Origin of the sequence: Parahaliea aestuarii, assembly GCF_008064635.1 — a bacterium.
In the GTDB taxonomy this organism is placed as follows: domain Bacteria; phylum Pseudomonadota; class Gammaproteobacteria; order Pseudomonadales; family Halieaceae; genus Parahaliea; species Parahaliea aestuarii.
Genome location: NZ_VRYZ01000004.1, coordinates 1 through 230,686 on the forward strand (window position 1 = coordinate 1; position 230,686 = coordinate 230,686).

Here is a 230,686-nt window from a genome sequence, read left to right on the forward strand (position 1 = left end):
CACGCGGTTCGATGTGCCATAAAAAAACCTCCGAACCTTTCGGATCGGAGGTTTTGATTGGTGGAGCTAACGGCCGGGGTCGCGTCCGACATCGAACCGCACGCGGTTCGATGTACCATAAAAAAAACCCCGAACCTTTCGGATCGGAGGTTTTGATTGGTGGAGCTAACGGCCGGGGTCGCGTCCGACATCGAGCCGCACGCGGTTCGATGTGCCATAAAAAAACCTCCGAACCTTTCGGATCGGAGGTTTTGATTGGTGGAGCTAACGGCCGGGGTCGCGTCCGACATCGAAACGCACGCGGTTCGATGTGCCATAAAAAAACCTCCGAACCTTTCGGATCGGAGGTTTTGATTGGTGGAGCTAAGCGGGATCGAACCGCTGACCTCAACACTGCCAGTGTTGCGCTCTCCCAGCTGAGCTATAGCCCCAGTAAACTGGTAACTTGTTGAATTTGCTGGCAATTAATTGCGTGCAGCTCAACGAAGTGGTGCGCATTGTAGTGAGGCGTCAGGAGGCTGTCAACACTTTACAGCGCATTTTCCGGGCCGGGCGTTTCAGCACTCGATAATGCTGACCGGCACCTCCAGCACATTCACTGCCAGCCCCCCGCGAGCAGTCTCCTTGTACTTGTCCTGCATGTCGCGGCCGGTGTCGCGCATGGTCTTGATCACCTGGTCGAGGGAGACGTAGTGCTCGCCGGAGCCGCGCAGGGCCATCCGCGCAGCGCTGATGGCCTTGATCGCGGCCATGGCATTGCGCTCGATACAGGGCACCTGCACCAGGCCGCCGATAGGATCGCAGGTCAGGCCCAGGTTGTGTTCCATGGCGATCTCGGCCGCGTTTTCCACCTGCGCAGGGGTGCCACCCAGTGCATCCGCCAGGGCGCCGGCAGCCATTGAACAGGCGGAGCCGACCTCTCCCTGGCAACCCACCTCGGCGCCGGAGATTGACGCGTTGATCTTGTACAGAATGCCGATGGCGGCGGCAGTCAGCAGAAAACGCGCCACGTCGTCTTCGCTGGCCCCCTTGCAGTGGGTCAGGTAGTACTTGAGCACAGCCGGAATAATCCCTGCCGCGCCATTGGTGGGCGCGGTAACAATGCGGCCCCCGGCGGCATTCTCTTCATTGACTGCCAGGGCATAGAGCGTCACCCAGTCCATGGTGGTCAGGCTGTCATCGCCCAGCGAGCCGGATGCGCTTTTCAGTTGCCGGTGTAACTGCGCCGCCCGGCGCTTGACCTTGAGCCCACCGGGCATGATGCCCTCGGTCATGGCGCCGCGCCGGATGCAGTCGTCCATCACCCGCCAGAGTGCCAACAGGCCCTCGCGGATCTCCGCTTCGCTGCGCCAGGATTTCTCGTTGGCCAGCATCAGCGCGCTGATCGACAGGCCGTGCTCGCGACACTGCTGCAGCAGCTCCGCGGCCGAGGTAAAGGGATAGGCGACAAGCGTCGGGTCCTCCACCAGCACATCGCCTTCGGCGGCAGCCTCGTCTATCACAAAGCCGCCACCGACCGAGTAATAGACGCGCGAATACAGCAACTCGCCGTCATCGGCAAAGGCGCTGAAGCGCATGCCATTGGCATGGTAAGGCAGGGATTCGGTGCGATGCATGACCAGGTCATCGCGGTAACTGAACGGGATCTCTCGCTCGCCCATCAGTGACAATCGCCCGCCCTCGCGGACCGCCGCCACGCGCTCGGCGATGCTCTCTACCTCTACCTTCTCCGGTGTCTCGCCGGCGAGGCCGAGAATCACTGCCTTGGGCGAGCCGTGGCCGGCCCCAGTGGCGCCGAGGGAACCGTAGAGTTCTGCCATCACCCGGTTACAGGTGTCCAGCTTGCCGCTGTCCTTAAGGCCCGCGGCAAACTGCCGCGCCGCGTTCATCGGCCCCACTGTGTGCGAGCTGGAGGGGCCGATACCGATTTTGAACAGGTCGAATACTGAAATGGCCACGTTGCCATCCACTGGTTGCTGCAATAGGGGTATTGTAGGCCCGGTCGCGGGTCGAGAGCCACCGCTGCGACGCGTGGCTTGAGCGCGACAGTGGCCGCAACAGGATTGATAGGCTATACCTGAAACTGGTGTTCGCGCCTACCCGCCGCCAGCGGTCGGGAGCATGCCGTCATGCCAACTGGAATCCAAAAAGGAGGCGACGTGGCCAACTTTGCCCATCCCACTCTGTACCTGCAACAGCTGTTGTATCGATTGATCCCGCTGCTTGCGCTGCTCTTCGTCCCTGCCGCGCAGGCCATCGAATGGCCGCAGGAAATCAGCGCCCCGGAGGGCACCATCGTGGTCTACCAGCCGCAACCGGAATCGCTGCAGGGCGACACCCTGAAAGCCAGGGCGGCCATCTCGCTGGAGATGAAAGACGGCGGCGAGCCGATTTTCGGCGCCATGTGGTTCGAGGCCCGGCTGGACACCGACCGCGCCAGCGGCATCGCCACCGTGCGCGACATAAAGGTCAGTAAAGTGGGCTGGCCGGACTCCAAAGACGCCGGTGAACAGCGCTTCACAGCCATTATCGAATCTGCGGTACCGGAAAACGGCTTTGCCATTTCGCTCGAGCGCCTGACGGCGTCGCTGGCAACTGCCGAGGTCGAGGAGAAGAGCCTCGAGGAACTGAAGACGGAACCACCGGCTATCGAGTTTTCGGAGCAGTTGGCAGTGCTGCTGATCTACGATGGCAAACCGCATTTTTCGAAAGTGGAGAACAGCCCCTATGAGCGGGCACTGAACACGCCCTTCCTGGTGGCACACAACACCCAAAGCGGTAATTACTACCTCGGCAGCGGCAAGTGGTGGTACCAGGCGAAGGATGCCCTCGGGCCCTGGGTACCCGCCACTTCACCACCGCAGGACCTGGTCAGCCTTATCGATGCGCCCACAGACGCAGAAGAGTCCACGGCGAAAACACCGCCACAGGTGGTCGTGGCCACCCGTCCCACCGAGTTGATTGCCACCGACGGCAAACCGGACTGGCAGTCACTGCCCGGCGCTGAGCTGCTCTATGTCAAGAACACGGAAACACCGTGGATACGCCAGCTCTCAACCGGGAATATGTACGTCCTGCTATCGGGCCGCTGGTACCGCGCCAAGTCCCAGGACGGCCCGTGGACGTTTGTCCGCGCAGATGAATTACCCGAGGGCTTCAAGGATATCCCGCCCGCCTCCGATCTCGGCGGCACCCGTGTGTCGGTGGCGGGTACCGAGGAGGCCGAAGAGGCCATGCTCGACGCCAGTATCCCGCAAACCGCCGCCATCAAGCGCGAGGGCACCAACCTGCAGATCGAATATGACGGCGAGCCGAAGTTCGAGCACATCAAGGGCACCGATGTCGCCTACGCGGTCAACACCGGTGCCCAGGTGCTGAAAATCGAGAACCGCTATTACGCCGTAGACAACGGCGTGTGGTTCGAATCCGACCAGGCCACCGGCCCCTGGATCGTGGCGGACACGGTACCGGAAGAGCAGATCGCCAAGATACCCCCGAGTTCTCCGGTCTATAACGTCACCCATGTTCACATTTACGAGGCTACGCCGGAGGTTGTCTACGTCGGCTATACCCCGGGCTATATGTGGTCGTTTCCCTACTACGGCGTGCCTGTCTACGGTACCGGCTGGTACTACCCGCCCTACTTTGGCAGCTTCTACTACCCGCGCCCGCCCACCTGGGGCTTTCACGTTGGCTACAACCCCTGGACCGGCTGGAATTTCGGTGTCAGCTGGAGCAACGGCTTTTTCAACTTCGGCATGAGTTGGGGCGGTGGCTGGGGTGGCGCCTACCGTCCCTGGGGTTGCTGCGGCGGCTGGTACGGCGGTGGCTATCGCGGCCCGGTAGTGATCAACACCGGCGATATCAATATCGGCAACAACATCAACATCGGCAACCAGACCAATATCCGCAATCGTATTGACCAGCACAACCACAACCTCAAAGGCCAGACACTGCAGGGGCGCAACCTCTACCAACAGGGAGGCAACAGCCAGCGCCTGGCCAGCAGCGACGCCGTCGGTCGCCTGAAGGAAGCGCGCCCGGTCGACAATCGGGAAAACAATGTATTCGCCGATCGCAACGGCACCATTGCACGGCGCTCTGGAGACACTTGGCAAACCCGGGAGAACGGCACGTGGCGCAACTCGGATAGCTTTGAAACCGCACAGGACAAGGTTGCCGGCATGAGCGAGAGCGAACGCCAGCAGGCCCGGGATAATATCCAGGGCAGCGTTTCACAGGCCCAGGACCGGGTCAGCGGGATGAGCGAGCAACAGCGCCAGCAAGCCATGCAGAATGCGCGCGATCGCGGCCAACAGTACTCCCAGCAGCACCAGGTACAGCAGCGCCCACAGATCGACCGCAGCGGCCTGAACAGGGACTACCGGGCGCGCAACCTGGGCGCCACACGCGAAATGCGGCGGCCGCAGATGGGCGGCTTGCGCCGCCGCTAGCCAGCCGCGGCTGGCGGCAGTTCCTGGTAGGCCTTTTCCAGGCGCTTGGCGGCTTTCTTGGAGACACCGCCAAGCACTTCGATGGCGTGACGCAATCGGGCCCGGCTCATGTCAGGCCCCAGCAGTTCCATGGAGTCCACCACCGAGAAGGAGGCACTGGTGCCGGCGATGGCGATAAATACCGGTGCCAGGAAGTCTTTCACTTTTACGCCCTCGGCGTCCGCCAGGGCCTTCAGTTCATTCCAGATCGCGTCGCGGTTCCAGCTGGCCATGGCTTCCATGCGCCACAGAGCGAACTGCAGGCCGCGCACCACGTCCTCGCGCTCACCCTTGATCGCCGCAAAGCTGTCTTCTGTAATCGGCAGCGTGCCTGACACCAAAAAAGCCGCCAGCGGCGCAAAGTCGCTGAGAGTCTCCATGCGCTTCTGGGCATGGGGCAGTACCTTGCGCAGGTTGTCACTGTTGAAAGCCCAGTCCACCAGGCGCTGGGCCAGCTGGTCAGTGTCGAGGTCTTCACGCATCCACAGGCCGTTCAGCCAGCGCAGCTTTTCCACATCAAAGATGGGGCCACCGAGGGATACGCGCTGGATGTCGAACTGCTCCAGCATTTCCGGCAGGGAGAACTTCTCGCGCTCGTCGGGCATGGACCAGCCCATGCGGCCGAGGTAGTTCAGCAGCGCCTCGGGCAGAAAGCCCATGCGCTGGTAGTACAGAATGCTGGTGGGATTCTTGCGCTTGCTGAGCTTGGATTTGTCAGGGTTGCGCAGCAGGGGCAGGTGACAGAGCTTCGGCATGTCCCAGCCGAAGTACTCGTACAGCAATTTGTGTTTGGGCGCCGAGTTAATCCACTCCTCGCCGCGCAGCACATGGGTAATGCCCATCAGGTGGTCGTCCACCACGTTGGCCAGGTGGTAGGTGGGCATGCCATCGGATTTCAGCAGCACCTGGGCGTCCACCAGGTTCCAGTCCAGTTCGATGGTGCCGCGCAGCATGTCGTCGATTTCACAGCGGCCGTCGTCTTCCGGCACCATCATGCGGATGACGTAGGGCGCGCCGGCCGCTTCACGCTGCGCCACTTCCTCAGCCGGCAGCAGCAGGTCGGAAGGCTTCAGGGCCATGCTGTTACCCGCCGCACGGCGCGCCTCGCGCAGGGCGTCCAGCTCCTCGCTGGTGCGGTAGCAAATGAAGGCCTTGCCCTCTTCCACCAGCTTGCGGGCGTACTCGCCGTAGATCTCCATGCGCTCGCTCTGGCGGTAGGGGCCGTGCTCGCCACCGACATCGGGGCCCTCGTCCCAATCCAGCCCCAGCCAGCGCAGGGAATCGAGAATGGCCTGCTCGGACTCCGGCGTGCTGCGCACCTGGTCCGTATCCTCGATACGCAACAGGAACTGGCCGCCGTGGGCGCGGGCAAAGCACAGGTTGAACAGGGCGATATAGGCGGTGCCGACGTGGGGGTCACCGGTGGGGGAAGGCGCAACGCGGGTGCGAACAGTCATGGCATCTGGGGGCTTGATTCAGGGACGGGCGATTATACGGACTCGCCCGGGCAAATCCTACACGCACCTGGAGTTCAGGCAGGTGATGGGGATAAATCGAAAGGAATGTGCTGCCGGGGAAGTGAACGCCCCGGACGCAGAAACCCCGGCGAAGGCCGGGGTCTCATCGGGGGCTGCTGAACAGGCGGCGATCAGTTGCCCAGTGCGGCGACCACCTGGGCGCGGATATCATCGACACTGCCGACACCGACAATGCGGTGATAGCTAGGGGCACCTTCGCCCTTCATGCCCTGGTAAAAATCGATCAGCGGGGCGGTCTGCTCCTGGTATACCTGCAGGCGGCGACGCACCGTTTCTTCCTGATCATCATCGCGCTGCACCAGTGGCTCGCCACTGATGTCATCGACGCCCTCTTCCTTCGGCGGATTGTATTGCACGTGGTAGACGCGGCCAGAGGCCGGGTGCACGCGGCGACCGCTGAGGCGGGAGATAATTTCCTCGTCATCCACGGCGATCTCCACCACGTGATCAAGATTCACGCCGGCATCCACCATGGCCTCGGCCTGGGGAATGGTGCGGGGAAAGCCATCAAACAGAAAACCGCCAGCGCAATCCGCTTCGGTGATGCGCTCTTTGACCAGGCCGATGATGATGTCGTCGGAAACCAGCCCGCCAGCGTCCATGATCTCCTTGGCCTGCAGACCCAGCTCGGTCTGGGCCTTCACGGCAGCGCGCAGCATGTCACCTGTGGAAATCTGGGGGATGCCGTATTTCTCGCAGATAAACTGGGCCTGGGTGCCTTTACCAGCGCCTGGCGCGCCCAAAAGGATCAATCGCATTGGGGTGTTTCCTCGGTAACAAAACCGGCGCCGGAGCAGCCCCGGTGGGGTGAATCGATATTATGAATAACGCGGAGGGCAGTAACCATACACAGCGGACCCGGGAAGCACAAGCCCCGTCAGTTCAGGCCCTTGGCCTGTTGCCAGAGCGCTTCCAGCTGCTCCGCTGTGCGCGTAGACAGCGGCGTCGCCGCCTTGTCGGCGGCCGCTTCCATGTGGCGAAAACGCCGTTCGAACTTGGCGGAAGAGCGCCGCAGGGCCGTCTCCGCATCCACGCCCAGCTGGCGCGACAGGTTGACGCAGGTGAACAACAGGTCGCCCACTTCCTCTTCCACCCCCGGCGCATCCCCCGCCGCCAGGGCGGCGCGCAACTCTGCGACTTCCTCTGCGAGTTTATCGAACACCGGATCGGCGGCGGGCCAGTCAAAACCGACACGGGCGGCGCGCTTTTGCAGTTTCTGCGCCCGCGGCAGGGCCGGCAGGGCCACCGGCACATCGTCCAGCAGGCCGTGCTGCCGGCGGTCGTTGCGCTCGCCCTGCTTGATCTGTTCCCAGCTGTCCTTGACCGCTTCCACGCCGATGCGGGCGTCAACAACGCCCTCAATTGCGCCGCCGGCGAACACATGGGGATGGCGGCGCAGCAGCTTGTCGACCAGCGTATGCACCACGTCGGGGAAGCTGAACAGCTCGCGCTCGCGCCCCAGCTGGCTGTAGAAAATCACCTGGAACAGGACATCCCCCAGCTCCTCCGCCACATGGGGAAAGTCATCGTGTTCGATGGCCTCGGCCAGTTCGTAGCACTCCTCCAGCGTGGAGGGCACGATACTGCGAAAATCCTGTTTCAGGTCCCAGGGACAACCGTGCTTCGGGTCCCGCAGCCGTTCCATGACCCGCAACAAATCGTCGATGCTGTAGCGCCGCTGTTCCATCTCGCCTCCGGTTCCTATTCAGAAAGTCGCGACGCAGTGATCACGTTGCTGAGGCGGTTGATCCGCTCCAGCAGGCGCGACAGCGCGCCGAGATCCGGCACTTCCACCCGCAGGCGCATGGTGGCTGTGTGGCTCTTCTTGTTGGTCTGGGTATTGATGGACAGCACGTTGATGCGGGCATTGGCGAACAGGCCGGTGATGTCCCGCAACAGGCCCTGGCGGTCATAGCACTCAATGGCGACATCGACCTCGTAGTTCTCCTGCGGCGACTCGCCCCAGTCCACCTCGATGATGCGTTCGGGTGAGGACTCCTCCAGCCTGACCAGGCGCCCGCAGTCACTGCGGTGAATGCTGACGCCGCGCCCCTGGGTGATAAAGCCGGTAATGCTGTCCCCCGGCAGCGGCCTGCAGCAGCCTGCCATGTGGGTGAGCAGGTTGCCCACGCCGCGCACATGCACCCGGCTGCCGGACACCTTGCGACTGCCGCTGCGGGTAATTTCCAGTTTCGGTTCGGTGACTTTTTCCACCAGGCCCTGGGCGGCGTTGAGTACCTGGGCCGAGGACAGGTCCCCCGCGCCCACCGCGGCATACATGTCCTCCACGGTGCTCATCTGCACCTTGGCGGCGATGCGTTTGTAGTCCACGCTGGTCAGGGCCATACGCTTGAAATCGCGCTCCAGCAGATGGCGGCCGGCGTCGATATTCTCCTCGCGGGCCTGGGCCTTGAACCAGTGGTGGACCTTGGCCCTGGCGCGGGAAGTGCGCAAATAACCCAGCCCCGGTTGCAGCCAGTCGCGCTTGGGGCGCCCCTCCCTGCTGGTGAGAATTTCCACCCGCTCACCGGTTTGCAGGCGGTAAGTGAGCGGCACTATGGAGCCGTTCACCTTGGCCCCGCGGCAGCGGTGCCCCACCTCGGTATGCACGTGATAGGCAAAATCCAGCGGCGTGGCGCCCTGCGCCAGATTGACCACGTCTCCCTCGGGCGTGAACACATAGACCCGGTCCTGGGCGACATCGAAACTGAACTGTTCGGCTACCCCGTGGGCGTCGCCGGTCTCTTCGTGCCAGTCCAGCACCTGTCGCAGCCAGGCGATCTTTTCCTCGTAGGTGCTGGCCATGCCGGACTCGCGGTCGGAGCCCTTGTAGCGCCAGTGGGCGCAGACCCCGAGTTCGGCTTCTTCGTGCATCTGGCGGGTGCGAATCTGTACTTCCAGAATCTTGCCTTCGGGGCCGATCACGGCGGTGTGCAGGGAGCGGTAGCCGTTTTCCTTGGGGTTGGCGATGTAGTCGTCAAACTCATTGGGAATATTGCGCCACAGGCCGTGCACCATGCCCAGGGTGGCGTAACAGTCCTTGATTTCAGACACCAGGATGCGCACCGCGCGTATGTCGTAGACCTGGGAAAAGCCAATGCCCTTGCGCTGCATTTTGCGCCAGATGCTGTAGATATGCTTGGCGCGGCCGGTGATTTCAAATTCCAGCCCGGCGCCGGCCAATACCCGGCTCAGTTCCTCGCGCACCCGCTGGATAAAACGGTCCCGCTCCAGCCGCTTGCCGTCCAGCAGGCTGGCAATCTTGCGATAGGCGTCGGTGTGGATGTAGCGAAAGGACAGGTCTTCCAGTTCCCACTTCAGATGGCCGATACCGAGGCGGTGCGCCAGCGGCGCGTAGACATCGAACACTTCCTGGGCGATCGGGCGGCGCCGGGCGCCGTCATTCTTCACCGCGCGGATAGCGCAAGTGCGCTCCGCCAGCTTGATCAGCGCCACCCGCACATCGTCCACCAGCGAGATCAGCATCTTGCGGATGTTGTCCTTCTGGCCGTGAGCCTGGCCCAGTACCGGACTCTCGGTGGGGTTTTTCAGGTCGGAAATCGCCGCCATGCGCAGCACACCGAGCAGCATGTTGGCGACCTCGCTGCCAAACTGCTCCGACACGGCCTCCAGGGACAGTCGATCCTCGCGCACGGCCCGGTACAGCAGGCCGGCCAGCAGGCAGTCCACGCCGACGTGCAACTCCGCCAGGATCTGGCAGATATCGAGCCCCGCAGTGAAGGGGTTGGATTCGCTGGCCCAGTCCGGCACATCGTTACCGGGGCGCGCGGCAGCTGCCTGGGCCGTGGCCAGGCCGGCCTGCAGGCGCGCCTGCTCGGCGGCATCGAAAGCCACCGGCAATTGCGCCAGCCAGCGGTCGAGATCGACTTCGCCGGCCTCGCTAAGGTGTGATTCTTCCCTTACCCGAACCATGCTGGATGTCAGGCTCCGGCGAACACGCCGGTGGACAGGTAGCGATCACCGCGATCGCAGATGATGGCCACGATCACCGCATTCTCCACTGTTCCGGACAGGCGCAGGGCACCGGCCACGGCGCCGCCGGAAGAAACACCGCAGAAGATGCCCTCCTGTGCCGCCAGTGCGCGCATGGTGCGCTCTGACTCGGCCTGTGAAATGTCCATCACCCGATCCACCCGGGAGGCATCGAAAATTTTCGGCAGGTAAGCTTCGGGCCAGCGTCGGATACCGGGAATACTGGAGCCGTCCATCGGCTGCAGGCCAATGATTTCCACCGCGGGGTTCATTTCCTTGAGGTAGGCGGAACAGCCCATGATGGTACCGGTGGTGCCCATGGAACTGACGAAGTGGGTGACACTGCCCGCCGTCTGCTGCCAGATCTCCGGCCCCGTACCCTTGTAATGCGCCAGGGGGTTGTCCGGGTTGGCAAACTGATCCAGTACCCGCCCCTCGCCCCGGGCCTGCATGGCGAGGGCCAGGTCGCGGGCGCCCTCCATGCCCTCCTCCTGACTCACCTCGATCAGGGTGGCGCCATAGGCAGACATGGCCTGTTTGCGCTCATCACTCATATGCGACGGCATGATCAGGGTGAGGGGGTAGCCGCGGATGGCCGCAGCCATAGCCAGCGCAATGCCGGTATTGCCGCTGGTGGCCTCGATCAGGCGGTCACCGGGCTGAATCTCGCCGCGGGATTCGGCCTCGACAATCATGCTCAGGGCCGGGCGATCCTTCACCGAGCCGGCCGGATTGCTGCCTTCCAGTTTGACGAGAATGGTATTGCTGGTAGCACCCGGGAGGCGCTGCAGTCGCACCAGCGGGGTGTTGCCGATGCAGGCTTCAATGGTTGGATACTGGGACATAACTCACTACCGCCACGGTCAGCGCAGAGTATATCGGCTTTGCGCGCGCCTGGCAGTCCCCGTCGGCGCTGACGCTCAACTCAATACGGCGAAAGCAACCACATAGCGCTGCTCATCCGCGATGCTGAGCAGCACCTGACTGCCGCCCCGCGCCGCCGCGGCCAGTTGGGCACCACCGGAAAGCGTGACCAACGGGGCGCCGTTGGCGTCGTGGTGGATCAGCATGTCCTGCCAGCTTACGCCGCGGCCAATGCCGGTGCCGAGGGCCTTGGCAACAGCTTCCTTGGCGGCAAAGCGTTTGGCCAGCAGGCGCAGCGGCAGTTTGCTGTCCCGGTACTGGGCCAGTTCCTCCGGGCGCAGGATACGCCGCGCAAAACGCTCGCCGAGGCGCTCGACAACCCCCTCCAGGCGCTCAATTTCCAGGATATCGGTGCCGACACTAATCATGACTCTCCCTCACCCCCGGCAGTGCCGCCCTGGCGGTACTGCCGGAACAGGTCGCGGGTATGCAGGGGCCGACCACCCAGGTGCCCGGCGATCACCATGCGCAGCAGGCGCTTGGCGGAACCCGCCGCTGCACCGCTGAATTCACCGCGGGCGATGGCCAGCAAATCGGATCCCGGGAAGCGCTGCCCGGGGGCGCCCGCATCGGGGGCGCAGGCAACCAGCCCCAGGCCGTCGCTGTATCGATACCAGCCATCCTCGCGCACCGACTGATGGCTGTGGGCGTCCTCGGCAGGGTCGAAGCCGTAACCCAGCTCATCGAGAAGCTGCAGTTCAAATGCGCGCAACACCGGCTCGCTGTGCGCCGCCGCGGCCAGCTGATCAAGGGCACTGGCATAGCCGGCAAACAGGGTGGGATGGGGGTCGTGGCGGTGCAGCAGACGCAGCAGCAATTCGTTGAGATAGAGGCCGCTGAACAGGCGCTCCCCGGCAAGTTGCACCCCTGCACCGGCACTCTCAACGGCATTCAGGGACTGCAATTCACTGCGGCCGCTGAACGAGACAAGCAAAGGGCGAAAGGGCTGCAGGTTGGCGCGCAAACTGCCGCCCCGGGCGCGCCGGTGCACACCGCGCCCCACCAGGCTGACGCAGCCGTGTTCGGCGGTAAACACTTCCAGCAATTGGCTGCTGTCGCGGTAGGGCCTTGAATGCAGCAGGTAGGCCGGTTGCAAGCTGACACGCATGGCCGCGTTCAGCGGTCGTCGTAACCCAGGCTGCGCAGGGCGCGCTCGTCGTCCGACCAGCCGGATTTCACCTTCACCCACAGGCGCAGCATCACCTTGTTGTCGAACAGCTGCTCCATATCCTTGCGAGCTTCGCTGCCGATGGTACGCAGGCGCGAGCCACCCTCCCCGATCAGGATTTTCTTCTGGCCTTTGCGTTCCACCAGGATCAGGGCCGAAATATGCAGCGTCTCGCCTTCCAGGCCGAACTCCTCGATCTCCACGGTGACTGCGTAGGGCAGTTCATCACCCAGCTGGCGCATGATCTTCTCGCGCACGATCTCCGCCGCCAGAAATCGCTGGCTGCGGTCAGTGATCTGCTCTTCGGGGAAAAAGTGGATGGACTCCGGCAGCAGTTTCAATACTTCCTGCTCCAGCGCATCCAGGTTGGTGCGACGCAGGGCCGACAGCGGAATCACCGCGGCAAAGGCGCCCTTGTCTGACAGCTCCTGCAAACGCGGCAGCAATACACGCTTGTCCTCCAGCAGGTCCACTTTGTTCACCGCCAGGATGGCGGGCCGGCCGGCGCGCTGCACCTGCTGCAACACCATTTCGTCTTCATCGGTCCAGGCGGTGCGGTCGACTACGAACACCACCGCATCCACATCCGCTATCGCGGAACTGGCGGCGCGGTTCATGAAGCGATTGATGGCCTTCGGCGCCTCCCGGTGCAGGCCTGGGGTATCGACAAAAATGATCTGGTTGCCACCCTCGGTCTTGATGCCCAACACCTGGTGCCGCGTGGTCTGCGGCTTGCGCGAGGTGATGCTGATCTTCTGCCCCAGCAGGTAATTGAGCAGGGTGGACTTGCCGACATTGGGTCGACCGACGATGGCCACGTATCCGCAGCGTCCGGTGAGTTCAACCATGGGCCTGTAACCTCTCCAGCGCGGTGGCGGCAGCGGCCTGCTCGGCCTTGCGCCGGCTGCTGCCGGCGCCCTGCACTGCCAGTTTGGGTTGCTCGAGCTGGCAACTCACCTCAAAGTGCTGCTGGTGATCCTCACCCTCAACATTCACCAGTTCGTAAACCGGCAGCGGGTTGCCGCGCCCCTGCAGGAATTCCTGCAGGAGGGTTTTCGCATCCTTGCCGACATCACTTTTCTCGAGATCGTCCAGGCGGGATGCAAAATGCCGCAGCAGAAAGTCGCGGCAGGTATCCACATCACTGTCGAGCAGAATGGCACCGGACACCGCTTCGAAAGCGTCGGCAAGAATGGAGGCGCGACGGTAGCCGCCGCTCTTGCGCTCTCCGGTGCCGAGTTTCAGGCACTCGCCAAACTCCAGTTCCCGCGCCACCCTGGCCAGGGTATCGCCCTTCACCAACGCCGCTCGCATGCGGCTCATCTCTCCCTCCCGCACATCCGGGAAGCGGTGGTAAAGGGCTTCGGCGATCACATGGTTAACTATGGAATCCCCCAGAAACTCCAGTCGCTCGTTGTTCCTGCTGCCAGCGCTGCGGTGTGTCAGAGCCAACTCCAGCAGGCTCCGATCGCGAAAGGTGTAGGCCAGGCGTTTTTGCAGGCGGGCGAGTTTGTCCACAGTACCTCAGGGCGTCGGGGGGAGCGGTTCGGGGCGACCCGCTTCGAACTTGAGATCGTCAAATTTGAACATGGCATCGATACGCCACATGACGGGAATGCGCACCTCGTAGCTGGCGTCGATATAGGTCTTGCCCTCCTTGCGGAAGACCTCGACATCCTGTGGCTTGAGGCCATAGATCTGGTTGGTGTTGAGGAGGTTGGCAATGCGGCGGCGAATGTCGGCGATGCTGGTCTGGTCCGATTTGTACTCGGCGGACACTTTGCTCATGATTTCCTTCACCGACAGGTACTCGAAGTAACTCGGCCCCATCTTCAACAGGCACATCACAAAAAAGCCAATCATGATGGCGACGCAGAGCATCCCCAACAGCGACATTCCACTCTGTTGCTGGCGTAGCTTCATTCCAGTTCCCCCGAATTGGCCAATGGGCCTTATCTTATAGCAGCTATTCTATGGCGCCTACACGGCTGAAGCTGGGAATACTGAGCAGCGAATCCCAGTGCATCCAGATGGCGAAGGCCTTGCCTACTATATCCTTCTCGGGAACCTGACCCCAAACCCGGCTGTCGCTGGAATTGTCGCGATTGTCACCCATCATGAAGTAGTGCCCCGGCTTGACCAGCACCGAAAAGTCCCGTGCCGGGCGCACCGGGTCCACCTGCACCAGGTGGTTGGCCGATCCCAGACGCTCCAGGGCCACCGCGTGGCGGCCACTGCCTTCAGGCAGCTCCGCCAGGGTGTCCCAGGGCAATTCCTCGCCGTTAACGAAGAGTCGCTTGTTGCGGTAGGTGACCGTATCCCCGGGCAGGCCGATCACCCGCTTGATGTAGTAGGTGTCGTTCATGTGGGGGGGGAAGAACACCATGACATCACCGCGCTCGGGTTCATTCAGCTCCAGTACTTTGGTGCGCAATACCGGCAGGCGAATACCATAGGTGAACTTGTTGACCAGGATGTAATCCCCTACCTGCAGGGTCGGCACCATCGACGACGAGGGAATCTGGAAAGGCTCCACCAGGAAGGAGCGCAGCACAAACACCACGAACAGGACGGGAAAGAAAGAGCGGGCGTATTCAACCACCGCCGGTTCGTTGGCGCGGCTCTTCACCTCGGCGGCAAACTGGGCGGACTGGGGGTTGTCGCCGTCGGCGCGCTGGGGATACCGGGCTTCCAGCGCCGCCATTTCACGGCGGCGGCCCGGTGCCCACAACAGGGCGTCGACCAGCCAGATCAGGCCGCTGCCAAATACCAGAATTACGAGAATCAGGGGAAAATCGATCGACATGCTACGTCCCTGTCAGCTGTCTACTTTGAGTACTGCGAGGAAGGCAGACTGGGGAATTTCCACCCGCCCCACTTGCTTCATGCGTTTTTTACCGGCTTTCTGCTTGTCCAGCAGCTTGCGTTTACGGCTCACATCGCCACCGTAGCACTTGGCCGTCACGTTCTTGCGCAGGGCTTTCACGGTCTGCCGCGCCACGACCTTGCCGCCCACTGCGGCCTGGATGGCCACGTCAAACATCTGCCGCGGAATCAGTTCCTTCATTTTCTCTGTGAGGGCGCGGCCGCGGTACTGCACCTGGTCGCGGTGCACAATGATAGCCAGTGCATCCACACGCTCGCCGTTAATCAGTACATCCAGTTTCGACAGGGGTGCCGCCTCGAAGCGCTGGAAGCTGTAATCCAGGGAGGCATAACCGCGACTGACCGACTTCAGCTTGTCGAAGAAATCGAGCACCACCTCTGCCATGGGGATGTCATAGGTCAGGGATACCTGGCTGCCGAGGAACTGCATGTCCACCTGCTCGCCGCGCTTTTCCACACACAGGGTGATGACATTGCCGAGATAGTCCTGGGGTACCAGGATATTGCAGCGGGCGATGGGCTCGCGCATCTCTTCGATATCGCCCACTTCGGGCAGGGCCGAGGGGTTGTCGACCTGGACCACTTCGCCGCCTTTCTTGACCACTTCGTAGATAACGGTGGGCGCGGTGGTGATCAGATCGAGATCGTACTCCCGTTCCAACCGCTCCTGGATAATCTCCATGTGCAGCATGCCGAGAAAGCCGCAGCGGAAGCCGAAGCCGAGGGCATCGGAGGTTTCCGGCTCGTAGAACAGGGAGGCGTCGTTCAGGGTCAACTTGGCGAGGGCGTCGCGGAAGTCCTCGTAGTCGTCTGACGAGATGGTAAAGATACCCGCGTAGACCTGGGGCTTCACCTTCTGGAAACCGGGCAGTGCCGGCACCGTGGTCTGGTTGGCGGGCACCAGAGTATCGCCCACCGGGGCGCCCTGGATGTCCTTGATGCCGGCGACCACAAAGCCCACTTCCCCGGCTCGCAGCTCACCGGTCTCCAGCCGCTTGGGCGTGAAGATACCGATGCTGTCGACCTGGTGGGTCTTGCCGGTGGCTTTGGTAATGAACTTGTCGCGCTTCTTCAGCACGCCCTGCTTGACCCGCACCAGCGATACAACGCCGAGGTAGTTGTCGAACCAGGAATCGATGATCAGGGCTTGCAGGGGGGCATTGCGATCCCCTTCCGGTGGCGGGATCTTTGCCACCAGGTACTCCAGGACATCCTCGATACCCATACCGGTTTTGGCGCTGACCGGACAGGCATCGGTGGCGTCGATACCGATAATTTCCTCGATCTCCACCTTGACCTTGTCCGGGTCCGCCTGGGGCAGGTCCATCTTGTTGAGGATGGGCAGCACTTCCAGACCCTGCTCGATCGCGGTGTAGCAGTTGGCCACCGACTGGGCCTCTACGCCCTGCCCCGCGTCCACCACCAGCAGGGCGCCCTCACAGGCGGCCAGCGAGCGGGACACCTCGTAGGAAAAATCCACGTGCCCGGGGGTGTCGATGAAGTTCAGCTGGTAGACCTGGCCGTCGCGGGCCCGATAGTCGAGGGTGACGCTCTGGGCCTTGATGGTAATGCCACGCTCGCGCTCGATGTCCATGGAATCGAGCACCTGCTCGGCCATTTCGCGCTGCGACAGGCCACCACAGTGCTGGATGAAACGGTCGGCGAGCGTGGACTTTCCATGATCGATGTGGGCGATGATGGAAAAATTGCGGATATGCTGGAGATCACTCACTCGACAAAGCTCGGTTGTGGCAGCGCCCGGCAGAAGGACCGGGCGGCGAAAAAGACGCGGGATTGTACCCTAACGCGGCGACCTCGGCTATCGGCCGCCGCGGTGGAAAAATACCCTCAATCGTCCTTCAGCTTGAGGCCAATAAAGATTGGCGCGCCGCGCCGGATCAGGCGCAGAGGTACCGAGGAGCCGGGCTTGAGCTTGGCGACCGCACGTTCGAAGGCCTCGACATTGGTCACCGGAGTGGAGCCGACCAGGGTGATGACATCGCCGGGCACCACACCGGCATCAGAGGCCGGCGAACCCGGGGCCACTTGGCGCACCACGACACCGCCGGACAGGCCGAGGCGCTCCAGGCTGTCGGGGCTGGCGGCTTCCACCGCCACGCCGAGGCGACCGCCCTGGGCCTCGTCTGTGCGCCCAGGGGTCAATGCATAGCTGTCTTCGGCATCCAGCCCGCCGACCTTGACCTTCAGGCTGCGGCGCTTCTGCTCGCGCACAATTTCCACCGGTACGGTGGTGCCAGGGGCGATCAGGCCCACCACATGGGGCAGATCGGCCGAGGTACCTATGTCCTTGTCGTCGAAGCGCAGGATCACATCGCCCGCCTCCAGGCCGCCCTTGTCCGCGGGGCCATCTTCAGCGACCTGGGAAATCAGTGCGCCCTGGGGGCGGTCGAGGCCAAAGGACTCCGCCAGGGTCCGATCGACGTCCTGGATGGTGACGCCCAGCCAGCCCCGGGTCACCCGGCCATTTTCCTTCAACTGCTCCACCACGTTGTGCACCACACTGACCGGGATGGCGAAGGACAGGCCGATGGAGCCGCCGCTGCGGGTGAAAATCTGGGAGTTCACGCCCACCACTTCGCCGTCGAGGTTAAACAGCGGGCCGCCGGAATTGCCGGGGTTGATGGCGACATCGGTCTGGATGAAGGGCACATAGTTCTCGCCCTGTTCAGTCGGTAGACTGCGCCCCATGGCGCTGACGATACCGGCAGTCACCGAGTAGTCGAGGCCGAAGGGAGAACCGATCGCCAGCACCCATTCGCCGACGTCCAGATTCTCGTCCCTGGCCAGCGGCAGCACCGGCAGGTCCTCGGCGTCGATGCGCAGCAGGGCCAGATCCGAACGCGGGTCGGTGCCCACTACCTCGGCATCGTATTCGCGGCGGTCCAGCAGCCGCACCAGCACACTGTCGGCGCCATCCACCACATGGTTATTGGTCACAATGTAGCCGTCGCCGGAAATAATAAAGCCGGAACCCATGGCCATGGAGGGACGGCCGCCACCGCGGGGCGCACCGTGAAACTCGAAAAAGCGGCGCAGCGGCTCGGGAATTTCCTCCTGCTGCCACTGGGTGCTGCCAGCGGCGCTGTGCTCGACGATGATTTTCACCACCGCAGGGGAGTTGTTGGCCACGATTTCGCGAAACTCGGGCAGCGCCGCGGCGCGCGCCGGCAGCGTTGCCAGCAGGCTGAAGAAAACGAGCAGCAGCGCAGCCGACAGTCGGTAGGTCTGTACTTTCATGCTTACGGACATCCTTGCTGTTGTGGAGATTCGTGCAGAAAAAACTGGGGGCGGCTCAGCCGAGTTCAAGTGCCTCGACGCGGACAGGCGCGGCTGAGCAGCGGGATATCAGAGTCGGCTGCAGAGCCGGATCATCGGCGTGACGCGCCGCGTGCAGGCGCACACCGGCAAGGCCGAGCGCAAAACCCGCCGCCGCGCCGCCGAGGGCGGCGAGATCACTCGCCGGCCACTGCCCGGCGGCCATCGCCGCACCCGCCAGCATGGCCAGCAGGGGTATCAGGTACACCACCAGGGAGCCCTGCAGAATCACCGATTCCGGCAGTGCGATCTCGACGCTGTCGCCCACCCGGCAATCGCCGGGCTGAACACTGCCGGGGAGCACCCGGATGTAGTGTCGCCGGCCGCTGCCGAGGCGGTTGAGCAGGCCGTGACCGCAGCCCTTCTGGGCAGCACAGCTGCCACAGGTGCTCTGGCGCAGGGTTTCCACCCACACTGCATCGGGCTCTACCGCTAAGACTTCGCCGCGCTCGGTCAACATGTCAGCGCGCCCAGCGCACCGAGTCGGCCACCATGCGGGCGGTGTTTACCGGCACTTCGCCGATCACCGTCACCAGCACCGGCTGGCCGCCGAGACTGAGGCCCCGGGTATAAGACAGGGTACTGCCCTCGCGGGCGATCCCCTCGCCGGAGCGAATTTCACGGGACAGGGGTTCAAGGAATACAGAGAATGCAGCCAGGCCATCGGTAAAAGTGCGCCGGCCGCTGGCGGTGGCCGACTCGGCCTCGGTGAGGACAAAGCCCCGCGGCAACCAGTCCACCGACCAGCCGCCCTGCAGATCTTCGGCACTCATGGCGCTGTCCGGCAGGGGGTGGCCCAGCACTTCGTGGGTCACTTCCACATCGGCGCTGGAGGGCATGGGGCTGCCGTAGGACAGATTGGCAAACTGGAAGCGTTCCAGCACCAGGTCACCGCGCCCCAGGGTGCTCGACTTGAGCAGCAGGCCGGTTTCCCTGTCCAGTTCCATCAGGTAGCCGTAGCGGTACATATCGAGGGGCTCCACCCGGATACGCACTGCCTGGCGGCCGGCGATGCGCTCGCCCTCGCTGACATCGAAGCGGTAGTACTCGGCGACCCCGCATTCACCGGCGCCGAGGGCGGCCCCCAGTTGCAACAGGCGATGGCCGGTGTGAACGCAGTCCAGCGGGTGATCCTCGCGCACAATGCGGGCACCCTGGCCGGTCAGTTTGGTGAGTTGTTCGGACGTGGAGCCACCGCTGACAGAGTGGGAAATCTGCATCACCTGCATGTCCTCGCCACGCTGCAGGGTGACCACGCCATGGTAGGCCGCCTGGTGACTGCTGCGGGACATGCGGTCAAGCCACTTGAGCGCTTCTGGGTCGGCGCCGGGGCAGGAAGTCGCGAGAGCGGCCGCGGGCAGGGAGGTGGCGACGGCTAACAGCCAGCGGCTAAGGCGCCGCGCCTGTGCTGTCAGGGGAAATCGGGGAAGCAAGCGCTGCAAAACCGCGGTTACTCCGTGATGCGCTGGACGCGGGCGAAGGGCAGCATACCCTGGGGCGTATTCAGCGCGGCCTGTTCGGCGTGTTCCTGGGCGAAGCGCTGCATGCGCTGCCGCGCCAGCTCGCTGTAGGCCGTCCCGGTAGCGGGTTGCAGCACCGGTACCGACTGGGTGCCGTAGCTGGCGCGCACCGAGGTCGCTCCCAGGCTGTTCACCATCCCCACCGGGGATACGCCCATGGCGACATCGGTTTCGACCGAGGCTGGCGAGCCGTTAAGACTGGCGAGTTGCTGCCCGCCCAGCACCACGGTAGTTGCCACCGATGCGGCGACCGCAAAGCCCGCAACCGGGCGCAACAGCCCCTGCCAGCGCCGGGCGCCGGAAGTTGCCTGAGACTGGATGGCATCGCGCACCCCGGCGGAGATATCGATGGAGAGGTCGGGCACAGCCTGCTTGCTGTATACCGCCTGCACCGCGTGGTAGCGCACCCAGGTCGCCCGCAGTTCGCCGTCGTCGCCGATTTGCTTGAGTACCCGTTCCAGCTCGAGCTCATCGGCCTCTCCGTCCATCAGGGCAGAGAGGGACTCCCGCATTCTCTCAGTCATTACTCATATCCTCCGCGCCGCCGCACGAATGTGTGTCACTGTAGCGGTGTACCGGGCTTCAGCCAAGTCCGTCCACCTGTTGTTTGACCTGTCGGTCGATGGCCTCCCTGGCCCTGAAAATGCGGGAGCGCACGGTGCCTACCGGGCAACTCATCACTTCCGCGATATCCTCGTAACTCAGACCGTCAAATTCACGCAAAGTTACCGCCGTGCGCAAATCATCGGGCAATTCGCTGATGGCTCGCTCTACCACTGCCTGCAATTCGGCGCCGTAGAGCGCGGCCTCGGGCGACTCGATGTCGCGCAAAGCGCCGCCACCTTCGTAATATTCCGCGTCTTCCACTTCCACGTCGCTGCCCGGAGGGCGTCGCGAGCGCGAGACCAGATAATTCTTGGCCGTATTGATGGCAATGCGGTACAGCCAGGTATAGAAGGCACTGTCGCCCCGAAAGTTGGGGAGAGCGCGATACGCTTTGATGAAAGCCTCCTGGGCCACATCCTGCACCTCATCGGCATCGTGGACATAGCGACTCACCAGGCCAAGGATCTTGTGCTGGTATTTCAACACCAGCATATCGAAGGCGCGCGAATCACCCTTCTTTACCTTGGCGACGAGCTGCTTGTCCGTCACTTCGGCAGTCAAGTCCTGTCCCCCTTACTAGCCCTGGACATGCCTGCCCTGGTTCTTTTCAATCTACTGTCCCGATAGACCGCGGAGGGCGCTGATAGTTCGCTGCACCGCCGCACGGGACGACAGTAAGAGACAGACGAACGAAAAAAGTTCCGCAACGGTGAAATTCCCTGTAGTGATCCGGCGACCAGATCGGAAGCTGCGAGGTGGTTGGAGCACTATCGCCTCCTGCTTTATACTCGCCGGCGCAACGCAACGCGCGTCAATGATTGCGGCACATCATATAAGTCACCCACAAACGCGGCAAGCCAACCACCTATGCCCCACTCCCTCAAGTACGATGTACTGATCATCGGCGCCGGAGCAGCCGGACTCAGTCTTGCCCTGCAGCTGCCCCCCCATCTGCGGGTGGCCCTGCTGTCCAAGGCCGACGTCAACCAGGGCTCCACCTACTGGGCCCAGGGGGGCATGGCAGCGGTGCTCGACACCAAGGACAGCGTCGACTCCCACGTCGAGGACACCCTCGCTGCCGGGGCCGGGCTGTGCCAGCGCGAAGCGGTGGAATTCACGGTGAGCAACAGCCGCTCCTGCGTGGAGTGGCTGGTTGCCCAGGGGGTGGACTTCGACCTGCGCCCCGACCACGCCGACGAGTTCCACCTGACCATGGAGGGCGGTCACAGCCATCGCCGCATCATCCACGCCGCCGACCGCACCGGTCGCGCCATTTCCGAGGTGCTGACCGAAAAAGCCCAGGCGGCCGACAACATCGACATCCTCACCCACCGGGTAGCGGTGGATCTGGTGGTACAGGACGGGCGCTGCCAGGGAGCCTATATCCTCAATCGCAAGAGCGACCATGTGGAGCTGTTCCTGGCCAGCGCGGTGGTGCTGGGCACCGGCGGCGCCAGCAAGGCCTACCTTTATACCAGCAACCCCGATGGTGCCAGCGGTGACGGCATCGCCATGGCCTGGCGCGCCGGCTGCCGGGTGGCCAACCTGGAATTCAACCAGTTTCACCCCACCTGCCTCTACCACCCCAAGGCCAAGTCCTTCCTGGTGACCGAGGCCATCCGCGGCGAGGGCGGCCGCCTGCTGCTGCCGGACGGCAAACCCTTCATGCAGCGCTTCGACAAGCGCGCTGAACTGGCGCCGCGCGACATCGTGGCCCGCGCCATCGACCACGAAATGAAGCGCCTCGGGGTGGACTGCGTGTTCCTCGATATCTCCCACAAGAGCGCGGACTTCCTGCACGAACACTTTCCCACAGTAACCCAGCGCTGCGCCGAGCTCGGCATCGACATCACCAGAGAGCCCATACCGGTGGTACCCGCCGCCCACTACACCTGTGGCGGCATTGTGGTCGACACCCGCGGGCGCACCGATCTCGCCGGGCTCTACGCCGTCGGCGAGGCCTCCTGCACCGGCCTGCACGGGGCCAACCGCATGGCCAGCAACTCCCTGCTGGAGTGTATCGTCTACGCCCGTTCGGCCGCCGGCCATATCGCCGCGACCATCGACGCCGCCCCCGCCCCCAGACCGGTTCCGGCCTGGGATGAGAGCCAGGTGACCGACTCCGACGAGGACGTGGTGATCTCCCACAACTGGGACGAGTTGCGGCGCTTCATGTGGGACTACGTTGGTATTGTGCGCACCAACAAGCGCCTGCAGCGCGCCGAACACCGCATCGAACTGCTGCAAAAGGAAATTGCCGAGTACTACAGCAACTACAAGGTCAGCAACGACCTGCTGGAGCTGCGCAACCTGGCCATGGTGGCCCAGTTGATGATTCGCTGCGCCCTGGCGCGCAAGGAGAGCCGCGGCCTGCACTACACACTGGACTACCCGGAGCCACTAGCGGACGCCCGTGACACCATCCTGGTGCCGCCTAACGCCGCCCTGCAAAACTAGGGCCCGGCGCAGAACCCGCCACTGCCCGGCAGCCAGGCTGTCGGGCCAGAGATACAGCCAGCGCGGGCTGCCCTCTTCCCCCCCGACCCGGCGCCAGCGCAATACCAGTATCCACGGCGGGCTGATTGCCGGGCCGACGATTTGCACTTCGCACCAGCGCCCTGCCAGGTGGAACAGCCACTGGCCGTCCTCGCCACGAATCCCGCCGGGACGTTGCCCAGCCGGCCAGCACAGCCAGAGCGCGACCAGCAGGCCGATGGCCGCCAGCACAGAGTAGCCGTCCGCCAGTAGCAGCAGCGTGGCGCTCAACAGGGCGATACGGTAGGCGGCGGCGCAGAGCCGCCCGGGCAACGAGGGTTTAATCGCGGTCGCGACGGTGGGCGTATTCGAGTATCTGCGCCACGATGGCGGCGTGGTCTTCATTCCGGGGACGCTCCCGGCGCAGGAACCAGGCGAACAGCTCCTGATCCTCGCACTCCATCAGCTGCTGATAGCGCCGGCGGTCGCCTTCGTCCAACTGGCTGTAACGATGATTGACGAAAGGTTCAAGCACCAGATCCAGTTCCAGCATGCCGCGGCGACTGGCCCAGCGCATGCGTTTAAGTTCTTCGTCCTGAATCATAAGGTCCTGCACGTTTCGGGGAACATCAAAACGCGGCATTATACACAGATGCCGGCAAGCCGCGGACCGTCCGGTCAATACCGGAACAGGTCTGCCCTCAACGCCCACGACTACAGGAGTTTCCACGCGTGCCTCCCTTCTACAGCCCACTGCATCACGAGAGCCTGCTGCGGGTCAGCGGCCCCGACGCCGCTACCTTCCTGCAGGGGCAGACCACCTGCGATGTGCGTCAGGTGGACAGCCACAACGCCCGCCCCGGCGCCTGGTGCAATGTCCAGGGCCGCATACTGGCGGACTTCCTGCTGACCCTGGACGCCGCCGGGCACTATCTGCTGCGCCTGCGGGCAGACATCATCGAAGGTACCGCCGAGCGCCTGAAAAAATATGTGGTGTTCTCCAAGGCCAGCATCGATGCCGCGCCGGACTGGCAGGTGATCGGGTGCTGGGGCGAGGGTGTGAAAGCCGCGTTGCAGGCCCTGCTACCCGAGGTACCCGGCGCCCGCCATGGCAGTTGTGCCGGCGAAGGTTATCAACTGCTGCAGGTGGACGATGCCGGCCAGCGTTACGAACTGTTTCTTTCCAGTGAGCGCAAGGATTTGCTGGAGGCCCTGCCGGCGCACCTGCAGGCGGCGGAGCCGGGGCAGTGGCGGGCGCTGGAAATCGCAGCGGGCATCGGCCGCGTCGAAGCGGCAACGGTGGAAGCGTTCCTGCCGCAGATGCTCAATTACGACCTCACCGGCTTCGTCAATTTCCAGAAGGGCTGCTACACCGGGCAGGAAGTGATTGCCCGCCTGCACTACCGGGGCACGGCCAAGCGCCGGCTGTTCCTGGCCAGGGTGGACGCCGCCGAAATACCGACGGCTGGCACCGGACTCTACACAGAGGGCGCCAATCAGGCGGCGGGCAACGTCGTCAACGCTGTCGCCACGGGGGAGCAAAGCTGTGCACTGCTGGTCTGCGCATCCCTCAGCGCTGCGCAGGCCCCTCTGTGCCTCGGCAACGCGGACGGACCGCGCCTGCAGTTGCAGGCGCCGGACTATCTTGAGGAAGCTCTTTCTGAGGCTGGACAGGACGGTCAGCAAGGCAATACCGCGAAGCCCTGACCAGTTGCCGAGTCACCCCGGCGAAGGCAGGGGTCCATCTCAGTCGGGAATGCACCAGTCGATCGGCGTCTCGCCGCGGGATTCCAGGTACTGATTGGCCTGCACAAAGTGGCCGCAGCCGAAGAAGCCGCGATGGGCGCTGAGTGGCGAGGGGTGTGGCGCCTTGAGAACACAGTGGCGCTGCGTGTCGATGACCGCCCCCTTGCGCTGGGCGTAGCTGCCCCAGAGCAGAAACACTACGCCGCTGCGCTCGCGGTTGATCACCTCCACCACCCGGTCAGTGAACTGCTCCCAGCCCTGGCGCTGATGGGAGGCCGCCTTGGCACATTCGACCGACAGCACACTGTTGAGCAACAGTACGCCCTGGTCGGCCCAGTGGGTGAGGTGGCCGTGTGAGGGAATCGGGTGGCCCAGCTCGGCGTGAATTTCCTTGTAGATGTTCTGCAGCGAGGGCGGCACCGCTACCCCGGGTCGTACCGAGAAACACAGGCCGTGAGCCTGCCCTTCGCCGTGGTAGGGATCCTGGCCGATGATCACCACCTTGGTCGCGGGCAGCGGCGTGTGGGTGAAGGCGTTGAAAATCTCGTCGCCGGCGGGAAAGATGCGCTTGCCGGCGCGCTTCTCTGCGCGCAGGAAACGCGATAGCTGCTGCATGTAGGGCTGCTCGAACTCGCCCTGCAAATGGGCCAGCCAGCTCGACTCCAGGGCAATGCTGCGACCTTCCACTCGCGCCACCCCCTAGTTGCAGGCCGCCAGCATCACCACCTGCTCAGGCTCCGGCAGGCATTTGCTGCGCTGTAGCTTGCCGGCCGCCTGGTTCTCCACGGCCAGCAGATCCCCGGCGCGAGCGGCGGCGCGGCGGCGCTCCTCCGGCACATCGCCGTAGAGTGTGGTGCGCTGGCGCGGGCTGCGGCCAGCGGCGCGGATATGCTCTTCCATCACCGCCGGCGCCCACTCCTGGCCGTGGCTGGAGCCGGCGGCGCGGGTAATGCTTTCGTTCATCAGGGTGCCACCGAGATCGTTGACCCCGGCCGCCAGGCAGGCGGCCACACCGGCGGCCCCCATCTTCACCCACGAAGTCTGGATATTGTCGATCAGGCCGTGGAATACCAGCCGCGCCACCGCGTGCATCAGCACCGCCTCGCGGAAGCTGGGGCCGCGCCGCGAGCGGCCGCGCAGGAACATCGGCGCCTCCATGTGCACGAAGGGCAGCGGCACAAACTCGGTGAAGCCACCGTGGCGCTGCTGCAACTCGCGGATCGCCAGCAGGTGCCTGGCCCAGTGGCGCGGGCGGTCGATGTGCCCGTACATGATGGTGGCGGTGGTTTTGAAGCCCGCCTGATGGGCAGCGCCCATCACCTCCAGCCACTCGCTGCTGCTGAGCTTGTCCGGGCACAGGACGTCCCGCACCTCGTCGTGAAGCACCTCCGCGGCGGTGCCCGGCAGGGTGTTGAGGCCCGCGGCCTTCAACTGTTGCAGGAACAGTGCCGGACTCAGCCCCAGTGTCGCCGCACCCTGGGATACCTCCAGCGGGGAAAATGCGTGAATATGCATCCCGGGCGTGGCGCTGCGCACCGTGCGCAGAATATCGAGGTAGGTCTGCCCCGTGTAATCCGGGTGAATACCGCCCTGCATACAGACCTCGGTCGCACCCCGCTCCCAGGCTTCGCGACAGCGACGGGCGATCTCCTCACCGGAAATATCGTAGGGTCTCCCGCGCAGTTCTTCGTGTTGTTTGCCCTTGGAAAAAGCGCAGAATGAACACTTGAAGTAGCACACATTGGTGTAGTTGATATTGCGATTGACGACGTACGACACGCTGTCGCCGCAGGTTTGCCGGCGCAGCGCATCGGCAGCGCGCACCACATGGGCAAACTCGTCCCCGCGCACTTCGAAAAGGCGGGCTACCTGGGCTTCACTGGGCGACTCCCCCGCCCGGCACTGCTCCAGCAGCGCCGCCAGTTCAGCACTGGCGGCCGTGGGCCGATAGCCGGCGGACAGCAGTGTGGCATCTTCCGACGGCACCGCTGCATCCTCGCCGGGCGCCCAGCGATCGCGCCGCGCAAATCCACTGCTGTCGGACTGGCGCAACACCGCCCCCTGCACTCCCTCGTCCAGCCAGCGCCCGGCATCGTTGGCATAGGCGGGATATATAGTCAGACGTTGATCGAGGTACTTGCCGGCGGCGCGCGTCTCCTGCGCCAGGCGATCGAGATGGGGCCAGGGGGCCTCGGGGTTGACGTAGTCAGGGGTCAGCGGTGACACGCCGCCCCAGTCGTTAATGCCGGCGGCCACCAGTTGAGGCAGTACACCCGGACTGAGATTCGGTGGAGCCTGGATATTCATGGCGGGGCCAAACACCAGGCGCGTCACCGCGATGGTCCACAGCAGCTCGTTGAGATCGGGCTCCGGCGCCTGGGCCATCAGGGTGCCCGGCTTGGCGCGGAAGTTCTGCACAATCACTTCCTGCAGGTGGTCGTGCTGCTGGTGCAGGTCACGCAGAGCCAGCAGTGACTCGATGCGCTCGCGGCGGGTCTCGCCGATGCCGATGAGAATACCGGAGGTAAAGGGCACCTGCGCCGCGCCGGCCAGCGCAATGGTTTCCAGGCGCCGGGCCGGTTCCTTGTCCGGCGACCCGTAGTGGGGCATGCCTTTTTCACCCAGGCGCTCGGCGGCGGACTCCAGCATGATGCCCATCGAGGCGCTGACCTTGCGCAAACGGGCAATCTCCTGCGCGGTCATGCAGCCGGCGTTGATATGGGGCAGCAGAGTGGTTTCCCGCAGAATGGCCGCCGCCACCGCCTCGACATACTCCAGCGTAGTGGCATAACCCATCTCTGCCAGCGCCTTGCGCGCGGCACTGTAGCGCAGCTCCGGCTTTTCCCCCAGGGTCAGCAGGGCCTCCTGGCAGCCGAGCTGTTCCGCTGCACGGCACTGCTCTAGCACCTGCTCGATGCTCATGTAGGCTTGTTCGACCCGCTTCGGCGTCTGCGCAAAAGTGCAGTAGTGGCACACGTCGCGGCACAGGTGAGTGAGAGGCAAAAAGAGTTTGCGCGAATAGGTAATGACGTTGCGGTGGCCGCGATCGCGCAACTCGCCGGCCAGCGTGGCCAGTGCCGCAGTGTCCTCGACCTGCGCCAGGGCCAGGCACTGCTCCCGGTCCGGCGCCCGGTCGCGCTGCCAGAGCAGCCCGATAGCATCGAGCAGCGCAGTCGCTTCTGCGCCCGTCGCACCGATATTCGCAGTCAACCCGTCATCCACACTGCTGCTCATGCGTCACCTTCCCCCGAGCGCGTACTGTCCCGCGTATTTGCTGTAATTGCCAGCCCCAGGGCATTCACTGCCACAGTCAGGCGCTGGCGCAGGCCGGGCTGGTCCAGCCAGGCACTGGTGGCGGCGCCGATAGCGGATGCCGCCAGTAGATCCGCGATGTCCCGCGGCTCGTCGATATCCGCCGCAATGCCGCCGCGCTGCAACAGGCTGAAGCTGCCGGTGCCTTCCCGGTGCCGGCGACAGCTGTCGCGACCAAAGCGAAACTGCGGGGTAGCGGCGGCCTCGAACAGTAACAGGTTGGTGCCCTGCGCGCTGCGATCAGGGGCTATCAGCAGCCCCCCCTGCCGGGTTTGCTGGGCCAGCGCCCTGTCGATGTCTGTCGCCTGCAACCAGGGCAGGTCCGCATGCAGCACCATGATCCGCTCTGCCCCGGCCGCGGCCACCCTGGCACAGGCCGCCTGCAGGACGGTGTTGAGCCCGCTGCAGGCCAGCGTCGACTCCGGCAGGTGACAAACACCGAAGTGGCCCGCCAGCAGGCCTGCCCCCGGGTCATCAGACACCAGCCACACCTGTGCCAGCGCAGGGTGGGAGCTCAACACCGACAATACATCCTCGGCCATGGCCTGCATCAGGGCGCGGCGTTCAGAGGGACCAAGCAGGCCCGAAAGGCGCGTCTTGGCGGCCACCAGGTCTTTCAACGGCAATACAGCGTGCAGCATTACCAGCGCGCCTCCTGCAATACGCTCTGCGCCAGGCGGCGCTTGTCATCCAGGGACTGCATCAGGGTGTCGTGCACGACGATGTGGTCGTCGGCACCGCTGCGCAGGGTCTCCGCCAGATCCGCATCTTCCCGATCCAGCACAAAGTGGGTAACCAGACCGGGATACCGCTGGCGATAGTGGCGCACCACCGCGGCCGCATCCACCGGCAACCCCAGTTCCGCCATCATCTTGGCGGCGGGCCCCTTCACCGCGCGGCCGCCGACAATGGGGGACACCGCCAGCACCGGCACCTGCAGGGCGGCGATTTGCTGCCACAGGCCGGGCACACCGAGTATCGGGTCGATACTGACAAAGGGATTGGACGGGCAGATCACCACCGTCGCCACCGCGCCACTGGCGAGCAGTTGCTGCAGCGGCGCTGGCGGGCGAGCCCGCTCCAAACCGCGAAAACTGAAACCACTCACCGCCGGCTCACAGCGCCGGCGCACGAAATAGTGCTGGAAAGGCAGATCCCCTTCGTCGGTATGCACCACGGTGCTGACGGCCTCCTCGGCCATCGGCAATATAGTGGTGGCTATGCCCATGGCGCTGGCCAGACGGTGGGTCACGGCACTCAGGAGCTGCCCTTCATCCAAAAGCCCGGTGCGCAACAGATGGGTGGCCATGTCGCGGTCGCCGAGCTGGAACCAGGTGTCGACCCCCAGTGCCGACAGTGCTTCGCGCACCTGCCAGCTCTCCCCCTCCAGACCCCAGCCCTGCTCGCGATTGCTGCGCCCGGAAAGGGTATAAAGGAGAGTATCGATATCGGGGCTGATGTGCAGCCCGTGATGGCGAAAGTCATCGCCGGTATTGACCAGCACCGCCAGCGCCTGTGGCGCCAGCTCCTGGGCCAGCCCCAGCGCCAGCTTGGCGCCGCCCACCCCGCCGGACAGGGCCAGGACCTTGCGTTCGCTCCTGCCCGCCACTAGCGAAACAAGTCCATTTCGCGCTTGCGCAGCAGGGCCTGTGAGCCACCGGAACCCGGGCGCAGGCGCGCGCCGCGCACCACCACCACCGGACAGGCTTCGTCGGACTGCCCCTGTACCAGCGAGGCGGCCGCGGCCAGTTCATCGGCCACCGCCGACTCGGTCACTTCCAGCACATTGCCGAACAGATCGCGTTCACCCACCTGGTTGTAGAGCGGGTCCAGTCCGGCACAGCCAATGGCCATGCCCACTGTGCCCATGCGCCAGGCGCGACCGACACTGTCGTTAATCACCACCATTGGCTCCCGACCGGGGCCGGCACCGAGCGCCTTGCGCAGCAACCGGGCGGAGCGATCCGGATCCTCGGGCAGCAGCAGTACCCGCGGGTCACCCTCGGGCTGCTCCATATTGGAGCGATCGATACCGGCGTTGGCCATCACATAGCCGAGCCGGTGTTCGACGATAATCACCCCCGGACGCACCCTCAGCACTTCGCGGGATTCGCGCAGGATGCACTCTACCTGGCGCGGATCCTTGTCGGCCTGCTCGGCAATCTCCCGCGCCCGCTGGCCAGGTTCAACGTCAGCCAGACGCAGGTATCGGCCTTCGGCCTTGGATACCACTTTCTGGGCCACCACCAGCACGTCGTCAGCCTCCAGTACCAGCTGGTTGTGGTGCAGGGCAGCGGCAACCAGCGCGGCCAGATCATCGCCCGGAGCGACCAGCGGAAAATCCAGCAGGGGAATGATCTGCAGGGCAGGATTCATTCAGCATGGTCCAGACCGGTAATACGGATACCCGCATGGCAGCTGTACTGCTTGTTGATGGTAATCAGTACCGAGGTGAGAGCCTCGGCGGCGGCGGCGTTATTGATCATGCCGGCGTGGAAGCCGCGCATACCGGCGGCCTCCACCAGCTTGATCACCTCGGCGCGCGCCTCTTTCTTGTTGCCGCAGACCAGCACATCGCAGTCCAGGCCAGCCCCTTCCTGCAGGTGGTGGGCCGCCACATTCTGGAAGGCGGACACCACGGCGACCTCCTCCCCCAGGATTTCCTGGGCAATCTGGCCAGCACTGCCCTGCTCCGGCAATTGCACCCGCGCGACGCGCGGCGGCACCAGTGGCACGGTGACATCGATCAGGATTTTTCCCTGCAGGGCCGGCTTCAGCTGTTCCAGCGTGCTCGCCTGGTGACTGAATGGAACAGTGAGGGTAATGATGTCGGCGGCCTCGGCGGCAGCCTGGTTTTCCATCGCCTCCACGGCAACGGCAGCGACGCCACGCTCGGCCATGACTTCGCGCAGGTCGGCCACCGCCGCCTCCGCCTTGTCTGCAGTGCGTGAACCGATAATGACCCGGTATCCGGCCTGGGCCCAGCGCCGGGCCAGGCCGGTACCGAGATCACCGGTACCACCGAGAATGGCCAGAACCGGAAGAGTGTCTGTTGTCATGATTGTTGCGTCCTGTGGGCAGGTTCCATCGGGAAGGAGTTCAGATTATGCGACCAGAGGGGCTTCGCTGGCGACGCCCGGGCAGCCCTGTGGCGCCGCGCTTGCCAGCACCCCGAATTCGTTTAGCATGCGCATGGCCAAGGCATCTTAGGGAAATCAAAAGGTGACCACAAGACAGCCCGGACCTGTGTAATAAGGAGTTAAACCACGATGGACAGCCCTCTCGATTTCAGCGGCAAAGTGGTCCTGGTCACCGGCGGTGGCAAGGGCGTGGGCCGCGGTATCAGCGAACGTTTCCTGGCAGCTGGCGCCGAAGTCATGATCTGCGGGCGCAGCGAGCCGGACAGCCTGCCCGAAGCCGGAGGCCGCCAGGCGGCATTCACCCCCTGCGATGTACGCGACTTCGAGCAGGTTGAGGCCTGTGTGAACGCCACAGTTGAGCGTTTTGGCCGCCTGGACGTGCTGGTCAACAATGCCGGCGGCGCGCCCTACGCCGACGCCGCCACCGCCTCGCCGCGCTTTTCCGAGGCGATCATCCGCCTCAACCTCATCGCCCCGCTCAATTTCGCCCAGGTGGCCAACCGCCAGATGCAGCAGCAGGACAGCGGCGGCAGCATTATCAATATCGCCAGCGTCAGCACCATCCGCCCATCACCCGGCACGGCGGCCTACGGCGCGGCGAAAGCCGGGCTGGTCAATCTCGGCACCTCTCTCGCGGTAGAGTGGGCGCCCAAGGTGCGGGTCAATGCGATTATCGCCGGCCTGGTGCGCACCGAGCAGAGCCACCTTCACTACGGCGACGAAGCGGGTATCGCCGCGGTCGGCGCCACCATTCCCCTGGGGCGCATGGCGCTACCCGGGGACATCGGCGACGCCTGCCTGTTCCTCGGCTCCCCCCTGTCCTCCTATATCAGCGGCGCCAGCCTGACCGTGCACGGTGGTGGCGAGGCGCCGGCCTTCCTCGGCGCCGCCAACACCAACTGCGACAAGTAAACCGCGCCGGGGAGCCGCTTCCGCCAGGGCGCAGACGGCGAACCGGCCGGTTGTCCACCGACCCTATCGCGGTATACTGCTGGCACTGACGCGTCCCGCACACGCGCCCTGCCAGCGACCAAGTACTAAGAGACTGCATGCCCCAGACTGCCACCCCACCCGATTCCCACGTCGCCGTGCTGGAACTGCCTGATGCGGTGAGGCTGTCGGGCAGGATCTATGCAGTCGATGACACGGGCATCGAATTGCGTGATGTGCGCCTGGTCGGCGGCCGCGGGCCCCAGCGCCTGAGCCTGAAACAGGGTTCCCGGGCCACCCTTCTGCCCGAGGCACTGGAGGACGATCAGGGGCCGCTCGACCGTATCCCGGTGACAGTCAGTGATATCAAGGGCGGGGTTGTGCTGCTGCGCCCCGACAGTGCCCATGGCACCCGCTGCCATCGGGCGCTGAGCAAACAGCCACCAGACCCGGTAGCGGTAGCAGTAGCGGCACCGCCGGTATCGGCACAGGGCAGTGCCTCTCTACAGGCATTTGAACAGGCAGCCTGCGATCAGCTCAGGCCTCTGTGGGCCGCCTTTATCGACAAGCTCCCCCAGCACCTGAAAGAGCGCGCCAGCGCCGTCCAGGGCGGCGATCCCGCATTGACCGAAGCGGCGCGTACCCTGTCAGAACAGGGCCACGATTTCACTGAAGGGCTGATCGAAGCAGTCCGCGGCAATTTCCGCGACCTCGTTCCGGCAGAGCCCGTCAATCACCAGCAGTGGCAGCAATCCTCGCCGGACGGTCATACACTGGATCTGGTGGACATCGAGGATTTCGAGGACTTTCTCGCGGTTGATCGCATGATCAATATGGGGCGGGAGTGGTACGGGGATGTGCTGGAGTGCCTGACAGTGCGACTGGCCACTGCCATCCCGGCGCCGCCGCTGGATGTGCGACTGCCGGTGCATATCGCCGAACTCTGTACCGCACTGCAGGCCCTGCTGTCCCGTGCCGACATCAATCACCGGGCCACCTCGGTCGTTTTCGACGCCTTCCTGCGCCTCTTCATGCCCCGGCTTGAAGCCTACTACCGCAGCCTCAACCAGGGACTGATCAAGGCCGGTATTTACCCCGACCTGGAAGAGGAAATCAGTGCCAAGGGCTCGGTCCTGGACCGGGCACGCGCCGAGCAGCAGGGCGCCAGCAAGCCCGAACGGCAGGCACCGGAATCCTCGCCAATCGATAGCGAGGAAGCACCCGTCGAGGAAGCCTCCGGCAACCGGGAACCTGCGACACCGGCAATATCTGCTGAAATGTACCAGTCGGTGCTGGATGCCCTGAACTTCCAGCGCGAGGCCCTACCCGGCGCGGCGCCACAGCGCGATGCGCCGGCCGCCAGCGCCGACTCAGTCCTGCAGGCGCTGGACAACCTGCAGCGCGACAGCGCGCTGCGCCAGGAGCTGCGCGACCTCGGTTCGTTGCGCCAGTTCCTGTCCGCCAACAGTGAGCGCTTCGATACCCTGCGCGGCACAGCCGGCTCCGGACCCGACAGCATCAACCAGCTGGACCTGGTAGACACCCTGTTCAGCACCATCCACAGCCAGATGGATGTCTCGGAGCAGCTGCAACCGACCCTGTCCGACCTGCAGGTGCCACTGGCCAAGCTGGCGCTGCAGGAACCGCGGTTTTTCATCGACAATCAGCACGCCGCCCGCGGTGTGATCGACAAACTCGCCCAGCTCGCCGCTGCCGGCAACTTCCCGAATCGCATGCTGGAAGGCAAGGTCACCGGCATTATCGAGGGCATCGTCGCGGGCTACGACCGCGATACCGGCGTCTTCGACACCGCCCTGGAAGAAGTCGACCGCCTGGTACAGCAGCAGGTGTCGGCCCAGACCCGCAATGTCGAGCGCGTTATTCGCACCCAGGAAGGCCAGTACCGTCTGCGCCAGGCTCGCGCGGAGGTCGACACCACCATCCGCGCACGCCTCGGCGACGCGGAAGTACCACAACTGTTGCTGGAGTTTATCCAGCGCGGCTGGCGCGACCTGCTGGTCCTGACCTGGATCAAGCAGGGCACGGGCAGCGCCAGCTGGCAGGACCACCTGCGCACTATCGACCTGCTGGGCGAGTGGCTGGAAGAGCAGCGGGAACAGCCCGGCGCCAGCAAATCCATGCAACACGGCCTCGAAGCCGACCCCTTCATCGACATGCTGGAGCAGCAGGTCGCCTCTGAGCTGCCGGCCAATATCGAACTGGCGCCGGTGCTCGACGAGCTGCGCCTGGCGCTCTCCGGCGAGCGCCCGGTAACCAGCTGCCTGCTCGGTGATGACGACTTCAACCCCGGCCCCAGCGCCGCCGAGCTGCAGCAGCGCCTGAACCGGACGCGGCGTCTGCGCCGCTGGGTAAAGCGGGTGCAGCAACTCGAAACCGGCAGCTGGCTGAGTTATCGCGACCCCAAGGGCGTGCGCAAACGCATGCAGCTGGCCTGGATCAGCCCCGATCTCGACCACTTCATTTTCGTCAACGAGCGCGGGCAGAAAGTCGCCGAAATGAATGCGGTACAACTGGCCCGACACCTGAGCCGGGGCGCCAAGCCCCCCTCTGCGGCAGATCAGATGTCGCTGGTGGACCAGAGCCTGTACGGCACGCTGGAGTCAGTACAGGAAACCCTGAATTTCAGCCGCAACCACGACCAGCTGACCCGCCTTATCAACCGCCGGACCTTTGAGGACCAGGTGGCGCGAGCCCTGCGTCACGCCGACCGCAAGGCGTCGCGACACGCCGTCCTGCACCTGAATATCGACCAGTTCAAACTGGTCAATGAGGTCTACGACGAGGTAACCGGCGACCAGGTTCTGATGGAGTTTGCCAAGCTGTTGTCACAACTGCACGGCAGCAAGATGTCCACCGCCCGACTGCAGGAGGACAGTTTCGGCATCCTGCTGGTGGACCACGATATCCCCCGGGCCACCGCGGCAGCGGAGAAAATCCGCGCAGATATTGAGAGCGGCTGCCTGGAGATCGAGGGTGACCTGATTCGCTTCACCGTCTCTGTCGGCATTGCCCCGATCGGCGAGGACAGCGCCGACGTGGAAACCATACTGGCGGCTGCCGAATCGGCCATGTACCAGGCCAAGGACGAGGGGCGCAACCGGGTCGCTGTCGCCCAGGGCACGGAGGACGGACAGCAACAGCCCCGCCGCCAGCGCCAGGCCGCCGCCCGCCACGACCTCGAGCAGGCGCTGGCCACAGATCGTTTTGTCCTGCGCGCCCAGCCCATAGTGAAAACAGCCCTGCGCGGTGGTGGTGAAACCAGCCACCACTACGAATTGCTGCTGGGCATTCGCAATGCCGAAGGCGAAATCGAGTCGCCGGAGAATTTCATTCTCGCCGCAGAGCGACACGGTTTCATGACTGAGGTCGACCGCTGGGTGGTGCGCGAAGCCTTTCAGTGGATCAGCCGCGTGATGGATGCCCAGAAAGTGGTGCCCAATCTCGCCATCAACCTGTCGGGGATCAGTATCACCAATGACGATTTCATGGAGTATCTATTCGAGCAGATATCCGAGTTTGGCGTAGGCACCAATCGCCTGTGTTTCGAAATCACCGAGACCGGGACGATCACCAACCTGATCAAAGCTGCCGATTTTGTCCGCGCCTTCCGCAACATCGGCTGCAAGTTCTCCCTCGACGATTTTGGCACTGGCCTCGCGAGCCACAGCTATCTGCGTGAACTGCCGGTGGACTACGTCAAGATCGACGGCATGTTCATCACCGGCATCCACGAGAATCGCAACGACTTCACCATGACCCGGTCGATCAATGATCTCGCCCACTTCCTCGGCCAGGAAACCATTGCCGAGTCAGTAGAGAGCGAACCGATCATCGTCAAGCTGGAAGAACTCGGGGTGGACTACCTGCAGGGTTGGGGTATCGGTCGCCCGCGCCTGCTGGAAGATATAGCCGCAGAGCTCTCGAGCATAGAGAAGTAACCATGCCGCGCGGCACGGACAGTGGCAGCCCCGACTTCGACCAGTTACTGGGGCTGGTCTACGACGGGCCGCTGGAGGATCGGCCCTGGCAGAGCGCCCTGCCCCAGCTGCGGGAGCTGTTCGACGCCCAGGTCGCCTCACTGGTATTGCGGCCACCGGCCCAGGACGATCACGGGCTGATTCTCAACAGTGTACGCGACAGCGTCGACGAAAGCCTGGCGGACCCCAACGACTGGGAAGTCATCGCCTACCGCGAGCAGTTCTTCGCCCTTGACCCCTTCATCAACCTGCCCCTGAACCGGGTGGTGGCGCTCGAGGACATGCTCGACGAACGTGAGCTGGAGCACTCGGACTACTACCGCCACTACCTGCAACCGGTGAACCTGTTTCATATTCTCGGTATCGATACCGCCGAACCGGGTGGCATGGTCGCGCGCCTGCGTTTTTCCCGGCGCCGCCAGGATGGCGCTTTTCGCCGCGATGACCGCGCGCTACTGGAGCGCATTGCTCCCCACCTGCAGCGCGCCCTGCACATTCACGCCCGCCTCAGCCGCACCACCAGCGAGCGCGACCTGTACGCCGGTGCCGTCAACCAGCTGGCGGTGGCCACCATCATTCTCGACGAAACCGGTCGGGTCCTGAACACCAATGCCCTGGCCAAAGCCCTGCTGGAAGAGCGCGACGGACTATTGGAGAAAGACCAGCACTTACAGGTGGGCAGTCGCGAACTGAACCGGCGTCTGCAGGAGGCGCTGACCACCGTAATCCGCGCCCAGCAGCGCGGCGAGGCCTCGGTGGTGCGCGCCCTGCGGGTACCCCGGAGCCGGGGTCATGCCGATCTCGGCCTGGTGATACGCCCGATTGCCAGCTCCGAATGGGGCGAGGGTCAGGCCAGCCCCTGTGCCGCCGTTTTCATCAGCGACCCCGATTTGCGCGAGTCCGCCTCCCAGAACACCCTCGGTGAGCTGTTCGGCCTGACCCCGGCGGAAGCCAACCTGGCCATTCTCCTGTCCCGCGGCCTGAGCCTGGCCGAGGTCTCCGAATCGCAGAACGTGTCCCAGCACACGGCCCGCGCCCAGCTCAAGTCGATCTTTGCCAAGACCGGGGTGTCGCGCCAGGCAGAACTGGTGCGCCTGGTCCTGAAGAGCGTCGCCTCCCTGGGTTGAACCGGCGCCCCCCCCCCCCGGACAATTTGTCCACCCAATATTTAGACCGGCGAGTTGTATGCGCTTTGCTTTGGTCTACAATTCCACAAGGCATGTAGGGCTTTATTGGGGAAGCCACAGCCCTGTTCGCGGCGGCGTGGTGAAAGCGAAAGGCGTAACAGGCCGCTGGTACTGTCAAATGCCCGGGGTGCCAGTGCAACCGGCGTGATGCATGCCTGACCTTTAGACCGTTGGGGAGAGAGCAATAAAATGATCCAACACACCTTTGGTTTGCTGGTAAAGCCCAGCGAGCAATGGCGCACCGTGGCAAACCTGCCCGGCCCCTCATTCAATACCCTGGTGCTCTACCCCTGCATCATGGCCATACTGCCGGCGGTAGCCTGGTACTATGGCACCAGCCAGGTAGGCTGGACGGTAGGCAGCAGCGGGCAACCCGTCAAACTGACCCCGGAGAGCGCGCGCCAGCTCAGCATCCTGTTTTACCTCGGCATGCTCGCCTGTGTGGCGGGCATCGGCTACTTCATACACTGGATGGCCCACACCTACGGCGCCGAGTCCAGTACCGCAAAAGGCATTGTGGTGGCCGGCCTTACCGCCACCCCCATGTTCATTGCCGGCCTGGTGGGATTTTATCCCCTCCTGTGGCTGGACCTGCTGGTCGGCGTCGCCGCCGTCAGCTGGTCCGTCTACCTGCTCTACCTCGGTATTCCCATCATCATGAATATCCCCGAGGAGCGCGGTTTCCTGTTTTCCAGCGCGGTTATCGCCATTTCACTGGTGATCCTGATCTGCCTCATGGTCGGGTCGGTATTCCTGTGGGATCTGGGCGCCGCGCCGGCCTTCACTGACTGACGGGTTCCGGTCCCAACCTCCGCATGACGATGGAAGCGAATCATGACTGAACTGAATTCTGCACTGGAGCACCCTACCTACAACTACAAGGTAGTGCGCCAGTTCGCGGTGATGACCGTGGTCTGGGGCATTGTCGGCATGCTGGTCGGGGTGTGGATTGCCGCCCAGCTGGCCTGGCCGGCGTTGAACTTCGACCTTCCCTGGACCAGTTTCGGTCGCCTGCGCCCCCTGCACACCAACGCAGTCATCTTCGCCTTTGGCGGCAGCGCCCTGTTCGCCACATCCTACTACGTGGTTCAACGCACCTGCCAGGTGCGGCTGATTTCCGACAAGCTGGCGGCCTTTACCTTCTGGGGCTGGCAGGCTGTGATCGTACTGGCCGCCATCACATTGCCGCTGGGCTATACCTCCTCCAAGGAGTACGCGGAACTGGAATGGCCCATCGACATCCTGATCGCGGTGGTCTGGGTCAGCTACGCCATCGTGTTTTTCGGCACCATTGCCAGGCGCAATACCAGCCACATCTACGTCGCCAACTGGTTCTATGGCGGCTTTATCCTCACGGTCGCCGTGCTGCACATTCTCAACAGTCTCGCGGTACCGGTGGATATGACCAAGTCCTACTCCATCTATGCCGGCACGGTGGACGCCATGATGCAGTGGTGGTACGGCCACAATGCGGTAGGCTTTTTCCTTACCGCCGGTTTCCTCGGCATGATGTACTACTTCGTGCCCAAGCAGGCAGAACGGCCGGTCTATTCCTACCGTCTGTCCATCGTGCACTTCTGGGCGCTGATCGCCGTGTATATCTGGGCCGGCCCCCACCACCTGCACTACACCGCCCTGCCGGACTGGGCCCAGAGCCTGGGCATGGTAATGTCCATCATCCTGCTGGCACCGTCCTGGGGCGGGATGATCAACGGCATGATGACCCTCTCCGGCGCGTGGCACAAATTGCGCACCGACCCCATCCTGCGCTTCCTGGTGGTCAGCCTGTCCTTCTACGGCATGTCTACCTTCGAGGGGCCGATGATGTCGATCAAGACGGTCAACGCCCTCTCCCACTACACCGACTGGACCATTGGCCACGTGCACTCCGGCGCCCTGGGCTGGGTGGCGATGATCTCCATCGGCAGTACCTACCACCTGATCCCCATCCTGTTCGGCAAGGAGAAAATGTACAGCATCGACCTGATCAATGTGCATTTCTGGATGTCGACCATTGGCACGGTGCTCTACATCGCCTCCATGTGGGTCAACGGCATCATGCAGGGCCTGATGTGGCGCGCCTACAACCAGGACGGCACCCTCACCTACACCTTCGTGGAATCGGTGGTGGCCAGCCACCCTGGTTATATCGTGCGGGTAGCCGGCGGCGCTATTTTCTTTGCCGGCATGCTGGTGATGGCCTACAACCTGTACATGACCGCCCGCCGTGACGCGAGCGAAGACCAGCCTGCCTCCGCGGCAGCCACTGCGGCCTAGGGAGCGGACATCATGGCACTGAGCAAACACGACAAGATCGAAAAAAACGTCAGCCTGATGATCGTGCTGACGATTGTGGCCATCAGCTTCGGCACCCTGGTGGAACTGGCCCCGCTGGTGTTCGGCGATCAGGTCAAAGAACCGGTTGAAGGTTTGAAACCGCTGCCGGCACTGGCCCTGGAAGGGCGCGATATCTATATCCGCGAAGGCTGTAACACCTGCCACTCACAGATGATCCGCCCGCTGCGCGCCGAGACCGAGCGCTACGGCCACTATTCGGTGGCGGGCGAATTCGTCTACAACCACCCCTTTCTGTGGGGCTCCAAGCGCACCGGACCGGACCTGGCGCGGGTCGGCGGTCGCTACAGTGACGACTGGCACCGGGCCCACCTCTACAACCCCAGAGACGTGGTTCCCGAATCGATTATGCCCTCCTATCCCTGGCTGTTTGACAACACCCTCGACGGCGACATAACCGGGCGCAAAATGGCCGCCCTGCGCAGCGTCGGCGTGCCCTATACCGACGAGGACATTGCCGGCGCGGCCGAGGCTGTGGCCGGCAAGAGCGAGGTGGACGCGGTGGTCGCCTACCTCCAGCAGCTGGGCACCCTGCTGCAGATGCGGAGGTAGTCATGGACATCAACGACCTCAGGGGGCTGAGCACACTGTTCCTGATGATTTCCTTTATCGGGCTGTGCATCTGGGCCTACAGCGGCAAGCGCCGCAAGACCTTTGACGAAGCGGCGCAACTCCCCTTCGCCGACGAAGAAATGAATCAACGTACGATGCGGGAGGACGTCAGGAATGACTAGTTTCTGGAGCGCGTGGATCATCATCCTCACCAGCATCACCCTGATCGCCATGACCTGGCTGCTGCTGGGCAACCGCAAGACCGGCGCGAAAAAGGAAGATACCCCCACCGGCCATGCCTACGACGGTATTGAGGAGTATGACAACCCGCTGCCCGCCTGGTGGTTCTTCATGTTCCTGATCACCATTATCTGGGGGGTCGGCTACCTGGTGGTCTATCCCGGCATGGGTAATTTCCCGGGGGTCATCGGCTGGACCTCCACCGGCCAGCACGCCGAGCGGGTAGCCGCGGCGGAAGAACGCCACCGCGCCATGTACGACCGCTACCTGGCCCTGCCCATCGAGGAAATTGCCAGTGACCCGGTAGTGCGCCGCATGGGAATGCGCATGTTTGGCAACAACTGCTCCCAGTGCCACGGCGCCGATGCCCGCGGCGGCTACGGCTTCCCCAATCTCACCGACGACGACTGGCTCTACGGTGGCGATGCCGCGACTATCGAGGCCAGCATCACCAACGGCCGCCAGGCCGCCATGCCCGCCTGGGAAAACGTCATCGGTGACCGCGGGGTGGAGGAGGTCGCGGCCTATGTGCTGAGCCTGAACAATCACGAGCCCGACGCCGGTATGGTGGCCGCCGGCGAAGCCCACTTCAAAACCTACTGTGTCGCCTGTCACGGCCCCGAAGGCAAGGGCAACCCGGCCCTGGGAGCGCCCAACCTGACCGACGGTATCTGGCTGTATGGCGGCACTCCCTCGGAAATCGCCCACTCGGTACGCGCTGGCCGCAGTGGCGTCATGCCGGCCTTCAACCACCAGCTGGGGCCGGAGAAAATCCACATCCTCGCAGCCTACGTCTACGGCCTGCGCGAGGCCAACTAGTCTCCGCGCGCCCCCGCCGGGGTGCGCGCCCCCTCACTCTTTCGATGGTACCGCGCGATGTCTGACCCGGATCTGATCGATGTGCAGGACGTCGCTCCCGCTGAAGTGGGAGAGATGGATCTGTACCAGCACCGCGAAAAAATCTACACCCGCAGGATCGAGGGCTTTTTCCAGCGTATCCGGCTCTACACCGGCTGGCCATTGCTGCTGGGTTACTTCCTGCTGCCCTGGCTCGACTGGGAGGGGCGCCAGGCAGTCCTGTTCGACCTGCCGGCCCGCAAGTTCCATATTTTCGGCCTGACCTTCTGGCCCCAGGACTTCTTCCTGCTGGCCTTTCTGCTGATCATTGCCGCCTTCGCCCTGTTCGCGGTGACCACCTTTGCCGGACGTATCTGGTGCGGTTACACCTGCCCGCAAACGGTGTGGACCAGCATCTTCATGTGGATCGAACAGAAAACCGAGGGCAGTCGCAACCAGCGCATCAAGCTGGACAAGGCCCCGTGGAATAGCGGGAAATTGCTGCGCAAATGCGCCAAACACGGCGGCTGGCTGCTGGTGTCGTTCTTTACCGGTTTCACCTTTGTCGCCTATTTCTATCCCGCCCGGCAACTGCTACCGGAACTGCTCACCTTTTCCAGCACCCTGATGGTGGTGGCCTGGGTGGTGTTTTTTACCTGCGCCACCTATATCAACGCCGGCTGGATGCGGGAGCAGGTGTGCACCCACATCTGCCCCTACGCGCGCTTCCAGTCGGTGATGTTCGACCAGGACACGCTGATCGTGTCCTATGACCCGGCCCGGGGTGAGCCGCGCGGCTCGCGCAAGCGGGGCAGCGACTACCGGGCCCAGGGTCTGGGGGATTGCATCGACTGCTCGCTCTGCGTGCAGGTCTGCCCCACCGGCATCGATATCCGCGACGGCCTGCAGTACCAGTGCATCGGCTGCGCCCTGTGCATCGACGCCTGCAATTCGGTGATGGACAAAATGAGCTACCCCCGCGGCCTGATCCGCTACACCAGCGAGCACCAGCTGGAGGGCGGCGTTACTCACTGGGTGCGCCCGCGCATCGTTGGTTACGCGGCGGTACTCAGCCTGATGGTCGGCGTATTTGCCTACACGGTGCTCAACCGGGTACCGATGGAAGTCAGCGTGTTTCGCGACCGAAACCAGCTCTACACCGCCACCGCCGAAGGCGATATCGATAATATCTATACCCTGCACCTCGCCAACATGGACAGCGAGATGCACGAATACCGGGTGGAAGTCGGCGGTCTCGACAATGTCCTGCTGATCGGTGAGACACACCACACCCTGAGCGCGGGCGAAGTGCGTGAGCTGTCCCTGCGCCTGCGTATGCCCGCCGGCGTCCTCGACAAACCGAGTACCGAGATTGAATTCACCGTCACGGCTACCGATAATCCGGACATCGCCGTCACTGCCGAGTCACGATTTATGGTGCCCTTCCAATGAGCAGCCTGCGCGAAGCCCCCACCCTGCCCTGGTACCGGCAATTCTGGCCCTGGTTCCTGATCGCCCTGCCCGCCTGCGCGGTGGTGGCCAGCCTGTGGACTATGGTCATCGCCCATACCGGGGCAGATGATCTGGTGGTGGACGAATACTACAAAGACGGGCTCGCCATCAATCGCGAACTGGCCAAACGCCAGCGTGCCGAGGCCGCCGGTATTGAAGCGGCCCTGCAATTACAGGGCGACGCGCTGCTGGTGACCACCCGCGGTCCGGTTCAGGAGCGCCAGTTGCGGCTGTCGATTTCCCACCCCATGGAAGCAGACCGGGATTTCGCTCTGCCCCTTATGCAGGCCAGTCCCGGACACTATCGCGCCCGCCTGCCCCGCCTGCCAGAGCCCGGCTGGCACTGGGTACTGGAGAGTGAGGGTGAGCCGGTCTGGCGCCTGGACGGACAGTTCAAAGCTGCTGATTTCGGCGATGCCGGGCGCGGCTGAAGCGGTCGTCGGCGACGCCACGGCACTGCCTGCGCACTGCTTTCACTGCGGTGAAGACGTCCCGGCGGGGAGCCGATACGCCGTGGTCATCGATGGCAGCGAGCGACCCATGTGCTGCCCCGGCTGCGCGGCCATCGCCACCCTGGTGCGGGAAGGCGGGCTGGAAGCCTATTACCGGCGCCGCAGCAGCTATGGCGAACGCCCCGGCACCGCCACTGCAGCGCCGGCAGAGCAGTTCGCCATCTACGACGACCCCGAGGTCGCCGCCGGTTTTAGCCAGCCAGATGGCGACGGAACCCGCCAGGCACGCCTGCTCCTGGGGGGCATTCACTGTGCCGCCTGCACCTGGCTGATAGAACAGGGCCTGGACCAGATGCCCGGGGTCCTGTCGGCCAATGTCAACCTGCAGCACCAGCGTCTGGACATTCGCTTTGACAGTTCCGCCCTGCAGCTGTCACAGATCTTCGCCCGGGTGGAACAACTCGGCTACCGCGCCCAACCCTTCCTGGCCCGAACCCGGCGCGAACAGATGGACGCCGAACACCGTAGCAACCTGCGCCGCCTGGCGGTGGCCGGTCTCGGCATGATGCAGGCGGGGATGTTCGCCATTGCCCTGCACGCTGGCGATTTGCAGGGCATCGACGACGCTCACCGGGATCTGATGCGCTGGGTGAGCCTGATCATCACCACTTTCGTGGTGGCCTATTCATCGCGCAGCTTTTTCGAAAACGCCTGGCGCCACCTGCGCGCCGGCGCGCTGGTGATGGACCTGCCGGTCGCCCTCGCCATCGGGCTGGCCTGGCTGGCCAGCGCCTGGGCCACCGTGAGCGGTGGCGGCCAGGTCTATTTTGACTCGGTCCTTATGTTCACCTTTTTCCTGCTGCTCGGCCGCTTTCTCGAGCAGCGTGTACGGCGTCGTTTCCAGCTCAACTGGTACGAGGTAGAGAGCGCCCTGCCCAGCCTGGTGCAGCGCTGGCAGGCGGGCACTTGGCAACCCGAGGCACGTATCAAAGTCACCCGGGGTGACCGCCTGCTGGCAACGGCCGGCAGTGTCATTGCCGTGGACGGGCGGGTGTGTGCCGGGCACAGCTCAGTGCGCGAGGACAGCTTTAACGGTGAATACCAGCCGCGCCCTGTGGCTCCCGGCGACACCGTATTTGCCGGTACGCTGAACCTTGAGGGCGCGCTGGAAATCGAGGCCAGCGGCCCCTACAGCGAAACCCGCCTGGCAGCCCTGCAGCAATCGGTGGGACGTGCCGGCGGCGCCCGGCCGCGCCTGGCGAAACTGGCTGACCGTATCGCCGGCTGGTTTGTACTGGCTGTACTGCTGGTGACCTCGGCCACCGCCTTCGTCTGGTACCAGATCGATCCGGGGCGCGCACTCTGGGTCAGTCTGTCGGTGCTGGTCATCAGCTGCCCCTGTGCCCTGGCACTGGCCACACCCGCCGCGCTCACCAGCGCCGCCGCCGCCCTGCGCCGCCGCGGCATTCTGGTGCACGGAGAGAATGCCCTGGATGCCCTGTCGCGCAGTGACACCCTGCTGGTGGACAAAACCGGCACACTCACCCACGGCGCGCTGAACCTGCGGCAGGTACTGCCGCTGTCCACCCTGGACAGCGCGCAGTTGACGGCAATGGCAGCGGCCCTGCAAAGCGCATCGCGCCACCCGGTGGCGAAAGCCTTCGAAGGTGCTGTGAAAGCGCCAGGCTTCGAGCATCTGCAGTACTGCATCGGCGCCGGCGTCAGCGGCTTTCGCGATAACTGCGAGTGGCGCATCGGCAGCCGGGATTTTTGCCGGGAAATTGCCCCTGCCCTGGCAGAACCTCCGGATACACAGCACTACTGGGTGGCACTGGTGCGACGCAACAAAGCCCTGGCCTGGCTCGGCTTCGACGATCAGTTGCGCCCGGATGCAGAGCCCCTGCTGGCGCAACTGGGCGCAGCGGGAATCCACATCGAACTGCTATCCGGCGACCGTCCGGAACGGGTCGCCGTGGTGGCACAGGCACTGCCGTTGAACAGTGCCCGCGGCGGTCTCGACCCCGACCAGAAACTGCTGCGACTGGAAGAATTGCAGGCCAGCGGGCACGTGGTAGCCGCCATTGGCGACGGTCTGAACGATGGCCCCCTGCTGGCCCGGGCGGATGTATCCTTCGCCGTTGCCCAGGCCACCGATCTGGCCCGCGCCCAGGCGGATTTCGTCATGGAGAGTCGCGACCTCGACGGCATTGCCCTCAGCTGGCGCACCGCCCTGCGCTGTCGCAGGGTGATACTGCAGAATATGGCCTGGGCCCTGGGCTACAATCTCTGTGCCATTCCCCTCGCCGCCGCCGGCCTGGTGCCTCCCTGGGCCGCTGCGCTGGGTATGTCCGCCAGCTCCCTGCTGGTGGTGCTAAACTCGCTGCGACTGACCCGCAAAGGCACCTGAAACACCATGGCAAGCCTCTATCTGCTGATTCCCGTCGCTCTCATCTTCTGCATTGTTGCCCTGCGCCTGCTGCTGTGGGCCATTAACAACGGCCAGTATGACGACCTCGACAAGGAGGCCTGGCGCGTTGTGATGGATGATGACGTGCCCGGGCGCAAGGATGAAAAACCGGCGCCCGGAGATACACCTGGTAGCGGGGCCGGCAGCGAAACCGGCGGGCGGGACTGACGCTTTTGCCGGACAGCCTGCTCAGCGATGCAAGCCTGCTGGCGGCCTTTGCTGTCGGCCTGGCTGGCGCCGGCCACTGCCTGGGGATGTGCGGAGGTATCAGCGCTGCACTCGGTCTCGGCGGAGCGGCAACGCCTGCCACCACCGCCGCCTACCACTGCGGGCGACTGCTGAGCTATACCCTGCTCGGCGCCGCCGCTGGCACTCTCGCCGCAACCCCCGATGTTGCCGGATGGACCCTGGCCCTGCGCTACCTGGCCGCACTGCTGCTGATTGCCATGGGACTTTATATCGGAAACTGGTGGTTCGGCCTGCAGTGGCTGGAGCGGGGGGGTGCCTTCCTCTGGCGCCCGCTGCAGAGACTCGCGGCCCCGCTGCTTCCCCTGCGCAGGCCGCGAGAGGCACTGGCCCTCGGCCTGTGCTGGGGTGTCATGCCCTGCGGCCTGATCTACAGCGCCCTGGCGCTGGCGGCAACGCGCCAAAGCACTCTGGATGGCGCGGCCACAATGCTCAGCTTTGGCGCTGGCACACTGCCCGCCATGTTGCTGGTGAGTGTCGGAGCGACCCGCCTGCAAGCGCTGCTGCGCTCCCGCGGCATGCGCCGCGCCATTGCCCTGCTACTGATTGCCGGCGGCCTGTGGAGCCTGGCCACTACCGCCTCCCACAGCGAACACCTGCTGCACGCAAAAGCGAGCCAGCATCACCACTGACAGGGTGTTGAAACAACCTCGCCGTAGCGTAGCCCTCACCGGCCCACTGCGCTACTGCAGCGGGCCGGTGAGGGGAGCGGATCAGGAGGCGAGGCAGATGGCGCGGCCGTGGTCGTGGGGTTCCACCAGGCCTGCGTGCAGGCTGCGAATGGCCTGCTCGTAATCTTCCTCGTTGACCACGAACTGCATATCCACCTGGCGCATGGACTGGTGTATCGCCAGTACGCTGATATCGTGCTCGGACAGGGCGTTGACCGTCTTCGCCAGAATGCCCGGTACCTGCATGTCGCTGCCAATGGCGGAGACAATAGCCACCTTCTGCTGGCGGATTTCCGCTTCCGGAAAACGCTCCTCCAGTGCCGTCTTGATCCGCTTTACCGTCTTCAGGTTGGTGGCGAGGTAGTTGGTCACCGTGTTGGCGTTGATGTCCTTGGCCACGTTGTGGGCGCGGAAACGCTGGATCGTCTTCAGGATTTCCATGTCGTAGTCCGCGACTTTGCCGGCCATGTCCTGGTCGAACAGTTCCAGCGCGTATACCCCGCGGCAGCCGGCAATAATCTCCACGCAGGCGGTATCGGAAACATAATCGCCGGTAATCAGCGTGCCGCCGTGCTCCGGTTCGAAGGTGTTCTTCACCCGCAGGGCGATACCGTTCTGGCGCAGGCCCTTGGCCGCCTTGGGGTGGATGGCCTCCATACCGAGGTTGGCCAGCTGATCCGCCACGTCGTAGTTGGTGCGGCCGATCGGCACCGCGTTGTCCTCGCCCACCAGGCCAGGATCCGCCGTACTGAGGTGAAATTCCTTGTGGATGATGGCTTCGCGCGCATGGGTGAGCACCGCCAGGCGGCTGAAGGTCATCTCGCTATAGCCGCGATCGAAGGAACTGATGAGGCCGTCCTCACTGTGTGCGTAGCCGGTCACAATCGGCATTTGCTTGCTCAGGTCGAGATTGGCAAAGGCCTGCAGGATGCGCTCGTCGAGGGAAATATGCTCGGCGGACTGCCAGCCGGTCAGGTCGACAAACACTGCATTGATACCGTCTCCCTGCAACAGGCGCGCGGTGTTCCAGGCGCTGTGGGCCTCCCCCACACTGGCCAGCATCTCGCGCACCGTGGCCAGGTGGTCTTCCACCGAGAAGTGACCGTGGCGGCACAGGCTCTGCAGGTCCTCCAGGCACTGGCGTGCACTGTCCAGGCGTTCGCCAATGAATTCATTGGCGGCGCGCAGCTGCAGCGGGTCTTCAAACAGGCTGGCGTTTTTCTCGTACATGGCGGCGCGCACGCCCTCCAGCGCCGCGACCCAATTGTCGTCGCGAAAGCCCTCGGCAAACAGGCCATACACGCCCGGGGTGCCATCCTTCTTGTCTTCCAGCAACTTGTTGGTCATACCGCCATAGGCCGATACCACGAACACCCGCTGGTACTGGGTGCCCTCGGCGGCCTGGGCAAATACGATGTGGTCGCGTACAGCGATGTAGTCGCTCATGGACGTACCGCCGATTTTCTCCACACTGTGTAAATTCATGTTGTCTCCCGTTCCGTTTGAAGTGAGTGATCCAGGTGGCGACCGCTGTCAGTCACGACAGGCCGGACGCCACCGGCGACGTCCACTTCAGTCAGTGACGGTATCCGCCTCCAGTTCGTAGGCACCTTCCTTGTTGTGCACTTCAGTACCGTGCAGGGGCGGATTGAACACACAGGCCATCTTCATTTCCCGGGTGGCGCGCAGGATGTGCTTGTCGTTTTTATCGAGGATGTAAAGGGTGCCGGCCTTGATGGGGTATTTTTTGCCATCGGCCACGGTTTCCACCTCGCCCTCACCGGACATGCAGTACACCGACTCCAGGTGGTTCTGGTAGTGCATGCCAAAATCCGCACCTTCATAGATGGTGGTGATATGAAAAGAGAAGCCCATGTTGTCGTCTTTCAGTAACATGCGCACGCTGTCCCAGTTGCCATCCGGTGAAACAATTTTGCGGCCGGTGGCGGACGCGGTTTCAAGATCTCTCACTATCATCGTTTACTTCACTCCGTATTGGTGGGGCCCCAGGCCCCGTTCAACCCATATTTGTTCGCTGCGGTATGCGCCTCAGCTGGCGCGCTGCATCACTTCGCGCTCACTCTCGTCGCCGGCTTCGATCTGGTAGTCCTCGTCGAAGTAGTCCACCGTCTCCGGAATGCTGTCTTCGCCGGCGCACACTTCGGCAATGGCCTGCTCCACGATATCGATACCGCGCTTGAGGCTCGCTTCGCTGATCACCAGCGGACACAGGAATTTCACTACCTGGTCGTCTGCGCCACTGGTCTCGATGATCAGCCCCTTCTTGAAGGCGGCGCTGGTGATCTTGCCGGCGATATCGCCGTTGACGCAGTTGATGCCGCGGAACATGCCGCGACCGCAGGAGGTGAAATTGCCCTCGCCGTACTTCTCCACGATCTGGTTCAGGCGCTTGGCCACATAGTCACCCTTGGCGCGCACACTGCGGGCGAAGTTGTCATCGCTCCAGTATTCATCGATGGCGGCAGTTGCAGTGACAAAGGCAAAGTTATTGCCACGGAAGGTGCCGTTGTGCTCGCCCGGTTTCCACTGGTCCAGCTCGGGGCGGATCAGCACCACCGCAAAGGGCAGGCCGTAGCCGCCGAGGGACTTGGACAGGGTAATGATGTCCGGGGTAATGCCGGCCTCTTCAAAGCTGAAGAAGGTGCCGGTACGGCCGCAGCCCGCCTGGATGTCATCGACAATCAGCAGCAGGTTGTGCTTGCGACACACGCTTTCCAGGTTGCGCAGCCACTCCACGCTGGCGGCGTTGATACCACCCTCGCCCTGTACGGTTTCGACGATAACCGCCGCCGGCAGGTCGACACCGCTGCTGGAGTCGGACAGCACCTTGTCCAGGTAGGCGGTGGTATCGATATCCTCGCCGAGATAGCCGTCATAGGGCATGCGGCTGCTGCCACTCAGGGTGACGCCGGCGGCGCCGCGGTGATGGGAGTTACCGGTGGTGGCCAGGGAACCCAGGCTCACGCCGTGAAAGCCGTTGGTAAAGGAAATCACATTCTCGCGCCCGGTCACGCTGCGGGCCAGTTTCAGGGCCGCCTCCACCGCGTTGGTGCCGGTGGGTCCGGTGAACTGCATCACGTACTCCATGCTCCGGGGCTTGAGAATCTTCTCGTTAAACGCCTCGAGGAAAGTGCCCTTGGCGCGCGTGTGCAGGTCCAGGCCGTGGGTGATGCCGTCGGCATGAATATACTCCAGCAGCTTTTCCTTGAACGCCGGGTTGTTGTGGCCGTAGTTCAGGGTGCCGGCGCCGGCCAGGAAGTCGATGTACTCGGTGCCGTCCTCGTCGTACAGGAATTCCCCCTGGGCGCGATTGAAGACGCGGGGAAAGGAGCGGGCATAGCTCTGAACTTCGGATTCGATTTCTTCAAAAATTTTCATGGCAGTTCCTCTTGCTTGAGTATCTGGGCGTGAATGTTGTGTCTTGCGGACAGTGACTGGTAATGACGCTGCGGCTTCAACCGGCAGCGCGGACAGCGGCCTGGCCGCCGAAGGGGCCGATGCGCACCAGCAACTCGGAGGCGTGCTCGCCACCGAAATGGCGCTCCCTGTCGAACATGACGCTGCGCGACATTTCGGCTTCGCGGCGCTCGGCAAAGCGACTGAACAGGGCCCAAGAGGCCGCGTTGTCTTCGGTAATGGTGGTTTCCATAAAGCGCACGTCAGCGCAGTGCTGGCGCTCGACGATATGGGCCAGCATTTTCCCGGCCAGCCCCTGGCCGCGGGCTTTTTCGCCCACCGCCACCTGCCAGATGAACAGGGTGTCGTCGCGGCCGGGGATGATATAGCCGGAGATGAAGCCCACCAGCTCGCCGTCCATCAGGGCGGCCACCGAGGTGTCGGCGAAGTGGGCGCACTGCAGGAGATTGCAGTACATGGAATTGGTGTCCAGCGGCGGGCAACACCCTATCAGCTGGTGTACCGCATTGCCGTCTTCCCGGACAGGAACGCGCAATGTGATTTCGGCAGTCATCTATCTACTCCTAAATATTTCTGCTCAAATATTTCGTGTTCGATATTATAGTGGCGTGATTTTGATTTTATAACCCCCAATTTCGAGTTATTTGTTCACATTTTGGCCACTATCAGAGAGAATCGCCTTCAAATTGAACGAATTATTTGTTTAGCTCTCTATACATTTCAATACAATGACCGAAAAACGAGAAGCGAATGACCGCACAGACAGCCAGAAAGAAGCCGCCGGAATCCAGTGAGGCGAAAGATTTTGAGGATGGAACTTTCCGGGAATGGGAAGTGGGTGGTTATAATCCGGCCCTTCTCTTCTCTGGACAGGAAACACTCTTGGGCCGCATCGATGAAGTCCTGGTCGCCCTGCGACGGGTTATCCGCGCCACCGACCTGCACTCCAAGCACCTCGCCAAAACCACCGGGCTGACCGCGCCGCAAATCCTGCTGCTGCAGTCGATCCGCGACAAGGGCGAGGTGACCATCGGCGAACTGGCCACCGATGTCAGTCTCAGCCAGGCAACGGTGACCTCCATTCTCGACCGCCTGGAAAAGCGCGAACTGATCTTCCGCGAGCGTTCCAAGACCGACAAGCGCAAGGTGCACGCCTACCTCACCGACCAGGGCATGGAGATGCTCAAGAGCGCTCCCCTGCCCCTGCAGGCCCAGTTCACCCGCCAGTTCGGCGACCTGCAGGAGTGGGAGCAGACCATGATCATCTCCTCACTCCAGCGCATAGCACAGATGATGGACGCCCAGCACATCGACGCCTCTCCGGTGCTCGATATCGGCATGCTGGACCGGCAGAACGCCATCCACGAACGGCACGACATGCTGCACGACGAGCGTGGAACAGAGGGGCTGCAGCCCGATAATTGACCTCCCGCATATACTGTACAAAAATACAGTATATGCAAACACCTTCCTCTCTCAATCAGCTGCTCCGTCGCGGGGATGTCTGGCGCGGGCGCCGCGCTCTGCGCTTGGGCGATGTGCGTCCCAGCGGCTTTGCCGAACTGGATCGCCACCTGGTGGGCGGCGGCTGGCCGCTGGGAGCACTGGTAGAAATCGGCGCGCCCCGGCTGGGGAGCGGGGAGTGGCTGCTGCTATCGCGCAGCCTGCGCGATAGCGCCGCCGAGGGCGGCTACCTGCTGCTGGTCAATCCCCCCGCCCTGCCCTGCGGCGCCGCCCTCGCCCAGCTCGGCATTCCGCTGGAGCGCCTGCTGGTGGTGCGCGCCAGCCAGCGCAACGAGTTGCTGGCGGCGGTGCTGGAGGGGCTTAACGCCGGCTGCATCCGGCTGTTGCTGTTCTGGGAGAGCCGCCGCGCCCTGTCCTACGCCGAGCTGCGCAAGGTGCAACTGGCGGCCTCTCACGGCCACAGTCTCTGTATTGCATTGAGCACCGGCAGCATGCGCAGCCACAGCCCGGCGGCGCTGCGCCTGGCGCTGCAGCCCCGGCGCGCGGGAGCACAGGTATATATCCGTCGCCAGCGCGGCGGTGATGCAGGCCTGCAGGTCACCCTGCCCTGGCCAGCCAACTGGGCCCTGCGCACCTTCGATGAGTCCGCCGGCCTGCCACTGTCCTCAGCACAGCAACAGGCGCGCCCCCCTGTCGCGGCCGCCGTACTGCCGCTGGAGGCGCCGGGCTGATGCTGTGGCTGGCACTGCGCTTTACCCGATTGCCGCCGGAACCGGAGCGCGCCGCGGCGCTGGACGAACTGACGGCCTGGGCCTACGACTACACACCCCATATCAGCACCTGCCACGGCGACAGCCTGCTGCTGGAAATCTCCCGCTGCCTGCGCCTGTTCGGCGGCGTGGAGCTTCTCTGCCAGCGCATCTGCGCGGACCTCGACAGCCTCGCCCCCCACTACCACCTGGGCCTGGCCCACACGGCTCCCGGGGCCTGGATACTGTCCTTCCAGCAGCACCCGCCGGCGGCGGACGACAGCAGGGCAGAGTTCATGCAGCGCCTGCAGGCGGCCCCCCTGCACCTGCTGGCGGAGCACCCCCGGGCGGTGAGCGGCCTGCAGCAGATGGGGCTGGGCCGGCTGGGTGAGGTCCTGGACCTGCCGCGGGCGGAACTGGGGCGGCGTTTCGGCAATGACTTTGTGGCCTGGCTGGCCGGCATTGAGGGCAGCGCCGCCGCACCGGCGCCGCTCTTCCAGGCCGGGGAAAGCTTCCACCGCCAGCTCGAGTTCAACTTCCCCCTGCGCGACAGCGGGCAACTGGAAGCGCCGGCCCGCGAGCTGCTGCAGCAGCTGGTGACCTGGCTGGTCAGCCGGCAGCTGCAGTGCCAGCAGATCTGCTGGCAGCTGTGCTCGCCGCAGCACCGGCGGCTGGCGGTGCCGGTCAGCTGCAGTCGGGTACACGGGCGCTGGGACATGCTGCTGGGGTTGACCCGCCTTCACTTCGAGAGAGTCCAGCTGGACTTTGACGTGGAGCGCCTGGAACTGACCTGCCAGCAGACCGTGGCGGTAGACCTGCGCAGCCAGCCCCTGTTCGAGCTGAGCGGCTGCGAGCGGACAGACGAACAGGCCCGGGCCCTGGTGGCGCGGCTGCAGGCCCGCCTGGGGGGCGGTGCCCTCTACCAGATACAGCTTTGCCCGGAACACCTGCCCGAATACAGCCAGCAGGCGGCGCCGCCCTTTGCGCCGCGACCGACAGTGCAGGCTCCCCCCGGCCCCCGCCCCTGCTGGCTGCTGGGCGCGCCGCAACCCCTGCACTACCGCGGCGGGCATCTGTACTGGCACGGGGCCCTGCAGCTGCTGCGCGGGCCGGAGCGCATTCGCGGCTACTGGTGGCAGCCGGCAGGCGCCACCGCGCGGGACTATTTCGTCGCCCGCTGCGACGACGCCCGGCACTACTGGGTCTACCGCGACGGCGACAGCGGTGAGTGGTACCTGCATGGCCTCTTTGCCTGAGCCTCCTCCGCCTGAAGCGCCTCCCTACGCAGAACTGGCCGCACTCAGCAACTTTACCTTCCTGCGCGGCGCCTCCCATCCCCACGAGCTGGTAGAGCAGGCCCACAGGCTGGGCTACCGCGCCCTGGCGCTGGCGGACGAGTGCTCCCTGGCCGGCGTGGTGCGCGCCCATGTGCGGGCCCGGGAGCTGGGACTGCACCTGATCATCGGCAGCCAGTTCCAGGTCGATGACAACTGTCGCCTGCTGGCCCTGGTCACCGACCGCGCCGCCTATGCCGAACTGTCGGGGCTGATTACCCTGGCCCGGCGACGCAGCCCCAAAGGGCTGTACCGTCTGCACATGGAAGACCTGCGCTTTCGCCTGAAGCGCTGCCTGATCCTGTGGCTGCCGGAGCCGGCAGCCGCCAGTGCCGCCGTCGGCGCTGAACTCAGGCGCAGTTTTGGCGAGCGATTGTGGCTCGGCGCCAGCCGCCATTTCAGCGGCGCCGAGCCGGAGCACTGGCAAGGCCTGCTGCAACTGGGGCGGGAGCTGCGGATACCGCTGGTCGCCTGTGGCCGGGCCGAGATGCACTGCCGCTCGCGCCAGCCCCTGCACGATGTGCTGGCCGCCATCCGCCTGGGCCAGCCCGTGCAGGCGCTGGGCACGCGCCTGGCTGCCAATGCCGAAGCCTGCCTGCGCCCGCGCCAGGTGCTGGCCCGGCTCTACCCGCCGGCGCTGCTGGCGCAAACCCTCAGCATCGCCCGCCGCTGCACCTTCAACCTGGACGAACTGCGCTACCAGTACCCCGCCGAGCTGGTGCCTGAAGGACTGCGCCCGATCGGGCATCTGCGCGCACTGGTGGCGGAGGGCGCCCGCCGGCGCTGGCCGGAAGGCCCACCAGCCGCCGCGGTAAAAGCGCTGGAGAAGGAGTTCGCGCTGATCGAGGAACTGGGCTACGAGTACTTTTTCCTCACCGTCCACGACCTGGTGCGCTTCGCCCGCGAGCGCGGCATCCTGTGCCAGGGGCGCGGCTCCGCTGCCAACTCGGTGGTCTGTTACTGCCTGCACATTACCGAGGTTTCCCCCGAGGTGGTCGACGTACTGTTCGAGCGCTTTATCTCCAAAGAGCGCAACGAACCACCGGATATCGACGTGGACTTCGAAAGCCAGCGCCGCGAGGAGGTCATCCAGTACATCTACCGCAAGTACGGCCGCAAGCACGCCGCCCTGGCCGCCACTGTCATCACCTACCGCACCCGCAGCGCGGTGCGCGATGTGGGCAAGGCCCTGGGCTTTGCGCCTGAGCAGGTAGACCAGCTCGCCAAATCCCTGGCCTGGTGGGACCGCGGCGGCGACCTGGCCCAGCGCGCGAGGGAGTTGCTGGGCGCCGATGCCGGGAGCGAAGGCGGCGACCTGGTACCGCACTACCTGGCGCTGGTGCAGGCCATCTGCGGCTTCCCCCGCCATTTGTCGCAGCATGTGGGGGGTTTTGTGATCGCCCAGGACCAGGTCAGCGACCTGGTGCCGCTGGAAAACGCCGCCATGCCCGAGCGCACCATCATCCAGTGGGACAAGGACGACCTCGAATCCCTCGGCCTGCTCAAGGTGGATGTGCTGTCGCTGGGCATGCTGTCGGCCCTGCGCCGGGGGCTGCAACTGGTGAGTCGCTACCAGCCGGGTATCGCCAGCCTGGCGGACATCCCCCGGGAAGACCCGGCCACCTACGACATGCTGTGCCGGGCCGATGCCATCGGTGTATTCCAGGTGGAATCCCGGGCCCAGCTGTCGATGCTGCCGCGGCTCAAGCCGCGCTGCTTTTACGACCTGGTGATCGAAATCGCCATCGTGCGCCCGGGGCCGATCCAGGGTGACATGGTGACGCCCTACCTCAAGCGCCGCGCCGAACTGCGCGACGGCCTGACGCCCGAGAGCATTCCCGACTCGCCCCTGAGCCAGGTGCTGCGGCGTACCCTGGGCGTGCCCATTTTCCAGGAACAGGCCATTCGCATCGCCATGGTGGCGGCGGGCTTTTCCGGCGGCGAGGCCGACAACCTGCGCCGGGCCATGGCCAGCTGGGGCAAGAACGGCAACCTGCTGCAATTCCAGCAGCGCTTTATCGACGGCATGCTGGCCAACGGCTACGAGCGCGAATTCGCCGAGCGCATCTTCGAGCAGATCAAGGGCTTTGGCGGCTACGGCTTTCCCGAGTCCCACTCCGCCAGCTTCGCCCTGCTGTGCTACTTCTCCTCCTGGCTGAAATGCCACCACCCGGCGGCCTTCTACTGCGCCCTGCTGAACAGCCAGCCCATGGGTTTCTACTCCCCCTCACAGCTGGTGCAGGACGCCCGCCGCCGGGGGCTGGAAGTGCGGCCGGCCGATGTGCGCTACAGCGAGTGGGAAAACACGCTGGAGGGAGAGGCGCCGGACCTCGCCCTGCGCCTGGGCCTGTGCAGCGTGTCGGGGATGGAGGAAAGCGCGGGCCAGCGTATCGTGGCAGCGAGGCAGGCGCAGGGTTTCAGGGATAGCAGGGATCTGGCGCGCCGCGCCGGGCTGGCCAGGCGGCCGCTGCAGCTACTGGCGGCGGCAGATGCCCTGCGCGGTATCAGCGGCCACCGCTTCCAGTCCCACTGGGAGGTGGCGGGCATCGAGGAGAGTCGCCCGCTGCTCGGCGAGCGCGGGGAATCACCCCAGCAGGCCGTGCAACTGCCGCCCCCCAGCCTGGCCCAGAATATTGCCGCCGACTACCACAGCAGCGGCCTCAGCCTGCGCCCCCACCCCATGGCCCTGCTGCGCTCGCAGCTGCCCTTCCGGCGCTGCAAAACACAGGCCGAGCTGGCCGCGATCGGCCACGGGCGTTTCGTCCGGGTGGCCGGGCTGGTCACCAACCGGCAGCGACCGGGCACCGCCAAGGGCACCCTCTTCCTCACCCTGGAAGACGAGACCGGCAACATCAATGTGATTGTGTGGAAGGCCACCCAGGCCCATTTTCGCGAGCCGTTATTGCGGGCCCAGCTGCTGCTGGTGAAAGGCACCGTGGAAAGCAACGGCGAGGTAGTGCACGTGATTGCCGGCGCGCTGGAGGACTGTTCGCAGCATCTGTTCGGCTTCCGGGTGGATTCGCGGGATTTTCGTTAGTACCGCAGGAACGAAAAAAGGGGTGGCGGCGGCCACCCCAGGCGACAGGGCTTGGTAAGGGAGTCCCTGCTCAGATGTCCTCGTCGTCCGATTCCTCGCCGGGGCGGCCCTCCCCGCGTTTGCCGAAGCGGTGGCCGGCGTGCTGCTTGCGGCGCTCCATCATCTGGTCCAGTTTGGCGCGCTGCTCGTCGCTGAGCACTTCCCGCACCTGGTGCTGGGATTCAGCCATCTGGTAGGTCATGCGGCTGGTGATCTGGCCGATCTCGTCGGCGGCACTCTGCACGGCACCGGCGTCAAAGTTGTCACCGCTGTCGCTGTTGCTGCGCAGTGTCTCGCGCAGTTCGCCCAGCCGCTCGCGATCGGCTTCGCCCTGGCTGCGCTGGCTCTCCATAATCTGGCGGATCCGCGTCTCCTGGTCATCGCTCAGCGACAACCTCTCGCTCATTCGTTCAATCACGACATCGGTGCCCGGCCCGCGTTCAGGTCCGGGGCCTGCCAGGCTGGTGCCAGCACCGAGCAGGGCGATACTGAGGCCGGTGGCAGTGAGGGTCTGCTTTAACAGTTGTTTCATGGCAATCTCCTGTGGGGTGTGTCTCGCTCTACAGCAGCAGAACTTGGAGCCAGTGTAGGCAGCGCCCCGGTTAAACTCCGCAGCATCCGTGTAAAGAAGCGTTAAGAACAGCCTCGCCAGGTTAAGTGGCGTGACAGGGCCAGTGCAAACGCTGACAATCCAGCCTGACACTCAGGGGACGGAGCCCATGGACGCCGACATTCTGATCATCGACGACGATACCGAACTGTGCGAACTGCTGGCCGAATTCCTCAGCCTGGAGGGCTTTCGCGTGCATGCGCAACACAATGGTGAGCAGGCCCTCGCCCATTGTCGCGAACAGTCCTACGACGCCATCGTGCTGGACATCATGTTGCCCGGCCTGCAGGGGCTGGATGTGCTGCGCCGGCTGCGCACCTTCAGCCACACCCCGGTGCTGATGCTCACCGCACGCGGCGAAGACACCGACCGCATTGTCGGCCTGGAACTGGGCGCCGACGACTACCTGCCCAAGCCCTGTAACCCGCGGGAATTGGCGGCCCGCCTGCGGGCCATACTGCGCCGCACCCAGGCGCCGGATGAGACCAGCCCCAGTCGTGAACTGCAGGTCGGACGCCTGCACCTGAACAGCGCCCAGCGCCAGGCCAGCTACAACGGGGAATCCCTGAGCCTGACCAGCGCCGAATTCAACGTATTGCACAGCCTGCTGGCCCGCGCAGGGGACGTGGTGGACAAAGACACCCTGTGCCAGGAGGCCCTGGGCCGGCCGCTGTCCGCCTACGACCGCAGCGTGGATGTGCACGTCAGCAAGATCCGGCGCAAGCTGGCGGACTGCGGCGGCGACAACCTCATTCTCAGCGTGCGCGGCGCCGGCTACCAGTACGCGCCGGACAATGGCGGATCACTAGCGTGAGGCTACGCAACAATCTCTACATCAAGCTGTTCGTCGGTTTCTGGCTGATCAGCACCGGCATCCTCGCTAGCTGGATGCTGGCGGCGAGTTATTTCGAGTCCCTGCCCGGTGAAATTGTCGATGTGGAACGCCCCGGCCCACCACCGCGCTTCGTGCTGCGCCTGATCTACCAGTTGCAGAATGCCGGCGACGATGAGCTGGTGGAGATACTGCGCAGCAGCGACCAGCGCCATCACACCCGCATTTACCTCCTCAACGGCAGCGGCCAGGACCTGCTGGGCCGCAAGGTTCCAGAGAGCGCGCGGCTGGCCGCCGACCAGCTCGGCCCCGGCCAGCGCCGCATCCTGCTGCGACGAGAAAACGCCCCGCCCATCGCCGCCCACCTGATCTATCGCGAGCAGCAGGGCCTGCTGCGGGCGGTGATGATGGGGCGTGACGACAAACATCGCAGTCTGCTGCGCACTCTCAGTGACAAACTCTGGCTGCGCACTCTGCTGGCGGTGTTGATCAGCGGCCTGCTCTGCTATTTTCTGTCGCGCATGATGACAGGCCGACTGGAACGTCTGCGCCAGGCGGCGCGTTCGCTGGCCGCGGGAAAGCTCGACACCCGCATTGACGTGCGCGCCCAGGGCGGCGACGAAGCCGACGAACTGGCGCGCAGCTTCAACAGCATGGCCGAACAGCTGCAGCGCCGGGTGGAAGCCCAGAAGCGCCTGCTCAGCGATGTTTCCCACGAACTGCGCTCACCGCTGGCGCGGATGAAAATCGCCCTCGCCCTGGCCGAGCAGTCATCCGGCCCGCCCACCACCCAGCTGAATCGACTGGAGCGGGAAGTGGAACGCCTCGACGAACTGGTGGGCCAGCTGCTCAGCACCCAGAGCAGCAACAGCGCCCTGGACGAACATATCGACCTCGGCATCCTGCTGCGCGAGCTGTGCGCCGATGCCGACTTCGAAGCCCGCGCCGGTAATCGCCAGGTCAACCTGCACTGCGAACTGGAGCAGGCCCTGGTGGCCACGCGGGGCGACCTGCTGCGCAAAACCTTCGAGAATATCCTGCGCAACGCCGTCCACCACAGCCCCGCCGACAGCCGGGTGGAGATGAGCCTGGAACAGTACGGCGGCCACTATCGGGTCAGCGTACGCGATACCGGCCCGGGCATTCCGGAAGCGGAGCTGGAGCGCGTGTTCGACGCCTTTTACCGGGTGGACACGGCCCGCAGCCGCGACACCGGCGGTCACGGACTGGGGCTCTCCATCGCCAAGAGGGCAGTGGAACAGCACGGCGGCAACATCCGTGCCCGCAATACCCGGCCCGGCCTGGAGGTGACTGTTGAACTACCGGCCAGTGCCGAACTGCCCTGAACAGAGGGCCGCGCCTGGCAGCGTGGCAAGGCCCGCCAGCAGTGCTAGAATCGGCGCTCTTTTTTGCCTGTTAGCTCAAACACCATGCTCGAGATAAAACCCCTGGCCGGCGCGCTGGGCGCTGAAATCCACGGTATCGACCTGTCCCGCGACCTGAGCGGCAGCGACGTCGATACGCTGCGCCAGCTGCTCAACGAACACGAAGTCATTTTCTTTCGCGACCAGGACATCAGTCCGGCGCGGCAGCACGCCCTGGCCAGTGCCTTTGGCCCCCTGCAGACCCACCCGGCCTACGCCACGGTGGCGGGCTTTCCTGAGATCACCATTCTCGAGAGCACTGCGGAAAAGCCGACCAAGATCGAGGCCTGGCACACCGACATGACCTTCCGCGCCCACCCGCCTATGGCGACCTTTCTGAAGTCAGTCATTGTGCCGGCGCGTGGCGGGGACACCCTGTGGTCGAGCATGACCGCCGCCTACGAGGGGCTTTCCACACCGATGAAGGCCTTCCTGGACGGCCTCACCGCCGAGCACGACTTCAGTTACGGCTTCAAGGAAAGCCTGGCGGAACCGGGCGGCCGCGAGCGCCTGGCCGGTGCCGTGGCGGCCAACCCGCCGGTGGTACACCCGGTGATCCGCACCCACCCCGAAACCGGCCGCAAGGTGCTGTTCGTCAACAGTTTGTTCACCACCCGCATCCTGGAACTACCGGTGGCCGAGAGTCGCGCCGTACTGGACTTCCTGTTCCGGCACGCCCGCACCGACGAGTACACCTGTCGCTTCCAGTGGCGCCCCCACAGCATCGCCATCTGGGACAACCGCAGCACCCAGCACAAGCCTGTCAACGACTATTTTCCCCAGCACCGGCGCATGGAGCGCATCGTGGTGGACGGCGACCGGCCCTACTGAAAGGCCCTCAGTTTCTCGACGGAATGGCGTAGGTGCCCACCGCGTGGGCCACGGGCGCCTCGTTGCCCTCGGAATAGAGCGTGACTTCGCCGGTGGCCAGCCGCTTGCCGAGCTTGAGCAGGCGGCAGTCGGCAATCACTGCGCAATCGGCGGCGGGCTTGCGCAGGAAGTTCACATTGAGGTTGGTGGTTACCGCCAGCGCCACCTGGCCGATTTCACCGAGAATCGCGGCGTAGAGTGCCGCATCCGCCAGCGCCATCAGGGTCGGACCCGATACCGTGCCCCCCGGCCGCAGGTGCCCGACATCTACCGGCTGGCGCAGGCGCGCGCTGTGCCCGCCAGCAGACTCCACTGTCATTGTGGAGTGTGGAAACTCCTTGCAGAAAAAGGCTTCCAGCGCTGCCGCGCTCATGCCCTGCGGGGATTCACTCACGTTTGTGCTTCCTTCTCTGTGCCGATCCGGTCTGACTGATACTAAACCAATCAGCCCAGATAGGCCTGGCCGCCGTCGAGGCCAATGCTCTGGCCGTTGACGTAAGCGGAGTAGTCGCTGCACAGGGATGCCACATAGCGACCGATATCCGCCTCGCAGTCACCGATGCGGCGCTGGGGAATACTGGCGATAAAGGCCTCGGCCTCTTCGGGGTTGTTCTCCGTCCACCAGGCCAGCCCGGGGGACATGGCGTGGGGCAGAATGACATTGGTGCGAATGCCGTCTTTGCCCCATTCACTGGCCGCGGCCCGGGTCAGGGAGCGGATGGCCTCCTTGGTGGCGGCGTAGGCGCCATAGCCGGTCATATCCCAGCGCTTGCCGGCGGAACTGGCCAGGTTGACGATCACCCCGTCGCCCTTGAGGTGGGGGTAGCACAGCTTCATCAGGCGGAAGGTGGCCAGGGGGCCGGATTCCCAGCCGCGACTGAAAGCGTCTTCGTCCACCTGGTGCAACGTGCCCAGCGGCACTTCCTGGGCATTGTTGACCAGGATATTGAGGCCGCCAAAGTACGACACCACGGTATCCACAGTGTTTTGCAGCGATTCGGCGGACTTTACGTCGCAGACCAGCGGCAGGGCTTCGCCGCCGCGCTGGCGAATCTGTTCGCAGGTGTTTTCCAGTTTTTCCAGGGTGCGCCCGGTGACGGCGACCTTCGCACCCTCGGCGGCCAGCGCCAGCGCAATGCCTTGCCCCACACCCTGGCCAGCCCCAGTAACCAGTGCAATCTTGTTTTCCAGCAGCATGCTGCTCTCCCTCCTCGGTGGATGCGTCAACAGTGGCGGCAAGACTAAGCCCGCCGCGTACATCGCCGCAAAAAACGGCCACCGCTTTCAGGAGATTGGTTCAGCCAGCGCTACCATCCCAGACTTCACCGAGGCTGCGCACGCCGTCGCGGTAGCTGCGCGGGGTTTGTCCGGTCCAGGCCTTGAAGGAACGCACGAAGGAACTCGGCTCGGTAAAACCGAGATACTCGGCTACCTCGGCTACCTTCGCGTCTTCATTGATCAGCTTGTCGATTGCCACCTGGCAGCGCACTTCGTCCTTCAGCGCCTGGTAACTGGTCCCCTCGCGCTGCAGGCGCCGGCGCACACTGGACTCCGACATCAGCAACTGACTGGCCACGGTTTCCAGCGAAGGCAGCGGCCCGGGCAGGTCGATGGTAATCAGGGATTTTATCGCGGCGCTGGTGCTGGCCTGCTGGCGGTCGATGGCGATCAGCTGGTACACCGCGTTGGCGAGAAACTCCTTGAGGGATTCTGCCGTCTGCACCACCCGCCGGCCGAGATCCTCGCGCTGGAATTCAATGGCGCTGTCGCCGGCACCGAACTGCACCGGACAGTGGAACACATCCTCCAGTCGCCGGGTGTAGGTCTCACTGCGCATCGGTGCGGCAATACCAACAGACACCAGCTCCAGCGGGTGGCCGGTGAGCCAGCCACACAGGGCGTGCCACACCAGCAGCCCGGAGGCGCGACTTACCGGTTGCAAGAAGCCCTCTCGGTCCCATTGCTCCAGCATCAGTGCCTCGGCGTCGGTGTCGTTGTCAAAGTCGTAGCACAGGCGCGCACAGGCACTGCCGTCGTCCTGCAGGCGAATGCGATAGCCAAGCAGGGGATAGAGCAATTCATCGAAGCGTTCGGCCATCCGCAGCGCCTCCCCCAGAGTGCGCGCGCCGATCAGGCAATGGCACTTGAGTTCAAAGCTTTCGCTGCCGATGCCCGCGCCCCAGGGCAAGGTGCGCTTGACGGTTTGCATCTGTTCCGCCGCCGCCTTGTACAAGCGCGAATACTGCAGGGCCGACAGCGGATAGTCCGGCGGCAGCGATGCCAGGCGACCGGCGACCAGGCCCGCGCGCGCCAGCGGCGTTTCGGTATCCAGGCCCAGGCGTTCAAGATATGCAACCAGGCGGCTGAATTGGTAGGCATTGACGGTAATGTCTTTCATGGCGTCGGGCACTGGCGGTTTTTGTCTAGTAATCTGGTGTTTGTCGCGCTTGGTCGCATCGGGCGAGAGCGTAGCATAGTGCGCCTTCTCACGCTTTCACCCCAACAGGAGACAGACATGGGCCTACTGCAGGGCAAAACAGGTATTGTGACCGGCGCTGGCCAGGGTATCGGGCGGGCCATTGCCCAGTCCTATGCACGGGAAGGTGCCCGGGTGGTAGTGGCAGACTTCAACGCCGAAGCCGGCGAGGAAACCGTCAGGCTGATCACCAACGCCGGCGGCAGCGCCGTGTTTGTGCACGGCGACGTTAGTGTCGAGGACTCGGTGCGCACTATGGTGGAAACCGCCGTCAACACCTATGGCCGCCTGGACATTGCCTGCAACAGCGCCGCCCTCAGCCGCGGCCACGGCCCCATCCACGAATTCGAGCGGGAGGAATTCGACCGCACGGTGGAGATGTGTTTCACCAACACCTGGCTGTGCATGAAGTACGAAATTCCGGCGATGCTGAAAAACGGCGGCGGCGCCATCGTCAACATTTCCTCCAACTCCTCCCTCAAGGGCCAGGCCTATAACACGGCCTACGCCGCCGCCAAGGGAGGCGTGAATATTCTCACCAAGAGCGCCGCCGCCGAGTACGGCGCCCTCGGTGTGCGCATCAACGCGGTATCGCCCGGGGTGATCCGCACCCCCGGGGTGGAAAAGTACTTTCAGGAGCAACCCAAAATCGCCGAGGGCCTGAAAAAGGCCGCGGTAATGAATCGACTGGGGGAACCGGAAGAAATCGCCGAGGCGGTCACCTTCTTGAGCTCCGATCGCGCGTCCTTTATCACCGGCCAGATTCTGTCAGTGGACGGCGGCGGTGCGGTCAAGTAAGGCGCGCCTGCTGGCGCTGCTGCTGGGGGCCGCCCCGGCAGTGGTCCCGGCAGGTGACTTTGAGCGCTGGCAGCACTACGGCGGCGACCCGGGCAACACCCACTATTCCAGCCTGAGCCAGATCAACCGCGACAACGTGGCGCAATTGCAGCCGGCGTGGACCTACCACAGCGCCGGCGGCAAAGCCCTGCCCGCCAGTTCCGAGTTGCAGGTCAATCCGATCGTGGTGGACGGCGTGCTGTTTGGCCGCAATCCCCTGTACAACGTGTTTGCCGTGGACGCTGCCAGTGGCGCGGTGCGCTGGACCTACGACCCGCCGCTGGAACATGTGGGCCTGTCCAACATGCGCGGGCTGACCTACTGGCCCGGCACCGACGACCAGCCCCCGCGTATCCTTTTCACTACCGGCCATTTTCTTATGGCCCTGGATGCCACCACCGGAAAAATGATCGACAGCTTTGGTAACCGGGGCCGGGTCGACCTGCGCGAAGGGCTGGGACGCGACCCGGCCCTGGTCAGTATCAACGCCCCCTCCCCCGGAGTGCTGTTCGAGGACCTGATTATCATGGGCTCGGCGGTAACTGAAACCGCCGGCGCCGCCCCCGGCGACATCCGCGCCTACGATGTCCGCAGCGGCGCACTGGCGTGGACGTTTCACACCATTCCCCACCCCGGCGAAACCGGCCACGACACCTGGCCCGAAGATGCCTGGAAAACCTTCGGCGGAGCCAATGCCTGGGCCGGTATGAGCGTGGATGAACAGCGCGGCGTAGTGTATGTGCCCACCGGTTCGCCGGCACCGGATTTCGACGGTTCGGGCCGCAGCGGCGCCAACCTGTTCGGCAACAGCATCATCGCCCTCGACGCGCGCAGCGGCGAGCGCCTGTGGCACTATCAGGCGGTGCACCACGACCTGTGGGACCGCGACCTCAGTTCCGCCCCGACCCTGGTGGAAGTCACCCGCAACGGCGAAAAACACCAGTGGCTGGCCCAGGCCAGTAAACAGGGTGTGCTCTACCTGCTGGATCGCGACAGCGGCAAGCCGGTGTTCCCCATCAGGGAGGTTGCCGTACCCGCCTCAACGGTGCCCGGAGAGCAGGCCTATACCACCCAGCCGCAAGTCACCCTGCCCGAGCCCTTCAGCCGCCAGCGTATGGGCGTGGAAGACCTCAGTGACATCAACCCCGAAGTCCACTCCCATGTGAAAGCCCTGTGGGAGAAGGCCGAGTCATTCGCCTACCTGCGCCCACCCGGTCTCAAACCTAGCGTACTGTTTCCCGGCTTCTACGGCGGCGCCAACTGGGGTGGGGGTGCCTTCGATCCGGCCACCAATACCTATTACATCAACGCCATGGAAGCGCCCCACCTGGTACAGATGGAAGCGGTGGAAGTGAACAAGGGCAGCGAGCTGGGCATGGGGCAGTTCCTGTTTCGCCAGCACTGCAGCGGCTGTCACGGTGTCAACCTGGAAGGCTTTTACCCCTACGCGCCGGCACTGAAAGACGTGGCTGATCGCCTCGACAAGCGCAGCGCCCATCGCACGGTGGTCGAAGGCAAGGGCCGCATGATGCCCTTTAGCCACCTCAACCGCCACGAGCGCGATGCCATCGTCGACTACCTGTTTGCCTTCAGCCGTGGCGAAACAGTGCCGGAGAGCGACGCAGGAACAGAGACCCGCTATGTATTCGCCGGCTACCGCGACTTTGTCGACCAGCGCTTCTACCCTGCAGTCAAGCCGCCCTGGGGCACACTCACGGCGATCGACCTGGCCAGCGGCCAGCGCCGCTGGCAAATTACGCTGGGTGAGTACGAGCAGCTGACGAAAGAAGGCATCCCGCCCACCGGTACCCGCAACTACGGCGGACCGGTGGTCACCGCCGGGGGACTATTGATTATCGCCGCCAGTTCGGATGCGAAACTGCGCATCTTCGACAAGCTCAGCGGTGAACTGCTGTGGAGTTACCCGCTGCCGGCGGCGGGCTACGCCACCCCGGCCACCTATGAAATCGATGGCCGCCAGTACATCGTCATCACCTGCAGTGGCGGCAAGCTCGGCACACCCACCGGTGACGCCTATATGGCGTTCGCCCTGCCCGGGCATAATCCCTGAAAAAGCGCTTCGCGGCTGGCAGGCTCACCTGTGTACCGCCATAATGTCTGCCAAACACTTGCGGAGCGCCCATCATGCAACCTACAGATGCCAGTCGTACCCCCACCCACCTGATCGACGCGGCTGTACGACTGGGCTTGCTGTTCATGCTGGCCTGGTTCTCGGCCAAAGTCTTCTCTCCGTTTCTGGGCCTGATGGTCTGGGCCATGGTCCTCGCCATCGCCCTCTATCCCCTCAACGAGAGGATTGCCCGCTCGCTGGGCTGCTCCGGCGGTCGCGCCGCCACCCTGATGGTGTTGTTCATGGTGTTGCTGCTGGGCACCCCAACCGTGCTGCTGGGTATTTCCTTCGTCGAACACCTGATGAACATCCACCAGGGCATGACCGCAGGTACGCTGGCCGTGCCGCCGCCTCGGGAGGGCGTGGAGGGCTGGCCGGTGATCGGGCCAAAGGTCTACGCCGCCTGGAGCGCTGCCTCTGACAACCTGCAGGCCTTCGTCGCCCAGAACCAGGAGCATCTGCGCGAGCTGACCCGCAACGCCGTCGGCGCCGTGGGCGGGGCCATGACCACAGTACTTTCCTTCATCGCGGCCTTTATTGTCGCCGGCATCATGATGGCCTACGCCCAGCCGGGCGCCAGCAGCACCAACCGCATCTTCACCCGCATCTGCGGCCCCAAGGTGGGAGCGGAACTGCACGAGCTGTCTGTGCTCACCGTGCGCTCGGTCGCCATTGGCGTCGTCGGGGTGGCCTTTATCCAGGCCATACTGCTGGGCATCGGTTTCCTGGTGGCCGGTATTCCCGCCGCCGGCATACTGGCGGTGGCGGTGCTGTTTCTCGGTATCGCCCAGGTGCCGGCGGCACTGGTGGTGGTCCCGGTAGTGGCCTGGATCTGGGTTGCCGGCGACGGCTCCACGGTACTGAACATTGTTGTCAGCATCTACCTGATCATCGCCGGCCTCGCCGACAATGTCCTCAAACCCCTGTTGCTGGGCCGCGGCCTGACGGTTCCCATGCCAATCATCCTGATCGGCGCGCTCGGCGGCATGGTCGGTGCGGGGCTTGTCGGCCTGTTTGTGGGCGCGGTTATTCTCGCCGTGTCCTACCAGCTGTTTATGGCCTGGGTGAACGAGGGCCAACCCGATAGCGGGGGCGGGGAATCCGCCGCGCCGTGATGCCCCGGTATCTGCGTCTGGCCGGCCTCGGCGGTATATTGCTGGCGGCCTGCACGCCGCTGGGGCCCGAGTTTCGCGAACCGGCGCCCGACTGGCTGGCGCGCTGGCAACCGGCCCTTTACGGCCAGGCACTGCAAACTGATACCCCCGCCGCGCTCAGCCAGTGGTGGCTGCGCTTTGACGATCCCACCCTGAATACCCTGGTGGAAACCACCCTGCGGGAAAATCCAGGGCTGCGCATTGCCGGCCTGCGCATTCTCGAGAGTCGCGCCCTGCAGGGTATCGCCAGCGGCGCACAGTACCCCCAGGTACAGCAGATCAATGCATCCGCCGCCTGGGCCCGGCAGGATCACCGCGATGGTCTGTTCGATCGCAGTGGCGAAGTGCGCAGCGCCGAGGCCTCGTTCGACATCGGCTGGGAAATGGACTTCTGGGGCCGCTATCGACGCGCGGTGGAATCCGCCGATGCCGCCTACTTCGCCTCGATCACCGCCCAGCGCGATGTCCAGGTGTTGCTGGCGGCCCAGGTCGCCAGCCTCTACTACGGCTACAAAACCACCCTGCAACGCATCGAGATCGCCCGCCACAATGAGGCCCTGCAAAAGCGCAGTTTCGAGATTACCGAACGGCTGTACAACAGCGGCCAGGATTCCGAGCTGGATCTGCAACAGGCCCGCGCCCAGTACCTGGCCACCCGCGCCACTATTCCAGCCCTGCGACAGAGCCTGACGCAACAGCGCAATGCTCTCTGCGCCCTGCTCGGGCGGCCGCCGGGCGCGTTGCCGGAGCTGGCCGAAGTGAGCAGCGAACTACCCCAAATGGCAGCGCTGGACCTCGACGCCCTTCCCGCGCAGCTTCTCACCCAGCGCCCCGACGTGCGCACCGCGGCCTGGCAGGCGGCGGCACAGTCGGCCCAGATCGGTATCGCCGAAGCCGATCTCTATCCCTCGCTGAGCCTGGTTGGCACTCTGGGCTGGTCCGGCAACAGCCTGGACAGCATCGGGGATGTCAGCACCGTGGCCGGGGGGCCTGCCCTGCGCTGGAATATCTTCAACTACGGGCGCCTGCGCAATAATGTGCGGGTGCAGGACGCCCGCCTGGAACAGGCGCTGGAAAACTACCGCAATACCGTCCTCGGCGCGGCGCGGGAAATCGACGACGCCGCCAGCCAGATCGCCAACACCGCCGAAAGCCAGGTCATACTCGACGAATCGGTGAGCGCCGCCGAGCGCTCCCTGGCCATTGCCACCCGCCGCTACAGCGAGGGTTACTCCGAGTTTCAGCGGGTACTGGACGCCCAGGCCGCCACCTTCGCCCAGACCGACCGCGCCACAGTCAATCGCGGCAGCCATGTGGCGGCAGTGATCGGCCTTTACAAGGCCCTCGGCGGTGGCTGGCGCGAGGCCGATATCGAAACCCTGCTGCCACAGGACACCCGCGAGCGAATGCAGGAGCGCAGCGACTGGGGCGAGCTGCTCGACGCGGAACTGACACCACCCCCCGAACCGGAAAACACACCATGAATGACGCGACCGACCCTCAAAGCGCGGACGAGTCCAGCTCAGCTGAAGCAGCGGCAAGCGCCAGCCGCGCGGTCAATCGCGGTGGCCTGATTCTGCTCGGTCTGATTGTTGCCAGCCTGACCTGGTACCTGATGGCGGACCGCTTCACCCCCTACACCTCCCAGGCCCGGGTACAGGGTTATGTGGTTGGTGTGGCACCCAAAGTCGCCGGGGTGGTTACCGCGGTGGCAGTGAAAAACAACGAGCGGGTGCAGGCCGGCCAGACCCTGTTCACCATCGATCGATCGCAGTACGAAATTGCCCTGCAGAAAGCCCAGTCCGACCTCGATAACGCGCGCCAGCAGGTCGCCGCCGGTGACGCCGGGGTCAGCCAGGCTGAGGCCAGCCTGACCGCCGCCCTGGCCGGCGAGCGCAAGGCACAGCAGGATTACAGCCGCCTGAAGCGGCTGCGCAGCGACGACCCGGGCACCATCTCCGAACGGCGGCTGGAAGTATCCTCCGCCAACCTGGACCAGGCCCGTGCCCAGGTGGCGGCCGCTCGCGCCCAGGTACAGGCCGCTATCGAGAAAAAAGGCGGTGCCTCCGAGGCCGGCAACACCCTGTTACAGACCGCGCGAACCGGTGTGGAGAAGGCTCAGCTCGATCTCGACAACACCAGCGTGGTGGCCCAGTCCGACGGCGTAATTACCGACCTGCGAGCCGAGGTGGGCCAATTCGCCGGCACCGGCAGTCCGGTACTGACCCTGGTGGCAATCGAGGACGTGTGGATCAATGTGGAATACACCGAGAACAACCTCGGCCACCTGGCGGCAGGCACCCCTGTGGAAATACTGCTCGACGCCCTGCCCGGCCAGGTACTGCAAGGCAGGGTGCGGAATATCGGCGTCGGTATCAGTGCCAGCAGCCCAGCGCCCCCCGGCTCACTGCCCAAGATCCAGAACGATCGCGACTGGCTGCGCCAGGCGCAGCGTTTTCCAGTACAGGTGGAATTTGTAAAGCCGGTACCGTCCGAGGTCATCCGCCAGTTGCGAATCGGCGGCCAGGCGTCAGTGATCGCCTATAGCGAAGGGCACCCCGTCCTCGAGCTGCTGGGGCGCTTTTACATCCGCCTGCTGAGCTACCTCTCCTACGCCTACTGATGGCTACCGGGTCGCGCCTTCCTCTCGCCGCCCGCCGCAGCTTCCGGCTGGCCACGGCGGCGGCACTCGCAGTGGCAGCGGCCTACGGCCTGGCGATGCCTATACCGTTTATCGCGCCGCTGCTGGCGGTAATTCTGGGCGCCAGTGCCAAGCCGCCTCCCGGTCCGAAGCAATTGCTGGTGCTGCTGATCGTACTGATGGTAACGCTGGGTATTGGCGTGGTACTCGGGCCCCTGCTGCAAATGGCGCCGGTGTCGGCCCTGCTGCTAATCACCGCTGGCCTCTACCTCAGTCAGCGCCTGGCCGTGGTCGGCGGCAAGGATGGGCCAGCCACTCTGCTGGCCTTCGGCTTTACCATCATCCCCGCGGCCAGTACCGCCAGCCAGGCACTGGCCGCGGCACTGATTGGCGCGCTGTTGATCGGCACTGTGTTTGCCGTCATCAGCCTGTGGCTGGCCTACGCCCTGTTTCCGGAGGATGACAGCCAACTCGCGCCGGCATCCACCGCCCGGGTAGTCGACGACGGCCACTGGCTGGCCCTGCGCGCCACCCTGGTGGTAATGCCTGCCTTCCTGCTGACCCTGACCAACCCCGCGACCTACCTGCCGCTCACCGTAAAGAGCATCCTGCTCGGGCGGGAGGCCAGCGATAGCAGCCTGCGCAATGCGGCGCGGGAGATGATCGGCGCTACAGCGCTCGGCGGACTCTGTGCCATCGCCCTGTGGGCCTGCCTCAGCCTGGCGGTGGAACTGTGGTTCTTCAGCGCCTGGGTGCTGTTGTTTGCACTGTGGTTGCTGGCGCCCGCCTACGGCGCCCGCAGCAGCCGCTTTGCCCCGGGATTCTGGATCAACAGCCTGACCACAATGATGATTCTGCTGGGCGCGGCGGTGCAGGACAGCGCCAACGGCAAGGACGTCTACCAGGCCTTCGCGGTGCGCATGGCACTGTTCCTGGCGGTGGCGGCCTACGCCGTGCTTGCCCACAACCTGCTGCAACGGTGGCGCGAGCGACGGCTCTCTTCCCCAACCCCATCAAAGGAGCTGCAAACGTGCTGATGAACTTCGCGCTCGGCATGGCCACCATGGCCATTTGCCTTATTCTCCAGTGCCTGCTGCTGGTTGCTGCCCTGCGCTATTACAGCGGCCACTGGCAGGAAATCCCCTCGCTTTTCCTCGGCGGCCTGCGCCTGGTCACCGGCGTTATGCTGGTGTTGATTGTCGGGAATATCGTACAGGTGAGTATCTGGGCAGTGCTGTTCTACCTGCTCGGGGAATTCGACACCCTGCAGCTGGCCCTGTACCACTCGGGTGTCAACTTTGCGACGCTGGGCTACGGCGATATCGTGATGTCGGAACAACACCGCATCCTGGGCCCGCTGGAGGCGATTCACGGTGCGCTGATGATCGGCGTGTCCACCGCGGCCCTGTCGCGGGCCTTCGGCGAAACACTGCGGGTGAAGACCAGTCCCGATGCGGCGCATCGGGACTGAGCCCGCTCAGCTGGCGCTGGGGTAGGAGGTATAGCCCTCCGGGCCGGGACTGTACAGGCTCGACAGATCAAACTCGGCAAGCTCAATACCGCGCCGCCAGCGCTCCACCAGATCCGGGTTGGCAATAAAGGGGCGCCCGTAGGACACCGCCGCGGCCGCGCCGGAGGAGACCACCGCCTGCCCTTCCTCGAAGCTATAGCTCTCGTTCACCAGCAGGCGATCGCCGAAGAAACGCTGGCCCAGGGCGATATTGTCCACTTTGCCCCGGGGCATGCGAATCACGTGCAGGTAGGCGATACCGCGCTTGCTGGCCTCGCCCAGCAGGTATTCGAAGGTCTCCTGGGGATTGGCGTCGGACAGGTCGTTGAAGGGATTGCCCGGGCAGATCCGCATGCCGACCTTGCCAGGCCCCTGCACGCTGCACAGGGCGTCCAGCACCTCCAGCACAAAGCGGGCGCGGTTCTCCACGCTGCCGCCATAGGCGTCCTCGCGCTGGTTGCTGCCGGTGCTGAGGAATTGGGCCGGCAGATAGCCGCTGGTGCAGTGCAGTTCCACTGCGTCGAAGCCCGCTTCAAAGGCATTGACGGCCGCCTGGCGGTACTCCTCCACCACCCCGGGGATTTCTTCCAGCGCCAGAGCGCGGGGTTCATCCATCGGCTGCATGCCCTTCTGGTCGGTATACATCTCAGCCCTGGCTGCAATGGCGGACGGCGCCACGGTTTCGCTGCCCTCAGGCTTATTGAGGGCGCTGGCGACCCGGCCCACGTGCATCAGCTGGGCGCAGATCAGGCCGCCCTCGCCGTGCACCGCACTGGTAACCTGCTGCCAGGCCTTGACCTGGGCTTCATTATAAATGCCAGGTGTACGGCAATAACCGAGGCCGTCGGCGCTGGGGGCGATCCCCTCGCTGACGATCAGGCCGGCGCCGGCGCGCTGGGCGTAGTAGTCGACCATCTCGGCGGTGGGCACCGCAGCGGTATTGGCGCGGCTGCGGGTCATCGGCGCCATCACCACACGGTTGCGCAGTTCGAGGTCGCCGAGTTTCAGTGGGGAAAACAGATCCATGCCTATCTCACACGTATTTTGGGTTCGGGTGCGCCGCGGCGCATGGTGTTGAGGAATTGCTCCAGGGGCGCCGGGGCGGCCACCTGCGGCTCGTCATCGCTCGGCGGGTTGGCCCAGAACTCGGCCCAGCTCGGCCACAGTTCGTGGTAAGCGCCTTCGTAGCTGTCGCGGTCGGGCCAGCGCATCTTGTTGTCGCCTACCGGCGGCTTGTTGAGATCGGTGGCGTACCAGTAGCAGGGCAGGCGGCGACGGAAGTACCAGCGCCCGTCGATGCGCTCGTAGTTGTCCCAGTACAGCATCTGCATGATGACCCATTCGGTGTCGCCGTTGTCGCAGGGGGTCTCGTGCTCGTTCTTGGAGTAGACCACGCCGTGGGCGTGATCGGCGTCGTCAAACTCGATGATGTGGTTGCCGATGTGGTGGGAGGTGCCGGTGAACTGCTGACGCAGGGTGTCGTCCAGCCAGCGCTTCAGGTTGGCGCGGCCGCTGAGCTCGCGGCTCACGCGGATGTCGTGGGCGAACAGGTTGACGTGGGCGTCCAGGTCGCGCATGTCCAGCGACAGGGAGTACTTGGCCGCCAGTTGGCGGATTTCGTCCAGGGATTCCAGGCGGTCGATGCGCGCGCTGAGGTTCTGGTCAGTCATGGCCTCAATCCCAGGTCGCCGTGCCGGTGTTCAGTTCGGCAGTGCGTCCTCCGTCCACCACCAGCTCGGCGCCGGTAATGTAGGAGGCCTCGTCACTGGCCAGGAACAGAATGGCGTTGGCACACTCGACCGGATCGCCAATACGCTTGACCGGAATGGACTTGGCGGTCGCCTCCCGGGATTGTTCATCCGGCATCAGGGACTGCGTAGGCGGGGTCAGGAAAGCGCCGGGGATCACGGTATTAACCCGAACCTTGCCACCCCATTCAATGGCGGCGTTACGCGACAGGCCCAGCATGGCCGCCTTGGAGGCGGAGTAGCCAGCGGTACCCACAGACCCCGCCAGGCCACAGACGGAGGAGACATTCACCACCGCGCCATTGCTTTTGGACAACTCGGCAAAGGCCTCGCGCATCAGGAACATGGCGCCGTCCAGCGACACGCTGAAGTTCTGCCGCCAGGCCTTGGTACTGTGGCTGGCGAGCATGCCGGGCACCATCAGTACCGCGTTGTTGACCACGATATCCAGCTTGCCGTAGGCGGCCACGGCGGCCTCCACCAGGCCCTTCACCGCATCCTCGTCGGAGATATCGGTGGCATGGGCCAGGGCGCTGCCGCCGGCGGCTTTGATGTCATCGACGATGCCCTGCAGCTGTTCCTGGCGGCGCGCGGCCAGCACGACTTTGGCGCCCTCGGCGGCAAAACGGCGGGCGGTGGCCTCACCGATCCCCTGGCTGGCCCCGGTAATGATGGCTACCTTGTCCTTGAGTCTCATGGCGTTTTCCGGTTCTGAAGGTGTGGATTGAAGTGCCGGAAGCTTAGGCGCCCGTTACAGCCAGGGTCAATGAACGCGGGCCTTGCAGAAGCCGCGTTTTGCCGCTACAGGGCCCGATTGCAGGCCTGAGTATAGCTATTTGCGCGAGTAACGAAGCAGACAGTTTTTGCAAGTCGTTCAATCGGCAACACCCCTCGCCTACCCTGTTGCCACTGACAGAACACAACCCAGGAGGTGAACACAATGAGCAAACGCATCCCGCTACCGATGCCCTTCGGCTGGTTCCAGGTGGCCTATTCCCACGAACTCGGCGTGGCCGAATCCAGGCCGCTGCGCTGCTTCGACACCGACCTCGTCATGTTCCGCACCGAGAGTGGCGAAGTGAAAGTACTGGACGCCTACTGCCCCCACATGGGTGCCCACCTCGGCTACGGCATTCGCGGCCAGGCCGGTGGCGGCTCCGAGGTCAGGGGTGACTCCATCGTCTGCCCCTTCCACGGCTGGGCCTACAACGGCGAAGGCCAGTGTACCGACGTGCCCTATGCCAACAACCTGCCGCCGAAAGTGGCGCGCTGTGAAACCGTGATCAAGCCCTGGCACGTGCGCGAGATGAACCAGTGCATCTTTGTCTGGTATCACCCGCAGGACATCGAGCCCACGTTCGAACCCGAGGCAATTCCCGAAGCAGCGGCGGACAATACTGAGTGGGGTTCGCTCAAAATCCACGAGTGGGATATCGCCACCCACACCCAGGAAGTCGGGGAAAACGCCGTGGATGCAGCTCACTTCCTCTACGTGCACGGCACCCAGAACATTCCCACCCCCGAGATCACCGAATTCGAGGGCATTCGCCGTCGCAGCCGGCTGGTGAGCAAAATGCAAACCCCGCGCGGCGAAATCAAGGGCATCATCGATAATGCCAATATTGGCCCCGGCCTGGCGGTGGTGCGTTTCAGCGGCATCTGCGACACCGTGCTGATGGCCAACCTGACACCAGTGGATACGGAAAACTGCAAGGCGTTCTACGCCTTCATCCAGAAAAAAGTCAACGGCGAGGAGCCGGTGGGCGGCGTGGCCGATGCCATCGTGGCCGACATCCGCAAGCAGATGGAGGAGGATCGCATTATCTGGGCGCACAAGAAGTACTTCGAAAAGCCCATGCTGTGCGACAACGACGGCCCCTTTGCCAAGTTCCGCAAGTGGTACGGGCAGTTTCTGGTGGATACCCCGGCCTGATCAGCCGAGCGCGGCCCGGCCCTTCCATGGGCATTCGTCGCTCCGGGCCTCCTGCCCTCCCGCGACATACGGCCCTTCCATGGGCGTAAAAAAACCCGCCATGAGGCGGGTTTGAAAGTAACTCGTTGGACCTGGATGGGAGTTCCATCAGCGCCACAGGGGTTTGGCGCCTGTGGCCAGCTTTTGCAAGCGGCCACCACATTTCGGAGTTGTGGTTACTATAGTTCCGGCATTGATATATTTCTAATGTATTGTTTTCATGCAATATATGAATTCAGTTTATATCACTGCCAGCGGCCCTTTATGGACACCCGACCTTTACAGAAAATCGACCTCAACCTGCTGATCGCCCTGGAGGCCCTGCTGGAGGAGCGCTCGGTATCGCGCGCGGCCCAGCGTCTGCACATCACCCAGCCGGCGATGAGCAAAACCCTGTCGCGATTGCGCAGCGTCTTTGGCGATGCCCTGTTCACCCGCAACAGCCGCGGTATCCAGCCCACTCCGCGGGCGCTGGAACTGGAGCAGGCCCTGCCCGCCCTGCTGGCGGATATTTCGAGGCTGGTCAGCGGCAATGCATTCGATCCCTGGGCCACCACCGGCGAAGTCGTACTGGCGCTGTCCGAGTATGTAGGTGTGGCCCTGCTGCCGCCGCTGATCCGGCGCCTGCACGAACAGGCGCCGCGACTGTCCATCCGCACCATCACCCGGGTAGAGAACCAGCTGGAACAACTGGCGGGAGGCAACCTCGATTTCGCCATCCACATCTCCCAGTCCCACTACCCGCCGGAGTTTCGCGTTTACGAGGTGGGCAGTTCGCCACCCGCCATACTGGTGCGCGAAGATCACCCGCTTACCCACGGCGACATTACCTGGGAGCGGCTGGCCACCTACCCGCTGATCCGGCTCTACATCTCCGATCTCGGCCAGGCCGAGCTGGTACGCAACTCGGAAACCTTCAACCGCATGCGCAACCCCCAGCAGGGCTCGCTGGAAACATCCCACCTGATGACCGCCCTCGAGGTGCTGCGCAATACCGATTATTTCCTGCCCGGCCCCGCCTACATGCTGCAGAACGAAGCGGCGGCCCGCGGTATCGTGGCCCTGCCGACACCGGAGGGCGCCGACCACAGTATGAAATACATGCTGGTGATGCACGAGCGCGGCGCCAACTCGCCGCTGCACCAGTGGATGTGGCGGCAGATGGTGGAAACCCTGCAGTCGCTGGAGGCGCCCGAATAGGGGCGCCCCTTCCCCCCCGGCCCGCGCTGCCCTATGCTAGTCCGGCCCTAACCCGTGAACAGGAACATGAGCAAAAGCAAGCGCCGCGACATCCCCAGGTTCCAGACCCCCCTGATCGAGACCCACTGCCATCTGGATTATCTCGACCAGGAGCAGCTCGAACATACCCTGGAACGGGCGCGGGAAGTCGGGGTGGAGCGCATCATCACCATCGCCGTGGCGCCCGGTAACCTGGACCGCGTCTACCAGCTCGCCCACAGTGCGCCGGACATCTGGGGCACCCAGGGCATCCACCCCCACGAGGCCGAGGGTTATGACGACGGCGTGGCGCAGACTATCCGCGAGCGCGCCGCCGACCCGCGCATCCTGGCCATCGGGGAAATCGGCCTGGATTATTTCTACGATCACGCCGACCGCGCGGTGCAACGCCAGGTATTTGAAGCCCAGCTGGCACTGGCGGTGGAGCTGGATATGCCGGTGGTCATCCACACCCGGGAAGCCGACGAAGACACCCGCGCCATTCTCGCCAACTTCAGCCGCAGCCTGGGGCGACGCGGGGTGATCCACAGTTTCACCTCCGGCCTGGAACTGGCGGAATACTGCCTGGGCGAGGGGTTCATGCTCGGCTTCAATGGCATCACCACCTTCAATCGCGCCGACAATGTACGCGAGGTGGTCTGCGCCACGCCGGTAGAACAGCTGTTACTGGAAACCGACTCCCCCTACCTGACCCCGGTGCCATTCCGCGGCAAGCCCAATGCCCCCTACTACCTGCCCTTTGTCGCGGAGAAAGTGGCTGCCGTGAAGGACCTTCCGGTGGAAAGCCTGCTGCAACAGGCCCACCGCAACAGCCTGGACCTGTTCTTCGGCGGCAAATAAACAGCCGTCACACAATCCGTCGCTTTTCGGTGCTAAACTACGCGCCTTTTTCTTCCCGGCCCCTGCCTTGGCCGTGCATCACAGGAAGTCTATGGAATACCAAATCGGACAGCGCTGGGTCAGCCATGCCGATGCCCAGCTTGGACTGGGTGTTGTTGTCGAAATCGAGCCGCGCCGGGTCACCGTGAATTTTCCCGCCGTCGGCGAGGAACGCACCTACGCCATCGATGGCGCCCCGCTCACCCGGCTGCGCTTTCAGGAAGGCGACCATATCTCCACCGTTAACGGGGTGGAACTGGTGGTCGGCCGGGTGGAGGAACACCAGGGCCTGCTGCTATACACCGGCCTCGACCACCACGACAACGAGCTAACGGTCTCGGAGCTGGAGCTGGATGCCTACGTCCAGCTCACCACGCCGCAACAGCGCCTGCTGAACGGCCACTTCGACAAGAACGAAGACTTCGCCCTGCGGGTGGCCACCTTCGAGCATATCGATCGCCAGCAGCGTTCGCCGGTTGCCGGGCTGATGGGCTCGCGCACCTCCCTGCTGCCGCACCAGGTCTACATCGCCAACGAAGTCGGCCAGCGCTTCGCGCCGCGGGTGCTGCTGGCGGACGAAGTGGGCCTGGGCAAAACCATCGAAGCCGGCATGATCATGCACCAGCAGTTGCTCAGCGGCCGCGCCTCCCGCGTGCTGGTGCTGGTGCCGGACACCCTGCTGCACCAGTGGCTGGTGGAAATGCTGCGCCGCTTCAACCTGCATTTTGCACTCTTCGATGCCGAGCGGCTGGCAGAACTGCCGGTGGACAACCCCTTCGAAGCCGAGCAACTGGTACTGTGCAGCACATCCCTGTTCCACGCCCAGCCCGACTTTCGGGAGCAGGTGCTGGCGGCGCCCTGGGACCTCGTGGTCGTGGATGAAGCCCATCACCTGGCGTGGTCGGAAGACGCCCCGAGCGACGACTACCAGCTGGTGGAAGCGCTGGCCGAACGCAGCGCCGGCCTGCTGCTGCTCACCGCCACGCCGGAACAGGTGGGCCAGGCCAGCCACTTCGCCCGCCTGCGCCTGCTGGACCCCTCCCGCTTCCACGATCTGGAAACCTTCGCCAGCGAAGAACAGCAGTACCGCCGCTGGAGCGATATGGCGAGCCAGATTGAAGCCGGTGACATACCGGATGACCTGCCCGCCGGGCTGGACCGGGACGCCGCGCCGGAACAGCTGATCGCCCAGATCCTCGATCGCCACGGCACCGGCCGGGTACTGTTTCGCAATACCCGCGCCGCCGTCAGCGGTTTTCCCCGTCGCATACTGCACCGCCACCCGCTGCCCTTCCCCGAGGAATACCGCTATTCCAGCACCGACCTGGAATCGCGACTGCACCCGGAGCGGCCCTATCACGACGACAGCTGGCTGGGCTTCGACCCGCGGGTCAACTGGCTGGAGCAGACCCTGAAACAGTTGCGCCCGGCGAAGGTGCTGGTGATCTGCGCCAGCGCCACCACCGCCGTCGCCCTGGAACACCACCTGCACCTGCGCGCCGGTATCCGCTCGGCCGCTTTCTACGAGGGGCTGTCCATCATCGAGCGCGACCGCGCCGCCGCGTACTTCGCCGACGAGGTCAACGGCGCACAGACACTGGTGTGCTCCGAAATCGGCAGCGAGGGCCGCAACTTCCAGTTCGCCCATCACCTGATCCTGTTCGATCTGCCCCTGAATCCGGATCTGCTGGAACAGCGCATCGGCCGCCTCGATCGCATCGGCCAGCAGCAGGACGTGGAGATCCACGTACCCTACCTGGAAGGTGGCGCCCAGCAGACCCTGCTGGACTGGTATGCCCGCGGCCTCGACGCCTTCAACGAAAGCTGCTCCGCCGGGCACATGATCTACCAGCGTTTCCGCGAGCGTCTCGAACAACAGCTCAATGCGCCCGATGAACACCTGGAGGAACTGCTGAACGACACCGCGGAATTCACCCTGGATACGCGACGAGAACTGCGTGAGGGCCGCGACCGCCTGCTGGAGCGCAACTCCTGCAAGCCGGAACAGGCGGAGGCGCTGATCGCCAGTATTCGGGAGCACGAGAATACCGATGTGCTGCAGAACTACCTTGAGGCGCTGTGTGAGGCCTTCGGCGTGGACACCGAGTTCCACTCAGAGCAGGCCCTGATACTGCGACCCTCCGAACACATGCTCACCGGCCACTTTCCCTATTTGCGCGAAGAGGGCACCACCGTCACCTTCGACCGCGACAAGGGCCTGGCGCGGGAGGACATGGCCTTCCTCACCTGGGAACACCCGATGCTGGTGGAGGCCATGGACATGGTGCATTCCACCGAGCTTGGCAACGCCGCCATCGGCACCATCAAGCTCAAGGGTGTCGCCCCGGGCACCATGATGCTGGAGTGCCTGTACACCGTGAACTGCGTGGCGCCGAAGGAGCTGCAGGTGGAGCGCTTCCTGCCCCTTTCCCCTACCCGCCTGCTGGTGGATGCCCGCGGCAAGGACCTGGCCCACCTGGTGCCCCACGAACGCCTGAACTCGCTGGTGGAACGAGTGAAAAAGCCGGTGGCCCTCGCGATCATCAAGCAGGTGCAGAAAGAAGTGGACGCGAAGATGCTGCTGGCCACCCGCCAGGCGGAAGCGCGGCTCGAAGAAGTGCTGAAGGAAGCGGAAGCCACCATGCGCACCCAGCTCGGCGCCGAGCGCGAGCGCCTGGCGGCACTCAAGGCTGTCAATCCGTCCATCCGCCAGGAGGAGCTGGATCACCTGGATTACCGGATCGAGGAGTGCGCGGTGCATATCCGCCACGCGAGCCTGCAGTTGCAGGCCCTGAGGCTGATCCTTACAACCTGACGGAATGTCCGCCGTGCTTCCAGCGGCGGACCCGCTAAGTATTCCTTAAGGTATCACGGGTATTGTCGCAGCCTGTTGCCACCATGCCGGTGGCTGTACAGGCTCGTCATGCACTACAGCAATTACCTCTCCAGGCTCTATGCGCCGCTCGCGCTGTTCACAGTGAGCCTCTTCACTGTTCTCAGCCTGTCCCGTCTTATGCTGGCAGTGATCTACCGGGATCGGGTGAGCGCGGTAGAGGGATTTCTCTATGTCATGGTGCAGGGACTACGCTTTGATCTGATTGTTGCCTGCATTTTCCTGCTACCTGTTGCTGTCGTACACCCCTTTCTCAACAGGTTTCCGGTCTGGTCCCGGTGCTTGCGAATTTACCTGCTGGCAGCATTCATGCTGGCAGTCTTTATGGAGGCAGCAACCCCCACCTTTATCGGCGAGTACGACTTACGACCCAATATCCTGTTTGTCGAATACCTGCAATATCCCGGAGAAGTGGCAGCCATGCTCTGGGGAGGTTACAAACTGAATATCGCCCTTGGCCTGGGGGTGGTGGCCATCCTCGGCGGGTACTTCTGGCGACTGTTGAGGCGCAGTGTTGCGCCACACGAAAACCCCGGGGTAGTGATGTGCGTGATGCTCGTCGTCATGACAATACTGATTTGCGCTGCAGGGATTCGCTCCAGCCTGGGGCACCGGCCTGTCAATCCGGCCAAAGTCGCCTTCTCCACCGATCTCCTTGTCAACGATCTCGTTCTCAGTTCGGTTTACTCTACGGCCTACGCCATCTACAGCGCGCGGCGCCATGAAAGGAGTGTAAGAGCCTACGGTCGCATGGACTTTGCAACTGTGATCAAACGGGTGCGCGAAGAGATGGCCATACCGCTGCCATCCTTTAACAATGCCAACCTTCCTACACTGCATGTGCAGACGCCTTCGAGTGTGCCCGAAAAACCGCTCAATCTGGTCATTATTCTCCAGGAGAGCCTGGGGGCGGAGTTTGTCGGTGCCCTGGGCGGGGTGGATGTAACACCCGAGCTGGATGCGCTGGCAGGTGAAGGTATCTGGTTTAACAACCTCTACGCGACCGGAACCCGCTCAGTGAGAGGGATTGAGGCAGTGGTCTCCGGGTTTACGCCCACCCCGGCGCGCAGCGTGGTAAAGCTACCCAAATCGCAAAGCGGCTTTTTCACGATTGCCGAACTTCTCGGGCAACGAGGCTACGACACCAGTTTTATCTATGGGGGAGAGGCGCATTTCGACAACATGCGCCAGTTCTTCGTGGGCAATGGCTTCCAGCGCATCATTGAGGAAAAGGATTTCGATCAACCGGCATTTAAAGGCTCCTGGGGTGTGAGCGACGAAGATCTTTTCCAGCGCGCTCACGAAGAGTTCAGCAGGCTGGCAAACAAACCCTTTTTCAGCCTGGTGTTCACCTCTTCCAACCATTCACCCTTTGAGTTTCCGGAAGGCAGAATTGAGCTCTATGAGCAACCCAGGGCAACGGTCAATAATGCGGTGAAGTATGCCGACCACGCCATGGGGGAGTTCTTCCGCAAGGCTCGCGCGTCGGAGTACTGGGACAATACCCTGTTCCTGGTCGTCGCAGATCACAATTCCCGGGTGCGCGGTGCTGACTTGGTACCCATCGAGTATTTTCACGTACCTGCATTAATTCTCGGAGGCACTATCGAGCACCGGACATACGACAGAATCGCGAGCCAGATAGACCTTCTGCCTACACTGTTAGGCATGATGGGCATCACCTCTGCCCACCCAGCCACCGGGCACGACCTGCTGCGAGATGACATCGGGGACATTCCGGGCCGTGCCATCATGCAATACAACCAGACCCAAGCCTACATGCAGGGAGATCAAGTCGTGATTATGGAACTGGACAAGCAGCCGGTGATGTATCGGCGCACTGCTGCGGGCCTGGTCAAATCCGCTAAGCAAACGCCGGAACTAATTGAACGAGCGCTCGCCAACTCCATCTGGAGTTCGCAAGCCTATCAGGAAAGGTTGTACCGGCTACCAGAAAAACAGACGGCGAGCAGCATCACAATTCATCAGGAGAGAAAGGAATAATCGAAGCCGCAAGCAGCGATTTCCGTGGAGACTAATTCCACTCCTCGCCGTAGTCGTGGGTCAATTCCTCGCCCGCCTTGATATCCCTAAGCGCTACGACAGACAGATCGTCGTAATAAATCACATTGGGGGATTTGTGATGGTTGATGAAGCGGAGACGACAGGTGACATTCACCATCTTCCCACCGTCCAGCCACAGGGTATAGGGGGTGGGCTCACGGGCCGGTTTACTCTTGCACACCCCCAGCAGCGTGTCCGCCTTGATATCCACGGTGGCGAACAGGCCCTTGCCATGAATGCCACTTTCACCTACGCGCAAACGCCTTTTCATCTGCGGGCCAGGCCTCACTCTATCGATTGATTGGCGAACATTCTTGCACAGGTCATTCGCCAGATGAACGGATTGTCACCCGGGATGACATTTTCTTGCGATGTACATCCCGTAGCCAAGGTGTGTCCGGTACCGACGATAGAGCGCAATCTCACGCCGTTCTGCAGCGACTATAGCCTGGGCGGCTTCACTGTTGCCGTTGCGTTCCAGGAATGCGCCAAAGCCGGCTTCCATAGGACTATAGTAGTTGTCCAGCCAGCAGCTGTCCGGCAGCGCGAAATAACCCTGCGGGGCGTAACCGTTGCGCTCCAGTAGTCCCAGCTTCGCGGAGGGGCTATCAATTTCCGGATAGACTTTCTCCCAATGCCCGCGAAGTTCATCGGGCGGCGCTGCGGTCAGCCAGCTAATCTCCGACACCACCAGCAGGCCGCCCGGCTTGAGAAAGCGCGCCCATTCGCGCACACCGCGCTCAAAGCCGATATTGTAGATGGCCCCCTCGGACCAGATGACGTCGAGTGATGCTTCCTCGAAGGGGAGATCATCCATGGTTCGACACTGGGACTGTATGCGGTCGTCCAGGCCTTGCGCCCGCGCCCTGGCTTGCAGTACATCGAGAAAGTCCTGCAGGAAATCCACCGCCGTGATATGGGCGTTGAGTAGACGGGCCAACACCAGGCTCGAGGCGCCGGTGCCACAGCCAATGTCGGCAATATGGAGGGGTTGATCGCGGTCCACACCCGCCAGTTGCAGTGCCTGTTCGGTCTGGGCATCACCACCGGGGCCCTGGCGCAGGGCACCTTTGTGCAGGTCGACCAACAGCGCCATGTCATTCATGACGAGTAACTAGCAATCCGCCGCGCGATTGGTTTTGTGGCGTTTCCGGCAGCGCGGCTGGGCCTCGCCGGACGAGTGCTCGCCCCCGTCTTCAGCCGCGCCCAGATCGCTTTCTTCCGCCACCGCGGACACCGGCGTCTCAGTACGAATCGCCTGCGCCACACTCTCGATCATGGCATTGGGGACCGGCATGCTCAGGTTGTACTGGGCAATTTTCCAGCCGCTTCCAGTTTTCAGCAGCAGGCCGGAACCCCGACACAGGCCGAGTTTATCGTTGTCGAGCAATTCGTCGAACCAGGCCACATCGCCCGAGGCGGCGATGTCGATACGGCGCTCTTTTGGCCGGTAGATCCAGCCCTTGCCCCGGTCAAAATAGGGACGCGCGAATTCGATGAATTCTTCGCCCTGCCAGCGCTCAGTGGCATCGGTGCCGAGGAACACCATATCGGCGGTCATCAGCTGGCGGTAGGCCGGCAGATCAGCGCGGGCCGCGGCGGTGTGAAAGCTATCCAGCACTGAAGCAATGTCATCCCGCGGCGCCGCATGGGCGTTCAGGGCAACCAGAAGCAGCAGTGCAAGCCATTTCTGCATGGAGCTATCCTCAACAGTTCCAAAGATGCCCAGAGTAGCCCCTCGCCAGAACACGGTGCAATAGCGCGTGGCAGCTATCCGCACAACATCCCTGTTGTGCGCGGTGCTCATACCCTTTACATGCCCAGGACGGTGAACTGGGCGCCGACAGCCGGGGCCAGCGTCAGGGTAAACGCCGTGGCTGAATTGTTGCGCAATGTCACCACATCGCCCGCCGACAGAACAAGGATCACCCGCCCGGAAACCTGACCCGTTGCCGTCAGCAAGGGAACAATGGTTGAGGGGTCTACTGTACCGTTAACGGCAACGGCCAGGGCAGCACCAACGCCCGCCGTATGTGACACCTTGTAATCCACGATATAGCTTCCGGCGCTCGTAACAGTGACAGTAGTCGTACCTGCCGTGTGCGAGACAGAGCTCAGCGGGCCATTGTTGCTGAACGGAACGTCTGCGCCGCCCACTACCGTGGCATCGGCGATAGTGGCGAGTTCGTATACGTAGCCAGAACTATTGATGCCCGCACCAGCTGGCCCCTGGGGTCCTTGTGCGCCCTGTGGTCCTTGTGCGCCCTGGGCTCCAGCGGGCCCCTGAGGGCCGGCAGGACCGGCTGCGCCGGCTATACCGGGAAGGCCCATTGGGCCCTGAATACCCTGAGGGCCCTGCGCGCCGGTATCGCCCTTGGGCCCCTGAAGGCCGGCCGGCAGGTTGTCAATCGCCGTGGCCAGTGCATCGAAGTTCTCGTTTACCTGGTCGGCATCGGCAACACCACCATTTTGAAAGATATGGGGAACAGTGGTACCCGTTCCCCAGCTCGAAGTGGAACCCAGTAAAACCATTGCCAGAACAGTACCGGCTACCCGGACGGTAGGAAGAAACTTCATGTATTGCGATCCTTAGCGATAGCTTGTTGTGTCGGTATGAGTTATCGACGTTGCTTTTTCAGATACCAGATGGCCGTACTGGCGAGCGTGACGCTCAACCCCAGCAAGAACAGCGGCGAGTCAATGGGCACCGATTGCGCCTGGGTGACCAGGCTGCTCCAGGGCGCTGAGCCCCAGGCAAACCCGCCCCAGGTCGCTGCATTGGCAGCCGGCGCAGTGCCGGCAACCAGCAATGCGGGAAAAAGAAGTTTCATGTTGAATCCTTTCCAGTGTATCGGTCAGTTACTACGCGATGATTGCCTGTGCCCAGGTTCTAATTACTACGGAAAATTTGCCGGGATTATAGAGACCACCTGGACTGTAAAGCTATGTATTTCTTCGTCCACAGGCCTTGCAACCTCCCACCATGTCAATCATCGGCATACGGGAGGAAAACTTGAGTGGGTCAATGCACTGGAAATGCTCAGCCCCTGGCGACCATCCCTCCATCCAGGGCGAGTACCTGCCCGGTCATCCACTCGGAGGCACGGGACGACAGGAAGATCGCTGTCCCGGCGGCATCTTCCAGTCCGCCCATGCGCGGAATCGGGAAGTTGGCCGAGAGCTGCTCCTCGGTGGCCACCTCCATCATGTAGGCGGTCATCTGGCTGGGAAAAAGACCGGGGGCAATGGCGTTGACGTTAATGCCCGCCCCGGCCAGTTCAACCGCCAGGTGGCGGGTCAGGTGGTGGATCGCCGCCTTGCTGGCTGTGTAGGCAAAGTTCTGCATGGCGGTGTCGATACTGAGGCCGTTGACGGAGCCGATATTGATCACCCGGGCGCGCTCGCCCTGCCCGGCCGCAGCGCGCAGCAGGGGCAACAGTTGCTGCACCAGGAAAAAGGGCGCCTTCACGTTGAGATCCATGGTCTTGTCCCAGCCCTTTTCGGGGAAGCTCTCGACCGGGGCACCCCAGGTAGCACCGGCATTGTTGACCAGGATGTCCAGATGCTCCTCGCGCTCGGCGATGGCGCCGGCAAAGGCTTCAATTCCCGCCACGCTCGACAGGTCGGAGGGAATTGCCACGCAGTCGCCAAAGACCGCAAGCTCCCGCTGCGCCGCATTCAGTTCGTCAACCTTCCGCGCGGTGATATAGACCTTCGCCCCGCCCTCCAGGAAACCGCGGGCAATCATCGCGCCAATGCCGCGGGAACCTCCGGTCACAACCGCGACTTTGCCTGCAATATCGAAGAGGTTTTGCATGTTTGCTCCTTTGCGTTGTATCAGTTTGCGGGCCGGTACCAGATGGGCGAGCTGTAGGCCCGCTCCTGCAAGGTGTCAGGGTAGCCCCCGGCCTCTTCCTGTCCCAGCGCCAGGGCGTCCAGGTAGGAGTGGCGAGCGGTGGGTACCTGCAGCACGCGCACGTAATAAAAGGCCGACTGGCCCGGATTAAAGTCCGGGTCCTGCCAGTAGGCGAGCAACTGCGCAGCGCCTTCGTCTTCGGCAACTTTGCCGGTACGGCGATCGATACGCGCTTCCGGCGCTGGCAAACGCCCATCGGAGCCCACGCTGCGCTCGCCGGACCAGACCACATCAAACACCTGCTCCCGCGGTTCACCGGCCGCATTCAACCAGCCTTTGACAATCTGCACCCGTTCCAGACCGACACCGGCCGGGTCCTTCAATGCCTGCACCAGGAAGGTTGGGGCGCCCCCGGCTGTCGCCGCAGGCAAAACGCCGCCCATCGGCACACCCGTGGCTGTCGCCTCCTGGTAGAGCACCGGACTCTGCAGCTGGTCCTCGACAAACTGCCAGCCGCCAAAGAACTGCAGGGCAATACGCGGGCCGGTAGTAGCGTAGACCTCGCGACGCTTCATCGCCGCCATGATGGCATCGCGGCTGTTGTCCTCGGCCCACACCGCCGCCATGCCCGAGGCGGACATGGCCCAGCCATTGGTGCCGCCCTCCTCGTCACTCCAGCCCAGCATCTTGTTGGCCGGAATGGAGTCAGTGGCGAACTTGCCGTGGAAGTTATCTTCCTCTGCGGTCGACAAACCGGTGTGGGCATCGGTGGAGCCGATAAAACCCAGCTCATAGGGATTGCTGCCCAGCTCTGCCGCCAGCTGCATGCCCCGCAACAGCGTCGGCCGCAAGTAGTCTCCCACTTCCGCCTTGTAAGGCGTGTGCCAACGCTGAATGTAGTGCGGGTACTCCTCAAAGGCGGCGAAGGGATCGTCGGGGGACAGGTCCGGGTGGGTTTCCGAGTCGCCTTTCAGCTGGGTGATCTCGGCGATCGGCTCCCACCTGCGGCGCGTCGCCACGTAATCCGCATCGAAGGGATCACCGCGCAGACTGCGGGTGTCGAACATGTAGCCCTTGGAAATGTTGGAGTTGTGCGGAATGGCCAGAAAATCGACACCGGTTTCCTCGCTGGTGCTGTCAAGCCAGGCCCACAGGTCCTCCGGATAGGGGCTGTCGTCCAGTCCAAAGGGCTCGAATGCATCGGCCTGGTTTGCATCGGCATTGGAGATCACCACCCGGTGCAGGTTGGCGCCGCCGGGAATGGAACTCCACTCCCAGCCAATGAACGCCGTAAATTCGCCGGGGTCGTTGAAGCGATCGGCGGTTTCGATAATGCTGCGCCAGGTGCTGCTTTCAACCTGATCCATCGGTGGCAGCCAGCCCACCTGTCCGCCGAGCTGGGCGGCTTTGGCGGCCTCGCGGGCATCTCCCGGCTCGGGCAATACATCGACAAACAGTTGTCGCCCCTCCCCCTCACCGATCCTGCGCTGCAAGACCCAGGCCGCGAACCGCGCCTTCAGCGCGTCCAGCAGGCCGAGGTCGGCGGTGTCCACGCCGGTGAAATAAGTGTGATTGATCACCCCGAGAAATTCCGCGTGGTCTGAAACCACCAGAAAATCCAGAGGCGCCCCGATCTGTACCCGGGCCTTGTGGTAGGGATGCTCAACCGGCTCGCCCCTGGCATAGCGATAGGCGGTGTCCGGGTCAGCCACCAGGTTGTTGTTGGCGAAGGCATCGGATGAATAGGACGTGTGCAGGTGAGTATCACCCCACAGTAGCTGCGGCTGCGCATGCACGGCGGCGGAGATGCTCAACGCCGTGCACAGGCCAATCACTTGGCGCATGGTGTTTCCCTCTTGCTGTTATTGTTATTCCGGCAGGGGCAATTATGCCCCGGCACTGCGCAGTGCCGCCAGCACCACCTCCCGTGTGGCGGCGGGGTCGATCACCGCGTCGATCTCCAGGAATGATGCCGCCTCGGTGGCCTTGCCCATTTCGTAGAGCTGGGCGACCAGTTTGTTGAACAGGGCCTCGCGCTCGGCGGGATCCTCCACCGCTTCCAGCTCTTTGCGGTAGCCGAGTCGCACCGCCCCTTCCAGGCCCATGCCACCGAACTCGCCGGTAGGCCAGGCGGCGGCGTATACCGGCGCGGCAAAACTGCCGGCCGTCATGGCCATGGCGCCCAGGCCATAGCCCTTGCGCAGGAAAATCGCCACCAGTGGTACGGTCAGCGATGCGCCGGTGACAAACAGCGACGACATGCGCCGCACCGCCGCCGCCTTCTCGCTGGCGGGGCCGACCATGAAACCCGGGGTATCGGTGAGGGACAGCACCGGCAATCCAAAGTTGTTGCAGATCTGCAGAAAACGGGCGGCCTTCTCCGATGCCTCAGAATCCACGGCACCGCCGAGTTGCTGGCAGTCGTTGGCAATCAGCGCCAGGGGCCTGCCTTCCAGGCGAATAAAGCCGGTGATGATGCTGCGGCCGTAGACCCGCCGCAGTTCCAGGAAGCTGCCCTCGTCGGCCAGGGTCTCAATCACCCGGCGCACCGGGTAGGCCCAGCGCCGGTCCTCGGGGATCATATCGCGCAGCGCGCCCTGATCGGCGCAGTGCCAGTCCGCCACCGGCCCCTGGAAATAGGACAGCAGTTGCCGGGCCAGGCGGGTGGCGTCGGCCTCGTCTTCAGCGAGGATGTCGATCACACCGTTGCGAACCTGCTCCTCGGCCGGGCCAATGGCTTTGGCATCCACCACGCCCATGCCGCCACCCTCGATCATCGCCGGGCCTGCCATGCCGATCCAGGAGTTGCGGGTGGCGATGGTGAAGTCGGCACAGCCAAACAGGGCCGCATTGCCGGCAAAACAGTAGCCGTTGTTGACGGCGATACGCAGCACCTTGCCGGACAATCCCGCCCAGGCGCGGAAGGAGCGCAGGTTGAGGCCGGCGATCTGGATGGCGACGTCAGTATCACCGGGTCGACCGCCGCCGCCTTCGGTGTACATCACGACCGGCAGGCCGTGTTCCTCAGCCAGCTCACAGATGCGATCGAGTTTGTGGTGGTGAAAGTAGCCCTGGGTACCTGCCAGCACGGCGTAGTCATTGACCACCACGGCGGCGCGGGCGCGCTCTGCGGGAATCACCGTGCCATTGATGGTCGCAGTACCGGTGATGATGCCGTCGGCGGCGGTTGCGCTTTGCAGTTCCCGATAATCGCGGCGGCTGCGCTGGGCGGCGACGGCCAGTTGGCCGTATTCGAGGAAGGTTCCCTCATCGACCAGGTCCGCGAGGTTCTCCCGGGCACTGCGGTTACCCTTCTCGTGGCGCTTGTGCAGGGCTTCGGCCCGCTCCCCGTCAAGGGTGCGGGCCAGGCGCTCGCGCAGAGCGGCGAGTTCGGGCCTTATTTCCCCTGCCATACCGGGGCGCGCTTCTCGACGAAGGCGGTCACACCCTCAGTGGCGTCAGCGCTGTTGATGCACAGGTGTTGCAAATCCGCCTCGGCGGAAATGATCTCCGCCACATCCGCTTCCATGGCCTGGTTGAGGGCCTGCTTGGCGTAGCGCAGGGCCAGCGGCGCCTTGCCCGCCAGTTCCTGGGCCCAGGCCAGGGTCGCCGGCACCAGTTCTGCGGCCGGCACCACACGGTTGCACAATCCCAGGGCCTGGCATTTTTCGGCGCGCAGTTTTTCGCCGGTGGCGATCAGTTCAAAGGCGCGCTTGCGGCCGATGGTGCGGGCCAGGTGCCAGGTCGCACCGCCGTCGGGTACCAGACCAATGGCGGCAAAGGCCTGGTAGATAAAGGCGTCATCGGCCATCACCGTGAGGTCGCAGACCATGGCAAAGGCACTGCCGATCCCCGCCGCGGCGCCGTTGACCGCGCTGATCCAGGGCTTGCTGGACTCACTGATGGCCATCAGTACCGGCTTGTACTCGTTGTTGAGCTGGCTGCGCACATCGAAGTCATCGCCCTGCACTTCCATCAGGTCGGCACCGGCGCTGAAGGCACGGCCGATGCCGGTGAGCACCACCACGCGGATGCCTTCATCGGCGTTGACTTCGCTAACGGCGGCAGCGAGGTCGCGGCGCAGTTCGGCGCTGAAAGCGTTGAGGCTGTCGGGGCGGTTGAGGCTGACCAGGGCTACCTGGTCGTGGCGTTCAATGGTGACGGTTTCCAGTGTGGACATACTGTTTTCCCTTGTTCTGGTGGCGCGTGTTGGTGGCGGCTGTTCAGTGGATACTGCCACTGCCGCGCAATTGTGCCAGTTCCTGCTCGCCAAAGCCCATCGCTTTCAGCACGCCATCGGTGTCTTCACCGAGGCTGCGGGCGCCGTGCTTTACCTCGGAGGGAGTGCGACTGAAGCGCGGGGCCGGAGACGGCTGGGTAACACCGTCCAGCTCCATATACGTGTTTCGGGCGACATTGGCCGGGTGTTTGGGAGCGTCGATGAAGGACAGCACCGGCGCGAAGCAGACATCGGTACCCTCCATGATCTGGCACCACTCGGCCTGGGTTTTCTGTTTGAAAATATCGGCCAGTTGCTCGGTCAGGGCCGGCCACTGGGCCTGGTCGTGCTGGGCCTTGAAGGCCTCCGGCAGTTTCGCCAGTTCCATCAGCAGGGCATAGAACTGAGGTTCGATGGAGCCCACGGAAATATACTCGCCGTCGGCACATTCGTAGGTATCGTAGAAATGGGCCGCGCCGTCGAGCATGTTGGCACCGCGCTTGCTGCCGTCCCACACACCGAGGGCCTGGAAACTGTGGAACATCCACATCAGCTGGGCAGCGCCATCGACCATGGCGGCATCAATCACCTGGCCTTTGCCGGAACTGGCGGTCTCCAGCAGGGCCGCCAGAATGCCGTTCACCAGCAGCATGCCGCCACCGCCCATGTCGCCCACCAGGTTCAGGGGCGGCACCGGCTTTTCACCGGCGCGGCCGGTGGCGTAGAGGGCGCCGGTGATGGAAATGTAATTGATATCGTGACCGGCGGCATTGGCCAACGGCCCTTCCTGCCCCCAGCCGGTCATGCGCGCAAAGACCAGTCGCGGATTGCGCTCAAGGCACACCTCGGGGCCAACACCCAGTTTTTCGCAGACGCCTGGGCGATAGGGGTCTATCAGCACATCGGCGTTTTCCACCATGCGCAACAGCACCTCGACGCCCGCCGGGTCTTTCAGGTTGAGGACCACCGACTTCTTGCCGCGGAAGCTGACATCCTTCATGGCCTTCGGGTCGGGGGCGCCCGCACGCTCGATGCGAATCACCTCCGCGCCCATGTCCGCCAGCATCATGCCGCCCATGGGGGCAGGGCCGATGCCCGCCAGCTCGATAACGGTAAAGCCGTTCAGTGGTCCCATGTTTACTTCCTCAGCGCGGCTGCATACGGATAGCGCCATCCAGACGGATGCACTCGCCGTTGACGTAGTCATTTTCGGCGATGAACACCGACAGGTGGGCGATCTCGGCCGGCTTGCCAAGACGCTGCGGGTAACAGACGCTGGCTTCCAGCGACTTGTAGACCGGCTCCGGCATCATCTCGAACAGCGGGGTGTGAATCAGGCCGGGGACGATGGTGTTTACGCGCACACCGTAGCTGGCCAGGTCGCGGGCCATGGGCAGGGTCATGCCGAGAATACCGCCCTTGGACGCGGAGTAGGCCAACTGGCCAACCTGCCCTTCCATGCCGGCGATGGAAGCGGTGTTGATGATCACGCCGCGGCCGCCGTCATCGTTGATGGGTTCGTTGTTGGCCATCTGTTCAGCGGCGTAGCGGGACACGTTGAAAGTACCCACCAGGTTGACGTTGATCACCGGCATGAACTGGTCCAGCGGGAATACACCCTTTTTGCTCAGCGTCTTGCAGGCGCTGCCGATACCGGCGTAGTTGTTGCAGATGTGGATGGCGCCGAATTTCTCGACCACGCCGGCAACGGCGCTTTTGACCGAGTCTTCATCGGCCACGTTCACGTTCCAGAAGGCCACGTTGTCGGCGCCCAGTTGGCCAATCACTTCATTGGCATTCGCTTCGTTCATGTCGAAGATGGCCACTTTTACGCCCTTGGCCACATAGGCTTCAACGGTGGCGCGGCCGAGACCGGAGGCTCCGCCGGTGACGATGGCAACTTTTCCTGCGAGATCCATGGTGATATTCCTCTATAGCGGTATGGCAATCAGAAATTGCGGGTGTTGAACGGAGTGTAGCCTTCGCCGAGACAGTCGCGACTGATGATAATCTTCATCACCTCGGAGGAACCGGCGTAAATGGTTGAAATCTTGGCATCGGTATACTGCCGGCTGATGGGGTACTCGTCCATGTAACCTGCCCCGCCGTGCATCTGCACGCCGACATCCGCCACCTTCACCTGCAGTTCGCTGGTCACCAGCTTGGCCTTGGCCGCGTCCACCGCGGTCAGGGCGCCGGCGTTGAAGGCGCGGACACACTGGTCAACATAGCACTGGGCCAGGTCCAGTTCAGTGCGCAATTCGGCCAGTTTGAACTGGGTATTCTGGAACGCCGCCACCGGCTTGCCGAAGGCCCTGCGCTCCTTGACGTAGTCCGCAGTCAGGTCCCAGGAAAGCTGTGCAGCGCTGAGATAACCCACCGCGCCAATCAGCCGCTCCTCCGCCAGGCCCTGCATCAGGTAGACAAAGCCCTTGCCTGGCTCGCCCAGCACGTTGGCCCTGGGCACCTTAACGTTGTTGAAAAACAGCTCGGCGGTGTCCTGGGCCTTGAGGCCCATTTTCTTCAGGTTGCGACCGCGCTCGAAGCCCTCCATGCCGCGCTCCACCAGGAACAGGGTCATATGGTGGGGATTGTTGTCGGGGTCGGTCTTGGCGGCCACGATAACCAGGTCGGCATTGATGCCGTTGGAGATATAGGTCTTGGAGCCATTCAACACCCAGTGGTCGCCCTCTTCCACGGCGGTGCTGCGCATGCCGGCGAGATCGGAGCCGGCGTCGGGCTCGGTCATGGCGATGGCGAGCACGGTCTCGCCGCTGGCGCATTTCGGCAGAAAGCGGCGGCACTGCTCCTCGGAGCCGAAGCGGGTGAGGTAGGGGCCCACCAGGCGGCTGTGCAGCGAGTTGTACCAGTCCCCGGCACGGGCATAGGCGGTCTCTTCAATGATGATCTGCTCGAAACGGAAGTCGGGATCGCCCATGCCGCCGTACTGCTCCTCCGGCCAGACCATCAGGAAGCCCTGCTCGCCGGCCTTGCGAAAGGCCTCGCGATCGACGATGCCGTTCTCACGCCACTGTTCCATCTGTGGCACAATCTCTGCGGCCAGGAATTTGCGGTAGGCGTCGCGGAACATCTGCTGTTCCTCGGTGAACTCTCGGGTCAGCACAGTCGGTCTCCAAGGCTGAAATTCAATAGCCGGCTAGTATGGTGAGCGCCCTGAAAGCCAACAATGACCTGTGCCTACAGATAAATTGACTTAAACTGACAACAAAAAACAAGGGGCTTAGGGGCAGATTCAATGGAGCTGATGCTGACCGAAAACCAGACGCTACCACTCTACATCCTGGTCTTCACGCTCACCTGCGCCCAGGTGCTGGTGCTGTATTTTCTCAGCGCATCCTACACGGCGCCGCAGGGGCTCGGGCTGTTCACCGTTTACTTCATGGCATCACTGACCGGCTGGATACTGTTCGCTCTGCAGCAGGGCCAGGCCGGAGGCGCGCTGGGAGTGGACCTGGCCGCGATCGTCGCCCTGCTCAATGCCTACCTGCTGTTTCTGGCCTGCGGTCAGCGCGCCGGCATCCTGCGCGGCCGCTGGTTGCTGGCCGCCCTGTGCCTGGGCGCCGGGTTCAGCGCGTTCTACCTGCCCCCGCAACGCATGTTCGCAGTGCAGCTTGCCGGCACGGCCCTGCTGTGGGCGGCGGCCGGAGCGATCAGCGCCACGCGCTGCTGGCGCAGCGCCAATGTCGGAGACGGCCTGATCGCCGGCGCAGGGCTGGGACTCGCGGGGGGGATGGTGTGGCTGTCGCTGGCCGGCGACGACAGCGCTGGCGGCCAGCAACTCGCCCTGGGACTCTACGCCTGCGCCCACGTATTGGTGGCAGTGGGCTTTCTCGGGTCGGTACTGCTTGAGTACCAGCAACAGCTGTCCCAACTGGCCACCCGCGACCCGCTCACCCGCCTGTTCAACCGGCGCGGCCTGGAGGAGTCCCTGCACCTGAGCCTGGCCGCAGCGGCGCGCCACAATACCCGTACATCGGCAATTCTGGTCGATATCGACCAGTTCAGCCGCATCAACGACAATTTTGGTTCAGAGCTGGGTGATGAGGTGCTGCGGCAGATTGCCGAGGTGCTGCAGGACCAGTGCCGCGGCAGCGACGTGGTCGCGCGCATCGGCGGCGAGGAATTCCTGCTCGTGCTGCCCAATTCCGATGGCGAGGGGGCACGGACCGTGGCCGAACGCCTGCGCCAGGCCATCAGCGACAGTGTATTTCGCGCCGAGCGCCAGCGCATAGCGGTCTCGGTGAGCGCCGGTGTCGCTACCCTCGAGGGTACCACCACCGTGGAGGAGCTGGCGCTGTCCGCCGCTCGCGCCCTGCAGGTCGCGCGCCGCGAAGGCCACAATCGCGTGGCAGTAGTGGACCAGCAAACCCGCCTGTTCCGCACTGGCACCGCTACGGAGGGCGCCTAGCCCGATGCGCAATCGCTCCATCTCGGTCTACTTCGCCCGCGCCATTCTGGAGAACGCGGTGAGCCGCGGTCTCGACCCGGCGGAACTGTTGCGCCGCAACCGCATCTCGCCACGCCTGCTGCACGAGCCCAATGCGCGTATTTCCATTGAGCGCTTCGCCGACCTGCAGGTCAGCACCATGCTGGCGATGGACGACGAGTCTCTCGGCTACGCCAACCGTCGCCACCCGGTCGGCTGCTGGTCGATGATGTGCCACGCTGTCATCGGCAGCGAAACCCTGGGGCAGGCCCTGGCCCGCCACTGCCGCTTCTACCAGTTGATCGACTTCGACATGCACCCCGAGTTCATCGTCGACGAAGACACCGCCACTGTCCGCGTCTTCAGCCAGCAGATCACTCCGCTGGCCCCCTACATGGCGGAACTGACCCTGTTCAACGTGCACCGTTTTGCGAGCTGGCTGGTGCAGGAGCACCTGCCGGTACAGCAGGTCAAATTGAGTTACCCGATGGCCGCCGACGCCAACGACTACCGGCACATGTTCCTGGCCAACCCGGTGAGCTTCGAGGAGGAGGAGTGCGCCATGGTGTTCTCCCGCGCCCTGCTGGAAAAGCGCATCACCCAGAATGAACAGAACCTGCGCCATTTCCTGCGCCACCCGGTGCTGATCATGATGACCGAAAACTACGCCAGGAACAGCTGGACCACCCGGGTGCGGGAACTGATTTCGCGCAACATGCTGGCGATGCCGGAGCTGCCAGAGGTGGCGGCGCAACTGGAGATGCATCCCCAGACCCTGCGCCGGCGCCTGTCGGCGGAGGGCACCACCTTCAAGGACATCAAGAACCAGTTGCGCCGCGACACTGCACTGCACTTCCTCGGCAAGCGCGGTCTGTCCATCGAGGAGATTGCCCACCGCTCCGGTTTCTCGGAGTCCAGTGCCTTTATCCGCGCCTTCAAGGGCTGGACCGGCGTCACGCCCTACAGCTATCGCAAGGGTATTTGAACCGCGCCTGCGACAGGGCCGGCGGCGATTGGCTATAGTGTCAGTGACGCCATCGATCCGAGAGAGTCTGTAGTGAGAAAACTGCTGCGCGCGCTGGCCCTGATCTACCTGGGCTATCTCGCTCTGAGCGTGCTGGTCATCCTGCCGCTGTTGAATTTTGTTCCCCCCTGGTTTGTGCACAAGCAATACCAGCGCGACCTCGATATGGAGCTGGCGCTGTTCAACCCCTTTGCCCTGTCGCTGGAAGTGCGGCAGGCCCGGCTGTCGGAAGCGCCGACCACGCCGGTGGCAAACATTCCAGACGGCGACACTTTCGCCCGCCTGGACAGCGCCGAGGTGAACCTCTCCCTCGCCAGTCTCTGGCACAGCGGCTGGGTATTCGATGCCTTCGCGGTTGAAGGCATCGATGTCCACCTGCGGCGCCTGGCCGACGAATCGCTCAATATCAGTGATTTCCTGGCGCCGGGTGACGCACCGCCGGACAGCGAACCCGCCGGCGAACTGCCCGGGGTCACGGTGGACGACATCCGGCTTTCGGCCTACCGCATCCGGGTCAGCGATGAGGCCCGACCCACGCCCTACACTACCCACTGGGACGAATTGCAGATACGCATGTCCGATCTCTCCACCGTGCTGGAGGCCGGTCATCCCTATCATTTGCGGGTACTGGGGGAAGGCGGCGGCAGTCTCGAATGGCAGGGTGAACTGTCGATTCCCCAGGGCTACAGCACGGGCAATGTGGCACTTGGCAATATCGACCTGCGCCCCTTCTGGCGCTTCGTGAAAGACCAGGTGGACTTTGAAGTGGCCGACGGACGCCTGCACTTCACCACCGACTACCGGGTGGACTGGTCCGGCGAGCTCAGCTACGCACTGGACAGGGCCTCACTGGACATCACCCAGCTGACGCTGACCCCCATGAACAGTGAAGCGCTGCCCGACACCGGCGTCGCGCTAGCCGCCCTGGGCGTAAAGGGCATCGCGGTCAACGGGGACAGCCAGCAGGTCACTGTCGACAGCGCCGAAGTAGACGGGCTCAGGGTCAGCGGCTGGCTGGAGGAAGAACGGATTTCACTGGCGGAGCTGTTTCGCACCCGCTTTGGCAATTCTGCAGTTGAGGACCAGGAGCCTCCCGCAACTGGAGCGGAACCCGCCCGCCCCTGGCAGGTGAGCCTCAGCCGCGCAGCGATCAACGGCGCCGAGGTGCTCTGGCGCAGCCCCTTCACCGAGCCGGCGCAGCTGGCCATCGCACCCCTGGACATCCGGGTAGACAATATACGCTGGCCGGTGCAGGCCCCCAGCGCCATTGACGTATCGCTGGTGGTGAACGACACCGTGACAGGCCAGATAGATGGCGAACTGCAACTGGAAGCTGGCGACGGCACGCTGAACTTCGCCGTGAAGAAAATTCCGCTGGCCTGGTTTGGCCCCAATATCCCCGAGATTCTCAACGCCCGCATTGACTCCGGCCTGGCCAGTAGCGAGGGCAGCGTCAGTCTGTCCGGCTTTGCGCCACAGGCTATCGCTCTGGCCGGGGCCGTAGAAGACTTTGGTATCCAGCTCTACCAGACGGAGGATGCTTTCACCCGCTGGAACACTCTCGACTGGGAGGGGCTGGAAGTCGACCTCCCCGGTCGCAGAGTTTCGCTGGCGCAATTGCACCTGGATGGCTACGCCGGGCGTATCCACATTCGCGAAGATGGCAGCCTGAATATCCAGCGCCTGCTGCGGGAGGAGGCCGAATCCCAGGCCGAAGCCGCACGGGCCGCGGGCGAGGAAGCTGCACCCGATGAAGAAGCGGAGCCCTGGCAGTTCAGCGCCCCGGCCATCTTCATCAGCGACAGCGAAGTGGACTTCATGGACGAGTCCCTGCCACTGCATTTCCGTACCGTAATTGGCGATGTCAACGGCGAGATCAGCGGCCTGTCCAGCGACCCCGGCAGCGAACTGGATGTCGATATCAAAGGCTCAGTAGACGGCTACGCCCCGGTAGTCCTGGCCGGCAGCGCCAGCCCCTTCCGCGCGCCGCCGGCGCTGGACCTCAACCTCACCTTCCAGGGCGTCGACCTGGCCCGCCTGACCCCCTACTCCGGCACCTATGCCGGCTACGCCATCGACCGCGGCACCCTCAATCTCGACCTCAAATACAGCCTGGCGGAAGATCGCCTGCAGGGCGACAACAAGGTGGTCATCCACCAGCTCAAACTGGGGGAGAAGGTCGACAGCGACAAGGCACTGGATATTCCCCTGCAGCTCGGCATCGCCCTGCTCACCGATGCCAACGGAGTCATCGACCTCGCGGTACCGGTCAGCGGCGACGTCAACAACCCGAGTTTCGAACTGGGCTCGGTGATCATGGGCGCCTTCGTCAACCTCATCACCAAGGCCATCACCGCGCCCTTTAGCCTGCTGGCCAGCCTGGTCGGCAGCGAGGACGACCTGCAGCGCTTCAACTTCGCCGCCGGCAGCACGGAACTGGACGAGCACGGCCGGCAGAAACTGCTGGAGCTTGCCGCGGCCATGGCCCAGCGCCCCCAGCTCAAGCTGGTGATTGGCGGCCGCCTCAACCCCGACAGCGACCGCCAGAAGCTGCAGCAGCAGCTACTGCAGGAGGCGCTATTGGCGGACGGGCTGACCGAGGCCGATATCAGCGGCAAGAGCGACGCCTGGGCCGAGGTAATCGCACGCCGTTACGCCGCCCTGGCAATTCCTCCGGAGGCCGCTACGGACGATGCAGAGCCCCCCTCCCCCCTGGCCCAGTCGCGGCGGGTGCAGGAGCAGTTCCCGGTTCCCGATGCTGCGCTGAAAACACTGGCCGAGGAGCGCGCCGCCAGCAGCAAGCGCTTCCTGGTGAACGAGGGCGGGATTGCCGCCGACCGGGCCGTGATCGAGCAGACCGACCCCGCGGCGGACTACAACAGCTTCAGCGGGGTGGAGATGTCAGTCGACACCTGAGCCGGGACGCAGGGCCTCGCCGCAGGCGCGACACAGATAGCGCCCGCTGCCGCGTCGCACCCGATTGTGACGGGTCGTTGACAGGGCGTGCTCGCGGCAGGCGCAGTGATAGGAGTGGGTGCGCTGGCGACGCTGGGGAATGTCCGACAGGTCGCGGTCGAAGGTCACTTCCGGCGGCGCCCCCAGCAGGTCCATCACTGCCCGCCACTCGCGGCCGTGGGGCGCTACCCGGCGACGGCCATAGAGGAGGTGAACAATGTAGTGGGCGACCTCGTGAGGTACCGTGCCCTCCAGGTTGTCGCGGTAGTACTTGGCGAAAATCCAGGGGTTATAGCGAATCCAGTGACGCTGGCCATCGCTGCGAAACATGCCGGCGCTGCGGCCGCGCAGGTCGAAACGCACCGGGGGTACGGGAAAGTCCCGCTCCAGCGCCCGGGAAATTCGCGCCACGCAGTCGGCGGTGGCCGCCTCCACTTCGCGCCGCTGTGAGGCGCCAATCGGTTCGATGGTATTACTCAACGCTACTGTTTTCCCTGTTCCGTGGAGCCGGCCACTCTGCTGTCGGTACCCGGTAATCTATCAGCCCAGCTCTGCTCACACAGCCCCAGCCACTCGGTCAGTGCCGCACTGTGGAACTTGTCCCGGTGCAGGATCAGGTTCAGGCGGCGGCGGAAATCCCGCCCCGGCACCGCCAGCGGTACCAGGGAGCCGCGGGCGAAGGCTTCCACCAGGCTGATCTGCGACAGGCAGCCCACCCCGAGGCCCGCCTCCACGGCGCGTTTGATGGCCTCGGTGTGGGGGAGTTCCAGGGAGATGTTCAAATCCGGCAGGATGCCGTGCATGGCGCGATCGAAGGTCTGGCGGGTGCCGGAACCGCGCTCGCGCACGATCCACTCCAGCCCCAGCAAGTCCCGGTCGGTCAGCCGCCGGCGCCCCGCCAGCGGGTGATCCGGCGCGGCAAATACCTGAAGTTCATCCTCGCGCCAGTGGCGGGTTTCCAGGTCCGGGTGATTGAGTTCCCCCTCGACCAGGCCCATGTCCAGCTCAAAGGCGGCGACCTTGTCGGCGATATGCTCGGTGTTGTCCACGGTGAGGGCCACATCGGCAGCGGGAAAGCGGCGGCGGAAATCCGCGATCATCGGCACCGCCAGGTAGTTGCCAATGGTCAGCGTGGCCCCCACCTGCAGGCGCCCCGCCACCTCGGCACCGGTCAGGGCCTGCTCCAGTTCCCGCGCCTGGGCCAGCAGGTTCTCCGCCCGCGGCCGCAACTGGACACCAAGCTCCGACAATTGCAGGCGCTTGCCGCGGCGGTCGAACAGCTGCACGTCGAACTGGCTTTCCAGGTCCTTGAGGGCGCCGCTGGCGGCGGATTGTGACATGGCCAGGTCCGCCGCGGCCCGACTCACGTTTTCGTGGCGGGCGGTAGCGATGAAGACTTCCAGCTGGCGCAGGCTGAAGCGCATGGCATATATCTGCAAAAGTGATAATTGATATCCATTATTCCCGTTTTGCCAATATATGAAAAGCCCCTAGACTGCCGCCATCACCCACTGGATTGACAGGATATTGCCAGATGGCCACATTGCTCAGGGAACAGGTAACGGAAGTCCACCACTGGACCGACACGCTGTTCAGCTTCAAGACCACCCGCGACCAGGGTTTTCGTTTCAAGAACGGCTATTTCACCATGATTGGCCTGGAGCACGAGGGCAAGCCGCTGCTGCGCGCCTACAGCCTGGCCAGCGCCAATTACGAGGACGAGCTTGAGTTCTTCAGCATCAAGGTGCCCGATGGCCCGCTGACCTCGAAACTGCAGAACATCCAGGTCGGTGACGAGTTACTGATCAACAGCAAGGCCACCGGCACCCTGGTACTGGACAACCTGCTGCCCGGCCGCAATCTCTACCTGATCGCCACCGGCACCGGCCTGGCACCCTTCCTGTCCATCATCAAGGACCCGGAAATCTACGAGGCCTTCGACCGGGTAATCCTGACCCACGGCTGTCGCTTCGTGGAAGAACTGGCCTACCAGGAAGTGATCACCGAGCACCTGCCCAACCACGAATATCTCGGCGAGGACGTGCGCAGCAAACTGGTCTACTACCCCACGGTGACCCGCGAGGAGTTCCGCAACACCGGGCGTCTCACCGACCTGCTGGACAGCGGCAAGCTGCCGGCGGATATCGGCCTGGACCCGATCAACCCGGAGCACGACCGCTTCATGATCTGCGGCAGCCCGAGCATGCTCAAGGACATCTGCGGCCTGCTGGATTCCCGCGGTTTCCGGGAATCACGCCACGGCAAGCAGGCCCACTATGTGATTGAGCGGGCCTTCGTCGAGAGCTGAAGCCCCCCAAGCACGAGAGGAACACAAGCCCCTGCCCGGGCAGGGGCGGCGGATGCCCCTTAACTCGCATCCGCCGGATCGAGGCTTTCCCGCAACTCCCGCTTGAGGAACTTGCCATTGGCATTGCGCGGCAGGGGCTCGTCGAGGAACCAGATGTGGCGCGGCACCTTGTAGGGCGCCAGCAGGCCGGCGCAGTGGGCGCGCAGGCTGTCGGCGCCGGACTCTGCACCCTCGCGCAAATGGACTGCCGCGCCGACCTCCTCCCCGAGGCGCTCGTCCGCCACCGCAAACACCACGCACTCCGCCACATCCTGATGAGAAAACAGGGCATTCTCCACTTCGGCACAGTACACATTTTCGCCACCGCGCAGCACCATGTCCTTGGCCCGGTCCACCAGGAAGATAAAGCCGTCCTCGTCGATATAGGCGATGTCGCCGGTGTGCAACCAGCCATCGGTAATGGACTCGGCGGTGGCCTCCGGGCGATTCAGGTAACCGGCAATCACCGGCGCACCGCGCACCCAGAGTTCCCCGACTTCGCCAGGCGCGAGGGTTTCCCCGGCGGGACCCACACAGCGCGCTTCGAAAGTGGGCATGGCGGGGCCGACACTGGCGGGTTTGTTGCTGAAGAATACCGAAGACACCGCCGCGATAATGCCGCAGGTCTCGGTCATGCCGTAGCCGGTATTGGGACGGGCCCCGGCCGTGCGCTGGCCGATTTTTTCCACCAGATCCGGCTGCAGGGCGGCGCCACCGCCGCCGAGGGTCTTCAGGGATGAGGTGTCGCGCCGGTCAAAATCGGGGTGCATGAGAATTTCCCGGGCCATCATCGGCACCGCGTTGAACACGCTCACCCGCTCGCGCTCGATCAGGGCGAGGGCCTCGGCCGGATCCCACTTGTACATATGCACGATACGCCCGCCGGCTACGGTGGTGGCGTGGGCCACACAGTTGTTGCCGGTGACATGAAACAGGGGCGTGGCCAGCAGCGACACCGGCGGTGGGGGCGGCGCGGCGGGGGCGTCCCCGCCCTCACTCAGCCCTGCCTTGGCCAGGGCCAGCGGCTGCACGGCATTGGCAAAAGCGACATTGAGAATATTATTGACGCAGCCGCGGTGGGTGAGGCGCGCGCCCTTGGGCCGTCCCGTGGTGCCGGAGGTATAGAAAATACAGGCGTCGTCCTCGGGATCAACGACCACCTCTGGCAGCGCCCCGGCTGTATTCACCACATCCATCCACTCCACCGCCCAAGCGGGCGCCGGCTCTTCCAGGCGGACGGCGGCCACCACCATGTGCGGGAAGTGCTCGCGTATTTCAGCGAAACGCTGCAGGCGCTCGCGGTCGCAGATGAGGGCCTTCGGTGCGGCATCCTCCAGTGCATACTGCATTTCGCCAGCCACCCACCAGGCATTCATGCCCACTACCACGGCCCCCATCGACACCACCGCCCAGTAGGCCAGCATCCACTCGGGGTAATTGCGCATGGCAATGGCCACCCGGTCGCCCGGTTCGATACCCTGCTGCGCCAGCCAGGCGGCCACCGCAGCGCTGATCTGGTGGGCACCGCTGTAGCTGAGGCGCTCGTCGTTGAACACCAGGTAGTCGGCCTCACCGTGGGCGGCGCTGCCCAGCCATATCTCCCGCAGCGAGGGCGGCGCGTGCCGGTAGCTGCGCAGGGGCACCCCGGACACTTCCACTGTCTCCACTTCAAACATCTGTCCCGGCGCAATGAGTTCCTGCCAGGCGGCCTTGAGTTCCTGATACACCGTGTCTGCCCCTCTCTTGTAATGGCTTATAGCGAAGCGTGAAGCAGCATACCTTCTCGACCAAAATGCCTCAATGCACAGGTGGCAAGCTGTACGCCAGGGTCAACTTCTTTGTGGTTTTGTGTCATTGTTAGCCCCCTCCACTCACCACAGACTGTGGCGCCATACCGGGCCCTCGAAGTCAGCCTATAGCCATAACAGCGGAAAGCACCATGAACGCACAACAACTCGACACCAACCGCCTCGCCAACTACCTGCGCCAGCACATTCCCGGCCTGGAAGGTGACCTCAGCGCCGAGAAATTTCCCGGCGGCCAGTCCAACCCCACCTTCAAGCTGAGCAGCGGCGACCGCGCCTTCGTGCTGCGGCGCAAGCCCCCGGGCGAACTGCTGCCCTCCGCCCACGCGGTGGATCGCGAGTTCCGGGTGATCAGCGCCCTCCAGGACACCGACGTCCCCGTACCGCGCACCTACGTGCTGTGCGAGGACGACAGCGTGATCGGCTCCATGTTCTATGTCATGGAGTACATGGAGGGGCGCATCCTGTGGGATCCCCTGCTGCCTGAAGCGAAAGACAACAGCGAGCGCAGCGCCTATTACGACGCCATGAACAGAACCATGGCGGCCCTGCACTCGGTGGATGTGGAGAAGGTGGGCCTGGCCGACTACGGCAAGCCCGGCAACTACTTCGAGCGCCAGGTGGGCCGCTGGACCAAGCAGTACCGCGCTTCAGAGATGGAGCGTATCGAGTCGATGGAGAAACTGATCAGCTGGCTGCCGGCCAACATGCCCGCCGATGACGGCACGGTGAGCCTGGTGCACGGCGATTACCGCCTGGACAACATGATGTTTCACCCCTCCAGGCCCGAGGTGATCGCCCTGCTGGACTGGGAACTGTCCACCCTGGGCCACCCCCTGGCGGACCTCGCCAACCAGTGCATGGCCTGGATGCTGCCGCGGGACAGCAGCATGAAGGGGCTGGCCGGGGTCGATCGCGCCGCTCTGGGGATTCCCTCGGACGAGGAATACATCGCCCGCTACTGCGAGCGCACCGGCCGCGGCGGTATCGAAAACTGGAACTTCTACCTGGCCTTTTCCCTGTTCCGCCTGGCGGCCATCGTGCAGGGCATTCGCAAGCGCGCGGAAATCGGCACCGCCTCCAGCGCCGAGGCCGACGCCCGCGGCAACCTGGTCTATCCGCTGGCGGAAATGGGGCTCAGCCTGACCGAGTAATCAGGCCGCCCGGCTCTTGTCGGGCTTGGCTTTGGCCCGGGCCGGCGCTTTCGCCCCTGCCGGGGATTTACTCCGGCTCTTGGCCCGCGACTTGCGCTGGGGCACTGTGGCAGTGTGCTCCCGCAGGGCCTCGCGATCGGCGCGGGTGGCCTGGGGCCGGCGGCGCGATGAGCGCGGGCGGCGATAGTCGGCCTCGGTGGGTCGCAGGTCGCCGTACTCGAAGCGCTGCAGGATTTCCTCCATGGTGCGACTGATCTTGGTGCACACACGGATGGTTTCAATATGCGGGTAGGCGCTGTGCTCGCCACCTTCCACCAGTGCCAGCAGCTCCTTCTCGGATATATGTGACAGCAGCTTGGCGGGGTTGTACCAGCGAAAGCTGGGAATGATGTTGATGTCGCCGCTGTATTCCTGATCCATCAGGCTGTGAATACCATTCAACAGCAGGTTGAAACGCGGCCAGTTATCACCCTGCCTCTGGGCGATGCCACGATAGAAATTGAGCAGTTCCCTCCCCATACCGATACCCAGGCTACCCAGCGATGAGGACAGCTTGCTGCGCTTGCCACCGCGATTGAGGAAGGGCGTGGCGATGGGGTTTACCATGCTGACGATGAAGTGATTGGTACTGAACAGGCGGCTCAGGCGCTTGGCCGGCAGGTCGTCGGCGATAGAGCCGTCCACCCACTTGCGGGTGGGCAGGTAGGGCTGGGATTCGCCGTGGACATTCTTGGCCATTAGCATCACCGGCGGAAACACCCCCGGCACAGCGCAGGAGGCCATCACCGCCGAGCGCACGTAAACGTTGGGTGAGGTAATGGCATTGAGCAGGCGCGAGCGCTGGTGCTTCTCGGCCGGGGCCACGGTAATGCTGATCTGGCGCCCGGTTTTTTCGTAGGCCTCCTGGAAGGTCAGATCCGGCACCAGGCGGTCGACGATGGATGCCAGGTCGCGCACGTCAATCTGGGCGTTGCTGCCAAAGAACATGCGCGAGAACACGCTGGCTTCCTTCTCGGCCTCGAAGTGCATGCTGGATGCATCAAAGACCTGCTGCAGTTCCTCGTCGCTGTGGGTGCCCACCACCCCGGCCACCAGGGAGCCGGCGCTGGAGCCGGAGATCACCCGCGGCAGCAGGCCCTGGGCGTGCAGTACCCGCACCACACCCATATGGTAGAAGCCCAGTACCCCGCCGCCACTCAGCATCAGGGCCGAGCGACCGAAACAGATGTTGGAGCGGTAGAAGAAGTCGATCTTCTCCTGGGTGCTGATTTCCTCGGTCTTCAGCTCGGCGAGAAAGCGCAGGGAATCTTCTATTTCGTCGATGTACTGCTCAATCAGCTGCTTGGTGCCAAACTTGGCCCGCAGGTAGAGGCTGCTGCGCCCCATGCCGCCCATATTGCCGTGAATGCCCTCGTTCAGGGCAAACAGGAGTCCCTGGTAGTCATGGCGCGAGCGCAGGGATCGCAGCCGGTCCAGCCGCAGGCGAATCTGGGCGTAGTCGTACTGGCTGGTCTGGTCCACTTCCCGCCAGCGCTTCTGCCCGGAGAGCTCGTCGTGCGCGATGGCCGCCTCGCGCCACTCCTCGTAGCTGGTGCTGTTGTCCATCTGCTTCTCCAGCTGGCGGAGTTTGCGCGCGTTTCTCACTACGGTACCTCGGGGTGGTATGGGTTTGGGCAGTTTACCTCACTGGCGATCGCTATCTTTCTGCTCCGCCTCGTTTCGATACTGCTCCACCAGATGCTTTTTGTACAGTTTGCCGTTATCCATGCGCGGCAGCCGCTCGTGGAAGTCCAGGCTGCGGGGGACCTTGATATGGGACAGGCGTTCGCGCAGCCACTCCAGCAGCTCAAAGGCCACTTCGTCGGTGGCATCGGCCCAGTTCTGGGGCTCCACCACCGCTTTCACTTCCTCGCCGAATTCCTCGTTCGGAATGCCGAACACCGCCACGTCGGCGACCTTGTCATGGGTGATCAGCAGGTTTTCCACCTCCTGCGGATAGATATTGACCCCGCCCGAGATGATCATGAAATTCTTGCGGTCGGTGAGGTAAAGGAAGCCGTCCTGGTCCAGGTAGCCGACATCCCCGGTGGTGGCCCAGCCGCGCTCGTTATAGGCCTCGGCGGTCTTGTCGGGCTCGCCGTGGTACTCGAAGGTAGCCTGGGGGCCGGAAAAGTAGACGGTGCCGATCTCACCGGCGGGCAGCTCTGTGCCTTCGTCGTCCAGGATATGCACCTGGCCCAGCAGGGCCGGGCCCACCGAACCCTTGTGGGTCAGCCAGTTGGCGGAATCGATGATGGTAACGCCAATCCCCTCGCTGGCGGCGTAGTACTCGTAGATCACCTCGCCCCACCAGTTGATCATCTGCTCCTTCACCTCCACCGGGCAGGGCGCCGCGGCGTGGATGGCGACGCGCATGCTGGAGACATCGTACTTCTGTCGCACGTCCTGCGGCAGCTTGAGCATGCGGATAAACATGATCGGCACCCACTGGCTGTGGCTCACCCGGTGCTCCTCGATCAGGTGCAGGGCCTGCTCCGGGTCGAACTTCTCCATCACCACCGAGGTGCCACCGAGATAGAGGTTCATAAAGTTGTAATGCAGGGGAGCCGCGTGATACAGCGGTGCCGGCGACAGGTACACTGTCTCTTCGCTGAAACCAAAAGCGGCACCGAGGGATTGCGCCAGCGGAAACTCCGCCAGCACATCGTCACTGTGGGGCGGCACGAACACGCCCTTGGGCTTGCCGGTGGTACCGGAGGAATAGAGCATGGCGACGCCATTGCCCTGGTCGGCGATGGGCTCGGCGGGCTGGGCATCCACCGCCTCTTCCCATGACTCGAAGCCCTCGCAGACGCCGCCGACCATCAACCAGCCGGCAAGATCGACGCCATGCTCCTTCAGGCCGCAAGCTACTTCTTTCAATTGGTAGGAACCGATGAAGACTCGCGCCGCACAGTTTTCCAGGATGTAGGCAGTCTCCTCCTTCTGCAGGTGGGTGCTGATCGGGGTAAAGATGATGCCCGCGCGCTGGGCTGCCCAGCAAATTTCCAGAAAATAGCGGTTATTTTCCATCATCATGGCGATGTGCTCGCCCTTCTGCACCCCCAGCTTGCGCAACAGCTGGGCGCCCTGGTTGCTGCGTTCATCGAGCTGGGCATAGGTCACGATCTCGCCGGACTCCCCCATGATGATGGCGGGTTTGTGGGGATAGGTCTGGGCAGTAATACTCGGATGTGGCATCGCAGGGTTACCTCTCGGATGACAGCGCTGTGCTGTGTATGCTGGTTATGTTTATGCGCAGCAAGGACTATAGTGTGTCGACAAAGTCGCAGGCAATCCCGCGCTGTCAGTTCCGATAGCGTCTGCCGGCGCTACTGGAATGCCCGCCACCGCGGTTCTGGACCAATACAGAACCTTGACTTTGGCATATTATCCCGGTGAAGCACACCGGCCCCGCCGTGCATCGCGAGGTCAACCACGAGGTCAATCATGTCGTCCGACACCCCACAAAACCTGTCTCCAGCGGCGCTGCGCCAGCGCATTCGCGAGGGGCATCACCGCGGCAACACCTCGGGCTACGCCCAGGGTTTTGTCCAGTGCAATCTCGCCATACTGCCCGCCGACTGGGCGGCGGATTTCCTGCGTTTCTGCCAGCTCAATCCCCGTCCCTGCCCGCTGGTGGGCATGTCCACCAGCCCTGGCGATACCGCGCTACCACCTTTGGGGGATATCGACATACGTACCGACGTGCCAAGCTACCGCGTGTTTCGCCACGGGGAATTTGTCGAGGAAGTACACGACATCCGCGAGCTGTGGCGCGACGATCTGGTGGTCTTCGCCCTGGGCTGTTCTTTCTCCTTCGAAGAGGCTCTACTGGCCGATGGCCTGGACGTGCGCAATGTGAGCATGGGTGTCAATGTGCCGATGTACCGCACCAACATCCCGTGCCAGCCGGCCGGGGCCTTCGCCGGTGACATGGTGGTCAGCATGCGTCCCTTCAAGGCGGCGGATGCCATACGCGCAGTACAGATCTGCACCCGTTTTCCCTCGGTACACGGCGCACCGGTTCATCTCGGCGACCCGGCGCTCATCGGCATCGGGGATCTGTCACAACCAGACTACGGTGACGCTGTCACCGTGGCGGAAGACGAACTGCCGGTGTTCTGGGCCTGCGGTGTGACACCCCAGGTGGCGCTGGAGAAAGCCAGGCCGCCCTTCGCCATCACCCACAGCCCGGGCTGCATGCTGGTCACCGACCTGCGCAACAGCCGCCTGGCAGTGCTGTAACTGGATTAACTGGGAACGTTGAAACAATGCGCCTGAACTGCGATCTGGGCGAGAGCTACGGCAGCTGGACCATGGGTCTCGATGCCGAGGTCATGCCCCACATTCACCAGGCCAACGTGGCCTGTGGCTTCCACGGTGGTGACCCGGTCACCATCCGTAAAACCCTGCGCCTGGCCGCCGCGCACGGCGTCAGCGTCGGCGCCCACCCGGCCTATCCCGATCTGGTGGGTTTCGGCCGCCGCAGTATGGCATTGAGCCGCGACGAGCTTGTAGCCACCCTGCTCTACCAGGTAGCGGCGCTGGACGGCATGGCCGCCAGCGAGAAAGTCCAGCTGGACTACGTCAAACCCCACGGCGCCCTGTACAACGACATGATGGCCGATAGCGAGGTACGCGCCGGCGTGCTGGAAGCCATTGCCTGCTACCACCGCCCCCTGCAACTGATGCTGCTGGCCACGCCAAATGCCGACGCGCATCGCGCGGAAGCCGCCGCCGCCGGCGTTGCCGGGCTGCTGTTTGAAGCCTTTGCCGACCGCTGTTATGACGACAGCGGCGCCCTGCTCTCGCGGCGCAAACCCGGAGCGGTGCACAGCAGGGAGCGCACCCTGGAACAGGTGCGCCAGTTGATCAGCGAGGGCACAGTCACCTCGGTCAGCGGCGAACGCCTGCCCCTGGCGGCTGATACCCTCTGCGTCCACGGCGACAATATCGAGGGCGTGCGCGCCATCGAAGCCATTCGCGCCATCGTCGACGAGGCCTGATCCGTGCGTCTTTCCCAGGCGGGCGAAGCCGCCCTGATGCTCTATCTCGGCACTGAAACCAGCCCGGCGCTGTCGGCGCGGGTGCAAGCCGCCGCGCGGGCGGTGGAAGCCGCACTGGGCAGTGACCTGGTTGACCTGGTGCCTTCGTATGCCTCGCTACTGATCATCTACAACCCGCTGACCACCGATCATTTCAGTGTTGGCGAGCGGGTGCGCAACGCCGTTGCCGGGCTCGGTGACAGCGAAGCCGGCGAGGGCCGCGAGGTACGGCTGCCGGTCTACTATCACCCGGAAGCGGGGGCGGACCTGGAATCGCTGGCGGAGCGCGCCGGATTGAGCGTCGACGACGTCATCGCCCTCCACAGTGGCACCGAATACCGCGTCTATGCCATCGGCTTCGCTCCCGGCTTTGCCTACCTCGGGCAGGTGGACGAACGCATCGCGGCACCGCGCCTGGCCACACCGCGCCAGCGCGTACCGCGCGGCGCTGTCGCCATTGCCGACCGCCAAACCGCCATCTATCCCGCGGTTTCCCCCGGCGGCTGGAACCTGATCGGCCGCTGCCCTGTCCGCATGTTCGACCCCGCGGCCACCCCCACCATGCCGGTGAGTGTGGGCGATCGGGTGCGCTTCGAAGCCATCGACCGTGCGCGCTACCTGGCGCTGGGGGGTGAGCTGTGAGCCTGTCGGTCGTGCAACCGGGCCTGATGAGCCTGCTGCAGGACGGCGGCCGCTTCGGCCAGCAGCGCATCGGGCTGACCACCGGCGGCCCGCTGGACCCGGAGGCTTTTGCCCTGTGCAACCGCCTGCTCGGCAATGCCCCCGGCGCCACTGCGATAGAAGTCAGCTTTGGCGGGCTCGTGCTCAAGGCCACGGTGGATACGCGCCTGTGTGTCACCGGCGCCGAACTGCCCCTGCGTATCAACGGTGTGGAACAGGATCGCTGGCGCGTCCATGCCGTCAAGTCCGGCGATGAGATCGCCCTCGACTTCGCCACCGCGGGCTGCCGCGCCTACCTCGGTGTCGCCGGGGGTTTCAACGTTGCACCGCAGTTTGGCAGCAGCAGTACAGTGGTGCGGGAGCATATCGGCGGCCTCGCGGGCGACAAGTTACAACCCGGTGACGAACTGCCATGCGCTGCGGGCAGCGACGGCCCCTTGCTTTTCCTGCCGGAAAACCTGCGCCCCGGCTACAGCGACCACGCCCTGCTGCGGGTTATTCCCGGTTACCAGCAGGAGCACTTCCCGGCCCTGCAAAAGCGGCGTTTTTTCAACAGCGAATACAATGTCAGCGAGCGCTGTGACCGCATGGGCTATCGCCTGGAGGGCGCCGCCATCGAGTGCGACATCGGTGGCATTCTGTCGGAGGGCATCTGTTTCGGAGCCATCCAGATACCGGCCGATGGCCAGCCCATCGTGCTGTTGAACGATCGCCAGACCATCGGCGGCTACCCCAAGATCGGCGCCGCCCTGTCACTGGACGTGGCCCGCCTGGCCCAGCTCACCCCCGGCGCAACCGTGCGCTTCGAGGCGATCAGCCCCGAGGACGCCCACAATGCCCTGCACCTGGCCAGGCAGCGGCTGTACAGTCTGCCACTGGCGGAGTCTTCAATATGAACGAACACGACCTGTCGGTCGCTATCGAGAACGTGCTGGTGGCGCGCAACCTGCGCCAGATGCGGGTAGCACAGGCCGCCCTGCAGCCCGGCTACTACCTGCGCGCCGCGCGCCTGCTGCAGGCCGCCGCTACCCGTGAGAGTGCCCTGATACTGATCGGCACCGGCTTCCCGGTAGTGGACACCTTTGAAACCGACGGCCCGGTGGGCGCCATTGCCCTGTATGAAGCACTGGCGGCGCTGGGCTACCGGCCCATGCTGGTCTGCGCTGCGCCGCTGGCGGCGGCCCTGGCGCCGGATTTCACGGTACTGGAACTGACCGCCGGCGACCTCGATAGCGCCTGTGCCGAGGCCCGCGAGGCACTGGCAGAGCTGCAGCCGGCGGCGATCGTGTCCATCGAGCGCCCCGGCCTCGGCGCCGATGGCCGCTACTACAACATGCGCGGCGAAGACATCAGCGCCCGCTGCGGCATCTTCGACCCCTTCCTTGAACTCGCAAGCTGCCCCACCATCGCCATCGGCGACGGCGGCAACGAGATCGGCATGGGCAATATCGCCAGCGCCATCAGCGCACTGGATATTCGCGTGTCAGTCACCACCTGCGATGAGCTGCTGGTGGCGGATGTCTCCAACTGGGGCGCCTACGGCCTGATCGCCTTTCTCGGCCTGTGGCGACGGCGCGACCTGCTGGGCGCGATCTCCCCCACCGCCATCCTCGACTATCTTTCCCTGCGGGGCAGCGTGGACGGCGTCACCCGCGAAAACACGCCCACCGAAGACGGCCTGGATGCCGGCGAGGGGTTGGCGGTACTGGCGGAGCTGCGCGCTCTGACCGGCTTCGCGCAACACTGAATACAACTTGGAGCAAAGGGACATTCCCATGAGCATCGTATACCTGAACGGCGAGTACCTGCCGATGGCCGAGGCCCGCATCTCCCCCATGGACCGCGGTTTCCTGTTTGGCGACGGCATCTACGAGGTGATCCCCTCCTACGGCGGCAAACTGGTGGGCTTCGGGCCCCACATGGACCGCATGCAGGACGGCCTCGACGCGCTGGAAATTCGCCTGCAACTGAACCAGGACGAATGGCGCCAGATCGCCAACACCCTGATCGAGCGCAACGGCGGCGGCAATCTCGGTATTTATTTCCACGTCAGCCGCGGCGCCGATGTGATTCGCAACCACGCCTACCCCAGTGCCATCGAAGCCACCCGCTACGCTTTTGCCTTCGAAATTCCGCCGGCGCCGATGGCGGACAAGGCCGCCGCCACCTGCTACAAAGTGGCGACCAGCGAGGACCTGCGCTGGAAGCGCTGCAACATCAAGTCCACCGCCCTGCTCGGCAATGTCATGCACTACCAGCAGGGCTACGCCCAGGGCAACAGCGAGACCATTCTCTACAATGCGAAAGCAGAGCTGACCGAGGCCGCCGCCTGCAACGTCTATGTAGTGAAGAACGGCGTGGTGGCCACCCCCGACCTGGACCACCAGAAGCTGCCGGGTATCACCCGCCTGATACTGCTCGATATCCTGCGCAAGGACGGCAGCATCCCCGTTGAGGAGCGCGTGGTGACTCTGCAGGAACTGCGTGACGCCGATGAAGTCTGGCTGTCCTCGTCCAGCAAGGAGCTGGCGCCGGTGGTGGAAGTGGATGGCGTGACTGTGGGCAATGGCCGGCCCGGCGATGTATGGCTGGCCGCCCAGACCCTGTTCAGCCAGCACCGCTACGACTACTGATGAGCCGCCCCAGCCAGGCCCGCCTCGACCTCGCCGCCCTGCGCCACAACGTGGCGCTGGCTGCTGAGCTGGCGCCCAATGCCAAGGTCATGGCCGTGGTGAAGGCCAATGCCTACGGCCACGGCGCCGTGACCATGGCGCGGGAACTTGAGCCGCGCGTCGATGCCATGGCCGTGGCCTGCCTGGAAGAAGCGCTGGAACTGCGCGAATCCGGTATCCACGCCCCCATTCTGCTGCTGGAGGGCGTCTTCGAGCCGGCGGAACTGGAGGTCGCCGCCCGCGAAAACCTGTGGGTCACCGTGGACAACGCCGTCCAGCTGGACTGGCTGGAACGGGCCCGGCTGGCGAAGCCGCTGCAGTGCTGGCTCAAAATCGATACCGGCATGCACCGCCTCGGCGTCGAGCCGGCCCGGGCCCAGGCCTATTTCGAACGCATTGCCGGCTGCTCCAACAGTGTGGGAAAGCCGGTGGTATCCACCCACTTCTCCAGCGCCGACGAGACAGAGCGTGATACCACGCAGCGCCAGCTGGCCCTGTTCGAGCAGGTTACTGCCCCCCTGGCCGCACTGCGCAGCGCCGCCAATTCCCCTGGCCTGCTGGCCTGGCCCGCCTCCCATTACGACTGGGTGCGCCCGGGCTACATGCTGTGGGGTAATTCGCCCTTCGGCAGCGCCCTGCAGGCCAACGCCGCCCGTCTGCGGCCGGTGATGACCCTGTGCTCAGCGGTGATTTCCGTACGCGAGGTAGCCACCGGCGATTCAGTGGGCTACGGCGAAAGCTGGACCGCCAGCCGCCCCTCACGCATCGCCACTGTCACCGTGGGCTATGGCGACGGCTATCCGCGCACCGCCGGCAACGGCACCCCGGTGCTGGTGAACGGCCGGCGCGCACCGCTGGCAGGGCGCGTGTCGATGGACATGATTACCGTCGATGTCACCGACCTGGAAGCGGTCAAGGTCGGCGACCCGGTGGTGCTGTGGGGGGAAGGCCTTCCGGTGGCAGATGTTGCAGAGCCTGCCGGCACCATCGGTTACGAGCTGCTGACCCGCATGCCGCAGCGCTGCCCGCGCGTTGTCGTCAGCGCCTGAGCACGGCATCTGCTACCATGAACGCACCTTTAATTCAGGATCGCGCTGCCCTTGGTTTCCGACAGCGATAGTCACGTCCCGTCCGCCGATAACACAGGCCCCCTGCACGATGGCAGCCTGCTGGCTGCGATCGATCTCGGCAGCAACTCCTTCCACCTGATCGTCGCCCGCGTCGAGCACGGCGAAATCCGCCCGGTGGAGGCGCTGGCAGAGAAGGTCCAGCTCGGCGCCGGCCTGCAGGATCACCTGCTCAGCCAGGATGCCATCGACCGCGGCCTGGAGTGCCTGGCGCGCTTCGGCCAGCTGCTGGGCAGCGTGGCGCCTGAACGGATCCGCATCGTCGCCACCCACACCCTGCGGGTGGCTCGCAACCGGCGCGACTTCACCCGTCCGGCCCGGGAGTTGCTGGGCACCCCGGTGGATGTCATCTACGGCCGCGAGGAAGCCCGCCTGGTTTACCTCGGTGTGGCCCACACGCTGGCCGACGACGTCAAATCGCGTCTGGTCATCGATATCGGTGGCGGCAGCACGGAACTGATCGTCGGCGAGCGCTTCGAGCCCCGCGAGCTGGAAAGCCTGCAGATGGGCTGCGTGTCCTACAGCCAGGAATTCTTCGACGGCGAGAACATCAGCCCCGAACGCTACCGGGCCGCCTGCAACCGCGCCCGCCTGGAGCTCTCCCATATCCGCCAGCGCTATCACAGTGGGCACTGGGTGGAATGCGTCGGCTCCTCCGGCACCCTGCAGGCCATCGAGGGCATTCTGCAGGCCTACGGCTGGAGCAGCGGCGGCATCGACAATGAGGGGCTCGCCAAGCTGGAGCAAAAGCTGCTGCGCTTCAAACGCTTCAGTTCCATCAAGCTGAGCGGGCTGTCGCCACAGCGGCGCAATGTCATCCTGGCCGGGGTCGCCATCACCCGCGCCCTGTTTGATGTGCTCGGCATCCGGCAAATGCGCACATCCAAGGGCGCCCTGCGAGAAGGTGTGATCTACGACCTGCTGGGGCGCCTGTCACACGAGGATGTTCGCGAGCGCAGTATCAACGCCCTGATGCAGCGCTACAACGTGGATACCGCTGCGGCCGCCATTGTGGAAAAACGGGCGCGCATGCTGTTTGACGCCACACGTAAAACCTGGGAACTGAAAAAGGCCGACTGGGATCTGTTGCACCGGGCCAGCTGCACCCTGGACGTGGGCATGGCCATTTCCCACAAGCACTACAACCGCCATTCCGCCTACCTGCTGCAGAACACCGACCTGGCGGGCTTTTCCCAGGAAGAGCAGGAGCAGCTTGCGCTACTGGTGCGCAGCCACCGCGGCAAACTGGACCCCTCCCTGTGGGCGGAATTGAGCGAATCGGAAGTCCCGCGTCTGCTGCGCCTGATTGCACTGCTGCGACTTGCCTACCTGTTCAAGCATGTCGAACAACTGGAACAGCTACCGGAATTCAACCTCCGGGCCGGTAAACGCTCCCTCAAACTGAGCTGCCCGGAGGGCTGGCTGGAACAACACCCGCTCACCGCCTGGGAGCTGGAACAGGAGTGCGCAACGCTGGGCAAGCTGGAACTCAAACTCAGCGTGCAGTAGCCGCGCTGATCTCCGCCAGGTATTCGAGCAACAGCCGGTTTACCTCATCGGATGCTTCCAGTTGCACCATGTGGCCCGCCCCGGAGATCATATCGACCCGGCGCAGATCGGGGAAAATCGCCCGCATCTGGCCAATAGGGTCCTCGCCGTGAAAACCTTCCAGGTCGACATCGTGCTCTGAGCCGATGAAGTAGGCCGGCACCGCACTCTGCACACCTTCAAAGGGGCGCCGCTGCTGCCACTTGATGTCGAAGGAACGGTACCAGTTGAGGCCGCCGGTGAAGCCGGTACGGCTGTACTCCGATACAAAGAACTCCAGTTCGAGTTCACTCAGCCAGGCCCAGGGCAGCGGCGGCGGCTCTTCCATGGCGTCGATGTAGGACGTGCCCGGCGGGTGCCTGAACATGTCAAAAAAGTGACAGGCGCCGCTGAGGGTGTGGTAAACCTTGTGCAGAAAGCGCCGCGGCTGGGCCGCCAGTTCCCGGTCGGCGCGGGGCGGTTCGCGGAAATACTCGATATGCAGGAAGTGCTGCTCGGCGATGCGGCGGTACTCGGTGAGCGGCGGCTCATCCGGGTTGTGGGGCGCCGCGGGATTTTCCAGGCCGATCACCGCCAGCACCCGCCCGGGATGGCGCAGCGCCAGGTCGTAAATGGCGAAGGCGCCAAAGTCGAGACCGGCAAACACCGCATTTTCCAGCTCCAGATGATCCAGCAGGCCCAACAGGTCACCCGTAATGTGCTCGATATCGTAGGCTTCCACCGCGGTGGGGGCCTCGGTCTGTCCCATGCCCCGCATATCCGGCGCGATCACCCGGTAACCGGCGGCGGCCAGCGCCGTGATCTGGCGATGCCAGCTGAACCACAGGTGCGGAAAGCCATGGCAGAGAACAAGCGGCAAGCCCTCTCCCTGCTCCACATAGTGCATGTGGATGCCATTGATGGTGGCGTGGTGGTGGACCCATTGCATGGCGGCGGCTCCGTTATCCTTGTTATTCCCGCCCGCCATGCTGCCACAGGCCCCCGGAACTGTCAGTCCAGCCTTTCAGTCCATTGCGGCTTGGCGCCCCCGTTAGTGCATGTTTCAATACCTCCTTTTTTTCACGGAGCCCACAATGCGCCGCCTTGCCACCGCCGTCACTCTCGCCCTCGCCAGTACCACCACTACCGCTGCCAATGTCATTCTCATCGTCGGTGACGGCATGGACGACCAGCAGGTCACCATTGCCCGCGACTACCTGAAAGGCGCCAATGGGCAGCTGCTGCTGGATCAGATGCCGGTGCGTAGCGCGGTGCAGATCCTCACCGTGGAAGACAATACGGAAGGCAAGCCTGTGTACGTGGCCGACTCGGCCAATACCGCCACCAGCCTGGCCACCGGCGCAGTGACCAGTCGCGGCCGTATCGCCACCAGCGCCGGCGACGATCGCGACCTGCCAACAATTGTGGAACTGGCCCGGGCCGCGGGCCTGCGTACCGGCATTGTCAGCAGCGCCAGCGTTACCGACGCCACGCCGGCCTCCTTTGCCGCCCATATCAGCTACCGCATGTGTGAAAACCCTGAACTGATGGCTGACATTACCTACAGCGGTATTCACCTCGGCCACTGTCAGCAGGATATGAAAGCGAACGGCGGGGCGGGCTCCATCAGCGAACAGCTGGCGGTGTCCGGCCTTGATGTATTGCTGGGCGGCGGCGCCAAGCACTTCCAGCCCACCGTGGAAGGCGGCACGGAGAGCGTGTTGCGCAGCGCCCAGCTGGCGGGCTTTTCTGTGGTACGCAGCCGCGACGAACTGCTTGCGGCAGAGCCCGGTGAGCGCCTGCTGGGCCTGTTTGCGCCGGGCACCCTGCCGGTGCGGATGCGCGGCGAAGACGGCCGCGAAGCAGAGGCGCCCCGCCCCAGCTTGCTCAACCGGCTGCACCAGTATCTGGGCAGTGTAGAGCTGCCGGAACCCATGCGTTGCGAACCCAACCCGGAGGCCGCTGGCATCCCGAGCCTCAAGGAAATGACGGATACCGCCCTGCAGCAACTGTCACACAACAACGAACGCGGTTTCTTCCTGATGGTGGAGTCCGCCTCAATCGACAAGCAATCCCACGAGCGCAAGCCCTGCGGCTCCATTGGAGAACTGGAACAACTGGACGAGGTCCTGGCCAGCGCCCTCGACTTCGCCGCCCAACACCCGGATACACTGGTACTGGTCACCGCCGACCACAGCCAGGCTGCCCAGCTGATCCCCCAGCGCAGCATGTTCGAGGCCTACACCGTGCCCATCTACACCCCCGGCAAGATGGCGCGCATCATCACCCCGGAAGGCAGCATCATGGGCGTGAACTACGCCACCAACGACTTCGGCTACGAGGAACACACCGGCGCCAACGTGCCCCTGTATGGCAACGCCGCCGCAGAGGGGCGGGTGAAAACCTTCCAGCGCCAGTCGGAACTGTTCGGGATTATGCGGGAGTTTCTGGGGCTGTAATGTTCAGAGATTGACCCAACTATTCAAGGCCTTCAACCTGAACTCCTGCCCGTCATAACTCAGCACCACCGAGTCGGGCAGCACCTCCACCACCGTTACCCCCTTGCCCAGGGACTGGCCGCTCGCCGCTGTCTTGCTGTTGATGGTGACGGTGGAAGCGCCGTCTCCGCGGTAGTCGTGCTGGCTGTAGAACAGGGTGGGGATGGCGTCCTTGCGCTGCTGGGACAGGTTGTGGAGGAAAGGCGCCGGGTGCTCCGCCAGTTCCGCGCTGCGCAACTCCGCCTCGGCCTGGGCGACCAGGGCCCCCACATCGAGGGGCTGCTCTTCGGGCTCCGCTGCCTGCACCTCTTTGGGTGCAGGTGCGGCCTCGACCGACGCGGGCGCTGCAACAGACTCCTCCGCTTGCGGCTGCTGGTACAGTGCGCTCACCTCTGCCGACACTGGCGCCTGCTCCTGCGCGGCTGACAGCGGCTTCGCCGCCGGCGTCTGCTCTCGCTCCAGTGCCGCTGCAGGCTCTGGCTCTCGCGCCGCGACAGCCTCCTGCTTCGCCGGTACCTGGGCTGGGGCAACCGGCGCCGGGGCAACGGTTTCCACTGGCGCCAGTGGCGGCTGCTCTGCCGGGCGAAACAGCAGCCAGGCGATCACCGCCAGCGCCGTCACCAGCGCCAGCCCGAGGGCCCCCACCTTCCACGCCGATGGCGCAACGGTGGCCTCGGCGTAGTGTACTGTGGCCACTCCCGGCACTTCCCCGGGATTGGCCCGTTCGCGCTGGGAACGGTTGATGGCATCCAGAATCAGCGACACCGGCAGATCCTCTTCATAACAATTCCTCCGACTGCGCCCGACTGGGGTCGATGCCCAGCTGCTCATTGAGCTTCAACAGGGTTCTCACCCCGACAACGCCGTCAGCCTCCAGTTGATGGGCCCGCTGGAACAATTCCACCCGGCTCTGCAGGGCGCGATTGAACTGGCTTTCTGCCAGCGCCCTGGGCTGGTTGTCGAGCGCGGCAAACAGCCTTGCCACCGCCGCCACCGCCGGTCCCCGGTCGCCCAGCGCCAGCGGTGCACGGTAGCCGTCCGGCACCTGCCACAGCAGGTAGAAATCCCCCTGCCACAGGCCCGCCAGTTCCCGCAGGGAAACTTCCACCACGCCGCCATCAGCGGTCGCCAGGCGCGCCTGCTGGCCGCTCAGGCCCAGTAATACCGCGGCCGCCCGAAAGCGCTCTGGCGTGATGAGTTCCAGTACCAGTGGCCGGTCATAGGCCAGCAGCGCGTCCCAGGTCTGCACTTGCTCCCGGTAACAGCCGAGACCGTGCATGGGCTGCGCAGGGCACGGCTCAGGCGGGGCGACGGCAGCGGGCGCCTGCAGGCGCCACAGTAACTGTCCGGCGGCGGCCGATGTCATGTTCCATGCCTGCTGGCCGGCTTCGGGCTCGGATTCGGGTTCGGGTTCGGGCTCCGGTTGCTGTGCGGGAGGCGTCGTCACCACTGCCGGCGCCTCGACGGCCACTTGAGCCGGCAACTGGCGCTGCCAACCCCGGGGCTGACCCAGCCACCACCACGCCGTGCCCGCCAGGCCAAGCAGCACTACCACAGCCAGCGCCCAGCCCAGTCGCGAGGGCGGCCGCTGCACACCTTCCTCACCCATCACCTCGCGCGCCGCGGTGGCGACCATGGAGCGTTCCACCCGCCCCTTGTTCTGGCCGTAGGCGCCGAGCAAAGCGCGGTCACAGAGCACATTGATCAGGCGGGGAATGCCGCGGGTAAGGCGGTGAATGTCCCGCACGGCGGCGGGCGGGAACAATTCCCGGTCAGCGGTCAGCCCCGCCACCTGCAGGCGGTGGCGGATATAGGCGCGGGTCTCTTCCAGGTTCAGGGGTTCGAGGTTGTAGCGCGCGGTAATGCGCTGGTTGAGCTGGCGCAACTCGGGGCGCTGCAGCAGGCTGGCCAGTTCCGGCTGGCCGATCAGCACAATCTGCAGCAGCTTTTCATGGTTGGTTTCGAGGTTGGTGAGCAGCCGGATCTGTTCCAGCACGTCAAAGTTCAGATGCTGGGCCTCATCGATCAGCAGCACTGTTTTGCGCCCGCGGGCGTGATTGGCCAGCAGGAAGGCATGCAGTTTGTCGGTGAGGGTTTTGAGGCTGGATGCCTCGCCGGCATAGTCGATACCCAGTTCATCGCAGACACTGGCCAGCAACTCCAGCGAATCCAGCGCCGGGTTGAGGATGATGGCAATGTCGGTGTCGTCGGGCAGCTGTTCCAGCAGACAGCGGTTGATGGTCGTTTTGCCGGTACCCACCTCTCCGGTGAGCAGGATAAAGCCACCGCCGGCGCCCACACCGTAAAGCAGGTGGGCCAGCGCATCCCGGTGGCGCGGGCTCATAAACAGGTAGCGCGGATTGACCGCGATGGAAAATGGCGCTTCCTTCAGCCCGTAGTACTGGTGATACATAGAGGTCCGTGCAAGCCCGGTGAAAGCCCAGCATTATGCCGAAGGGCCGCGGCCCCGGCTATGGCGCGACGCTGCTTTCCACGCCCGCCAGCAATTCCAGCGCCTCGTCGCACCAGGCCAGGAACTGCTCGCCCTGGCGGATACCGGCAATCAGGGCGAGGTAGACCCCCTTGCGGCGCAGCGGCAGCGCTTCGGGCTTGTCGTAGTGACGGCGGCGGATTTTTTCGTAGAGATAGAGGCGGCCCATCATCTCTTTCCGTCGCATGGCGATCTCGGCGGACAGGCGACTGACGTTGTCGGCGCTGAGGTTGTAGAGCTTGACCCAGAGGTCGTCCTTGGCCTCCTGCACTTTGCTCTCGCCCCACACCCATTCAGCCAGGGCCTCGCGCCCGGCCCCGGTCAGGCGGTGCACGCTCTTGTCGGGCTTGCCCTGCTGGGCTACCGCTTCTTTTTCCAGCCAGCCCCTGGCCACCAGCTTGCGCAGCTCCTGGTAAATTTGCTGGTGGCTGGCGTGCCAGAACAGGCCGAGGGAGACATCAAAGGCCTTGGCCAGCTCATAGCCGGACATTTCGTCTTCAATCAGGGCGGTCATGATGGCGTGGGACAGGGCCATGGAGCGCTTCCTCGGCGGCGCAGTGGATCGCTGCGAGCATAACCCGACAGCTACTCATATACAAAAAGTTGCATATAAAAAAGTTATGCAATAAATTGCATACCCACCACACAACCACTCCATCCTGTCAGAGGAAGTGCTCACATGGCCCTGCCCGAATCCCTTGCCAGCCGCCTGCGCCTGCCCGCGGTTGCCTCCCCCATGTTCATCGTCTCCAACCCCGACCTGGTCATCGCCCAGTGCAAGGCCGGTATCGTCGGCTCCTTCCCGGCGCTGAATGCGCGGCCCGCCAGCGAGCTGGAAGTGTGGCTAAAGCGCATTACCGAGGAGCTGGACGCCTACAACCAGGCCAATCCGGATGCCCCCGCCGCCCCCTTCGCGGTCAACCAGATCGTGCACGGATCCAACGACCGCCTGCAGCACGACATGGACATGTGCGTGAAGTACAAGGTGCCGATTGTCATCACCTCCCTTGGCGCCCAGGTGTTCGTCAACGAGGCGGTGCACTCCTACGGTGGTATCACCCTGCACGATGTCATCAACAACCGCTTTGCGAAGAAGGCCATCGAGAAGGGGGCCGACGGCCTGATCGCAGTGGCGGCGGGCGCCGGCGGTCACGCCGGCGGTATTTCGCCCTTCGCCCTGGTGCAGGAGATACGCGAGTGGTTTGACGGCCCCCTGCTGCTGTCCGGCTCCATCGCCACCGGCGATGCCATACTCGCCGCCCAGGCCATGGGCGCCGACCTCGGCTATATCGGTTCCGCCTTTATCGCCACCGAGGAAGCCAACGCGGAACAGGCCTACAAGCAGGCCATCGTCGACAACGGCGCCTCCGACATCGTCTACACCAACCTGTTCACCGGCGTGCACGGCAACTACCTGCGCCCCTCCATCGAAGCCGCCGGCCTCGACCCGGACAACCTGCCCGCCTCGGACCCCAGCGCCATGAGCTTCGGCTCCGGCGGTGACTCCGCCTCCAAGGCCTGGAAGGACATCTGGGGCTGCGGCCAGGGGATCGGCGCGGTGAAAGACGTGGTGCCGGCAGCGGAGCTGGTGGCGCGGCTGCAACGGGAGTACGAGGCAGCCAGGGCGCGCTTGCTGGCCGCCTGAATCCCGCGGTGGCGCCGACATTCGCCGGTGCCACCGCTTTCCCGCCGCCGACCTCACGCCCCGGCACAAGCTCCCTCGCCAGCTCCGTGCGCTGAGGATTCCCCCGGCAGCATTTCCCGGAAGCCGGACTGACTATCAATACCCCCCGCCGGCACAGCCCCGTTGACGAACCTCCGCCGGAAGCCTAGTTTTAACTTCAGGTGCCATAACATTCGTATAACAGAGGTGCTCACCATGAACGGGATTCATACCTGTCCGGTGCGGATCATTGCAAGCTCCCTCGCGCTTGCCGCCGCCGCGCTGCCTGCAACCCTGGCCCAGGCTCAAAGCAACCGCGCCACGGCGCTGGAAGAAGTGGTGGTCACCGCCCAGCGACGGGAACAGGATCTACAGCGCACCTCGGTGTCTGTCACTGCCCTCGGCGGCGAGTTGCTGGCGGACGCGGACCTGCCTGAACTGTCCAGCCTGGAAAACCTGGTACCCAACCTGAACTTCCGTATCGGCAGCGACGGCGGCAACAGTACCCTGCAGGCCTTTATCCGCGGGGTTGGCCAGTTCGATTTCGCCATCACCACCGATCCCGGCGTCGGTATGTACATCGACAACGTCTACCAGTCGCGCACCATCGGCGCCAACCTGGAGTTTGCCGATATTGAGCAGGTGCAGGTGCTGCGCGGCCCCCAGGGCACGTTGTACGGCAAGAACACCATCGGTGGCGCCATCAATGTGGTCACCAAAAAGCCCGGCGACGAGCTGGAGTTCCAGCTGGAAGGCGCCACCGGCTCCTACCAGCACCGTGAGCTGAACGGTTATCTATCGGTGCCATTGATTGACGGCACGCTGGCCGCCAGCGCGGCTTTCCTGATGCGCGAATCCGATGGCTGGCAGGAGCGCCGCGGGCAGGATGCCGGCAACGATGACATGGCCGGCGGCCGCTTCCACCTGTTGTGGACGCCGGGCGAGTCTTTCGAAAGCCACCTGGTGCTGGACGCCGCCCACCAGCGACAGAACGTGTATCCCCGTGTGCTGGCCACCTTCAACGGGGCGGAGTTCTTCCCCTTCCTGTACAACACCTTTGTCAGCCCCGGCGATCCCTGCTGCACGCCCAATGCCGACATCGACAAGAGCAATGCGCTGAACGAGCTCGAGCGGGACGATCTCGATTCCCGCGGCGCCAGCTGGACCAACACCTGGAGCTGGGACAAATTCCAGCTCCAGTCAATTACCGGCTATCGCCAGCTGGAATCGGAAATCTACCGCGACAGTGACAACGACCCGCAGGATTTTCTCTCGGTGGGCACGCTGATCGACGGCGACCAGATCAGCCAGGAATTCATCTTCTCCGGCCTGGCACTGAACGACAATCTGGACTGGGTGGCCGGGCTCTACTACCTGGACGAGGACGCGGAACACGACAGCGACATCACCGTGGCCTCCGGCCTGTTCGAGGCACTGTCCAGCCAGCCGCTGGATGTAACCCTGCCAGACGGCACGCCGGTGGCCTTCCTGGCGGTGCCACTGGACCTTACACTGCACTACGAGCGCCAGCAGCAGACCACCAGCTACGCCGCCTACATCCACGGTATCTACAGCCTCAGCGACAGCCTGCGCCTGACCCTCGCCGCCCGCTACACCGACGAGGAAAAGGAACTGGATACCTTCTCGGTGCGTCGCGCCAGCCAGACCGCCTTCGTGACGCCAGGCCCCACCGACGCCAGCGCCTGCAGCGACGTGGTGGCCAGTGGCAACGGCAGCCGCTACCAGTGCAAGGAGAGCTGGAGCGAGGTATCGCCGAAAGTCGGCATCGAGTGGGACATCAACGACGACATCATGACCTACCTCAGTGCATCCAGGGGCTTTCGCAGCGGCGCCTTCAACGGCCGCCCCACGGCACTGGCGGAAATATCAGTGGCCGACCCGGAAACCCTGACGGCCTACGAGTGGGGCCTTAAATCCGAGTGGTGGGATCGGCGCCTCATCGTCAACGGCGCCCTGTTCTACAACGACTACGAGGACCAGCAGTTCCTGGTCAATCGCTCCTCCGCCTCTCTCGGGGGCGGCCTGGCGCTGATCGTCGACAATGCCGGCGACTCCAGTATCACCGGCGCCGAACTGGAAATCTCCGCCCTGCCAGTGGAAGGCCTGACCCTGACCGGCACCCTGGGCTGGATCGACGCCGAGTTCGACACCTTCGAGAGCATCAACCCGGCGACGGGACAGGTGGAGGATCTCAGCGACCGCCCCTTCCAGGACACCCCGGAATGGACGGGCAGCCTGATGGCCCAGTACGAGTGGATTTTCAACCGCGGCGGCAGCCTGAAGCTGCTCGCCGACGTGTACTACAAGGACAATGTCTACTACACCAACGACCGCGCCGCCCGCGACTTCGAGGTGCTGCACCCGGACGGTTTCACTACCTGGAACGCCGGGCTGATTTACACCACGCCACAGGAACACTGGCAAGTGGCGCTGCACGGCCGCAACCTGGGTGATGAGCGGGAGATCAACGGCGGCTTCACGGTCGATGCCTTCGGGGTGACGGATGTCAGTTACACCGCGCCGCGACGCTACTTCTTGTCGTTGAGGTACAGGCTCTAGAGCCAGGCGCGGTAGAGCATGCGCAGGGAGACCAGCAGCAGGAAGGAACCGAAAAACAGCGACAACTGACGCTGGCTGAGTCGGTGCGCCAATTTTGCGCCCAGCGGTGCCGTGAGCACCGTCATGGGCGCAATCATTACCAGGCCGAGAAGGCTGACAAAACCGAGGTTGCCGGATGGCAGACGCGGATCACCCCAGCCGGTAACGATATAAGTCAATGTACCTGGCACCGCAATCAGCAGGCCAAACAGGGCCGAGGTGCCCACGGCCCGGTGCACCGGTACGCTCATCATGGTCAGGGCCGGTACACTGAGACTGCCACCGCCAATGCCCATCATGCAGGAAAGGCCGCCAATCAACAGTGGCGGGATTTTACCTGGCAGGCCACCGGGAACATGATCCGACAGGCGCAGGTTATCTGTAGGGAGTACCAGCTTCAGCGCCACCAGGATGGCGATGACTGCAAACACCATGGATAAAACGCTGCTGTCCACGCGGCTTGCCAACAGAGTACCTGCCACGGCCCCCAGCAGGATGACCCCCCCCCACTGGCGCGCAAGCGCAAAATCCACCGCACCCCTCTTGTGGTGAGCGCGGGTCGATGAGATCGAAGTCAGGATGATGGTAGCGAGAGAGGTAGCCACTGCGATATGCATGCGAATCGCGGCATCCACCCCCATGACACCCAGTGCGGCTTCCAGCACCGGCACAATCACGATTCCCCCACCCACGCCGAGCAGTCCGGCGAGGACACCGGCGAACAGGCCGGTGGCGAGCATGGCCAATGCCAGCGGCAGAATTTCCAACTCCATCAGCGCTCCGTCCAGCTTCAGCGAAAGCGCGGAAGCTTAACACGCCATGCGCAGAATCACCTGCCCGCCATTAAATCGGACAAGCTACAACTCACTGAACTTCACCACCCGCGCATTCACCGGCGGGTGCTCTTTCGCCCCGATCCAGCGCCAGCACAGGGTGCCGCGGTTGTGGCCGGTGGTCTCCACCCAGTTGGGGTGGTCGGGCTTCTGGTGGGCGACGATGATTTTCACCGAACCGTCGGGCTCGTAGTGGGCGGTGTGCTTGTTGAAGTGGATGTTGTGGTAACGGAAATCCAGCGACTCCATCCACCAGTTTTGCAGCACGAAGTTCCAGGTCTGGCACTGCGGGATGACCGGTGCTTCTACCACCAGCGCCTCGTCGTCGGCCAGCTCCCAGGCGCTGTGAAAGTAATAGATGTTCGGGTCGCCACCGATGGCCTGGCAGTAGGCCTGGTCCGCAGGCGCCACCTGATTGGTGGTGGGCAGGAAGCTTTCGGCCCAGCCTTCGAAAAGGCCCGTTGTCATTTTCACAAACTGCACCGTGCCCTGCAGTCCGCGATCGAGTTTTTCCGGTGTCAGGGGTGCCGGACGATCATTTTCCCAGCCGATACGCTCCAGGGTGAGTTCCGCCCTCACCTCGCGTTTGCGATCCTGGAAGGTCTGGCGCACATTGAGGGAGTTGGTCTCAGGCCCCATGCGCAGCCAGTTGCCCGGCTGTTCGCGCTGGCTGATGATGATCTCGAAATTGCCCTCGCCGTCAATCTCGATCTCGCGCGAATCCAGGAAGCCGTCGGTTTTCATGCCGCCGCCACTGCTGTAGCGATTGATCACGGTGCCAAAGCCCAGGTAGTCAACGGTGCCGCGGCTGCCCTTCAGGCGGTAGTCGTACTGGGGGTTGAGGGGTGCGCTCTGGTAGTGGTTGTCGGGGTTGTCGGCACCGAGCTTGATGGTCTCGTGGGCCGGGCAGCGCAGTACCGGGAAGGCCGGGTCGCCGCCTTCAACAAAGCTCTCCAGCCCGGCCCGCAGCATGCGGGACAGGTAGCGATAGCCCTCGGCGCGGTCAAAGGGCGTGGCCGGGGCCTTTTCGGCGAAGACCAGTTGCCCGGCCTCTTTCAGGCCGTCGCAGAAATCGGCCCAGGCCTGGCCGCTCATCACGCGTTCATTGCTGTCCTGTTCACTCACGTTTGTCCTCCGGGGCCGGCTCAGTCCAGGCCCAGTCCGTAGCGTTGCATGTAGGGGGCGAACAGGTCGGCGACCTCCTCGCGGCTGATACCGTAATCTTCCAGCCGGTACTCGTGGCGGCCGTGCTTGCCCTTGGGATGGGCGTCTATCCATTCACTCATTGCAGACCGACCGGCCTGCGAAAGTGGCGTGCCGCGCGCGGCATAGATGGCGTTCACCGCGGACCAGGGATCGTCGACAAAGTCGTCGTGGTAAACATCGATAAACTGCCCGGGGAAATCCGCCTCCATCGCTGCGCGATCCGCCTCGAAGGTATGGGTGTAGATGCGCAGCATGTCCATCCAGTCGCGGCCAATTTCGCCGCGCTCGATCTGGTCCGAGCCGCTGCGGCGCAGCAGTTCGCTGAAACTGCAGCCGGAGGCCACAAACTGCATCGGCGCGCGGTGGGTCTGCACGATAATGGCATCCGGGTAGACGCGCAGGATTTCCCGCAGGCCCAACTGGTGAAACGGCGCCTTGAGTACCCAGTGTCCGGGATGCCGATACTGCAGCAGCTGTAGCTGGCGCCTGTGGCTCTCATAGGCACCGCGCTGGCAGAGATTGCTGTAGAGCCAGTTGGCGTAGGCGGGAATATGGAACATGGCCGAATACTCGACCGAGAGGAAGTCCCGGTTCAGCAGCATGTAGCACTCGTCCGGCTCTTCTGCGTCTATCAGGTGGGTCTTGAGAAAGCCCGGCAGAAACTGTTCGGTCAGGGCGACGCCGGCGGCTCGCGCCTCGATGCGCGGGTCCGAATGATAGGTGGCCGTCTCCGGTGGCGGTACCGGGTCCTGGGCCTCCCACAGGCGCAACGTGCGGTTCGCCGGATCCTGGTTCAGCAGGTGGTGCAGCGCGGTAGTGCCGGTGCGCGGCAGCCCGACAATGAACACCGGGCGCGGCACGTCCTGATCCAGCACTTCGGGAAATTCCCGCAGGTAGGCGATGATTTTCAGCCGGTTGACCAGCCCGGAGTGAATGGTCATCTGCGCGCGCAACTGCCCGAAGTCATTGAGACGGGCCTCGCGGTTCAGGGCATCGATCAGCAGGTCCAGGGGCTGGTGGAAGGACGGGTCGCCGAAATCGGACAGCCCTGTCTCCGCCTGCGCGGCCGTGAGTAAGGTATTTTTATCCAACACGTGTGCTTCGCTCTGCAAGACAGAGTCGGCAGACTACTGCCTGGCACGAGTCGCCTTCAACATTGCGGGGCATCTGGTGCGGGCATTCCGCCGTTGGTACAACATCTGATACCCGGGCCGCGAGCGCGGCGATACGCTAGTATGAACGGACTCAGTGCGGGCGCGAGGAGAGCGGCATGATCTACAAACATTTACTGCGGTGGCTGGCCTGCCTGTGCCTGCTGTGCGCCGGGCCCATTCTCGCTTCCGACGTGCACCAGAAAACCGACGTGATAACGCTCTACAACGGCGACCGGATTACCGGTGAAATCAAATCCCTCTCAGCCGGCCTGCTGGAACTCAGCACCGACGCCATGGACAGCGTGAGTATTCAGTGGCAGGAAGTCGCCCGTATCGAAAGCAAGTACAACTACCAGGTTCGCACCAGCAATGGACACCGCTACTACGGCGAATTGCAACCCGGGGAACGGCCCGGAGACCTGGCGATCAGGGATTTGTACGGCAGCCACAACATGGAATACCTGGACATTGTCGAGCTGGAACCTATCGAGGACCGCTGGCTGGATCGCTTCGACGCCTACCTCTCCGCCGGCTATTCCTACACCAAGGCGAGTTCTGTCGCCCAGACTACCCTGAATACCACGCTCAGCTATGAGGACCAGCACTCGCGCAACAGCCTGAACGCCCGCACCACACTCACCGACACCGAGGACGACAGCAGCCAGAGTACCAAGATCGACCTGACGCGGCAGGTCTGGTCAACCAACAGGGCCCGTTACTTCCGCGCCTACTACGGCAATTATGAAAAGAACGACGAACTGGGGGTCGACTACCGCCTCTCGGTGGGTGCCGGGCTGGGCCGCTACTTTATCGACACCTATCGCACCCGCCTCACCGGCGGGGCCGGCCTGCAGGTGCTGACCGAAGAAGGTACCGAAGAAGGCACAAGACAGAGCGTGGAGGCCTTCTTTGCGGGTGAGTACGGTTTCTGGCGCTTCGACGATCCGGAGATGGATATCAGTTTCACGCTGAGCCTCTACCCCAGCCTCACCGAGAGCGGACGCCTGCGCAGCAGTAGCGATTTGCGCCTGCGCTGGGAAATCATCGACGACCTGTACTGGGACATCACCGCCTTCGGCAGCTACGACAACCAGGCCGACTCGGATCGCAATGTCGACTACGGCGTTACCACCGGGGTCGGCTGGACCTACTGATCCTGGCTGTTGTCCGCCGCGTAAAAGTGCACATCGCGCTGCGGGAAGGGAATGGAAATACCCTCGATGTCGAAGCGCATTTTCACCGCCCGGGTGAGATCCCAGTACACATCCCAGTAATCCTCGGTGCGCACCCAGGGGCGCACAATGAAGTTGACCGAGGAATCGCCCAGGGTGTGTACCTTGATCACCGGCTCCGGTGAACGCAGGATCTTGTCGTGGCTGGCCACCACGTCCTGCAGTACCTGTTCGGTTTTCTCGATGTCATCGCTATAGCTGACCCCGAACACCAGGTCCACCCGGCGCACCCGCTGGGCGGTGACATTCTTGATCACGTCGCCCCAGATCTTGTTGTTGGGTACCACCAGTATCTGGTTGTCGAAGGTGGCGATGGTGGTCGATACCAGCGTCATTTTCTTCACCACCCCCGAGGCGCCGGACACTTCAATGAAATCATCCACGTCGTAGGGGCGGTAGAGCAGGATCATCGCCCCGGAGGCGAAATTGGACAGGGTATCCTGCAGGGCAAAACCGACAATGAAGCCGGCGACACCCAGACCCGCCAGCATCGGGCCGAGGGAAATGCCCAGCTGCGACAGCGCCATCATCAGGCCCATCACCAGCATCACCCCCCCGGATACGGAAATCAGTATCTCTTTCAGCAAGCTGGAAATGTTCAGGCTGGAGCGCTCAAGACCCTTGCGCATCAGGCGCTTGAGGCCCTGCGCGAACCAGAAAAACAGCAGCAGCGTGGCGACAAACAGCAGGAAACGGAAAATGCCGTCGGCGGCATTCTCCACAATAGTGGATTTGAAGTTCTTCCAGCCGTCCAGCGCCATGCCGGCCAGCACATGGGAATCGAACATGCTGATGGAAACCACATCGCCCTTCTGCAGGATGACGGTGCGGTAGGGCGCGCTGTCGAGCTCCAGCCTGTCCATTAACTCCACTGCAATCCGCAGATCGTCTATGTGGCGGGACTGCTCGAGTTGCAGTTCATCCAGCGCGGTGGCGAGGTCCTGCTGGTCGGGACGCACCTTGAGGCGCTGGCGCAGGGCGGCGATTGCCGCGGTGGAAAACTCCACCTTTCCCACCTGTATCTCGGCGTACTGAAACAGTTCCTGCGGCAGGTTGCGCAGCACTTCCAGCGGGGGCAATCCGTGCTCTTCGCGATGACGGGACAGGCCGATCAGCGCTTCGTAATAGCGGAAGCGCAGTTGCTCCAGGCTCTCCAGGTTGGCCTCGCGCTCCACACGGTCGACACCGCTGGCCTCCTCGACCTTGAGCACAAGCTGATCGATACGCTCTTCCAGCTCTTTCAGGCGCTCGTAGACGGTGCGACCGACATCGGCCAGGTCCCCGCGGATGCGTTGTTCGAGATTGACCCGCGCCGGATCTTCCGCCGGCAGGCTGAGAACCAGGGGCGTGATCCGGTCCAGCAGGCGCACGACCTCAAGGCTGCGCAAATCGCGGCGATACAGAAGCGCATCGCGACTCTCGCCAGTGGCCCGCTGCAAGCGTTCGCTGAGCAGGCGGATCTGGCCGACCTCTGCCTCCAGCTTCGCCACCAGGGCATCGAGATCGACAGAGGCAGGCGGCGCCGGCGTGGGCTGCTGCGCAGCCGCGACGCCTGCCCACAACAGCAGAAGCGTCGCCGCCAGGGCAAAGGCACTGCGCACAGGCGAAGAAAAAGCCGTCAAACCTGAACCTCCACGGGCGGGGCAAACCCTGCCCCGTTCAAGCGCTTACATTAGCACAGGCCCGGCGACGGAGGGATCAGAGCTCCGGAATGATGCGGGCGAATTCCTCGATCATCGGCATGACAATCTCTGGGCGGTCCCAGTTCTCCACACCGACGCCAATGTTGCAACGCTGCACGCCCATATCGCGGTAGGACTTGAGCAGGTCGGCGGTCACCGGTGACATCACCACCAGGGTAATTTCCACCTTGTCCGGGTCGCGGCCCGCGGCGCTGACCGCGGCGCGAAAATCGGCGATGCCCTGCTTCACATCGGGCATGGCCACATCCACCGGCATCCAGCCGTCGGCCCACTCGGCGGCGTGGCGCACGCCCAGCGGCCCCATGGCGCCAAACACCACCGGCGGGCCACCGGCCTGCACGGGTTTTGGCTCAAACCAGACCGGATCGAAGTCAATCAGCTCGCCGTGGTACTCGGGTTCTGCGTCGGTAAACAGATTGCGCTGGGCGGCCACCAGTTCTTTCAGTGCCAGGTAGCGGCGCTTCCAGGGCAGGCTGGTGGCATTTTCGAACTCCTCCTCGTTCCAGCCCACGCCACAGCCGATCAGAACCCGGCCATTGGTCAGGCGGTCGAGGGTGGCGATGGTCTTGGCCTGGGAGAACAGCTCGCGCTCCAGCAGCAGGGCGATACCGGTACCGACCTTGAGATTCTCGGTCACCGCCGCCGCCGCCATCAGCGAAACGTAGGGATCCATCATTTTTTTGTAGGGTTCCGGCAGGTCGCCGCCGGGGGGATAAGGCGTTTTGCGGGCGACCGGGATATGGCTGTGTTCGCCGTACCAGAGGGATTCAAAGCCGGCTTCTTCCAGGGTGCGAGCCAGCAGCTCGGGAGCCGGATCGTCGGCGGTGTTCATGGAACTGAAACCCAGGTGCATGGGCGCTTCCTCACATCAGTAAGTTATCCCCTGAATGTACTGTGTGAGGGGCGCTGGTGCCAGCCGGTGCCGACGCCCGGGCCGGCTGGTTCAGCATAGTGTGCCTGTCGCTCTTAGCCTCGACGCTCGCGGGCAGCGGCGGCCAGTTCCCGCAGCAGCAGGTCGGTATCGTCCCAGCTGATACAGGGGTCGGTGATGCTCTGGCCGTAGGTCAGGGGGCGCCCGGCCACCACATCCTGGCGGCCCGCCACCAGGTTGGACTCGATCATCAGCCCGAAGATGCTGCGACTGCCGCGGGCCACCTGGGTGGCGATGTCGCGCACCACATCGACCTGGCGGGCGGGAATCTTGCGGCTGTTGGCGTGGCTGGCATCGATCATGATACGCGCCGGCAGACCGGCCTTGCCCAGCATGTCGCTGGCGTCATCCACCGAGAACATGTCGTAGTTGGGGTGTTTGCCGCCGCGCAGGATAATGTGGCAGTCCTCGTTGCCGGCGGTCTGAAAGATGGCGGAGCGACCCTGCTTGGTCACCGACAGGAAGTGGTGGGGCTGGGAGGCCGACTTGATGGCGTCGATGGCCACCTGGATGTCACCGTCAGTGGCGTTCTTGAAGCCCACCGGGCAGGACAGGCCGGAGGCCAGTTCGCGGTGGGTCTGGCTCTCGGTAGTGCGGGCGCCAATGGCGCCCCAGCTCACCAGATCGGCGTAGTACTGGGGGCTGATCAGATCCAGGTATTCGGTGCCGGTGGGCAGGCCCATGTCCGCCAGATCCAGCAGCAACTGACGTGCCAGGTGCAAGCCCTTGTTGATCTGGAAGGTGTTGTTGAGGTCCGGGTCGTTGATCAGTCCCTTCCAGCCCACGGTGGTGCGGGGCTTTTCAAAGTAGACCCGCATCACCACAAACACATCGTCGGCGATATCGGCGGCCAGCGCCCGCAACTGCCTGGCATAGGCCCGGGCGGCGTCCGGGTCGTGGATGGAACAGGGGCCGACGACTACCAGCAGGCGGTCGTCTTCACCGCTCAGAATTTCGTGAATACTGCGACGCGCCTGCTGCACACAGTCGGCGGCGGCATCGGAGGGGGGAATATCGGCGATCAGTTGCTCGGGCGAAGCCAGCTCTTTGGTCTTGCGAATACGCAGGTCGTCGGTGTTGGTGGTCATACCATGGCAGCCTTGAGTCGGGGGGAACACATACTATAGGGTTGGCAGCGAAAGCCAGCCCGCTACTATAGCATCGCCTCCGCGGGCCTGCAGGCGCCCCCTTCAGAACAGGAGAAACACCCGTGAAACGCCTTTTTGCCATCGCCCTGCTGGGGTTCGGTGCCAGCCTCACCCAGGCCGCCGAGCAGCCCACCCTGGAGCTGATCATGTCCGACCCGGACTGGATCGGCAATGCCCCCACCGAACCCTACTGGGCCGATGACGGCCGCAGCGTGTACTTCCGCCAGAAGCGCAGCGGCGAGGACTTCAGCGACCTCTACCAGCTGGGCCTGGGGGGAGAAGCCCCTGCCGCGGTGGATGAAGCCCAACCGCCGGCCGACAGCGGCCACAACAAGGTCTACAACGCCGGGCGCAGCCGCGTGGCCTGGATCGAGCGCGGCGATGTCTATCTGAAAGACCCTGTCGTCGGCACGGTTCGCCGCGTCACCGCCACCAGCGCCGACGAAAGCCAGCTGCAATTCACCCCCGACGGCAAGTCCCTGCAATACGAACGCGACGGCCAGTTCTACCACTATACCGAGAGCGACGGCAGCACCGCCCTGCTCACCGATATCCGCGAAGGCAAGAACCCGGACGCGAAACCCGACTTCGACCCCCTGCGCGCCCACCATGCCCGCAACTACCGCACCGTGGTCGAGGCCGAGCGGCGCAGGCAGGCCGGGCAGCAGGCCGACCGCCAGCGCGACCAGCGCCCGGACCCGGTGTTCCTGGGCGATGAGTACCGCGTGCTCGAGCGCCGGCTGTCGCCCGCCGGGGATGTACTGGCGCTGGTGGTCACCGACAAAGACGCCGAAACCGGCCGCAAGGGCAGTATGCCCAACTATGTCACCGCCGACGGCTATGTTGCGGTGCGCGAAGTGCGAACCCGGGTCGGCCGCAACAACCAGGTGCCACAACAGGTGCTGCTGGTGGACCTGGCCAGCGGCAACATAGAAAGCGTGGATACCGGCGCCCTGCCGGGCATCGACAGCGACCCGCTGGCGGCCCTGCGCAAGTCCGCTCTCGGCTGGCATGTGCAGCGCGGCGCCGACGAGGCCGAGGTGAAAGAGGCGCTGGAAGCCCCGGAGCAGCGCGATGTATCGGTCAACGGCCTCGCCTTCAGCCCCGACGGCAAGACCCTCGCACTGCAGTTCATCGCCAACGACTTCAAGGACCGCTGGCTGGCCACTCTGGCGACCGGCGGCGAGAGAGCCGGCAAACTGCAACTGCAGCACCGCCTGAGCGACGAGGCCTGGATCAACTGGGAGTACAACCAGTTCGGCTGGCTGCCCGACAGCCAGACCCTGTGGTTCCTGTCCGAGGAGAGCGGCTATTCGCACCTCTACACCAAGGGTATTGCGGAGCGCCGTGCCAGAGCCTTGACCAGCGGTAAATTCGTGGTGCGTGAGCCTGTTATCGGTCCGGCGTCGCAGTACGCCTGGGTGGTCTCCAATCGCGCCCATCCCGGTAACTACGAAATTTACCGGGTACCACTGGCCGGCGGCGAACTGGAGCAGGTTACCGATCTCGACGGCGTCAGCCAGTTCGCACTGTCCCCGGATGGCGAAAAATTGCTGGTCTCGCGCTCCTGGTTCGACCGCCACGCCGATCTTTATCTGGGCAACAGTGACGGTAGCGGTGAACTCAGCCAGCTCACCAACACGGTGTCGGAACGCTACGACGCCATCGACTGGACGGTGCCGGAGATTGTGCAAGTCCCCTCCTCCCACGTGGACCGGCCGATCTATTCGAAACTCTACCTGCCGAAGGATCACGATCCGGAAAAAAGCTACCCGGCGGTCTTGTTTGTACACGGCGCCGGCTACACCCAGAACGCCCACATGGGCTGGCCCTACTACTTCCGTGAATTCATGTTTCACACCCTGCTCAATGAGGCGGGCTATGTCGTGCTGGACATGGACTACCGCGCCTCGGAGGGCTACGGCCGCGACTGGCGCACCAGCATCTACCGGCAAATGGGCCACCCGGAGCTTGAGGACTATCTGGACGGCATCGACTTCCTGGTGGACAGGCACGGCGTGGATCGCCAGCGCATCGGCATCTACGGCGGCTCCTACGGCGGTTTCATGACCTTCATGGCCCTGTTCCGCGCGCCGGACGCCTTCGCCGCCGGCGCCGCCCTGCGCCCGGTGGCGGACTGGATGCACTACGAAAACGACTACACGCGGCGCATCCTCAACACCCCGCTGATCGACCCGGAAGCCTTCCAGCGCAGCTCCCCCATCAACCATGTGGCAGGGCTCAAGAACCCGCTGCTGATCGCCTCCGGCATGCAGGACGACAATGTCTTCTTCCAGGACTCTGTACTGATGGTGCAACGCCTGCTGGAACTGAAAAAGCCGGACTTCGAGATGGCCATCTACCCGCTGGATCCCCACGGCTTCGTCAATCCCGAATCCTGGCTGGATGAATACCGGCGCATCTTCCGCCTGATGGAAAACAACCTGAAATAAGAGAGCACACTATGGATACCGACATCCCCCGCCTGCTGGCGGCCCGCTACGCGAAGTTCGTCGACGATCGCGAGTTCAGTCGCATGGCGGAGATCATGACGCCGGACTTCACCCAGAAAGGCCCGGGCTTCGGCGCCGGCAGCCTGCAGGAATTCATCACCAACCTGGAATTCCTGCGCCAGTACTCCGCCACCCTGCACATGGTGGGCAACCAGGTCGGTGAATGGCACAACGCCATCTACACGGGCGAGACCTGGTGTGTGGCCTCCCACATCTACGAAAAAGACGGTGTGGCCCGCAAGCTCGACATGGGCATTCGCTATCGGGATGTGATCGAGGAGGCCGGGGGTAACTTCCGCTACACCTCCCGCGACCTCAACGTGGTGTGGACCCAGGATCTGCCCTGCCAGGGCTAGCTCCCGGGCCAGTCGAGATCGTGGGGGTGATCCACATCGCGCAACACCCCCGGATCATCCAGCGGCAGTAACTGTAGCGCCTCCGGGTGCCCGGCGATGATGTGGCGAGCGCCCTCGTCGCCTTCCAGCTGTTCCAGTTGCGGATAGAAACGCCGGCCAAAAGCCACGGGATGGCCGCGCTGGCCGCCGTGGATGGGCGCCACAATCCGCTCGCTGCCGGCGGCATCCGCCAGCTGGCGATAGCTGTCGCTGTCAATCCAGGGCATGTCTGCCAGGGCGACAAGAGTGGCGTCCCAGTCGGGCAGCCGCTGGATACCCTGCGCCAGCGTGTGGCCCATGCCGTGCTGCGCTTCGGAGCAGTAGCAGTACTCTACTTCCAGCGCCGTCAGCAGCTGCTCGCAAAGGCTGTCATCGGGCTTCAGGCAGACCCGCAAGGGCAGGCCGGCGGCGCGGATGCTTGCCACCACCACCTCCAGCAGCGGTTTTCCCCGGTACAGTGCCAGGCGCTTGTCGGCGCCAAAGCGCTGGCCCCGGCCCGCGGCCAGCAGCAGCACGCCGACTTTCAAGCGGCCTCACGCCTGCGTTGCAGGGCGGTGAGCTGGGCCATGATCGACACTGCGATTTCCAGCGGCGTCTTGCTGCCGATGTCGAGGCCGACCGGCGCGTGCAGGGCCTTGATCTGCTCTTCCTTCAGCCCCAGCTGATGCAGCCGCTCTATGCGCTTTTCCGTGGTGCGCCGGGAGCCCAGCGCGCCCACATACCAGGCGGGACTTTCCAGTGCTTCCATCAACGCCATATCGTCAATACGCGGATCGTGAGTCAGGGTGATGACAATACTGTGGGGGTCGGTGATGTATTCGCGCACCGCGTCGTCTGGCATACCGGCAATCAATGGCAGGGGCGGCCCCTTCCACTGCTGCCGCGCGCTCTCCCGCGGCTCGCTGATGAACACTTCGTAGTCCATCGCCAGTGCCAGCTCCGCCAGCGACTGGCTGAGCTGCCCGGCGCCCACCAGCAACATGCGCTGGCGCGGGCCGAGAGTCTGGATCAGGCGCTCCACCGTGAGCACCAGGGGCGCAAACCCGGTTACCGTCCGCAGCAGTGTACGGCCACTGTGTAAATTCACCTCGCGGCGCAGACAGCGGCGCTGTGACAGCGCCAGCAGCAGTTCGTCGAGCCACTCGATATCGCTCGCCTCCAGACGCTGTACCAGCACTTGCAGGCGTCCGCCACAGGGCAGGCCGAGGCGTTCGTTCTGCTCGGCGGTAACGCCGTAGGGAATCAGGTGTGCCGGGCCATCTGGCATGTTTCCAGTGGAGATGCGTTCGAGCAGGTCGTCCTCGATGCAACCGCCGGAGAGCGAACCGCACTGTTCGCCGCGCTCATTGCAGGCCAGCAGGGTACCCAGCGGGCGGGGGGAGGAGCCGACAGCCGAGACAATGGTGCACAGCCAACTGCCGGCACCGGCGTGCAACCAGTCCCGGGCTGATTCCAGTACTTCCCAGTCCAGTGCCCTCATGGGGAGAGATTAAAGCAGTTCCTCCAGCGCAATGCGATGGGCGGCGCACAGTTCGGCCAGTTCCGCAGCGGCCGTTGCAGGCACCCGCAGGTCCAGGCTGACAGCTTCCCCGTAGCTCACCTCGCTCACCTCCCCGCCCCGGCCCGCCAGCCAGTGGCGCAGCACCTGTTCACAGGCAAAGTCGCCCCGGGCGCGCCAGCGGCTCATAGCCTGCACTTCTGCGCAGGGCGCCGCATCCAGCGCATCCCGGGCGGCGGCGCTGTAGGCCCGCACCAGACCGCCGGCACCGAGTTTGATACCGCCAAAATAGCGGATAACGATGACCAGCACATCGCCGAGATGGCCGTGCTGCAGCACATTGAGAATCGGCTTACCCGCCGTGCCGGCGGGTTCGCCGTCGTCGTTCATGCCAGCACTGCGGGCATCGCCGGGCTCGCCCAGCAAATAGGCCCAGCAGTGGTGGCGCGCATCGGGATAGTCTGAGCGCGCCTGCGCCACCGCCGCGTTGACCTCTTCCCGGCTGCTCACCGGCAGGATGCGGGCAATGAAGCGGCTCTTTTTCTCAATCCGTTCGCACTCGGTCGCGCGGGTGACAACGGCATAGGCCACAACCTAGTTTTTGACGATGATCAGCGGGTCCAGCGGAGCCTGTGGGCAGTCCTTCGCCACAATCGTGTACTTGTACTCGACACCGTTGGCGCTGGCGGGCGCCTTCGGCGCAATCGGACCGCTTCTCACCACCTTGCCGCGCGCCTGGAACTGTGCCGGCGTCGCTTGCTGAAAGGGGTCGAAAAACACGGAAATATCGGAAGAACCGGGGCCAACGGCTTCCCACTGAACCCCTTCCAGTCGGGTCCGGGAAAGTACCAGCGGTTTGTCCGGCGTTACCTTGACCGGGCAACCGCTCTTGTCAAACAGCACTTTGACATCCTTGTACTTCTCCGCCGCCTGAAATTCCGGTGGATGGGCGCAGGCCACAAGCAAACCGGAGCTCAACAGCAGCGCCAGGGTCACTGACTTTCCCTGTGTCGTTCTCATTACGGTATCTCCCTCTTGCTGGTTTCAATCTTCCCCTCGGGAAGCAGACTGATAAACCGCGGCTCCTGCCGCAGGTTTGAAAAATTGGCATCCATGGCCAGCAAATGCGGCGGATAACCGAGCTCAACGGCCCGCTCCAGGGCGTCCAGGGCACTGGCGTGCAGGCCGAGCAAATCCCTGGCCATCGCCATGTAGTAAAGCACACCAATCTGCGGGTCGTTGGCCTCGTCCAGCGGTTTCAGGAAAGCCAGGGCGGCGCGCTCATTGCCGAGTTGCGCCTGGTAACTGGCCAGTATCGCCCTTGGCAGCGGCTCATTCGGATTGACGTTTACGACTTTCCCGGCCAGTTCGATCGCCCGCTGGAAAGCGCGATTGCGCTCCTGCGCCTGACCCGGCACGAAGCGCAGGGCTTCACCCAGGTAGCCCCAGTAACGGTAGTTGTCCGGCGCCAGTCCGATCGCCTCCCGGTAGCGCCGCGCGGCGCCGGCAAAGTCTTCACTGTAAAACAGGGCCGAGCCCAGGTTGGACAGGGTCTCCGCCGAGGGCGCCAGTTCAACCGAGCGGGCCCAGGCACGGCTCGCCTCCTCGACCCGCCCCAGCATGTAGTACATGGCCCCCAGGTTGTGGAAGGTGGTATCGCTGTCGGGGTTGTATTCAGCGACCTTTTCCAGCTGCGGCAGAGCGCTGGTGTAATCGCCCTCGGTAAAGTAGAAGGTGCCCAGCTCGTTGTAGGCGCGCCAGTAATTCGGCTGCAGTTCGATGGCTTTCTCATAATCCGCCACGGCCGCCTCGCCATCGCCCATGGCGGCGTGGGTTTTACCCCTGCCCAGATAGGCTTCAACCGTTGCCGGGGCAAGGGCCAGGCCGCGGGAAAACGACGCCAGGGATTCGTCGTAGCGGCCGGACACCCGGTACAGATTGCCCTGGGCGACGTATACCGGAATGGCGTTGGCATCCAGGCTCAGGGCGCGCTGGCAGGCGGCGTCGGCCCGCTGCACATCGCTGCCGCTCAGGGTCTGCACATAGCGCCCCAGCAAGCCGTCACAGACGCCCGCCCAGGCGGCGGCAAACTCCGGTGAAATATCCAGCGCGCGCTGAAACAGCGCCACCGCCGTATCCAGATTGGACTCATCCGCCTGCCGGCGCAGGAAATCGCGCCCGCGCAGGTAGAAATCGTAGGCGGCGGCGTCTATGTCCGCCGGCTGGTCCAGGCGCCGCCGGGAACTGTCGGACAGCACTACCTGCAGGGAGTCAACCACTTCGCGGGCGATATCCTCCTGCAGGGCCAGCAGGCCGCCCACCGGGCGATCATAGCTGGCAGACCAGACCTGGAATCCGGTAGCGGTGTCGATCAGCTGGGCGCTGACCCGGACCTGTTCCCCCTCGCGCCGCACGCTACCCTCGAGTATGTGCCCCACCCCCAGCGACTCGGCCACCTGTTTCAGGTCGGGCTTGGTATCGCGAAAGAAAAACGAGGAGGTGCGGGCGGCAACATTCAATTCATTCAGGCGCGCCAGCAGGTTGAGCACTTCCTCTGCCACGCCGTCGCCGAGGTAGGCCATGTCGCCGCTGTCGCTCATGTTGATGAAGGGCATGACCGCAATGGACGGCCGCTCAGCAGAAATTGCCGGCGACGGTGCAGTGCTGCGGTTCTCCTGCAGCCGCTCAATGTAGAGATACCCCACCGACACCACCAGCGCCACAATCAGGCCCAATTCGAGGACGTGAGGAATGGCGACAGGCTGCCGCGCCGTTCCCGCCTGCGGCACACCGCTGACCACGCCCTGCGGCGTCAGGTCAAACCACCAGGCCAGCAGCATGGCGGGTAGAAAGCCGATGGCGGCCGCGACCAGTACCAGGGTGACGGACTCATCCGGCAGCCCGATGATGGGGAAAACCAGATCGGCCACCTGCAACAGGGCCCAGGCGCCGGCGCAGTACAGCGCAGCGGTCCGGGAAACACCCCGTGTCTTGAGTTCGGCGATAAACTGGCGCGCATCCATGGCGGGAGCCTTCACCTCCTGTCCGGGATGCGACCCGCTGGACCTGCTGCGATGGCTTCTGCCACATTCCCCCCGGTGCCGCCAGTAGCGTGCGCCCTTGCTGACGCCTGAGCCACTAAGTGTATGTCAAATCGGAGGGCCGGCAAGCCGGCGCCGCGGTGTCAGTCCCGCTGGCTGGCGAAGTACTCGTCGACCAGCGCGCCGATGGTATTGGCCGCTACCAGATGGGCGGCGTACCAGGTGTGCAGGCAGCGGATCCGGGTGAAGTCTTCAATGCCGCCAATACCGCGCTGGGCGAACACGGCGCTGAAACCGAGGCGTTCGATCTCAGCCCGGACCTGCGACGTCATGTGCTGTTCGCGCAGGGCGATGTGGGCGCGGTGGTCGGCGGCCATCGCCGCCTGCAGCCCAGGGTCGCTATCCACCTGTTGCTGCAATCTTGCGATCAGGCCCCCGGCTTCCACCTGGTCAAGGCGGTAGCTGATGTCGGGGTCAACCAGCCAGAACAGGGTCGGGAAGGGCTTGCCATCCACCAGCGAGGCCACCCGGATGACCCGCGGCCGGCCGGCGGCATCCGCCACCGCCACGGCTTCCAGTCCGCGCGGCTCGCGGCCGAGCAGGCGGGTGATGGTGGCGATCTGCTGGGCGTCCGGCTTCACCTGTCGGGGGCTCTCTTGTATGGTGGGCGCCCGATTCTACGCGACCCTATTCGGCATGACCATGAGCAGCGGCCCCACCTCACTCTGGCAACGCGAGTGGCAGGCCTGCCACTGTGCGGTCACCTTCCTCACCCGTATTCCCCTGCCTGCCTGCCAGTGGCAGGACGCCGCCCTGGCCCGCTCCTCCATGTACTTCCCCCTGGTGGGGTTGCTGGTGGGTGGACTGGGCGCATTGGTATTCAACCTTGCCGTGCCGCTGTGGGACAGCCGCATTGCGGTGTTGCTGGCCATGGCGGCCATGTTGCTATTGACCGGCGGCTTCCACGAGGACGGCCTGGCCGACACCGCCGATGGCCTCGGCGGCGGCTGGTCGGTAGAGGACAAACTGCGCATCATGAAAGACAGCCGCCTCGGCACTTACGGCGCCCTGGCCCTGGTGATGGCCCTGCTGCTCAAGTTTTCACTGCTCAGCGCCCTCCCCGCTGACGCCGTTGCCGCAGCACTGATTCTGGGCCAGGTGCTGGGCCGGTGGGCGGCGCTGCCGCTGATTGCTTTTACGCCCTATGTGCGCGGCGACGGCACCGGCAAACCGCTGGTGGGAGGCGTCACCGGCAAACGCCTGGCGCTGGCCACAGGATTCAGCCTGCTGGTGCTGCTGGTTCTGGCAGACGCCTTCTTTACCGTACTGCTGTCACTGGCGTTGTTAATTATCCTCTGGCGCTGGCACTGCCGGCGCCAGATTGGCGGCATCACCGGGGACACGCTGGGGGCCGGCAACCAACTGGCTGAGCTGGCTGTGTATCTCGTGCTGACCGCCCTGGCCCGCTAAACCGCTTTCCGCTGACATGATGCCGCGCCCCGCCCTGCTGCTACTGCGACACGCCACCTGCACCGCCCCTGCCGGCGCCTGCCTGGGCCAGCGCGATGTGCCGCTCGATAGCGCGGGAACATTGGCAGCGCAGGCTCTGGCGGATCACTGGCCCGCGCCGCTGCCCCGGCGGGTGTACTGCAGCGACCTGCGGCGCGCCCGCCAGACCCTGGCGCCCCTGTTGGCAAAAGACCCGGTGGACGTGTGCTACGACGCACGCCTGCGCGAGCTGTCCTTCGGCGCCTGGGAGGGCTGCCACTGGGACGCCCTGCACCGCGAACAGGAAGCGGCCTTCAGGCACTGGGGGGAACACTGGCTGGACAGCGCCCCGCCCGGCGGCGAGAGCGGCAACGACCTGTTCCACCGCGTGGGCGACTGGCACAGCGAGTGGCTCGCTTCCGGCGCGCCACCGGCACTGGTGGTGGCCCACGCCGGCCCTCTGCGCGCCCTGGCCTGCCTGCTGAACCAACTCGACCCAAAGCACCTGTTTGATATCGACCTTCCCCACTGCGCCCCCTGGCAGTCACCTGCACAGTCGTTTGACAAGGCCAGGGCCTGGAACTAGAGTGGCCGCCCGTACCAGGTGCCTGCCGCCCCGACAGTATCAACGTCGGAGGCTGGGCAGGTTAAATGGGAAGTGTGGTCGGTGCGCTCCAGTCAGCCCCGTTCCACCGCTGCCCCCGCAACGGTAATCAGCCCTGCTGTAAGCCCGATACCTGCCTGGTGCGCACAACGATGGAGCGGAGGGCTTCATGCGAGGTTGTCCGGCACGCAGTTCGATGCCGTGTGCCCTGTTCCCCTCCCTCAGTCGCCACCACCGCCCTGGCAATTGAGGATTCACAGTGAAAAAGTTTCTGCCGCTGGCCATTCTGGCCTCCACACCCACCCTGTACGCTGCAGTCAATGCTCCCGTCGGTGACCACCGCTCCGACTACAGCATGGAAATGGAGGAAGTCATCGTCACCTCTTCCCGCGTGCCCATGCCCCTGCGTCAGGTGGGCACCTCGGTATCTGTCGTCACCGCCGAAGACATCCAGCACCAGGGCTTTGATTCCCTGTTCGATGTGCTGCGCACCCAGCCCGGTGTCGCCGTGACCAATACCGGCGGCGCTGGCCAGACGACGTCCCTGCGCATCCGCGGCGAAGAGGGCTTTCGCACCAGGGCCTACATCGATGGCATCGATGTTTCGGATACGTCCTCCACCCAGCACAGCCCGCGCCTGGAAAACATCCTCAGCAGCGGCGTACAGCGGGTGGAAATCCTGCGCGGCCCCCAGGGATTGATGTACGGCGCCGATGCCGGCGGCGTGGTGAGCATTTCCACTCGCCGCGGCGAACCCGGCCTGCAGGGCGTGGTGAGCGCCGAGGGCGGCCGCTACGGTACCCGCCAACTGGCGGCGGATGTCGGCGGTGGCAACGAGCAGGTCGACTTCGCCCTGTCGGCAGCGGACTACACCAGCGACGGCTTCAACGCCCGCAGCGCCGACACCGACCTGCGCGATGACGACGGCTACGACAACACCACCCTGCACGGCCGCCTCGGCTGGAACGCCACCCAGGACCTGCGCCTGGAAGTCGTGGCGCGCAATACCGAGGGCGAAAGCGGGTACGACGACTGCTTCACCGTGGACACCTTCGCCCCCTCCAACGATTGCGGCAGCGACTACGAACAGGACGCCTGGCGCGCCTCGGCCACACTCCAGGCGGGACCCTTCGGCCACGAACTGGCCTACAGCGGCAACGACACCGAGCGCCAGAACTACGCCGCCGACCTGCCCAGCTTTGGCGCCAAAGGCGGCCTCGACAAAATCAGTTACCTCGGCAATTTCAACGGCAGTGACGCACTGCGCCTGGTCTACGGCGCCGAGCGCCTGAGCGAGTCCATCGACGATGGCACTTTTGATCGCGAGCGCGACCAGGACGGCTACTTCCTCGAGTACCAGGGCGGCTTTGGCGATGCCCTGTTCATCACCGCTGGCGCCCGCCACGACGACAACGAGGACTTCGGCAGCTACACCACCTGGCGCGCCAGTGGCGCCTATGTCATGGCCATGGGCAGTGGCGAACTCAAGTTCAAGGGCGCCTACGGCACCGGCTTTCGCGCTCCCAGCCTGTACGAGATCGCCTACAACGCGGGCAGCTTCGCCTACCCGCCCGCCTCCGCGGTCAGCCTGGACGCCGAGGAAAGCGCCGGCTACGACCTGGGCGTCGTATGGGCCAACGACGCCGGCCTCTACCTGGAAGCCATCTGGTTTGACCAGACCGTCTCCGACGCCATCTACTTCGACCTGGATACCTTCTCCGGCTACCTGCAGGACGACGGCGAGAGCGACTCCCGGGGTGTGGAACTTGCCGCCCAGGTACCGCTGGGGCAGACCTTCTCGGTGGTCGGTAACTACACCTACAATGAAACCGATGCCGCCGACGGCTCCACCCGCGTGCGCCGCCCGGAACACCTCGCCAACCTGAGCCTGAACTGGCAGCCCCTCGGCGGCGACCTGATGCTGGCCCTGCACCTGCGCACCGCGCGCGACGCCGTGGATACCGACGGCGCAGCACTGGACGACTACGAAGTCCTCGACCTGAATGCCAGCTACGCCCTGTGGCGCGGCCTGGAAGTCTACGGCCGGGTGGAAAACCTGCTGGACGAGGACTACGAGGAAGTGCGCGGCTACAACACCACCGGCGCGGCCGCCTACGCCGGCGTGCGCTATTCATTCTGACTGACGCAGTAAAAAAGGAATCATTGCCATGAGCGACAGCGACGAACAGCAACAGCGCCGCGAAAGCAAACACAAGGCCGCCATGCAGAAGCAGAAGGCCAAGGTAGACGCCCGCATCGAAGAAGCCAGCACCGAGCGCGGCGTGGCGGTGCTGGTGACCGGCAACGGCAAGGGAAAATCCAGCTCCGCCTTCGGCATGGTGCTGCGCGCCCTCGGTTACGGCCAGAAAGTCGGCGTGGTGCAGTTCATCAAGGGTGAGCAGTTGTCCGGCGAGGAACTGTTTGTACGCGACCATCTGCCGCAGGTGGATTTCTACCAGATGGGTACCGGCTTTACCTGGAACACCCAGGATCGCAGCGGTGACATCGCCGCCGCCCGGACGACCTGGGAGAAGGCGCTGGCGATGCTGCAGGACCCGGCGTACGACCTGGTGGTGCTGGACGAGCTGACTTACATGATCGGCTACGACTACCTGCCCGAGCAGGAAATCATCGACGCCATCGCCAACCGCCCGTGCGAACAGAGCGTGGTGATCACCGGTCGCGGTGGTGGCTCCGCCCTGCAGGAGGTGGTCGATACCGTCTCCGAGGTCAAGGACGTGAAACACGCTTTCCGCGCCGGCATCAAGGCCCGTCGCGGCGTTGATTACTAGTGTCCCGTCCCGTATATAACTTGCCATTCTGCGTGGCCCACAGGGCCTGTGGCGCGGAGCACTAGGTGAACCCGCCATTTGCACTGATGGTGCAGGGCACCACGTCCGACGCCGGCAAGAGCATTCTGGTAACCGGCCTGTGCCGGGTGCTGCACCGCCGCGGCGTCAGGGTAGCGCCCTTCAAACCGCAGAACATGTCGCTGAACAGCGCCGTCACCGAGGACGGCGGCGAAATCGGTCGCGCCCAGGCCCTGCAGGCCCAGGCGGCGGGTATCGCCCCCCACAGCGACATGAACCCGGTACTGCTCAAACCCACCAGCGACACCGGCGCCCAGGTAATCCTGCGCGGCCGCGCCCAGCGCAACCAGGACGCCCGCCAGTACCACGACTACAAAAAGGTGGCGATGGACACCGTGCTGGCAGCCTGGGACGCCCTGGGCAGCCAGTACGAGGCCCTGATGGTAGAGGGCGCAGGCAGCCCTGCGGAAATCAACCTGCGCGCCAACGACATCGCCAACATGGGCTTTGCCGAGCGAGTGGACTGCCCGGTGATCATTGTCGCCGACATCGACCGCGGCGGCGTCTTCGCCCACCTGGTCGGCACCCTGGAACTGCTCTCTCCCAGTGAACAGGCGCGGGTACAGGGCTTTGTCATCAACCGCTTTCGCGGCGACATCAGCCTGCTGCAGCCGGGTCTGGACTGGCTGGAGGAGCGCACCGGCAAACCGGTGCTGGGCGTTCTACCCTATCTACAGCAACTGCAGCTGGACGCCGAGGACGCCATCGACACCAGCCAGGGCGACAAGGACGATCACTGCCTGCAGGTGGTCGTGCCGGTGTTTCCGCGCATCTCCAACCACACCGACTTCGACGCCCTGCGCCAGCATCCCCAGGTGGAGCTGCATTACGTTCCGCCCGGGCGGCAACCGCCGCCGGCGGACCTGGTCATCCTGCCCGGCAGCAAGAACGTGCGGGGCGACCTTCGCTGGCTTAAACAGGCCGGCTGGCAGGATTACCTGGTCCGCCACCTGCGCTACGGCGGGCGAGTGCTGGGCATCTGCGGCGGCTACCAGATGCTGGGAGCCAGCATTGAAGACCCGGGCGGTATCGAGGAGGCTGCGGGGCGCAGTACCGGTCTCGACCTGCTGCCCCTGCACACCGTGCTGGAAAGTGAAAAGGCCCTGCACCGGGTACGCGGCACACTACCCGGTGGCGAGACCATCAGCGGCTACGAAATCCACTGCGGGAAGACACCGCTGCCCAGCGGACTGGCGCCCTTTGCCCGGCTCGATGACGGCCGCCTGGATGGCTGCCGCAGCGCCGATGGCCAGATTGCCGGCACCTACCTGCACGGCTTGTTCGACAGCCCCGATGCCTGCCGCGCCCTGCTCACCTGGGCCGGGCTGGCCCAGGCCAGGGCCGAGGACAGGGAAGCACTGCGCGAGGCGGAGATCGATCGCCTGGCGGACTGCCTGGAACAACACCTGGACCTGGCCCGCCTGTTCCCGCAGTGGTGTGCCCAATGAGCGGCCACAGCGCGCTTTTTTCCCGCGGCGTGCTGGCCGGCCTGCTCATCCTGCTGCCCCTGTGCATGCTGGTGGCGCTGGGCAGCGGCGCAGTGACCCTGTCTCCGCTGCAGGCTGTGGTCGGCATCGGCGACTGGTGGCGCGGCGAATACAGCCAGGCCGGGGTCATCGTCGGCCAGATTCGCCTGCCGCGAGTATTGCTGGCGGCACTGGTGGGCGCGGTGCTGGCCACCTCCGGCGCGGCCATGCAGGGCCTGTTCCGCAACCCGCTGGCGGACCCCTCACTGATCGGCGTCACCGCCGGCGCCTCACTCGGCGCCAGCGTGGTGATTGTGCTGGCGGGATCGAACCTGCAGGGACTTAGCGCCGTCACCGCGGTATCCACCGGCGCCTTCACCGGCGGCCTGCTGGCGGTGTTGGTGGTGTATCGCCTAGCTGCGTCGGACACCGGCACCTCCGTGGCCACCATGCTGCTGGCGGGCATCGCTATCTCGGCCCTGGCGGGGGCGCTGGGTAACCTGCTGGAATTCCACGCCGACAGCGAGGCCCTGCGCCGCATCAGCCTGTGGCAGATGGGTGGCCTGGACGGTGCCAACAATGAGCGGCTGGCCTTTGCCGCCGTTGTCAGTTTCTTTGTGCTGGGTTGCCTGCCGCTATTTGCCCGCCGCCTCAATGCCCTGCTACTGGGCGAGTCCGAGGCCCGCTACCTCGGCATTAATGTGGAATTCACCAAGCGCGCCCTGGTGGTACTGGTGGCCATCGGTGTCGGCGCCTCGGTAGCCCTGGCCGGCACTATCGCCTTCGTCGGGCTGGTGGTGCCGCATATCATGCGCATGCTGGTGGGGCCGGATCACCGCCTGCTGCTACCGGCGTCGGCCCTCGCCGGCGCCGCATTGCTGGTGGTGGCGGACAACCTGGCGCGGGTGGTGATGGCCCCCACAGAACTGCCGGTGGGCATTGTCACCGCGATTGTCGGTGTGCCGTTTTTCATCTCCCTGCTGCGACAGCGCTCGCACTACGGTATGCAGTAATGGCCGTGCTCTGTGTAGAAAAGGCCGGCGCCGCGCCCTGGGGCAGCCCTCTGCTGGCGGACATCGAGGTGACCCTGGCGGCCGGGGAAGTGCTCGCCATCCTCGGCCCCAATGGCGCCGGCAAGTCCACCCTGCTGCACACCCTGGCGGGCGGTATTGCCCACTCCGGTCGCATCCTGCTGGGCGGCAGAGAACTGTCCGCCTGGGCACGGGACGAACGGGCCCGGGCGCTGGCCCTGCTGCCCCAGCAGTCGCCTCTCAATTTTCCCTTTAGCGTCGAGGAAGTGATCCAGCTGGGTCGCACCCCCCACGCCAGCGGCGCGGCGGTAGACAGCGCCATCCTGGCGGAGGTCATGGACGCCACCGACACCACCCGCCTGCGCCAGCGTCTCTATACCCGCCTGTCCGGCGGCGAGCGCCAGCGGGTACAACTGGCCCGGGTGCTGGCCCAGCTGTGGCGTGCCGAAGACAGCGAGGTACGACTGCTGTTGCTGGATGAACCCACCGGCGGCCTCGACCTGGAACACCAGCGCCTGATCATGGACACCCTCGCCCGCCTCGCGGCCCAGGGCTGCGCTGTGGTGATGGTGTTGCACGATTTCAATCTGGCCGCCAGCCGGGCGCAACAGCTGCTGGTTCTCCAGGAGGGACGACAGGCCCGCCTCGGCTCGCCGCAGGCGGTGCTGACCAGGGCTACGTTCCGGGAAATATTTCAGGTGGACGTACACATCGGCGCCCACCCGCGCAGCGGCGCACCGCTGGTATTACCGACATGAAACAACTGATTCTGGGCGGTGCCCGCAGCGGCAAGAGCGGTCACGCCGAAGCCAGCGCCCACGCCACCGGCAAGCAGGTTCACTACATCGCCACCGCCACGGCCGGCGATACTGAAATGAGCCAGCGTATCGCCCATCACCGGGCGCGCCGCGATCCGCAGTGGACCCTGCACGAGGAGCCACTGGATCTCCATCGGGTCCTGCGGGACAACAACCGTTCCGAAAACTGCCTGCTGGTGGACTGTCTGACCCTGTGGCTCAGCAACTGCCTGGCCGCGGACTGCTGGGAGGGGAAACGGGATCGCTTTGTGGACACGCTGGACACCCTGGAGGCCGACCTGATTCTGGTCAGCAACGAAGTGGGCAGCGGCATCGTTCCCCTCGGGGAGCTCAGCCGACGCTTTGTCGACGAGGCTGGCTGGCTGCACCAGACCCTGGCCCGGCACTGCCAGCGAGTAACCCTGGTCTGCGCCGGCCTGCCATTGAAGCTGAAGGACGAGAGCGCCACATGAACTGGATTGAAGCCCCCTGCGCCGCGCCCAGCGCCCGGCACCGCGACGCGGCCCTGGCCCACCAGGGCCAGTTGACCAAGCCCCCCGGATCCCTCGGGCGGCTGGAGCAGGTCGCCGTGGACTTTGCCGGCTGGCAGTCCACCGCGCAGCCGGTACTGGAGCGCATTGCGGTGCGTGTCTTCGCCGCCGACCACGGTATCAGCCGCCAGGGCGTATCGGCCTTCCCTGCGGAAGTCACCGCGCAGATGATCGCCAACTTCTGCCGCGGCGGCGCCGCCATCAGCGTGCTGAGCCGGGACATGGGGGCGGATTTTGCCGTGGTGAATCTCGGCACCTTCGAACCGGTGTCCGACGCCCCCGGGCTGCACAATCTGCAGCTGGCACCGGGCAGTGGGGACTTCAGCAGCGGGCCGGCGCTCAACGAAGCCCTGCTGGAAGCCTGCCTCGAGGCCGGCAGGTCACAGGTAGACGCCCTGGACTGCGAACTGTTTATCGCCGGCGACATGGGCATTGGCAACACCACCAGTGCCGCCGCCCTCTGCGCAGCTCAGCTGGCATGGGACGCCCAGGCGGTGACCGGCCGGGGAACCGGCATCGATACGGCCACCCTGCAACACAAACGCCAGCTGATTGACACCGCCCTCGCCCGCCATCGCGCGCGACCCGACAATCCGCTGCGCAACCTGCGCTGCCTGGGCGGGCTGGAAATCGCCGCGATCTGCGGCGCCTACCTGCGCTGTGCCCAGCGTGGAATTCCGATCCTGGTGGACGGATTCATCGCCACCGCGGCCGCCCTGGTGGCCGCGGCCATCAACCCGGGCCTGCGCCCCTGGCTGCTGGCCGCCCACTGCTCTGACGAAAACGCTCACGCCCGGGTGCTCGCCGCCATGCACCTGCGGCCCCTGCTCGACCTCGGCATGCGCCTCGGGGAAGGCAGCGGCGCCGCAGTGGCCGTTCCATTGCTGCGCTCGGCCCTGGCCCTGCACCGCGACATGGCCACCTTTGTCCAGGCCGAGGTCAACGCGGGAGCGACACCGGAATGAAAGCAGGACTCTTCGCACTGCTGCTGGCGCTGGCAGGTTCCGCCGCGTGGGCGGTGGAAGTCATCGACGCCACCGGACGTACCGTTCACCTGGAGCAGCCGGCACAACGTATCGTTGCGCTGGCGCCGCACGTGGTAGAAAACGCCTTCAGCGCAGGGGCCGGAGAACGCCTGGTGGGGGCGGTAAGCTACAGCAACTACCCGGCAGCGGCCCGCGACATCCCCCGCGTGGGCAGCTACCAGGCCTGGAGCCTGGAAAGCATCGTGGCGAAGAATCCGGACCTGGTGTTGATGTGGGGCTCCGGCAACAGCCTGGAAGGCCTGCCGGCGCTGGAGCAGCTCGGTATCGCGGTGTACATCAGTGAACCCAAACGGCTGGAGGATATCCCCGCCACCCTGCGCGCCATCGGCCAACTCGCCGGCACCGGCGACGTCGCCGAACGCAACGCCCTCGCCTTCGAGGAAAAACTGGCCAGGCTGCGTGAAAACGTCGCCACCGGCCCGGCGCGGCGGGTGTTCTACGAGGTCTGGAACCAGCCCCTGCAAACCATCAACGGCGACCAGTACCTGAGCGACGTGATTACCCTTTGCGGCGGCCGCAATATCTTCGCAGACTCACCCCACATTGCCCCGCGTATCAGCGTGGAGGCGGTACTGGCCCGGGACCCGGAAATCATTATCGCCAGCGGTATGGGCGACGCCCGCCCGGAATGGCTGGATGACTGGCAGGCTTACCCCCACCTCACCGCGGTGCGCAACAAGGCCCTGTTTTTTATCCACCCGGATCTGCTGCAGCGGCCCACCACACGCCTGCTGGACGGCGCCCAGACCTTGTGCGAGCAGATTGCCAGCCAGCGCTAGGCGCTTAGCGGCGACTGCACTGCCCCGGAACAGCGTCGGAGCGCAACTGCCACTGCCAGGCCGGTACAATTTCGCCCCGCGGCAGATAGCTGATGTCGAACACCGACTCGCCCCGCTGCACATGCAGGGTCAAGCGCGCGTCCTGGGTGCCCTGGATGGCATCCTGCGGTACCGGCTTGAGGATAATATCGCCCTCGCGCAAACCGGCTTGCGCCGCAGCGGAAGCCGCGATCAGGCCGCGCACGCGGCGTACAGGTTCGGTCAGTACTTCTGGCTCAAAGCCCAGTTGGTAACGCCTCAAGGCCACCTGGGTACGCTTGAAACAGGGGCCGAAAGCGTCGGCAGACGGCAGTGGGGGTGCGCCGGCCAGCATGGCCCTGAAGGCCTCCACGGCGTCGGCACCCAGCTCTTTCTGTAACATCGCCTCCCAGTGTTGCGGCGTCAGCCGCTCCCCGCTGTCCATCGTGTTGCGCAGCGCTTTCACCAGGTCGTCCAGCGAACGGGTATTGCCGGATGCTTTGCGCACGGCCTCATCGACGGTAGCGAAGTAGAGAAAGCCGCGATCGTAGGGCAGGGTACGAATGCGGGTATCGCGCCAGAACCCATCGGGCACCGCGCTGTTCGGCGCCTCCTGCATGATACTGGTGTAGTAGCGGGCGGCGTGGAAGTTGAGATCGTCGACGTACTCCTGCTCGCTCATCATGCCGGCACGGAAGGGAAACTCGCGCTGGTAAAACACCGCCAGCCCTTCGTTGAACCAGCTCAACGCCAGCTCATCGCGCTGGTCGCCGGACGCGGAAACGAGTCGCGGCTGGTAGGTATGAAACATTTCGTGGGAGAGAGTCGAGCGCAGCTCCGGGAGTTTGTCGGCGGTCGCTTCACCATAGGTAATAACAAAGGAATCGTGCATACCGATCCCGCCGCCCGCATTCACCGGGTTATAGCGCAGCATGACCCCGTAAACGCTGCGCGGCGCGGCAAAGAACGCGGTAAATTGCTCGCGCAATGTGCGGGCCCACTGCATCAGAGCCCTTGCGTCAAACTCCGGGTCGCCCTGCCAGGCGGAATAAAACCCGTCTTCATCCAGCGTTTGCGGATAGGTACCCAGTGCCCCGCCCATCACAAACACATCGTCGAACGCCGTGACCGGGAACAATTCCCCTGATCCGGCCTGCAGACTGCTGACACCGACCGCGCCGGTTGCCAGCTCGCTGAAATCCCAGTCCAGTGACAGTCGGTAATGGCCGCTTTCAGGGCGCAGGATAAAGGTGGTCGCCCCACCCGACACGGCCCCGCCCTCGCTGCGCAACTCCACCGGTGGTGCAACACCCGCAACAGCACCGGCGGCGTCGGCTGGCACCCGGTAGTCGATGCGGATTTGCTCACAGGAATCACGCCCCGCAAACCACTGCCGGACCAGTTCCGAGCCGCGCTCAATATCGCGGTGCTGCACCGCCATGTCACCGCAGGCATCGGCCACCGCCAATTGCTCCAGTGTCTTTGCCACGGTGGGCAGGTTGTAGCTGTGGTGGCGAATTTCTACCAGGGTCTCACCGGCGACCAGCTCCCCGCCATCCAGTACCTGATGGACAAGCAGTTGAGAAATTTCCTGCCCATCCGTCGCCGGAACGGGTGTGAGGGTTGTCGACAGCGACGACTCCTTATCTGCCGCCAGCGCGATACCGGACTGCAGCGACAATGCATACAGGGCCGAGGATAAACAGCTGATCAGTTTCTGGCGCCGGGACAGCAGGTACATTGGGGAATCTCCAGACAGGTGGGCCGCCAGTCTAAACAAAAAGGCAGACAGACATCTACTTTATGTGTATGTTCTAAACAGTTTTTTCAACCCAGGTAATGTTCAGCGGAGGCAGCGGCAATGAGCCAGACGGAGAAACCCGGCAACCAGAGGCAGTCGGCGCCGCCGCCCCTGTCGCGAAGGACATTTACCTCCGGGCTGCTGGCACTTCCACTGGCCGGCAGCTTCAGCCTGCAAACAGCGCAGGCCAGTGGGCCCGGCCCCGGTGGGCTGGCGGACAGCAAGGGCGATTTCGATCTGTCGGGCATCTGCCTCAACGGCGCCTCGATGCACCCGGTCAGCCGCGGCGCGGCACAGGCCATGATCCGCTATGTCGAACAGCGTGCCGGCAGGGCACCTGAACCGCCGGTCACACTCGGCGCCAACCGCGACAAGGCCCTGCGGGAATTCGCCGGCCTGTGCAATGCGGACCTGGATGAACTGGCCTGGGTTCCCACCACCACCGCCGGCGAGAATCTGGTGGTTGCGGGTCTGGGCTTGCCCAATTCACGACAGCGCGTGGTCAGCGACGAGTATCACTTTGAAGGTTCGCTGTACCTCTACAGTGAACTGGCCAAACGGGGTCTGGATTTTCACCTGGTCCGCGCCCGCAACCAACGCATCGACCTGAACGATATCGAGCGGGCCATCACCCCAGGCACCCGCCTGGTCGCCTTGACCCTGGTCTCCAATGTCTACGGTTTTCAGCACGACCTGAAAGCGGTGTGCGACATTGCCCACGCGCGGGGTGCCCTGGTCTACGCCGACATCATCCAGGCCGCCGGCGCCGGCCCGCTGGACCTGCACGCCAGCGGTGTCGACTTTGCCGCCTGTGCCACTTACAAGTGGCTGATGGGCGACTTCGGCGCCGCCTTCCTCTACGCGCGGCGCGACAGTCAGCAGTATCTGCAACCCAGCCAGTGGGGTTACCGCTCGGGCAGCCTGATCACTCATTTCGCGCAACAATCCGGAGAGAAGCTGCCGCTACTGGAGTCACGACCCAATGAGGGGCTGGCCGGCATTGTCGGTGTTGGCACGATCAGCCATTCCGCACGAACAGCTCTGGCCCACTCCCTGCCCTACCTGCGAGCACTGGGCATGGAAGCGATAGATAACTGGCGCCAACCGCTGCTAGCCATGCTACAGGAGCGTATGCCAGCAATGGGTTTCACGCCGCTGACGCCACCTGAAAGCCGTGCAGCCATTGTGGCCTTTGCGATGAAAGGCGCCGCCAGGCAACTGCAGGCACCGCTGGAACAGGCCGGCATTGACGTATCGGTGTACGAGAACCACCTGCGCATCTCCCCATCCTTCTTTAACGACAGGGACGATATCGAGCAACTGCTCGAAGTGATCAGCCGGGCGCTGGCCGGCAAGGTATAGCCGGATTCACCTCAGTGCGCGCCGCCTCGCCGTACCATTTCGGGGGCGGCGGCAAAGGGAGTCACGCCAAGCTCTGCGTATATTTCCTCTGGCAGATAGACGCTGTCACCTTTCACCACCAGACGCGGTCGCTTGATGGCTTTGATATCCCGGGTGGGATCCTCAGCCAGCAATACCAGATCGGCCAACTTGCCAACTTCGATACTGCCGGTCTGCGCATCGGTGCCGAGATGCCGGGCGGCGTCAAGCGTTGCCATGGACAGCACCTTCGCCGCCGGAATACCTGCCAGCGTGTAGAGCTCAAGTTCACGCTGCAGGGTGAAACCAGTGGTATCGTCGGTTCCTGGCAGCAGGGTGATGCCCGACTGGTAAAGCAGGTTCAGGCAGTCGAGGATGCGCTGGAAGGCTTGCGCATAGCGCGCCTCCTGCTCAGGAGATTCCAGCGTTACGTAAGTCCGCTGGCGATAGCGCTGATAGCCAATCGGCATGTGTGACAGAAAGTCTCTGTCGGCCTCGATGACGGTACCGGCGCGACTCATCATCAGGCGTTCCAGAATGACCGCGGTGGCGTCCATCGCCACACCGTTTTCCTGCATCAGCTTGATCGTCTCCCGCACTGGCTCGGCGTTGAGATCCAGATTCGCGGCGCGCTGCATGGCTGTCAGCCGCAGCGGCGTGCGGGTGTCTTCGCCCTCATCCAGCAGCCAGCCGAGCATCAACTGGTTGATGTGGGCAATTTCGTTATAGCCGTCGCGAATGCTTCGGTCCGGCGAGCCAAAGGCGGGAATGTGACCAGTGACGCGCAGGCCACGGGCGTGGGCCCGGGTCGCCACCGCCTTCACCCAGTCGGGGTCGATGGAGTTGTAGAGTTTGACCTGAAAGAAACCGCGATCGGCATACCAGTCAACCGCTGCCAGCGCCTCGTCCTCCGACTTGGCGAGAATACCGTTCTGGGCCGCGTAGGGGCTGTCACCCTCAATGAATCCGGCCCGGGTAATACGCGGACCGGCAATCTCTCCGGCGTCAATCTGCGCCAACAGGGCTGCCAGCTGTGCATTATCGTTGCCCATATCGCGGGTTGCCGTCACCCCGGCAGCCAGATAGTAAAGACCGGAGCGACCGGTGCTGTGTGAGTGCATGTCGTGCAGTCCGGGCATCAATACGCCGCCCTCGCCATCGACCACCAACCGTTCACCTACTCCCGGAGCTGACGCAGTGCCGAAGGGGCGAATGGCGGCAATACGCTGCCCCTCAATACGCACCGTGCTCGGCGCGCCGAGACGGCCGGAGGCCGGGTCGAAGGGTCGCACATTCTCGATCTCCACAGGGATACCGTAGCGGTGCGCAAGTTGCTGCTGTAACGAGGCCAGCTGGGCAGCGGCCACCCTATCGGCAGCCTCCTTCAGGCTGTGGTGAATATCGCGGTGGCTGTCCAGCAGCGCGATAGTGCCGTCGTCAACGACTGCCACCGCCCGCCGCTCGGCATCCAGGAATACGTAGCCGGGATCGAGTTGCGCCCCGACCACCTGATAGGGCGTCAGTGTCAGGGGCTTGCCGAGGTGCTCGACCTGCACGGGATCAAGCTGCCTGAGCTGGATACTGCCCTCCGGCAACACGTCACTGCGATGCCCCTCCACCGACAGCAGGTAATCGACATAGAAAACGCTGCCCCAGGGACTGCCATCGTTAACAATGTAGGGCAGCGGCGCGGGCACCGGACGCTCGCCGCTGTCAGCCTGCGACTGCCAGCGCGCCAGACCGGGGGAATATTCGAAGGACTCGCTGACTGGCCCACCCATCAGTGAGGTACCTTCAATACGCCATGACACTGGCAGGCCCTGTGCGCCCAGCACAATCTGCTCCCGGTGCTTTGGGCCGCGCCCGTTCTGGTCGACATGGTATTCGACCTCGATATGCGAGCCCTGACGCTCTGCGGCCACGTGCCCGACCACTTCACCGTTCTGGAGCAGGTCCCAGCGTGTGGATTGCGCCATGGATACGGCGCTGAACAGCGCCAGGCCCATAGCCAGCAGTTGCATCGTTAAACGTGATTGCATGGGTAGTCGAACCTCTCTGGCAATAATCAGCGGGCGGCGAACCGCCTGCAGCAAGGCTGCACGCTACTACAATTTTTGTTGATCATAAATACTTTTAGTTGATCTCCTGCCTGCGGAGCTTGCCGCTAGCCAACAGGGCAACAGTTTCTGTTAGCATTCAACGTCAGGTTGAGGCCGCCACGTATAGCGCGCACGCCTCCGCACTCTGCCCAAGGGGAATATTTTGGCTGCCAAACCTTCCAACAGTCGCAAATCAACGACCCGCGCCAAGGCCGCCTCTGCCGGCAAAGGCCGCTCAAACGGGGCCGCCGCCCTCCCCGGCGCACAGCTCAATCAACTACTGACCGGGGTCGCCGAGGCCCTGAGCCACATTGTCGATGCGCAAACGGAAGTGGTGGTGCACGACCTGCGGCAACCGGAGCAGTCCATCGTCGCCATCGTCAACGGCCATGTGAGCAATCGCCACAAGGGCCAGTCGGTGTTGTCAGTGCCAGAGGAAGATGCCGCCTTTGCCAGAATGCTGGATCGCGACGTGCGCAAAACCGCCAACGCCGTTGAAGTCACCGGCAACTACACCACGCACACGCGCAGTGGAAAGAGCCTGAAATCCTCCTCTGTCGTACTCTATGACGATCAGGGAGCCCCGCTTGCGGCGCTGTGCCTGAACCGCGACCTTGGCTCCGCCGAAAAACTGCTTGAAACCCTCAAGGCCCACGTCTTTCCGCACACCGATGCAACGCCTGCAGACGCTGTCGAAAGCGGCGAAAAAAACGACCGCAATGGTGAAATGACCATGGAAGAACTGGTCAGTGACATTATCGAAAGGGCGCTAGCCAGCACCGGCGGCGTCAGCGTTGAACGCATGACCAAACAGGAAAAAATGCAGGTGGTCAGCCAGATGCACCGCCGCGGCCTGTTCCTGATCCGCGGTTCAGTGGAGCGCGCCGCCGCCAGCCTGGGGATCACCAAGTTCACGATCTACAACTACCTCGACGAACTCGGCATCTCCCGCAACTGAATGCCGCCGGCCGGCTGCAGCTAGCTGCGCAGCAATACCTCGGCCTCGATTTCCACCGCGACTCCCGCCCCGAAGGGCAGCTCCGCCATGCCGACCGCGGAGCGTGCATGGGCGCCGCATTCGTCGCCGAACAAAGCCAGCACCAGATCGGAGAAGCCGTTGATAACCCGGGGCTGCTGCACAAAGCCCGGGGCGGAATTCACCATGCCAAACACCCGCCCCCAGCCGGCGATACGATCCAGCGATCCCAGCTCGCGCTGCAGGCTACCCAGCATGGAAAGGGCCACCTTGCGCGCCAGCTGGTAGCCCTCTTCTGCGGTGACATCGCAACCCACCTTGCCAAATGGGCCGGCCAGCGTACCGTCGACATTCTGGGGACCGTGACCGGACACAAAGGCGCGATCGCCGCGCACATTGACCATCCTGAATGGCAGCCGCACCCCTTCCGGCAATACCAGCGGCGCGGGCAGTTGCAGGCCCATGTCAGACAGTCTCTGATCGATTGAATTCAAGCCGGTCCCTCTCAACTTCAGCAGACGGGCACCATTCGCCACCGCAATCGGCGCCCTCCAAAACGCGCATTCTTGCGCCGACCTGACCCGATTTCAACTTTTATTGTATATATTGCATATTTTGTATGCTTTTTTGCTTTTTATTTATTGACTTCTACAAAGTGTTTATCAACTATTGGCCCCTCGTGCGGGTCCGCTGCCGGCCCCCTGGCGACAGAACCGACGTTCTCGCCAGCACAGCGCGGCCCGCTCGGGGCACCGACTAATTCACACATGCGCACTGCAGCGCATCACCAGGGGAAAAAACATGCGGATGAAGTTTCTGGCACCAGCGGTCACCACAGCTTTCGCGCTCAATCCGGTCACAGCGGCGGTAGCGCAGGAGACGCGCAACGTGCTGATTGAAGAAGTGGTCGTAACCGCGCAGAAGCGGGAAGAGCGACTCATTGATGTGCCGGTCGCCATCACCGCCGTCAACTCCCAGAACCTGATCGACCAGAACCTGGTATCCATCACCGAGTTCTACAACCGCGTACCCGGCCTGCAATTCGGCGGCGCACCGGGCGGCAACGAAATCAGCAACCTGTCTCTCCGCGGCATCACCACCGGTGGCGGCACCAACCCCACCCTGGCGGTACTGGTCAACGACGTCCAGTTCGGCTCGTCGACCGAAAATGGCCAGGCCCCCATCCCCGACTTCGACCCGGCCACCCTGGAGCGTGTGGAAGTTCTGCGCGGCCCCCAGGGCACGCTGTATGGTGCCTCCAGCCTCGGCGGCCTGATCAAGTATGTGCTGCGCAAGCCTGATACTGAAAGCTTCTCCGGTCGCGTAGAGGCCGGTGCCAACAGCGTCAAGGGCGGCACCGACGGCTACAACGTGCGCGGCTCGGTCAATATCCCGATCGTCGAAAACAAACTCGGCCTGAACCTGAGCGGCGTCTATCGCGAAGATCCCCGCTACATCGACAACATCGGTACCGACCCCGAGTCGCACAATGTCAACAAGGCGGAAACCACCGGAGCGCTGGCTTCACTGGTCTACTACCCCACGGACCGACTCACGCTCAACCTGTCCGCCCTGACCCAGGAGCAGGACACCGAGAACAAGGCGTCCATCGATATCGCTTCCGAAGGCAATTTCCACCAGGCCAACGGCGAATCCATCGACACCATCAACGCCGTACCCGGCAGCATGGTGCGCGAGTTCGACCAGTATATCGGCCGCGTCGACTGGGACCTGGACTGGGCGACCTTCACCTCGATCACCGCCTACGGCGAGAGCCTGCGCGAGGAATCCCAGGACGTTACCTATGTATTTGGCCCGCCCCTGTTCGGCATTGCCTATCCGGGTTCCTCCGACGATTCCCGCATCGACATCCTGAACAATGTCTACACCGACAAGTTCTCCCAGGAACTGCGCGTGTCAGGCGCCAACGAGGGCTTCAACTGGATGGTGGGTGCCTTCTACACCAAGGAAGACACCCTGCTTGAGCAGACACTGATGCTGAACGACCCGGCAGCGGCCGGCGCCTACCAGGTGTACACCAGCCAGGGCCCCTCGGATTACGAAGAGACCGCAGTTTTCGCCGATGCCACCTTCAATCTCACCGACCGCATCGACCTGCAAGTCGGCGGGCGCTACGCGCGCAATGAACAGGAAAACATCTCGCGCACGGTTGTCGATCAGGCGGCGGCGCCCATCTTCGGTCTGTCCGAAACCAGTGTGATCGACTCGGACGAAGCGGCAGCAACCTGGGTGCTCTCCCCCAGCTACCGCTTTAACGACGACATGATGGCCTACATGCGCGTGGCCACCGGTTACCGTCCCGGCGGCCCCAACTCAAACCTCGGCAACCTGCCCAGCGAATTCGATTCCGACTCGGTGATCAACTACGAACTCGGTTTCAAGGGGCAACTCGGCGCCGACCTGACCTTTGATGTCGCCGCTTTCTACATCGACTGGGAAGACATCCAGCTGCAGAACGCCGACGCGGTGTCCTCCCTGACCTTCTTCACCAACGGCGGCCAGGCGCGCAGCCAGGGTCTGGAATTTGCCACCGAATGGTCGCCCCTGGACGGCCTGCTGATCAGCGCCAACGCCACCTACACCAACGCGGAGCTGAGCGAGGACATTCCGTCCATTGAGGGTGCCAGCAACCTGGTGGGTGAATCCGGCGACAGCCTGCCCTTCACACCGGAATTTGCCGCCAACTTCTCGGTTCGCCAGAACTTCAGCATCAACTCCCGGATACAGGGCCATGCCGGCATCATCTACACCTACGTGGATGACCGGCCCAGCGAGTTGCTGAACAGCGACGCAGCGCGTCCGCGCTTCGAACTGCCCAGCTACGAGCAGGTGGACCTGAACCTGGGCCTGACCATCGACAGCGTCTGGAAGGGTACCTTCTACGTGCGCAACCTGAGCGATGAGCGCGGTGTCGTTACCGCCATGAACCGCAATGGCACGGCAGCGCCGAAGGCGTCGTTCACCCTGCCGCGCACCATTGGCTTCAATATCGCGAGGGAATTCTAGGCCTCCCGGCGCAGGGAAAAGGGTGGCCGGGAATTGGCAAAGCGATTGAATCAGGGTAGCGTAACGCCACCCGGACTCAGGAGATGACATCCGTGAAATACCGCACGATTACCCGGCTCGCCCTCGCCCCCCTGCTATGCGCCGCCGCCAGCCTCCCCGCCGCCGCTTTCGACTGGCCCTGGAGTGACCAGGGCAGTACGCGCTACAGCTACTGCAAGGGCTTTGTGGTAGCGGGCCTTGGCAGCCTGCCAGTAGAACAGTTGTCGCGCACCCAGCTGTGGCTTGCCTGGAACACCATCAATCGCGAGGGTATCCCGCCCGCCTCAGCGCCCGACGCGGACTACCAGAGCGGCCACCAGCAATTCAACCAGTTGGCGGCAGCGGGCAACCTGGATCAGCTGCGCCAACTGGCCAATGGAGACTGCGCCCTGGGACGCAACTGAGCCGACAGACGCTTGGCGGCTCAGTTCTCACTGTCGCCGCTGGTCTGCTGCGCTCCGTCCTCGAAGCCCTTGAGGAATTCGCCCATCTTGCGGCCCGCTTCCTCGGGGGTCATATCCTCGGTGCCGTCAAACTGGCTGCTGAAGTTTGCCATCTTGTCCTGCAGCTGACGCGACGCGTATTCACTGCTGACGTTGGAAATCATCAACAGGGCGCCGAGCACGCCAAACACGATCATGGAGATACGGCGCTCGCGCTCGTGTACGCCCACGCTGGCCTCAATCATCAGGTAGGTGCCCCAGGCCACGGTCACGATGATGCCGAGATAGGGCAGAATCGACAGTAGCGCCGCCACCGGGTACAGGGCGGTGGCCGCGGACCAGCAGCGAAAGGCGGTCTCGTAGTCCTGGCTCGAGCCCATCAGTTTCCAGATCACGAACAGTATGGCGGCCCCGATGAAGCCGCCGATAACGGCGAAGATGGGGAAAATGACGATGCCGGCAAAGCCCGCTGCCAGCATACCGACATTGGACGCAAACAGTGACAGGACTGCGGCGACAACCCCGCCGAAAGCGGCCATCACCGCGGCAAAAATCACCGGTTCCAGAAAGCCGCCGCTGCGGGGCATGCCGCGATAGAATCCGCCGGGATCGGTGAGCACCTGCCTGGCCTGCGCGATCACCTGGTGAATGTCGAAGGTACTGCCCTGGGCCGCAGCGGACTCCTGCTGACCGCTTTCGTTCGGTGATTCGGGTTGTTGTTGTTGTTCGTTATCGTTCATACGCTGCTCCTGTGCGTGCTGTGCGGCGACCAATGCCACCCGGACTCTCTAACCATAGCAGTAACCGGGCGGCCTTCAAGGCAGATCGGCTAGGCGGACACCGTTTCTCCCTGCTACGCTTGGCGCTCCCCATCAGGGGCCCCGATACCATCACAGAGGATGCCCGATGTTTCAATCGTTTCGCTGGAGGCTGCCATCACTGGCCCTGCTACTGGCCCTGCTACTGGCCGCAGGCACTGCCGCTGCCGACACTTACCAGGTCAACTACGCGGTGCGCGTTGACCCGGCGCAGGGCGAGGCCGAGGTGGCTATCAGCCTCGAGGGCAAGCGCCTGCCCAGCCGCCTGACGCTGCATATCGATCCCGAGCGCCACAGCGATTTTCGCAGCGAGCAGAAGCTGGAGGTGGACGACGACACCGTCACCTGGCACCCCGCCGGTAAACAGTCACGTCTCAGTTACCGCTTCGCCATTGAAAACCGCAAGGGCAAGGATAGCTACGATGCCATGATCACCGACGACTGGGCGGTGTTTCGCAGCGATGCGCTGATTCCGCCAGTGGCGGTGAAAGCGGCAAAAGGGCTGGAATCGGAAGCCGTCCTCGATTTTGACCTTCCGGATGGCTGGTCATCGGCTGCGCCCTACGACAATTTCGACAAAGCCGGCAACCGCTTCCGGATCACCGACCCGGGCCGCAGTTTCGTGCGTCCCAAAGGCTGGTTGATTCTCGGGCATATCGCCAGCCGCCAGGACATCATCAGCGACATCGACGTGCGGATCGCAGCACCGCGCGGGCAGGGCCTGCGTCTGCAGGATACCCTGGCCTTTATCGGCTGGACCCTGCCACACCTGCGCAAGATCTTCCCGGATTTCCCGCCGCGGATGCTCATCGTCACCGCCGACGACCCCATGTGGCGCGGCGGGCTGTCGGCGCCCAATTCCCAGTTCATGCACCTGGACAGGCCGCACATCAGCGGCAACCGCACCAGCAGCCTGGTCCATGAAATGGTGCATATCGGCACCTCGATTCACGGTACCGATCGCAGCGACTGGATTGTCGAGGGCATCGCCGAATTCTACGCGGTGGAAATCCTGCATCGCTCCGGTGCCATCAGTGAGCAGCGCTTCCTGGAAACACTGGACGAACTGGCCGCATGGGGCGAGGAGTCTCCCGGCCTGTTTACCGGCGATTCCTCCGGTGCCACTACCGCCAAAGCGGTCGGCGTCATGTACGCGGTCGATCAGGAGATCAGAGAGAAAACCAGCGGCGAGGCCAGCCTCGATGATGTGGCCACCGCCCTGGCGAAGGACGGCGGCACGGTGTCGGTGAAGGACTTTATCGATACCGCCGAGCAGGTCGCGGGCGGCTCTCTGGAGGCCCTGCAGACCATCCGGCAGCAACTGGACGAGGACTAGCCGTCTGCCCCGCCGCGCTGATCCACCGCGTAGGTATAGATGACATCGGTGCTGGAGTTGAGGGCGGTTTCCGCCGAGTCCTGAATCACGCTGATGATAAAGCCGACCGCCACCACCTGCATCGCCACATCCACCGAGATGCCGAACAGGGAACAGGCCAGGGGCACCAGCAACAGGCTGCCGGAGGGCACGCCACTGGCGCCGCAGGCGGACAGGGCCGCGATCACGCACAGCAACAGGGCGGTGGCAAAGGAGACCTCGATACCCAGGGTATTGGCCGCCGCGAGGGTAAGTACAGTGATGGTGATGGCGGCGCCGGCCATATTCACCGTTGCCCCCACCGGGATGGTCACCGAGTACAGCTCCTCGCTGATACCGAGCTTTTTCGCCAGCGCCAGGTTCACCGGGATGTTGGCGGCGGAACTGCGGGTAAAGAACGCGGTAATGCCCGATTCCTCCAGGCACTGCAGCACCACCGGGTAAGGGTTGCGACGGGTCAGCAGGTAGACGATCAGGGGGTTCACCACCAGCGCCACAATCAGCATACAGGCCACCAGCAGCAGGGCGAGGCTGGCATAGCCGGCCAGCGCCTCGACCCCGGTGGTGGCCACGGTCACGCAGACCAGGCCAAAGATCCCCAGGGGCGCCAGGCGGATGACGTAGCGCACAATGTCGCTCACCCCGTCCGCCAGTGTCTGCAGGTGTTCCTTGAAGGCCGCCGACGCGCGGCGAAAACTGATGCCCAACAGTATGGCCCAGGTCAGGCAACCGAGGAAATTACCGGTCAGCAGGGCATTGACCGGGTTGTCGATCAGCTTGAACAGCACGTCGGCCAGCACCGCGGCCACCGCCACGGGGGGGCTGCCCTCGGCAACATCGGTCAGGGTAATGGTCTGGGGGAACCACTGGCTCATCAGCAGCGCCACCACCGCGGCACTGATAGTGCCCGCCAGATACAGCAGGAGAGTCAATAGCCCCTTGCGGCCATCGGCGCCGCTCTCGTGGCGGTTGGCGATGGCCGACATGACCAGCAACATCACCAGCAGGGGCGCCACCGCCTTGAGCATGCCGACAAAGAGCTGGCCCAGCAGCCCCAGGGGTTCCGCCACCGCCGGAGCCGCCATGCCCAGCAGGGCCCCCGCCACCACACCGATCAGTATCTGTGGCACCAGGCCCAGTTTAAACAGCTTCATCTACGTCCCCGCTTCAGGTTTTATGCGGGGGCGATTGTAGCAAGGGTCCCGCCGAAATGCGGCGGTTTCAGACGCTAAAGTGTTGCGACAAGGGCAGTTCCCGGATCCGCTTGCCGGTGGCAGCAAACACGGCATTGGCGATACTCGGTGCAACCGGCGGCACCCCCGGCTCGCCCACCCCCGCCGGCAGAGCCTCGCTGGGTACGATGTGGCTGCGAATGGTCTTCGGTGTGTGCTGGATACGCGCCACGGGGTAGTCGTGGTAATTGGACTGCTTGACCGCTCCACCCTCGAAATCAATCTGGCCCAGCAGGGCAACGCTGAGACCAAAAATCATGCCGCCCTCCATCTGGGCTTGCACCCGGTCCGGATTCACCACCGTGCCGGCATCGATCACACCGTGCATTTCCAGCACCTGTAACTTGCCGTCCGCAACCGATACCTTGCTGGCCACCGCCACGTAACTCAGGAAACTGCGGGTGACCGCCAGTCCCCAGCCCTGGCCGGCCGGCAGTTTTTCACCCCAGGGGATGTTCGCCACCAGGGTGCGCAGTACGTTTTTCAGGCGCGCGGTGTCGTAGGGATACTCAGCAATGGGTCGGCCGTAGTTGCTGAACTCGAAGCCCTCCGGGGCAAAGTCCAGGTGGCGATCCTCGCCGATCATCGCCTCCCAGTATTCCGCCGGGTCGCGCCCGGCGGCGTGGGCCAGCTCGTCGACAAAGCTGCAGACACCGAAGGCAAAGGGAATGTTGTAGACCGAGCGCAGCCAGCCGATGCGGGTATGGGCCGGCGCCTCGTGGCTCTCCACCCGCAGGTTGGGAACCGCGAAGGGAACACTGCCGAAGGTCTGGCTGAGGTCGCCGTCCTCCATCAGGTTGACCGAGGTGTCAAAGGTGGAGCCAATCGGTGGCGTGGCCTGGCGCGCCAGCCAGGCAGTGGTATTGCCCTCCTCGTCCAGCGCCGCCCGCAGGAACATCGCGCTGCAGGAGTGGTAGTAATCGTGGCGAATATCGTCTCCGCGGGTCCAGGCCACCTGTACCGGTTTGCCGACGTGGGCGGCAAGCCGCGCCGCCTCCACCGAGAAGTCGGGCTTGGACTTGCGACCGAAGCCCCCGCCAAGCAGGGTGACATGCACCTTGACCATGGCCTTGTCGAGGCCCAGGGCGGCGGCAACGGCCGCCTGGGTCGCCTGCGGGTTCTGGGTCGGCGCCCACAACTCGCAGCCCTCACCGCGCACAACGGCGATAGTTACCGGCGGCTCCATGGGTGCGTGAGCCAGGTAGGGCGTGCGATAACCCGCTTCAATCACCTTGCCGGCAGTGGCCAGGGCGGCGTCCACATCGCCCCGTTCACGGGCCACCTGGCCGGGTCCGGAGCGGACTTTCTCCTGCAGGGCGTCCAGGTAGGCTTCCGAGTTGTGCTCGCTGTGCTCGCTGGGGGTCCACTTGACCTGCAGGGCCTTGCGCCCCTTCAGGGCGCTCCAGGTATTGCGGGCGATAACCGCCAGGCCTTCAACATTATTGAAGCCTGGCGCGCCCTCCGGGGCCTTGAGCTCCACCACATCCAGCACACCGCGTACCTTGCGGGCGGCAGTGCCATCGTAGGAAGCAATGCGGCCTCCAAGGTGGGGGGTGCGTTCGATGCTGGCGTAAACCATATCGGGCAGCGTCACATCGGCACCGTAGACCGCCTTGCCGGTGGTAATGTCGTGCAGGTCGACCATGGGCACGTCGCGGCCGATGTAGCGGAACTGCTCGCGGGACTTGAGTGTGAGCGCAGCGGGGTCGGGTACCTCCTGCTGCGCGGCGGCGGCGGCCAGCTCGCCGAAACCCAGTGCGCGGCCATCGCTGTGCAGGACCCGGTGCTGCTCCGCCCGGCACTGCTCCAGCGGCACTCCCCAGCGCTCGGCGGCCGCCGCTTCCAGCATCTGTTTTGCCGCCGCGCCCATCTGGCGCATGGTGGTGTAGAAATTCCGGATGGATCGGGAACCGTCGGTATTCTGGCTGCCGTAGGCTGCGTCGCCGAGCGCCTGCACCACTTTCACCCGGGCCCAGTCGGCCTCCATTTCGTCTGCCACCACCTGGGGCAGGCTGGTGCGGATACCGGTACCCATTTCCGAGCGGTGGGCGATGATCTCTACCGTACCGTCTTCCAGCAGGCTGACAAACAGGTTCAGGCGCTGCCCGCTGGCCTCGCTACCGTGTGTCGCCGCGTAGCTTTCTCCGCTGACCAGGCCGCCGAGCAGCAAGCCAGAAGCGGAAACACCGGTGAGGGCCAGAAAACGCCGGCGACTGAGGCGAACAACCGGATTCATGATGCGTCCTCCCCTTGCTTCGCAACATCGTGGATGGCGGCGCGAATGCGCGGATAGGTACCGCAGCGGCAGATATTGCCGCTCATGGCGCTGTCGATGTCATCGTCCGATGGACTGGCATTGCGCGCCAGCAGGGCGCTGGCGGACATGATCTGGCCCGCCTGGCAGAAGCCGCACTGGGGCACATTGTGGCGGCGCCAGGCTTCCTGCACCGGGTGGGAACCGTCCTCAGACAGGCCTTCTATCGTAGTGATGTCACCCTCACTGGCGGCCGACAGCGGCAGGCGGCAGGCGCGGGTGGGCACGCCGTTGAAGTGCACCGTGCAGGCGCCGCAGATGGCATCACCGCAGCCGTAGCGGGTTCCGGTGAGTTTCAGTTCGTCGCGCAGTATCCACAGCAGGGGTGTATCGGCGTCGGCGTCCGTCTCGTACGCACGGCCGTTGACCTTCAGTTTCATGGCAGCAATCCCGTCAATTCCATCAATCACCCACCAGCATAGCAGGCCGGGGCACGGGTCATACTACCCCTTATGTGTAGGGCACCCAATCCAGCGGGCCCGGCCCGGTGGCCGAACCCGCTGCACGCTCAGAAAAACTTGCGCAGGGTGAAGCCGACAGTGCGCGGCTGGTTAGTGCGATAGGCCAGTCGGGCGCGGCCGCCGCGTTCACGATCGAAGGACAGGTCGGCGTTCTCGTCGGTAACATTGTTGGCATAGAGCACCGCCTCCCAGGTATCCCACAGCAAACCGGCCGACAGGTTCACCTGCTCGTAGGCATCCAGCTCCAGATCGACGCTGGTGACCTCCTCGCCGCTGGCGCCGCCAAAGGGCAGGCCGCTGACGAAATTACCGGCGCCGGCCACCTGGTCACTGGGCTGGGTGTAGCGATCTCCCACGTACTGCACCAGGCCCGACAGATAGAACTCATTGGCGCCAAAGGGGGCGGACTGGAAGGTATAGGTGGCGCCAGCGGAGAACTGCAACTCCGGCACCGAGGCCAGGCGGTTGCCCTCCTCCACGCCGCCCACGATGCTGCCATCGCTGTTCCTGACGGTGGAATCGAACTCCGCTTCCACATAGCTGCCGTTCAGGCTCAGCAGCAGATTGTCGACCGGGTAGGCGGACAGCTCCCACTCCGCACCGAGGGTGTGGGCCTCAGGCACGTTAAAGGAGATGCGCGATGAGCAGGAGCCTGCGTCCAGCGTGACTTGCAGGTCCTCGATATCGGTATAGAAAATCGCCGCGTTGAAACGCACCGAGGAATACTGGCTCTTGAAGCCCACTTCATAGTTCCACAGGCTCTCGTCTTCATAGGCCTGGAAACCGCCAAAAGTCTGCTCGTCGGCGTCGTTGCACAGGGTGCGGTTGAGCGGATCGTTCACCCCGCCAAGGCGAAAGCCCTGGGATGCCTGAGCGTTCACGGTGACCGCGTCGTTCACGTCGTAGCTGGCCATCACCCGCGGGTTGAAGCCGTCCGACGAAGTCGCGTCGGTCTGGTCGTCACCGTTGGAAAACAGGCCGCCGGTGGTGAAACGCCGCTCTTCCTCGAAGTCGTACCAGCGGCCGCCCAGGGTCAGCACCAGGCGCTCGGTAAGGCTGTAGTTGGCCTCGCCGAATATGGCCGTCTGCTCGATGTCGTAGGGCAGATCGGAATTGTAGGGCGAGTCCGCCGGATAACCATTGGCCACCGCCGCCGCGGTACCGGCGCCCAGTGTGGCGTCGGTGAAGGCGTCGTAGCCGGGTGTCGGCAGGCGCTGGGCGTACTTGCGCTCCACATCGGAATAGAAGGCGCCGACCACCCACTGCAGGTCGCCCTCACCCGCGGAAGCCAGGCGGATTTCATGGGTGATCTGTTCCAGGTCAGTGGTATCGCGCAGGTTCGAGGGCAGGGTCACGGCGGCATCGGGAAAGCCGAGATCCACCGAAACCGAACCAGACAGGGCGCTGGCATCCCGACTCACCAGGATGTCGCGCTCGGTGTAGCTGCCGGCATAAGTGAGGTCGACACTGCCCAGCCCCCACTCCACCACCAGGTCGCTGATCAGGGTTTCATCCTCGAAGGCCTCGTCCAGCAGCAGGTACTGCTCCCGCTCATCCAACTGGATGGCGGGGCGGGTGGTGGTATAGGGATTGGCGAACAGGTTGAACACTTCCTGCCGGTTGAAGCCGTCAGCTTCGATTTCCTGGTAGATCACCCGCGGTGTGATGGTGAGGTTGTCGGTGGGCGCAATGGCCAGCGCAATCCGGCCGCCGTAGCGACCGCCGCTGTTGACATCGTCCTTGCGCGTGCCGCCCTCGCCGAGGGCGTCGATAAACCCGCCGTATTCTGTGCCATAGCCCACGACCCGCAGGGCCATCATGTCACCCAGGGGGATATTCAGGTGCCCCTTGAGGTGGCCGCCCTCCTCGCCATCGGTAATGGTGTTGACATTGGCCTCCACCGATCCGCTGAAATCTTCAAAATCCGGCTGGTTGGTAATAAAGCGGATGGTGCCCCCCACTGAACCGGAGCCAAACAGGGTGCCCTGGGGCCCGCGCAGGGTCTCCACCCGGTTGAGGTCGTAGAGATCGATGTCCGGGGTGAACAGGGACAGCGAAATCACCGTCTCGTCCACGTACACACCCACCTGCTCCTTCACCCCCGGCTGGTCGCGCACCACCTGTCCGGCGGACACGCCGCGAATGGCCACCTGGCTCTGGCCGGGGCCGAGGTTCTGTATGGAGAGACCGGCGACATTGCGCGACAGGTCTTCCAGGTTGACTGCCCCGCTGCGGCGGATGTCCTCTTCGGACATGGCGTTGATGGAGAAGGGCAGGTCCTGGGCCGAGGCTTCGCGCTTGGTGGCGGTGACCACCACTTCCTCGAGCTGGGCGTAAGCAATACCGGGTGCCAGGGTCGGCGCCAGGGCGGCGACAACGGCGGTTGCCAGCAGGTTCTTCCTGCTGTGATTATTGTGCTGGGACATTGCGGGCTTCCTCATGTTATTGGTTTCTTATGCAACTGAGTCTAGACCGCGCACCGCGCTGGTGCAGCGCCGTGAAATGTTACTTTTGCACAGGATTTTTGTTGAGGGAGACCGCCTCTGCTACAGGGGCCGCCACTGCGGCGGCCTTCCCTCCGCAAAAGCCTGCATGCTCTCTTCCATGCAACCGGAAAAGTAGCCCAGTACCTGGGTGCGGTTTTCCAGTTCCATGGCGTGACGCAGGCTGGGAGCGTCGAGTGCGGCATGCAGGCCCTTCTTGGTCATCCACACCCCGTATTCGCTGTTCTCGCGCATGGCGCGGGCGCTGTCCAGCGCCGCTGCCTGCAGATCACCGGGCTCCAGCGTGCGCGAAGTCAGCCCCAGCGACCGCGCCTCAGCCGCATCGAATACCCGCCCGGTCAGCATCAGTTCCGAGGCGGCCGACACACCCACCAGTCGCGGCAACAGATAGCTGCAACCCACGTCACAGGCCGACAGGCCGGTCTTGATAAAGGCGGCGCCGAATTTGGCGCCCGATGCGGCAAAGCGGACATCGCAGGCCATGGCGATAGCCAGGCCACCCCCGACGGCAGCGCCATTGACGGCGGCGATCACCGGCTTGTCGCAGTCGTAGATGGCCAGCATCAGGTCGGCCAGGTACTCCTGGTACTTGTAGACAAAGCCCAGCCGGGACATGCCATCCGTACCGGGAACAGCTCCCGGACCCTCGCCCTGTGACTTGAGATCGGCCCCGGCGCAAAAGCCCCTGCCGGCACCGGTGAGAATCACCGCGCGCACCTGCCGGTCTCGATTGAGAGAATGGAAGCACTCCGTCAATGCACCGGTCAATTCGGCATCCAGCGCGTTGAGGCGTTCGGGGCGGTTCATGGTCAACTGCAGGATGCCCTGCTCCAGGGTTTCGCTCAGTACAACGGTCACTGTGTGTCTCCTCTTTTTATGGTTGCGGACTGTAGAGCTAAACCCTTCGCCGGCAGCGCGCAAGTGGATGGTTTATATTTCCCGCTTGCGGCATAAGCTGTCGAACAATAACAGGCTGAACACAGCCACCTGCGGGAGCGCGAGCAATGCATCAGATCGACCTCAGCGGCAAGGTAGCCCTGGTGACCGGCGGCAGTCGGGGCCTGGGCAGGGCCATGATCAATGGGCTGGCACAGGCGGGAGCCGACGTGGTAATTGCCAGCCGCAAGCTGGAAAACTGCCAGGCCGTAGCCGACGAGGTTCAGCAGACGACCGGGCGCCGCGCCCTGCCGGTGGCAGCACACACCGGCAACACGGACAACCTCGACCGGCTGATTGACGCGGCCTACGCCGAATTCGGCCGGGTGGACGTACTGGTCAACAATGCCGGCATCAATCCGACGATCGGCGAACTGTCGGCGTTACCGCCGGAACTGTTCCAGAAGATGTTTGACGTGAATACCAAGGGGCCCTGGTATCTGGCTTCGCGACTGGCGCCGCGCATGGCGCAACACGGCGGCGGTTCCATCATCAATGTACTCTCGGTGGGCGGCCTGAAGCCATCGGCGTTGCAGGGCTTCTACGCCAGCACCAAGGCGGCCCTGCAGGCACTGACCAAAGTGATGGCAGCGGAGTGGGCGGACAAGGGTATTCGCGTCAACGCCCTGGCCCCCGGCAGTTACCATTCAGACCTTTTCGACGGCTCCGCAGCGGCCATTCCGGGCTTTGAGGACGGCGCCAAAGCCGCCTCACTACAGAAGCGCATCGCAAAAACAGAGGAAATTATCGGGCCAGTGCTCTACCTGGCCAGCGACATGTCCGCCTATACCACCGGCCACACCCTGGTCAGCGACGGCGGGTACATGGTGTTGTAGCCAGCGTGGCCCGCTAGTACCACTTCAGCTTTTCGATGGGATAGCCCAGGTAGAACTTGGGCCGGTCCACCACAACCCGCGTCACTACGCGGCTGATACCCAGCGATTCATCGCCGCTCAGCTCATCGCAAAGCCGGTTCAGTTCTTTCACATTGCTGCAGCAAGTGAAGGAGATGTAGTCGGTATCCCCGGCGAGCCGCAGGCAATCCATGAACTCCGGAATTTCCTCGATGGCCGCCTCGAAGCGCTGACGGCAGGCCGGGCTGTTGTCGCGCAGGGTGAATTCCACATAGGCGATGACGTGTTCGCAGATGCGGTCGAGATCCACCTCGCTGTGACAGTTGAAGTAGTAGCCGGCATCGCGCAGGGCCTTGGTGCGCTGGGAGCAGGCCGCCGGCGAGAGGTTGACGATTTCCGCCAGCCTGGCATTGGTGATGTCGGACTGCAGGTGGATGGTGGCGAGGATTTTGCGGTTGATCGCATCCAGCTTTACCGACTTCTTTTTGACCATAACAATAGGTTCTTCTGATTCCGGCCGCGAAACCCGAAGAGTCTAAACTATCGCCGCGGCAGTTCAATAACCTATTTGCCAGCGCCCTCGGCATAATCAGTCCTCACTTTCCCACCTGGAAACAGCGATGGAGCCAGAGGCCAACGAATACGCCACGGAACCGGTGCCGGACAGCAGTACGGTCGGCTGGTTGCGCGTCGCCATGATCTCGGCGATGGTGGCCTTTTCCCTGCCCACCTTCCTCACCGGGCTGGAAGTGGCCGCCGTGTACTCTGCCGCGGACACCGCGATCATCCTGCTGACCGGCACCGCCATCCTCACCCTGCTCGGCTGCATTACCGGCGGTATCGGCGCCGCCACCCGCCTCAGCTCCTACATGCTCAATCGCATCGCCTTCGGCGAATACGGTGCCGCCCTGGTCAACATCGCCTTCGCCATTTCCCTGCTGGGCTGGTTCGGGGTCAATATCGACCTGTTTTCCGACGCGGTGCTGCGCCTGTCGCGGGAAATGTTCAGCGCGGAAATTCCCGCCTGGGTGGTGGAACTGTTCGCCGGGGCGCTGATGACGGTGACGACTTTCTTCGGCTTTCGCGCCATCAACCTCCTGTCAACGCTGCTGGTGCCCGTGTTGATGGTGGTCACCGTGCAACTGATTGCCGGCTCTCTGGACGCCCTGCCCTTCACCGAGCTGATGCAGCGCGCCGCCGCCGGCAACGGCAGCTTCGGCAACGGTGTCTCCGCCGTGGTCGGCGGCATCATTGTCGGCACTGTCATCCTGCCGGACATCACCCGCTTCCTGCGCCACTGGCGGCACGCCGCCTACGGCGTAATCCTGTCCTACTTTCTTGTTTCCACCATTGTCATGGCCGCCGGCGCCATCGCCTCCACCGCCCTGGCGGACCACGACCTGCTGAACATCCTGCTCACGCTGGGCATTGGCTGGGCCGCCTTTGCCGTGGTGATCTTCGGCAGCTGGGTGCTCAACTCCCTGAATCTCTACAGCACCATGCTCAGCGTGGAATCCACCCTGCCCCGCCTGAACAACCGGGCGCTGATCCTGGTCTGCGGCGCGCTGGGCACGGTGGCGGCATTCTTCAACATCCTGGATTACTTCCTGGAATTCCTCTTCTACCTCTCCATTGCCTTCGTGCCGGTTTCCGGCGTGATCGCGGTGGACTACTGCCTGTGCCGGCGCAATGCCTTTCACGGCGCTCGCATCGGGCAACTGCAACAGGCGCGCTGGAGCGCGATTGTCGCCTGGCTGGCGGGGGCCACGGTGGCGCTGATGGGTTCCTGGGGCTGGTTCGCCCTGTCCAGCATCGCCGCCCTCGACGCTGTGCTGGTGGCCAGCGCTCTCTACTACCTGCTACAGCGAGGAAAGACTGCATGAGAATTGGTATTGACGTCGGCGGCACCCACACCGACGCCGTATTGCTGAATGGGGATGACGTTGTCTCCTCCATCAAGACCCTGACCACCGCGGACGTCAGCAGCGGTGTATTCAATGCGCTGGAGCATGTGCTGAGCGACAGCCAGGTGGAAGCTGCTGACATCGAGGCAGTGATGCTGGGCACCACCCAGTTCACCAATGCCGTGGTGGAGCGCCGCCAGTTGTCCGAGGTGGCTGCCATCCGCATCGGCCTGCCCTCGGGGCGCGGCCTGCCGCCGATGAGCGGCTGGCCGGCGGATATCGCCGGCGAACTCGGCGGCCACGGCTACATGCTGCACGGCGGCACCCTCTACGACGGTCGCCCACTGGCGGACCTGAGGGACAGTGAAATCGACAGTGTGGTTGAAGACATCCGCCACAAGGGGCTGGACACTGTTGCCATCAGTGCGGCCTTTTCACCGATGGCGGCGGGGCCGGAGCTCGCGGTGGCGGAGAAGCTGCGCGCGGCCATTCCCGGAGTGAATATCACCTGTTCGCACCAGATCGGTCGCCTGGGCCTGCTGGAGCGGGAAAACGCCGCCCTGCTGAATGCCGCCCTGCTGAAATTCTCCGAGCGGGTGGTACGCTCCTTCGGCGAGGCCCTGGTCAAGCGCGGCCTGAGCTGCCCCTTCTACATCAGCCAGAACGACGGCACCCTGATGGACGCGGAGTTCGTGCGCCAGTTCCCGGCACTGACCTTCGCCTCCGGCCCCACCAACTCCCTGCGCGGCGCCTGCAAACTGACCGGACTGGACGACGCCATTGTGGTCGACATCGGCGGCACCACCTCCGATATCGGCGTACTGCAGGGGGGCTTCCCGCGCGAATCCAATGTCGTCATTGAAGTTGGCGGAGTGCGCACCAACTTCCGCATGCCAGACATCCTCGCCATCGGCCTCGGCGGCGGCAGCCTGGTCAGCGCCGACGGCGCACAAATTGGCCCCCGCTCTGTTGGCCACAAGCTGGTCAGCGAGGGCCTGGCCTTTGGCGGCGGCACCCTGACGGCCACCGACCTGCTGGTGGCCGCCGGCCAGCTCGAATTGGGCGGCGATACCCGGCCGGTATCACTGGACCCCGAAGTCACCAGGGCTGGCCTTGCCACGATTACCCGCATGCTCAACACCGGTATCGAACGCATGCTACCGAGCAAGGATCGCCTGCCGGTCATCCTGGTGGGCGGCGGCGCAGTGCTGGTGAGTGGTGAACTGGAAGCCGCTGCCCGCATCCTGCGCCCGCAACACGCCGGCGTGGCCAACGCCATCGGCGCCGCCATCGCCCAGATCGGCGGCGAGGTGGAGCGGCTGGTGTCCTATCGCGAGGAACCCCGGGAAGCCGCCATCAAGCGGCTGTCGCAGGAAGCCTGTGCCCAGGCCGTGGCTGCCGGCGCCGACCCCGCCAGCGTGCGCATCGCCGACATCGAGGAAACCACCATTTCCTACATGGAAGAAGGCTCCACCCGCCTGCGGCTGAAGGCCGTGGGCGATATCGCCCGTATCAACACAGGAGTTGCCGCGTGAAAAAGCTGGGCAGCGAATCCCTCGCCGACCTCTCCGCCGGAGCCGTCTTCCTGGCCACCGGCGGCGGTGGCGACCCCTATGTGGCGCAACTGGTCGCAGAGCAGGCCCTCAACACCTATGGCCCGGTGGACCTGATGGCGCCGGAAGAACTGGACGACGAGGCCTACGTGGTCGCCATCGGCGGCGTAGGCGCCCCCACTGTCAGCCTTGAATTACTGCCTTCAATCGACGAGGCCATCGCCACCCTGGACGCCTTCGAAGCGCGGGTGGGCCGGCGCATCGACGCCCTGGTGTCCTTCGAGATCGGCGGTGGCAATTCGCTGATCCCGATCGTTGCCGCCGCGGCACGCGGCATTCCGGTGATCGACGGCGACGGCATGGGCCGGGCCCTGCCGGAAGCGCAGATGATGACCTATCCCATCTCCGGTGTGCTACCCACGCCGGCGGTGGCAACCGACTACGAGGGCAATGTCACTACCTTCGACACCACCGACATCCTCGCCTTCGAAAAGGAAATCCGCCGGTGCGCCCTCAGCTCCGGCGGCATGATCACCTCTGCTGAACACCCCATGAGCGGGCGCCAGCTAAAGGCCTCCATCGTGCCCAATACGGTCAGCTTTTCCATTGAACTGGGCCGTGTACTGAGAGCCAATCGCGGCAATGCACGGGAAATTTTCGCGCCCCTGGCGGCACTGTTCCGCGACTCCATCTACGGCGGCCTGCACCATCTGTTCACCGGCAAGGTGGTGGACAGCAGTACCCGGATTGTCGGCGGCTATGACATTGGCCAGGCTCACATCCAGTGTTTCGAGGATGAGTCCCGGGTGCTGAATATCAGTATCAAGAACGAATACCTGACCGCCGAGCTGAACGGCCGGTTGCTGGCTTCGGTACCGGACCTGATCACCATCGTCGACTACGAAACCTCCACCCCCATCAATGCCGAGCGCCTGCGCTTTGGCCAGCGAGTCACCGTGTTCGGCGTTGGCTGCCCGGCCTTTTACCGAAGCCCCCGGGCCCTGCAGTTCGTGGCCCCCGGCTGCTTCGGCTTTGATTTTCCCTATCGCCCTATCGAAGAACTCGTCACAGAACAGACAGCGAGGCAAACAACATGACCATCCCCTACACCAGAACCCTGATTTCCAGCGCCATTATCGGTACCACTCTCGGCACCCTGTCTCCGGCGGCCAGCGCCCAGGGCGCGGCACTGGAAGAAGTGGTGGTGACCGCCACCCGCCGCGCAGCCTCGGTGCAGGATGTGCCCTACAACATCAGCGCCCTGTCCGGCGATGACCTGAACGAAGCGGGTATCAACTCCGCCGCCGACCTGTTCCGCGTCACCACCGGCGTCAACTTTATCGAGCAGGGTCCGCGCAGCGGCGTCAACAATGCCAACCTGATTATCCGCGGCATCAATGCGGAAGTGCTGTCGCGCAACCAGGGCCCGATGCAAACCGCCCCGGTGGTGTCCACCTACATCAATGAAACCCCCCTGTTCGCCAACCTGCGCCTGAAAGACATCGAGCGGGTGGAAGTGCTGCGCGGTCCCCAGGGTACTCTCTATGGTTCCGGCTCCCTCGGCGGTTCCGTGCGCTACATCTACAACAAGCCCGACCCCAGCGCCCTCTACGGTGAAGTCAGCGGCGGCCTCGGCCAGACCAAAAACGGCGATGGCATGAACTACGAAGGCGACCTGATGTTGAACCTGCCGCTGGGCGAACGCTTCGCCCTGCGCGCCAACGTGGGCTACGAGAAAGACGCCGGTTTCATCGACCAGGTGGCACGCTATGCTCGCCACCCGGACGGATCACCTGTGCTGGACAACGGCGCCACCGATCCCTTCGGCGACTCCGCCAACTTCTTTGCGGGGCAGCCGGTCTTTGAAAGCAAGGACGGCGTCAACGATGCCGAAACGGAAAGCTATCGCCTGGCCGCCGCCTGGGACGTGACCGACCGCCTGACCCTGGACGCCAGCTATCATCACCAGAGTGACGATGTCGGCGGCACCCAGATGAACTCCTATGAACTGTTCGGTGATGACTCCCTCAAGAACGCCTCACTCATCGCCGAACCCTTCGAGCGCGATGTCGACGTACTGGCCCTGGACGCTGAATTCGACATGGGCTTCGCCACCTTCACCGCCTCCGCATCGAAATACCAGTCCGAGGGCGAAGGCTCCCGCGACCTCACCGGCTTCTATGAATTGTTCAGCTTCTGGGAGGCCTACTACGGCAACAGCCCGCGCCCCCTGATCGAGGACGTCTCGCGTTTCAACGACGAGGGCGAGGTATTCGAGGCGCGCCTGGTGTCCAACGGCGACGGGCCCATCGACTGGGTGGTGGGCGCCTTCTACATGGAACAGGATACCGAACTGTCTGCGCGCCAGTACTACTACGGCTACGACGACTACGCCAACGCCTGCTTTATTGAAACCGGCACTTTCGGCGGTTCTCCCTGCGGCCTCGGCACCCTGTGGGGGCTGCAGGATTTCAACGGTCCGGTACCCATCGTCAAGGACGAAGCCTACCTGGTCGACCAGCAGAACACCTTCACCGACCAGGCCCTGTTCGGCGAGCTGACCTGGCACATCACCGAACAGTGGCAGGTCACCGGCGGCGTGCGCTACTACGACCAGGAATTCGAGACCACCCAGACCGGTGGCCTGGAATTCGTGCCGGGCGGTATCGAATCGCGCAACCTCGACAGCAGTGACAGTGATTCCCTGTTCAAGGTGAACACCTCCTACTACCTCAACGACAGCACCAACCTCTACGCAGTGTGGTCCGAGGGCTTCCGCCGCGGCGGTGCCAACGGCCTGCCCAACGAGGCTTTCGGTGCGGCAATCAACGACAAGGCCTTCCTCTATGCGCCCGACACCACCGAGAACATCGAGGTGGGCGTCAAGGGTTCCCTGGCGGATCGCTACACCTACTCTGTTGCCTACTACGACATCAGCTGGGACAACATGCAGTCCAACCTGTCCTGCACCGGCCTCGGCCTGCTCTGCGTGGTCAATGTGGGTGAGGCCAGCTCCCGCGGCCTGGAAGCGGAACTGAAGGGCCGCGTGACTGACAATCTGGAAATGCAAGTGGCCTACACCTACAACGACACCGAACTGGAGTCGCTGTCTGACACCCTGCAGGAATTTATCGCCGACGGCACGTCCTTCGTGGCTGTGGAGCCGGGCGTGTCCCTGCCGGGCGCGGCGGACAACAGTCTCTACCTCGCGGCGACCTACTACCAGAACCTGGCGAACGGCATGGAGTTGGTCTACAACCTGAACGGTTCCTACCGCGACGAGACGGAATCCAGCCTGGAGGTGACCAGTATCACGCTGGACAGTTTCTGGCTGTGGAATGCGGGTATCGGCCTCAATCGCGATATGTGGAGTGTGCGCGCCTTCGTCAACAATCTGGCTGACGAGCGCGGCCTGACCGCGGCGGACTCTGCAGAGCTGTGGGGTCCGCGAGCAAACGCGATTGTCAGCACACCGCGTACTTTCGGCATCAGCGCGCGCTACCAGTTCTGATAAATCCTGCACGAATCGAGGCCGGGCTGAGTTGTCAGTCCGGCCTTGATTATGTTGACCGGTAGAGCACTGAAGCCGCCCGCACGGTGCCCGAAGCCCTTCCGGGACACGCCGTGAACCCATCCATGGGGGCTCGGCAGCGGCCGTCCAGGCCGCTGACGGTCCCGGAAGGGCTTCGGGCACCGCACGCGCTCCACCGAGCGCGAATTCAGGCTTCTCACTTCGTACTACGGTAGACGGAACCACTCGCCAATGCAGGGTGTGAGCGGGGGAAGTGCCTTCCCAGACCGTCAGCGGCCAGGGACGGCCGCTGCCGAGCGCGACATGGATGTCACGCTGTTAGCGTGTCTGGGAAGGCACTTCCCCTGATCGCGCCCGGGCTACGAAGTACCAACTTCTGCTGACAGAACCAGGAAGCACCCACCTCTGGTAGCCAAACCAGCGAATCAACCAGCATCCCGCCGCAACGGCTGACACATACAGTGCACCCCGCCGCCACCGGCAGTGAACAGACTCACATCCGGATCAATCACCGCCAGCCCGTGGGCCCGGCACTTCTCCTTCAGCTCCGTATTGTCCTTCGGCAGCAACACCCTGTCGTTGCCCAGCGCCACGACATTGCAGCCGAGCTCCAGCATCGCCCGGTAGGAAATATCGATCAGCTCGATGCCCTGCCCCCGCAGCCAGTCCAGGAACTCCGGCTCCAGCGCCTGACCGCACACCGCCGCCAGCCCCTCGCTGAGCATCGCGAGTTTCACATCCAGATGCAGGAAATACGGGTCGAAATGGTAACTGTGAAACGTCCAGCCCTCGGCCTCCACCCAGTCGCGCACCTGCGCCAGACCCTCGGGGCTGGTGCGCTCGCCGCTACTGCCGCAGAGAATGACGCCGGGTTTCAGCACCATGAAATCCCCGCCCTCGAGACTGCCGGCAGTGACGATGTCGTAAACCGGGATATCCTGGCCCAGGTAGAACTCCAGTACCGCCTTCCATTCACCTCGCCGCCAGGGGCTGTACATCTGCGTGATGATCGGCCCCCAGGGGGTCATGACGGAGGAGTCGCGGGCATAGAGCTGGTAGGGCAGCGCAGGATCCGGCGGCAGGATGTGGGTTGTCACACCGGCGCCGCGATAGGCGTCGAGCATCTCCGCGTACTGGGCACGCGCCTGCAGCGGGTCATAGCGCCGCCCCAGCCGCTGGGAGCGACGCGACATGGCGTTACCGCTCTGCCAGCTGTAGTGATCCATGGGGCCGACCAGTACGTCGCGCAGTACGCCGTACTCGGAGTCCATACCCCACCGTTGCAGTAGCGGCGAACCGCCGCCGGCCACGCGATGACTGAAATTCATGCGCTGACTCCCGCGCTGTTGATGATGGCGTGCAGCAGCACATCGGCGCCCTGTCCGGCCTGCTCCTGGGTGATCGATTCGGCTTCGTTGTGGCTGAGCCCGTCCTTGCAGGGAATGAAGATCATGCTGGTAGGTGCCACCGATGCCACATTGCAGGCGTCGTGGCCGGCGCCAGATACGATGCTGCGCTGGGAATAGCCCAGCATGTCCACCGCGGCCTGCACCGCCGCAATACAGTCCGGATGGAAGGTAACCCCCGGCGCCTCCCAGAAGCAGCTGAGTTCATAGTCCAGCCCAAGCGATTTATTGACCTCACTGGCTATGGTGCCCAGTGCCGCCACCATGGCGGCATAACGCGATTGATCCGGGTGGCGCAGGTCAACGGTAAATTCCACGCGGCCGGGCACGGTATTGCTGGAACCGGGCCGGGTGTCGATATAGCCCACCGTCACCCGCCCTTCCGGCGCATGCTCATCGGCCAGGGCGTAGAGACGGGGCAACATGCCGGCCAGGGCCTGCACCGGATCCTTGCGCCCCACCATGGGGGTAGGACCGGCGTGGGCCTCAACGCCATGCACGATAAGCCGGTGCCGGCTCATATGCTGTACGCCCTGTACCACGCCGATGGCCTTGTCTTCCTGCTCCAGTACCGGCCCCTGTTCGATATGCAGTTCGAAGGCAGCGTGAACCGGCTGAGGCTGCGCCGGTTCACTGCCCTCGAAGCCCGTGGCGGCCAGCGCCTCGGCCACGCTGGTCCCCTTGCGATCCTGCAGGGCCAGGGCATCAGACAACGACATACGGCCGGACCACACGGCAGAGCCCATCATTGCGGTATCGAATCGGCAGCCTTCCTCGTTGGTCCACACCACCACTTCCAGCGGGTGGCGGGTCTGCAAATGGGCATCGTTCAGGGTCTCGATCACCTCGAGGCCGGCGAGTACGCCGTAAATGCCATCGTAGTTACCGCCGCTGGGCTGGGTGTCCAGGTGACTGCCGGTCAGCACCGCCGGCGCAGACGGGTCGCTGCCTTCCCGGCGCACAAACAGATTGCCGATTTCGTCCACGCGTACTGTACATCCGGCGGCGCGGGCCCAGTCGAGAAAACACTCGCGTCCCCGCCGGTCTTCATCGGTGAGGGCCTGGCGGTTGACGCCGCCGGCACCGGTCGCGCCAAAGCGGGACATCGCCTCCAGCCTTTGCCACAAGCGGTCGCGGTTGATTCTGAGATGACTGACATCAGGCATGCTGCGAAACTCCTTCCGCCACAAAGCGGGCAATACGGTCAAAGGCCGGGCGCAGGATATTAATCGGCTGGGCCAGCGATACGCGCACGTGACGGCGGCAGTTGTCACCGAAGCCGATACCCGGCAGCACCGACACGCCCACCGCTTCCAGCAGTTGTTCGGCAAACGCGCTGCCGTCGGCGGCGATAGCACTGACGTCGATCATCACGAACATGCCCGCAGGAGGAACTTCGCAACTCAATCCGGGAATCGCCCTCACCCGTTCACAGACATAGTCCCGGCGCACCCGGTACTCCTCGCGCACGCCCTGGATGTATTCCTCGTCATTGGTCAGGGCAAAGGCGGCGGCATCCTGCACAAACTGGCAGCAACCGAAGATGGTGGAGGAGGTAAAGTCCAGCAGACGATCGGCCATTTCCCGGCTGCTGACGGTCCAGCCCAGGCGCCAGCCGGTCATGGCGTGGGACTTGGACAGACCGTCGATCACCACTACATTGTCCAGGCGCCGGGCCGCCCGCCGCAGGGAGACATGGGGCGTCTCGAAGGTGATCATGGAATAGACCTCGTCACAGAGCAGCCAGATGCCGCGCTCCAGACAGTAGGCGGCCAGATCCCGCAGGTCATCCTCGCCAATCATGTTACCTGCCGGATTGCCCGGGGTGTTGACCAACACCACGCGGGTGGCCGGCGTGATCGCCGCTTTTACAGCATCCAGCCGGAATGCGAAGCCCGCGGCAGCATCCAGCGCAAAACCCGCTTTGGTGATATTGAGGGCGCGAAAAATACCTTCGTAGCCGATGTACATGGGCTCGGCGACCACCACCTCGTCGCCCGGATCAACCAGGCAGGACAGCGCCGAGTAGATGGCATTGGTGGCACCGGGAAAGATCACCACTTCGTCCGGGTCGCAGAGCTTGCCGGAGGCGCGGGACTCAATACCGGCGATGGTTTCCCGCAGGCTGCGCTCACCGCGCCCGGGTGCATAGTGGGTGCGGCCCTTGTGCAGGGCGTCGATGCCGGCCTGCACCACCCGCGGCGGGGTAGCGAGATCGGGGTCGCCCACCGACAGAAGATAGACTTCCTCGCCGGCATCGAAGCGCTGGCAGGCGCGATCGTGCACCGCCCACACATCACCGCCTTCGCCGCCAAGCCTGGCTGTCAGGGCGCTGAAGCGACCCGCGAATACTGCACTTTTTGCGTTCATTGTCGTGTCCATGTTCGTTACCGGTGCCGGCTTCAAACAGCCGGGTTGTGCGTCAGGAAATCGCTTTCCTGCACTTCGATGATCGTGGGTACAACACGCCCCGCACTGGCGCGCAATAACTGGTCCAACTCATCGTGATTGTGTGCCCGCGCCGCCTCGCAGCCATAGCCACGGGCGATGGCGAGCAGGTCCGGCGTATAGATATCGCAGGCGATGGGCGCCATGCCGGCGTCTTCAAAATTGCGCGCGATCATGTCGTAACGGGCGTTGTTCCACACCAGCACCACAATCCCCAGGCCGGCCTCCACGGCGCTGGCCAGTTCACTGATGCTGAACTGCAGGCCGCCATCCCCCACCAGCGCCACCACCGGCCGCTCCGGGCAGGCGAGGCTGGCGCCGAGCGCCGCCGGCAGCGCGTAACCCAGGGTGCCGTAGCCGGTGGCGGCGCTGGCAAAGCTGCGCGGCCGGGCGGGGTGCCACTGGGCAGCGGCGTAATAGGCCGGCTGGGTGGAGTCCCCCAGCAGAATCACGTCCGGCAGCGCCTGCTGCAGGGTGTCCAGGAAGCGCTGGTAGTCAGGGCAGTGGGCAGCACTGCCCTTCAGCGCCGCCATTACCGCCGCCACACGCTCTGCGCCATTGCGGGACTGAGCTTCAAGCCGGGGTAACAATGCGGACAGGGCCAGCCGGCTGTCGGCGCAGACGGGCAGCGCGGGCCGCGCATTGCGACTGAGCTGGGCCGGGTCGATATCGATACGAATCAGCTCGCCGCCGAGGGAAAAGCCGCCATCGAAGAAAAAGTCGTAGTCGGTTTCACTGAGTTCCGTGCCCACCGCCAGCACCACATCCGCATCGCGGTAGAGCTGCCGCACTGCGGCAAAGGAGGGGCTGCTGGCCACCAGCAGGGGGTGGTCCGCAGGCAACAGTCCGCGGGCGTTGTGGGTCAGCGTCACCGGAGCATCGAGGGTTTCCGCCAGTACCCGGCACCACTCGGCAGCTTCCACCGCACCGCCACCCAGGGCAATCACCGGCCGGCGGGCACCGTTGAGCAGGCGCGCGGCCTCAGCAATGGCAGCGGGTGCCGCGGCCGGTCGCGAGGGCACCGGCCAGACCTCGGGGCTGACATGGCTGGCATCGGACAGAATCACATCCAGCGGCAGGCTCAGGTGCACCGGACCGGGCCGCTCGCTGGCAAAAATGGCAAAGGCCCGGGCCAGTACTTGTGGCAGTTCGTCGGCGCGCATCAGGGTGTGGCTCCACAGGCTGCACTCGGCCATTGCGGCCTGCAGGTTGCGGGTCTCGTGCAGGCGCCCCTCACCGAGTCCGCGCTGGTGACGCTGATTGTCGGCGGAAATCACCAGCATCGGCACAGAGTCCTGCAGGGCCTGCCCCATGGCGGTGGCGATGTTCAGGGCGCCGGGGCCGGACACCGTCAGGCAGACAGCGGGACGCCCGGTCACCCGGGCATAGCCATCGGCCATGAAACCTGCCCCCTGTTCGTGGCGGGGCGTTACATGGCGGATGGCCGTTTGCGGCAGGCCGCGGTAGAGCTCGATGGTATGGGTGCCGGGTATGCCAAAGGCCACCTCGATACCGTGGGCCTCCAGCATCTGCAGCAACAGCTCACCGCAGTTCACAGCGCGCTTTGAGCCGCTTTCCCTCCCACAATTCACACCACTTTCCACACTGCTATCCACGTCACCGCCTCCCGCTCAGTTCTCCATTGATGGTAGCCAACGCAAGGGTGTCGCAATAGCGAGTAATTCGGCATACTTCATGCACAAAACTCATGAACCCGAGCACCATGCCCGCCGCAACCAACCGACACCTCCCCTCCACCCAGGCCCTGCTCTGCTTTGAGGCCGTTGCCCAGAGTGGCAGCGTCACCCGCGCCAGCGAACAGCTGAGCATGACCCAGAGCGCGGTGAGCCGGCAGATCAATAACCTGGAGGAATTACTCGGGGTGGCGCTGTTCGAGCGCTCACGCCAGCGCCTGTGGCTGAACGAGGCTGGAAAATCCTATCTGGAAAGTGTCGCGGGCATCCTCGAAGAGTTGCGGACCGCGACCCAGCGCACCCGCCGCGCCGCCAGCGGCCAGCTCAGCGTCGGTATTGAACCGGCGCTGGCCAGCGCCTGGCTGGTGCCCCAACTCAAGCACTTCCACCGCAATCACCCCCACGTGAATGTCGAACTGATGACCGACATGGACAAGCTGCGCTCGGGCAAGGCGCGCTGGGACCTGGCGGTGGTCTACGGGGAAGCCGCTGCCGACGACGGACAGTGCATCCCCCTGCTGCAGGAGCTACTGGTCGCAGTGGGCAGCGCTGAATTGCTGCAAACAGGGCCCGCCATCGAGGACTTTGTGGATGTGCTCAACTACCCCATCGTCCACCATACGGGCCCCTTCTCCACCAGCGACAGCTGGCTCGGCCACGCGGGCCTCGGGAGCAAGGCCATCCGCGAAGCGCCCGGGCCGCGCATGGAGACCTTCAGCCTGGTGCAGCAGTGCGCCGAGCAGGGCCTGGGTATCGCCTTTCTACCGACCTACTTTGTCGCCGAGGCGCTACGCAGTGGCAGATTGCAGGAAGCCGCCCCCCTGCGACTTGGCACCGAGCAGCGCTACAACCTGATTGTGCCGCGCACCCGCCACAACCCCACCGTGTCGCTGTTCAGCGAGTGGCTACAGTCCCTGGCGAGACCTCACGCCATGCAGGACGAAAGGGCCTGACCGGCCGCGTCTGCGCTACTCCCTGTCGAGGTCGATATCCACGCCCTTGACCGTATTCGACACCACTTCCAGGTCGAAATCGGCACTGCCGCGCTTCTTCTTGATCAGCACGTCCTCGCCGTCGTCGCGCTCCACATGAAAGCCGTCTTCCGGCAGCTGCTCCTGCAGGGCTTTCACGACAGCCTTGGCGACCGAGTTTTCGCCGGTGCCATCGGTAATGGCGATGGTGGCGTCCAAGGGCATACCGCCCTGGGGCGTTATGCGCAGGACGATGGTGCCATCGGAGTCGGCACCACCGTCAAATTCAACGCGCCACTTGTTGGACGGTTTCGCCTCCGCCAGGGCGGTGAAAGCGATGGCCGCACTGGTGACCAGCGCGGCGGCGCAGGTCCTGAGTGTTCGAGCCATGATCCTGTTCCTTATTATTGAGGGTTCGAAGCACTAAGCATAGCCGCAAATCGCCGCCTTGCAGCGGGGAAAGCCGCTCAGTCACGGCGGGCAGAGCGGCCCCTGCCCGCCCCGCCGGTCAGTCCGCGAGGTCCGGCTGCTCCGCCATGATCACATCGAAGATGGGCTGGAACTGGAACCAGCCGGCCAGTTTGCTGCCCACGGTTTCCCGTGTGGTCAGGGCGTGTTCGCGCGGAATCAGCTTCGGGGTGCCGGCGGCTTCCGCCAGCAACTGGGCCTGGCAACTGCGCTCCATGGTGATAAACCACCAGGCGGCCTCGTCGACGCTTTCACCCACTGTCAGCAGGCCGTGATTCTGCAGGATGGCGGCCTTGCGCTCGCCGAGCGCCGCGGCGATGCGCTCGCCCTCGCTGTTGTCCAGCACCACTCCGCGAAAGTCGTCAAACAGCACATGATCCTCGAAGAAAGCGCAGGCGTCCTGGGTCAGCGGATCCAGCAGGCGTCCCAGGCTGGACCAGGCCTTGCCGTACAGGGAGTGGGAGTGGGCGGCAGACACCACCTGCGGCAGTGCCATGTGAATCTGTGAGTGGATGGTAAACGCGGCGCCGTTGAGCAGACCCTTGCCCTCCACCACATTGCCGGCGTGATCTACCCGCAGCAGGTCGGAGACGCGCATCTGCTTGAAGGATCGACCCATCGGATTCACCCAGAAGTGATCGAGATGCTCCGGGTCGCGCACGGTGATGTGCCCGGCCACGCCCTCGTCAAAACCGAACTTGCCGAACACGCGCAGGGCCGCGGCCAGTTTCAGTTTGCGCTCGGCGCGAACCTCTTCGATGGAACCTTCCTTCATCGGTTGGGGAGCGTCGTTTTCCCCGGCGTTCATTATGATAGTGTTACCAGCAGCAGCTTGATTCATGGCTTTCTCCTCAACTTCGTTACCGTGTTTTATATGACAACGCTTTGTGCCCGACGTGCGCATTTGCGCGACTGGCTGGTGAAACAGGGACTGGCCGATACCACACCGCTGTCGGGGTGGCTGGAACAGGCCCGCGAGCGCTCGCTGGCGCGCGACGAGTACCTGCTGCGAGCCGGCGAGCAGCACCACTTCCTGTGCTTTATCGACAGCGGCCTGCTGCGCCTCTTCTACGTCTCGCCCGAGGGCAAGGAACGCAACAAGGCCTTCTATACCGGCGACCACCTGGTCGGCCCGGTCAGTGCCGCTATCAGCGATGGTCCGGCGCCGTTCAGTATTCAGGCACTGGAGGCCAGCGATGTCCTGCTGCTGCCCTACCAGCCCTTTGTCGATGCCAGCGCCACCCATCCCGCCGTGGCCCAGCTCAACATCCGCCTGCTGTCCGGCGCCTTTGTGCGCAATGAACAGCGCGAGGCCATGCTGCTGACCTGCAACGCCGAACAGCGCTACCGCTGGCTGCTGGCACAGGAGCCCGAGCTGCTGCAGCGCCTGCCACAGCATCACATCGCGTCTTACCTGGGAGTGGATGCCGTGTCCCTGTCCCGCCTGAAACGCAAGTTGCGGGCACAGGGAGAGTATGGAGAGTGAAGGGCAGCTGGCGCCTTAACAAATGTTAAGACGCCGCCGGGGTGCCATCAGTTCAGGTCTTCGACCGACCGGCGAATGATTTCGGGGATGGAGGGCAGGCTGGACTCTTCGTTCTCGATCTGCACCGCCAGGGCCCAAAGGCCCGGGCCGATCTCGGTGGTGACCGATTCCGGCCGCAGCGGCTCGCCGCACTCGCTGCAGGCCAGCACCGGCTGGGTCTTCTTGCCGCAGCCCCGGTGAGTGTATTCCAGCGGCGGGCCGGCATCGCCGGCCATCCATTCGTCGCCCCAGCGCGCCAGGCTCATCAACACCGGGTACAGGGCGAGCCCCTTGCGGCTGAGACGGTATTCGTGGCGCACGGGGCGGTCCTGGTAGGGCACCTTCACCAGCACCCCCTGCTCCACCAGCTTGCCGAGCCGCTCCGACAGGCGGTGGCGGGTGATACCCAGATTGTGCTGGAACTGGTCGAAGCGGCGGGTACCGAGAAAAGCGTCCCGCAGGATCAGCAGTGTCCAGCGCTCCCCCACCACCGACAGGGCCCTCGCCACCGAGCAGGCCTGCCTATCAATATCTGTCCAGCGCATTTTGCCTCCCTGGCCCCAAATGACAGGGGCCAATTATTGCGCCTGATGCGCTAAAATCCACCCCGTTTTCCAAAATCTTCCGATTCAGGGTAATCACATGAACAATGGCATTGGCGGCAGCAGCCAGGAACAGGCACTGGCCCGCCTCAGCGATATGACCGCCGGCATCCAGCCGATAGCCGATGGGGAGTTCGAAGCCCGCCTGGCCCGCGCCCGAGAACTGATGCGCGTCGAGGGCCTGGATGCCGTCTATCTCAACGCCGGCACCAACCTCTACTACTTCACAGGAACCCCCTTCGGCGCCAGCGAACGCATGGTCGGCGCACTCATTACCCCCGGGGGCGCCCCCCACTACATCGCCCCGGCCTTTGAGCTGGGTACCCTGCAGGGCTTTATCCGCATTCCCGGCGACGTGCACTGCTGGGAAGAGCACGAGAATCCCTATCAGCTCACCGCCAAGCTGCTGGCGGATCTCGGCATCAGCAACGGCCGCATCGGCGTCGACGAGTCGGCGCCCTTCTTCATCTTCGACGGACTGCGCCAGGCCGCGCCCCACTACGACTACGTGAGCGCCACAGGCGTCACCGCCGGCTGCCGCATGCAGAAATCCGCCGCCGAACTGGCTCTCATGCAGCGCGCCAAGGACATGACGCTGGCAGTGCACAAGGCCGCCGCCAGCATCCTGCGCGAAGGCATCAGCACGGCGGAAGTGACAGACTTTATCGACCGGGCACACCGCGCCGTGGGCGCCGCCAAGGGCAACTACTTCTGCATTGTGCTGTTCGGAGAGGACACCGCCTTCCCCCACGGCGTCGCCAACCCGAAGCTGCTGGAGTCCGGCGACATGGTCCTGATCGACACCGGCTGCCAGTTGCAGGGCTACCTGTCGGACATCACCCGCAGCTACGTCTTCGGCGAACCCACCGAGCGCCAGCGGGAGATCTGGAATATCGAGAAAGCGGCCCAGGCCGCGGCCTTCGAGGCCGCCCGCATCGGCGCGCCCTGCGGCACTGTCGACGACGCCGCCCGCGAGGTACTGGTCGCCAATGGCCTCGGCCCGGACTACCAGTTGCCCGGCACCCCCCACCGCACCGGGCACGGCATCGGACTGGACATTCACGAGTGGCCCTATCTGGTGCGGGGCACCGACACGCCCCTGGCCAACGGCATGTGTTTTTCCAACGAGCCGATGATCTGTGTGCCGGGGGAATTCGGGGTGCGGCTGGAAGATCATTTCTACATGACGGAGAACGGGCCGCGCTGGTTTACCGAGCCCTCCCCGTCCATCGACCGCCCCTTCGGCTAGGCCCTCCCACCTGCCGCGGCGGCGTCCAGGTTGGCCGCCACCGCGTCGAGGAAACCGGCCATATCGACAATTTTCTCGCCCGATGGATTGGTGGTCTTGCCCTTCAAATCGCCGGTGATAATGCCCTGGTCGACAGTGTCGATCAGGGCCGCCTTCAGGCGCGCGGCATAGTCACCCAGCGCCGCGTTATCCTCGCGGTTTGCCATCACCTCAAGGGCATTGGCCACGGCGTAAATCAGCGCCGATGAATTGAAATGGGCCTCCCTGCCGTTGGTCTCGGCAAAGCGCAGGTAAAGGTCGTGGGCGGTACCGTGGGGCGCCTCGAACAGCATGGTGCCGTCGGTGCTCTCGATGATGGAACTGGCGGTGGCCAGGCTGCCGCCGAGGGCCGCGGAGATATCCGAGAAAATATCACCGTCCAGGTTCTGGGCCGGGTACAGCGCGTTGCGCGGCGGGTCGCAAATCATCTTCTTCAGCTGGCTCGAAGGCCGCATGATCATGAAGGACGGCGGCCGGGTACCGGCCTCGGCCAGTTCGTGGCGCACTTCCAGCAGAACGTGGCTGAATACCTCGTCGTATTCCATGTACTCCCGCTTCAGGCCGAAGTAGACCTCCTTGTCGTTGTGCGAGGCATCCCGGAAAACCTGGGTGACCCAGTCCTTGATGGCCTGGCGGTCGTTGGTCATGAACAGCAGCGGGTCGCCCTGCTGCACATCCCGCGCATGCAGTTCCTCGCCGTCGATCACCACCTTGAGGATGCCGTCCTCCGGCAGGGCCATATTGAAGCTGCCGTACTGGTCGCCACCGCCGGCGCTCATGCGCGACAGTGACACATGGAACTTGCGCTCGGGAATACCGTAGCGCTTGAGCTCTTCCACCAGCTTGTACAACTTGCGGCCAGTGGTATTGTCCGGCACCCCCCACAGGGCCCGCTCGGGCGGGTTGGACACAATGCGGGCGGCCTGGGCATCGATCAATTCATAGTGGTAGGCCAGCCCGGCCTCAGCCAGCGCATCGCGGTAGTCGCTGCGGTAGATATCCTCGATGGCCGTGCGCATGACACCGTCGTAGCCGGCAATCACCGTATCCTTGAGGCCGAGGTAGACATCGCGCTTCTCGTCCAGCGCCTTCTGAAAGAAGGCGTGAGCCCAGGATTTGACGTCTTCCAGCGCTACCGTGGCCAGCAGCCAGGGATCGCCCTTGTGCAGGACCCTGCGGTGCAGTTCCACCGGATCGCCACTGGCGCCCACAAAGAGAATCTTCGCAACGCCAGTGGAGCGGGTCAGGGCATTGGCGCTGTGCTTGATGCCCCCACGATCCATGGTGAACACCTCGATATCCCGGCCGATCCACTGGGGCTGGCGCACCTGCAGATTGCGGAAGGGAATATCTTCGCGGGTGATATTGCCGCCGATGCCCTTGCGGATGGCACCGTTGGGCGACTTGGTGGCGAGCTTGTCCAGCTCGTCCTCCTTGAGGCGGGAGTAGGTTGTCAGCAACTCGTCCAGCTGGGCACGGTTCACTGTCATGCCGGCGTTCTTGACGCCCACGCCGTGGGTCTTCAGCGCCTCGATGGCATCGCGCACCGCCTGGCCGTTGGTAGCCAGGCGATTTTCCGCCGACAGGTCGACCTCCACCAGGTCGATGTCCAGGCGGCTGGTAACAAACTGTTCAAGAATCCGCACGAAAGCCACCTGGGCCATTTCGTCGCCGTGCAACACCACCAGCGGGCGTTCGACCCTGACCTTTCCACTCATCCGGGTTCTCCCTTTGCAAAAAACATCAGAATAGCGGCTGCCGGCGTTCAGGACTACTCGACTTCAGTCGAAAAAAAACCGGGGAGGTCGCAAAGCGGCCTCCCCGGCAACGGGATTGGGATTGGCGGCGGCTCAGGGGCCGCCGCCCGGCGATCAGCCGAACTGGTTCATCGTGTTGTCTTTACCACCGGCCTTCAGCGCCCCTTCACCGGCAAAGTACTCTTTGTGGTCGTCGCCGATGTTGGAGCCGGCCATGTCCTGGTGCTTGACGCAGGCGATACCCTGGCGGATTTCCTTGCGCTGGACACCGGCCACGTAGGCCAGCATGCCCTCTTCGCCGAAGTAACCCTTGGCCAGGTTGTCGGTGGACAGGGCCGCGGTGTGGTAGGTCGGCAGGGTGATCAGGTGGTGGAAGATGCCCGCCTCGCGCGAGGCATCCGCCTGGAAGGACTGGATGCGGGCATCCGCTTCCGTCGCCAGTTCGGTGTCGTCGTACTCCGCACTCATCAGTCCATCGCGGTTGTAGGCCGATACATCTTTGCCCGCTTCGCTCCAGGCGTCGAACACCTGCTGGCGGAAGTTCAGGGTCCAGTTGAAGGACGGCGAGTTGTTGTACACCAGCTTGGCATCGGGTACGGACTTGCGAATCTCGTCCACCATGGCGCCGATCTGGCCGACGTGGGGCTTCTCGGTTTCGATCCACAGCAGGTCGGCGCCGTTCTGCAGGCTGGTCACGCAGTCCAGGATGCAGCGCTCTTCACCGGTGCCGGCCTTGAAGCGGTACAGTCCGTTGGGCAGGCGCACCGGGCGCACCAGTTTGCCGTCCTGCTTGATCACCACGTCGCCTTCACGCACGTCGGAGGCATCGTGCACTTCCTCGGTTTCCAGGAAGGCATTGTACTTGTGAGCCAGATCGCCGGCGTCGCGGGATACCGGGATCTTCTGGGTCAGGCCGGCACCCAGGGAGTCGGTGCGGGCGACGATCACACCGTCTTCCACACCCAGTTCCAGAAAGGCGTAGCGCACGGCGTTGATCTTGGCCAGGAAGTCCTCGTGGGGCACGGTCACCTTGCCGTCCTGGTGGCCGCACTGCTTGGCGTCGGACACCTGGTTCTCGATCTGGATGGCGCAGGCGCCCGCTTCGATCATCTGCTTGGCCAGCAGGTAGGTGGCTTCCTCGTTACCGAAGCCGGCGTCGATGTCGGCAATGATCGGCACTACGTGAGTCTCGAAGTTGTCGATGGCGTTCAGGGCGGCCTTTTCCTTCACCTGGTCGCCGGCTTCGCGGGCGGCGTCCAGGTCGTGGTAGAGGTGGTTCAGCTCGCGGGCATCGGCCTGGCGCAGGAAGGTGTACAGCTCGGCAATCAGCTCGGGCACGGAGGTTTTCTCGTGCATGCTCTGGTCGGGCAGCGGGCCAAACTTGCTGCGCAGGGCGGCGATCATCCAGCCGGACAGGTAGAGGTAGCGCTTGCTGGTGGTGCCGTGGTGCTTCTTGATGGCAATCAGCTTCTGCTGGCCGATGAAACCGTGCCAGCAACCCAGGGACTGGGTGTAGGACCCTGTGTCGGCGTCGTATTCCGCCATGTCCTTGCGCATGATGGCAGCGGTGTAACGGGCGATATCCAGGCCGGTGCGGAAGCGGTTCTGCAGGGCCATGCGCGCGGCGAATTCGGGGTTAATGTTATCCCAGGTACCGCCTTGCGCGTCGCGCAGTTGGGCGAAGGATTCTGTGGTCTGCTGGTATGTAGCCATGAGGGATACCTCTTGCTCTTTGCGGGGGCGGAAACGAACGCTGATGCATCCGTTGTTCAGGTGCCGGGTATCTTAGTCAGCACCCGCACATAACTGAAATAAATAGAAAAGATTTTTGCTATTCACGAAACGAATTCAAAGAAAACAGGACCATCGGCGTTACGCCATCAGTAACAAAGCAAGAGCGCCAGAAGATCATGGGTGCCGCCACAGTCAAACGGCGCTCGCTAGCAGTATAGTCGGGCGCCAGGAACCGGCGCCCGGAGAGGCGAATCCTTAAATTTCCCAGCGGTGCCGCCGCAGCCAAACAGCCCCGGCCACCAGCAGGGCGGTGCAGGCGAGTCCAGCCAACAGGCTGGCAAGGTCAGCGGGCAGTGGCAAACTGGCCGTCGAAGTCGGGTCCGGCAGGTGGCCTGCGATGGCGCCGCGTACAAAATCGCTGCCGAACACCAGCTCTTCGGCAAACACTACGGCCACTACCGGCAGCGCCGCCGTCATGAAGGGGGAGCGCCGGGCGGCGGCGCTGGCCAGCAGCAGCCAGGCGTAAACGGGGGCAATCCACAGGGCGCTGATCAACCAGCCGCCAACCTGTTGCACCAGCAGTCGGCCAAAATGCACATTGCCGAGAATCTGCTCCGCGGGATTCATATCCATGCGCCACATCAGCAGCATGGAAAGGGCGGTGCATACCAGCTGCGCCACCAGCGCGGCGCCGATAAAAATGGCCGGCGCCACAATCAGCGCTACCGCCAGCTTGGCCAGCACCACTTCCCACTCCGACACTGGCATGGACTTCCAGAACAGGATGGAGCGGTCCCGGCGGTCGTCGAACAGGCAGCCGAGCAGGTAGTTCACCACCACGATCACCAGCAGCACCATCATCAGGACATTGATGACACCGAGCACGGCGTTGAAAGGATAGTCCATGCCCCCGGACACCACTTCGCTGTCGCTCTGGGGTGTGTCGGCGTTGCGCGGCTGGAAGGTCCACTTGCGGGAGAAGTTCCACTCATCCTCGCTGCTCGCGCCCTCGGTCCGTTCGATGCGATAGGCGACCTCGTCGTCCTTGTCGTCATCGATCTGGATGGTGATGTTCATCCCGGAGATTTTCTCCTCCTGGGTGACCACCTCGATAAAGGCCTGTCCGACCGCGGCGACACGATTGGCCAGCAGCACACTGGCCAGTACCAGTACGCAGATGGCCAGCGCGGCCAACAGCGGTGTCCACAGCAGGGAAACCCGGTATTCCTGAAGTTCACGCTGCACCAGGGTAAACCAGCGCGAGGATGTATTACTGGCCATGATGCGCCTCTCCCCCGATTTTGGCGACAAACAGGTCGGACACCGAGGGCGTTCGCACCTGCCCCAGCGGTTCCAGCAGGGCGCGATCGACGCCCTCGTAGATAATGGCGCGACCGCCCAGGATGGGGCGCGAGCCGATATGCGGAATGGCCTCGGCGCGCGCCGTGGCACCGCCCACCACGTGTACTTCGCTGAACGTCGTCTCGAAGCTCGCCATGTCCTTGTTCAGAATGACGCGACCGCGGCTCATGAAAACCACCTCGGTGAGAATGTTCTGCACTTCCTCCACCTGGTGGGTGGAGATAATGATGGTGCGCTCGTCGTCGAAATAGTCGTTCAGCAACTGCTCGTAAAAGCGCTTGCGGAACAGGATGTCCAGGCCCAGGGTCGGCTCGTCGAGAATCAGCACCCGGGCATCGATGGCCATGACCAGGGCCAGGTGCAACTGTACCGTCATGCCCTTGGACAGCTCCGCCACCTTGCGCTTCACACCCACTTCGGTGTTGGCCAGGAAACGCTCGGCCTGGCCGCGGTCGAAGCGCGGGTGGATGCCGGATACGTAGTCCAGCAACTGCAGTACCGTCATCCAGCGCGGCAACACCGCGGTGTCGGCGATAAAGCAGACCTGCTGCATCAGACGTGCGTGTTCCCGCCGCGGATCCAGCCCCAGCACCTGCACCTCGCCGTCACAGTCGGTCAGCCCCAGCAGGGCGCGCAACAGCGTGGTTTTGCCGGCGCCGTTGGGGCCGATCAGCCCCAGCACGGTGCCGGCCTTGAGACTCAGGTCGACCCCGTCCACCGCCTGCACCTGCGCAAACTGGCGGCTCAGGCCCCGCGCCTCGATCACCCGGTTCATGCCCCACCCCCAGCCGCCTTCAGGCGGCGCAGTACTTCATCCATGTCCAATCCCAGTCGTTGTACCCGCCCGGCAAAAGCCGGCAATTCCTCGTTCAAAAAACGCGCCTGTTCGTCGCTGGTGAGCACGCCGCGGGCGCCGCTGGTGACAAACATGCCCAGGCCCCGCCGCTTTTCCAGCAGGCCCATATCCACCAGTTCCTGGTAGGCCTTGCCCACCGTCAGGTGGTTGATCTGGTAGTCCGCCGATACCTGGCGCACCGAGGGAATGGCCTCTCCCTCGGCGAAACTGCCGTCCATGATGCGCTCCACGACCTGGTCCCGCAGTTGCCGGTAGATCGGCTGGCTGTCGTTCCATTCCATCTGCGGTAATCTCCGTGCTGCTCTGCCCGGGCGTCCGATCAGCGCTCGCGGCGCAAATCGCCGGAGCCGATCAGCAGGTCCTGTTCGATCACGGGGCTGCCGCGATACACCACATCGCCACTGCCGAGGATATTCACCTCCAGCACCTCGATCTCGCCGATACGCGCATCGCCGGAACCGACGATATTTACTTCGGCGCGGCCGCTGTCCATGTTGCGAAAGTCCACGTCGCCGGAGCCGACGATACTGAGTTCGAGATTGTCCGCGCGACGAGCAGATTCAAGGCTGATGTCGCCGGAGCCGCGCACACTCACCTCCACGCCCCTGGCATCCACCTCACCCAGCTGGATATCGCCAGAGCCGGACAATGCCACTTTCAGCTCCCGGCTCGTCAGCCTGGCCAGCTGGATGCGCCCGGAGCCGCTGAGCTGCAGGGTCGTACTGCCGGACTCCACCTCGAACAGCCGGACATTGCCGGTACCCGCGGCGGAGACAAACAGTGAATCGCTGGTGAAGGGCTGCACGTAGACATCGCCCGAACCCTTTACTTCAAGGTGTTCCAGGGTCGGTGTAGTGAGACGGAACTTGACGCCGTCAAAGTCCGCGCGGCGACTTTCCCGGCTGCCACCCAGCAGCAGCGTGGTACCGTCGACCAGGAAGGGCTGCAGGTCGAGTTCCTCCCGGTCGCCGCGCAGCAGCAGTTCCACGGTATCCCCCTGGCTGATCTCCACCTCGACGTCGCCGTAGACCATGACGGCATCGAAATCGAGCCCCTCTACCCGGCGGGTTTCCTCGGCACTGGCCGCCGAACTCAGGAGTGTGCTGGCCAGGGCCAGGGCCAGAAAGGCCAGGCTACCCTTGAGCATGGGGCCGCCTTTCCAGCGCGGCGCGTTGTGGTCACAATAACGGGGCATGGTCGCCACCTCGTCCTGTTGGTGTTATAGGCTACTATATCACCCGCAAAACAGGGCACAACGCCCCGCCCTGCAGTTCATCCCGGCGCCGGCTCGGTTTGTCGAGAGCGCGGGTAAATCACGGGTTGCGGCTTCGCCCTGCTGGTGGACTACACGCGGCACTTCGCCGAAGAAGTGCCGCCCTGCACGAATCACTGACAGCCGATTCATAATCCGGCAACACTGGCGGCGCACACTACCGGGTTTGCCACTTACGGAGAGAACCCATGACCAAAACCCCCGAGTTCCGCCGCCGCACCCTGCTCAAGGGGCTCGGCGCCAGCGCCCTGCTGCCCCTGCTCTCGGCTAACCTGATCGGCTGTTCGGATTCCAGCGATGCGCGCCCCGAACCCGCGCCACCGGAGAGCGTGCCCGCGACATTTGAGCACGGCGTAGCCTCCGGCGACCCGCTGGAAGACCGCGTGATTCTCTGGACCCGCGCCACCCCCGAACGCGAAGGAGACGTGATCGTGGAATGGGAACTGGCCACCGACGAGGCCTTCAGCGACATCGTCGCCAGCGGCAGCGGCGCCACCACCGCGGCAGTAGACTATACGGTGAAAGTGGACGCCAGCGGCCTCGCCGCTGGCACCAGCTACTTCTACCGCTTCCGCACCGGCGAAAACCTCTCGCCGGTGGGGCGCACCCGCAGTGCGCCAAACGGCGCGCTGACCGCGGCCAGCTTTGCCGTGGTGTCCTGTTCCAACTACCCGGCCGGCCTGTTCCATGTCTACCGCGAAATCGCCGGGCGCGATGTGGATGCGGTGCTGCACCTCGGAGACTACATCTACGAATACGCCGCCGATGGCTACGCCAGCGAGAATGCCGAGGCGCTGGGGCGGCTGTCCGAGCCCGCTGGCGAGATCCTGTCGTTGCAGGACTACCGCACCCGCTACGCCCAGTACCGCGGCGATGCTGACCTCCAGGCCTGCCACGCCCGCCACCCCTTCGTGGTGGTGTGGGACGACCACGAAGTCGCCAACGACAGCTGGCGAGAGGGCGCCGAAAACCACGACCCGGCTACTGAAGGCGATTTCGGCGAACGTCGCGCCGCCGCGATCCAGGCCTGGTTCGAGTGGTTGCCGGTACGCCCGCCCTCGGACGTCAGCGACATAATCTATCGCCAGTTCCGCTACGGCGACCTGCTCGACCTGATCATGCTCGACACCCGCAATGTCGGCCGCGACCTGCAGGTGGACTACACCGACTTCGTCAATGGCGGGCAGATCGACAGCGCCGCCGTACTGGCCGCCACCGGCGACAGCAACCGCAGCCTGCTTGGCGGCGAACAACTGGCCTGGGTCAAGGACGCGCTGACCAGCAGCACCACGCGCTGGCAAGTGCTGGGCCAGCAGGTATTGATGGCGCGCCAGCCCCTGCCGGAACCGGTTGTGCGGGCGCTTAACCCCGCCACTGCCGGCGAGGATGCCCTGCAGCAGGCCACCGCCGCGGTACTGGCCGCGGTGCAGGCCAGGAACAAGGCGCCGGAGGATCGCACAGCCGAGGAACAGGCCCTGCTCGATTCCGCCATTCCCTTCAACCCCGACGCCTGGGACGGCTACGCCTTCGAGCGCGAAGACCTCCTCAATCACGCCAGCCAGGTGCAATCGCGGCTGGTGGTGTTGGCCGGGGATACCCACAACGCCTGGGCCTCGCAACTGACCACCGCCGACGGTTCGGTGGTGGGTGCCGAACTGGCCTGCCCCAGCGTCACCTCCCCCGGTGCCGAGGCGGCCATTGGCGCCGATGCCGCGTCCCTGTTCGGCCCGCTGGCAGTGCAACTGATGGACGACCTGAAATACGCCAACCTGGTGCAGCGCGGCTTTCTGCAACTGGCCTTCTCCGCCGATGCGGTACAGGCCGACTGGGTCTTCCTCGATGCCATCGACAGCCCGGACTACGTCATTGACGAACAGAACGCACAGCGCTTAAGCGTTGATCGCAACAGCCTGCTGCTGGGGTAACGAAAAAAAAGGGGCGCATCGCTGCGCCCCAAAAAAACAACCGGAGAAGTAGTGCAGTTTAGCGCGCCGCTTTGCGCAGCTCGCCCGCGAAGTTCGGGTCGTCGTTGCTGCAGGTGCGAATGTAGCGACCACCGCGACCGAAACTGTGGCGATTGTAATTGCCGCCTTTTTCACAGCTGGGCGGTGCGACATCGCTGACGTCGAACAGCCACAGGGCATCCCCCTGGCCGCCGTCCACCGCTGAGATATCGGTGCTGTCCGGGTGCTGTACGGAAACGACAAACTGGGTCGGCACAGCCGGGTTGAAGATCATGCCGGTGGCCTCTGCACCGTCCACCTGGATGCTCAGGAAGTGGTCAACCGATTCAGCTTCGCCGTCGTTGTCAGCGTCGCGCACGAACCAGATGTCACCGCCGACATCACCGCCGTTGGGCGCATCTTCGATGATGTAGATGTTGCCAAGCGCATCCTGGGCCAGGTTGTCCGGAGAGTTGATTTTACCGGTGGTCGGCAGGAAGCCGACGTTCTTGGGGGTATGGTCCTCGCTGGCGAACACCCGTACTACCGCCATATCGCGGCCGCGCATTTCCACGGAATACACGGTATTTTCAGAGGTGGCGGCAAAGTAGAGCACCTCGCGACGGTTGCCCAGCACACCGACCTCTACATCTTCCGGGCGACCGAAGGGTGTGCCACCGGCCTGGTCGGCGGCGATGCGACCGGCGCGGAAGTTAGCGGCGTTCTCAAATGCATCCTGCTCAATGCCGTCTTCCATGACGCCATTGCTGGCGATTTTCTTCCAGTAGGCACTGCCGGTGCGCGATTCGCCGAGGTTGATATCGGCATCCCAGTTCTGGCTGGCGTCGCCCCCGAAGTCGTGAACCACCAGTACATAGGTATCGCCGGCATCAAACGTGTCGTCACTGGCTACAAACTTGTAGATGGACCCGGAGTGATCCTCATCCACGAAGTACACTGTGTTGGTTTGTACCGTGCCGAAACGGATACCTTCATGAGAGAGGTTGGCAAAGGATTCCTTCTCCACTACCTGGATATCTTGCGGATCGGCGTAGGGGTTCAGAACCTCCATTACGCGGCCTTCGCCGGACCACTCCTCACCCAGGAGAACAGTGCCATAAGGGGTAAAGGTTGCCGGATCAAAGGCGCCCCAGTCCTGTTCCCAGTTACCTTCTTCTCCCATCACCGCAGTGGCGTCACCGGAAAACAGGACTTCGGTGCGATCCTCCTCGATGGAGTAGCGGGACAGGCCCGCGCCCATTGCGGTTTCGTGGGGAATGAAAAGGAACTTGCCGCTCGGGTCAAAGGCGACCATGTCCCACATTGAAGCGTTGGTACCCAGTTCTTCAACACGCACCACCGACTGGTCGATGCTGCTTTCGATCTCGGCCATGCTGGTCAGGTTCTCCTGGGAGATACCTGCAGGCGCCTGCCAGGGCGTATTCAACTCATTGACATGATTGGGCGTAGCGACCGCGGAGGACTGGGTCAGGGGCGTAAAGTAGGGTTCGGTACCAGCCAGCGCCGCACTGGATGCAATGGCCAGCAGACCAGCGGCCATGACAGTTTTGCGATGAGTCATCAAGAATCTCCATAAAGTGTTCGGGGCCAGCTACGACCCTCTTCGGATGGTTTGCAGCAGCTTTCCAATGCCGCCTGTCGGCAGACGCGACAAGTATCAGGGTCATCTGTGACGCTTCAATGAGCGTTTGGTGACACTGATGTAACAGTTTTGCTACCCGGCACTATGCGCGCAGCTTCCGGGCGCCAGTCCAGGCGGATATCCCAGTCGAACACCCTGCCCTCTTCCAGGGTCGGGGAATCGGTGTTGCTGACTTCGTCGTACACATTGCGCGGGGGATGCCAGGTGGCATCTCTTCCGAGCAGGTAGCTCTGTTCATCCACGATCACGCGGTAGGCCTTGTTGAGTTGCAGGGCGCGCTCCCGCGAGGGCACCACGATCTGGTACACGTCGAGGCCCGCCAATCGCTCGGGTTCAACCTCGCCGCTGTCGTTGAAGAAGCGCTGCAGCATTTCGGTATTGCTGCGGAATTCGTCGCCGCCCCCGGTGCGCCGGAAATAGGTCAGGTACTCGCCCTCTGACTCACCCAGGGTCGGGGAGTCCGCCATCCCCTGCAGATCGATATAGCCCCAGCCAGCCGCACCGTCGATCTTGCGCGCAAAGCTGAAGGTCTTGTCGATGGTTGAGCCAATGGAACTGTGGCAACCCATGCAGAAGGTGTTTTCCTCCAGTGTGGCGACGCGCAGCTGGCCACTGCGGTTTTCGATGAACCCCTGGATGGACCAGCCGGAACCGTTGTCCAGGCCCCAGTCACCCAGCCGGGTATAGCCGGGCAGAAATCCTGCTTCCTTCTCGAAACCCTCTTCCTCGTAGTAGCGGGCCAGCGTGCCCTTGTTATAGGCCTGCCACTTCTTCATATACCGCACTTCCTTGATGCGCCTGGATACGCCGATTTTTCCGCTGTCATCAAAGCCCAGGTAGCGCACGGTGTGCAGGAATTCGGTACCGCGGGGATAGAGATGGGTATCGATGAAATGCCCCGCCGCGGCGCCGACATAACTGTCGACACGGGCTATTTCATCTATCGTGCCGAGGCGCCCGTCACCGTCCAGATCCACACCCACTTCAGACTCATCAAGCGGTACGGTGCCGATGGCATCGAAGCCTTTGATGCGCGCCTCGAGGATGGCCAGGTTCGCCTGGTAGACAGCGCGAGACGGTTTGCCGGCAGCGTCTGTGCGGTAGTCCAGCGGCAGGCGAATCATGACGTCGTCGGTGGAGCCGTTGGTCGGCCAGAATGTACTGGGAAAGGGCTTGTAGTTGAACGATACCCACTGGCTGCCATCGCGGGCGAAGCCCTGTTCGTCAAATGCCGCGGCGCCAGCCTGCAGGTCGGCCAGGTCCGGTATCCAGCCCTTGAACCCCGCATTTTTCAGACGCGGCGCCAGATCGCTGTAGTTGTCGTCGTCAACCCAGTCGAGGATTTCACGGTCGCTGATCGCCTCGACCTCTTTCGAGCGGTCGCGGAACAGGTTTACCCAGTGGTTGGTCTGGCCGAGATCACTGAAGCTGTAGGCCTCCTGCAGGTCGCGGTCATTCATGACATTCTCGCGACCCGGCAGACTGTCCTGGTGGCAGACATAACAGGGATTGTTCTGGCCTTCAGTGCGGGTATAGCACTGCGGAGGAATGATGGCTTCGCGGTTGTACATCGCGGCAACCGGATGCCCCTCCGGCGATGGCGGGCGCACGCTATCCGCATCACGCAGACGCGTCATGACGGGCTGCTGGGCCTCCAGGATTACCTGTTGACGTTCCTGGCCAGGCTCGGCAAATACCAGCGCGGGGATTGCACAGATCACACAGAGTGCCATCTTTGACCGCTTTTCCATCCACATCACCCTCTCTCCAATGGCAGAAAAGTGACGATGTTACGGCGGAATTATGTCGCTTCTGTGACGATGCTCAGTTAGCCACCTGGCGGTGCTGATGGAGATACAGAATTTTTGCCGTATCCGCTTGCATCGTCGGCGGCGAATACACAATGTCGACGGCCATCAGCCAGTCGGTCGAGGCAACAACGTCCCGCAGGCGCTGGCGCAGTTGCGTCAATTGATCGACGTTGTGCGGGGGCCAACCACCACAGTGAAGTTCAACCCGTATGCCCTCATCGGCGTAGTGGAGGCCGCTGCGCTGCGTATCGATATCGAGCGCCAGCCCTTCGCACAGCTCTTGCAGCCGTTGCATCACCGCTGTTCTGTCCGGTAGCGGCAGCGGTTCGCCATGTCCGCCGCGCAAGCCGGCCGGATCGACATGCACCAGCAGGTCGCTAATCCCGGTGCACTGATGCAATACCGCTGCGCTGGCCCGGGCGCCAATCTGGTGCCCCTCCGAAACGCTGCATGCGGCGTCCACCTCCAGGTGGCATTCCAGCACGTAGCCGCGCCCCACACGTCGACCGCGCAATCCGTGGCAGCCGCGCACCCCAGCTACGCCAGCAATGCAGCGCAGCACCTGCTCTCTCTCCTCGTCGGGCAGGTTGGCTTCCATCAACTCGGCCAGTGCGTTGCGCAGAAAGCCAACGGCAACTTTGCCGACAACCAGTGCTATGCCCAGGGCCATGAGGGGGTCCAGCCAGTGCCACCCGTACTCCACCGCCACCAGCCCCGCCAGCACCAGCAGGGAGGTGTAGACATCGGTGCGGCTGTGGTGGGCGTTGGCGATCAACAACTGCGAATCGAGGCGCCGCCCCACCGCAAGACTGATGTGGTAATAGCACTCTTTCAGCAGCAGGCAGGCGAGCGCGAGGCAGAGCGTAAGCGGGCCTGGCGATGCGGCAATCCCGCCACCGATCAGGGCGAACCCGCTCTGGTATGCCAGTCCGACCGCGAAAACGAGCAACAGCAGGCCGATGAACAGCACCCCCAGCGTTTCCGCCCGCTGGTAGCCATAGGCAAAGTTGGCGGTCGGCTCCCGTAAGGAAAGATTGTGCGCCGCAACCACCACCAGGTCGGAGGCGGCATCCGACAGCGAGTGAATACCGTCGGCGACCAGGGCGGAGGAGTGCGCGACCGCGCCGGCACATAACTTTACAAGGCCGATCACGGTATCCAGAACAGCGCCCAGCAGGGTAATGCGGGCGCCTTCATCACCGCAGGCGAACAGTTTCAGGTCATGCAGTCGGGGCACGGCAGACTCCGGTCAGAATCCCGACAGCCTACCCGTCCCCCGTGACATTCCCGTGGAGGGGATATGACAAAAAAATGACGGAATCAGGAGATAGTGGTGCTTCCGGGCCCACTAACCCAGGCTGCGCTCCATATTGCCGGCAATCGATGTGGCAACCCGCTTGGCCCGCTCGGTGCGCTCACCGGCAAAGTGCCAGTCGGCGGTGGTGATAAACAGGTTCAGCCAGCGTGCGAAGTCCTCGCCCGACAGCTCGCGGCGATCGTGCAGGCGACGGTGGATATTCATGGTATGGCGCTGGTAGCGCTGTTCTCCGAGCAGCAACTTGCACCAGTAATCGACAATGTGCGGCAAGTGAACATCGAGGTCGATGGCGGCGACATCCAGGAAGATGGGCGCCAGCACTTCATCCCTGAGCACACGCGCGTAGAAACAGCGGACAAACTCTTCGATGTGCGCCCGGCTGTCCAGGTCGGGTTTGCCACTGCTCTCATCGACCTGGCCCGGATTCCACGCAAGCGGCGAGGAGGTCATCGCTTCTTCTTGGTGTTCTTTTTCACGTGGGCCATCATGCGCCGTTTGCGCTGAACCTGGCGCTGGGTCAGCTTGTTGCGCTTGTCGGCATAGGGGTTTTCACCCGTGCGGAACTCGATGCGCACCGGGGTGCCGGTGAGTTCCAGCTTGCGGCGGAAAATCTTCTCCAGATAGCGCTGGTAGCTGGCAGGCACTTTGCCGGTCTGGTTGCCGTGTATCACGATCAGCGGCGGGTTCTGGCCGCCGGCATGGGCGTAGCGCAGCTTGATGCGGCGGCCGTTGACCAGCGGCGGCGGGTGATCGAATACTGCGCCTTCCAGAATACGGGTCAGGGCGTTGGTGTTCAGTTTGCGGGTGGCACTGTCGTGGGCGGCGTTGATGGATTTGTACAGGTGGCCGACGCCGGTGCCGTGCAGGGCAGAGATAAAGTGCGTCTCGGCATAGTCGGCGAACTGCAAGCGGCGCTGCAATTCGGTCTTCATCCACTCGCGCTGGTGGGACTCGATGCCATCCCATTTATTCACCACCAGCACCAGGCCGCGACCGGCCTCGATACAGTGACCGAGCAGGTGCATGTCCTGTTCCACCAGGCCCTCGTGGGCGTCCATCATCAACAGCACAACATGGGCGTCGTCAATGGCCTTGAGGGTTTTGACGATGGAGAACTTCTCCACCGTGAGCCGGACGTTCTTGCGCTTGCGCACCCCGGCGGTATCGATCAGGGTGTATTTCTGCTCGTCGCGCTCGTAGTCGATGTAAATACTGTCGCGGGTCGTACCCGGCAGGTCGAAAACGACCACCCGCTCCTCTCCCAGCAACCGGTTGACCAGGGTGGACTTGCCCACGTTGGGCCGCCCCACCACCGCCACGCGGATACTGTCGTAGAGCTTTTCCTCGCAGAAGGGCTCCGGTTCCGGAAACCCTTCCAGCACGGTCTCGATCATGCTGCTCACGCCGCGACCGTGACTGGCGGCGATAGCGAACAGGCTCTCCACCCCGAGGGTATAGAAATCGCTGGTGGCGACGTCGGCATCGATACCGTCGATTTTGTTCACCACCAGATGGAAGGCCTTGTTGCGCTGGCGCAGGTGCCGGGCCAGGGCCTCGTCAGTGGCGTTCAGCCCTTCGCGGCCATCCACCATGAACAGCACCGCGTCCGCTTCCTCGATCGCCGCCAGCGACTGTCCCGCCATCTGCGAGTCGATACCCTCTTCGTCGCCGCTGATGCCGCCGGTGTCGATGACCACATAGGGGCGCGAGCCGAGGCGAGCCTCACCGTACTTGCGATCCCGGGTCAGCCCGGCAAAGTCTGCCACCAGCGCATCCCGCGAGCGGGTCAGCTGGTTAAACAGGGTGGACTTGCCCACGTTGGGGCGGCCCACAAGGGCAATTACCGGGATCAAATCAGTCTCCTGCGCTCGCGCTGCTAGTCGTCGAGCGGAGTAATTTCAAAGGCGGACAGGGTGCCACCGTTATCGTACACGTAGAGCACATTGCCATCGGCAACCATGTCGGCGCGGGCGCCGTCGCTGTCCACTTCGGTGCGACCCGCGAAGCTGCCATCCACCTGGGAAATCAGGTGTACCACACCCTCGAAGTCGACCACGGCCACATAACTGTTGACCGGAGTCGGCCGCGACAGTTCACGGTAACCGAGGTCGCCCTGGGTCCAGCGCACGCCCTGGCCACCGCGCAGGTAGGCCGTCAGGGTGCCGTCGGCGTCGGCCACGTAGACATTCCCGAAGCCGGTCGATACACCGGAGAAGGACGAAACGTTCTGCTGCCACAGTTTGCGGCCGCTCCCCACTTCGATGGCGGCAATACGGCCCTGGTAGCTGGCCGCGTAGAGTTCATTGCCCGCCAGCTCCATGGTGCCGTCGATATCCACGATGCGCTCAATCTCGGAGCGGCCCTGGGAGATGGCCACCCGCACTTCCCAGGCGATGTCGCCACTGTCGGTCTCGAATGCCAGCACCCGACCGTTGGCGAAAGCCGCGTAGACCTTGCTGCCATCGAGAATGGGCGTGCTGGTGCCGCGCAGGGTCAGTACCGGAACATTGCTGTCGTAGGTCCACTGCTTCTCGCCACTCTCGTAGTCGAGACCGAACAGTTTGCCGTCATAGGTCTGGGCGACCACGTGGCGGCCGTTGCCCTGGGGCGGTGCCAACACTTCACCGGTGACGCCGGTTTTCCACAACTGGCTGCCGTCTGCGGCAGACAGGCGCAACACCGAACCGTCACTGCCGCCGACAAAAAGGCTGTCCTCGTATACACTGACGCCACCGGACAGACGGGTATCCAGTTCCACGTCCCACAGGGTCTTGCCGGTTTTGCGGTTCAGGGCGACCACTTCCCCGTCGGCGGAAGCGACGTAAATGCGATCGCCGGCCAGGGCCGGACGCAGGTGGTACAGCCCCTTGCCCTGGCCATCCCCCACACCCTTGGACCACAGGCGCTTGATCTTCACCGTGGGGGTGATGTCCTGCAGCTCTACTGGCTGGTTGGGATCTTCTTCATCGTCAATTTCAAACCAGCCCTTGACGGTAGAGCAGGCCGCGAGGCTCATGGCCAGGGACAGCACGGCGAGGGTGCGCAGGGCGGAGTGGATCATGGCGTTTCCTCCTCTGCGTCGGCCGGCGCCTCTGCTTCCTGGGCAACGGCCGGCAGCGGGTCGCTCACCGCCACCGAAATCTCCCGCGGCTCGGCGGGCTTCAGGCTGGCAATTTTCTGTTCCAGTGCTGTCAGCGGCGGCACCTGGGTGCCCTCGCTGGCGACCTGCCGGGCCAGCTCGTAGGCGGCTAGCGCCTCGCTGTCGCGACCGGCGGACAGCAAAATATCGCCCTCCGCCATGGCGTAACTCGCTGCATAGGGGTTTTCACCCGTGACCTCGAGCAGGGCCAGGGCCCCCTCGGTATCACCCTGGGAGGCCACGACCCGGGCCAGGCGCTGCTGGGCGACCAGCGCGCTGTCGCTGCCGCTGTCGGCCTCGGCGAGCACCCAGCGCAGTTCGCTCTCTGCAGTCTCCAGGTCACCTTCCTGCACCGCCAGGCGAGCCGCCTGCAGCGCCGCGAAAATGGCGTAGGCGGAACCGCTGTAGTCGGTCTTGATCTGCGCCGCCAGGCGCTCCGCCACACCCAACTGTGCCGGGTTCTGGCCGGCTCCGGCTGCCGCTTCCAGCAATTCCTGGTAGAGGTCCGAGGCGGCCTCGTTCTGACCCTGGCTGTATTCCTGCCAGCCCTGCCAGCCAAAGGCGCCCACCAGCGCCAGGGCAATGCCCGCCAGGGTGGAGCGACCGTTGTCGTCCCACCAGCGCTTGAGGGCCTCTACCTGTTCTTCTTCGCTACGATAATCTTCCACGTCGTTTCCTTATTGCTTTGCTCTTTACACCAGCGCAGCGCGCAGGTACTCGGGCAGGTCTTGCACCGCCACGGATTGTTGACCACCTTCCCCGCGCAGGCTCTTCACCGCACAGGTGCCCTGGCTGACCTCGTCCTCGCCCCAGATCAGGGCCAGGCGGGCGCCGCTCTTGTCGGCCTTTTTCATCTGGCTCTTGAAACTGCCACCGCCGGCATTGAGCACGATGCGGCGTTCCGGCAGGATGTCGCGCAAGGCCTCGGTGCGTGCCACTGCCTCCAGTTCCGCGGCCGCACCCACCGACACCACATAGAGGTCGGCGTCCTGCGCCAGGGGCACTGCCGCCCCCGTTTCAGACAGCAGCAACACCAGACGTTCCAAGCCCATGGCAAATCCGATACCCGGCGTCGCCTTGCCGCCCAGCTGCTCTACCAGGCCGTCGTAACGACCGCCGGCGCAGACTGTACCCTGCGCTCCGAGGCGGTCGGTGACCCACTCGAACACAGTCTTGTTGTAGTAGTCCAGCCCCCGCACCAGTCGCGGGTTGACCCGGTAGGATTGCCCCGCCGCGTCCAGCAGTGCGCAGAGCCGGGCGAAATCCGCCTGCGATTCCTCATCCAGGTAGTTCGCCAGCGACGGCGCGTCGTCCAGCAGGGCCTGGGTATCGGCATTCTTGGAATCGAGGATGCGCAGCGGGTTGCTGTCCAGGCGACGCTGGCTGTCCTCGTCCAGTTGCTCGCGGCGGGCCTCCAGGTACTCAACCAGTGCTGCGCGGTAAGCGGCGCGGGCCGCCGGGCTGCCAATCGAGTTCAGTTCCAGCGTGACCGCGTCACTGATGCCGAGCAGGCGCCACAGCCTGGCCGACAGCAGAATCAGTTCGGCGTCAATATCGGGGCTGGCAATGCCAAAGGCCTCCACCCCCACCTGGTGAAACTGGCGCTGGCGCCCCTTCTGCGGCCGCTCGTAGCGAAACATGGGGCCCGAGTACCAGAGGCGCTGGGGTGTGCTCAGCAGGCCCTGCTGAATCACCGCGCGCACGCACCCGGCGGTACCTTCGGGGCGCAGGGTCAGGCTCTCGTCATTGCGATCGGCAAAGGTGTACATCTCCTTCTCGACGATGTCGGTAACCTCGCCGATGGAGCGCTTGAACAGTTCTGTGTACTCAACGATGGGCAGGCGAATCTCGCCGTAGCCGTAGCTGTGCAGCAGGTCGCGCACGGTCCCTTCCAGGGACTGCCAATAGGGGGTTTCCTCCGGAAGTATGTCATTCATACCCCGGATGGCGCGTAGTTTGGTCACCGTATCTCCAGATCGATGGCAGCGCCTCAGGCGCTGGACTTGAGAATGAGTTGTTCCTCCTGCCGCGCGCGCTCGGTCTCGAGGTCGGCGGCGCGCTGGCGGATCACCTGTTCCAGGTGATCGATGAAGGACTGGTTGCTGACCTTGTGATCCGGCTCGCCGTTCACGTAGATCAGGTTGCTCGGGGTGGCGCCGGTCAGGCCCACATCGGCCTCGCGCGCTTCGCCGGGACCATTGACGATGCAGCCGATCACGGCCACATCCATCGGCGTGCGGATGTCCTCGAGGCGCTGTTCCAGCGCATTCATGGTGCCGATGACGTCGAAGTTCTGTCGCGAGCAGGAGGGGCAGGCAATAAAGTTGATGCCGTTGGTACGCAGCTTGAGGCTCTTGAGGATTTCGAAGCCAACCTTCACCTCCTCCACCGGGTCGGCCGCCAGGGAGATGCGGATGGTGTCGCCGATACCGTCCATCAGCAGCATGCCCAGGCCCACGGCGGACTTCACCGTGCCGCCGCGCAGGCCGCCGGCCTCGGTGATCCCCAGGTGCAGGGGCTGGTCAATCTGCTTGGCCAGCAGGCGATAGGCCTCCACCGCCATGAACACTTCCGAGGCCTTCACACTGACCTTGAAGTCGTAGTAATTGTGCCGGTCGAGAATGTCGACATGGCGCATGGCGGACTCCACCAGCGCCTCGGCGGTAGGCTCGCCGTATTTGCGCTGCAGGTCCTTGCCGAGGGAGCCGGCATTGACGCCGATACGGATCGGGATGCCCTTGTCCCGGGCCGAGTGAATGACCTCGCGCACCTTGTCGTCACGGCCGATATTGCCGGGGTTGATGCGCAGGCAGTCGACCCCGTACTCCGCCACCTTGAGGGCGATGCGGTGATCAAAGTGGATATCCGCCACCAGGGGAACCTCCACCCGGGCGCGGATGGCGCGAAAGGCCTCGGCGGCCTCCATGCTGGGTACCGACACTCGCACGATGTCGGCGCCGGCATCGGCAATGGCCTGCACCTGGGCCACCGTGGCGGCCACGTCGCAGGTCTCGGTGTTGGTCATGCTCTGCACACTGATCGGCGCATCGCCACCGACGGCGACACTGCCCACCTGAATTTGTCGGCTCACCCGGCGTTTGATTGGGGATGCTGCTTTCATACCGTCACCGTATTTACCATCTCCAGAACCGCTACCGTATCGGCTGCACTGCCCCGCCACCACCACAATCCCGCCACCAGCAGCGCCAGTAGCACCACACCCAGACCAATTTGCAAAAGCTGGGTTTGCCGCGCACTGCCCGCTGGCACCACCCGGCGCACCGGCCCGGGGCCTGCCATGTCGCCGGCCACCTGGTCAAAGGCCGCCATCAATGGAGCCTCTGCCATACCCAGAAATTTACCGTAGGCGCGCACATAGCCGCGGGCGAAGGTCGGCCTGCGCAGCGCGGCGTAATCATCGCGCTCGATAATGGCCACGTAGCACGGCAGCCAGTTCATGCGCCGCGTGATGTCTTCCGGGCTCAGTTTGCGCGCCTCGCGAGCGCGACGCAGCATGGCGCCCGGGGATTCCACTGTGTTGCTTTCCTCAACCACCGCCCTGAGTCCGTTGGTAGGCCTGATACTCGGGGGAATCCGGGTACAGGTTGCGCAGGGCCATTGCATAACTGCCCTCGGCATTGCGGTCACCGCTGGCCTGGGACAGACGGACGCCGAGCCACAGGCCGCGCGCGGACTGCTGTTTCAGCCCGGTGCGATAGACACCATAGTGAGTTTCCGCGGCGGCGATATCACCATCGCGAAAGCGCAGTTCGGCCAGCTCCAGGCGGGCCACGCGGTTGGTGGCATCCATGGTCAGCGCGCGCTCAAAGGCCTCGCCGGCGCCGGCGCTGTTATCCAGTTGCAGCCGGCACAGCCCCAGGTTGACGAAGGCCTTTGGCCGGGCGTTGTAGAGGCTGTCCTTGACCACCATTTCCAGCTGCTTCTCTGCTTCCTGATAGCGCTGCTGGCTGTAGAGGAAGGCGGCGTAATTGTTGCGGGCGCGGGAAAAACTGCGATCGATGCGGAGCGCCTTTTCAAAGTTTTCCTCTGCCAGGTCGGTCTCTCCGGTGCTCTGGTAGACCAGGGCAAAAGCTTCGTAGACCTCGGCGTTGTCGGGGTCGATTTCGGCCGCCTGCTTGAGGTTGCGCTTGGCGTTTTCCCAGTCGCCCTCACCGATGTACTTGCGCGCCAGTTCCACACGCTGCTTGAGGGCCTTTTCCGGCGCTGGCGGATCGGTGAACACGGTTTCGGACTGGGTCACGCAACCGGTCAGGGCCAGCAGCAAGACCACACCGGCCCATACCGTGCCGGACCTGAAAATATTGCACAACGCCAAATTGATCACCCCGCTTCTATCACCTGGTTCTGCCCAGCGGCGTTGCGATAGCGCTCACTGCGACGGGTACGGTCCACCACCTGTCCTACCAACTGGCCGCAGGCGGCGTCGATATCGTCGCCGCGGGTGGTGCGAACGGTGACAATATATCCCGCATCCACCAGCACTTGCCAGAAGCGCGACACCGCATTGCCGCTGGGGCGACGATATTGCGACTGGGGAAAGGGGTTGAAGGGGATCAGATTGATCTTGCAGGGAAAATCCTGCAGCAGGACGGCCAGCTCGCGAGCGTGCTCGGGCTGGTCGTTGACCCCGGCCATCAGGGTGTATTCCACCGTCACCACGCGCTTGTTGTCGCTCTGGGCGTCGATGTAGTTGCGACTGCTTTCCAGCAGGCGGGCAATGGGGTACTTGCGGTTGATCGGCACCAGCTCGTTGCGCAGGGCGTCGTTGGGAGCGTGCAGGGAAATGGCCAGCGAGGCTTCACTCACTTCGGCCAGCTTGTCCAGCGCCGGCACCACGCCGGAGGTGCTGAGGGTCACCCGGCGTTTGGAAATACCGTAGGCGAGGTCCTCCATCATCAGGTTCATGGCAGAGACCACGTTGTCGAAATTGAGCAGGGGTTCGCCCATGCCCATCATCACCACGTTGGTTACCACCCGCCCCTTGCCGGACTGGAAGGCGTCGAAGGATTTGATCGCCAGCCACACCTGGCCGATGATCTCCGCCGCGCTCAGGTCCTGCATGAAGCCCTGCTTGCCGGTGGAGCAGAAAGAGCAGTCGAGGCTGCAACCCACCTGGGAAGACACACAGAGGGTGGCGCGCTCGCGATCGGGAATCAGCACCGCTTCCACCAGGCCACCGCCGTCCACGCGGATGGCCCACTTGCGGGTGCCATCGGCAGAGTCGTGCTGGCTGACGATTTCCGGCGGGCGCACTTCCGCGACCTGCGCCAGCTTCTCGCGCAGGGCCTTGCCGAGATTGGACATCTCGGCAATGTCGATCACACCGGCGTGATGAATCCACTTCAGCACCTGCTGGGCGCGGAACGTCTTCTCCCCGATATCCAGGAAGAACTGCTCCATCTGCGCCCTGGTCAGCCCGAGCAGGTTGACCTTGTCGGGCGTTGCGCTGGTGGCGATGGTTGTCGGACTATTCATGCCGGTGGCCTGTACTTGTAATCTGGCGCGGTATCAGCCGCGCTCGCAGATTTCGCTGGCGGCGAAGAAGTAGGCGATTTCGCGCTCAGCGGAAGCGGGAGAGTCGGAACCGTGTACCGCGTTGGCGTCGATGGACTGGGCGAAGTCGGCGCGGATGGTGCCGGCCTCGGCTTCCTGCGGGTTGGTGGCGCCCATCAGCTCGCGATTCTTGGCGATGGCGTTCTCGCCTTCCAGCACCTGTACCACAACCGGGCCGGAGGTCATGAAGCCCACCAGGTCGGCGAAGAAGGGGCGCTCGCGGTGCTCGGCGTAGAAACCGCCGGCTACATCGTCGGACAGACGCAGCATCTTGGCCGCCACGATCTGCAGGCCGGCCTCTTCGAAGCGGGAATAGATTTTGCCAACAACATTCTTGGCCACTGCATCGGGTTTGACGATGGAAAGGGTGCGTTCTACTGCCATGAAACTGTCTCCAGTATGGATTTGCGGGAATAGGTTGAAAAAGCGCGCGTGATTATACGGATTTTGGCCCCGCATTTCATCCGCAGCGCTGCCGTGAAGGAAGTTTATTTTGCCGGTAAATCAGCGGCTTAGCGCCGCAACCAGGAAAAGCGGAAATTTCACGTCCCGCGCAGGCGCGAAACCGCCTGCACCACGCCCTGCGCGGCGCGCTCGGCATCCTCCTCGCTGGTGAAGCGGCCGAAACTGAAACGCAGGGAGGCGTGGGCCAGATCGTCCGGCACACCCAGGGCCCGCAGCACATAGGAGGGCTCCACACTGGCGGATGTACAGGCGCTGCCACTGGAGACCGCGAGGCCGTTCAGGGCCATCAACAGGGACTCCCCCTCAACCCCGGCAAAGGCGAGATTGATGGCGCCCGGCAGGCCGCGAGCGGGATTGCCGTTGACGGTGACACCGGGCAGAGTCGAAACGGTCGCGAGAAAGGCATCGCGCAGGCCGCCGACCCGCGCCGCCTCCGCCGCCATTTCCTGCCGTGCAATGCGGGCGGCCTCCCCCATGCCCACAATCTGGTGGGTGGCGAGCGTACCGGAGCGCATGCCGCGCTCGTGGCCACCGCCGTGCATCTGGGCCTCAAGGCGCAGCGGCGGCTGGCGCCGGACATAGAGCGCGCCCATGCCCTTGGGGCCGTAGAATTTGTGCGCCGACAGGGACATCAGATCCACCGCCATGGCCTTCACATCGATCGGCAGCTTGCCTGCGCTCTGGGCGGCGTCGACGTGGAAGAACACCCCGGCTTCCCGGCACAGGGCGCCGATGGCGGCGATATCGTTCACCGCCCCCACTTCGTTGTTGGCGTGCATGATGCTCACCAGCACAGTGCCCTCCCGCAGGGCGGCCGCCACCGCGGCGGGCTCAATCACGCCGTCGACGCCGGGCTCGAGGTAGGTCACCTCGAAGCCCTCGGTCTCGAGGTGGGCGCAGGTATCCAGCACCGCCTTGTGCTCGATCTTCGAGGTGACAATATGCCTGCCGCGCTCACGGTGATAGTGGGCAACCCCCTTGATGGCGAGGTTGTCCGCCTCGGTGGCGCCGGAGGTCCACACGATCTCTCGCGGGTCGGCGCCCAGCAGGTCCGCCACCTCCCGGCGGGCCTCCTCTACAGCGGCCTCGGCGCGCCAGCCGATCATGTGCGAGCGCGATGCCGGGTTGCCGTAGTTGCCCTCCACGGTCAGGCACTGGCACATCTTTTCGGCGACCCGCGGGTCGACCGGGGTGGTGGCGAGATAGTCGAGGTAGATCGGGGAAGCCATGGCGCCTTACTCGCTGCCGCCCGGGCTCGAGACAGTCGCGCTGTCGCGGGGCAGGAACTTCTGGGTTTCGGTGAGAATGCCGCGCAGGATGTTCAGCTCCATCTCGTCCAGTCGCACCCGGCTGTAGAGACGGCGCAGGCGGGTCATCAGCTGGCGTGGCGCCGCCGGGTCGAGAAAGCCCAGCTGGACCAGGGTTTCCTCAAGGTGGACGTAGAAGCGCTCCATGTTCTCGCGCGTGGCGAAGGGGGTATCCCACTCCGCGTCCTCACTGGCGGGCAGGCGCCCGGCGTCCAGCAGCATACGCAGCTCATAGCACACCACCTGCACCGCCATGGCGAGATTGAGGGAGCTGTAGTCTTCAGAAGTGGGGATATTCAGGTGCAGGTTGCAGCGCCGCAGTTCTTCGTTGGTGAGTCCGCGGTCCTCGCGCCCGAACAGCACCGCCACCTGCTCATGCACCGAGGCCTCGGCCATGCGCCCGGCGCAGGCCCGCGGGTCCTGCAGCGGCCAGGGAATATTGCGACTGCGGGCGCTGGTGCCCACCACAAACTGGCAGTCGGCAATCGCCTCATCGAGGGTCCGGGTCACCACCGCGCCGTCCAGCACATCAGCGGCGGTGGCCGCCCGCCAGGTGGCCTGCTCGTCGGGGTACTGGCGCGGCTCCACCAGGTAGAGGCGCGACAGGCCCATGTTCTTCATTGCACGGGCCACCCCGCCGATGTTGCCCGGGTGGGAGGTATTGACCAGCACGATGCGGATATTGTCGAGATTCATGGGGTTTCGGGGGCTGAAAGTAGCGCGCCAGTGTAGCAGATTTACCCTGTAATCAGGCAGCGATTCGCTGCTATAATCCGCCGCCCACAATTCTCACCCGGACACACAGACTATGGAACCGATGGTCAACATCGCGCTGCGCGCCGCCCGCAAAGCCGGCGAGCAGATCGTGCGCGCCTCCGATGATCTCGATCGTATTGAGGTCACGACCAAGGGTCGCAACGATTTCGTGTCCGAGGTGGATCGCGCCGCCGAGCGCGAGATTGTCTACCAACTGAAAAAAGCCTACCCGGACCACGCCTTCCTCGGCGAGGAAGGCGGCCTGCAGGGCGATGCCAACGCCGAATATCGCTGGGTAATCGACCCGCTCGATGGCACCACCAATTTCCTGCGTGGCATTCCCCACTACGCGGTTTCCATCGCCTGCCTGTACCGGGGCAAGGTGGAGCACGCGGTGATCGTGGACCCGGTACGCCGGGAAGAATTCACCGCCTCCCGCGGCCGCGGTGCCGCCCTCAACGGCCGCCGCATCCGCGTCAGCGAGCGCCACTCGCTGGACGGCGCCCTGCTCGGCACGGGCATCCCCTTCCGCGATCACTGCGACGATATTCTCGAGCCCTACGCGAAGTCGATTGAAGTGCTGGCGGGCCAGTGCGCGGGCATCCGCCGCGCCGGTGCTGCCTCGCTGGATCTTGCCTATGTGGCCGCGGGGCGCCTGGATGCGTTCTGGGAAAAGGGCCTGTCGATCTGGGACATCGCCGCCGGCGCGCTGCTGATACGCGAGGCGGGCGGCCTGATCTCCGACTTCAGCGGTGCCGACAAGCATCTGGAGAACGGCGATGTGGTGTGCGGCAACCCGAAGTGCTTCAAGGCGGTGCTGCAGGTTACCAGGCCGCTGCTGGGCTGATCGGCACTCCTTTACTACTTAAAAAGCGCCCCGATGGCGCTTTTTTTGTTTCGGGAAAACCAGGTATTCGATGAAGGAGGTGCTACGTAGGCCGGGAGCGATCTGGCTGTGTGCCTCCCCGGACACGCTACAAGCACATCCATGTGCGCTCGGCACCGGCCATCCATGGCCGCTGACGGTCCGGGGAGGCACACAGCCACCTCGCCCCCTGCATCAGTGCAAGTTTTCAATGCAAAAGATTCGAAAGTGGCAGTTTGAGATCACTGCCGGTTGAGCGCGCGAGGTGCCCGAAACCCTTCCGGGACCGTCAGCGGCATGGATGCCGCTGAAGAGACTACATGGATGTATTCACGGCGTGTCCCGGAAGGGTTTCGGGCTCCGCGTGTGCGGGATCAACGCGCTTTAAGTCCACGATCCGCGTCTTCCCGCATCTGCGAAAACAAAAAATGCGCCACCCAGGCGCATTTTTTGTCAGGTTATTCCCTATTACCGAAGGAACTTCATGGCACCAAATCTTCCTGCTCTTCCCCTTCCTTCACCGGAATCATCAGATCCTCCTTGCTCACTCCCAGCGTCACTAACAGATTCGACGCAACAAAAATCGACGAGTAGGTACCGATACCAACCCCCACAATCAGGGCGATAGCGAAAGAGTTGATCATCTCGCCGCCGAACAGCGCCAGCGCCACCAGCACCAGCAGCGTCGTCAGTGAGGTTACCAGCGTTCGCCCGAGAGTATCCGTCAGCGAGATATTGATAATCTCGACAGTGTCCGAGCGCCGCAGAGTGCGGAAATTCTCACGGATACGGTCGAACACCACAATGGTGTCGTTCAGCGAGTAACCGATCACCGCCAGCAGGGCCGCCAGTACCGTGAGGTCAAACTCCATGCCGGTGATGGAAAAGAAGCCCAGGGTAATGATCACGTCGTGCATCAGGGCCAGCACCGCACCGGCGGCAAACTTGAACTGGAAGCGGAAGGCGATGTAGATCATCACCAGCCCCAGCGCCAGCAGCATGGCCAGGCCGCCCTGCTCGCGCAACTCGTCGCCCACCTGGGGGCCGACAAACTCGGTGCGGCGCAATTCCACTGCCCCGTCGTAGTTGTCCTGCAACAGCTTGACGACGGCGTTGCCCTCATCGTCGCCGTGGCCCTGGGGCAGGCGGATCAGCACATCGCGATCGGTGCCGAAACTGACCACCACCGCGCCGGCGTAACCCTCGCTCTCGAGAGTGGCGCGCACGGCGTTGAGATCGGCGGTATCGGAGTAGACCACCTCCACCAGGGTGCCGCCGGTAAAGTCCAGCCCCCAGTTGAGCTGGCGCGTGAACAGGGAGGCAACTGCCGCGATCAGCAGCAGTGCGGAAAGTGCCAGGGCCAGCTTGCGCAGGCCCATGAAATTCACTGTTTTCATGCTTGTTTCCCTCCCCCGATAGACAGGGTTTTCACCTTGCGGCCGCCGTAGAACAGGTTCACCAGGGTGCGGGTACCCAGGATGGCGGTGAACATGGAGGTGAGGATGCCCACGCTGAGGGTGACCGCGAAGCCCTTGACCGGCCCGGTGCCCACGGCGTAGAGAATCACCGCCACAATCAGGGTGGTGATATTGGCGTCGAGAATGGTGGACAGGGCGGCGTCATAACCCGAGTGGATCGCCATCTGCGGTGATCGCCCGTTGCGCAACTCCTCGCGTATGCGCGAGAAAATCAGCACGTTGGCATCCACCGCCATCCCCACCGTCAATACGATACCGGCGATGCCGGGCAGGGTCAGGGTGGCACCCAGGATGGACATGAAGGCCACCAGCAGGATCAGGTTCACCGACAGTGCGACCACCGCGAAGATGCCGAACACCCGGTAGTACAGCAGCATAAACAGCACCACCAGGCCGAGGCCATACTGTACCGACTTCACCCCCAGGCGAATATTCTCCGCCCCCAGAGAGGGGCCGACGGTGCGCTCTTCGACGAAGTTGATGGGGGCCGCCAGTGCGCCGGCGCGCAGCATCAGGGCCAGTTCAGAGGATTCCAGCGGGCTGTCGAGACCGGTGATCTGGAACTGGGCGCCGAGGGCGGACTGGATGACCGGCGCGGTCAGCAGTTTCTTCTCGTCGTAGGGAACCTGGATCGCGACTTCCTCGCCGGCCTCGTTCATCTCGTAGCGGGTGCGGTACTTGCGCTCGATAAACAGTACGCCCATGCGCCGCTTGATGTTGTGACGAGTGGCCCGGGACATCAGGCTGCCGCCCTCGCTGTCGAGGCTGATCTGCACATTCGGGCGACCGTTCTGGTCGAAGCTGGCGGCGGCGTTGGAGACGTGTTCGCCGGTGATGATCACATCCCGCTCCAGCCATTCGCTCATGCCGGCGCGGTCGGCGCTGCGGTACTCGAAGCGCTGCTTGTCGCTCTCCGGCGCATCCATGTTGGCCACCAGGCGAAACTCCAGGTTGGCCACCTTGCCGAGAATCCGCTTGGCCTCGGCGGTGTCCTGGATGCCGGGCAGTTCCACCACGATGCGGTTCTTGCCCTGGCGCTGCACCAGCGGCTCGGAGACACCGAGTTCGTTGACCCGGTTGCGGATGGTAGTGAGGTTCTGACTCACCGCGTAGTCGGCGATTTCCTTGCGGGTCTGCTCGGTCATGCTGGCCACGATGCGGAAACTGTCGCCCTCTTCAACCCGGTCCAGGGACAGTTCGGGATGATTTTCCGCGATCAGGCTGCGCGCCTGCTCGCGCAGTTCCTCGCTGCGGAACTGGGCCTCGACATTGCCCTGCCTGTCCAGGCTGACAAAGCCGCGCACACGCTCTTCACGCAGTACCTTCTTGATGGCATTGAGGTAGTACTCCTGGCGCCGCTCGGTGGCGGCCTCGACATCCACCTCCAGCTTGAAGTGCACCCCCCCGGACAGGTCCAGGCCCAGTTTCATCGGCTGGGCGCCAACGGCGGTGAGCCAGTCCGGCGTGGTGGGCGCCAGGTTGAGGGCGATGATGAAGCCATCGCCCAGGGCGCGCTGCACCCGCGCCTGGGCGGTGAGTTGCTGCTCTGCATCCCGCAAGCGCACCAGGGCATTGCGACCGCCTTCGTCGATGGTCTCGCCGAAGTGCTCGATACCGGCATCCTGCAGGGCGCCGGTGACCCGCTTTAGCGTATCCTCGTCGATCACCTGGGCGCTGTTCTCGCCGGTAATTTGCAGGGCCGGATCCGGCGCGTATAGATTGGGCGCTGCGTAGAGAAACCCGATGGCAGCCACAAAGGCGACCAGCAGGTATTTCCACAGCGGGTACTTGTTCAGCATAGTATTGCTCTGTTGGTTAACAGGACACGGGGGCTCGGCGAGCCCCCGGCGACAGTAAACGGGCCATTATAGGGATACAGGTAGGGGCGACAAGGCGCGCTTTCAACCCAGCCAGTTGCGCGCGTTGCGAAACAGGCGCATCCAGCCGGCATCTTCGGACCATTCATCCGGCGCCCAGGAGCACTGGACGGCGCGGAATACCCGCTCCGGATGGGGCATCATGATGGTGGCGCGACCGTCCTCGCTGGTGAGGCCGGTAATACCCAGGGGCGACCCGTTGGGATTGGCCGGATAGCGTTCGGCCACCGTCAGGTCGTTCTCCAGATACCGCAGGGCCACCGTGCCGGAGCTGTCACAAGCATCGCGGGCAGCATCGCTGCCAAACTCCGCCTGCCCCTCGCCGTGGGCGACCGCAATCGGCAGGTGGGAACCGGCCATACCGGACAGCAGCACCGAGGGGCTGTCCTCCACCCGCACCAGTGCGTAGCGGGCTTCGAACTGCTCGGAGCGGTTGCGCACAAAACGCGGCCAGTGACCGGCGCCGGGAATCAGCTCCTTCAGGGTGGAGACCATCTGGCAGCCGTTGCACACGCCGAGGGTGAAGGTGTCCTGGCGCTGGAAGAAGCGGCTGAATTCCTCGCGCACGGCGGGATTGAACAGCACGCTCTTGGCCCAGCCTTCACCGGCCCCCAGCACATCGCCGTAAGAGAAACCGCCACAGGCTACCAGACCCTTGACGTCCTGCAGGTGGCGGCGCCCAGAAAGAATGTCGCTCATGTGCACATCCACCGGGGCGAAACCCGCGCGATGGAAGGCGGCGGCCATCTCGACATGGCCGTTGACCCCCTGCTCGCGCAGAATGGCCACTTCCGGTCGGGCGCCCGTATTGATATACGGCGCAGCGATATCCTCCGCCGGATCAAAGGCCAGCCGGACAGACAGTCCCGGGTCATCCGCGGTAATCCGCTCGAATTCCTCGCGCGCGCAGTCGGGGTTGTCGCGCAGGGACTGAATCTCGAAACTGGTGCGGCTCCACAGGCTCTGCAGGCGGGCGCGGCTGTCGTCCAGCAGCACCGCTTCGCCCTCGCGCAGGATAATGCCCTCACCCTCGACGGCTCGCCCGAGTCCATACAGGCAGTCGCCGAGGCCCAGCTGCCCGGCGCGCTCGCGCAGAGTAGCAAGGTCTGCATCCGCCACCTGCAACACGGCGCCAATCTCTTCGGCAAAGAGTTTGCCCAGCGCCTCGCCGGGCACTTCGGCCAGGTCGAGGTCCAGGCCGCAGTGGCCGGCAAAGGCCATTTCCAGCAAAGTCGCCAGCAGGCCGCCGTCGGAGCGATCGTGGTAGGCCAGCAGGGTGCCGGCTGCCAGTTGCTCCTGCACCAGGCTGAACAGGGCTTTCAGGTCGGCGGCGTTGTCCAGGTCCGCCACGGTGTCGCCCATCTGGCCGTATACCTGGGCCAGCGCCGAGCCACCCAGGCGGTTGGCGCCGCGGCCGAGGTCCAACAGCACCAGGGTGGCGTCGCCGCGCACCTGAAGCTGCGGGGTCACGACCCTGCGCACATCGGTGACCGGGGCGAAGGCGGAAATAACCAGCGACATGGGCGCGGTCACCGACTTGTCCTCGCCCCGTTCCTGCCAGGTGGTGCGCATGGACATGGAATCCTTGCCCACCGGGATGGTAATGCCCAGCTCCGGGCACAGCTCCATGCCCACGGCGCGCACCGTGTCGTATAGCACCTCGTCTTCGCGGCCGTGGCCGGCGGCGCACATCCAGTTGGCGGAGAGTTTGATGTCATTCAATGCGGCAATCGGCGCGGCGCAGATATTGGTGATGGCTTCGGCCACGGCCATGCGCCCGGAGGCGGGGCCGCTGACCAGGGCCAGGGGGGTGCGCTCGCCCATGGCCATGGCTTCGCCGGCCACGCTGTCGTAGGACACCGTGGTCACCGCGCAGTCGGCCACCGGCACCTGCCAGGGACCAACCATCTGGTCGCGGGACACCATGCCGGTCACGGTGCGATCGCCAATGGTGATCAGGAAGTGCTTGGACGCCACCGTGGGCAGCTGCAGTACCCGCTCGGTGGCCTCGCCGATGCTGGCGGTGATGGACAGGGCCGGCTGCTGCACCGCCCGGCGGGTCACCTCCCGGTGCATCCGCGGCGGCTTGCCGAACAGGATGGACATGGGCAGGTCCACCGGCTTGTTGCCGAAGTGGGCATCCGCGAGTTCGAGCAGCTGCTCTTCGGTGGCCTCGCCGACCACGGCAAAGGGGCAGCGCTCGCGCTCGCAAATAGCCTCGAAACGGGCCAGGTTGGCGGGTTCCACCGCCATCACATAGCGCTCCTGGGATTCGTTGCACCAGATCTCCAGCGGCGACATGCCGGGCTCGTCGTTGGGCACCTTGCGCAGATCGAAACGGGCGCCGCGACCGCCGTCCTTGGCCAGTTCCGGCAGGGCGTTGGAGAGGCCGCCGGCGCCCACGTCGTGAATAAAGGCGATGGGGTTTTCCTCCCCCAGCTGCCAGCAGCGATCGATGACCTCCTGGCAGCGGCGCTCCATTTCCGGGTTCTGGCGCTGCACCGAGGCGAAATCCAGGTCCTCGGCGCTGGTGCCACTGGCCATGGAGGATGCGGCGCCGCCACCGAGGCCAATCAGCATGGCCGGGCCGCCCAGCACGATCAGCCTGGCGCCGGCCTTGAACTCGCCCTTCTCCACATGCTCTTCGCGGATATTGCCGTAGCCACCGGCGATCATGATGGGCTTGTGATAACCGCGCACTTCCAGGCCGTCGACGCCATTGACCCGGCACTCGTAGGAACGGAAGTAACCGCACAGATTGGGGCGGCCGAACTCATTGTTGAAGGCGGCGCCGCCGATAGGACCCTCGATCATGATATCCAGGGCGGACACGATGCGGTCTGGCTTGCCGTAGGGCTTTTCCCAGGGCTGGCCGAAGTTGGGAATGTTGAGGTTGGACACCGAGAAACCGGTCAGGCCCACCTTGGGCTTGGAGCCCCGGCCCACCGCGCCCTCGTCGCGGATCTCGCCGCCGGAGCCGGTGCCCGCACCGGGGAAGGGTGCAATCGCCGTGGGGTGATTGTGGGTTTCCACCTTCATTAACAGGTGGATGTTTTCCTCGCTGAAGCGGTAGTGGCAGCTGTCAGGGTCGGGGAAGAAGCGACCGGCCTTGTGCCCCACCACAACAGCGGCGTTGTCCGAGTAGGCCGACAGCACGTTCTCGCCGCCGCAGCGATAGGTATTGCGGATCATGGCGAACAGGGAGTGCTCCTGTGCCTGCCCGTCGATGCTCCAGCTGGCGTTGAAAATCTTGTGCCGGCAGTGCTCGGAGTTGGCCTGGGCGAACATCATCAGCTCGACGTCCGACGGGTTGCGCCCGAGGGCGCCAAAGCTGTCCACCAGGTAGTCGATTTCATCGTCCGCGAGGGCCAGCCCCAGGCTGCGATCCGCCGCTACCAGGGCTTCGCGGCCGCCAGCCAGCACATCGACGCTGGCGAAGGGTGCCGGCTCTGCCTCGCGAAACAGCAGTTGCGCCGCCTCCAGTGAATCCAGCACCGCCTCGGTCATGCGATCGTGCAGCAAGCCGTTCACCGCGCGGATGGCGTCCTCATCCAGTCCGGCAGGCTGCGACAGGTAGTAGGCAACTCCCCGCTCCAGTCGGCGCACCTCCGACAGGCCGCAGTTGCGGGCGATGTCGGTGGCCTTGCTGGACCAGGGGGAAATCGTGCCCAGGCGGGGCACCGCCAGCACCAGGCGCGCTGCGGCCGGCGGTTCAGCGGCCTCGCTTACCGGCCCGTATTCCAGCAGGCTGGCGAGTACCGCCTCGCGCTCTGCATCCAGCGGAGCGGCCAGATGGGCGAAGTGCAGGTATTCGCTGTGCAGGAGTTGCAGGTCGGGGTGGATGGCAGAAAGTCTGGCCGCCAGCTTGTCGCGCCGGAAAGCGGACAGGGCCGGGGCACCACGCAGGATCAGCATGCTGGGGACGGCTCCAATGGAGGGATTCGGAAAAGGGCGCCATTGTACTGTATTGGCACCGCCCCGTTAACTGCCAATCACCGGGCATTGCGCCAACCTGCTGACTGCGCAACAACACTTGAATCCAAAAATGTAATCGTTTACATTCAACTCTCGGTATGTTCATTTAATTTTAAGAATCATCACTATGAAAAAATCCCCGCTCAAGTATTTCCCCGCCGCACTCCTGGCAGGCGCTGCCGTCGGTGCACATTCACAGGCGCTTGAAGAGGTAGTGGTCACCGCCCAGAAGCGTGAACAGAGCATGCAGGACGTGCCCATTTCTGTCGCCGCGGTGAGTGGCGCAGAGCTGGAATCCCGCAACATCAACGAAATCTCCGACCTGTCCAGAGTTGTGGCTGGCTTCTCCTTCGGCGAGGGCACCAGCGACGCGGGCCGGAATATCCTCGTGCGCGGCGTCGGCACCCAGACCTTCAGCCGCGGTGTCGAGCAGTCGGTGGGCACCGTGGTGGACGGTGTCGTTGCCAGCAGCGTGGCCTCCTCCCTGCTGGACATGAGCGATGTGGCCCGGGTGGAAGTGCTGCGCGGCCCCCAGGGAATGCTGTTCGGCAAGAATGCCTCCGCCGGCATGCTGAATATTGTGACTCGCAATCCGACCGCCGAATTCGAGGCCGGCATTGGCGCCAGCTATGCCGATGCGAATGAAATCAAGTTGAACGGTTTTGTCTCGGGACCGCTGCTCGGGGATTCCGTGCAGGGTCGGCTGTCCCTGTACTCCAATCAACGCGACGGAATAATCGAGAACGAATACCCCGGCGGCGAAGACTTCAACGACCGCGACGAATGGGGCGGACGCGGCAAGCTGCTGATCCAGGCCTCGGACGATCTGGACGTACTGCTGGCGATGGTGCATTCGGAGCGGGAGCACAACTGCTGCGTTGCGCCCTCACGCTTTGTGAACCCCGGCAGTATCGCCGATATCGAGAATATTCCCACCGGCCCGGAGAATGACAAGATCACCGAAGTAGAAACGTCACCCGGCAGTACCGAACTGGACCAGTACAGCGCGGAACTCAACTACCAACTGGGCAGTTCGACGCTGACTTCCATCACGGCCTATACCGAGTCGGAAATCTACTCCAACTCCCGTGCGGCGGGCCTGCCCCGCACCCTGCTCCCTATCAACGAAGGGGATTCGGATATCGAACAGTTCACCCAGGAACTGAGGCTGACCTCCCCGGGCGGCGCAACCATCGACTACGTCGCAGGTCTCTACTACTTCAAGAAGGATATGTCGCGGGAATTCGATCGCACCATTGATTTCTACGGGCTGGGCGTCGTCCCCGTTCCCGGCGTGCTGGGAAGCACATTGATCAACGATTTTACCTTCTCCAACGAGAGCTATGCCGCCTTTGGCCAGGCAACCTGGAACGCCACCGATACCTTCCGCCTGTCGCTGGGCGCTCGCTACAACCACGAAGAAGTCGAAGTGGACCAGGTCATCGACAATCTCCCGGGCACCATACCCGAGGCGCCGGCGGGCCGGTCCCAGGCGTCGGAAACCGACGACGATGTGTCCTACCGTGTGATCGCCGAGTTTGATATCGCTGAAGACGCCATGCTCTACGCCAGCGCAGCGCGCGGTTACAAAGGCCCCGGCGCCAACACCCTGGCCTCCGGCGCCAGCACGCCCAAACCCATTGTCGACCCGGAAATTCCCTACGCCTACGAGTTGGGCATCAAGTCACAGTGGCTGGACAACCGCCTGCGGCTTAATGCGGCCCTGTTCCACACCACGTTTGAAGACTTTCAAACCTCGGTATCGGATGGCCAGGTGCCACCCACCTTTTTCCTCGATAACGCGGGAGAACTGGAAACCCGGGGTATCGAGATTGAAGTCAGTGCACAGCCCAGCGCAAACCTGATGCTCATGGGCAGCCTCGCCTATATAGACGCCGAGTTTACCGATTACACTGGCGCCGCCTGTTACCCCGGCCAGAGCGAGGCCCAGGGCTGCATCGGCGATGTGCAGGATCTGAGCGGCAAAGACATGCCCAATTCACCGGATCTCACCGCTTCACTTACCGCGCGTTACTTCATCCCCTTTGCCAGCCTTCCCTTCGACGGCTTTGTCCAGGGCACATACTTCTACCAGGATGAAGTCCAGTACGACACCCGCAACGGTCCAGACTCCATCGGCGACGCCTACAACACGGTCGACGCCGCAGTGGGGCTCGAAGCCCGGGATGGCCGCTACAGCGTACAACTGTTTGTGAAAAACCTGACCGATGAGTTCTACGTCACCGGCCAGACAGCGGCCAACGCCACCGGCAGCGGCACTCACTTCCTGGCCTACGAATACCAGCGCCGCGTGGGCATCTCTGCCCAGTTGAACTTCTAACGCAGCGCCTTTCGAATGCCAGCCCGGGGACACTACCCCGGGCTGGGATTCGGAAGGCCGCGTTAAATAGTCACTGTCAGAGAATATGGCTTCGCGGCTAGAATGACGCGATGCGCGCTGTAATCATCCGACTCTGCTGTACTCTCATCCCGCTATTCATGTTTGCGGGATGCAGCAATGGCGATCGACTGGCGGCGATCGAAGAGCGCGGCGAGTTGTGGGTAGTCAGTCGCAACAGCCCCACCACCTACTACCTCGACAAGAACGGCGCCGCGGGCTTTGAGTACGACCTGGCCGAGCGATTTGCCGAACACCTTGGCGTAGAGCTGAAAATGCAGCCGGCCTTCAGTCTGGACGCACTGTTTAACCGCCTGCGGCGTGGCGAGGCCGATATCGCCGCAGCCGGCCTCAGCCTCACCGCCCTGCGCGGGGACGAGTTCAGCCATTCCCTGCCCTATGCCACCCTCACTCCGATCGTCATCTACAAAACCGGCAGCTACCGCCCTGCCGATCTCGCCGAGCTCGCCGAAGCGCCCCTGCTGGTGCTGCGCGACAGCAGCCACGCGGAGGCCCTGCGCGCCCTCAAGGTCAGTGGTTTCCCCGACCTGCAGTGGCAGGAAGTTGAGGAGGCCGACTCGATGGAACTACTGGAAAAAGTGGACAGCGGAGAGGCCCCCTTTGCCCTGGTCGACTCCAATGAATTCCGGGTGCAGCAGAGCCTGTACCCGCGCCTGGCCACCGCCTTCGACCTCGGCAACGAGCAGCAGATGGTGTGGTACCTGCCGGCTGGCAGTAGCAGCGAACGCCTGCGTGAAGCAGTGGACGAGTTTTTCAGCGCCCTGCAAGAGAGCGGTGAGCTGGCACGCATACGCGAGCGCCATTTTGGCCACGCCGCGGTGTTGTCGCGCATTGGCTCCCACACTTTCGCCCGCAATATGCAAAGTACGCTGCCCCGCTATGAAGCGATGATTCGCGACGTGGCGGAGGAATACCAACTGGACTGGCACCTGCTGGCGGCCATCGCCTACCAGGAATCCCACTGGGATCCCAAGGCCACTTCGCCCACCGGAGTGCGCGGCATGATGATGCTGACCAGGCCCACAGCCCGGGAGATGGGCGTCAAGGATCGCACTGACCCGATCCAGAGTCTGCGCGGCGGCGCCCGCTACCTGAAGGACATCCGTCGCCGCTTGCCGGAGGATATCGCCGAACCCGACCGCACCTGGCTGGCACTGGCTGCCTACAACATCGGCATGGCCCACCTCGAGGATGCCCGGGTACTCACCGAACGCCAGGGCGGTGACCCGGACCTGTGGAGCGATGTGATGGAACGCCTGCCCTTGCTGCAGAAGCGCCAGTACTATCGCACCACCCGCTACGGCTACGCCCGCGGGCGGGAAGCCGTGAGCTACGTGCAGAACATCCGACACTACTACAGCATCCTGCAGTGGCAGGCGAGCCCGGTGGACCAGCTCTCGCCGCCCCAGCAGGCCGCCATTTACCTGCCGCCAGCGCTGCGGGGGGCCATCCTGAAATCCCTCTAGATAACCGCGCAGCCTGGTATCGGCAGCGAATCAATGGCCGGGCAGGCCAAAGGGAATCTTTTGCGGGGAGCGCAGTCGAACCTGTTCCGGCGCGCATTCTCATGTGACCTGGTCGTGCAGAATCGGCGCCTTCACGTGTTTCACTAACAGGAAGACATTTTGCCAGCCTGCCACAGCAACGTGACAACGCAGCGCGCCGCGCACCTCCCGCCCCTTCTACCGCGCTATACACCCAGCCATCCCGCAAGCCCGACCGCCCGCCACAGTATCGTCGCGTACTGCCTTGTCGCCTGGCTGCTGTTGGCGGCCTGGCCGGCTGTGTCCGCGGGGGAAAACGCTCCGGACCAGCGCTTTTCCCGCCAGACCGTGATAGACCTTGCGCGGCAATTGTCTCAGTCTCCCTTCCGGCCACTGCCGCGGGCACCGGAGGCGCTGACCAGCCTCGACTACTCCGCCTACCGGCAAATCAACTACCAGCAGGACGAAGCCGTCTGGGGGCAGTCACCAACACGCTTTTCCGTGCAGTTGTTCGCACCGGGATTCCTGTACGACAAACTGGTGAACATCGACCTCGTGGAAAACGGCCGCGCCCGCCCCCTCACGGTCAGCCGCGACTCCTTCCGGGTGCCCGACCCGGCGCTGGCGGAACTGCTGGCGGAAGTGGGCAAGTATGCGGGAATGCGGCTGCACTATCCGCTGAACAAGGCCGACTACGACGACGAATTCCTGGTATTCCAGGGCGCCAGTTTTTTCCGCGGAGTGTCGCGCGGACAACTCTACGGCCTCTCCGCGCGGGGCCTGGCTATCGATGTCGCCGAACCCCACGGCGAGGAACACCCGGTGTTCCGGCGCTTCTGGATCGAACGGCCCGCCGCCGATCAGGACGCCATGGTGGTTCACGCCCTGCTCGACAGCGAGCGGGTCACCGGCGCCTACCGCTTCGGCATTTACCCCGGGCAACCGCTGCGCATGGATGTGGAGGTAACCCTGTTCCCCCGGGTATACCTGCCCCATGTGGGGCTGGCGCCACTGACGTCCATGTTCATGCACGGCCCCGCCGCACCCGGCGACAGACCGGACTACCGCCCCGCGGTGCACGATTCAGAAGGCCTGGCCATCAAGCGCGCCAATGGCGAGCGGCTATGGCGCCCGCTGAGCAACCCGCACACCCTCCAGGCCAGTGCCTTCCTCGACCACAATCCGGCGGGCTTCGGCCTGATCCAGCGCAACCGCGATTTCAACGCCTACCAGGACCTGGAAGCCAGTTACCACCGCCGCCCCTCCGCCTGGGTGGAACCGCTGGGCGACTGGGGGCCGGGGCAGGTGCAGTTGGTGGAAATCCCCTCGGACTCCGAGGCCAATGACAACATGGTCGCCTACTGGCGCCCCGCGGACGGGCTGCCGGCGGGGGAGCCCTATCGCTACGCCTACCGCCTGACCTGGCCCGATGACGCTCCGCTGGAACACGGCCTGGCACCTGTGGTGCGCTCGGCCGGCGGTGACAAACTGTTTTCGGAGCAGCGGGAGGTAATGATCGACTGGGCGAACAGTGTCGATTGCGCCAACCTCAGCGTGGACGCCGGCATCAGTGAAGGGCGCATTATCGATACCACCCTGCAGACACACCCCGGTATAGCAGGCTGTCGGGCCTTTATCGCCTTTGATCCCGGCGCGGCCCAGGCGGCGGAACTGAGGGTAATGCTGCTGCGCGAGGATGGCAGGCCCGCCGGTGAAACCTGGCTTTACCGGTGGCTGAATGACGGCTGAGCCCAGGCTGGAGGGTCCCGCCCTGCCCCCCGAAGCTCCCCTGGAGATGCCCCGCCATTGCGTCCACGAGCGGGCGTCGCCGCAGCGCACCAGGCCGGGGCCCTGGCAGGCACTGAAAACAGCCCTGTCCCGGCTGCTGGTGGCGGCGGTGACCCTGCTGCTCGCCCACTACGGTATCAGCGAGATGTACGCGGTACTGAGCACCACCAGCATCACAGTGCTGCAGTGGGGTTTCCTGCTGATCTTCGGGATCAACTTCAGCTGGATTGCCTTTGCCTTTGCCCAGGCCCTGCTGGGGTTTCTCTCGAGCCTGCTACCGCGCCTGCAGCGCCCGCCAGAGCACACGGGCGAGCTGCCCTTTCGCACCGCCATCCTGCTACCCGTGTACAACGAAGCGCCGCGGCGGATCGCTGCCGCCATCCAGGTCATGCGCGACGGCCTGGCCGCACAGGCTCCCGGTCACTATGCCTTCTTCATCCTCAGCGACAGCAACCGCGCCGATGCCTGGCTCGATGAGGAGCAGGTATTCAGCGCAATGTGCAGGGGATCGCAGCCGGATTGCCCCGTTTACTATCGTCATCGCGCCGACAATGCAGAGCGCAAGGCGGGCAATATCGCCGACTGGGTAAAGCGTTGGGGCGCCGCCTACGAAGCCATGATCGTGCTCGACGCCGACAGCGTGATGAGCCCGGCATCGCTGATCACCCTGACCCGGCGCCTCGCCGCCGACCCCGGCCTCGGCCTGATCCAGACCCTGCCCTGTATCGTGCGGGCACGAAGCCTGTACGGCCGCCTGCAGCAATTCGCCAACCAGTGCTATGGCCCCGTCTACGCGCGGGGGCTGGCTGCCTGGCACGGCCGGGCGTCCAATTTCTGGGGGCACAATGCCATCATTCGCACACGGGCTTTCGCCGGAGCTGCCGGCCTGCCGCTGCTGTCGGGAAAGCCGCCCTTCGGCGGCCATGTCCTGAGCCACGATTTCATCGAGGCTGCCCTGCTGCGCCGGGCCGGCTGGGGGGTGCGCTTTGACTGCGATATCGGCGCATCCTTCGAGGAGGCGCCGCCCTCCCTGGTCGACGTGCTGGTGCGTGACCGGCGCTGGTGCCAGGGCAACCTGCAGCACAGCCGCTTCCTGTTGGCCCGGGGCCTCAGCGGCGCATCGCGCCTGCACCTGCTGACCGGCATCCTGTCCTACCTGAGCGCGGTGTTCTGGCTGGGGCTGGTGCTGCTGGGGCTGGCCATCGCCCTGCAGGCCAGCCTGGTGCGCCCGGAATACTTCGCCCAGCCGGCCCTGTTCCCTACCTGGCCGGTATTCGACGCCGAGCGGGCGCGCTGGCTGTTCGGCATTTCGATGGCGGTCATCCTGGCCCCCAAATGGTTTGGCGGCGTACTCGCACTGCTGCAACCGCGGCGCCTGATGGGTTTTGGCGGCCCCCTGCTGCTGCCCCTGAGCCTGTTGACGGAGACCCTGCTGTCGGCCCTTTACGCCCCCATACTGATGCTCGGCCAGAGTCGTGTGGTGTGGTCGGTGCTGCGCGGCAAGGATGCCGGCTGGCAACCGCAGAGCCGCGATGACGGAGCACTGAGTGTGGGCACCGCGCTGCGCACCCACTGGGGGCACACCCTGTTCGGCGCCACACTGGCCGCCACCGCCTGGTTCATACACCCGGAGCTGTTCCTGTGGTTGCTGCCGATCACCGCGGGACTTCTCCTGTCGGTCCCCCTGTCGTGGCTCAGTGGCGGCGCCGCGCGCGGGCGACTGTTCGACGCGCTGGGCCTGCTACGCGCGCCTGGCGAGCGCCGCAAGCCCACCATTCTCACCCGGCTGCAATCGGCGGAACAGGAGCCTGCTTTCGCCGCGCAGGAAAGCTATGCGGGCGCCCTGGTCCGGTTGCAGGACGACGCCGACCTGTACCGGTGGCACCTGGCGCAGCTGCCTGTCCAGGCGCCAGAGGCGACCCGGCAGGCCTTCCATGCACCATCGGTCACCGCGGCCTGGAAAGTCGAACGCGACGCCGACGTGACAGCGCTGGAGAATTGCCTGGATAACAGAGAGCTGCTGGCCCTGTTGGCTGACCGGGCCCTGATGGAACGGACCTTCGGGGAGATACCTGAGGTACCGGGCGAACGCCGGGCCTGACAAACTAATCCGCAACCGCGCTGATTTGCACCGGGATACCCGACAGGTGGGACATGCCGGAGAGTCGCTCGACGTTGTCCATACCGTCCCCCGCCAGCAGATTGGAATTCACCCCGGCGTGCCGTATGGCATGGGAAAGCCCGTCGGCCCGGGCGTGACCCCAGCACTGGGGAATGGCCACCGTACGCGGCATCATGTCGTCGGTAATGCGCACCGGAATGCGAATACAGCCATGGCGCGAGCGCACTTCCACCTTCCCGCCTTCAGCGAGGCCCAGGTCGCGGGCATCGGCGGGATGGAGGTAGCAGTAGTTAGTTTCCTCCTTCACCAGCCTCGGCACATTGGCGCTGGAGGTATTGATGCGGCGAATCTCGCGCTTGCCAATCAGCTTGAAGCTGTGGCGCTGGGCCAGTTCCTCTTCGTAGTGGGCCGGCACCAGTTCGGCAAAGGCCTGCACATAGGCCTGCGGGGCCAGGTCCACCCTGCCATCGTCGGTGAGTACCCGCTCTGTACCCAGAAAAGTGCCGGTACGGTTTTCCCCCAGCAGCAACCCGTGCGGGTGATCGCGCATAAAGGTTCGCCGCCCGGGCAGGCCGGCCTTTTTCAGCATTCCGTTGAGCATCCGCTCCGGTGTCAGGGCCAGGCGCCGCAACCAGCGCCAGGGGTGGTACACCAGCCGGTCATTGAGGCCCAGCAGCCAGGTGACGGCGCGACTGTCGAACAGGCGCAGGTCGCAGGCCCGCGCCAGGCGGCTGAACATCCACCACTCGTGGCGCACCTCTGGCGGCGCCTCTACCACCGCATCGCTGTAAATCATGTAGGGGGTCGGATTGTTGCCGGCAAAGCTCTGCAGAGCGTAGGGAATCTCCGCCCTCTCCAGCCAGGTAGGCGCCGGCAGGATGTAGTGCGCCAGGTTGCCCACCTCGTTGCGGAACAGATCGATACACACCAGCAGGTCGAGCTTTTCGAAGGCGCGCTCCAGGCGGCCGCCCGGATTGCTGCAGGCCAGGAAGGGATTACTGGCCTCCACAATCAGGGCCCGCACATCGCCGCCGAGAATATCATCTGCCAGCAGGCCCGAGGGGTGGTTACCGACCACCGTCGGGAAGCCGTCGCCACGTTCATGGGCGAGCAGCAGGTCGCCCGCTTCGTTCACCTCCCGCGCCATATCGAACAGTCCCTCTCCCATCAGGGTTCCACCGCGGGCATCGAGGTTACCGGATACCGCGTTAATGGCTTCCAGCAACCAGAAACACAGGGTCCCGTGGCGCCCCTGGTTGACGCCGGTCGCCATATAAAGGGCCGCGCCACTGGCCGCGCCATGGGCAGCCACCAGTTCTCGCAAAGTGTCCGCCGGGATACCGGTCACCGCCGCCTGCCGCTCGGCATCCCAGCCTGCAACGGTCTCCCGCAGGCTCTGGAAACCCTTGTAGTAGGCGTCGATGCGATCGAGATCAGCCTGGCCGGCGGCAATGAGTTCGTTGAGGAAGGCGGCCAGGAAATAGACATCGGTATCCGGGCGAATGAAATAGTGCTCTCCAGCCGCTGCGGTTTCGATCCGCCGGGGATTGATAAACACCACTCGCCCCCCGCGCTTGACGATCTCGCGCATGCGCGCCTTGGCCCGCGGCAGGTGGTAGAGCGTGTTGCCGGACACCGCCGGATTGGCGCCGATCACCATCAGGAAATG

General features: G+C 64.0%; 195 protein-coding genes, 1 tRNA gene and 1 riboswitch (1 of these 197 cut by a window edge). Of the genes, 83 read left to right on the forward strand and 113 right to left on the reverse strand.

Annotated features, from left to right (window positions below; genetic code table 11):
- Positions 1–355 precede the first annotated feature (355 nt).
- Both FVW59_RS09595 and FVW59_RS09600 read right to left on the reverse strand, forming a co-directional pair.
- Positions 356–431 (reverse strand) — tRNA-Ala (locus FVW59_RS09595).
- Between the two features lie 126 nt (positions 432–557).
- Positions 558–1,958, reverse strand: coding sequence for an L-serine ammonia-lyase (locus tag FVW59_RS09600; protein ID WP_148064054.1), 1,401 nt, complete (start codon positions 1,956–1,958; stop codon positions 558–560).
- 171 nt (positions 1,959–2,129) lie between these two features.
- Here FVW59_RS09600 and FVW59_RS09605 point away from each other — a divergent pair, with 171 nt between their 5' ends.
- The gene (locus FVW59_RS09605) at positions 2,130–4,454 is read left to right on the forward strand and encodes a carbohydrate-binding family V/XII (RefSeq protein WP_246139693.1); all 2,325 of its coding nucleotides are present in this window, start codon (positions 2,130–2,132) and stop codon (positions 4,452–4,454) included.
- Here FVW59_RS09605 and gltX read toward each other — a convergent pair.
- From gltX to rpoE, 17 genes are all read right to left on the reverse strand, one after another.
- Entirely contained in the window at positions 4,451–5,950 is a 1,500-nt protein-coding gene (gene gltX, locus FVW59_RS09610; RefSeq protein WP_148064055.1) for a glutamate--tRNA ligase, read from the reverse strand. The genes FVW59_RS09605 and gltX overlap by 4 nt on opposite strands.
- A gap of 191 nt (positions 5,951–6,141) precedes the next feature.
- Complete coding sequence (gene adk, locus FVW59_RS09615; protein ID WP_148064056.1) at positions 6,142–6,789, reverse strand: adenylate kinase; 648 nt, start codon at positions 6,787–6,789, stop codon at positions 6,142–6,144.
- 119 nt (positions 6,790–6,908) lie between these two features.
- A complete protein-coding gene (gene mazG, locus FVW59_RS09620; protein ID WP_148064057.1) occupies positions 6,909–7,718 on the reverse strand; it encodes a nucleoside triphosphate pyrophosphohydrolase in 810 nt (269 codons plus the stop codon).
- A gap of 14 nt (positions 7,719–7,732) precedes the next feature.
- Complete coding sequence (gene relA / locus FVW59_RS09625) at positions 7,733–9,964, reverse strand: GTP diphosphokinase (protein ID WP_148064058.1); 2,232 nt, start codon at positions 9,962–9,964, stop codon at positions 7,733–7,735.
- An 8-nt stretch (positions 9,965–9,972) separates the two neighbouring features.
- Positions 9,973–10,869, reverse strand: a complete 897-nt coding sequence (cysM, locus tag FVW59_RS09630) for a cysteine synthase CysM (protein ID WP_148064059.1) — start codon at positions 10,867–10,869, stop codon at positions 9,973–9,975.
- A 75-nt stretch (positions 10,870–10,944) separates the two neighbouring features.
- Positions 10,945–11,316, reverse strand: a complete 372-nt coding sequence (gene acpS / locus FVW59_RS09635; protein ID WP_148064060.1) for a holo-ACP synthase — start codon at positions 11,314–11,316, stop codon at positions 10,945–10,947.
- Positions 11,313–12,056 (reverse strand): DNA repair protein RecO, encoded by a 744-nt coding sequence (gene recO / locus FVW59_RS09640; protein WP_148064061.1) that lies wholly within the window; start codon positions 12,054–12,056, stop codon positions 11,313–11,315. Before recO ends, acpS begins: the two co-directional genes overlap by 4 nt.
- Positions 12,057–12,064: 8 nt before the next feature.
- Positions 12,065–12,964, reverse strand: a complete 900-nt coding sequence (gene era / locus FVW59_RS09645) for a GTPase Era (RefSeq protein WP_148064062.1) — start codon at positions 12,962–12,964, stop codon at positions 12,065–12,067.
- Positions 12,957–13,634 carry a ribonuclease III gene (gene rnc, locus FVW59_RS09650; RefSeq protein WP_148064063.1) on the reverse strand — a complete coding sequence of 226 codons (678 nt, stop codon included), beginning with the start codon at positions 13,632–13,634 and terminating at the stop codon, positions 12,957–12,959. The genes era and rnc overlap by 8 nt, the downstream gene beginning before the upstream one ends.
- Positions 13,635–13,640: 6 nt before the next feature.
- Positions 13,641–14,039 carry a DUF4845 domain-containing protein gene (locus FVW59_RS09655; RefSeq protein ID WP_148064064.1) on the reverse strand — a complete coding sequence of 133 codons (399 nt, stop codon included), beginning with the start codon at positions 14,037–14,039 and terminating at the stop codon, positions 13,641–13,643.
- Positions 14,040–14,082: 43 nt separating this feature from the next.
- The gene (gene lepB / locus FVW59_RS09660; protein ID WP_148064065.1) at positions 14,083–14,922 is read right to left on the reverse strand and encodes a signal peptidase I; all 840 of its coding nucleotides are present in this window, start codon (positions 14,920–14,922) and stop codon (positions 14,083–14,085) included.
- Between the two features lie 12 nt (positions 14,923–14,934).
- Positions 14,935–16,734: a translation elongation factor 4 gene (lepA, locus tag FVW59_RS09665; RefSeq protein ID WP_148064066.1), complete on the reverse strand. Its 1,800-nt coding sequence runs from the start codon at positions 16,732–16,734 to the stop codon at positions 14,935–14,937.
- Between the two features lie 116 nt (positions 16,735–16,850).
- On the reverse strand, positions 16,851–18,260 hold the full coding sequence (locus tag FVW59_RS09670; RefSeq protein WP_148064067.1) for a DegQ family serine endoprotease: 1,410 nt from the start codon (positions 18,258–18,260) through the stop codon (positions 16,851–16,853).
- 55 nt (positions 18,261–18,315) lie between these two features.
- Complete coding sequence (locus tag FVW59_RS09675; protein ID WP_148064068.1) at positions 18,316–18,798, reverse strand: SoxR reducing system RseC family protein; 483 nt, start codon at positions 18,796–18,798, stop codon at positions 18,316–18,318.
- A gap of 1 nt (position 18,799) precedes the next feature.
- The gene (locus FVW59_RS09680) at positions 18,800–19,753 is read right to left on the reverse strand and encodes a MucB/RseB C-terminal domain-containing protein (RefSeq protein ID WP_425468403.1); all 954 of its coding nucleotides are present in this window, start codon (positions 19,751–19,753) and stop codon (positions 18,800–18,802) included.
- A gap of 35 nt (positions 19,754–19,788) precedes the next feature.
- The gene (locus FVW59_RS09685; protein WP_148064070.1) at positions 19,789–20,382 is read right to left on the reverse strand and encodes a sigma-E factor negative regulatory protein; all 594 of its coding nucleotides are present in this window, start codon (positions 20,380–20,382) and stop codon (positions 19,789–19,791) included.
- A 58-nt stretch (positions 20,383–20,440) separates the two neighbouring features.
- The gene (rpoE, locus tag FVW59_RS09690) at positions 20,441–21,025 is read right to left on the reverse strand and encodes an RNA polymerase sigma factor RpoE (protein ID WP_148064071.1); all 585 of its coding nucleotides are present in this window, start codon (positions 21,023–21,025) and stop codon (positions 20,441–20,443) included.
- A 306-nt stretch (positions 21,026–21,331) separates the two neighbouring features.
- On the opposite strand from rpoE, the gene nadB reads away from it, so the two are divergent.
- Positions 21,332–22,921: an L-aspartate oxidase gene (nadB, locus tag FVW59_RS09695; RefSeq protein WP_148064072.1), complete on the forward strand. Its 1,590-nt coding sequence runs from the start codon at positions 21,332–21,334 to the stop codon at positions 22,919–22,921.
- Here nadB and FVW59_RS09700 read toward each other — a convergent pair.
- Together FVW59_RS09700 and FVW59_RS09705 are read right to left on the reverse strand one after the other, a co-directional pair.
- The gene (locus FVW59_RS09700; protein ID WP_148064073.1) at positions 22,865–23,272 is read right to left on the reverse strand and encodes a protein YgfX; all 408 of its coding nucleotides are present in this window, start codon (positions 23,270–23,272) and stop codon (positions 22,865–22,867) included. The genes nadB and FVW59_RS09700 overlap by 57 nt on opposite strands.
- 7 nt (positions 23,273–23,279) lie before the next feature.
- Complete coding sequence (locus FVW59_RS09705) at positions 23,280–23,543, reverse strand: FAD assembly factor SdhE (protein WP_148064074.1); 264 nt, start codon at positions 23,541–23,543, stop codon at positions 23,280–23,282.
- Between the two features lie 128 nt (positions 23,544–23,671).
- On the opposite strand from FVW59_RS09705, the gene ygfZ reads away from it, so the two are divergent.
- A complete protein-coding gene (ygfZ, locus tag FVW59_RS09710; protein ID WP_148064075.1) occupies positions 23,672–24,646 on the forward strand; it encodes a CAF17-like 4Fe-4S cluster assembly/insertion protein YgfZ in 975 nt (324 codons plus the stop codon).
- Positions 24,647–24,685: 39 nt separating this feature from the next.
- On the opposite strand, the gene ung is transcribed toward ygfZ, so the two are convergent.
- The 6 genes from ung to npdG are packed head-to-tail and all read right to left on the reverse strand — an operon-like array spanning position 24,686 to position 31,056.
- Positions 24,686–25,372 carry a uracil-DNA glycosylase gene (gene ung / locus FVW59_RS09715; RefSeq protein WP_148064076.1) on the reverse strand — a complete coding sequence of 229 codons (687 nt, stop codon included), beginning with the start codon at positions 25,370–25,372 and terminating at the stop codon, positions 24,686–24,688.
- Between the two features lie 12 nt (positions 25,373–25,384).
- Positions 25,385–27,919, reverse strand: coding sequence for a 5-amino-6-(D-ribitylamino)uracil--L-tyrosine 4-hydroxyphenyl transferase CofH (gene cofH / locus FVW59_RS09720; RefSeq protein ID WP_148064077.1), 2,535 nt, complete (start codon positions 27,917–27,919; stop codon positions 25,385–25,387).
- Positions 27,916–28,638 (reverse strand): 2-phospho-L-lactate guanylyltransferase, encoded by a 723-nt coding sequence (gene cofC, locus FVW59_RS09725; protein ID WP_148064078.1) that lies wholly within the window; start codon positions 28,636–28,638, stop codon positions 27,916–27,918. Before cofC ends, cofH begins: the two co-directional genes overlap by 4 nt.
- Positions 28,638–29,606, reverse strand: a complete 969-nt coding sequence (gene cofD / locus FVW59_RS09730; protein WP_148064079.1) for a 2-phospho-L-lactate transferase — start codon at positions 29,604–29,606, stop codon at positions 28,638–28,640. The genes cofC and cofD overlap by 1 nt, the downstream gene beginning before the upstream one ends.
- Positions 29,606–30,373: a coenzyme F420-0:L-glutamate ligase gene (cofE, locus tag FVW59_RS09735; RefSeq protein ID WP_148064080.1), complete on the reverse strand. Its 768-nt coding sequence runs from the start codon at positions 30,371–30,373 to the stop codon at positions 29,606–29,608. The genes cofD and cofE overlap by 1 nt, the downstream gene beginning before the upstream one ends.
- Positions 30,370–31,056 carry an NADPH-dependent F420 reductase gene (gene npdG, locus FVW59_RS09740; protein ID WP_148064081.1) on the reverse strand — a complete coding sequence of 229 codons (687 nt, stop codon included), beginning with the start codon at positions 31,054–31,056 and terminating at the stop codon, positions 30,370–30,372. The genes cofE and npdG overlap by 4 nt, the downstream gene beginning before the upstream one ends.
- Positions 31,057–31,266: 210 nt before the next feature.
- On the opposite strand from npdG, the gene FVW59_RS09745 reads away from it, so the two are divergent.
- The 13 genes from FVW59_RS09745 to FVW59_RS09805 all read left to right on the forward strand — a co-directional run bounded on the left by FVW59_RS09745 (position 31,267) and on the right by FVW59_RS09805 (position 46,545).
- A complete protein-coding gene (locus FVW59_RS09745; RefSeq protein ID WP_148064082.1) occupies positions 31,267–32,049 on the forward strand; it encodes an SDR family oxidoreductase in 783 nt (260 codons plus the stop codon).
- Between the two features lie 137 nt (positions 32,050–32,186).
- Positions 32,187–36,026 carry a DUF1631 family protein gene (locus FVW59_RS09750; RefSeq protein WP_148064083.1) on the forward strand — a complete coding sequence of 1,280 codons (3,840 nt, stop codon included), beginning with the start codon at positions 32,187–32,189 and terminating at the stop codon, positions 36,024–36,026.
- A 2-nt stretch (positions 36,027–36,028) separates the two neighbouring features.
- A complete protein-coding gene (locus FVW59_RS09755; RefSeq protein WP_148064084.1) occupies positions 36,029–37,192 on the forward strand; it encodes a helix-turn-helix transcriptional regulator in 1,164 nt (387 codons plus the stop codon).
- Positions 37,193–37,441: 249 nt separating this feature from the next.
- Positions 37,442–38,044 carry a Yip1 family protein gene (locus FVW59_RS09760; protein ID WP_148064085.1) on the forward strand — a complete coding sequence of 201 codons (603 nt, stop codon included), beginning with the start codon at positions 37,442–37,444 and terminating at the stop codon, positions 38,042–38,044.
- Between the two features lie 42 nt (positions 38,045–38,086).
- The gene (gene ccoN, locus FVW59_RS09765; RefSeq protein ID WP_148064086.1) at positions 38,087–39,529 is read left to right on the forward strand and encodes a cytochrome-c oxidase, cbb3-type subunit I; all 1,443 of its coding nucleotides are present in this window, start codon (positions 38,087–38,089) and stop codon (positions 39,527–39,529) included.
- Positions 39,530–39,541: 12 nt separating this feature from the next.
- Positions 39,542–40,159 carry a cytochrome-c oxidase, cbb3-type subunit II gene (gene ccoO, locus FVW59_RS09770; protein ID WP_425468400.1) on the forward strand — a complete coding sequence of 206 codons (618 nt, stop codon included), beginning with the start codon at positions 39,542–39,544 and terminating at the stop codon, positions 40,157–40,159.
- A gap of 2 nt (positions 40,160–40,161) precedes the next feature.
- A complete protein-coding gene (locus FVW59_RS09775; protein WP_148064087.1) occupies positions 40,162–40,341 on the forward strand; it encodes a cbb3-type cytochrome oxidase subunit 3 in 180 nt (59 codons plus the stop codon).
- On the forward strand, positions 40,334–41,218 hold the full coding sequence (gene ccoP / locus FVW59_RS09780; RefSeq protein ID WP_148064088.1) for a cytochrome-c oxidase, cbb3-type subunit III: 885 nt from the start codon (positions 40,334–40,336) through the stop codon (positions 41,216–41,218). The genes FVW59_RS09775 and ccoP overlap by 8 nt, the downstream gene beginning before the upstream one ends.
- Positions 41,219–41,275: 57 nt before the next feature.
- Positions 41,276–42,688, forward strand: coding sequence for a cytochrome c oxidase accessory protein CcoG (gene ccoG, locus FVW59_RS09785; protein WP_148064089.1), 1,413 nt, complete (start codon positions 41,276–41,278; stop codon positions 42,686–42,688).
- Entirely contained in the window at positions 42,685–43,179 is a 495-nt protein-coding gene (locus tag FVW59_RS09790) for a FixH family protein (protein WP_148064090.1), read from the forward strand. Before ccoG ends, FVW59_RS09790 begins: the two co-directional genes overlap by 4 nt.
- Positions 43,112–45,607 (forward strand): heavy metal translocating P-type ATPase, encoded by a 2,496-nt coding sequence (locus FVW59_RS09795; protein WP_246139694.1) that lies wholly within the window; start codon positions 43,112–43,114, stop codon positions 45,605–45,607. Before FVW59_RS09790 ends, FVW59_RS09795 begins: the two co-directional genes overlap by 68 nt.
- Before the next feature lie 6 nt (positions 45,608–45,613).
- Entirely contained in the window at positions 45,614–45,835 is a 222-nt protein-coding gene (gene ccoS / locus FVW59_RS09800; RefSeq protein WP_148064091.1) for a cbb3-type cytochrome oxidase assembly protein CcoS, read from the forward strand.
- A gap of 5 nt (positions 45,836–45,840) precedes the next feature.
- Positions 45,841–46,545 (forward strand): sulfite exporter TauE/SafE family protein, encoded by a 705-nt coding sequence (locus FVW59_RS09805; RefSeq protein ID WP_246139695.1) that lies wholly within the window; start codon positions 45,841–45,843, stop codon positions 46,543–46,545.
- An 81-nt stretch (positions 46,546–46,626) separates the two neighbouring features.
- Here FVW59_RS09805 and FVW59_RS09810 read toward each other — a convergent pair whose 3' ends face one another.
- The 4 genes from FVW59_RS09810 to ectA all read right to left on the reverse strand — a co-directional run bounded on the left by FVW59_RS09810 (position 46,627) and on the right by ectA (position 50,575).
- On the reverse strand, positions 46,627–48,069 hold the full coding sequence (locus tag FVW59_RS09810) for an aspartate kinase (RefSeq protein WP_148064092.1): 1,443 nt from the start codon (positions 48,067–48,069) through the stop codon (positions 46,627–46,629).
- A gap of 87 nt (positions 48,070–48,156) precedes the next feature.
- Positions 48,157–48,561, reverse strand: a complete 405-nt coding sequence (locus FVW59_RS09815) for an ectoine synthase (RefSeq protein WP_148064093.1) — start codon at positions 48,559–48,561, stop codon at positions 48,157–48,159.
- 72 nt (positions 48,562–48,633) lie between these two features.
- On the reverse strand, positions 48,634–49,983 hold the full coding sequence (gene ectB / locus FVW59_RS09820) for a diaminobutyrate--2-oxoglutarate transaminase (RefSeq protein ID WP_148064094.1): 1,350 nt from the start codon (positions 49,981–49,983) through the stop codon (positions 48,634–48,636).
- 76 nt (positions 49,984–50,059) lie between these two features.
- A complete protein-coding gene (ectA, locus tag FVW59_RS09825; RefSeq protein WP_148064095.1) occupies positions 50,060–50,575 on the reverse strand; it encodes a diaminobutyrate acetyltransferase in 516 nt (171 codons plus the stop codon).
- Between the two features lie 329 nt (positions 50,576–50,904).
- Here ectA and FVW59_RS09830 point away from each other — a divergent pair, with 329 nt between their 5' ends.
- The 4 genes from FVW59_RS09830 to FVW59_RS09845 are packed head-to-tail and all read left to right on the forward strand — an operon-like array spanning position 50,905 to position 56,606.
- A complete protein-coding gene (locus FVW59_RS09830; protein WP_222711467.1) occupies positions 50,905–51,447 on the forward strand; it encodes a MarR family winged helix-turn-helix transcriptional regulator in 543 nt (180 codons plus the stop codon).
- Positions 51,448–51,479: 32 nt separating this feature from the next.
- The gene (gene imuA, locus FVW59_RS09835) at positions 51,480–52,217 is read left to right on the forward strand and encodes a translesion DNA synthesis-associated protein ImuA (RefSeq protein ID WP_148064097.1); all 738 of its coding nucleotides are present in this window, start codon (positions 51,480–51,482) and stop codon (positions 52,215–52,217) included.
- The gene (locus FVW59_RS09840; RefSeq protein ID WP_148064098.1) at positions 52,217–53,491 is read left to right on the forward strand and encodes a Y-family DNA polymerase; all 1,275 of its coding nucleotides are present in this window, start codon (positions 52,217–52,219) and stop codon (positions 53,489–53,491) included. The genes imuA and FVW59_RS09840 overlap by 1 nt, the downstream gene beginning before the upstream one ends.
- Complete coding sequence (locus tag FVW59_RS09845; RefSeq protein WP_148064099.1) at positions 53,475–56,606, forward strand: error-prone DNA polymerase; 3,132 nt, start codon at positions 53,475–53,477, stop codon at positions 56,604–56,606. Before FVW59_RS09840 ends, FVW59_RS09845 begins: the two co-directional genes overlap by 17 nt.
- A 70-nt stretch (positions 56,607–56,676) precedes the next feature.
- On the opposite strand, the gene FVW59_RS09850 is transcribed toward FVW59_RS09845, so the two are convergent.
- Entirely contained in the window at positions 56,677–57,177 is a 501-nt protein-coding gene (locus FVW59_RS09850) for a Spy/CpxP family protein refolding chaperone (protein WP_148064100.1), read from the reverse strand.
- A 187-nt stretch (positions 57,178–57,364) separates the two neighbouring features.
- On the opposite strand from FVW59_RS09850, the gene FVW59_RS09855 reads away from it, so the two are divergent.
- From FVW59_RS09855 to tauD, 3 genes are all read left to right on the forward strand, one after another.
- Positions 57,365–58,069, forward strand: a complete 705-nt coding sequence (locus FVW59_RS09855; RefSeq protein ID WP_148064101.1) for a response regulator transcription factor — start codon at positions 57,365–57,367, stop codon at positions 58,067–58,069.
- Positions 58,066–59,433 carry an ATP-binding protein gene (locus FVW59_RS09860; RefSeq protein WP_148064102.1) on the forward strand — a complete coding sequence of 456 codons (1,368 nt, stop codon included), beginning with the start codon at positions 58,066–58,068 and terminating at the stop codon, positions 59,431–59,433. Before FVW59_RS09855 ends, FVW59_RS09860 begins: the two co-directional genes overlap by 4 nt.
- 84 nt (positions 59,434–59,517) lie before the next feature.
- The gene (gene tauD / locus FVW59_RS09865; protein ID WP_148064103.1) at positions 59,518–60,342 is read left to right on the forward strand and encodes a taurine dioxygenase; all 825 of its coding nucleotides are present in this window, start codon (positions 59,518–59,520) and stop codon (positions 60,340–60,342) included.
- Positions 60,343–60,349: 7 nt separating this feature from the next.
- Here tauD and FVW59_RS09870 read toward each other — a convergent pair whose 3' ends face one another.
- The 3 genes from FVW59_RS09870 to FVW59_RS09880 all read right to left on the reverse strand — a co-directional run bounded on the left by FVW59_RS09870 (position 60,350) and on the right by FVW59_RS09880 (position 62,779).
- Positions 60,350–60,775 carry a PaaI family thioesterase gene (locus FVW59_RS09870; protein WP_246139696.1) on the reverse strand — a complete coding sequence of 142 codons (426 nt, stop codon included), beginning with the start codon at positions 60,773–60,775 and terminating at the stop codon, positions 60,350–60,352.
- Positions 60,776–60,825: 50 nt separating this feature from the next.
- On the reverse strand, positions 60,826–61,578 hold the full coding sequence (locus FVW59_RS09875) for an SDR family NAD(P)-dependent oxidoreductase (RefSeq protein ID WP_148064104.1): 753 nt from the start codon (positions 61,576–61,578) through the stop codon (positions 60,826–60,828).
- Positions 61,579–61,678: 100 nt separating this feature from the next.
- Positions 61,679–62,779, reverse strand: coding sequence for an AraC family transcriptional regulator (locus tag FVW59_RS09880; protein WP_148064105.1), 1,101 nt, complete (start codon positions 62,777–62,779; stop codon positions 61,679–61,681).
- Positions 62,780–62,896: 117 nt separating this feature from the next.
- Here FVW59_RS09880 and FVW59_RS09885 point away from each other — a divergent pair, with 117 nt between their 5' ends.
- From FVW59_RS09885 to FVW59_RS09915, 7 genes are all read left to right on the forward strand, one after another.
- Positions 62,897–63,655, forward strand: coding sequence for an SDR family NAD(P)-dependent oxidoreductase (locus tag FVW59_RS09885; RefSeq protein WP_148064106.1), 759 nt, complete (start codon positions 62,897–62,899; stop codon positions 63,653–63,655).
- Positions 63,642–65,765: an outer membrane protein assembly factor BamB family protein gene (locus FVW59_RS09890; protein ID WP_148064107.1), complete on the forward strand. Its 2,124-nt coding sequence runs from the start codon at positions 63,642–63,644 to the stop codon at positions 65,763–65,765. The genes FVW59_RS09885 and FVW59_RS09890 overlap by 14 nt, the downstream gene beginning before the upstream one ends.
- A gap of 74 nt (positions 65,766–65,839) precedes the next feature.
- On the forward strand, positions 65,840–66,940 hold the full coding sequence (locus FVW59_RS09895) for an AI-2E family transporter (RefSeq protein ID WP_148064108.1): 1,101 nt from the start codon (positions 65,840–65,842) through the stop codon (positions 66,938–66,940).
- Positions 66,940–68,463, forward strand: a complete 1,524-nt coding sequence (locus tag FVW59_RS09900) for an efflux transporter outer membrane subunit (RefSeq protein WP_148064109.1) — start codon at positions 66,940–66,942, stop codon at positions 68,461–68,463. Before FVW59_RS09895 ends, FVW59_RS09900 begins: the two co-directional genes overlap by 1 nt.
- Positions 68,460–69,602, forward strand: a complete 1,143-nt coding sequence (locus FVW59_RS09905; RefSeq protein WP_148064110.1) for an HlyD family secretion protein — start codon at positions 68,460–68,462, stop codon at positions 69,600–69,602. Before FVW59_RS09900 ends, FVW59_RS09905 begins: the two co-directional genes overlap by 4 nt.
- Complete coding sequence (locus FVW59_RS09910) at positions 69,602–70,657, forward strand: DUF2955 domain-containing protein (protein WP_148064111.1); 1,056 nt, start codon at positions 69,602–69,604, stop codon at positions 70,655–70,657. Before FVW59_RS09905 ends, FVW59_RS09910 begins: the two co-directional genes overlap by 1 nt.
- A complete protein-coding gene (locus FVW59_RS09915) occupies positions 70,657–71,091 on the forward strand; it encodes an ion channel (RefSeq protein WP_246139715.1) in 435 nt (144 codons plus the stop codon). The genes FVW59_RS09910 and FVW59_RS09915 overlap by 1 nt, the downstream gene beginning before the upstream one ends.
- A gap of 6 nt (positions 71,092–71,097) precedes the next feature.
- Here the strand turns inward: FVW59_RS09915 and FVW59_RS09920 are convergent, their stop codons facing one another.
- Genes FVW59_RS09920 through FVW59_RS09930 form a run of 3 tightly spaced genes read right to left on the reverse strand, consistent with a single transcriptional unit; the run spans position 71,098 to position 73,575 of the window.
- Positions 71,098–72,156: an alkene reductase gene (locus FVW59_RS09920; RefSeq protein ID WP_148064113.1), complete on the reverse strand. Its 1,059-nt coding sequence runs from the start codon at positions 72,154–72,156 to the stop codon at positions 71,098–71,100.
- A 2-nt stretch (positions 72,157–72,158) separates the two neighbouring features.
- Positions 72,159–72,800, reverse strand: a complete 642-nt coding sequence (locus FVW59_RS09925) for a nuclear transport factor 2 family protein (protein WP_148064114.1) — start codon at positions 72,798–72,800, stop codon at positions 72,159–72,161.
- Positions 72,801–72,804: 4 nt separating this feature from the next.
- Positions 72,805–73,575: an SDR family NAD(P)-dependent oxidoreductase gene (locus FVW59_RS09930; RefSeq protein WP_148064115.1), complete on the reverse strand. Its 771-nt coding sequence runs from the start codon at positions 73,573–73,575 to the stop codon at positions 72,805–72,807.
- Positions 73,576–73,818: 243 nt separating this feature from the next.
- Here FVW59_RS09930 and FVW59_RS09935 point away from each other — a divergent pair, with 243 nt between their 5' ends.
- The 5 genes from FVW59_RS09935 to FVW59_RS09955 all read left to right on the forward strand — a co-directional run bounded on the left by FVW59_RS09935 (position 73,819) and on the right by FVW59_RS09955 (position 81,865).
- Entirely contained in the window at positions 73,819–74,811 is a 993-nt protein-coding gene (locus tag FVW59_RS09935) for an aromatic ring-hydroxylating oxygenase subunit alpha (protein ID WP_148064116.1), read from the forward strand.
- Positions 74,812–75,114: 303 nt separating this feature from the next.
- On the forward strand, positions 75,115–76,050 hold the full coding sequence (locus tag FVW59_RS09940; RefSeq protein WP_148064117.1) for a LysR family transcriptional regulator: 936 nt from the start codon (positions 75,115–75,117) through the stop codon (positions 76,048–76,050).
- Between the two features lie 66 nt (positions 76,051–76,116).
- The gene (locus FVW59_RS09945) at positions 76,117–76,929 is read left to right on the forward strand and encodes a TatD family hydrolase (protein WP_148064118.1); all 813 of its coding nucleotides are present in this window, start codon (positions 76,117–76,119) and stop codon (positions 76,927–76,929) included.
- A gap of 91 nt (positions 76,930–77,020) precedes the next feature.
- Positions 77,021–79,783 (forward strand): RNA polymerase-associated protein RapA, encoded by a 2,763-nt coding sequence (rapA, locus tag FVW59_RS09950; protein WP_148064119.1) that lies wholly within the window; start codon positions 77,021–77,023, stop codon positions 79,781–79,783.
- A 108-nt stretch (positions 79,784–79,891) separates the two neighbouring features.
- Complete coding sequence (locus FVW59_RS09955; RefSeq protein ID WP_148064120.1) at positions 79,892–81,865, forward strand: LTA synthase family protein; 1,974 nt, start codon at positions 79,892–79,894, stop codon at positions 81,863–81,865.
- Between the two features lie 31 nt (positions 81,866–81,896).
- Here FVW59_RS09955 and FVW59_RS09960 read toward each other — a convergent pair whose 3' ends face one another.
- From FVW59_RS09960 to FVW59_RS10015, 12 genes are all read right to left on the reverse strand, one after another.
- The gene (locus FVW59_RS09960) at positions 81,897–82,196 is read right to left on the reverse strand and encodes an SET domain-containing protein (RefSeq protein ID WP_148064121.1); all 300 of its coding nucleotides are present in this window, start codon (positions 82,194–82,196) and stop codon (positions 81,897–81,899) included.
- A 75-nt stretch (positions 82,197–82,271) separates the two neighbouring features.
- Positions 82,272–83,030, reverse strand: a complete 759-nt coding sequence (locus FVW59_RS09965) for a class I SAM-dependent methyltransferase (protein ID WP_148064122.1) — start codon at positions 83,028–83,030, stop codon at positions 82,272–82,274.
- 9 nt (positions 83,031–83,039) lie between these two features.
- Complete coding sequence (locus tag FVW59_RS09970; protein ID WP_148064123.1) at positions 83,040–83,621, reverse strand: nuclear transport factor 2 family protein; 582 nt, start codon at positions 83,619–83,621, stop codon at positions 83,040–83,042.
- 116 nt (positions 83,622–83,737) lie between these two features.
- Positions 83,738–84,502, reverse strand: coding sequence for a collagen-like protein (locus FVW59_RS19615; protein WP_187275837.1), 765 nt, complete (start codon positions 84,500–84,502; stop codon positions 83,738–83,740).
- Between the two features lie 41 nt (positions 84,503–84,543).
- Entirely contained in the window at positions 84,544–84,756 is a 213-nt protein-coding gene (locus FVW59_RS09980; RefSeq protein WP_148064124.1) for a hypothetical protein, read from the reverse strand.
- Positions 84,757–84,965: 209 nt separating this feature from the next.
- The gene (locus tag FVW59_RS09985) at positions 84,966–85,742 is read right to left on the reverse strand and encodes an SDR family oxidoreductase (protein WP_148064125.1); all 777 of its coding nucleotides are present in this window, start codon (positions 85,740–85,742) and stop codon (positions 84,966–84,968) included.
- 20 nt (positions 85,743–85,762) lie between these two features.
- On the reverse strand, positions 85,763–87,625 hold the full coding sequence (locus FVW59_RS09990; protein ID WP_148064126.1) for a DUF3604 domain-containing protein: 1,863 nt from the start codon (positions 87,623–87,625) through the stop codon (positions 85,763–85,765).
- Positions 87,626–87,667: 42 nt separating this feature from the next.
- Positions 87,668–89,194, reverse strand: coding sequence for an acyl-CoA carboxylase subunit beta (locus FVW59_RS09995; RefSeq protein WP_148064127.1), 1,527 nt, complete (start codon positions 89,192–89,194; stop codon positions 87,668–87,670).
- On the reverse strand, positions 89,179–89,961 hold the full coding sequence (locus FVW59_RS10000) for an enoyl-CoA hydratase/isomerase family protein (RefSeq protein ID WP_148064128.1): 783 nt from the start codon (positions 89,959–89,961) through the stop codon (positions 89,179–89,181). The genes FVW59_RS09995 and FVW59_RS10000 overlap by 16 nt, the downstream gene beginning before the upstream one ends.
- 43 nt (positions 89,962–90,004) lie before the next feature.
- Complete coding sequence (locus FVW59_RS10005; RefSeq protein WP_148064129.1) at positions 90,005–91,135, reverse strand: CaiB/BaiF CoA transferase family protein; 1,131 nt, start codon at positions 91,133–91,135, stop codon at positions 90,005–90,007.
- Between the two features lie 10 nt (positions 91,136–91,145).
- Positions 91,146–91,919, reverse strand: coding sequence for an SDR family NAD(P)-dependent oxidoreductase (locus tag FVW59_RS10010; protein ID WP_148064130.1), 774 nt, complete (start codon positions 91,917–91,919; stop codon positions 91,146–91,148).
- Positions 91,920–91,948: 29 nt separating this feature from the next.
- Positions 91,949–93,124, reverse strand: coding sequence for an acyl-CoA dehydrogenase family protein (locus FVW59_RS10015; protein ID WP_148064131.1), 1,176 nt, complete (start codon positions 93,122–93,124; stop codon positions 91,949–91,951).
- 141 nt (positions 93,125–93,265) lie between these two features.
- On the opposite strand from FVW59_RS10015, the gene FVW59_RS10020 reads away from it, so the two are divergent.
- The 3 genes from FVW59_RS10020 (at position 93,266) to FVW59_RS10030 (ending at position 98,387) form a co-directional block, all read left to right on the forward strand.
- A complete protein-coding gene (locus FVW59_RS10020; RefSeq protein ID WP_187275838.1) occupies positions 93,266–94,429 on the forward strand; it encodes a GGDEF domain-containing protein in 1,164 nt (387 codons plus the stop codon).
- A 4-nt stretch (positions 94,430–94,433) separates the two neighbouring features.
- Entirely contained in the window at positions 94,434–95,432 is a 999-nt protein-coding gene (locus FVW59_RS10025) for an AraC family transcriptional regulator (RefSeq protein ID WP_148064133.1), read from the forward strand.
- A 72-nt stretch (positions 95,433–95,504) separates the two neighbouring features.
- Positions 95,505–98,387, forward strand: a complete 2,883-nt coding sequence (locus FVW59_RS10030) for a DUF748 domain-containing protein (protein WP_148064134.1) — start codon at positions 95,505–95,507, stop codon at positions 98,385–98,387.
- On the opposite strand, the gene FVW59_RS10035 is transcribed toward FVW59_RS10030, so the two are convergent.
- Both FVW59_RS10035 and FVW59_RS10040 read right to left on the reverse strand, forming a co-directional pair.
- Positions 98,373–98,906, reverse strand: coding sequence for a SprT family zinc-dependent metalloprotease (locus tag FVW59_RS10035; protein WP_246139697.1), 534 nt, complete (start codon positions 98,904–98,906; stop codon positions 98,373–98,375). The two genes, FVW59_RS10030 and FVW59_RS10035, sit on opposite strands and share 15 nt — an antisense overlap.
- Before the next feature lie 2 nt (positions 98,907–98,908).
- Positions 98,909–99,850 (reverse strand): LysR family transcriptional regulator, encoded by a 942-nt coding sequence (locus FVW59_RS10040; protein ID WP_148064135.1) that lies wholly within the window; start codon positions 99,848–99,850, stop codon positions 98,909–98,911.
- A gap of 110 nt (positions 99,851–99,960) precedes the next feature.
- Between FVW59_RS10040 and FVW59_RS10045 the strand changes: the two genes are divergently transcribed.
- Entirely contained in the window at positions 99,961–100,734 is a 774-nt protein-coding gene (locus FVW59_RS10045; protein ID WP_148064136.1) for a ferredoxin--NADP reductase, read from the forward strand.
- Between the two features lie 59 nt (positions 100,735–100,793).
- Here the strand turns inward: FVW59_RS10045 and FVW59_RS10050 are convergent, their stop codons facing one another.
- The gene (locus FVW59_RS10050; RefSeq protein ID WP_222711468.1) at positions 100,794–102,500 is read right to left on the reverse strand and encodes a class I adenylate-forming enzyme family protein; all 1,707 of its coding nucleotides are present in this window, start codon (positions 102,498–102,500) and stop codon (positions 100,794–100,796) included.
- Between the two features lie 212 nt (positions 102,501–102,712).
- Here FVW59_RS10050 and FVW59_RS10055 point away from each other — a divergent pair, with 212 nt between their 5' ends.
- Positions 102,713–103,732 (forward strand): phosphotransferase family protein, encoded by a 1,020-nt coding sequence (locus FVW59_RS10055; protein ID WP_148064137.1) that lies wholly within the window; start codon positions 102,713–102,715, stop codon positions 103,730–103,732.
- Here the strand turns inward: FVW59_RS10055 and FVW59_RS10060 are convergent, their stop codons facing one another.
- Together FVW59_RS10060 and FVW59_RS10065 are read right to left on the reverse strand one after the other, a co-directional pair.
- Positions 103,733–105,376 (reverse strand): DUF3336 domain-containing protein, encoded by a 1,644-nt coding sequence (locus FVW59_RS10060; RefSeq protein ID WP_148064138.1) that lies wholly within the window; start codon positions 105,374–105,376, stop codon positions 103,733–103,735.
- 39 nt (positions 105,377–105,415) lie between these two features.
- Positions 105,416–106,972: an acyl-CoA synthetase gene (locus FVW59_RS10065; RefSeq protein ID WP_148064139.1), complete on the reverse strand. Its 1,557-nt coding sequence runs from the start codon at positions 106,970–106,972 to the stop codon at positions 105,416–105,418.
- A 249-nt stretch (positions 106,973–107,221) separates the two neighbouring features.
- On the opposite strand from FVW59_RS10065, the gene FVW59_RS10070 reads away from it, so the two are divergent.
- The 8 genes from FVW59_RS10070 to FVW59_RS10105 are packed head-to-tail and all read left to right on the forward strand — an operon-like array spanning position 107,222 to position 114,808.
- On the forward strand, positions 107,222–108,019 hold the full coding sequence (locus FVW59_RS10070; RefSeq protein ID WP_148064140.1) for a putative hydro-lyase: 798 nt from the start codon (positions 107,222–107,224) through the stop codon (positions 108,017–108,019).
- 26 nt (positions 108,020–108,045) lie between these two features.
- Positions 108,046–108,780 (forward strand): 5-oxoprolinase subunit PxpA, encoded by a 735-nt coding sequence (locus FVW59_RS10075; RefSeq protein ID WP_148064141.1) that lies wholly within the window; start codon positions 108,046–108,048, stop codon positions 108,778–108,780.
- A gap of 3 nt (positions 108,781–108,783) precedes the next feature.
- Positions 108,784–109,461 carry a 5-oxoprolinase subunit PxpB gene (gene pxpB / locus FVW59_RS10080; protein WP_148064142.1) on the forward strand — a complete coding sequence of 226 codons (678 nt, stop codon included), beginning with the start codon at positions 108,784–108,786 and terminating at the stop codon, positions 109,459–109,461.
- The gene (locus FVW59_RS10085) at positions 109,458–110,396 is read left to right on the forward strand and encodes a 5-oxoprolinase subunit C family protein (protein ID WP_246139698.1); all 939 of its coding nucleotides are present in this window, start codon (positions 109,458–109,460) and stop codon (positions 110,394–110,396) included. Before pxpB ends, FVW59_RS10085 begins: the two co-directional genes overlap by 4 nt.
- Positions 110,393–111,247, forward strand: coding sequence for a glutamate cyclase domain-containing protein (locus FVW59_RS10090; protein ID WP_148064143.1), 855 nt, complete (start codon positions 110,393–110,395; stop codon positions 111,245–111,247). The genes FVW59_RS10085 and FVW59_RS10090 overlap by 4 nt, the downstream gene beginning before the upstream one ends.
- Positions 111,248–111,275: 28 nt before the next feature.
- Positions 111,276–112,133, forward strand: a complete 858-nt coding sequence (locus FVW59_RS10095; protein ID WP_148064144.1) for an aminotransferase class IV — start codon at positions 111,276–111,278, stop codon at positions 112,131–112,133.
- Complete coding sequence (gene alr / locus FVW59_RS10100; protein ID WP_148064145.1) at positions 112,133–113,221, forward strand: alanine racemase; 1,089 nt, start codon at positions 112,133–112,135, stop codon at positions 113,219–113,221. Before FVW59_RS10095 ends, alr begins: the two co-directional genes overlap by 1 nt.
- Positions 113,222–113,272: 51 nt before the next feature.
- Positions 113,273–114,808 (forward strand): Ppx/GppA phosphatase family protein, encoded by a 1,536-nt coding sequence (locus FVW59_RS10105; RefSeq protein WP_148064146.1) that lies wholly within the window; start codon positions 113,273–113,275, stop codon positions 114,806–114,808.
- Here FVW59_RS10105 and FVW59_RS10110 read toward each other — a convergent pair.
- Entirely contained in the window at positions 114,795–115,775 is a 981-nt protein-coding gene (locus tag FVW59_RS10110) for an alpha/beta fold hydrolase (RefSeq protein ID WP_148064147.1), read from the reverse strand. The two genes, FVW59_RS10105 and FVW59_RS10110, sit on opposite strands and share 14 nt — an antisense overlap.
- 145 nt (positions 115,776–115,920) lie before the next feature.
- Between FVW59_RS10110 and FVW59_RS10115 the strand changes: the two genes are divergently transcribed.
- Positions 115,921–117,285 carry an alkaline phosphatase gene (locus FVW59_RS10115; protein ID WP_246139699.1) on the forward strand — a complete coding sequence of 455 codons (1,365 nt, stop codon included), beginning with the start codon at positions 115,921–115,923 and terminating at the stop codon, positions 117,283–117,285.
- Positions 117,286–117,288: 3 nt separating this feature from the next.
- On the opposite strand, the gene FVW59_RS10120 is transcribed toward FVW59_RS10115, so the two are convergent.
- The 3 genes from FVW59_RS10120 to FVW59_RS10130 are packed head-to-tail and all read right to left on the reverse strand — an operon-like array spanning position 117,289 to position 120,350.
- Complete coding sequence (locus FVW59_RS10120) at positions 117,289–118,089, reverse strand: general secretion pathway protein GspB (protein ID WP_148064149.1); 801 nt, start codon at positions 118,087–118,089, stop codon at positions 117,289–117,291.
- Positions 118,090–118,102: 13 nt separating this feature from the next.
- A complete protein-coding gene (locus tag FVW59_RS10125; protein ID WP_148064150.1) occupies positions 118,103–119,737 on the reverse strand; it encodes an ExeA family protein in 1,635 nt (544 codons plus the stop codon).
- Between the two features lie 58 nt (positions 119,738–119,795).
- The gene (locus FVW59_RS10130; RefSeq protein ID WP_148064151.1) at positions 119,796–120,350 is read right to left on the reverse strand and encodes a PadR family transcriptional regulator; all 555 of its coding nucleotides are present in this window, start codon (positions 120,348–120,350) and stop codon (positions 119,796–119,798) included.
- 144 nt (positions 120,351–120,494) lie between these two features.
- Between FVW59_RS10130 and FVW59_RS10135 the strand changes: the two genes are divergently transcribed.
- Positions 120,495–121,460 (forward strand): NAD(P)H-dependent flavin oxidoreductase, encoded by a 966-nt coding sequence (locus tag FVW59_RS10135; protein ID WP_148064152.1) that lies wholly within the window; start codon positions 120,495–120,497, stop codon positions 121,458–121,460.
- Positions 121,461–121,694: 234 nt separating this feature from the next.
- Positions 121,695–124,058, forward strand: a complete 2,364-nt coding sequence (locus FVW59_RS10140; RefSeq protein WP_148064153.1) for a TonB-dependent receptor — start codon at positions 121,695–121,697, stop codon at positions 124,056–124,058.
- On the opposite strand, the gene FVW59_RS10145 is transcribed toward FVW59_RS10140, so the two are convergent.
- From FVW59_RS10145 to FVW59_RS10155, 3 genes are all read right to left on the reverse strand, one after another.
- Positions 124,055–124,870 (reverse strand): sulfite exporter TauE/SafE family protein, encoded by an 816-nt coding sequence (locus tag FVW59_RS10145; RefSeq protein ID WP_148064154.1) that lies wholly within the window; start codon positions 124,868–124,870, stop codon positions 124,055–124,057. The genes FVW59_RS10140 and FVW59_RS10145 overlap by 4 nt on opposite strands.
- A gap of 84 nt (positions 124,871–124,954) precedes the next feature.
- Positions 124,955–126,055, reverse strand: coding sequence for a DUF1214 domain-containing protein (locus tag FVW59_RS10150; protein WP_246139700.1), 1,101 nt, complete (start codon positions 126,053–126,055; stop codon positions 124,955–124,957).
- A gap of 20 nt (positions 126,056–126,075) precedes the next feature.
- Positions 126,076–127,230, reverse strand: a complete 1,155-nt coding sequence (locus FVW59_RS10155; RefSeq protein WP_148064155.1) for a sulfotransferase family protein — start codon at positions 127,228–127,230, stop codon at positions 126,076–126,078.
- A gap of 176 nt (positions 127,231–127,406) precedes the next feature.
- On the opposite strand from FVW59_RS10155, the gene FVW59_RS10160 reads away from it, so the two are divergent.
- Positions 127,407–128,444: a DUF481 domain-containing protein gene (locus tag FVW59_RS10160; protein ID WP_148064156.1), complete on the forward strand. Its 1,038-nt coding sequence runs from the start codon at positions 127,407–127,409 to the stop codon at positions 128,442–128,444.
- On the opposite strand, the gene FVW59_RS10165 is transcribed toward FVW59_RS10160, so the two are convergent.
- The 3 genes from FVW59_RS10165 to FVW59_RS10175 form a co-directional block, all read right to left on the reverse strand.
- On the reverse strand, positions 128,438–130,144 hold the full coding sequence (locus FVW59_RS10165) for a mechanosensitive ion channel family protein (RefSeq protein ID WP_148064157.1): 1,707 nt from the start codon (positions 130,142–130,144) through the stop codon (positions 128,438–128,440). The genes FVW59_RS10160 and FVW59_RS10165 overlap by 7 nt on opposite strands.
- Before the next feature lie 76 nt (positions 130,145–130,220).
- Positions 130,221–131,078 carry an LLM class F420-dependent oxidoreductase gene (locus tag FVW59_RS10170; protein ID WP_148064158.1) on the reverse strand — a complete coding sequence of 286 codons (858 nt, stop codon included), beginning with the start codon at positions 131,076–131,078 and terminating at the stop codon, positions 130,221–130,223.
- 113 nt (positions 131,079–131,191) lie between these two features.
- On the reverse strand, positions 131,192–132,244 hold the full coding sequence (locus FVW59_RS10175; protein ID WP_148064159.1) for a 3-deoxy-7-phosphoheptulonate synthase: 1,053 nt from the start codon (positions 132,242–132,244) through the stop codon (positions 131,192–131,194).
- A 122-nt stretch (positions 132,245–132,366) separates the two neighbouring features.
- Between FVW59_RS10175 and FVW59_RS10180 the strand changes: the two genes are divergently transcribed.
- A complete protein-coding gene (locus tag FVW59_RS10180) occupies positions 132,367–134,757 on the forward strand; it encodes a S9 family peptidase (RefSeq protein WP_148064160.1) in 2,391 nt (796 codons plus the stop codon).
- A gap of 11 nt (positions 134,758–134,768) precedes the next feature.
- On the forward strand, positions 134,769–135,173 hold the full coding sequence (locus FVW59_RS10185) for a nuclear transport factor 2 family protein (RefSeq protein WP_148064161.1): 405 nt from the start codon (positions 134,769–134,771) through the stop codon (positions 135,171–135,173).
- Here the strand turns inward: FVW59_RS10185 and FVW59_RS10190 are convergent.
- The 6 genes from FVW59_RS10190 to FVW59_RS10215 form a co-directional block, all read right to left on the reverse strand.
- Positions 135,170–135,739, reverse strand: a complete 570-nt coding sequence (locus FVW59_RS10190; protein WP_148064162.1) for a nucleotidyltransferase family protein — start codon at positions 135,737–135,739, stop codon at positions 135,170–135,172. The two genes, FVW59_RS10185 and FVW59_RS10190, sit on opposite strands and share 4 nt — an antisense overlap.
- Positions 135,736–136,692 (reverse strand): XdhC family protein, encoded by a 957-nt coding sequence (locus tag FVW59_RS10195; protein ID WP_148064163.1) that lies wholly within the window; start codon positions 136,690–136,692, stop codon positions 135,736–135,738. Before FVW59_RS10195 ends, FVW59_RS10190 begins: the two co-directional genes overlap by 4 nt.
- Before the next feature lie 9 nt (positions 136,693–136,701).
- On the reverse strand, positions 136,702–137,301 hold the full coding sequence (locus FVW59_RS10200; RefSeq protein WP_148064164.1) for an IMPACT family protein: 600 nt from the start codon (positions 137,299–137,301) through the stop codon (positions 136,702–136,704).
- Between the two features lie 3 nt (positions 137,302–137,304).
- Entirely contained in the window at positions 137,305–137,730 is a 426-nt protein-coding gene (locus FVW59_RS10205; RefSeq protein ID WP_148064165.1) for a hypothetical protein, read from the reverse strand.
- Complete coding sequence (locus FVW59_RS10210; protein ID WP_148064166.1) at positions 137,730–139,748, reverse strand: tetratricopeptide repeat protein; 2,019 nt, start codon at positions 139,746–139,748, stop codon at positions 137,730–137,732. Before FVW59_RS10210 ends, FVW59_RS10205 begins: the two co-directional genes overlap by 1 nt.
- Before the next feature lie 146 nt (positions 139,749–139,894).
- A complete protein-coding gene (locus FVW59_RS10215) occupies positions 139,895–140,392 on the reverse strand; it encodes a DUF501 domain-containing protein (RefSeq protein ID WP_246139701.1) in 498 nt (165 codons plus the stop codon).
- 19 nt (positions 140,393–140,411) lie between these two features.
- On the opposite strand from FVW59_RS10215, the gene cobS reads away from it, so the two are divergent.
- The 10 genes from cobS to FVW59_RS10265 all read left to right on the forward strand — a co-directional run bounded on the left by cobS (position 140,412) and on the right by FVW59_RS10265 (position 150,383).
- Positions 140,412–141,221, forward strand: a complete 810-nt coding sequence (gene cobS, locus FVW59_RS10220; RefSeq protein WP_222711469.1) for an adenosylcobinamide-GDP ribazoletransferase — start codon at positions 140,412–140,414, stop codon at positions 141,219–141,221.
- Between the two features lie 16 nt (positions 141,222–141,237).
- Positions 141,238–141,825, forward strand: a complete 588-nt coding sequence (locus FVW59_RS10225; RefSeq protein ID WP_148064169.1) for a histidine phosphatase family protein — start codon at positions 141,238–141,240, stop codon at positions 141,823–141,825.
- Positions 141,825–141,998: riboswitch (cobalamin riboswitch) on the forward strand. Its footprint overlaps the gene before it by 1 nt.
- A gap of 104 nt (positions 141,999–142,102) precedes the next feature.
- Positions 142,103–143,983 (forward strand): TonB-dependent receptor plug domain-containing protein, encoded by a 1,881-nt coding sequence (locus FVW59_RS10230; protein WP_148064170.1) that lies wholly within the window; start codon positions 142,103–142,105, stop codon positions 143,981–143,983.
- 28 nt (positions 143,984–144,011) lie between these two features.
- A complete protein-coding gene (cobO, locus tag FVW59_RS10235; RefSeq protein WP_148064171.1) occupies positions 144,012–144,635 on the forward strand; it encodes a cob(I)yrinic acid a,c-diamide adenosyltransferase in 624 nt (207 codons plus the stop codon).
- A gap of 86 nt (positions 144,636–144,721) precedes the next feature.
- On the forward strand, positions 144,722–146,161 hold the full coding sequence (locus FVW59_RS10240; protein WP_148064518.1) for a cobyric acid synthase: 1,440 nt from the start codon (positions 144,722–144,724) through the stop codon (positions 146,159–146,161).
- Positions 146,158–147,192 (forward strand): FecCD family ABC transporter permease, encoded by a 1,035-nt coding sequence (locus FVW59_RS10245; RefSeq protein WP_148064172.1) that lies wholly within the window; start codon positions 146,158–146,160, stop codon positions 147,190–147,192. Before FVW59_RS10240 ends, FVW59_RS10245 begins: the two co-directional genes overlap by 4 nt.
- On the forward strand, positions 147,192–147,968 hold the full coding sequence (locus tag FVW59_RS10250) for a heme ABC transporter ATP-binding protein (protein WP_148064173.1): 777 nt from the start codon (positions 147,192–147,194) through the stop codon (positions 147,966–147,968). The genes FVW59_RS10245 and FVW59_RS10250 overlap by 1 nt, the downstream gene beginning before the upstream one ends.
- Positions 147,965–148,480 (forward strand): bifunctional adenosylcobinamide kinase/adenosylcobinamide-phosphate guanylyltransferase, encoded by a 516-nt coding sequence (cobU, locus tag FVW59_RS10255; protein ID WP_148064174.1) that lies wholly within the window; start codon positions 147,965–147,967, stop codon positions 148,478–148,480. The genes FVW59_RS10250 and cobU overlap by 4 nt, the downstream gene beginning before the upstream one ends.
- Positions 148,477–149,523 carry a nicotinate-nucleotide--dimethylbenzimidazole phosphoribosyltransferase gene (cobT, locus tag FVW59_RS10260; RefSeq protein ID WP_148064175.1) on the forward strand — a complete coding sequence of 349 codons (1,047 nt, stop codon included), beginning with the start codon at positions 148,477–148,479 and terminating at the stop codon, positions 149,521–149,523. Before cobU ends, cobT begins: the two co-directional genes overlap by 4 nt.
- Positions 149,520–150,383 carry a cobalamin-binding protein gene (locus FVW59_RS10265; RefSeq protein ID WP_148064176.1) on the forward strand — a complete coding sequence of 288 codons (864 nt, stop codon included), beginning with the start codon at positions 149,520–149,522 and terminating at the stop codon, positions 150,381–150,383. The genes cobT and FVW59_RS10265 overlap by 4 nt, the downstream gene beginning before the upstream one ends.
- A 4-nt stretch (positions 150,384–150,387) precedes the next feature.
- Here FVW59_RS10265 and FVW59_RS10270 read toward each other — a convergent pair whose 3' ends face one another.
- The gene (locus FVW59_RS10270) at positions 150,388–152,142 is read right to left on the reverse strand and encodes a M61 family metallopeptidase (protein WP_148064177.1); all 1,755 of its coding nucleotides are present in this window, start codon (positions 152,140–152,142) and stop codon (positions 150,388–150,390) included.
- A 120-nt stretch (positions 152,143–152,262) separates the two neighbouring features.
- Between FVW59_RS10270 and FVW59_RS10275 the strand changes: the two genes are divergently transcribed.
- On the forward strand, positions 152,263–153,564 hold the full coding sequence (locus FVW59_RS10275; protein WP_148064178.1) for an aminotransferase class V-fold PLP-dependent enzyme: 1,302 nt from the start codon (positions 152,263–152,265) through the stop codon (positions 153,562–153,564).
- A gap of 11 nt (positions 153,565–153,575) precedes the next feature.
- On the opposite strand, the gene FVW59_RS10280 is transcribed toward FVW59_RS10275, so the two are convergent.
- Complete coding sequence (locus FVW59_RS10280) at positions 153,576–155,621, reverse strand: amidohydrolase family protein (protein WP_148064179.1); 2,046 nt, start codon at positions 155,619–155,621, stop codon at positions 153,576–153,578.
- Between the two features lie 223 nt (positions 155,622–155,844).
- Between FVW59_RS10280 and FVW59_RS10285 the strand changes: the two genes are divergently transcribed.
- Positions 155,845–156,639, forward strand: a complete 795-nt coding sequence (locus FVW59_RS10285; RefSeq protein WP_148064180.1) for a helix-turn-helix transcriptional regulator — start codon at positions 155,845–155,847, stop codon at positions 156,637–156,639.
- A gap of 20 nt (positions 156,640–156,659) precedes the next feature.
- Here FVW59_RS10285 and FVW59_RS10290 read toward each other — a convergent pair whose 3' ends face one another.
- A complete protein-coding gene (locus FVW59_RS10290) occupies positions 156,660–157,151 on the reverse strand; it encodes a RidA family protein (protein WP_148064181.1) in 492 nt (163 codons plus the stop codon).
- 307 nt (positions 157,152–157,458) lie between these two features.
- Here FVW59_RS10290 and FVW59_RS10295 point away from each other — a divergent pair, with 307 nt between their 5' ends.
- Both FVW59_RS10295 and FVW59_RS10300 read left to right on the forward strand, forming a co-directional pair.
- Positions 157,459–159,684 (forward strand): TonB-dependent receptor, encoded by a 2,226-nt coding sequence (locus FVW59_RS10295; protein ID WP_148064182.1) that lies wholly within the window; start codon positions 157,459–157,461, stop codon positions 159,682–159,684.
- Between the two features lie 92 nt (positions 159,685–159,776).
- On the forward strand, positions 159,777–160,127 hold the full coding sequence (locus FVW59_RS10300; RefSeq protein ID WP_148064183.1) for a hypothetical protein: 351 nt from the start codon (positions 159,777–159,779) through the stop codon (positions 160,125–160,127).
- A 20-nt stretch (positions 160,128–160,147) separates the two neighbouring features.
- Here the strand turns inward: FVW59_RS10300 and FVW59_RS10305 are convergent, their stop codons facing one another.
- Positions 160,148–160,906: a YIP1 family protein gene (locus tag FVW59_RS10305; RefSeq protein ID WP_148064184.1), complete on the reverse strand. Its 759-nt coding sequence runs from the start codon at positions 160,904–160,906 to the stop codon at positions 160,148–160,150.
- A gap of 166 nt (positions 160,907–161,072) precedes the next feature.
- On the opposite strand from FVW59_RS10305, the gene FVW59_RS10310 reads away from it, so the two are divergent.
- Positions 161,073–162,320: a M61 family metallopeptidase gene (locus FVW59_RS10310; protein ID WP_148064185.1), complete on the forward strand. Its 1,248-nt coding sequence runs from the start codon at positions 161,073–161,075 to the stop codon at positions 162,318–162,320.
- Here FVW59_RS10310 and sstT read toward each other — a convergent pair.
- From sstT to FVW59_RS10335, 5 genes are all read right to left on the reverse strand, one after another.
- A complete protein-coding gene (gene sstT / locus FVW59_RS10315) occupies positions 162,317–163,513 on the reverse strand; it encodes a serine/threonine transporter SstT (protein ID WP_148064186.1) in 1,197 nt (398 codons plus the stop codon). The genes FVW59_RS10310 and sstT overlap by 4 nt on opposite strands.
- Before the next feature lie 67 nt (positions 163,514–163,580).
- Positions 163,581–165,827, reverse strand: coding sequence for a xanthine dehydrogenase family protein molybdopterin-binding subunit (locus FVW59_RS10320; RefSeq protein ID WP_148064187.1), 2,247 nt, complete (start codon positions 165,825–165,827; stop codon positions 163,581–163,583).
- On the reverse strand, positions 165,824–166,285 hold the full coding sequence (locus tag FVW59_RS10325; protein ID WP_148064188.1) for a (2Fe-2S)-binding protein: 462 nt from the start codon (positions 166,283–166,285) through the stop codon (positions 165,824–165,826). Before FVW59_RS10325 ends, FVW59_RS10320 begins: the two co-directional genes overlap by 4 nt.
- A gap of 128 nt (positions 166,286–166,413) precedes the next feature.
- The gene (locus FVW59_RS10330) at positions 166,414–168,792 is read right to left on the reverse strand and encodes a TonB-dependent receptor (protein WP_148064189.1); all 2,379 of its coding nucleotides are present in this window, start codon (positions 168,790–168,792) and stop codon (positions 166,414–166,416) included.
- 120 nt (positions 168,793–168,912) lie between these two features.
- A complete protein-coding gene (locus FVW59_RS10335) occupies positions 168,913–169,728 on the reverse strand; it encodes an enoyl-CoA hydratase/isomerase family protein (protein ID WP_148064190.1) in 816 nt (271 codons plus the stop codon).
- A gap of 146 nt (positions 169,729–169,874) precedes the next feature.
- Here FVW59_RS10335 and FVW59_RS10340 point away from each other — a divergent pair, with 146 nt between their 5' ends.
- A complete protein-coding gene (locus FVW59_RS10340; RefSeq protein WP_148064191.1) occupies positions 169,875–170,642 on the forward strand; it encodes an SDR family NAD(P)-dependent oxidoreductase in 768 nt (255 codons plus the stop codon).
- Between the two features lie 13 nt (positions 170,643–170,655).
- On the opposite strand, the gene FVW59_RS10345 is transcribed toward FVW59_RS10340, so the two are convergent.
- On the reverse strand, positions 170,656–171,153 hold the full coding sequence (locus FVW59_RS10345) for an Lrp/AsnC family transcriptional regulator (RefSeq protein WP_148064192.1): 498 nt from the start codon (positions 171,151–171,153) through the stop codon (positions 170,656–170,658).
- Between the two features lie 127 nt (positions 171,154–171,280).
- Here FVW59_RS10345 and FVW59_RS10350 point away from each other — a divergent pair, with 127 nt between their 5' ends.
- From FVW59_RS10350 to FVW59_RS10365, 4 genes are read left to right on the forward strand one after another with little or no spacing between them, the layout of a single operon-like run.
- Complete coding sequence (locus FVW59_RS10350) at positions 171,281–172,543, forward strand: cytosine permease (protein ID WP_148064193.1); 1,263 nt, start codon at positions 171,281–171,283, stop codon at positions 172,541–172,543.
- Positions 172,540–174,099, forward strand: coding sequence for a hydantoinase/oxoprolinase N-terminal domain-containing protein (locus tag FVW59_RS10355; RefSeq protein WP_148064194.1), 1,560 nt, complete (start codon positions 172,540–172,542; stop codon positions 174,097–174,099). The genes FVW59_RS10350 and FVW59_RS10355 overlap by 4 nt, the downstream gene beginning before the upstream one ends.
- Entirely contained in the window at positions 174,096–175,214 is a 1,119-nt protein-coding gene (locus FVW59_RS10360) for an S-methyl thiohydantoin desulfurase family protein (protein ID WP_148064195.1), read from the forward strand. Before FVW59_RS10355 ends, FVW59_RS10360 begins: the two co-directional genes overlap by 4 nt.
- Entirely contained in the window at positions 175,211–177,628 is a 2,418-nt protein-coding gene (locus FVW59_RS10365) for a TonB-dependent receptor (protein WP_148064196.1), read from the forward strand. Before FVW59_RS10360 ends, FVW59_RS10365 begins: the two co-directional genes overlap by 4 nt.
- A gap of 446 nt (positions 177,629–178,074) precedes the next feature.
- Here FVW59_RS10365 and FVW59_RS10370 read toward each other — a convergent pair whose 3' ends face one another.
- From FVW59_RS10370 to FVW59_RS10385, 4 genes are read right to left on the reverse strand one after another with little or no spacing between them, the layout of a single operon-like run.
- Positions 178,075–178,977 carry a dimethylarginine dimethylaminohydrolase family protein gene (locus FVW59_RS10370; RefSeq protein ID WP_148064197.1) on the reverse strand — a complete coding sequence of 301 codons (903 nt, stop codon included), beginning with the start codon at positions 178,975–178,977 and terminating at the stop codon, positions 178,075–178,077.
- Positions 178,974–180,221 (reverse strand): M20 family metallo-hydrolase, encoded by a 1,248-nt coding sequence (locus FVW59_RS10375; protein WP_148064198.1) that lies wholly within the window; start codon positions 180,219–180,221, stop codon positions 178,974–178,976. Before FVW59_RS10375 ends, FVW59_RS10370 begins: the two co-directional genes overlap by 4 nt.
- A complete protein-coding gene (locus FVW59_RS10380) occupies positions 180,214–181,425 on the reverse strand; it encodes a pyridoxal phosphate-dependent aminotransferase (protein WP_148064199.1) in 1,212 nt (403 codons plus the stop codon). The genes FVW59_RS10375 and FVW59_RS10380 overlap by 8 nt, the downstream gene beginning before the upstream one ends.
- Before the next feature lie 32 nt (positions 181,426–181,457).
- A complete protein-coding gene (locus FVW59_RS10385) occupies positions 181,458–183,119 on the reverse strand; it encodes a 5-guanidino-2-oxopentanoate decarboxylase (RefSeq protein ID WP_342779698.1) in 1,662 nt (553 codons plus the stop codon).
- Between the two features lie 107 nt (positions 183,120–183,226).
- On the opposite strand from FVW59_RS10385, the gene FVW59_RS10390 reads away from it, so the two are divergent.
- On the forward strand, positions 183,227–184,150 hold the full coding sequence (locus FVW59_RS10390) for a LysR family transcriptional regulator (protein WP_187275839.1): 924 nt from the start codon (positions 183,227–183,229) through the stop codon (positions 184,148–184,150).
- Between the two features lie 15 nt (positions 184,151–184,165).
- Here the strand turns inward: FVW59_RS10390 and FVW59_RS10395 are convergent, their stop codons facing one another.
- Positions 184,166–184,558: a hypothetical protein gene (locus tag FVW59_RS10395; RefSeq protein ID WP_148064201.1), complete on the reverse strand. Its 393-nt coding sequence runs from the start codon at positions 184,556–184,558 to the stop codon at positions 184,166–184,168.
- Positions 184,559–184,676: 118 nt separating this feature from the next.
- A complete protein-coding gene (locus FVW59_RS10400; RefSeq protein WP_148064202.1) occupies positions 184,677–185,477 on the reverse strand; it encodes a class II aldolase/adducin family protein in 801 nt (266 codons plus the stop codon).
- 63 nt (positions 185,478–185,540) lie between these two features.
- Here FVW59_RS10400 and FVW59_RS10405 point away from each other — a divergent pair, with 63 nt between their 5' ends.
- Complete coding sequence (locus tag FVW59_RS10405; RefSeq protein ID WP_187275840.1) at positions 185,541–186,122, forward strand: Crp/Fnr family transcriptional regulator; 582 nt, start codon at positions 185,541–185,543, stop codon at positions 186,120–186,122.
- 47 nt (positions 186,123–186,169) lie between these two features.
- On the opposite strand, the gene FVW59_RS10410 is transcribed toward FVW59_RS10405, so the two are convergent.
- Entirely contained in the window at positions 186,170–186,706 is a 537-nt protein-coding gene (locus tag FVW59_RS10410; RefSeq protein ID WP_148064204.1) for a winged helix-turn-helix transcriptional regulator, read from the reverse strand.
- Between the two features lie 97 nt (positions 186,707–186,803).
- Between FVW59_RS10410 and FVW59_RS10415 the strand changes: the two genes are divergently transcribed.
- Positions 186,804–188,012 (forward strand): M24 family metallopeptidase, encoded by a 1,209-nt coding sequence (locus tag FVW59_RS10415; protein WP_148064205.1) that lies wholly within the window; start codon positions 186,804–186,806, stop codon positions 188,010–188,012.
- Here FVW59_RS10415 and FVW59_RS10420 read toward each other — a convergent pair.
- The 6 genes from FVW59_RS10420 to FVW59_RS10445 form a co-directional block, all read right to left on the reverse strand.
- Positions 188,009–189,769, reverse strand: a complete 1,761-nt coding sequence (locus FVW59_RS10420) for an isocitrate/isopropylmalate family dehydrogenase (RefSeq protein WP_148064206.1) — start codon at positions 189,767–189,769, stop codon at positions 188,009–188,011. The two genes, FVW59_RS10415 and FVW59_RS10420, sit on opposite strands and share 4 nt — an antisense overlap.
- Before the next feature lie 153 nt (positions 189,770–189,922).
- Entirely contained in the window at positions 189,923–191,521 is a 1,599-nt protein-coding gene (locus tag FVW59_RS10425) for an isocitrate lyase (RefSeq protein ID WP_148064207.1), read from the reverse strand.
- 276 nt (positions 191,522–191,797) lie between these two features.
- The gene (locus tag FVW59_RS10430) at positions 191,798–192,823 is read right to left on the reverse strand and encodes a hypothetical protein (protein ID WP_148064208.1); all 1,026 of its coding nucleotides are present in this window, start codon (positions 192,821–192,823) and stop codon (positions 191,798–191,800) included.
- On the reverse strand, positions 192,813–193,679 hold the full coding sequence (locus FVW59_RS10435; RefSeq protein WP_148064209.1) for an ABC transporter ATP-binding protein: 867 nt from the start codon (positions 193,677–193,679) through the stop codon (positions 192,813–192,815). The genes FVW59_RS10430 and FVW59_RS10435 overlap by 11 nt, the downstream gene beginning before the upstream one ends.
- A complete protein-coding gene (locus FVW59_RS10440) occupies positions 193,676–194,041 on the reverse strand; it encodes a GntR family transcriptional regulator (protein WP_148064210.1) in 366 nt (121 codons plus the stop codon). Before FVW59_RS10440 ends, FVW59_RS10435 begins: the two co-directional genes overlap by 4 nt.
- Before the next feature lie 38 nt (positions 194,042–194,079).
- The gene (locus tag FVW59_RS10445; RefSeq protein WP_148064211.1) at positions 194,080–194,955 is read right to left on the reverse strand and encodes a GIN domain-containing protein; all 876 of its coding nucleotides are present in this window, start codon (positions 194,953–194,955) and stop codon (positions 194,080–194,082) included.
- Positions 194,956–195,221: 266 nt separating this feature from the next.
- On the opposite strand from FVW59_RS10445, the gene FVW59_RS10450 reads away from it, so the two are divergent.
- A complete protein-coding gene (locus tag FVW59_RS10450; protein WP_148064212.1) occupies positions 195,222–196,958 on the forward strand; it encodes an alkaline phosphatase D family protein in 1,737 nt (578 codons plus the stop codon).
- A gap of 58 nt (positions 196,959–197,016) precedes the next feature.
- Here FVW59_RS10450 and FVW59_RS10455 read toward each other — a convergent pair whose 3' ends face one another.
- From FVW59_RS10455 to trmJ, 15 genes are all read right to left on the reverse strand, one after another.
- On the reverse strand, positions 197,017–198,558 hold the full coding sequence (locus FVW59_RS10455; protein ID WP_148064213.1) for an alkaline phosphatase PhoX: 1,542 nt from the start codon (positions 198,556–198,558) through the stop codon (positions 197,017–197,019).
- A 116-nt stretch (positions 198,559–198,674) separates the two neighbouring features.
- Positions 198,675–200,390, reverse strand: a complete 1,716-nt coding sequence (locus tag FVW59_RS10460) for a hypothetical protein (RefSeq protein ID WP_148064214.1) — start codon at positions 200,388–200,390, stop codon at positions 198,675–198,677.
- 73 nt (positions 200,391–200,463) lie between these two features.
- Positions 200,464–201,687 carry a cation diffusion facilitator family transporter gene (locus tag FVW59_RS10465; RefSeq protein ID WP_148064215.1) on the reverse strand — a complete coding sequence of 408 codons (1,224 nt, stop codon included), beginning with the start codon at positions 201,685–201,687 and terminating at the stop codon, positions 200,464–200,466.
- A 111-nt stretch (positions 201,688–201,798) separates the two neighbouring features.
- Positions 201,799–202,218 (reverse strand): group III truncated hemoglobin, encoded by a 420-nt coding sequence (locus FVW59_RS10470; protein ID WP_148064216.1) that lies wholly within the window; start codon positions 202,216–202,218, stop codon positions 201,799–201,801.
- Positions 202,215–203,621, reverse strand: a complete 1,407-nt coding sequence (der, locus tag FVW59_RS10475) for a ribosome biogenesis GTPase Der (protein WP_148064217.1) — start codon at positions 203,619–203,621, stop codon at positions 202,215–202,217. Before der ends, FVW59_RS10470 begins: the two co-directional genes overlap by 4 nt.
- A gap of 23 nt (positions 203,622–203,644) precedes the next feature.
- On the reverse strand, positions 203,645–204,829 hold the full coding sequence (gene bamB, locus FVW59_RS10480; protein WP_148064218.1) for an outer membrane protein assembly factor BamB: 1,185 nt from the start codon (positions 204,827–204,829) through the stop codon (positions 203,645–203,647).
- Positions 204,826–205,575 carry a YfgM family protein gene (locus FVW59_RS10485; RefSeq protein WP_148064219.1) on the reverse strand — a complete coding sequence of 250 codons (750 nt, stop codon included), beginning with the start codon at positions 205,573–205,575 and terminating at the stop codon, positions 204,826–204,828. The genes bamB and FVW59_RS10485 overlap by 4 nt, the downstream gene beginning before the upstream one ends.
- Positions 205,576–205,599: 24 nt before the next feature.
- Positions 205,600–206,871, reverse strand: a complete 1,272-nt coding sequence (gene hisS, locus FVW59_RS10490) for a histidine--tRNA ligase (protein ID WP_148064220.1) — start codon at positions 206,869–206,871, stop codon at positions 205,600–205,602.
- 26 nt (positions 206,872–206,897) lie between these two features.
- Entirely contained in the window at positions 206,898–208,028 is a 1,131-nt protein-coding gene (gene ispG / locus FVW59_RS10495) for a flavodoxin-dependent (E)-4-hydroxy-3-methylbut-2-enyl-diphosphate synthase (RefSeq protein ID WP_148064221.1), read from the reverse strand.
- On the reverse strand, positions 208,025–208,441 hold the full coding sequence (locus tag FVW59_RS10500; protein ID WP_187275841.1) for a helix-turn-helix domain-containing protein: 417 nt from the start codon (positions 208,439–208,441) through the stop codon (positions 208,025–208,027). Before FVW59_RS10500 ends, ispG begins: the two co-directional genes overlap by 4 nt.
- A 13-nt stretch (positions 208,442–208,454) precedes the next feature.
- A complete protein-coding gene (pilW, locus tag FVW59_RS10505; RefSeq protein ID WP_342779699.1) occupies positions 208,455–209,252 on the reverse strand; it encodes a type IV pilus biogenesis/stability protein PilW in 798 nt (265 codons plus the stop codon).
- Positions 209,249–210,403, reverse strand: coding sequence for a dual-specificity RNA methyltransferase RlmN (gene rlmN, locus FVW59_RS10510; RefSeq protein ID WP_148064223.1), 1,155 nt, complete (start codon positions 210,401–210,403; stop codon positions 209,249–209,251). The genes pilW and rlmN overlap by 4 nt, the downstream gene beginning before the upstream one ends.
- Before the next feature lie 33 nt (positions 210,404–210,436).
- Entirely contained in the window at positions 210,437–210,865 is a 429-nt protein-coding gene (gene ndk, locus FVW59_RS10515; RefSeq protein ID WP_148064224.1) for a nucleoside-diphosphate kinase, read from the reverse strand.
- A gap of 158 nt (positions 210,866–211,023) precedes the next feature.
- Positions 211,024–212,175, reverse strand: a complete 1,152-nt coding sequence (locus tag FVW59_RS10520) for an IscS subfamily cysteine desulfurase (RefSeq protein WP_148064225.1) — start codon at positions 212,173–212,175, stop codon at positions 211,024–211,026.
- Positions 212,176–212,181: 6 nt separating this feature from the next.
- Complete coding sequence (trmJ, locus tag FVW59_RS10525) at positions 212,182–212,949, reverse strand: tRNA (cytosine(32)/uridine(32)-2'-O)-methyltransferase TrmJ (protein ID WP_148064226.1); 768 nt, start codon at positions 212,947–212,949, stop codon at positions 212,182–212,184.
- Between the two features lie 112 nt (positions 212,950–213,061).
- On the opposite strand from trmJ, the gene FVW59_RS10530 reads away from it, so the two are divergent.
- Positions 213,062–213,856 (forward strand): inositol monophosphatase family protein, encoded by a 795-nt coding sequence (locus FVW59_RS10530; RefSeq protein ID WP_148064227.1) that lies wholly within the window; start codon positions 213,062–213,064, stop codon positions 213,854–213,856.
- A 500-nt stretch (positions 213,857–214,356) separates the two neighbouring features.
- Here FVW59_RS10530 and secF read toward each other — a convergent pair whose 3' ends face one another.
- The 3 genes from secF to purL all read right to left on the reverse strand — a co-directional run bounded on the left by secF (position 214,357) and on the right by purL (position 221,144).
- Positions 214,357–215,271, reverse strand: a complete 915-nt coding sequence (gene secF / locus FVW59_RS10535; RefSeq protein WP_148064228.1) for a protein translocase subunit SecF — start codon at positions 215,269–215,271, stop codon at positions 214,357–214,359.
- Positions 215,268–217,151: a protein translocase subunit SecD gene (secD, locus tag FVW59_RS10540; RefSeq protein WP_148064229.1), complete on the reverse strand. Its 1,884-nt coding sequence runs from the start codon at positions 217,149–217,151 to the stop codon at positions 215,268–215,270. The genes secF and secD overlap by 4 nt, the downstream gene beginning before the upstream one ends.
- A gap of 102 nt (positions 217,152–217,253) precedes the next feature.
- Entirely contained in the window at positions 217,254–221,144 is a 3,891-nt protein-coding gene (gene purL, locus FVW59_RS10545) for a phosphoribosylformylglycinamidine synthase (protein ID WP_148064230.1), read from the reverse strand.
- 187 nt (positions 221,145–221,331) lie between these two features.
- On the opposite strand from purL, the gene FVW59_RS10550 reads away from it, so the two are divergent.
- The 4 genes from FVW59_RS10550 to mdoH all read left to right on the forward strand — a co-directional run bounded on the left by FVW59_RS10550 (position 221,332) and on the right by mdoH (position 228,996).
- Entirely contained in the window at positions 221,332–223,545 is a 2,214-nt protein-coding gene (locus FVW59_RS10550; protein ID WP_148064231.1) for a TonB-dependent receptor, read from the forward strand.
- Positions 223,546–223,655: 110 nt separating this feature from the next.
- Positions 223,656–225,089, forward strand: a complete 1,434-nt coding sequence (mltF, locus tag FVW59_RS10555; protein WP_148064232.1) for a membrane-bound lytic murein transglycosylase MltF — start codon at positions 223,656–223,658, stop codon at positions 225,087–225,089.
- A 159-nt stretch (positions 225,090–225,248) separates the two neighbouring features.
- The gene (locus FVW59_RS10560; RefSeq protein WP_222711470.1) at positions 225,249–226,856 is read left to right on the forward strand and encodes a glucan biosynthesis protein G; all 1,608 of its coding nucleotides are present in this window, start codon (positions 225,249–225,251) and stop codon (positions 226,854–226,856) included.
- Entirely contained in the window at positions 226,846–228,996 is a 2,151-nt protein-coding gene (mdoH, locus tag FVW59_RS10565; protein WP_148064233.1) for a glucans biosynthesis glucosyltransferase MdoH, read from the forward strand. The genes FVW59_RS10560 and mdoH overlap by 11 nt, the downstream gene beginning before the upstream one ends.
- Positions 228,997–229,000: 4 nt before the next feature.
- Here the strand turns inward: mdoH and FVW59_RS10570 are convergent, their stop codons facing one another.
- Positions 229,001–230,686, reverse strand: partial view of a molybdopterin-containing oxidoreductase family protein gene (locus tag FVW59_RS10570; RefSeq protein WP_187275842.1) — the 3' portion only. It continues 486 nt past the right edge of the window; 1,686 of the gene's 2,172 nt are visible here — the last part of the coding sequence; the start codon falls outside the window, past its right edge; it ends in the stop codon at positions 229,001–229,003.

Coding starts and splice junctions, on each gene's coding strand:
- rapA (WP_148064119.1), top strand. CDS start 77,021: ATGGAATACCAAATCGGACAGCGCTGGGTCAGCCATGCCGATGCCCAG.
- FVW59_RS10175 (WP_148064159.1), bottom strand. CDS start 132,244: ATGACCACCAACACCGACGACCTGCGTATTCGCAAGACCAAAGAGCTG.
- FVW59_RS09875 (WP_148064104.1), bottom strand. CDS start 61,578: ATGCTGCTGGAAAACAAGATTGCACTGGTTACTGGGGCTGGCCAGGGT.
- FVW59_RS10115 (WP_246139699.1), top strand. CDS start 115,921: ATGCGCCGCCTTGCCACCGCCGTCACTCTCGCCCTCGCCAGTACCACC.
- FVW59_RS10270 (WP_148064177.1), bottom strand. CDS start 152,142: ATGTACCTGCTGTCCCGGCGCCAGAAACTGATCAGCTGTTTATCCTCG.
- FVW59_RS09980 (WP_148064124.1), bottom strand. CDS start 84,756: ATGAAACTTCTTTTTCCCGCATTGCTGGTTGCCGGCACTGCGCCGGCT.
- cofE (WP_148064080.1), bottom strand. CDS start 30,373: ATGAATCCTGCCCTGCAGATCATTCCCCTGCTGGATTTTCCGCTGGTC.
- tauD (WP_148064103.1), top strand. CDS start 59,518: ATGCTCGAGATAAAACCCCTGGCCGGCGCGCTGGGCGCTGAAATCCAC.
- ccoG (WP_148064089.1), top strand. CDS start 41,276: ATGTCTGACCCGGATCTGATCGATGTGCAGGACGTCGCTCCCGCTGAA.
- FVW59_RS10355 (WP_148064194.1), top strand. CDS start 172,540: ATGAGAATTGGTATTGACGTCGGCGGCACCCACACCGACGCCGTATTG.
- FVW59_RS09935 (WP_148064116.1), top strand. CDS start 73,819: ATGAGCAAACGCATCCCGCTACCGATGCCCTTCGGCTGGTTCCAGGTG.
- FVW59_RS09965 (WP_148064122.1), bottom strand. CDS start 83,030: ATGAATGACATGGCGCTGTTGGTCGACCTGCACAAAGGTGCCCTGCGC.
- mltF (WP_148064232.1), top strand. CDS start 223,656: ATGCGCGCTGTAATCATCCGACTCTGCTGTACTCTCATCCCGCTATTC.
- FVW59_RS09850 (WP_148064100.1), bottom strand. CDS start 57,177: ATGAAACAACTGTTAAAGCAGACCCTCACTGCCACCGGCCTCAGTATC.
- FVW59_RS10550 (WP_148064231.1), top strand. CDS start 221,332: ATGAAAAAATCCCCGCTCAAGTATTTCCCCGCCGCACTCCTGGCAGGC.
- cobO (WP_148064171.1), top strand. CDS start 144,012: ATGAGCGACAGCGACGAACAGCAACAGCGCCGCGAAAGCAAACACAAG.
- FVW59_RS10185 (WP_148064161.1), top strand. CDS start 134,769: ATGGATACCGACATCCCCCGCCTGCTGGCGGCCCGCTACGCGAAGTTC.
- FVW59_RS09910 (WP_148064111.1), top strand. CDS start 69,602: ATGGCTACCGGGTCGCGCCTTCCTCTCGCCGCCCGCCGCAGCTTCCGG.
- FVW59_RS09915 (WP_246139715.1), top strand. CDS start 70,657: ATGAACTTCGCGCTCGGCATGGCCACCATGGCCATTTGCCTTATTCTC.
- FVW59_RS09760 (WP_148064085.1), top strand. CDS start 37,442: ATGATCCAACACACCTTTGGTTTGCTGGTAAAGCCCAGCGAGCAATGG.
- FVW59_RS10140 (WP_148064153.1), top strand. CDS start 121,695: ATGAACGGGATTCATACCTGTCCGGTGCGGATCATTGCAAGCTCCCTC.
- FVW59_RS09995 (WP_148064127.1), bottom strand. CDS start 89,194: ATGGCAGGGGAAATAAGGCCCGAACTCGCCGCTCTGCGCGAGCGCCTG.
- FVW59_RS10435 (WP_148064209.1), bottom strand. CDS start 193,679: ATGAACCGGGTGATCGAGGCGCGGGGCCTGAGCCGCCAGTTTGCGCAG.
- FVW59_RS10040 (WP_148064135.1), bottom strand. CDS start 99,850: ATGCGCTTCAGCCTGCGCCAGCTGGAAGTCTTCATCGCTACCGCCCGC.
- FVW59_RS10145 (WP_148064154.1), bottom strand. CDS start 124,870: ATGGAGTTGGAAATTCTGCCGCTGGCATTGGCCATGCTCGCCACCGGC.
- FVW59_RS10330 (WP_148064189.1), bottom strand. CDS start 168,792: ATGTCCCAGCACAATAATCACAGCAGGAAGAACCTGCTGGCAACCGCC.
- FVW59_RS10445 (WP_148064211.1), bottom strand. CDS start 194,955: ATGCCCCGTTATTGTGACCACAACGCGCCGCGCTGGAAAGGCGGCCCC.
- rlmN (WP_148064223.1), bottom strand. CDS start 210,403: ATGAATAGTCCGACAACCATCGCCACCAGCGCAACGCCCGACAAGGTC.
- cobT (WP_148064175.1), top strand. CDS start 148,477: ATGAACTGGATTGAAGCCCCCTGCGCCGCGCCCAGCGCCCGGCACCGC.
- imuA (WP_148064097.1), top strand. CDS start 51,480: ATGCAAACACCTTCCTCTCTCAATCAGCTGCTCCGTCGCGGGGATGTC.
- FVW59_RS10410 (WP_148064204.1), bottom strand. CDS start 186,706: ATGCGCTGGACAGATATTGATAGGCAGGCCTGCTCGGTGGCGAGGGCC.
- FVW59_RS10045 (WP_148064136.1), top strand. CDS start 99,961: ATGGCCACATTGCTCAGGGAACAGGTAACGGAAGTCCACCACTGGACC.
- FVW59_RS09705 (WP_148064074.1), bottom strand. CDS start 23,543: ATGATTCAGGACGAAGAACTTAAACGCATGCGCTGGGCCAGTCGCCGC.
- FVW59_RS10240 (WP_148064518.1), top strand. CDS start 144,722: ATGGTGCAGGGCACCACGTCCGACGCCGGCAAGAGCATTCTGGTAACC.
- FVW59_RS10205 (WP_148064165.1), bottom strand. CDS start 137,730: ATGAGAACGACACAGGGAAAGTCAGTGACCCTGGCGCTGCTGTTGAGC.
- gltX (WP_148064055.1), bottom strand. CDS start 5,950: ATGACTGTTCGCACCCGCGTTGCGCCTTCCCCCACCGGTGACCCCCAC.
- FVW59_RS09900 (WP_148064109.1), top strand. CDS start 66,940: ATGCCCCGGTATCTGCGTCTGGCCGGCCTCGGCGGTATATTGCTGGCG.
- FVW59_RS10065 (WP_148064139.1), bottom strand. CDS start 106,972: ATGCCACATCCGAGTATTACTGCCCAGACCTATCCCCACAAACCCGCC.
- FVW59_RS10075 (WP_148064141.1), top strand. CDS start 108,046: ATGCGCCTGAACTGCGATCTGGGCGAGAGCTACGGCAGCTGGACCATG.
- FVW59_RS09755 (WP_148064084.1), top strand. CDS start 36,029: ATGCCGCGCGGCACGGACAGTGGCAGCCCCGACTTCGACCAGTTACTG.
- FVW59_RS10395 (WP_148064201.1), bottom strand. CDS start 184,558: ATGGCTCGAACACTCAGGACCTGCGCCGCCGCGCTGGTCACCAGTGCG.
- recO (WP_148064061.1), bottom strand. CDS start 12,056: ATGCGTGTCAGCTTGCAACCGGCCTACCTGCTGCATTCAAGGCCCTAC.
- secD (WP_148064229.1), bottom strand. CDS start 217,151: ATGCTGAACAAGTACCCGCTGTGGAAATACCTGCTGGTCGCCTTTGTG.
- cobS (WP_222711469.1), top strand. CDS start 140,412: ATGGTGGGCGCCCGATTCTACGCGACCCTATTCGGCATGACCATGAGC.
- FVW59_RS10135 (WP_148064152.1), top strand. CDS start 120,495: ATGGCCCTGCCCGAATCCCTTGCCAGCCGCCTGCGCCTGCCCGCGGTT.
- FVW59_RS10450 (WP_148064212.1), top strand. CDS start 195,222: ATGACCAAAACCCCCGAGTTCCGCCGCCGCACCCTGCTCAAGGGGCTC.
- FVW59_RS10245 (WP_148064172.1), top strand. CDS start 146,158: ATGAGCGGCCACAGCGCGCTTTTTTCCCGCGGCGTGCTGGCCGGCCTG.
- acpS (WP_148064060.1), bottom strand. CDS start 11,316: ATGATTAGTGTCGGCACCGATATCCTGGAAATTGAGCGCCTGGAGGGG.
- FVW59_RS10170 (WP_148064158.1), bottom strand. CDS start 131,078: ATGCACCTGGGTTTCAGTTCCATGAACACCGCCGACGATCCGGCTCCC.
- FVW59_RS10390 (WP_187275839.1), top strand. CDS start 183,227: ATGCCCGCCGCAACCAACCGACACCTCCCCTCCACCCAGGCCCTGCTC.
- FVW59_RS10125 (WP_148064150.1), bottom strand. CDS start 119,737: ATGTATCACCAGTACTACGGGCTGAAGGAAGCGCCATTTTCCATCGCG.
- FVW59_RS10010 (WP_148064130.1), bottom strand. CDS start 91,919: ATGGATCTCGCAGGAAAAGTTGCCATCGTCACCGGCGGAGCCTCCGGT.
- cysM (WP_148064059.1), bottom strand. CDS start 10,869: ATGTCCCAGTATCCAACCATTGAAGCCTGCATCGGCAACACCCCGCTG.
- FVW59_RS10530 (WP_148064227.1), top strand. CDS start 213,062: ATGGAACCGATGGTCAACATCGCGCTGCGCGCCGCCCGCAAAGCCGGC.
- FVW59_RS09810 (WP_148064092.1), bottom strand. CDS start 48,069: ATGAATTTACACAGTGTGGAGAAAATCGGCGGTACGTCCATGAGCGAC.
- FVW59_RS09855 (WP_148064101.1), top strand. CDS start 57,365: ATGGACGCCGACATTCTGATCATCGACGACGATACCGAACTGTGCGAA.
- FVW59_RS09685 (WP_148064070.1), bottom strand. CDS start 20,382: ATGACTGAGAGAATGCGGGAGTCCCTCTCTGCCCTGATGGACGGAGAG.
- FVW59_RS09605 (WP_246139693.1), top strand. CDS start 2,130: ATGCCAACTGGAATCCAAAAAGGAGGCGACGTGGCCAACTTTGCCCAT.
- FVW59_RS09920 (WP_148064113.1), bottom strand. CDS start 72,156: ATGGATCTGTTTTCCCCACTGAAACTCGGCGACCTCGAACTGCGCAAC.
- FVW59_RS09925 (WP_148064114.1), bottom strand. CDS start 72,800: ATGACTGACCAGAACCTCAGCGCGCGCATCGACCGCCTGGAATCCCTG.
- FVW59_RS10460 (WP_148064214.1), bottom strand. CDS start 200,390: ATGGAAAAGCGGTCAAAGATGGCACTCTGTGTGATCTGTGCAATCCCC.
- FVW59_RS10350 (WP_148064193.1), top strand. CDS start 171,281: ATGGAGCCAGAGGCCAACGAATACGCCACGGAACCGGTGCCGGACAGC.
- FVW59_RS09885 (WP_148064106.1), top strand. CDS start 62,897: ATGGGCCTACTGCAGGGCAAAACAGGTATTGTGACCGGCGCTGGCCAG.
- FVW59_RS09670 (WP_148064067.1), bottom strand. CDS start 18,260: ATGAAAGTACAGACCTACCGACTGTCGGCTGCGCTGCTGCTCGTTTTC.
- FVW59_RS09895 (WP_148064108.1), top strand. CDS start 65,840: ATGCAACCTACAGATGCCAGTCGTACCCCCACCCACCTGATCGACGCG.
- FVW59_RS10380 (WP_148064199.1), bottom strand. CDS start 181,425: ATGAACGCAAAAAGTGCAGTATTCGCGGGTCGCTTCAGCGCCCTGACA.
- FVW59_RS09880 (WP_148064105.1), bottom strand. CDS start 62,779: ATGAAAGACATTACCGTCAATGCCTACCAATTCAGCCGCCTGGTTGCA.
- ccoO (WP_425468400.1), top strand. CDS start 39,542: ATGGCACTGAGCAAACACGACAAGATCGAAAAAAACGTCAGCCTGATG.
- FVW59_RS10110 (WP_148064147.1), bottom strand. CDS start 115,775: ATGCAATGGGTCCACCACCACGCCACCATCAATGGCATCCACATGCAC.
- nadB (WP_148064072.1), top strand. CDS start 21,332: ATGCCCCACTCCCTCAAGTACGATGTACTGATCATCGGCGCCGGAGCA.
- FVW59_RS09815 (WP_148064093.1), bottom strand. CDS start 48,561: ATGATAGTGAGAGATCTTGAAACCGCGTCCGCCACCGGCCGCAAAATT.
- FVW59_RS10225 (WP_148064169.1), top strand. CDS start 141,238: ATGATGCCGCGCCCCGCCCTGCTGCTACTGCGACACGCCACCTGCACC.
- FVW59_RS10095 (WP_148064144.1), top strand. CDS start 111,276: ATGAGCATCGTATACCTGAACGGCGAGTACCTGCCGATGGCCGAGGCC.
- ccoP (WP_148064088.1), top strand. CDS start 40,334: ATGACTAGTTTCTGGAGCGCGTGGATCATCATCCTCACCAGCATCACC.
- FVW59_RS09675 (WP_148064068.1), bottom strand. CDS start 18,798: ATGTTGACCGAGCGCGGCGAAGTCTTAGCGGTAGAGCCCGATGCAGTG.
- FVW59_RS10280 (WP_148064179.1), bottom strand. CDS start 155,621: ATGCAATCACGTTTAACGATGCAACTGCTGGCTATGGGCCTGGCGCTG.
- ectB (WP_148064094.1), bottom strand. CDS start 49,983: ATGAAAATTTTTGAAGAAATCGAATCCGAAGTTCAGAGCTATGCCCGC.
- FVW59_RS10295 (WP_148064182.1), top strand. CDS start 157,459: ATGCGGATGAAGTTTCTGGCACCAGCGGTCACCACAGCTTTCGCGCTC.
- FVW59_RS10195 (WP_148064163.1), bottom strand. CDS start 136,692: ATGAGGGCACTGGACTGGGAAGTACTGGAATCAGCCCGGGACTGGTTG.
- FVW59_RS10090 (WP_148064143.1), top strand. CDS start 110,393: ATGAACGAACACGACCTGTCGGTCGCTATCGAGAACGTGCTGGTGGCG.
- FVW59_RS09990 (WP_148064126.1), bottom strand. CDS start 87,625: ATGCGCCAAGTGATTGGCCTGTGCACGGCGTTGAGCATCTCCGCCGCC.
- FVW59_RS10365 (WP_148064196.1), top strand. CDS start 175,211: ATGACCATCCCCTACACCAGAACCCTGATTTCCAGCGCCATTATCGGT.
- FVW59_RS09790 (WP_148064090.1), top strand. CDS start 42,685: ATGAGCAGCCTGCGCGAAGCCCCCACCCTGCCCTGGTACCGGCAATTC.
- FVW59_RS10430 (WP_148064208.1), bottom strand. CDS start 192,823: ATGGCCAGTAATACATCCTCGCGCTGGTTTACCCTGGTGCAGCGTGAA.
- FVW59_RS09845 (WP_148064099.1), top strand. CDS start 53,475: ATGGCCTCTTTGCCTGAGCCTCCTCCGCCTGAAGCGCCTCCCTACGCA.
- FVW59_RS09905 (WP_148064110.1), top strand. CDS start 68,460: ATGAATGACGCGACCGACCCTCAAAGCGCGGACGAGTCCAGCTCAGCT.
- FVW59_RS09970 (WP_148064123.1), bottom strand. CDS start 83,621: ATGCAGAAATGGCTTGCACTGCTGCTTCTGGTTGCCCTGAACGCCCAT.
- FVW59_RS09655 (WP_148064064.1), bottom strand. CDS start 14,039: ATGAAGCTACGCCAGCAACAGAGTGGAATGTCGCTGTTGGGGATGCTC.
- FVW59_RS09960 (WP_148064121.1), bottom strand. CDS start 82,196: ATGAAAAGGCGTTTGCGCGTAGGTGAAAGTGGCATTCATGGCAAGGGC.
- FVW59_RS10345 (WP_148064192.1), bottom strand. CDS start 171,153: ATGGTCAAAAAGAAGTCGGTAAAGCTGGATGCGATCAACCGCAAAATC.
- FVW59_RS10005 (WP_148064129.1), bottom strand. CDS start 91,135: ATGGGACCACTGAACGGCTTTACCGTTATCGAGCTGGCGGGCATCGGC.
- era (WP_148064062.1), bottom strand. CDS start 12,964: ATGGTTGAACTCACCGGACGCTGCGGATACGTGGCCATCGTCGGTCGA.
- sstT (WP_148064186.1), bottom strand. CDS start 163,513: ATGAAGCTGTTTAAACTGGGCCTGGTGCCACAGATACTGATCGGTGTG.
- FVW59_RS09745 (WP_148064082.1), top strand. CDS start 31,267: ATGGACAGCCCTCTCGATTTCAGCGGCAAAGTGGTCCTGGTCACCGGC.
- FVW59_RS10000 (WP_148064128.1), bottom strand. CDS start 89,961: ATGTCCACACTGGAAACCGTCACCATTGAACGCCACGACCAGGTAGCC.
- FVW59_RS09945 (WP_148064118.1), top strand. CDS start 76,117: ATGAGCAAAAGCAAGCGCCGCGACATCCCCAGGTTCCAGACCCCCCTG.
- FVW59_RS09955 (WP_148064120.1), top strand. CDS start 79,892: ATGCACTACAGCAATTACCTCTCCAGGCTCTATGCGCCGCTCGCGCTG.
- npdG (WP_148064081.1), bottom strand. CDS start 31,056: ATGACAACAGACACTCTTCCGGTTCTGGCCATTCTCGGTGGTACCGGT.
- FVW59_RS10370 (WP_148064197.1), bottom strand. CDS start 178,977: ATGAATTTCAGTCATCGCGTGGCCGGCGGCGGTTCGCCGCTACTGCAA.
- FVW59_RS10470 (WP_148064216.1), bottom strand. CDS start 202,218: ATGACCTCCTCGCCGCTTGCGTGGAATCCGGGCCAGGTCGATGAGAGC.
- FVW59_RS10055 (WP_148064137.1), top strand. CDS start 102,713: ATGAACGCACAACAACTCGACACCAACCGCCTCGCCAACTACCTGCGC.
- FVW59_RS10400 (WP_148064202.1), bottom strand. CDS start 185,477: ATGAATCAAGCTGCTGCTGGTAACACTATCATAATGAACGCCGGGGAA.
- mazG (WP_148064057.1), bottom strand. CDS start 7,718: ATGGAACAGCGGCGCTACAGCATCGACGATTTGTTGCGGGTCATGGAA.
- FVW59_RS10455 (WP_148064213.1), bottom strand. CDS start 198,558: ATGACTCATCGCAAAACTGTCATGGCCGCTGGTCTGCTGGCCATTGCA.
- ectA (WP_148064095.1), bottom strand. CDS start 50,575: ATGACTGCCGAAATCACATTGCGCGTTCCTGTCCGGGAAGACGGCAAT.
- FVW59_RS10520 (WP_148064225.1), bottom strand. CDS start 212,175: ATGGCTTCCCCGATCTACCTCGACTATCTCGCCACCACCCCGGTCGAC.
- FVW59_RS10375 (WP_148064198.1), bottom strand. CDS start 180,221: ATGCCTGATGTCAGTCATCTCAGAATCAACCGCGACCGCTTGTGGCAA.
- FVW59_RS10025 (WP_148064133.1), top strand. CDS start 94,434: ATGCGCAATCGCTCCATCTCGGTCTACTTCGCCCGCGCCATTCTGGAG.
- relA (WP_148064058.1), bottom strand. CDS start 9,964: ATGGTTCGGGTAAGGGAAGAATCACACCTTAGCGAGGCCGGCGAAGTC.
- FVW59_RS10070 (WP_148064140.1), top strand. CDS start 107,222: ATGTCGTCCGACACCCCACAAAACCTGTCTCCAGCGGCGCTGCGCCAG.
- FVW59_RS10305 (WP_148064184.1), bottom strand. CDS start 160,906: ATGAACGATAACGAACAACAACAACAACCCGAATCACCGAACGAAAGC.
- adk (WP_148064056.1), bottom strand. CDS start 6,789: ATGCGATTGATCCTTTTGGGCGCGCCAGGCGCTGGTAAAGGCACCCAG.
- cofC (WP_148064078.1), bottom strand. CDS start 28,638: ATGCTGCACGCTGTATTGCCGTTGAAAGACCTGGTGGCCGCCAAGACG.
- FVW59_RS10310 (WP_148064185.1), top strand. CDS start 161,073: ATGTTTCAATCGTTTCGCTGGAGGCTGCCATCACTGGCCCTGCTACTG.
- FVW59_RS10415 (WP_148064205.1), top strand. CDS start 186,804: ATGAACAATGGCATTGGCGGCAGCAGCCAGGAACAGGCACTGGCCCGC.
- cofH (WP_148064077.1), bottom strand. CDS start 27,919: ATGAGCAGCAGTGTGGATGACGGGTTGACTGCGAATATCGGTGCGACG.
- FVW59_RS09940 (WP_148064117.1), top strand. CDS start 75,115: ATGGACACCCGACCTTTACAGAAAATCGACCTCAACCTGCTGATCGCC.
- purL (WP_148064230.1), bottom strand. CDS start 221,144: ATGCTGATCCTGCGTGGTGCCCCGGCCCTGTCCGCTTTCCGGCGCGAC.
- FVW59_RS10440 (WP_148064210.1), bottom strand. CDS start 194,041: ATGGAATGGAACGACAGCCAGCCGATCTACCGGCAACTGCGGGACCAG.
- ccoS (WP_148064091.1), top strand. CDS start 45,614: ATGGCAAGCCTCTATCTGCTGATTCCCGTCGCTCTCATCTTCTGCATT.
- ndk (WP_148064224.1), bottom strand. CDS start 210,865: ATGGCAGTAGAACGCACCCTTTCCATCGTCAAACCCGATGCAGTGGCC.
- ispG (WP_148064221.1), bottom strand. CDS start 208,028: ATGAAAGCAGCATCCCCAATCAAACGCCGGGTGAGCCGACAAATTCAG.
- alr (WP_148064145.1), top strand. CDS start 112,133: ATGAGCCGCCCCAGCCAGGCCCGCCTCGACCTCGCCGCCCTGCGCCAC.
- FVW59_RS09750 (WP_148064083.1), top strand. CDS start 32,187: ATGCCCCAGACTGCCACCCCACCCGATTCCCACGTCGCCGTGCTGGAA.
- FVW59_RS10425 (WP_148064207.1), bottom strand. CDS start 191,521: ATGGCTACATACCAGCAGACCACAGAATCCTTCGCCCAACTGCGCGAC.
- trmJ (WP_148064226.1), bottom strand. CDS start 212,949: ATGAATCTCGACAATATCCGCATCGTGCTGGTCAATACCTCCCACCCG.
- FVW59_RS10265 (WP_148064176.1), top strand. CDS start 149,520: ATGAAAGCAGGACTCTTCGCACTGCTGCTGGCGCTGGCAGGTTCCGCC.
- ccoN (WP_148064086.1), top strand. CDS start 38,087: ATGACTGAACTGAATTCTGCACTGGAGCACCCTACCTACAACTACAAG.
- FVW59_RS09840 (WP_148064098.1), top strand. CDS start 52,217: ATGCTGTGGCTGGCACTGCGCTTTACCCGATTGCCGCCGGAACCGGAG.
- cobU (WP_148064174.1), top strand. CDS start 147,965: ATGAAACAACTGATTCTGGGCGGTGCCCGCAGCGGCAAGAGCGGTCAC.
- FVW59_RS10325 (WP_148064188.1), bottom strand. CDS start 166,285: ATGAAACTGAAGGTCAACGGCCGTGCGTACGAGACGGACGCCGACGCC.
- secF (WP_148064228.1), bottom strand. CDS start 215,271: ATGAAAACAGTGAATTTCATGGGCCTGCGCAAGCTGGCCCTGGCACTT.
- FVW59_RS10130 (WP_148064151.1), bottom strand. CDS start 120,350: ATGGCCCTGTCCCACGCCATCATGACCGCCCTGATTGAAGACGAAATG.
- FVW59_RS09930 (WP_148064115.1), bottom strand. CDS start 73,575: ATGAGACTCAAGGACAAGGTAGCCATCATTACCGGGGCCAGCCAGGGG.
- bamB (WP_148064218.1), bottom strand. CDS start 204,829: ATGATCCACTCCGCCCTGCGCACCCTCGCCGTGCTGTCCCTGGCCATG.
- FVW59_RS09985 (WP_148064125.1), bottom strand. CDS start 85,742: ATGCAAAACCTCTTCGATATTGCAGGCAAAGTCGCGGTTGTGACCGGA.
- FVW59_RS10250 (WP_148064173.1), top strand. CDS start 147,192: ATGGCCGTGCTCTGTGTAGAAAAGGCCGGCGCCGCGCCCTGGGGCAGC.
- FVW59_RS10160 (WP_148064156.1), top strand. CDS start 127,407: ATGATCTACAAACATTTACTGCGGTGGCTGGCCTGCCTGTGCCTGCTG.
- FVW59_RS10340 (WP_148064191.1), top strand. CDS start 169,875: ATGCATCAGATCGACCTCAGCGGCAAGGTAGCCCTGGTGACCGGCGGC.
- FVW59_RS10020 (WP_187275838.1), top strand. CDS start 93,266: ATGCTGACCGAAAACCAGACGCTACCACTCTACATCCTGGTCTTCACG.
- FVW59_RS10420 (WP_148064206.1), bottom strand. CDS start 189,769: ATGAGTGGAAAGGTCAGGGTCGAACGCCCGCTGGTGGTGTTGCACGGC.
- FVW59_RS19615 (WP_187275837.1), bottom strand. CDS start 84,502: ATGAAGTTTCTTCCTACCGTCCGGGTAGCCGGTACTGTTCTGGCAATG.
- FVW59_RS10320 (WP_148064187.1), bottom strand. CDS start 165,827: ATGAATCCGGTTGTTCGCCTCAGTCGCCGGCGTTTTCTGGCCCTCACC.
- FVW59_RS09775 (WP_148064087.1), top strand. CDS start 40,162: ATGGACATCAACGACCTCAGGGGGCTGAGCACACTGTTCCTGATGATT.
- FVW59_RS10275 (WP_148064178.1), top strand. CDS start 152,263: ATGAGCCAGACGGAGAAACCCGGCAACCAGAGGCAGTCGGCGCCGCCG.
- mdoH (WP_148064233.1), top strand. CDS start 226,846: ATGACGGCTGAGCCCAGGCTGGAGGGTCCCGCCCTGCCCCCCGAAGCT.
- lepB (WP_148064065.1), bottom strand. CDS start 14,922: ATGTCGATCGATTTTCCCCTGATTCTCGTAATTCTGGTATTTGGCAGC.